The sequence below is a fragment of the Gimesia aquarii genome (genome assembly GCF_007748195.1).
Classification (GTDB): Bacteria; Planctomycetota; Planctomycetia; order Planctomycetales; family Planctomycetaceae; genus Gimesia; species Gimesia aquarii.
The window spans coordinates 3063941-3294626 of the sequence record NZ_CP037920.1; the positions used below are offsets into that span (position 1 = coordinate 3063941).

The following is a 230686-nucleotide window of genomic DNA, read 5'->3' on the forward strand; positions in this document are numbered from 1 at the left end:
TTGAGATTGAGCCCTTTCGTTTTGGCTCTGATAGCAGCTTGTGTTTCCGGTAGCTGATACCCTTTGGCTTTGACCTTTAGATATCGATCCCAGGAGGGATCATCATTCAAACTCCCATGATAAATTTTCCCCATGCCGACCGAGTGGTATCCATGTTTCATAAATTGTTGTGTCAGTGTGATGACATCGGGAACCGTTTTTCGAAAATGCGTCTCGAGATCGTAAACCTTTGTCGAATCGGGACGCAGCCCTGTCATCAGGCTGGTGCGCGAAGGAGAACAGACTGCCTGCTGGCAGTAAGCTCGTTCAAACAACAGTCCACTCGCCGCCAACCGATCGATGTTGGGACTCTTGATATGAGCGGCGCCATAGCAGCCCAGTTCTGGACGTAAATCGTCAACGGCGATGAACAGCACATTGGGTTTTTCGGAAGCGACGGAAATTGAAGAAGCAAAGCATCCAGAAAAAATGACAAGACAGAAGATGATTAAAAGTCGAAGTCGAACGGCCATGTATGTCTTTCTTTAAAATTGATGCGGATGAGATTAGATTAATGAATCATTCGGATGGTATCTCTAATATCTATCAGCTTGAGGGGAAATACAATCGGATAAGGCTGTTTCTGAACCATTTTTGTTTTCTTTTACACTTTGGAAAATATCAAGTTTATTAAATGGTTCCCATGTAACAAACTGAAGGTATCTGCCCTTCTGATCGGACAGTGACAACTGTTGCTTTGCACCATTTCACTGTTCGTTTTGTACTTGACTTCCACATGCCCATTTCGATACTCCCTGTTTATGTCTCGCGCGCGCGAGGAGAAAAAATCGGATAACTGGACAATGTGAATAAAGGTGGTTTATGCACTACAAAAACGTGCTTTTTTTCCAACTTTTCACCTGAAGAATGGGAACCGGTTCTCTCTGTCTCGTATGGAATTGCTCCTTTTGAGCACCCTGTCCGACTTCTTAAGTTATTCCAAACCTCAATTTCATACCACATCTGAGACAATAATGCGCAAAAGTTTCTCTTGAACCTTGTCTGACATCCTGCATGATAGGGACCGTTCAAAAAAGGGGAGCTTCTGTATTTTATCAGATTCACAAACATGACAACGCTTACCTCTCAGCCTGAAACAAGCAATAGCACGAATCAGCAAGTATCATAGGCAATAGCGCCAGACAACCCTAACTGAAAATCAGCCACATCTAAAAATACATCAGTAAGACCAGAAGCTTTAATACCGTTCGTGGATTTCGTGTTTTTCGTGGTAGTATGACTTCAGGTTGATTTGAAACGATCCCATTCTGAAATTCCAGTGAGCGACAGCACTCAAGATTGCTGTAATTCGTACGACAAAATCAGATCCAATCCAAAGTCGACATGCTCAATTGTTTTAGGGTGGCAATTAATAACGAAACAAGGTTTAATAAAGTCATATTCTGAGTCAACTCAAAAAACGGTAGCAAACCAAAGTGAGCGTTCATGAATTCATCGAATCAAATCACACGGCGCACAATGTTGCAAAAGGCGGCACTGAGCGCAGCCGGAATATGGGTTGCAGGGAATTCAACTCAGGCGGAAAGTCGTTCTGCGAACGAAAAACTGAATATTGCCTGCATTGGCCTCGGTAATCAGGGAAATGCCAACCTGGGGTTAGTTTCCAGTCAGAATATTGTGGCACTCTGTGATGTCGATGATGCCCGCACAGCGAAGTATGCCGCTCAATATCCGAAAGCGAAAACATTTGCCGACTTTCGTCTGATGTTGGACAAGCTGGAGAAGGAAATCGACGCTGTTGTCGTTACGACTCCCAACCATTCCCATGCGACAATCGCCATCAATGCCATGCGACGTGGCAAGCATTGCTATTGCGAAAAACCACTGGCGCATTCAATTCATGAAGTACGCGAAATGAATCGTGTGGCAAATGAAGAAAATGTCGTCACGCAAATGGGAACACAGAATCATGCCGGCGAAAATTATCGTCGAACGGTGGAACTGATTCAGTCAGGTGCCATTGGTGGTGTCAAGCAGGTTCATGTCTGGTTTGGACGACCCGGAGGCTGGCGACGTTATAAACGCGTCGTTGACCGCCCCCAAGAATCACAGCCGATTCCGAAGACCCTGAATTGGGATTTGTGGGTGGGGCCTGCTCCCATGCAGAATTTTCACCCCTGTTACCATCCCCACGACTGGCACTACTGGTGGGACTTTGGAAATGGCACACTCGGAAACATGGGCTGTCATTATATGGATTTAATTTTCTGGTCTCTCAACCTCAAATATCCAACGACAGTTGAGACGAAGGGACCACAACTGCATCCCGATTCAACACCATTCTGGCTCGATTGTCATTGGCAATTTCCCGCACGTGAATCCATGCCACCCGTTGAAGTCGTCTGGTATCATGGGCGCAATACGCCACAACCGGTGTTGGACCTGGGAGGACCCTCATGGGCAGCGGGGATTTTGTTTGTGGGTGAAAAGGGGATGCTGGCCGCAGATTACAATAAACGTATTCTGTTGCCCGAAGAAAAATTTGTTGGCTTCAAACCGCCTGAAAAAACGATCCCCGACGCGATTGGTAACCAGCGGATGGAGTGGTACGAAGCCTGTAAGGGGAATGGAAAAACGCTCTGTCACTTCGATTACGCGGCTCCCTTGACCGAAACGATCCTTCTGGGAAATCTGGCGTTTCGAGTCGGCCAGAAAATTGAATGGGATGCAGAAAAAATGGATGCTTCCAACACAACCGCAGCAGCACAATACGTTCAACGAGAATATCGCACAGGCTGGACACTCTAAAATGACGAGTAACAACATGAAAACTCAGCTTTTGAATTTCAGGCAAAAATTGATTATCACTTGCGCTGCAATTCTGTTTTTTATTGAAGGTGTTTCCACTTTGCAGGCGGGACCTGCTTTGCTCCTCGAAGTATCTGCTGGGAAACAGGCGAGACAAAACTGTGTTGTGTCAATTCCAGTACCAAAACTGTTGGAAAATCAACCGGATCTGACACTCTTTCGAGTCGATACGGGAACCGAAATACCCGTTCAAATCGGTTTGACAGGAGAACAGCGAGAACTGGTGTGGATTTTACGTGAACAATTGCCAGCGGGATCGAAACGAAAGTATCGTCTGCTTGCAGGACCGCGGGAGAGAGAACAAACGTCAGGAGTGACGGTGGAGGATGATGGAAAACATTTGAACGTGAAAGTCGATGGCAAGCCCGTACTGACATACAATCACGCCGTGGTTAAAGCACCCAAACGAGATCAGGCTTATTATGACAAGAGCGGGTACATTCACCCCTTATATACCCCCTCCGGCAAAGTGATTACCGATGACTTCAATCCCAACCACGCGCATCAACACGGAATCATGTTTTCGTGGCGGAAAATTTTGTTTGAGGGGAGAGAGAATAATGGCTGGGATCAGAAGTCGCAGTTAGGCAAAGTCGAGCATAATCAGATCAACTCTTTCACAGGCGGGCCTGTGTTTGGTTCGTTTACAACGACCATTGATCATATCGATCTGACGAAAAAAACAGGTCCGGTGACGATGTTGAAAGAAACGTGGCAGGTTCGAGTGTTTGCTTTGAAAGATCACTTTCTGTTTGATATTAATTCAGTACAGAATTGTGCAACCGGCAAACCGGTTACCATACAGAAAGTCCACTATGGGGGGATGACGATCCGCGGTCTTGCAGACTGGCATGAGAATCATCAATACGATTATCTCACCAGCGAAGGCAAAAACAAAACAAACGGAAATCAATCCCGTCCACACTGGGTGGAAATGTATGGCCCCCTGGGTGCTGAAACGGCTGGTGTGACGATTTTAAGTCACCCGGGGAACTTCCGATTCCCTCAGCCGGTAAGATTGCATCCCAGTATGCCTTATTTTTGTTTTGCTGTCGCAGCCGTGGATGCATTTACGATTGAGCCGGGAAAGCCATACGTTTCACGTTATCGTTACTATGTGCATGATGGAAAACCGAGTGCAAAACGAGATCAGCACTTGTGGGAAGACTATGCACACCCACCGACAGTCAAAATCGTTTCAGAATAACGCTTGAATTAAAGCCTGACGACTATTTGATTGATTCAATCATCTTTACGATTTCTTCTTCGTTATATTCGTCAGCTTGAATCTGTAGCATTATGAAGGCAGGACCACCTTTACCAGGGAAAACTCCTGTGACCTGATGAAACTTCGTTTTATCTTGATCGGTTCCCTCAGCAAAGGTGAAATTGAGTTTTTTGCCTTTAATCATGAATTCGCGTGTCTCTTCCTTTGTGATATCGAGCTGGCGTTGATTCTGATTTTGATTTTGATTATTCAGGCTATCGCGGAACTCTTTCTCCATATCAATCATGCCATCGTCGGGGACAGAGAGACTCATTAGGATCAAGACCCCTTGTTTGGATACAGGCTCGTACATGGCCATTTTCATGCCTTTGCCAACGACGCTAAACGTGACACCTGCCATGGGTTTGAAGGTCTCAGGAATCGTAATTTCTGTGATTTCATTTTGGATGGTGATGATCTCTGCTTTTTTCTCCGTCACCTTCATTTTGATGTCCATGTTTCTGGCAGCATAGAACAGACCACCACAACATAGTAACAGGCATAGAGAACCAGCACCAAGAATGATTAATAAGACCTTAACCCCCTTGCTCATCCCCGGCTTGGGCTGAGCTGAGAATTCGTCTGGTTGTGAGTCATTGTCTTCGGAGTAAAAGTTATCGTTTGACATCAGTGGTTATGGCCTTTCCCAAGCGTGCAGATCATTTTGAGTATTCAGAATGCTACTTACTCATCAGTCGTGAGTGGAGTACACATCGAGAATCTCTAACAGAACAGAGCAAGTTTATAAAGAATCACTTGAAGAAACGAGCGAAATTCAAAAGTGGATCATAAAAAATTGAGAATTATGACCAATCTTCTTCCTGCTGTGCGGCCCTTTGGCGTTCTTCTTCACGCCATTGCTTTTGCAGTTTCCGCCTTTCGCGTTTGCTTAGTCCTTTTAACAGTTCCGGATCATGTCCTGAGTCGACGCGGATGTTCTTTTTCTGAACCTTTGATTTTTGTTTTCCAGCTGGTTGGGTTTGAACGGTTTTTTGGGACGAACGCGGAGCTGATTTTTTCTCTGGGGGAGTAGTGGTCACCTCATTGACAGCCTCAGGAGTTGGCGTGGGCTTGCTGCGCGACGCACGTTTCACCGGTCGAGAAGGCTTTGGATCAGGAGAAGCTGCTTTTGTTTCTTCTTCTTCGATTTTTTTAAGGGATTGTTTTTCTTTCTGTCTGAATGCTTTCGCAACGCACTTGGCTTTGCGTTTAATACGTCGACGATGCAGATAATTGGCAAACAGCTGTCTGGATCGTGAGGGAACCTTTTCTGGAAGATCGATTGATCGGTAGAGCAGGTGGTGCGTATGTAAGATGAGGCTGGTGAATAAGCTCCAATGTGCAAAAAAGAGCAGACCTGCCCCGATCTGAAGATGGTGTGCTTCCCAGGGGATTAAATTTCCCGTCAGCGTCAACGTCAGACTGGCTACGTAAGCAGCCACCGCAATAATCGTAAAATTCAGGCCTGCACGGTCTCCCCGCATTTCAAGATAAGCCATCAGCGAAACACTCAAGCCGATACATAATGCAGGAATCAGCCAGGCCAGAAGTTGAGTATGTGGTCCCCAATCAAACAGCCTCAATTCAATGACGCTTGATGCCCAGACGTGATGTAATTGAGTTGTGGTGCAAACTGCGAACAAAAAGATTCCTGCGGCAACCCACTTCCACAGACGGTGTCTTCCTGAAAAATCATGTAGACTTTGCGTACGAAGTGACCCAATCAAGAGCGAAAGCTGGCCTGATACAAAAAGGAGAGCTCCGGTCAGATACACAGGAAGAGGGCTGTGTTCGAGTGACAGAAATTCAGACAGAGCAGATCCGGAAGCAGAAAATTGAGGACGATAAATATCAGCGGCAATGAAACCGGAAAAACACAAAAAAACTGGCAAGTAATACAGAGAGAGTTTCCACCGTTTGGGGAAGATCAATGTACGTAAAGGAAACTGGCCTGCTGCAAAGCGATGTGTTCGCGCAATGTTGTGTGATGTAGATTCATCACTCGAGTCATTGAGAGACTCTGAAGATTCCGACGCTAATCTTCGGCGTCGGCGTTCATCCATGGATCGGGAGCCAGCAAATCCTGTAGACATTGAAACTCTGTTTGATCCTTCAACCAGATCTTTGTCGTCAATTTTATCTTACGGAAAATGATAGGGAAGAACGATTTTCCGATCTCAGTATCCATACTGAGGTGAATTTCCAATGTGACTTTATAAAAAAGGCACCTTATTCTTTTCTCATCGGTAGGGAGCGAATTCCCACACGAGTCAGGATCTGTATTTTGCTTGGTCAGAGGGAAGGCATGTTTGTTGTGTTTGCTGCATTTGGATTAACTCATAACCATTCTATGATTCTTAATCTCAACCTAAAATTTCTATCTATCTTAAACTGTCTAATTTGTTGCTGGTTTTTATCCTTATAATTACAAGGTTAAACTGTTGTCAGTGTTGCTAACGTTTTTATTATAAATGGTTTAGGGTTATTTCAGCTTCGGACGGTGGGTGAGTCCTCTTCGAGTGCTGCAATGTCTATAATAGGGATTTAAAACGGGCCTCTACGAATTCAAATTAATGGAGTGTTACATGTCTGTGAAATGGAATCTGTTTCTCGCAATCATTTCAATCTTGTTTCCGGTGACGATACTTTCCGCAGCAGAGATTCCGGAATCGGCAATCTCTTCTGATGCCAGCATTGTGATTAGGCTTAAAGATCCCAAGGCGACGTCGCAAAAAGTAGCCAGTTTAATCAATCAGGTCGATGAAAATCTCTCGGGAGTCGTCGGTTTAAACTTGCGAACCATTTTGGGACGTTCGATTTCTAACCCGAATCTTGCAGGAGTCGATACCACACGCGACATGTGTGTTGGGGTGTTTCTAAGTCAATCAAAACAACCAGGATTTCTCTATGCAGTTCCTGTTGCTAATAAGAATGCATTCAAAGAGGCGCTAGGTGAGAAGTATCATAGCGCCACACATGAAAACTGGCTGCTTTATAGCAGCGATCAGGCCCTTGTCGATCAGGCTATGGCGTTGATCAAAGATGGTCAGCAAAACTTTCAGACTCATATGAGCCCGCGATCACGTGATTTCTTTGCCAAAGGGGATTTATCGCTCTATATCAATTCGGGAAAGTTAGTACAGATTTACCAGCCTCAATTGGAACAGGCTGGTCAGAAGGTGGATGTCACTCTCAATCGACTTTCCGAAACAGTGAATACAGCGCCGGGGGTGAATATGAAGCCAATCATGTCGCTCTATTCGGCAGTGGCTAAAGGGGCGTTACAAGCGGTTCAAGATTCGAAAAGTTACACCACTGCACTCAACCTGGGAAGTGATGGTCTCGGACTGGAGAGCTTGTTTGAAGTCAAAGAAAATTCGAAGACGGATCAACTCTTTCAAAAGAATCCCCCACAGAAATTTGAAGAGTTAGGGAAATTTCCTGCCAATCAGTTGGCGTATTTTGCGGGTGCGGGAAATACAGAGGCACTCATCACATGGGGGATGAATTTCACCGCTCAGATGTTTGATGGATCAAAACCAAACGCCGAAGCCAAGACGAAATTTGAGGAGATCGTCAAAGAAATTCACAAACTGAAATTTGGTAGCTATTACTTCTCTTTTGAACTGGGCAAACTTTCGGATGGGGTTCTGAACGCGTATGCGATTTCCGAAGTAGAACCTTCGCAAAAGATGCGGGACTATACGCGAGAAATGATGTCACTCATGCAGAATATTTCGATACCCGGGCTGAAGCAGCAGATTACATTTTCACCTGATGAGCAGCAGATCGGCGATGAAGCGGTTGATTTAACTGTGATCAAACAAGAAGTGGATCCCGAATCTGACCCATTACAGATTCAGAAACGGATGCTGGAGGTACTCTATGGTTCGGAGGGCATTACGAATCGTATGGCGTATCCCAAAGGGAAAGTGCTGCAGGTGATGGGAGCAAATGCTTCTATGCAAAAATTCCTGGACGCACTCAATGCATCAGACGCTTCTAAGCAGATCTCGCAAAATCAACCAACGTTTAAGCACGCCCGTGCTGAAGGGCTCAGCAAGGCAAATATCTTAGCCATGGTTGATTTGCCGATGGGGATTGCAAAAGGCTATAACATTTTCGCGGAAAGTCGTCAGAAAGCAGGGCCGTTTACTGTGGAGTTAATGAAGCAACAGGGGATTTCAACCTCATATTTGACTTTCAGCTTATCCACCGGAAAACAGTCCATGGAGACCAAAACCTATATTCCGGTTCAGAATTTGAAGAGTGGATTCAAAATATTTACACTCATTTCGACGCAAAGATAGAAGTTGCTATTCGAATATTATGAAAATCACTGAAAATAGGTTCCAATTGATTGTTTGTGATTGTCAGTGTGTTAAGTCATATTCTATAATAGACTTACGTTGATTTTTCTTTAGGTGAATTCACCTGGATTAACCGATTTAATACGTGAAATCTTAAAACTTCTCTTGAAATAATCAACATTTTACCGAAAACTGTCAAAGATATGCGAACCAAACCCAGATTAGGTTTGTCTAGCTGGTATGGAGAGATTCTTTGTCTGTGAGGTAGAGAATCTTAAAATCATTTTTTGTAAACGGAGTGGATCCGTTTTTCTTACGAGGCCCAGAGCCTCACTTTTTTTAGTCTCTTTCTCTGCGGTTTAACGCAGGAGGTGCCTGATGATTTTTTCTAAACAGAATCGTCGTTTCGTCGTCAAAGCAATTAACAACAACGCGTGTGTGAAAACATCTGTTGTCGTGAAAGCCATTGATGCCGTCCGTGCCGCCCTCCTAACAGATTCGTTAAGCCCTCTAGGTAGAGAACGATTTTCGGAATCCGGTGGTATGCCGGGGACCCCGTCGATGAGCTGGCATTGTTGTTATCAACATCAGCAAACATCGATGCATCTGCTTTATCAACTGATGATGCGGATGACGGGTACCAAGACCACCATAACCGGAACTGCTTCTTAAGCAGCTCCAGTTCCCTGCTTTTTAGCAGAAAATCGTTTACTCAAAGTGTTTGGTTAAAGCCTGATCAAAGTTTTAACTGAACCGCCATGTTTGATGGCGAGAGCTCCAAATGAGTCTCCTGTATGACTGGCAGAAAGATTTTGTCTCTTTCTCTGGTTCCATAAGCTGGCTCGACGGAACGTCGGTTCTCACTCAGAACATGATGAGCACAAGCACTTTGAACAGCCTTGAATTTAAAGTCCTTGATCCAGGATAGAGAAGAGATATTACAATGGAAGATTCACAGTTAGTACAATTAGTTTTAGCTGCTCAGGGTGGTGACCGAGACGCATTCGGTTCGCTTGTTGTTCAATTTGAGTCGACTGTATACGCAATTGTCATGAAGCGATTGCGAAACCACGCTGAGGCAAGTGAAGTCACACAGGATGTATTCATTCAGGCCATGCGGAAGCTGTCTCAGTTGAATGCACCTGAGCGATTTGGTGGATGGTTGCGGCAGATTGCCGTTCGGATGTCAATCAACCGTGCTGTTCGTCGGCCTAACGAGTGCATTCAGAGTCCAGACACATTTGTTGTTCTGGATGATGAACCAGAAAACCCGTTAGACAAGTTGCTGGAAAGCGAACGGGCTACCGAATTGCGAGGACGCCTGGAACAGCTGGGTGAAGTTGACCGTGAAACGCTGATATCGTTCTACTTCAAAGGACAGTCCTTGAAGGAAATGAGTCACGAATTTGATCGGCCTATTGGAACGATTAAGCGTCGACTGCACACGGCACGAAACCGTCTGCGAGAAGCGTTGTTAGATTTGCAGTCGGTATGAATACCTGATTTTGTTAAGACGCCGCAGCCTGCGGGATGAGAATCCTGCAGGCTGTGTGTATTTCTGAGACGAGATATTTTAGTCTCGATTCCATGATGAGCTGATTCAGGGCAGTGTGACTCCGGCTTTGATCAAGAGAGAAGTTAACGCGATTAACGGGATGCCTGTAATCGCCGAATGGTCTGTGGAGTCGATTTCTTCAAAAAGTGTGATTCCCAGGCTTTCCAGCTTATAAGAGCCGGCACAATTCAGAGGCTGATCAAATTCCACATATCGTTCAATGGCTCCCTGGTCCAGCGATCGCATCTTAAGTTTTGTCTGATCGAGGTGAGTTTCAATCAAATCAGGCCCCAGAACAGCGATCGCGGTGATGAGAGTGTGGGTTTTACCCTGCATCGACATCAATTGCTGTACCGCATGTTCTTTAGTTCCCGGTTTCCCCAAGATGGTATTTTCAAACGAAACGAGTTGATCAGCGCCGATGACGATGGCATCCGGATTCTGTTGAAAAACCTGTTTCGCCTTTTCCAGAGCGAGAACCTCGGCCAAATTTTCAGGAGAAAAGCCCGCTTCTTTCAGAACTGACTCATCCACCTGAGGATCCTGAGCTTCGAACTCCAGTCCCAGTCGCCGTAATTGCTCAGCCCGATAAGGGGATGTACTCGCCAGAATGAGTTTCATAAGAGGCCTCATGATGCCACTATTTAGAATGTTGATAATAGACTTGCCTGGGAGCCAACTGATTGGTATCGCGCTTCCATTCAGCAATCGCAACGAGTGTGCCTGCGGAAGTCACGACGGCAATCTCATGTTGATCACCAGCTTTGGAGAGTCGATCAGGATCGCATTCGATGACACGACCATGGCAGAGATCATCAAGCTCCCGGTGATTGCATCGATAATGTTGTAAATGTTTAACAGCTCGTTCCGCAGGCTGAAGTTGGGCGACAATCGATTCCAGAGTCATTGAATCATCGAGTTGCATTGCCGATTCCAGTTTAAAATCGCCAATCCGTGTACGAACCAGGGATGTCATCACCGCTCCACATTTAAGTTGTTCTCCCAGATCACGGCCAAGGGAACGAATATAAGTTCCCGAGCCGCACACAATTCGCAACTGAAAACGAGGAAACTCAAACGCCGTTAATTCAATTTGATAGATTTCGACTGTACGAGGTTTGATCTCAAAAGATTTCCCGCGTCGTGCCAGATCATAGGCCCGCTGACCGTTGATATGCACCGCGGAAAATTGTGGCGGGACCTGTTCGATCTGTCCTTGAAAAGCAGGCAAACAACGTTCCAGTTGTTCGCGTGTGATGGTTGGGCAATCAGTTGTTTCGGTGACATTTCCGGAAATATCATCTGTGTCGCTTCGTTTCCCTAAGATAAATTCCCCAAGGTATTCTTTGGGTTGATCTTGAACGAAACGAATGAGACGTGTTGCAGATCCAATGCAAACCATCAGGACCCCGATGGCCAAGGGGTCGAGTGTGCCAGCGTGTCCGATCTTCAGGGGACGGACGAGCTTCTGAATCTGGTTCACAACCTGACGTGAAGTCATGCCTTGCGGTTTGTGAACATTCAATAGGCCTGATAAGTTCAGATCGACAGCTTTATTGGAACTCATTGGGGAATGTTTCCCGTGCAAGTTGTATGTGAAAACACATACTTTCAATCATCATTCACCAATCAAACTGAGACGCGGACTTTTTGTTGGTGATAATTTAAGGCGGCTCCGACAAATCCCGCAAATAGCGGATGTGGGCTAACCGGCTTGGATTTGAATTCTGGATGGAATTGCACTGCCAAGTACCAGGGATGATCAGGAACTTCGACAATCTCAACCAGATTTCCGTTCGGGCTTGTACCGGTGGGTATCATCCCCGCTTCGATCAACTGTTTTCGATATTCGGGATTGAATTCATAGCGATGTCGATGACGTTCGCTGATGGAATCAGCACCATAACAGGTATGAGCTTTGGAGTCCGGAGCGATAATACAGTCTTGTGCACCCAGACGCATGGTGCCTCCCTTTTCAGTGATTTCTTTTTGCTCTTCGAGTAAACAAATCACGGGGGCGTTCGTTTCACTATTGAATTCGGTGCTATGTGCATCCGATAATTCCAAAACGTTTCTGGCAAATTCGATGACGGAACACTGCATTCCCAGGCAGATTCCAAAATAAGGAATCTCACACTCACGGGCGTATTGTGCGGTTGCAATTTTTCCTTCGATTCCACGTTTGCCGAATCCGCCAGGCACAAGAATCCCGTCGACGTTTGAAAGCAGGACCTCCGGACCTTGTCGCTCAATTTCTTCGGCTTCGATTCGTTTTAACAGAATACGTGAAGAGTGATGGAACCCGGCATGAAACAGCGATTCATAAATTGACTTATAAGCGTCTCGATGGTCAATGTATTTCCCTACAACAGCGATGGTCACTTCATGGTCTGGGTTTTTAACCCGATTGAGCAGCGAACGCCAGTTAGAAAGATCCAAAGGTTCCGCATCAAGCTGCAGTTTACGTGTAATGAGTTTATCGAGCCCATCATCGGCTAAACCTTGAGGGACTTCATAAATGGAGTATTCCGTATCGACTTCCTCGATCACAGCTTCTTTTTCGACATTACAGAACAACGCAATTTTATCGGCGTGATCTTTGTCCATCGCGCGTTCGGTTCGCACGATCAAAACATCAGGTTGAATACCGATTTGTCTTAATAGACCAACACTGTGTTGCGTCGGTTTGGTTTTCATTTCTCCCGCTGCTTTGATGTATGGTACGAGTGTCAAATGAATGAAGAGGCAGTTTTCTTTTCCAATATCGAGAGGAATCTGACGTATTGCTTCCAGGAACGGCAGGCCTTCAATATCACCCACCGTTCCTCCCAGTTCTGTAATGACCACATCGACGTCTGAACTGGCAAGGTTATAAACAGATTCTTTGATTTCGTCGGTGATGTGCGGAATGACTTGCACCGTGGCACCCAGATATTCACCGCGACGTTCTTTTTCGATGACCCGCTGATAAATTTGACCGGTTGTGTAATTCGACTTTCGTGAGAGAGGGCTATTTGTGAAACGTTCATAATGACCGAGATCAAGGTCTGTTTCGGAGCCATCATCCAGCACATAGACCTCGCCATGCTCATAAGGATTCATCGTCCCTGGATCGATATTAATATAAGGATCCAGTTTTTGCATGCGGACTCGTAATCCTCGTTGCTCCAGAAGAAGGCCGATTGAAGCTGAAGTTAATCCTTTGCCTAAAGAACTGACAACGCCACCGGTGACAAAGATATGTTTAGTCGTATGTTTGGTCATTTTAATATCTGCTGGTTAAGTTCTAATTTATCAGTACCTATGATATTCAATCGATCCTGTTTTTGCACGCTTCAAGTGTTCGATTCAAATAGAAGCATTGATGAATTTAAGGTCTTTTCGTTCTCTGTATACTTGTCTGATCGCTCAAGACTATAATTTGGCTTTTTTTGTTTAAGGATAGTGATCTGAACACGTTAAGGTTGAAGCTATTTGTATTCTGCTTTTACTCAAATCAGACTTTATGAATGTTCTGCGCGATAACGGATTACAAATTGAGCATAATCTTCTGGAGTATCAATGCCAACTGAAGGGTGTGCTACTTGAGCAACTTGAATCCGAGCGCCTGTCTCCAGGGCGCGTAATTGTTCTAACTTTTCCAACTGCTCAAGTGGGGTCGCCGGTATTTTCGTTAAATCCAGCAAAAACGGTCTTCGGTAAGCGTAGATACCCAAGTGCAATAACCAGGGGCTTTGCTCAGGCAGCAATGTTTCAGGTACAACATCTCTCGTAAACGGTATGGGTAGGCGACTAAAGTACATTGCAGAGCCATCCTGACGGCAGACCACTTTCGTACAAGAGCGATCCTGTAGTTGTTCGACGTTTCGAATGGGAGTTGCCAACGTCGCCATTTCAGCGTCCGGAGTTTGTATTAGTAACTCGATCAACTGGTCAATGAACTCAGCTGAGATTTCAGGTTCATCTCCCTGGATATTTACCAGGATCTCTGCATCTAACAGTTCTTTGAGGGCTACTTCCGCGATCCGGTCGGTACCACTGGGATGTTCACCGGTTAAGCATGCTTTCCCTCCAAAACCATGAACTGCTTCTAATATTTCCAGGCTGTCGGTGGCCACAATGAGTCGGTCTAACTTTTCCGATCGTGCCGCCGCCTCCCACGTGTGCTGAATTAATGTCTGACCAGTTTCATTCAGTAATAATTTTCTGGGAAGTCGGGAAGATTGCAGTCTGGCTGGAATCACGCCGCACACTTGCATGGGAACACCTCCTGTGTTTCTTAATGAACGGCTCATTTTAATGAATAATCGCTCAACCCAATTTATCAATTTTCAGCTCGAATCTTCAAGAGGGGTAGAGGCAAAACTCCAGCATTCTCTCAAGTAATCTCTATCTCAGCAGTTACCAGAGGTATTCTGGAGAAGGATGGTCTTGGACAGGATCTTAAGTTTTGATATGGTTTGCCGCTGATGGACTAGATTTCTTTTTATTCAATAAGGGCAGGGTTCTCAAATGGAGTATGGGTTCTTGGGCTATCGTTCGACATTTATGTTGGACTTTGTGGTATCAGCACTAATTTTGATCGTACCGTTATTATTATTCAGTCTCTATTCAGTCAAAATCAAACGCAATTTTGCACTGCATAAGAAGCTTCAGATTCTGCTGGGAGCTGTCTTGCTGGTTGCAGTTGCCGCATTTGAAGTTGATGTGCAGATCATGCATGGTGGCTGGGAAAACATTGTCAATCAGCGCGAAACCCCACTAACTCCGGAACAATTCAATTACGTTCGAAATGTGCTCTATGTTCACCTGGTTTTTGCAGTGACAACTCCGTTGTTCTGGGCAACGACTCTGTTTCTCGCTTTAAGACGCATTCCTAATCCACCGGCTCCTTGTGCACACAGCAGCCTACACAAAAAGCTGGGTTGGATTTCTACGATCGATATTACGCTGACTTCATTGACCGGCTTGTTTTGGTATTACACAGCATTTGTCAGCAGCGTCTGAAAATGATCTAAAACAGTAAGATCAGGATTTCTTTCGAGAGCGTGTGAGTGGTCCTTTAGGAGGCTTTTCCGGCTCATCGCTGTTTTTATCTTTAGCCAGCACACGGGCAATGGCTTCCAGAAACACATCCATTGCGAATGGCTTTCTGAGGTAGTCATCAACTCCCAGCATTTCCGCATACGCTTTGTGCCTGCCTCCTTCGTTGGCAGTAATCATGATGACTTTGGGAGGGGAAGGGAGTGATTTCAATGATTCGAGAACCGGGAACCCACCCATTTTCGGCATCATCATATCAGTAATGACGAGATCCGGATTTGCTGTTTGGGCGAGTTTTTGCCCTTCCATCCCATTAGGGGCCACAACAATATTATAACCGGCTGATTTAATCACTCCACTCAGGGTGGTTGAAATCTCTCGGTCATCTTCAATCAATAGAATTGTATAATCAGTCGACATAGTTCTCTTTATTCCCCGGAGAAACTAGTTGTTTCTCCCAACTCCTGTTTTCAAAGTGACTCTTCGTCACATACGTTCGACATTCCTGTCCTTGGGTATATGGTATGCCCCGATCAAGCGATTCTCAAGGCAGTGATATAAAACTGTTTTGATTCTGCCTCTCTGAATCATTGCTAAGTACGATTATACCACTAGGATCGTAGAATCTTCATTTTTTTTTCGCCTGATTGACAAATGCTTCAACCATCACTTGGCTCTTGATTCCTGGGGCACTTTCGACACCACTGGCAGTATCAACGCCAAAAGGAGTCACAGTTTGAATGGCTTCATGAACGTTTTCTGGAGTCAGTCCCCCCGCCAGAATCAAGGCAGGCCATTCATCATATAGGTAATTTTCCTTTATCATTTCCCAGGGAACAAGCTGTCCCGTTCCCCCATAGGCCTGAGGTGAATAAGCGTCGATTAAGATGTAATCCGGACGTTTACTATATTGGTCACACTTGGTCAGAAAATCAGACAGGTGATTTAAGTCAGGATCCTGTGTTCGGAAGGCCCAAATGATTTCAATGTCTGGAAAATGTTGAGATAACTCTGCCAGGAATTCAGGAGGTTCGTCGCCGTGAAGTTGTACCATGTGCGGAGAGAGTTCCCGGCAGATGGATATCACTTCGGATAAAGTGTGCTTCACGAACAAACCGACCAGTGAGATACCTTTGTGAGACAGAGCTGCTTTGATTTCATGTGCCGTTGATAGCTCAATCGAACGTGGCGAAGGGGCATAGAAATTAAGACCCAGTGCGGATGCACCCAGATCCGCGATCATCTGAGCAGTTTCAACGTCTTGGATCCCACAAATTTTAACCCACATTTGATTGAACACTTTTTGTTAGAAAATGACATCACACGCTGATCATGCATCTGATGATTGACATTCATTGATCTATTCAAGAAAACATAAACTTCACTTGATAAGAAATTCGAAGCGAGGAATATCCAATTCGTACATAATAATTAATTATATACGGCTTGAGTATTAAGGGGTAGGTGGCATTGGGAGGAATTTAATGCAGACTGGTTTGGGAACATTGATTTCCTGGTTTGTCCTTTTTAGTAATCCTGTCTCTAAGTCAATCTTAAAAACAACGACATTGTTGGTATTTTGATTTGCAACCAGTAAGTAATTTCCCGTAGGGTCTATTTTGAAATTACGTGGAATCGTTCCACCCGTCGGTTCAAAACCGATTGATGTCAGTTTCCCCGTTTGTTGATTAATCTTGTAGATGGCGAGGGTGTTTGGGCCTCGATTGGAACCATAGAGAAATTTGCCGGAAGGATGTACCTGGACTTCTGCTGTTGAGTTTCCTTTCAAGTTCGTTCCCTCCGGTACGGTTGAGATCGTTTGAATTTCCTGAAAGGAACCCTGCTTTGCATCATAGTCCATGGCAGTAATGGTGAGGTTTAATTCATTGATCACATAACCCCATTTACCATTTGGATGGAACGTGAAATGACGTGGCCCTGCGCCGGGTTTCATAGCAATCCCCGGAGGGGAGTTGGGTTTCAGCGAACCATCGGACGCGTTGAAGCGGTAAACAAGTAGTTGGTCGATTCCCAGGTCTGCCACTACGGCATGTCGATTTTGTTGATCCAGATTAATCGAATGTGCGTGAGGCGCTGTTTGTCGCGCTGTATTCACGCTGGAACCCGTATGTTGAACAAACGAAGCGCTCTTGCTCAGTTTTCCATTCTTTTGAATGGGTAACGAACAGATATTCCCCCCAGTATAATTGGCAATCAGGACATATTTACCCGTTGCATCGACAACGAGATGGCAGGGGGCCGCGCCTTGGGAAGATTCCTGATTGAGGAAGTTGAGTTTTCCTGTCTTCGCATCAATGGCAAAAGCACTGACAGCTCCTGATTTTTTACCCTGGTAATCTCCAATCTCGTTCACGGCGTAAAGATAGTTTCGACTCGGGTGAATGGACAGAAAAGAAGGGTTTTCGACGTTGTCCGTGATGCCCACGTGTGACAGTTTGCCACTGGCACCATCCAGACGAAGCTGGTAAATTCCCTGACTCTCACTGCCGCGAGTATAGGTGCCTACATAGACCCAGAAGCTTTCAGCAGCAGAGACCGTGTGACTTTGAAAAGGAGACAAGAAGGTACTTAGCATGAAACCAAGACTCAGCAGTGCTTTTTTTAGTATCGACATGGGAAACTCTAGAAATAGTAATCAATGGGAATCAGAGTGCAATCTTGATCGGGTACAATACGCCCCGTCTCATTTATTTGACTCAAATTCTACAGGAAATGCAATGGTTCGTTTCTACTCGGATCCAAAATACCAAGTATGCCGATCCTGTGATTTCTGATCTGCAGAGATTATACTTGCAGTCATGTTAAAACGGATTACTTTGCATAATTTTATGAGCCATTCCCATACCGTGATCGATCTGTCGGCTGGTTTGACCGTGCTGACGGGACCGAATAATTGCGGTAAGTCCGCCTTTGTGACTGCGCTGCAAATTCTTGCTGAGAATACGTCTGGCGATTTTATGGTCAGGCATGGTGAGAAAGAGTGTCGGGTGATCGTCGAAACGGATGATGAGCATACCATCGAATGGAAGCGCAAAAAGAAAACGGTCAGTTATTGCGTTGATGGTGAAGACTTTCATCGGTTAAGAAATGACGTTCCCGATAAACTGCGTTCACTACTAAGGCTCTCGAAAGTCAAGTCGGGTGATAGTGATCAGTTCGACGTCCATTTTGGCGAGCAAAAATCACCGATCTTTTTATTAAATGACCGTGGCAGTCGGGCTGCCCGCTTCTTCGCGTCGTCTTCCGATGCCTCAGTTTTGATCGAGATGCAGAAATTACATCGCAGTAAGGTCAAGTCTGCACAACAGGAATTCCAGCGCCTGCAAACTGAGTCAAAGCAAATCAACGCAATTCTGGAAGCTCTGGCTCCGGTTCCCACTCTTGAATCGAAATTGGAAGCATTAGAAACGACATACGAGAGTTTGCAATCGGAGAACCAGCAGATTCAACGATTGGAAGCTTTGATTCAAGATTTAGAGGCTTCATCTCAGACTGTGACGAATTTGCGGAAAACAGTCACTGCGTTAAATGAGCTACCGGTAGAATTAACACAAAAAAATGAAAAACCATTAGAATCATTGATTCGGCGATCAGTCGCCGTAAAGCAGCAAGTGGAGCTGACCCATCTTAATGTATCGGTAATGGCAACGTTAAATGAACCTCCTGAATTGGAAGAGGTGACTGTTCTGGATTCACTCATCTATGATATTGAGGTTCAACAACAGCGATCTGATCGAGACAATTTAACAGTAGAGTGTCTGAAGGCGTTAAGTGATCCTCCCCAGTTGGTTGAGTCAGGTCGATTACAGACGACAATTGAGAACTTGATATTGGCGGAGGAGAGGGTACGCGTCGATCAGATTGAATTTATGATTCTGGAAAAGTGCAGCTCTCCGCCAGAACTCGCAGATTTAGACAAAATCGAACAATTCTATCGGCAATGGGAAGAGGCGTCATCTCAATTTGACTCCAGGCAGCAGAACTACCATGTCTGTGAGAAGGAGTATGAACTGATTCGTGCTGAAATGGTGAATTGGGTGAAAGAAAATCCGACCTGTCCCACCTGTGGAGCAGAAATGGACCCGGAGCAGTTCATCCAGTCAGCAGAGGTGGGACTGAAAGGGCACACACATGGAACATGAGTCATACCGTGGTGTGCTGTTGATTGGCGACCCGCATATTGAAGGGCGAGTTCCCGGCTTTCGCAAAGATGACTATCCACAAGTCGTACTGGAGAAACTAAGCTGGTGTCTGAAAACAGCAAAAGAGCAAATGCTATTGCCTGTGATTTTGGGGGATCTGTTTCATGTACCTCGCGACAATCAAAACTGGTTGCTTTGTCAGCTAATGACACTTTTTGATCCCCCCGTCTATGGGATTTATGGAAATCATGACTGTCGAGAGAACCAGCTCACAGAACACGACACACTCAGTATCTTGGTAGAAGCGGGCAAGTATCGTCTTCTTTCAGAAGAAACTCCCTGGCAGGGGACCATGCAGGGCCGCAAGGTGATCGTCGGGGGTACGTCCTGGGGGAAGAAGTTACCTAAATCTGTGGATTTCGAGAGTGAAGATCTTTCACCTTTGATCATTTGGGTCACGCATCACGATTTGATTGTGCCCGGTTATGAGGAGCAGGGGCATTTTAAGCCTTTTGAAATGGCTGGCGTCGATTATGTGATCAATGGTCACATTCACCGTTCGCTGGCAGATGTGAAAAAAGGGCAGACCACCTGGGTCACACCCGGGAACATCATTCGCAGATCGCGCAGCGATGCTTCACGGGCTCATGTTCCCTCTGTACTGAAGCTGGAAGTGACAGACAATGGCTGGGAATGTACTGTAATCGAAGTACCACATCAGCCTTTTGATGAAGTTTTCTTTGAAGAAGTCATCGAAGAATCAGAATCGGGAGTGCCCTCTGCCTTTATTTCCGGTTTGGCGGAATTACAATCGAGAAGAACGGATACGGGGGCCGGTTTGCAGTTCTTCCTGGAAAAGAATCTGGAACAGTTCAATTCAACAGTTGCAGATGAGATACAAAAATTAGCAAGTGAGGTATCCAGTCATGTCAACGAGTAATCAAAGTCCTGTACCTGATATCGAAACATTGACGGCACAGTTCCAAAAGTTAAACAAACGTAAAATCGAATCCGAGCGCGATTTGGTGAATGCTGAAAAACATCTGAATGATCTCAAACAGCAGGCGCAGGATGAATACGGGACTGATCATCTCGATGAATTGAAGGAAAAACTGGAACAGATAAAGACCGAAAATGAACGCAAACGGGCTGAGTACCATCAAACTCTTGAGCAAATCGAAACCGAATTAACCAAAATTGAAACCGAACATCAAGCGACTGATGCATCCTGACGATTTTCTATTGGAATCACTCTGAAGTTATGACCGAAACATTTTCCAGTTCGGAATCCTCCAACTCCCAACAGGAGTTGCGTTCCCCCAAAGCATTGCAGCGTCGATGTTGGGAACTGGATGCGGTCCGTAAACAGAAATTCAAAGAAGCAGCACAACTCTCCGATCAAATGCAGGAAACAGAGCAATACCTTGCGATTTCTGAGGAGGTGACTGAAGCCTTGGAAACGCTGAGTTCAAAACTCTTTGAGCAACAATTGGCTTTAATACAGGAAAAGCTGACGATTGCCCTCCAGGAAGTGTTGGAACAACCTTTGAAGCTAAACGCTGTTGCAGAATGGAAACGTAACGGAGCCAGTGTTGAATTTCAGATCGAGCGCGATGGCAACTTGGAAGACATTATCAGGGGGCAGGGGGGCTCGGTTGCGAATATCCTGTCGGTTGGTTTACGGATGTTTGCCTTAATGACACTGGATGAGTCAGAACACAGGCGGGTACTGGTGCTGGATGAGCAGGATTGCTGGCTTCGACCAGATCTAGTGCCCCGTCTGGTGAAAATTATTCACGAAGCAGGAGAGGCGCTCGGTTTTCAAATTATTATGATCAGTCACCATGATCCCACGATGTTTGAACGTTACGCAGATTGCATTTACCAGTTTACCCCTTCTGCAGAGGGGGTTCAGGTTCAACGTATTGAAACCGATTGGCAAATGAGTGACTGAATTAAGTAAACTCTTTCGCTGACATTTTGCTGAAGGGCAGAGAAGATTCAATGGCACAGACGAAATACAAGACGAGCCCGGTATCAACAACTAAAATGCCTGCCGGAATTCCCTATATTGTGGGGAACGAAGCAGCTGAGCGATTCAGTTTTTACGGCATGCGGGGAATTTTGGTTGTCTTTATGACCAAATACATTCTCAATGCCAGTGGTGAGCCAGACTATATGTCAAAAGGTGATGCGTCTGCTATCTTTCACCTCTTCGTTGCTGCTGCTTATTTTTTTCCGCTGTTGGGGTCGCTACTCTCAGATGTGCTCTGGGGAAAATATAAAACCATTTTGGTGCTTTCCATTGTTTATTGTCTCGGCCATCTGGCTTTGGCCATCGATGTGACTCGGACCGGGCTTTACCTGGGCCTGATTCTGATTTCGATTGGTGCCGGTGGGATTAAACCCTGTGTTTCAGCACATGTCGGAGACCAGTTTGGTAATGGGAACAAGCATTTACTCAGTAAAGTGTTTGGCTGGTTTTATCTGGCCATTAATCTGGGAGCCTTCTTTTCCTCTCTGCTCATTCCTGAAGTCTTAAGAACCTATGGTCCGCATTATGCATTCGGAGTTCCAGGACTGTTGATGTTCATCGCCACAATTTTGTTCTGGATGGGGCGTAATAAATTTGTTCATATTCCTCCGTCCGGCTGGGAAAAGTTTCGAAAAGAGACGTTCGGCAAAGAGGGTTTACAGGCCTTACTCAATCTATCGGTACTTTATTATGTTTTCCTACCTGTATTCTGGGCATTATTCGATCAGACGGGATCTTCCTGGGTGTTGCAGGGGTTGCAGATGAATTCATCTGAGTTTGCAGGATTTGAACTGACAGCCGCTAAAGTCCAGGCATTCAATCCGCTTTTCATTCTTATTTTAGTACCGACGTTTTCTTACGTCGTTTATCCAATGATTGATAAAGTTTTCCCACTGACTCCCCTGCGAAAAATATCCATTGGATTCTTTTTAGCGGCTGCCTCGTTTGCCATCAGCGCTCTCATTCAGATTCAAATTGATGCAAATCCGACAAACCCTCCACACCTTCTCTGGCAGGCAGTACCTTATTTAGTGCTGACGGCAGGTGAAGTGATGGTTTCCATCACCTGTTTGGAGTTTTCGTATACACAGGCTCCAAAATCGATGAAATCATTTATTATGTCGCTCTATTTTCTCTCAGTGACAGTTGGGAATTTACTGACAGCGGGCGTGAATAAATTCAATATAATTGATAAAGAGATTTCCTATCTGGAAGGGGCCGACTATTTCTGGTTCTTTTCAGGTATTATGTTTGTGGCGGCTGTTTTGTTTATCTTTGTGGCAAAACACTACCGTGGTAAGACCTATATTCAGGGTGATGAATCCGACACATCGCTGGCTCAGGAAGAAGGGGTTCAATAAGCTTTTACAAATCTATTGCAAGAAGCTTTTCTTTACGCTCAATTTTGTTATGATTTGTTCAATGCAGTGAGTGACTGCTGGGGCAATCGAGTTAAATAGTACTTTAAAATTTATGTAGTTTAAGCAAGGAATGAAAAATGCGTTTCTCTCAGACGTTTCAGGTAATGGTTTGCGGTATCGGGTTGGTATTGTTTGTGGGTTGTGCAGCGAAAGATGACACACGAACTTTTGATGCTAAGGATTCAGAGGCGTCTGCAGAAGCAGAGCACGATCATGGACATGATCATGGTCCCAACGGCGGTCATCTTCTGGAGGTAGGCGAAGAGCAATATCATGTCGAAGTGATGTTTGACAATGAAGGTCGAACATTGACAGCATTTATTCTGGGACCCGATGCCAAAACACCGTTTCCGATTGAAGTGGAAACCATCGATTTCGATATGGAAGTGGGTGACAAAGAGCATGAGATTCCACTCGCTGCCAAACCGTTAGAAGGTGAAAAAGAAGGCAAGTCATCACGCTTCGTCGCAGAAGGGAAAGCCATCCCGGATTCGATCAAAGCGGAATCCGATTTGAATGGTCACTTCCATCTGGATATTGGCGAAGATCACTTTCACGTTGATCTGAAGCATGGAGACCATGATCATGATGGACATGACCACGATGATCACAAAGATCACGACCATGATAAAGAACACGCTGATGATAAAGACAAAAAAGCAGATGCTGAAAAAGAAGAAACCAAAAAGGATGAAGCAAAAGCAGACGATAAGAAATAAGCTTGCTGCTTTTACCTGACTGAAAAAAAACTCCCCTGCTTCTTTGAGCAGGGGAGTTTTATTTTCTCTTTGCGGTTTTATTATCTGTTTTTATAGCCAGAAGAAGCGGCGGCAGGTTTCTACGACATCGCCAAAGAGAACATAGAACAGACTGCGTTGCCCGCAATCAATTTTAGCGCTGACTTCCGCTCCAATGCGTAACGAAGGCAATTTTTCTTTTTCAAATGTCGCATAGGTTTCCACAATACTACCAGTTTCTTCGGATTGATTAACACGTGTCGAAATCTCAGTCACTTCGCCTTCATAGCTTAACTCATTCGAAGTGGCCAGTATAAATTCCACGGGCAAATCGATGTCTCCTTTTCGATCCATCGCTTTGAAAATATGCCCCATTCGCTTTTCTTCCACATCAAGTTCCAGTTGCCAGGGACCCGTGTCGTCCATAATTTCCAGGAGTAATTCACCCCGTTGAACAGGACGGTCTTTTAAAAGTTGTTCAATTTGAAATGTGGTAACCACACCGTCAATGGGGGCTTTGACATTCAATTTATCAAGGCGGCCCTCTAGAATCTCAAGGTGTTTTTTGAGTCCAAAGATTTGTGTTCGTAATTCATTTGATTTACCTCGTAACTCAATAATATCTTTGTTTGGCCGTTTGTCATTTCCTGCTTGAAGATTTGCGACAGTAGCTTGCAATTGTAATGCTAAACCTCTGAGTTCGTTTTTTACACCCAGTACTTCTGCTTTTAATTCGTCATTTCGGATTTCTACCAGCAGATCTCCTTTTTTCACACGCTGACCACTTTCAACATGAATGTCAACCACTTCGCCTTCCCAGTTGGTAAACACTTCGCGTTGGATGGTGGGCATCAATCTGCCATCACAACTAACACGGTAATCATAGGGAACTAAAGCGAGTGTGATTCCGACAGCAATGAGGACTGCAAGAATGATCAGAGTTTTTACTAGGGTTTTCCCACGTAAGGCAGCAAAGCAACGGCCGATGAACCTCCAGAACGGCATCAGGAAGATGCTTTCGTAACTGCGTGAGTTCGCGATACCAGTGGCAATATGGCCCGATAATAATTCTGCATGATTTTCTAAATGTGGCCTTGGTTGACTATCGGTAATCTGTTCGACGATCAGCCCACCAATCAGCTTTTTCGGTACGTCACTTTTGCGACCACCCAAAGCCTCTTCATCATGTTTAATCATTTTGTCAGGCTCAAAGAGTGGTACGATCATAATCATACGGGTCCCACTTTCCTGCAGGTAATCTGCCAGTGGTTCCTCAATTTGAGGTGGAATTGCATCCACAGATCCTGAATAAATAAAGGTCTCTCGCATGGAAAGCACTTTATTGGAGAGATTGGAAAGCAGTCGCACAGTGTTAGCGCGTTTGTTTACTTTATCCTGACCATTGATGGCAGTAATAACAGTTTTTTTACCGTACTGCATGGCGAGACTCACCCGGTCTGCATTCAGCAGTTGCCTGCCATCATTAACAACCGTAGCGCCCACTTCTGATAAATTCAGGCTGCGATGAAGTTGCAACACAAACTGGTCGACTTCTTCCCACACTTCCAGTGAAGCATCGGTTTTACTGGCCTTTTCGTGTTCTGCCAGATAGTGCGATGCATAACCGGACATTTGCTCCACAAATTGCAAATACCCAGGATGAGCCTGTTTGGGGGAATTCGGGCGTTGGAAGATCTCAATCACGCCAACCGGCTTTTTCCGGATGGATAAAGCCGCGACGACAATCAGGTTATCTGTGGGTAAATGGACGTCGGTATCACCATCGGCGGTAAAAATGCGTGCTTCTGCGGTGGATAAGACATCAGACAATAATCGCTGATTCTTGAGAATTGCTTCTGGCTCTTCATAAAAACCAGTGTCAGCCAAATTGACTTCACTTTTGATCGCAAGCCGACCACTCTCATCAATTAACCAGGCGGCACCCGCTGTTGCTCCGAGGCCGGCAACAACCCTGCGGAGAAACTCACGGAAAAATGTTTCCGGTGCCACATTTGAATGAGCGAACTCTTCAATTTCCCGTGCGATACGAACTACACGTTCACGGGTCTGGCTAGGTGATTGAGTGCTTGTCATCGAGATTGATTACCTGTTAGTTATTTCTTTTAGTATCAATTCTTATACTTCTTAAGAAGCAAAGTCTTCTGAAATTTATACGGTACAAAAGACAGAATATATAGTTTTAGATGTCTCTTCTCACAATTTTTCATGATATGGACAATCTTACATAAGCAGATTTTATTCGGAAACGGGACTGTTTGCAAAATCCCATTTCCTTGTATCCCCCATTTTTCCCCTATGTTGCGTAAAGGAAACGGAAGATTTGCCTAACCCTTTCAACAGCAAAGAATCGTATAAAAGGTCTCTTTTGATAAGAGACGCTCAAATATTTAAAGTATAACATGCGTATAAAGGAAACAGACCATAATTTGAAACCTGACAGCTACTTACATCGAGTCAGATGATAAAGAAGCGAATGAATTCCGTCTGCAAATTGCAGGAATGGGTGACTTGTGACGTTTGTGTCATTCATAGAGACAAGGTGTCCCGCCTCAACCAGGCGTTAGGTTCCGATCCAACCCTGAAAATTCACAATAGCATCATGAAAAATCGCTTGTCAGTGGGGGGCGAGAGACGTTAGATATATGGCTCAGAAGTGTCTATATTTATATATGCTGGAGCATATTGACATAGAAATCATAAATGGAAGTATTGAGACCTTTCCGAACTACTTGGATCCATCTTGAGGATGAAGTGATGAAGTTAAACTTAGCGAAAACCTTTTGCTGTGCGATACTGTTAATTGGGACAAGTTGGATCTTGACCGAAAGCAGCTCGAATGCAGGTGAACAACCGCAGGAGAAATCGGATTCAGCAGCACCTGTTTCTGCCATTACGATCAATGAATGCCGCATTAAGCTAATTGATCGTGTTATTTTAGGTAGTGATCGTCCCGGTGTTCTGGATTACGTAGAGCCCAGTGAAGGAGAAAAGGTCAAAAAGGGTCAGGAAATTGCCGCGTTAAAAACAGAATCACTTAAAGCGGCACGTAAGACAGCCGAAACGCGTGCCTCGAATGATATTGAGATTCGTTATTCCAAAAAAGCCAGAGATACTTCTTATGTAGAGCTGGAAATCAATCTGGATATCAACAAACGAGTGCCTGGTACCATTACACCACTGGATATCAAGCGTTTGGAACTCAATGCCGAAAAAAGCGATTTACAAATCGAACAAGCTGAGATGGAATTCCAGATGAATAAATTGCAGCTTGAAGAAATCGACGCTCAGCTCAAAGAAACTAAGATAATTGCACCCTTTGATGGGGTTGTGACCAAAAAATTCCGTTCTACTGGCGAAGTCGTTCGTCATGGAGATGAGGTATTAGAGCTAGTCAGCACGAAACGGGTCAAAGTTGAAGGTTATGTAAACATTCAAGATACCTGGAAGTTTCATGAGGGGACTCCGGTTGAAGTGGAAGTGGATATTCCCGGAATCCGTTTACCCATCGAAGATCGAAAATATCATGGAAAAATTACGTTTATTGATGTCGAAGTTGAGCCCATTCATGGAAAGTCCATTAAAGTTTGGGCGGAAGTGGAAAATCCGGATAATGTTCTGAAAGCCGGATATATGGCAACGATGAAGATCCTACCCGACAAGTCAAACAGCAAAGTGGCTCAGGAAACATCGGTTAAAAAATAATCATCACATTTGAAGCTGATTAACACCAAAGAACTTCACTTTACTGTTAAAGACCTTTTCTACTCATGAGTACTTTAAGCGAATCCATGACATCCTCAACGGAACGACCTATTCCGTTAAGCGTGCGCGATGATTTGATCGGCAAATGGATTCATTATAAAGGTCTCGGCTATTGGGTCATCAAAGATCCGGTTTCATTGAAGTACACAAGATTGCATCCGGAGCAATACTACATATTGAATTTGTTAAATGGAGAACTCAGCCCCGAAGAAATCAAAGACGAAGTCCATCGGCAGTTTCCGACCTTGTTACTTTCCATTTCAGAGATACAGCAATTAATTGCGGACTTATATCGAAAAGGCCTGCTGACCAGCGGACGTCCCGGTCAGGGGGTCACACTGATCAAACAGCACCGGGAAGAACGTAAGAAGAAGATCTTTTCCACACTTAAAAGTATGCTTTATCTCAGGCTGCCTGGTTGGGATCCGGAAACTTCATTGCAGAAGTTATATCCTTACGTGCAATGGATGTGGCGCCCCTGGGCAACGACAATGTTTGCTTTATTAATTGTTTCATCCTGGATTCTGATCGGTGTTCAGTTCGAAGTCTTTCGTAGCAAATTACCCGAATTTCAACAGTTTTTCGGGTGGCCTAACCTGATTTATATGTGGTTTGTGCTGGGGGCAGCTAAAGTCGTTCATGAATTTGGCCACGGCTTATCCTGCAAGCATTATGGCGGTGAATGCCATGGTATGGGGATTATGTTTTTAGTGTTTAGTCCTTGCCTGTACTGTGATGTCTCCGATTCCTGGATGTTGAGAAACAAATGGAAGCGGATCATTATCGGTGGCGCGGGAATGTATATTGAAGTGATCATGTCCGCGATTGCTGTTTGGGTGTGGTGGTTCACAAAGCCAGGTTTGCTGAATCATTTGGCGTTAAACCTGTTTTTTGTATCGACGGTTACCACCGTGATATTCAATGCCAATCCATTGATGCGATTCGATGGTTACTACATGATGAGCGATTTTCTGGAAATACCTAATTTAAGGCAAAAAGCAGATAAGCATCTTCGTGATACATTTGCCTGGTATTGCCTGGGAATTGAATCTCAGCGTGATCCTTTCATGCCGGAGACAGGAAAGTTTGGATTTATATTATTCGCGATTGCATCCGCTTTCTATCGCTGGTTTGTGATGTTTGGGATTACGCTTTTCCTGTATACTGTTTTAAAACCATACGATTTACAAAGTATTGGAGTGACATTGGCCGTCATTTCCATCGTGACATTTATTGGTGGCATCTTTCACAACATCTATAAAATTATTAGAGCACCGAGGACCGAACCCATGAATTACTACAAAGTCACAGCGACTCTCACCGTCACTGCTGCTGTGATTCTTGGAATTCTTTTAATTCCAGTCCCCATGCATTTTGAAGCACCCTTTATCTTAGAAGGGTATGGAGTAAAGCATGTCTTTACGACGGAAACCGGTCGGTTAGACCGAGTCTATGTCGAACCCGGACAAACCGTAGAAAAGGGACAATTATTGGCAAGCATTGTGAATCTCGAAAAACAAGATGAACTTTACAAACTAAAGGTAGATCGAAAAGTCCAAGAAGGAGAAGTCCGTAAATATTTAGCACTAGATGATCTGGCCGGAGTCAAGGTTTCCAAAGAAAGGCTGGCTTCAACTGAGGAAAGAATTGCTGAAGTTGAGGAGCAATTACGAAATATGAAAGTGGTGGCACCCATCAGTGGAACAGTGGTTGCCCCTGCCAGCCGGCCAGAGCCGAAATTGTCCGATTCCAAAAAACAGTTATCTGGTTGGTTTGGTACTCCTCTTGATGCGAAAAATGCCAATTGCTACCTGGAGAAGCAGACTCACATGCTGAGTATCGCTCCTGAATCGCGTTTCCAGGCGGTATTATATATCGATCAGGAATACCGAAATGATTTTAAATTGAATCAGAGTGTTGAACTCAAACTAGAACATTTACCCGAAAAAACCTACATCTCAAGTATTGAGCGGGTTGCTCATGGACACAAGGATTTTATTCCGCCCACGCTCTCTAATAAAATGGGGGGAGAAGTTCCAACAGTCACAGATAAAGAAGGGCGGGAAAAATTAACCAGTACAGCGTATGAAGCGATTGTTCCCCTTGAGGAAGACGTAAAGTTGTTTCGAGCGAACATGCGCGGTAAAGCGCGTTTTGAAGTGACTCAGTTAACCACCGGTCAATGGTTATGGCGCTACTTCCGAAAAACATTTCACTTCCGGCTCTGATTTTCGTTCTCAACCTGCTTCAGATCGTTTATCAAAGTCGCAATCAGGCACAGTATGACCAATATCCTTTCCGAAGCTGTCAAACTACTGCAGGCCAATCAGGCAAAAAAAGCAGAAAACCTTTTAAGTACTTACTATCCAGCAAATTTAAATAATGCGCAATTCCTACATTTATATGGACTGGCGGCTTCAGATTCCGGGGACTATCAGTCCGGTATCGAACGGGTGAAAAAAGCGATTGCTTTGAACCCGAATATTGCTGAGTTTCATCATAATCTTGCAGCCATCTATCGGCTTGTAGGGGAATTCAACCTGTCAGAGCAACATTATCTGACAGCGTTGCAAATAAAACCTGATTATGCAGAGGCTTATTTCAATTATTCTGCCGCCAAAAAGTTTACCAAAGATGATCCGATTGTTCCCATTCTCGAACAACAATTGTCACGATCTGATCTTTCCGATGAAGACCGTTGTTTTTTGGGATTTGCTGCTGGCAATATTTTCAATGATATCAAGGACTATGATAAAGCATTTTCTTATTATGAGGTGGGAAATCGTTCCAAAAATGCTCGTTTCGATATTAACCAGTTCCGGAAGGAAATAGATCAACTCATTTCCGTCTTTTCTGCCAGGTTCATCCAGCAAAGTGCTGCATGGGGATCTGCCAGCCAGGTCCCCGTCTTTATCTTGGGAATGCCCAGGACGGGAACAACACTGGTGGAGCAGATCTTGTCCAGTCATCCTGGGGTTCATGGAGCAGGGGAGTTGCCCGATATCGCGAGCATTGCGGGAACAATGAGACAACATGCGACTCAGAAATCAAATTTTCCGGAATGTGTAACACATCTCCCTGATAATATCTTTTCAGGATTTGCAGATGCCTATCTGCGCCGTTTGCGGACGTTCGACCAGTCGGCTGTGAGGATAATCAATAAGATGCCTCCTAACTTTTTGTATCTCGGACTGATTACGATCATGTTTCCTGAAGCAAAGGTCATCCATTGCCAGAGACATCCACTTGATACTTGCCTCTCCTGCTATTTTCAACGTTTTCGCAGAGGGCATGACTATTCTTTCAATTTGAAGCACTTAGGACTTTATTACCGGGAATACGAACGATTAATGGAACATTGGCGAAACGTACTGCCGATGAAACCTTATGAGTTACACTATTCTGAACTGGTAGCCAATCAAGAAGCGCAGAGCAGGAGCTTAATCGATTTTATTGATGTTTCCTGGGATGAGCGTTGTCTGAATTTCCAGGAAAATAATCGGCCAGTGACAACCGCAAGTAATTTACAAGTCCGCCGTCCCATGAATCAGTCAGGTTTAGATCGCTGGAAAAACTATGATCGTCATCTCGGAGCCCTTCGAGAAGCCTTGGGTATTTCTGAATCCGAATGAATGAAGTCCATTCTCAAATTTGTGAGTGGATTCATTATTGAAGAATGGGAACAATACCCGTTTGGTTTTGAGTCGATGCCCACCAGAGGCGCCACAATCGTTCATTGTAGCCAAAATTTTGTTTACTAATCTTTTGGAGTGCCAGCAAAATGGCTTCGTTCTGGTGAGAATATTTTACAGATACCGTTCGCATTCGAATCTTTGGTTGTTGAGAAGGCAATACAATCACACCGTTAGGATAACGACCCGCTAATAGTCCTGCTTCAATATCAGGCGGTAGCACGACTCCTGAGTTTCCAAATGTACCATTCGTATTGTAACTGTAAGTCGAAGTTGCATCGGGAACCCTGACTCGATACGTATGCTTGGTAATTAATGCAGAAATCAGATCCGGGATCACAGATTGATCTCCAATTGCTTCCAGGCCATTTCCGGCTCGTTGCACGATGACATTTGATTTATTTTTTAAAGCTTGAATGAAATAAGCAATTGCTTTAGTCGCGTCTCGTTTTGTGAGTGCTTCTAGTGCAGCGGTTCGAATTACCTGACTCGGATCGGTAAGTACTAATTCAGCGAGGGGACGTAACGGCTTGTCACCAGAGATTTGAGTTAGAGTGGAAACGAGCAGGGATCGAATGGCGATGCTCTTATGCTTACCCATCAGCCGGGCCAGGCCAGCCACAGCATAAGGGTCTGAGACACCTTGAATCTTTCTTAATCCCACTTGCTGTCTTAAAAGATCATTGCCGTTAGTCCAGGCCAGCCAGAGCTTGATTTTCTTAATCCATTCACGTTCTTTCTCCAGATCCGCTTCATTCTTTTCCAGTAATTCCAGTTCCGCAGAAGAAACATAACGCCCTTTGTATTTGATATAACCATTGCTTCGCATGACCTCATCACGGGTTGTCCATTCGCCATTCCGTTTTGTGTATCCCAGTGAGGCACGTGCTTTCGCATGATCAGGGTCGAGACGGATGATCTGTTCCATTTCTTGATTTCGCTGTGCACGCAGATGTTTTTGCGAACACCACTCAGCAAGTTTAAGGTGTGCTTCAACGGTGTCTTCAATATTTTTAGACTTTGTCTCATATTCTTCGATGACGAGGGGGCGATTCGTGATAAATTCAATGTGTTGGGCATCGATACGGATTGAGCCCCCCGAAAGAGTTTTCATTATACGAGTTTCTTTTGACGCCGTTTTTGTTGAGGGGACAATTTTTCCTCGTATTTCACCACCATTTTTTAGCTTGATTAAATCTGCCGATACTTTGGCTCGTGAAGGGGCAGCCAGAATGATCAATGTGTATAAAATCAGACTGATGGAGACATTGATGTGAGAGAATTGAAATGGTTGTGTGATTTTAGTTCTCATACCAGTCCACTTTACGAATTTGATGGTATTCGAATTCTTTTTCTGACTCAAAAAGACGTTGCAAGATTCAAATTGAGCCTGTCTGAACCTGTTTTTATTGTAGACCTACAAACTGGGTTTGAATAGTTCTTTAAATCGGCCTGTTCTGTTTTACTGGTGAATCAAAGACCGATTTTTTCGCTCCAGAGAGAGTACATACAAACTGAATTATAGAAATAATCCGTTTGAGACTCCAATAAAATCAGGAATGTCATGAAAATGTTCAGTTCTCATCGTGAATATTCTTGAAATCCAACCCAAACAAAGCTGGATTCCTATTTGGTAGGGTGGGTAGAATGGGGGTTGTAAAACAAGGTTCTATCGAGAGAATCGATGATCCGAGTCTGTTTTCAAACACAGTTTTCGCTGACAGTCTTCCAGTGATGTAGACTTCAAAAGAAGTGATTTCGTATTGATTTCAATCACTCAGGTTGTTTCCTTTCATCTATCAAAATCTGTTTCCCTTATCATAATTGAAAAGACGGCAATATGTCTGGTTGGAAGAAATTGGTTTCTGGTTTTCTGACGTTGTTTCTGATGGTCTCGTTGACTGATTGTCTTCAGGCACAAAGACTCAATGAATCTTCAGTAGGCATCTCTCTACTTTCAAATCGGCAACTGGTTCAATACGATTTGGATCGTGTCTGGTGGGGGCAAGCCACAGTTGACGCTTCACGAGATCGAATTGTTCATTTGTCATTGGATGAAATCAATTTATACGCGCTTGCGAGTTCCGGGATTATTACTGCGTTCGACAATGAAACAGGAAAAAAACTATGGGCAACGCAACTGGGGAGAGGTGATGCAATTACTTATCCTCCCGTTTCAAATTCGAAGTATGTTTTTATTACCGTTGGAATGAAATTGTATTCAATCAACAGATTAAATGGTGAGATTGACTGGGAATTGCAACTTCCAAACTCGGCTTCGACCAGCCCTACAGTCGATGAAGATTCGATCTATGTTGGGACATTGAAGGGGCGCATGTTTGCCTGGGATTTGAAAAAGCTGGATGAGTTGAGTAGTGAATCCAAGTTACCTGCCTGGCGCGACGGTGCCATTCGCTGGACCTATCAGACAGGAGCAGCAATTAGAACACCTCCCATTGTAACAAATCGCACATTGATTTTTGCGAGCCAGGACGGATCACTCTATTCTGTGACTCTGACTGACCGCCAATTGGCATTTCAGTTTGAGACAGACGCTCCCATCTCCGCGAATTTGGCCGAATTTGGAAACAGTGTTTTTCTCGCTTCAGAAGACCAGAATTTGTACTGTCTGAATTTGTTAAATGGAATTGTACGCTGGCGAATTCGTACTTCTTTTCCACTACGTAAACCAGTCACCGTTTTAGACAATGAAGTTTATCTTTCATCAAACAAGAACGGGCTTTTTCAGCTCTCGGCAACATCAGGTCAGGAAAAATGGTGGCAACCGTTGGGATCGACTTTTGTTTCCATGTCACCGACACGTGTTTATGCGTCTGATAAACTTGGAAATTTACTGATTCTTTCCCGTAATGATGGTGCCGTGCTTTCTGCAGTTCCCCTCAGAAAGTTCCAGGTGAAATTGATGAATGAACGGACAGATCGTATTTTCTGTTCTTCAGAATCTGGTTTAATTATGTGTCTGAAACAGAGTGACCTTCCATTTCCTATCCGTTTCAAACACCAGGATCGCTATCCCATTCTGCCTGAAATGACTCCGGAGCCAGAGACAACGGATTCTCAGACGACAGACGCAGTGAATGAAAATGCCAATCAGTAAAGTGTGTTTTCACTTTACAAAACACTGGTTCCACCAAGGTTTGTTTTCTGCTCACTGAGTGGCTAAACTGACTGCTTGTTAAGTGTTTGGCAGCTTGATTTGTCGATTCTCACATCTGCCTGCACTCGGGGAATATCTTTACCAGGCAGGGAAGTTGTCGCTTTTCTGCATTCTCAGGCGATTGATTAAGAAACAAATGAGTAATTCGCATCCGCGTCGTGCATTAGTGAGTGTCAGTGATAAGTCAGACCTGGACGTTTTTGTCAAAGGTCTTGCTGAATTGGGATTTGAATTTGTATCAACGGGGGGAACCCGCCGCTATTTGGAAGAGCAGGGAGTCAATGTGATTGACATCTCTGAATATACAGGCTTTCCCGAAATCATGAATGGACGCGTCAAGACACTTCACCCGAAAGTGCATGGTGCGATTCTAGGTAGACCTGACTTAGCCGGTGATGCTGAAGCTATCAAGGAATTTGAAATCGTTCCTTTTGAGTTAGTCATCTGTAATCTCTATCCTTTCGAAGAGACAATTGCCAAACCTGACGTCTCTTTATCGGAAGCAATCGAGCAAATTGATATTGGTGGTCCCAGTATGGTCCGTTCTGCTGCGAAAAATCATGCTTACATTGGGATTGTCACGTCACAGGCACAGTATCATCGTGTATTAGAAGCAATACAGGCAGGACCGTTGACTCCCGAGTTTCGGCTTGAACTTTCCGCAGCCGCATTCGAAATGACCGCCTGTTACGACCGTGCGGTTGCCAATTATATGGCTTCCGTGCTGCCTTCAGAACAAGATGAAGATTCACGATTTGCCTCGCAAATGAGTATCAATCTTGTACGTCGAAATCAATTACGTTATGGCGAAAACCCTCATCAAAGTGCTGCATTTTATGTAGAGAAAGCGCCTCCTGCGGCAAGTGTCGCGTTGGCTGAGCAGCTAAATGGAAAAGAACTCTCTTATAATAATTTTCTGGATCTGGATGCGGCTTTACAAATCGCAAGTGATTTTGAAAAACCGGCAGCGGTAGTAATTAAGCATACCAATCCCTGTGGTTGTGCAACCGCCGATTTGCTGGGAGAGGCGTTCGAAAAAGCGTATGCCGGTGATCCCGTCAGTGCCTTTGGTTCTATTATGAGTTTTAATCGCCCCATTGATCGAGAGACGGCGGAAAAATTATGTGAGCCGAACCGCTTCATAGAAGCTATTATTGCACCCGATTATGATCCAGAGGCATTTGAACTGCTGACTACTAAGCCTAAGTGGAAAAAAAATGTGCGGTTGATGAAATGCCCGTTGCCGGAATCGCCTGCTTGTGCCAGTCTTGATTATCGCAGGGTCTCGGGAGGTTTACTGGTTCAGGAGAAAGATGAACTGCGCGATGACACTTCAGGTTGGAAAGTTGTCACAAAACGCGAACCAACGGCTCAAGAAGTAAACGATTTGTCATTCGGCTGGATTGTGTGCCGACATGTAAAGTCAAATGCCATCGTCTTGGCGAAGGACGAAATGCTGATTGGTGCTGGTGCAGGTCAGATGAGCCGTCTCGATTCATCTTATATTGCTGCTTACAAAGCCGGTGAGCGAAGCCAGGGGGCAATTGTTGCTTCTGATGCCTTCTTCCCGTTTCGCGACGGAGTGGATGAAGCGGCTAAAGCTGGTGTGACTGCCATCATTCAACCCGGAGGTTCAGTGCGGGATGAAGAAGTAATTGAAGCCTGTAATGAGCACCAGATCGCGATGATCTTCACTGGTCGCCGACATTTTAAACATTAATTGTTCAATCACTTTGCATGAAATAAAAGGAGCCTTCCCCAACAGGAAAGGCTCCTTTTTTATCACATTTTGATTCCACTGCTGATATTAGAAGACGAGAATGACGTCTGTACCAACTGTGAACTGGCTGTCTTTGGTTCCCCCATCTGAAGTGGTCCAAGGATCAGCGCCATCTGCCCAGTCCCAACGAATTTCAGGACGAACGCGGATGCAGGAATTCAACTTATAATTCAAACCAGCGGTAATTTCGTAATAGCTTGTTCCTGGATTACCCAGCTGAGTACCGTTGTGGTCTCTCCACCATTCAGCACGGATACCAGCTTGAGCACACTCACTCATTTCATAGAACAAGTACTGGTTGATACCATAGGCTTCCGCATCCTGACCAGGATCGTTGATGTCTCCATTACGGTAGAACATGTGGTCGTGTTGGAACACGTAATTCAGATTGTCAGTCAGTTTTTGTTGAGCAACAATACTGAAGACAGTCAGGTTAGATGTTCCACCGAAAGCGTCATTTTCACTACCTGTGCTGAGAGCGAAAGCAACAGAAGTGTCTTCGCTATCACTGGTCCAGGTTACTGAACCCAGGAAGCTCCACTCATTGTTTTGATTTTCAAAATCATCCCAACCGGTAGTGATACCACCTGTCAGAGCAACATTGTCACTCAAATCGGTACTGGCTAAGGCACCAGTGTGAGTAAATGGCTCATCATACTGCATGGTATAAGCATGTGAGTAGAAGAAGTTATCGGGAGCGGGAACGACTTCGTATCCAATGACGGTATAGAAGTGACCAACGTTTACAGTCAGACCGTTTCCAACAGGTGCATAGAATGATGCATACAACTGTGGCATTGCCAGTCCGATTTGGTTCGCGGTAGCAATGTCGTTGTCAGACCATGTACCATCGAAGTTCGGAGTATTATTAGGACCACCGAATACAGCGGTATCAGCGGCATCAGAACCGACGAGCAGGTCAACACGGCCACCCCAACCGAAGCAGTCTTCGTTGGCTGCGGCGTCTTTTTCTAAGACAAAGTAGAGCTGGTTCAACATGAATTGGCTATCAGCCTGGTTGAATCCAACACCGGGTGTGTTCAAGTCGTTAGAAGGACGGTTACCATTGAAGGTAATACCGAATTCTAACCAACCACTTAGACTCCAGCCGTTGTCTTCCAGAAAGTTACCGCAACCATCACAGTCATCAAACAGTCGAGTCAGACGACCACTGCAGCAATCACCATCATCAGATGATTCTTCTTCGCCACAGCAGGTGTTGGGGTCTGTGCAACTATTCGGATCTGTACATGTTTTGGGGGCACAGCATTCTGCTGTTAAACGATCCAGTTCAGCGGCAAGCTTATCACCGGCTTCTTCATACACTTTCGTGCAGCAAGCATTTGGCTGAGATGGTGTGCAAGCTGGGGCACAGTTACCATCACCACCAAATGCTGGCGATACTGCCATCAGACCAAGCCCACTTAAAAGGAGCCCAGTCAGCCTGGCTTTTCTAGTAATTTCATTCAGTTTTTGCATATTTTAACTCCTGAGTGCACTTATGAGGTGCCTGGTCTCCGTACCGTCAATCGGGAAGGCGCATAAGCTTTCAAAAACATCATGTGAAAGCGAAACCGACGGTGAAATTAGTTTTTCCATCGTTAGAACTAGGCGACCTGGAATGGTCGCTAAATTGAGCGCTAATGCAACGATGGTTCTAACTCGGAATATCGGAACTATTACTATTCACTTTGACCAAAAGAATTAGCGTAAGCAAAGGCTGTATAATCAGGAGGGGTTTGCCTAGTTATCTAAATACTCATAGCAGAATATCTTACCAAATACCTAATATTATTAAATTTGCATAAGTTTTAAGCACTTGCGAGAACATAAATTACGATGTCGAAAAGAAGTGTTTTAATAGAAACGAATTAGGCTACGCGTAGTTTCACAGCACTATTCAAATAGCGCGTCTACGAACCCCTGTGAGTTAAACAGTTCCAAGTCGTCAATTTGTTCGCCAACACCGACATACTTAACGGGTATACCCATCTTCTGACGAATCGCGACGGTCACTCCACCACGCGCGGTTCCATCTAATTTTGCTAAAATTAGTCCGGAACATTCAATTGCTTTCGTGAAATGCTCTGCCTGACTCACTCCATTTTGTCCCGTGGTCGCATCCAGAACCAGCAGACTTTCGTGTGGTGCCTCGGGGACTTTTTTACTGATGACACGTTTAATCTTTTCCAGTTCTTCCATCAGATTCGCATGGGTTTGTAATCGACCTGCAGTATCAATAATCAGGTAGTCTGCTCCAGTTTCTAATGCACTTTCGCAGCCTGAATACGCGACACTCGCAGGATCGGTGCCATCAGGACGTGTCACAATTTCGCAACCTAATCGGTTGGCCCACATAGTCAATTGTTCTACAGCGGCCGCCCGAAATGTGTCTCCCGCAGCTAATACAACGGTTTTGTTCTGTTTGAGCAGTAAGTTAGCCAGTTTGGCGATCGATGTCGTTTTTCCGACACCGTTCACGCCTGCGACCAGGATCACTGTCAAACCGTTCGGATTCTTATTGAGCGGAGACAAGGGGTCTGCGATATCCCATTTTGTATCGCCTTCCCCTTCGAGCAATGATCTCAGTTTCTCTTTGACTGTTTCTTCGATTTCGTCCAGAATGACGGTGCGGCCACCATGCTTTTTGCGGATCTCTTCACAAATTGCAGAAGCAGAAGTGACTCCCATGTCTGTTTTAATCAGGCGTGCTTCAAATTCTTCGATTTTCTGATCATCGAGAATCTCACCTGCTTTGAATAAGTCGCGAACATCTGTTCGCATGACTTCTTTTGTTTTTTGTAATCCACGTTTTAAGCGGTCAAACAGACCCATTTTCCTACTCTCTGATATTTATATTGGATAATTCTGAATTCAATGATTAAAAAGTCCTGGACCGGATAATATAGTGTTCTGGTACAGACGACAAGTAGCCCAAAGCGGGGAGTCGGGCCTTTCATTGATTAGGGAGCCGATTGTGAAAGATCGTCAAAGCGTTGAACCGCCTGATTCCAAATTTCACTGTCTTGTGGTTCATATCTGTTGGTTTCAGTAGAATTCAAGACAATTTCACGGATTTCGGCCAACGAACTCACTGAACCTGCAGCTCTGGCTTGTACCAATACATTCCCCAAACCTGTGGCTTCCACGGGACCTGTGATCACTGGGACTTGACACGAATTGGCTGTGAATTGATTCAAGAGCTCATTTTTCGTACCGCCTCCTACAATATGGATCACTTCGATAGAAGTGCCCGTCAGTTCTTCAAGCCAACCAAGGACTTTTCGATACTTCAAAGCAAGGCTTTCCAAGGCACAGCGAATAAATTGGCCTTCGGTTTCCGGAATCGGTTGTTTGGTTTCTTCGCAATAATTTTTGATCGCATCCAGCATGTCATCAGGGCTGAGAAACCTTGGATCATCAGGATCGACCAGAGATCGAAAAGCGTCAGCTGCAGCCGCTGCGTTTGCCAGTTCTGAGTAGTCCAGAGTTTTACCACGGCGTTCATAGGCGCGCCGGCATTCTTGAACCAGCCAGAGTCCCATAATATTTTTTAATAATCGATAGGTTCCGTCGACCCCACCTTCATTAGTAAAGTTCAATTCAAACGCACGCTGACCGAGTACTGCAGAATTAACTTCGACCCCCATTAAAGACCAGGTTCCAGAACTGATATAAGCCCAGTCTGCTGTTCCGGTATGGGAAGTGGGAATTGCGGCAACAGCCGAGGCAGTATCATGCGTAGCCGGGGCAATGACATCGATTTTACCAAGACCCGTTTGCTGCATCACTTCATCACGAAGTGTTCCAAGTTTTGTTCCGGGAGGGATAACTTTGGGTAACATGGTGGTTGGAATTTCCAGCTTACTTAATAAATCCTTAGCCCAGTCACCCGTTTTAGGATTCAGGCATTGTGTGGTTGTTGCATTCGTAAATTCAACGACTTGACTACCTGATAAGAGCCAGTGAAAAAAGTCTGGGATGAGGAGAAATATTTCCGCCTGATTTAATAAATCAAGATCTGTTTCTTGCATTGCCAACAATTGATAGAGCGTGTTAAGCTCCATAAACTGCAAGCCGGTTGCATTAAAAATATCCTCCTGCGGAACACGTGAAATTGCCAGTTTCAGCATCCCTTCAGTTCGGGAGTCGCGATAGTGATAAGGCTGTCCCAGTAGTTCCTGTTTTTCGGAAAGTAAGACATAATCGACTCCCCACGTATCAACACCGACCGAAGTAATTTGATCGCCATATTTTTGTGCGGCAAGCGACAATCCTTTGAGAATGGATGACCAAAGTCCAATCACATTCCAGCGACGGGTTCCCGCAACCGGAACTGGTCCATTACTGAATCGGTATATTTCTTCGAGGCGAATTTGCTTCCCATCCAGCAATCCTGCCAATACACGGCCACTTTCAGCACCTAAATCAATTCCCAAAAAACACTGTTCCGGCATTGAATAATCCTTGTCCACAGAAGATGAATATTTTGATCGGTTCGTATTTATCATAATTCGACGACAAATACATAATATAAAAACTTCACTGGAATTTCATTGGATACTGGTTGTCCCCATTTAAAGAATTACAGATCATGGTAACATCTGATTTCATGGTTGTTGTTTGACAATTGTAACCTTTTACTCATGAACGATCGCTGTTCGTAATCTTACACATATTATTAAGAAACTTTCGATTATAGATGTGAACTAGACACGATTTTCTTAGTTCCACCACATTATTGAAAAGCCGAATGAAATGAACCAGAAATCTGAAGAAACAGTAGAAAATTCGTTCGGAACACGATTCAAAATCGCCTTGAAAAATCTGGGTATCGGGATCGTATTTGTTATTGCGGGACTGTTTTTACTTTGGCATAACGAATCAAAAATTCTCGATAGAGAGATCCGTATTGCTCAGGCAGAATCTATTCTCTCAGAAAATCAGGAAACGACGACTGACCAGAAAGAGAACGAAACAACAGAAGATTCGAATTTAAGTAAAGCTACACTGTTTAACTGGGTATTACGGATAGCTGGATGGGTCATACTATTTCTGGGTCTGGCGACTCTCTTTAAGCCTTTGGTCGTGCTTGTGGAAAAGATTCCCTTATTGGGTAACTTTGTAGGACGTGGGATTACTGTTTTTGCCTTACTCAGTTCTTTAAGTCTTTCGCTCATTCTTGTTTCTGCAGTCTGGATGGTGGCGAGACCGGTCTATGGTGCCGTTTTACTTTTATTGGGTATTGTTCCGCTCCTGATCCTGTATCGTTCTGGTAAGCGTGCGCGATTAAAACAGGCACTCAAACAAACCTGAGCTCTTTTACGACCACGTTTTTTGTAATTGTTACATAAAAAGAATACAGTCTTTCCCTTGGTGTTCTATCTCTCCCAGTGTGTTGCAAGCATGCCTGCGGGTTCCCAACTTTCTGTCCAAGAACGCAGGATTCCTACAAGTCGAATAACCCATATAACCGATACCTTTGATATATCTGATACTCTTCACGCAGAAATTCCTGCGCTGCAGAGTCATTTTTTGCTGAAGCTGTCTTACATGGAAGGCAGTTTCGTAGAGTCCCTTGGCTTGTAGACTTCTATAAAATGAGATTGAAGTACAACATGGTAAATCCGGCCTACCGATTGATGCTTGGGATGATAGTGATCTTGTCAGGGACAGGGCTTCGTTCTGCACAGGCGCAGTATAATACTGGAGCGCCTGCTCAACCGGGAACAATGTTTACGTCCGCTCCTTATCAGCCTCAGTATTCACCAGAGCAAAATTACGGAACAGATCCGGAATACTATCAATCCATGGATCAATATGCTTCTGGTTATAACAGGAGCCTCTATTATGGAGCCGGCGATCAATCAGAAATGATTACTCGTGTATTGCCCGTCGATCGTGGTTGGGCCTATGATCATCCAGCGGATGGCTTCTTTAAGAATATTGTTTCTAACAGTTGGATGCGAGTTGAATATTTACTCTGGAAGGCACCACCTGGAAACCAATTGATTGGTACTGAGCTAACGTCAGGTAACGACCCTCGGCTACCATTTGCGACGGCAGATTTCGATGGATTTAATACACTTTCCACCAAAGAGCTCGACTTAAGTTCAATTGGTAAGGAAGGTTCCAATGGAATTCGGGGAACCTTCGGTGTGGATTTTAATAGGGGAAGCATTGAGACTTCTTTTTTCGGGATGGATACTGACTCCAGTGGTGTTTCCATTGGAGTGCAAGACCTGTTGGGTCCCAATAATGGCCAAACAGATTTGATTTCGATACTAACTTTGTTAGATGGTCAGCTGGCTGATGTAGGGCGAAATTTTAATCAGAAGTTTGAAGTGGAATATCATTCTCAGGCTTGGGGAGTGGAAAGTAATTATGTCATTAATACTGAGCGCCTCTTTTTTAGAACCTATTATGGGGCGGGTGGATTGCAAATTCGTCCCATGGTTGGTTTTCGTTATTTGAAGATTGGTGAGGAAATGGTCATCAAGGGGGGCTTCGAAGAGCTAAATACAGTTCCTCCACAACCTTTCTTTGAGACGACCATTAATTCCACTACGAATAACAAACTATATGTCCCTCAAGCAGGAATTCGCATGGAATTCGTGCATCCCTGGTTTACTATTTCAGCAGAGCCAAAGGTTGGATTTGGTGTCAATAACTATAACGGGAGCGTGTTAACGAATCAATTTTTCGGGCCAACGGACCCTACTCATGTAACACAAATCTCAAAAACAAGATTTGCACCCACATTTGAATTTGGCGTGAATGCCAGAATACATCTCAGTGAAAATTTCACATTTAACGTGGGTTACAACTTCTTATGGGCCAATCAAATCGCCAGACCAGGAACAATTACTTACTACAATGTTTCTTCTGCTAACACAACCGATGGCGTATCGTTACGAGCCCAAGACAGTCTCGACAGCTATAAACTGCATGGTTTGGTCATTGGTGGCGAAATTCGCTTACCGTAAAACGGCAATGGGTGAATTGAAAGAATCAACTAACAGGTCTACCTCAATCAGGCGATCAGTTTTTCTACGATTTTTCCGCCAACATTAGTCAGTCGGATATCGAGGCCACCAAACTTCTGAGCTAATTTTAAGTGATTCATGCCAAACAAGTGGAGCAACGTTGCATGAAAATCATTAATGTGTACCGGCTCATCTTCCACTGACCAGCCAAGTTCGCTCGTCTTACCGATGACCTGTCCGCCTTTGACACCTCCACCGGCCATCCAGAGGCTGAATGCGTTGGGGTGATGGTCACGGCCCGTAACTGCTTTAGAGCCAGTACGATTTTCACCGAGTGGTGTTCGCCCGAATTCCCCGGCCATCACAACCAGAGTGGAATCGAGTAACCCACGTTGCTTCAGGTCTTTCAATAATGCGGCGACGGGTTGGTCTACGATGTTCGTATTACGGGTAAGACCGGCATCAAGACCGCTGTGATGATCCCAGGAAGCATGATAGAGATTAATAAATCGAACACCCCGTTCTACCAGCCTGCGTGCTAAAAGACAGTTGCGGGCAAAGGCCGCTTCGGCGTCCGAGCCTCCTCCTCGTTTCCCTTTTTTGGTATCACCCTTTCGATTGACTCCATACGCGGTTTGAGTTGCTTTGGTTTCGCTTGATAAATCAATCAACTCAGGAGCCGAGGATTGCATTTGAAATGCTAATTCATAGCTGGCGATGCGGCTGGCAATTTCCTCATCACCAGTCTGGTCAAGCTGCTTGCGATTTAAACGCTTGATGGCTTCCAGCCCCGATTTTTGAATTTCCGAACTGATTCCCGGAGGATTATTCAAATTCAGAACCGGCTCACCTTTATTTCTGAATAGAACTCCGGCATAAGTCGATGGTAAAGAGCCGCTTGACCAGAGCGATGCACCTCCACTTGCACCACGTCCTGCTGTTAGTACAACATAACCCGGTAAGTTGGTAGATTGACTTCCCAGTCCGTAAGTCAACCAGGAACCGATGCTGGGCCTGCCGAACCGACCGACTCCGGTATTCATCATGAGTTGAGCGGGATGGTGATTGAACTGTTCCGTATACATTGAGCGAACCAATGCGATATCATCTGCACAGGAAGCGATATTCGGAAGTAAGTCTGAAAATTCGGTCCCACATTCACCATGTTTGGTGAATTTTCGAGGGCTACCACTCAAAGTTGCGGTTTCTTTGTTGATAAACGCAAAACGAACTTTTTCAGTGACCTCTTTAGGAAGAGGTTGTCCATTTAGCTCCTGGAGTTTTGGTTTGGGGTCATATAGATCAATTTGACTAGGACCACCGGCTAGAAAGATAAAGATACAGTTTTTCGCTTTTCCTGGAAAATGCGAGTCTTTGGGGGCGAGAGGATTTGACAGATTGGTATCCGAGGCAAGTAAACCTTCTTTTTCCATCATCGCAGCCAGTGCATAACCGGCAACACTGCATGAAGAGTTCAGCAGAAAGCGACGACGTGCCAGATTTAAAGAGTCAGAATAGGTATTCATCGTTTTTTCTGTCCAAATCGAAAAGTGATCTTTAAAAATTACATGTAGTTTTTTTATGCTACTAGCTACGTGTGACAAACTCATCCAGATTCATTAAAACTCGTCCAATGATAATCCAGGTTGCTACTTCTTGCGGAGTACTGCCAGCAGGAATCTTTTGACCCTTTGTCAGTTGAGTCACGGCTTTCTTATCCGACTTCAGGATTTGAGTTTGATCTCGATATAGTTGCTTAACGATGTTGATATCCTCATCCGAAGGTGGTCGTGCCAGGCAGAGTTGAAACGCATGTTTGATACGAGTATCGAGTTGAGAGCCCTTGTTTTGTGTTTCCGCAACAATACGTTTTCCAAGTGTCTGCGAACATTCAAAAAAGACCGGGTCATTCCAGATTGTGAGCGCCTGAATGGGAGTGTTTGATCTTTCTCTACGTGTACAGCTTAGATTGGAATCAGGAGAATCAAAGGCCATCAGCATGGGGTACGGAACCGTTCTTTGGAAAAACGTGTATAATCCTCGCCGGTAGCGATCATCCCCTTTGCTGGTAGGCCATTTGACTGAATTCGCGTATCCCAGGCTGGCAACACCATCAGGTTGGGGGGGATTCACACTGCGGCCTCCGATCTTATGTTTCAACAATCCACTGACGGCAAGCGCCTGATCACGGACGATCTCAGCTTCAACGCGTAGACGGTTTTGATGAGACAACCAGGTATTGTACGGATTGCGTTCTGCCAGCTCTGGTCTACTGTTTGAAGACTGGCGATACGTGGCTGATGTGACAATTAATTTATGGAGCTGTTTCAAACTCCAGCTATTTTCACGGAATTGCGTTGCAAGCCAATCCAGAAGTTCTGGATGAGAAGGAGGTTCACCCTGTGTACCAAAATCATCAAGAGTAGACACGATGCCGCGTCCAAAATAATGGTTCCAAATACGATTCACGGTGACCCGCGCCGTTAACGGATTTTGGGGGCTGAATAACCACCGCGCGAGATCAAGACGATTTGGTTTTTGAATGTTCAGCGGTGGCAGGACTGCGGGTGTGTTTGGCTGAACTTCGTCAGCCGGGTTTAGAAAATCACCACGAACCATAAGATGTGTTTTGCGAGGGACCTTGAGGTGGCTCACGACCTGAGCTTTTGTTGTTTCAGCCGGATTCTTGGGTGCTTTTTTTCTGTGGGCGAGTTCGGCATCTTTCAGCTTTTTAAGCTGAGGATCTATTGTACGGTAGTATTCCAGAAGTTCCTGTTGTTGAGAAGCAGTTCGTTGATTACGAGGTGTGTTTAGCGTATCAACGATCATATCCGTCATACCTGTCAGGGGCAATGGTTTGGATCCGGTAGTCAGTGACAGTCGAAATCGCCCCAGGTTATGATACAGTTTTCGCGTGGTTGAGTGCTGAAGTGAAACGGTAACGAGCGTACCTTTCTCAGAACCAAAGGCAGTTTTGGTTTCAAAGGTTGCGATCTGTTTCTTTCCCAGCTGTGGACTAATCGACCATCCGGTATGGGGGCTGTTGTTAATGACACGGTCAACTTTATATCCCGCCATCTCAAAACTGGCCTGAGCTTTTTGGAGAGGAACTTCTGTCGTTGTTTGGGGAGATTCCAGGTCCGCAGCTTTCACTGTGAGCATTGTCAGTTCGAAATCTCCGGAAGGGCTACGTCCGGGACCATTTTTCGGAAGGCTGGGATCTGGTAATACTTCAAGGCGGATTCCGTTGATGTTTTTCAGGTTAGTCTTGAAAGTGATCGTATAAATTTCTGCGCGTCCCGGGTTATGTCCTCCCGCCAATATAGAACGATCGGGCAGGATCTTGAGGGTTGTATTTTGTTTGGCATGGACTGACTCGGGTTTCAGAATGGTCCAGATTGCCTTTTTCTCGGGATTTTGCTGTTCCCATTTGATCAGTGATTGATTCAGATTAGTTTGTTCATAGCCCTGAATCGCTTTGACAAGTGGGCCATGGTCTTTTTGATAAACTTGATTTGCCTTTTCGTAGGCGGCACGTTCTTCAGGCAGGGGAGCACCGATATTCGGTTCAGTCAAAGAATTGAAGAAGGCGTACAGCCGATAATATTCGCGTTGAGTGAGAGGGTCGTACTTATGGGTGTGACATTGTCCACATCCCACAGTGATTCCCAGCCAGACTGATCCCAGTGTATTCGTGCGGTCGACGGTTCGCTTGACGCGGTCTTCTTCCGGATCGGTCCCGCCTTCACGGTTAATGAGAGTATTTCTATGGAATCCGGTTGCCACCAGTTGATCAGTCGTGGGGTTGGGCAATAAATCACCGGCGAGTTGTTCAATCGAAAATTGATCAAAGGGCAGATCTTCATTTAACGCATTGATGACCCAGGTTCTCCAGCGCCAGGCATGCGGTCGTTTACTGTCTTTCTCAAATCCGTCACTATCCGCATAACGAGCTAAATCGAGCCAGTGTCTCCCCCAGCGTTCACCATAGTGCCGGGAGGCGAGTAAATGGTCAACTAGTTTTTCATACCAGTTTGGATCTGTATTTGTGGTCCATTTCTCGTACTCTTTGATCGAGGGAGGCAAGCCAATTAAGTCCAGGTAGACTCTTCGAATGAGAGTGCTGCGGTCAGCTTCTTCAGAAGGAAGTACTTTTTCCTGTTCCAGTTTTTGCAGGATGAATGCGTCGATGCCATTTTTGACCCAGGAGTTGAGCTGAACCTGGGGAAGCGGATTTGATTGAATGGGTTGGAACGCCCAATGATCTGAGCCGGGAAGTTTTTCATTTTGATCAGCAGAATCTGGCCACTTTGCGCCTGTTTCAATCCAACGTTTGACCAGTGCCAGTTCTGCTTTAGAGAGAGGGGTTCCTTCACCTTCGGGGGGCATTTTATCGCCATCACCCGTTCCTGAAATGCGGTGATAGAGTTCACTCTTTTCAGTTTGACCAGGGATGATCGCAATTCCGCTGTCACCCCCTTCCAGCGCACGGCTTTTGAGATCGAGTCGAAAACCACCTTCCTGTTTTTCTCGCCCATGGCAAGAATAACATTTGGCTTGAAAGAGCGGTTTGATTTGTTTGAGATAATCAGGCTTGTGAGAATCGGTAATGGTGTCTTTCGCGCAGACAAACGACATTTGGCATACGACATAAAAAGCAACGATTATCCAGGCAGTGAAATGGGTTGCAGGACACTTCATGTTTTGCCTCATATGATCAGGCAATTCAACGATCTGGGTGCGTCTCTGGAAGGCCAATGTTACGCCATCGTAACATGGGAGAACAGGTAAGTCCCCTTTATGATCACTGTAATTGATATACTAAACTGCGAATACTATCTTTGTCAATTCTTTACTTCTTGATTGCGTTTGACTAGACCAGAATCAAAAAAACCTTTAGAGGGGAGCCAGAGCCGTCTCTAAAGGTCTGTTGGTAGTAGTGGTTTAGCTGAGAGATCGATTTGAGAATCTATTTCTTTGTGGAATGTGGAATTGATGCTTGTATGGGGAACAGTTTTAAAAGTGCTTTCCTGTTGGGACGTGAACCATACTCGCATAATTCGAAGGCTTCAGCATATTTGATCTTCTTCCCAATTTCTTCTCCATAAATAGCAATTAGTTCAGTTCGATATTTGTTTGCTTCAGAAGATTGTCTGCGTACCCACGAGGGGCGAAGGTGTTCGATTCTTAACTCCGGTGGATTAGCAGGAGGAACTTTAGCAGCACGTTCCGAGCTTCCTCCAGCACCACCTTCCAGGGATTGTGAAACCAGTTGTGCGACTGCTTTGAGTTTCTGGTCAAATACGTTGTCGATGGCAACAACCACATTCGGTCGGAAGGGGTAGGGTTTTTGAAAGCGGTCGCTGGAATACATAAAAACTGGATTTTTTTTCAAATGTGGAACATTCGGGCAGAAATAAGGGACCGTAACCATGAATGCGGCATCCTGAACCAGCACGCCAACATAACGATGATCTGGATGGTAGTCCCAGGGGCGATGTGAGATGACGAGATCAGCTTTCCATTCACGAATCAATCGCACTATTTTTTTTCGATTTTCCAGTGTAGGCAGCAATTCACCGTCATGAATATCGAGAACTTCTGTTTCAACTCCAAGAATTTTACCCGCTGCTTTGACCTCAGCGGCCCTTCTTTGCGCAAGTGTCCCGCCAGCCATTTCAAAGTGACCAATATCCCCGTTCGTGACAGAGACCAGTTTTACCTTGTGTCCTTGTTGTGCCCACAGGGCAGCAGTCCCTCCATCTTTATATTCTGCATCGTCGGGATGTGCTCCGAAGCAAATGATGCGTAATGAATCGCTTTCTTCTGCTTGAACAGAAAACATGCAGAGTAGAGAGAAAAGTAAAACGAAGGTTATACAGATGATGCTTCTCAAGTTTGTTTTCATGATACTTTGCTCCGGTAATAACTGAGGTTTTTTCTGAATCTTCCATTCAAAATACCTCAGTTTGGAGGTGAGAGATAGAGCTGCGCGCAAAAAAAATCAAGGCTCGGTTTACTGAGCCTTGATTCAAATTTTTCAGTATGTTTTGCAAATATTGATTTAAGGTGAAAAGCTGCGTGCTGTTTCACTTCTGGTTTTGGTCTTTTCTTTTGAATTATCGGCGGTCTCTGTTCGATTCCGTGCTCGTTCCTGTGCCATGCCTACTAATTGAGCTGCAAATTGAATTTCATTTGGCTTGAAGTAGGGAGTGGCAGGAGAGCCACCCAGGTGTTTCACTGATTTAGATGCAAGTTCTTGCCAGCTCATTTTATCGGCCAAATGCCAGGCTGCTGCCTGTCCTGCTTGTTGATTGACCCGACCTGTAGCGACAAACTTGAGAAGTTCTTGCAGTGCAGGATCTTTAACCATATCTTCTGTTTTGACCATACGATACTTCATACGCGGAGCAGGTTCTGCTTTACCATGCTCCAGGCAAACAGATGTGTATGGGACATAAACTGTTTTTTCAGGTGGAATTGAGAAGAAACCTCCACCAGCAGCACCACCGCCGGCTCCTAAACCACCCCCTCCAAGACCACCACCTAATCCACCGCCAGCACCACCGCCGGCTGTTTGAGCACCACCGCCTTGACCTTGACCACCAAGTCCACCGCCGAGTCCTCCGCCACCCAGACCACCACCCAAGGCACCTTGCTTGAGGACTTGAACGGCGAGGAATGTTTCAGGAAGTTTTACATTAAGTGGTTTCGAATTGTTGTTCGTAATCAAAACGTTTCCACCTTTTGAGTTTTTGGCTACGATCTTGACATCGACCGTACCGTCTTCCATAGCGGTGAAAATGTCATCAATCTTCTCTGCAGAGGGATTGTATTTTTGAGGTCGAATGGACTTCTTTGCCGCTTCGAGATTTGTGCTCAGGCAGAGTGCCAGGCAGCCAACGGAAAGAAACATCATGCATCGGGACGTGAGATTTCTGGACAACATAGAAATTGTTCCTGTGGTTCACTTAGAGAATACCACCCAAGTGTGGTGTAAGAATAGAATTCATCGTTCTTACGGGAGCAGTCATTTTTCCCAACTATCCCGTCATCTACATCTTACAGCATATAAAACAGTCCTGGCAATAAAAAGTTGCTTGGAAACGAACTTTTTCACAAGTCAGCTTGAGGGCTGTTTATGTGAAACCGGTCAGGTAAATGATGAGAGGGGCCAGATTGTGCGGATTATGTGGCACATATCAGTGGCAGAGTATTAGCGGGTTCGTAATAATTTCGAGTAATTCGTTCTTGCAAACCGGAGATTTTGGCATTAGAGATCTCCTAAACCCCTGAAAATGTTAATGATTGTTAACGCGAATTCACTTTGAATTGCCAGGAAGGATGTATGTTCCAGGAAATCAATGCAGAGAATGCTGTTGAGTATTTAAAGGCCCATCAACATCTCAAGTCTGATGAAACGGCATCTGCAGAAGCGCTGGCATGGGGGGTTTCTAATATAGTCATTCGTATATATAGGGATGACTCGGAAGACTTTGTGATCAAACAGTCGCGAGAACAACTTCGCACGCAGGCACAGTGGTTTAGTGAACTCGACCGAATCTGGCGGGAGTTGGAAGTCATGCAAGAGTTACAGAACCTGCTACCAGAAGGAGTTGTGCCACGTATTCTGTTTGAAGATCGAGAGAACTATCTGTTTGCCATGCAGGCAATCGATCCCCAGCATCAAGTTTGGAAAGCAGACTTATTAGATGGTAAATTTGATCAGAAAATAGCACATGATTTGGGAAGCTATTTAAGTGCCATTCATCGTAAAAGTTTTATGAATGAAGAATATCAAACGCGCTGGGGGGATCAAAAGGTATTTGATCAACTGAGAATTGATCCATTTTATCGCTATATCGTGAAATCGCACCCGGAAATCAGACCCTGGATTGAAGATTTAATCAAGGAGATGACTGGCAATCAAGTCTGTCTTGTGTTGGCAGATTTCAGTCCTAAGAATATTTTGATCACTGAGCAAGGCATTCATTTAGTCGATTTTGAGACTGCTCATTTTGGTGATCCCGCGTTTGACCTTGGTTTTTTTCTCAGTCATCTGTTACTGAAAGCGATTTTTCATCAAGAACAGGGAAATCATTGTATTCAACTGGCTGAAGGTTTCTGGGAGCAGTATGTTAAGCACGGGGCTCAGTTGTCTCTGCCTGATGTTAGAGAGGCAACCAAAATGGAAGAGCAGGAATTGGGAAGCCGCACGATTCGTCATTTGGCAGCGTGTATGTTATCGCGGGTCGATGGTAAAAGTACGGTCGATTATCTCACCGAGTCTGATCAACAAGACCAGGTTCGTTCTTTCGCTCTTTCTTTGATTCTGGATCCGCCCGATTCATTACAAAAAGCTGTTTCACGATTAACTGAGATGTTGAATTCGTGAACACCAATCGGGTGACGGTTAAGTGATTTCCTGTTATCTTATTAGATGAGTCGGTCGAGTCACTTAGATTCATTAACCATTACATTAGCAACGGCAGTCAGGAGAGTGATCTGTCATGACGCAAATAGAATATGTGCAGGCGCGAGAAGTTTTTGATAGTCGTGGAAATCCCACGGTAGAAGTAGAAATCTGTTGCGCGAACTCTCGCTCTGGCAGAGCCATTGTTCCCAGTGGGGCCAGTACAGGAAAATTTGAAGCGGTTGAGTTGCGTGATCAGGATTTAGAGCGTTTCGATGGATTGGGAGTCACTCAGGCGGTTGAAAACGTCCGTGGCGAGATTGCAGAGGCATTAATTGGTCAGGATGCCGCCGACCAACGCGAGATCGATTCAAAGCTGTGTGAACTGGACGGTACCGAGAACAAATCGCGGTTGGGAGCTAATGCGATCTTAGGAGCCTCCCTGGCAGCCGCCTATGCAGCTGCGGAATCGCAACAGCAGAGCCCCGTTGAGCGTTTTGCTGAAATCTGGTCTGACTATGTTTCTGATAAAGAGGCCAGTCAGGACCAACGAACCTCTTTATTAGCACAGTCAATGTTACTCCCACTACCCATGGTCAATATGATTTCAGGTGGACTTCATGCAGGGCGTAATCTCGATTTTCAAGATTTCCTGATCCTGCCCGTAGGAGCGACTTCATATCGGCAGGCGTTTGAGTGGATTGTGACGATCTACCGTCGACTTGGTCAGATATTGAATAAAACAGGGCACGAAGGATCATTGATTGGAGATGAAGGTGGTTACGGTCCCAAGCTAAGCAGTAATAGTGAAGCGGTCAAGTTTGTTGTAGCAGCCATTGAATCTGCAGGATTGAATCCTGGTGAAGATGTCGCTATTGGATTGGATGTCGCCAGTACTCACTTTTACGATTCCGAAACAGGAACCTACCATTTAAATGCAACGGGAGACGAGGCACTCTCGGCAGATGACGTGATCGATTTGCTAGAGCGGTGGGTCGATACGTATCCGATTATCAGCATTGAGGATGGTTTAGCGGAAGATGACTGGGAAGGCTGGAAAAAACTGACTGAACGATTGGGACATCGCGTGCAATTAATTGGTGATGATTTTTTTGTCACCAATCATCGACGTTTGCAGCAAGGGATTGACACTCAGACGGCGAACAGTGTTTTAATCAAACTGAATCAGATAGGAACGCTTTCTGAAACTCTGGAAACATTAAAAATGTCTATTGATCATGGGTATTGGCCTGTTGTTTCTGCTCGTAGTGGTGAAACAGAAGATACGACGATTGCCGATCTCGTTGTGGCAACAGGGGCGGGGCAGCTCAAAGTGGGGTCGGTCGGGCGGAGTGAAAGACTGGCGAAGTATAATCAATTGCTCAGACTGGAAGAACAGTTATCTGATCGAGCAGGTTATCATGGAGGCCAAATTTTTTCCTGTTTGAAACAATAAAATCCATTTCCCATGCTGACCGCTACTATATAAAAAAAGCCTCCGAATATTTCGGAGGCTTTTTTTTTCGATATAAGGCGTCGATTCAGTTCCGCATCAACTAATTCGCGACGACCTGATTTCCTTTTGATCCCTGTTCGGGCAGGAGATCAACGTCGAGTGTTGCCAGTAACTGGCCTTTTTTATTCATAATGTGCATCTTGGCTTCAGTCGCCTTTCCTAATCCGATTTGAGGAGTCTGGAAACCGAGTTTCGTATCTTCCCATTTTTCAATTTTAGCGGGCAAACCCATTTCGTTGATTTCAATAATAACCATCCCTTGTTCATTTCCTAATCCCTGGGCTGTTAATTGAAATTGTTGGCCGGCAACTAAGGCAAGACGTTCAGGTTGAGCTTTTTCTGTGTTGGCTGGTGCTGCGACAACTGCTACCCCAATTTGGTTAATGAAAACTGGCTCACAAGAGATGATTTGACAAGGAACAATAATGGGGTCTTCACAAATAACAGGATACCAGGGCCGGCAAACTGGTGGACACCAGGGACGGACGTTGATGTGACACCAGGGACGATGCCAGAGGTTGTGGCCATGATGATGTCCTATGTGATGACCATGGTGACCATGGAAAAAATTCTTGTGTTTGATGTGCTTATTGTGATGCAGATCTGGTTTATGTTGTGGTTTGAAAGGATGTTTCGTATTTACTTTACCAATTTTTGAAAAGTCTTTTTTCTGATTTGTGATTGGTCTTTTTACGAACGGTCTTTTCATATTATTTTGTGACGAAGGAAATTTAATATCTTTTGTAAACTTATGGTTCGTGGTTTTGTGAAAACCTTTGAAGTTTGAGTTTTTTGGAGTCACCTTTTTGAATTGGGATTGGTAATTATATTTGGGAGTAAACTTTTTTGTCTGTGGGGCATGGAATTTTTGCCTGGTGCTGAATTTCTTCATGGATGTATTTCGGTTTTGGTGTGAAGAAAATGAGCGGCTGCGGTTGCCTTTGTTTTGGGAACTGCGATTACTGAATGACCGACCTGATGATCGTCCAAAAGACTTTTTTGAAGAGCGATTTCCGGCTGAAGCGTCTTCTGTGATTGTGAGTAAGGTGACCACAACACATGTGAAGAGAGTTGTTGCAAATTTCATCGTTCCGTTCCCTTAGTTTATGATTGGTTAGAGTTGAGTTTGTTGTCTCACACTCCACCAAGCGGGAACGCTTAAAATTTGTTACAACGTTTTATTGAAAAAACATGAATCAAATGATCACTGGTTTGTGTGGCGGTTCTTAGAATAAAGTGCGCTAAGGGAATCAAAATCAGCCTGAAGTACTTGAAAAACGCGCAAAATGCTGACTGCACCAAGAGTTCCAGCCACAGTTAAAATACCAATTGCAATTTTATCATCCAGATTGATCATCGCCAGTGAAGCGATACTGAGCATGGGGACGAGGAATGCCATAATCAAATAAACCCAGGTCAGACGTTTCATCTGTTTGAACGTATCTGGTGCCTGCTGACTGAAATCATTTTCCTTAAGCAAGCGAGGATATATTGCGTGCAGGCTGAGATAGGTGATTCCAAAAAAAGGATAGCTGGCAGCGATGAGACCACACAGTAAGAGTGAACCCAGGAAATGTGCGTAGGCAGAAGCTGGCAATGCGCCAATGGCATAGTGCATACTGATGGGATACGCGATCCCCGCGATGATCCATTCTGTCGTGCAGATGAGTGCAGCATAATGTCCCAGTCGTAGACACCGCTTTTGAATGAGTTTGGTATGCCGTTTTTCTTTATGGTTCTCAGATGTTTCCCCATGACGAAATCGGAGTGTCGTCCAGGTCAGCCAACCAATCAGGCTGAGCCCCAATGGATAAGCAATGAGATTGATGACCGTTTGAATTTGCCAGAACGCCTCTTGTGAGTTCTTTAAATGTTCAACGATATGCTTTTGATTGTGGAAGAAATTGAACAGGCCCGCGAAAAAATTAGGGATCAAAACAATTAAGATCACAATGGGAACTTCCCAACCTTTCAGGTGTGAGAACCAACTTGTGGACGGGGGAAATAAAATCTGCTGTGCTCGGGGATTGAGGCACAATTCCAACTGGTTCGCCAGATTTGCTCCGGACGTCCAGCGTTCTTCAGGTTCGGGAGCTAGGCATTTTTGAAGCACAGTGACCAGATGCTCGGGGCAGTCGGGAGGCAGGTGTTGTGGACTAGCTTTCAATGAAGCGCCTGTCTTGCGTTGTGAAATCATCTGTTTTAAGAGTGTCGACCAGCCTGAACTGACTGGAAGATCTTGAAAGGCACGAACTCCCGCTAATAATTCCCAGAGTACTAAGCCAAGGGAGTAAATGTCACTTTTCTCGTCAAGACTTTCCGGCAGCCGTTGATGTGTGGGGTCGTAAGCTTCCAATTGTTCTGGGGACATATACGCTAGACTTCCCCCAAAATAAGCAGCAGGTGTGGTACCTGTGACGGCAGAACTGAAGCTGATATTAAAGTCGGCCAGTTTGGGAATGCCTTCCGCTGTCAGCAGTACATTTGCTGGTTTGATATCACGGTGCAAAACCCCTTTCTTATGTGCATAATTCAATGCGTTTGCCAGACGAATTCCCAACCAGCAAATCGTTTCCGGCCATGTGAGGGAGTTTATCTTTTGATAAATTAAAGACTCGGAAGGCCGAGATTCCCCACGTAACTCCAGAGATTGGTTCACCGCGGAAACCAATATTTTTCCTGAGCGTTCTGCGGGTGCTGTTTTTCGAATGATCTCAACCACTGACTGCAACGTTCCTCCGGGAAGGTATTGCATATACAGCAAACGAATTTTTTTGTCAGGCATGATGCGCTGATCGAATACTCGTACGATATTATCATGATCTAATTGAGCCAGTGTTTGTGGTTCGCTACTGGAATCTTCTGAAATTTTCAACGCGACGATACGTTGCATCGAAGTTTGACGTGCCTGATATACTTTCGCGAATGCACCTTTACCTAACAATGTCAGAAGCTCAAAATCATCGACGGTGTGTCCTGGCTGAAAGTGGTGGAACGCTTGTGGCGGGGACTGATTGATGATTTTTGTGGTGACATAAGCATGATTCAAGTCAAATAGCTGTTCCAGTTGGGGGCTGACAGTGGGAAATAAACTGAGATAGTCAGCAGGATCCACTTCAAAACCATTTTGACGAAGCAGGTGAAATTCTTCATACAGTAGATCTACAGGGAGCGTGTCTTCGAGCAGCATGGGGAATTCGTCGAGATATTCCTTGATGCGCTTGGGAAAGTTAAATCGTTCCCAACGAAATTCCAGATCAATTTTAATGAGTTCAATTAACAGGAAACGGCTAAGTGTTTCATTGTTATGCTGATACTGCTTGATTTCCGGAGGCGCTTGTTGTGTTTCCCAGTCATTTACAAACTGTTCCATCACTTCAGTCAATGCAGAGAGAGCGCTCAGACTATCTAATGAATCCAGTTGATGCAAAGGTTCAGACAACAGTAAGCTCCTGAGAGGGAGAATGACAATCCGACTAAAAATATCGTGACTGTTTCAGTAGCTGGCTTGTTTTGACGATGGTATAAAGAGAAAAACGTTCCACACATTTATGTAGTATAGTAATCGATCAACAACAGTGTGGAAAGTAGTACGCTTCTCGGACTTTGTCGGCTTATTGCAGGAAGTATGAGATACTTATGACGACTGATATCGAAGTTCTGATTAACCAGATAAAAGAGGGGAATGAGCCGGCTTTACTGAAGTTCATGGAAATGCATCGAGATCCTCTGATGGCATTTATTAATAAAAACATGAGTGATGGGCTGAAAAGTAAAGTAGAAGCAGCAGATATTCTACAGGAAGTTTCCCTGAGTGCTGTTCAATCCTTATCCAAAATGGATTTTGAACATAAGCCACCGTTTGGCTGGCTCTGTCATCTTGCTGATCAAAAAATTATCGATAACCATCGGAAATATTTCCAGGCACAAAAACGGGCTGCTGGTCGCGAGGTCAAACAACAGTCAGCCAGTGATGGTGAGAACCAAGGGTTCATGGATTTACTGATTGCCAGTATCACCAGTCCCAGCCAGGCATTCTCGCGTGGTGCAAAGGAAATGAAATTGCTTGTGGCGCTGGAGTCGTTAGCAGAAGAGAATCGAGAGGCAATTCGTCTCAAGTATGTCGAAGGACTTCCCACAAAAGAGATCGCGACTCATTTGAACAAAACAGATGTCGCTGTTCGTGTGATGGTCAGTCGTTCGATGGCCAAACTACAGGAGATTTTGAAGAACGAAGATGAATTCAAAAGCATGTTAAGTAACGACTGATGCTTACTCTGCTTCGTTTGCAAGTTGGGGCGACAGTTCTGTGTTGATGCGGTCGATCATTTGCCGAAGTCTTCCCAGATTCTTTCGATTGAAAATCAGGGAAATACGTGGCAAGTCAGTCAAGTGAGAATCGTCTTTTTCCAACTCGTGTGCATCGACTTTAGAGATGATACCTGAGGCTAGTATATCTTTGAATTCATCATTCAGTTTTTCGATAAATTCATTGCTCGGTTCAACATGCAAACGTAGCACTAAGCGACCGCTCACATAGCGCATACTGTTATAAACACTATAAAAACCGATAATCTCATCGACTGCATCTTCAAGGTTATCAGTAATATAAAAGAGGGATAAATCTTCTTCTGAAATCAGTTCCTGCTTGAGGAGATTGTTTTTGATAAATGCTTCCCAATCTTTCCAGTAAGTATCACCGGGAGTATCCAACAGCACAATTGGCATTGGGTCGCGTTTGCCGGTTTGGACTAAGGTCAATGTTTCGAATGCTTCATCCAGTGTTCCAAACCCACCGGCACAACAGACGATTGCATGAACTTCTTTCACAAACAATAGTTTTCGTGTGAAGAAATAATTTAAGTTAACCAGCTTCTCGTCTTTGTGAATGACATAGTTGGGCTCCTGCTCGAAGGGGAGCATAATATTGACACCCATGGACATATCTGTGCCTGCACCGACATGGGCTGCTTCCATGATTCCAGGGCCTGCGCCGGTGACCGTCATCCATTTTTCTTCAGCCATTCGGCGGCCGAATTGAAGTGCCTGCTGGTAAGCGGGATCGTCAGGTAGCGTTCGTGCAGAACCAAAGACTGTCACTTTACGCTGCTTGCGATAAGGAGTGAATACCTTGAACGCGTATCTTAGCTCTTTCAGCGCACGATCAAGTATTTTGAGATCACCACGGGTTGCCTGATCCTGTTTTAATTTATCTGCCGTCTCTTTGATGGTGGCGATGATTGACTCATGCGCATAGAGCTCCGAACTATGCTCTGTGGGCAACACGTCTGATTCGGAGACTTCAGGTCGTGTTTTTCGATACTTCCTCGACATGATTCATTAATCCTTTAACATAACTGGTCGAGATGACTCTTTGTGTGATTGATTTACCCCATCAGGGCGTCCAGAGCTTCATCTCTGGTTTCATAAATTGCCCAAAGAGTGTCGAGTGCGGTAATTCTCAATAGCTCGTTTGCCATTTTGCTCGCACCACATAATACAAGCTCACCACCTCTACTTCTGACGTGTTTATGGCAACGTAACAAGAGTGCCAAAAATACGGAACCAAAGTAGCTGACATCACTCAGATCAAATACCACCATCGGAATTTCAACTTCCTGCAGAGGAGACATTACAATATCAGCTGCCTGTTCAATCAGATCCCAACTCATGGATTCGACATTACTTGCTGGAATGATGACAACTGTATTTCCATGCCATTCCAATTGAAAGTCGTCGTGGTAATTAGACATTTGGTTGTTCCGCAATGATTTAAAGCATTCTTTGCAAATAGAAATCTAGCATTCTGTTCCATAATACTGTGAAGCAGGAAATGAGAACAGTCTTTCGGGACCTCAAAACCAAGAATTCATACTTAACGGCCTGTAAACAGGCGGGAAGCTGATTGAGAGTGCTGAGATTGCCACCAATTCATCCAAATTTCGGCTTGTTCTGAATGTTTTTTTGAAGAACTCAGCTCTGCTGGTTGCTCAGAAGGAGGAACCAGCTTTTCAAGGCTGATGAGAATTTCTTTCATAACGATATGATTGCGTTCTGTCCAAGCTGATTGGATGAGCGGTTCGACAAAGCGAGTTTGGCGCGAGTTTCCCATTTCTCTAATTGCATCAGTGCGCATTGAAATGAGAGTATGATTGGAAAGCCGTACCAGTTCCTGCATACCTTGAACATTACCTAAGCGGCTCAAAGCGACAACTGTCTGAAAACGGATTCTCTGATTTGAGTGTGTCAGTAGTGAACGTAAAGAAGGCCCAGGACCATGTTCTGGCGAGGAATTTTGAGTGCCTGTGATTGCAATTGGATTATGGCACTGACCGATTGCATTGATAGCAGTAAGTTGAACGGATTCATTCTTATCATTTAACAGCGGTAATAACCAGATTGCATATTGAGGTAATCCGTATGTTCCAAAGTATTCGCAGCCCAGAATCCGAATATCGGGCCAATTATGATTGATAGCCAGCAAGGCGAGTTGGGCAGCTTCTTCATAATTGTCTTTGGCAATCGATGACATCACAATTCGCCAGACCAGCCTATCTTGTTCTTGAGCCATTATTTTACGAAGGCGTTTTACAATGATCGGACTTAAAGACACATGCTGTGAATTTTGTAAAAGTTGTTGAGCTGCTTTGCGGCGATCTGAAAGATGAACGCTCGCTAGGCGATTCAAAGCAACATAGCTGGGATTTAACTGAGGCAGCAGATCGCTGTAAATTTCTTTTGGTATTTGAATCGAGGTTTCCAAAACCATTTTTTCCAGAATACTGAGTTCTTCTGCCGAAATGCTCAAAAGCTCCTGATAAGCCTGATGGTATTCTGCCGATTGACGGGGGTGATTAAGAATATCCTGGAAGTAAGATTGGATTTCTGCGATTCGGCGCTTATCTTGCTCACGAGGGTCTTGTAAGCCCTGTTTTATGAGTTGGTCCCATAAGCCCCCGGGAAGTTTTTCTGTTTGTATCAGTTCTCTGACAGCAACAATTCGTTCAGATCGGGGAGCTTCAATTGATATCGCACCGCTGGAGCCGATGCGATCGGTCAATTGTAGCACACTGTCTCTTCGAGTTTTATAGACACCTTCTTGAATTCCTTCGAGTAGTAGTGGAATGGCGAGTTCATCAGGCCAGTGTGAGATCGATTGAACAACGGCCAGTTGAACTTCTGAGCTACGATCTCTCATTAAGGAACGAAGTAATAATGCGGCTTCAGGTGAATCAGTTTGGCCTAGTCCTTTCGCTACGGCACGGCGAACTGACGAAGATTTATCACCGATAAGTGGTGCCAGATAGTGTGCTCCCCAGGGAGTAAGGCCAATTGCGGCTGAGATGCGAGAACTTTCCTGGAGACGCTTTGACTGTTGTTTAAGAAGTTCCAATGCAGTTTCGGTTCCCAGGATTCCCATGAATTCAATCGCTTTATTTTGAACTTTTAAGTCGGCGTCTCTGAGCTGGGACGTGAGTATTGTGATAGCGTCAGGGTGATGTACCAAAGCGACCCAAAAACCAAAATTCCAACGCATGGTTGGGTCAGAATCCCAACGAACCTGCATCATATTTTCAGGCCAGACTGTTGTTTTGAAATCTGAATATTTCTCCAATGAATAGCCTGGATGTGAGAATTGATCCTGCTTTGCGTAATACCACAGTCCGTGAATGATACAGGCATCCAAGGCAGACCGTCGTAAAATTTTAGGAGGAAGTGTTGTGTTATCACCGATGTCAAAAGCCTGGTTCAAGGTTGGAATTTTGGCGGGGGGAACAAAACGAGCTAACCCACGGTATAATTCACCACGCAGTTCGATAGAAATGTCAGGTCTTTCTAATAACTGCGTCAATCTGTTTTTGGTCTTGAAGGGAATCGCGTCGGCTTGAGAGAGGACAAGGCACATTGCATTGATGGCAGCATGCTTCATTGCTGGAGAAAGAGGAGGTAATTCAGGCTCTGATTTGCTTTTTCCTGTTTTTTGATTTGGGAAATTACCTTCCACTCTTCTCTCGAGATTTACAATCTTTTTGTCAGGATTATTTTGTGGTACATTGACTGCACGAGTTGGCGCATCAAATATGACTTTTTCTAAAATCGGAAGTGTCTTTAAAGCGGTTGCTGGTTCAAGAGTCCCCCAAAGGATAGCAGCGTTCCAGCCTGCTGGAGAATTCCATTCTGAAATTGCTTTTAATGCCGCGAATTTTCCTTGAGGTCGAACCGATGCCGAATCATCTGTTGAAGTTGGGGAGCTCGTTCTGGTGAAAAAATCTTGTAACATATTCACTGACCAATATTCAGGATCTACTGGTTCATTTTCACGGAGTTGATTTGGTTCTGGCTGAGAATTCTGAGTGGTTTTATTTTCTTCTTGAGACGAAAGATCTACTGTCTCCTGGGATGCGACGGGAGTCTCTTTTTTGATGGGTTCAGAGATCACTTTTTGTTTTTCTAATGGTCCAAACATCCAGCGCTGCACACCCATTGATGAAACAGGGGTATCAGAAATTTTGTCCTGTTGAGTTTTCCATTCTTTAAATGCAGACCAATGATCATTTCGGACCCATAAATCCTGAGACAAATAAGCATGGAGTCCTTCCAGTTCCTTTGGTATTTTCTTTGTTTCTTTCTTGAGTATTGAGGCATATGTCTTTTGGACATTTCGGAGCAGATTCTTTTGACAACCTGAAAGCAGTGCGCAGCAGCTTAATAACCCAGTCAAAATCAGACATGCATAGAGACGCTGATGTATGACTGGTCGTTCTGACAAACAGTTTCTGCTATGAAGGCCAGACTGCATTTGAGGAGTAAAAGTAAAGACAGAGAAAGAAATGATAGGAGAGACAGAGAGAATGGAGGGCAGGATCCTATCAAAAATCAAAAAATGGCAGAAGAGCATTCTGGTACTGATCAGCGGTAAGAGACTGGAATACAGGGGAATCCGATCTCTGATTTCTATGCTTGCTTTTCTGTATTATGTAATTTATCCTCGCCCGGGACTCAGTTAGTGTATGTATGTTTTATATTAAGATGAACTGGTTAACTTGAAGTCTTGTTTTTAGTCTGTCATGCTCATGTTCTATTTTACGCATATTATCAGAGGTCACATTAAAAATGACAGGAGAACATAATAGATGTTGCATCAGTTGATACCAGTGACAGTGATCTTATTTGTTTTTGTTTGCATGCCGGTCGCTCAAGCGGAGGAAAATGAGCAATCCGGGAAACAGCAGGCAGCTGAACTCAATACAACCATTCCGGTCCAAATGAACTACCTGGTTTATTTACCCAAAGATTATGAGCAAAAGGAAAAGTGGCCTCTGCTACTATTTTTGCATGGAGCGGGGGAACGAGGAGCTGATCTTGATCTGGTGACCATTCATGGTCCTCCAAAGCTGGTTAAAAATGGTAAGCAGTTTCCCTTCATTGTTGTCTCCCCTCAATGCCCTAAAGAACAACTTTGGCAGCCGGTTGAATTAACGGCGTTATTGAACGAGGTCGAAAAGAAATATAATGTCGATAAAGATCGCATCTATGTCTCAGGCTTATCTATGGGAGGTTTTGGGACCTGGGCGTTGGCTGCTTATACTCCTTACCGGTTTGCAGCGCTGGTTCCCATTTGTGGTGGTGGCGAAAAATTTTGGGTCAAAAAAGTCAAGCATGTTCCCATTTGGGTCTTTCATGGCGCCAAAGACTCGGCCGTGCCCCTTGATCGCTCGCAAGCATTGGTCGATGTACTGAAAAAAGCAAAAGCGGATGTCACTTTCACTGTCTATCCGGAGGCTGGACACGATTCCTGGACCGAAACATATAACAATCCGAAAGTCTATGAATGGTTGTTGCAGCAGAAACGCAAACCGGAAGCAGAGGTCAGAGCAGCAGAAAAAAAAGAAGAAGCAGAACGTAAAGCAAAAAGAGCTGCCGCAAAGAAAAAGAAATAAAACGAAGATCGAACTACTGTACCAGACCCTTGGTTAATTCCATGAATGCGGTTTCAAGGTTGATTTCTTCTTCGTGGAATAAACAAAGCTTGAATCCTTCATTAATTAACAGCGTAGGGATAAAGGTGTAGTCCTGAACGTCGTTTTGGAGAGTCATCAGCATGACATTATTTTGGATGTCAATGTTGGAAACGAGCTCATGTGCTTCGAGCAGGGCTGCCGCTTTGTCGGTGTTTTCGGTGACAGCTACGTGTAATAAGATCCGTTGCCTTGCTTTTTTCATGACTTCTTCGACGTTGTCGTCGACGATCAAATTTCCTTTTTCAATCATTCCCACACGGGTGCAGACGTCTGCCAGCTCAGGGAGAATGTGACTTGAAACGATCACCGTTTTCTTTAATTCTCCCAGGCGTTTCAACAAGTTCCGAATTTCGATACGAGCACGCGGGTCAAGCCCACTGGCCGGCTCGTCGAGCAAAAGAACCTGTGGTTCATGTAACAGGACACGTGCCAGTCCAATGCGTTGGGTTTGACCACGGGAAAGCTGGTTGACCATGGCATCTCGTTTAAAGGACATGTCGACCAGTTCCAGTTTTTCTTCACAAACTTTGCGTCGCTGAGGCCCTTTAATTCGATAGGCGGATGCGAAGAACTCGAGATACTCAATCACCGTCATATCATCATAGACACCAAAGAAGTCCGGCATGAATCCAACGAGTCGTCTGATCTCTTCGGGATGTGTGTAGATCGATTTTCCACAAACGTATGCTTCACCGTAATCAGGGCTGAGCAGTGTGGCGATCATTCGCATGGTGGTGGTTTTTCCAGAGCCGTTTGGGCCAATAAAACCAAAAACATCGCCTTCACCCAGATTGAGATTGATATTATTCACGGCAATCAAGTCGCCGTAACGTTTTGTTAAATTACGTGTTTCAATCACTTGTTATCGCTCCCGGCAGGTGTACCCTGCTGATCTTGCGGCGGATTATCTTCGTCTTTCAACGAAGGTAATTCGTATTGGATTTTTGTCGATTTCGTTACAGGGATCACAACTCTGATATATGTGCTCTGATTTGTCTGATCAAGTTCTTTGTTATCAAGTGAGGTTTGACTGAGAGGTGTATCCAGTCTGGCAAACAAAACGGCTCTTCCTAAACGTAATTGTTCGCTGAAATCCAATTGTTCTGCTGAAATATTAGAGAGTCCTGTGTAACCATATCCTCCTGACATTTCATGGAACGTAAGCATTTTGAGGATATCGTAAACATCTTTGGAAAAGGCATCATAGTCGGTCTGCTCTGTCACCACACTAGCCGTATTTTGTCCTTGTTTAGGTAATCGACGAGAGACAGAACGGGTCAAATATCCTTTTATATTACGCGAAGTAATGTTAGGGCTGTTAATATCCCAGTTTTGATCGGGAGGGATAAAGGAGTCTTCAAGATGTTCTGGATCTACGAGCGGCAGATAAATACGGTTACCATAGGCAAGGACCCACTCTTTGAGCGGGACAGTTAATCGGTTTGTAAATGTTCCTGAAAGTCGACTGAGACTGTTACCCGTTAGATTAGATGAGAATAATTCTGGTTGTTTCTGCGTCCATTCCGCCAGCAGGCTTTTCGTTCCCCATTTCAGGATCGGAAGGTTCACAATCGACTTTGATTGAGGGGAAAATTCGTAAGCAGGGGCGCTCATGGTTCCTTCTGCAGAGCGATACATGCCAGCAAACGTTGTCTCTGGTAGTCCGTTCCAACAGATCTGAGTTGGGACAAGCTTACTATTTTCATCCTGCATAGGGATGCTTGACTGAACATCAATCTGATAACGACGCGTTTCAGGGCTATATAGACTTAGATAAAAGCGTCCACGAAGTTGGCCTTCAGATACATCATAGTCGACAAGATTGAGTTGTGTTGACTGCAGCGAACGACCATTATCGTTTTGGGCAGTAGCTACACCCCAGATGGCCGCGATCAAAACCATGCTGGGGAATGTAACCCAGGTAATATGTGGCTTCTTCAAAATACGATGTACCAGAACATAATCGAGCGGACCAATGAGTAGCAGATAGATGAGAATTAAACTCATCACCCACCAGTGCGACGATCGTTCCACCTGTGGAAAATTTTGCTGAGAATGAAAAAGCTGTGTTTCTAATTCCGAAATACCGGTTTGGGAAAGCCGTTTTCCGAGCGCGGCTTCCTGTTCATTTGCGGCGACAGGCTGCTTTTTTCGAGTCGCGAGTTTAACACAGAGATTCTCTAATCCTTCCCAGTTGACTAAAGGGCTGGTATTCAGATCCAAAGCGAGAAAGGTGACAACTCCCAGACCGAAAGGAACTCTTACCAGAATTGGTCCATTGAGCGAAGAGGCCAATACTTCTCCCGAATTGATTTCAATTTGAGAAGCAGTGGCTACACCGCGAATCCGTGAACGTACAGCAGCAAATAATTCCAGACTGCTTAACTCACGGACTTTATTTTCTCCGAGGACTTTAACGGGAACCCACTTCGAAAATTCACTTTTTTGATATTTTTCTAAGTCTTGGCCCACACAGAGAACGAGATGGCCCCCATTGGCGACCCAATTCTGTATGGCCCGGTTTTTTTTAGCACTGACAGTATAATCAGAATCAACAATGAGAGAATCGAGTGAGTCATAGCCATAGTCAGTCTCTGGTAAAAATGACTGGTTAGAAATCAGTGTCGTAAACTGGTTGAGGTTTTTATCAATTGAATCTAGTTCGGCAGGCTCGATCGGTTTAAATCCGGAAGTTTCACCGATGAGAGCCCAGAGTTCGACCGATTGTTTTAAACCGACTCCGGTAAATTGATTCTGAGATGATTGCGGTGAGTAGGAGGCCTCATACAATATTGATTGAGTACCTACATCGCGCAGGCGAATTTTTAATGGACTATCAATTAGTCCCGTTTTAAATTGCGAATAGAGTTGATAGGTTCCGGGTTCGGGAAATCGGTAGACGTCCGATGGTATCTCAGTGGAATTTCCATCAGGAGAGAGGGACACCACAGATAACTGTAATTCAATCGGGGCAGTTGTCGTTAGCTCAACTGTAACGGGAACCCATCGTCCAATTTTGTAAAGCCCGTCAAAGCCGACCTGAATTTGCTTAACTTCGCAAGAGCTTTCATCAACACCTTCAGCAAAGACGTGCTGGTTCACATGGAGCAGAAGCAAAAGCAATGAAAAGATCGTATTGAATTGAGAAAAGAGAGATGATTTCATGTGTTCATTCTGTGATTCCATTGATTCAAATGTTCAATTTGGAATCAGTGTTAGTAATGACGAATCGCTTCTCGTTCGAGATTGCCACGAATTGAAGCGCATAAATAAAAATAGGTATAAAATGGTATTATGTCTTGAGCCGAGACGAGGCTCAATGGATTGTCATTACAAATAAAGAGTTTCCATGGATTAACCTGTTCTTAATTCCGTTTCAACCTGTCAAATCAGTCAGCAGAATTCCAAATTTTTCCATCGCCACCTCTGGAATCGTATGCGGACCCATAAATTCCGAAAAATCAATTTCGAATTGATGTTGTTCAAACATCTCTTTTAACCAGATTGCCCCGTCGAAAGGCAAAATCGGGTCTTGTTTTCCATGGCTCTGTAATACTGGAAACGTTTTTGATTTTTCTGCCAGCGAGATCCATCTTTGTTCACATAGCAAAGTACCAGACCAAATGACCAAGGCGGCCGGAGGTTCCGGTAGGTTTAAGGCCACCTCTGTTGAGACGATTGATCCTTGTGAAAAACCTCCCAGTACAAATTGAGAGAGCGGTAAGCCAGATTCCTTTTGAAGTTCAATAATAAATTCACTCAGCTTTTGTGAAGCTTCTAAAAATCCCTCGGGGGTCTTCGCTCTTTGGTCTCGGATTTTCCCAGATGCAATAGCCGCATTCAATTCTTCGATATCCAGCATCCACCAGGCACGACCACCGGGAATTCCCATCTCCAGTAGTGAGAGTGGGGCTGCGGGAAAAACAAATTGAACCCGATTTTTTAAAGCAGGATTTCTGTTTAAAATCTCTGGTCCTAGAGGAACCAGATCATCACCCGGTGCGCCAAAACCATGACTGATGACGGCTATGACTTCCGGGTTTTGGTTCGTGGGTAATTCATCATAAATCTGGCAGCTAAGCGCACCGATGGTTCTTGTAGTGAGGGGCATTGAATCCTGAATCTCCTAAGGTTCCCATATGGACGGTATGGATCTGTTTAAAAATCGAGAATGGCTATTGTGTCGAAGAACAAGCGGTTTCGCAATCGAGTACCATTGATTATCAATGCTAAATCAAGAACAGGAAATGATTTAACTTTTGAGCTCTGAATAGAGGCAATGAGGCATTTGTACTAAACATGGTTTTTCGAGCGAATTCCCCGGGGTGTGTTCATAAGTGATTCGATTCAAGGATCATTTTGATTCATTTGTTATCGAAAATGCGGCAGGTGAATATGTGGTCTAAATAAGATCGGCTCAAAGCGGATTGTAATAAGTGATTTTCAACACTTAGTTTAACATTGCCTAATAGAATATACTCTAATTCAGGAACACCTTTTGCATTAGCCCAGAGTGACTTCTCATAAAAGAAATCCAATCAATGAGGATGATTCAGGAGAATGTTCAATTTGTCCACATGATAGGGAGATTCATAATGTTTCGGCTAAACAGATCGATAAAATCGCTTGTAATTCTATTGTTTTTTGTGCTCTTACAAAGCGGTTCGTTGTATGCACAGGCAAGAGACCTCGATTTGATTGGGGGAAAGCTCAACCGCGATTCCTTTACGCTCTGCCGGGAGATAAGGACAAAATTTCGGGGAATTAGAGGGCAAAGAATACTTTTTGCGAAAGCTTATGAAATTCATGAAATGGCTGATAATATCCACCGGATGGTTGTCCTGAACGCTCCTACCAGAGGCATGGACCAGGCTTTATTGGATTTAAGTCTATTAGTGGATGATTTGGATCAATCACTCAAAACCATGCCGTTGCCAGTATTCAAAGATCCTGTCACAGTGCCAACCGGACCAAACGGATATATTTTCTATGGTGGAAATGGATATCCACAACCCAATTTTCAATGCGGTATATTCCAGTGCTATGGACCTCCTTATCGCATGATTTCAGAACAGGCTATGCGCGATGTTTGTGGAATTCTTACTGATATGAAATCTTCAATTAATCAATTACAGGCTCACTATTCACCAAGGCTTGAGTTACCTCCAGCGCAAAGATTATTTCCCAGCCCGAATCCCGTTCCACAATTTGGTTCAAAGCAGGGTCGGGGAGGACAGTCACAACTTCCAGTCTTGTCGATACCATTCCCGAAACAGAATGATTCCGGATGGAAACCTTCACGTAAGACAGCTCCCATTTCTCCTCCCGTTCCACCAGGAACTCAACCACAACCATTACAAAAAGGTCCAGCAGTTTTACCACCACTTCCATCGAACAACTGAAAATGTTCTCCTGCTTGTAATTGATATTACGAAACAGTTTTTTTGCGATTCTCAATCGACTCTATTATTTTTCCAGATCATGCGTTATGTTGTTTTGATATAGGCAATCATAAAACGAGCCTGTGTCTTTTATCTGGAAGGATATGTTGATGGAATTTGATGCTGGAGAAGTGACCGCTTACTTACATCAACATATTCCGGTGACAAAGGCAATGCAGATTAATGTGCTACCAGAGATGAAAGACGCTCTCAGGCTAAATGCCAGGTTAGCTCCAAACTTGAATCATCAGGAGACAGCCTTTGGTGGAAGTATTGCCAGTTTAGGTATTCTGGCTGGCTGGACTTTAATCCACATTCGATTAAGCGCAGACAATGTTCGTTATAAAATTGTCATTCAGAAAAGTGAGATGGAATTTCTCCATCCGATTGAGAGTGATTTCGAAGCAGAATGCCACTTCCCCGAACAAAAGTTATGGGATCAATTTCATTCGGGCCTACAGCGGAAGGGGCGTGCGCGAATCAAGCTGGAGTGTGCCGTGACAGTCAATCAACGGGTGGCAGCAGTCATCAAAGGCACCTTTGTAGCAAAGCAACTGGAACGATCTTGAATTGGTATTCAGGCTTCTTAGAGTTTCTTTTCAGAATATGATTCAGTGGAATTCATGTTTAGAATCGTTTCACTCAGTGACGCGTTGCCAGTATAAAGATGAACGTCTTGTTGAGGAAATGCAATTTCAATTCCTGCTTCGTTGAATTGTTCGTGAATCGAAGTATGCAATTCATGAATGACGGTTAACCGATTCTCCAGGTTGGGTAAATACGCTCTGAGATTTAAATTCAAAACGCTTTCTCCAAAGGACTCAAACGTGATACTGGGCTGTGGATTGGATAGAATTAATGGATGGTCATTCAGAATCTTTAATGCCAGCTCAGAGACCTTGTTTGTATCAGTGCCGTAGGCCACTCCGACATTAATAAAAATTCGATTGACTGAATCTGACAATGTCCAGTTGAGTAATTTACCAGTAATAAATTCCCGGTTGGGTACGATGTATTCTTTACGGTCCCAGTTCGTGATCGTGGTCGCCCGCATACGAATGCGAGAAACCACGCCGGTGATATCATCGACGGTAATAATGTCTCCCACTCGGATAGGCCGTTCGATGAGCAGAATTAACCCGGAAACAAAATTGGCGAAGATCTCCTGCAGCCCAAATGCGAGTCCAAAAGTCAACGCCGTTGCCAGCCATTGGATCTTAGTCCAACCTAATCCAATCGTACTAAACACAACAAGAATACCAAACAGTGCCAGAAAATAACGGGCCAGGCTGGTAATCGCATATTTAATAGACGCGTCGAGTGGCAGGCGTTGTAAAATAATGAACTCAAGCAGACCAGGAATATTTTTCGTAGCGATAATTGCAAAAATAGCAAAAATGATAGCCAAACTGATGTCATAGTAAGTGACAGGTTCTAGTTTTTCTGTGAATTTTGTTGTAGGGTTACCGTCTGCATCTGTTGTTGCCTCAACCGTTTGAGTTGACGTGAGCCAGACACGATTCTCAAATGTGTCAAGGCGATTAAATGCCGGTAGGGTATCGCCCCAGATCCATAATAGACCCACAAGCAGGATCACACTCATGGTTGCATTTATTAATTTTTTAATCTGTGCAGAAATTTTTGTGAGATCGGCGGATTCCACTTCTTCTGTAGTAATCCCGGCAATTTCTGATTCAGAATTTTCCTCTTGTGATTCTTCACGGATTGCCTGTAAGCGCTCTCGGTTTTGGTTAAAGCTGAGATTTCGATGATGAATCAGAATCCAGCGCAAAAGCAGAGCTCTGAATATGATGACTCCCAAAAACAACCAGAGAGTCAGGAAGATTAAGTGAAACAGAGTCAAAGCAGTAAAATAGAAACCGACAAGAGATAACAGAATCAGTGTGCCGGGGACAAAAAGTGTTAAAAAGTAAAGAACATATTTGCAGCGATCATACCAGACCTCTTGATTGTAATTGAGAATGGACTGGAAGAGCCCGGATCGGGGATGGAATACTCGGCGGGCAAAAACAGTGTAAACAATCAGCAATGCAACAAAAAACAGGCGTTCCAATAAATCTTGATTCCGGTCGACTTCTTTACCATGTAGCAAGATCATAAAAAATAGGAGTGGTAATGAGAAAGGAATGACCCAGCGTATGTTTCTCCGCACATATAAGACCGTTTGTTTATACCAGCCAAAGTGCGATTCACCGAGACCTAAAGGCCGGCAGATCTGTCGAATGAGTTCCCAGAAAAATAACAACCAGGCAACCTGATATAAACTGGCTTCAACTGCTTTCACGAAATTAGTCGGATTGGGAGCGCTACCAAATCTCCACGCGATAAACCAAACCAGCCCAGGCCAGACGACGGCAATAAATAAGGTCAGAAAAGCGACTCGTGCAGTAATTCCAAATTTACGATAATTGCCTCTGGTCACTTCTTTGTTAATAATTCGTAGTTGTTGTCTGACATTATATGCCAGATACACAAGGCTCAAGAAACAGCAAACAGCGAAAAAATAAATAACGGAATTTTTTTGGAGGTCCTGTTGAAAGACTTTCCATAATTCTTTCCAGTGTGTTGGTGAAAAGAGCCATTGAATCGACTGCGTTGTCTGCTTAATTTCGGGCCAGGAGATAGGTGCAGAACTCTTGATCCAGAAGATACGCTCTTTGATATAATCAGAGTAAATGTCTGTCTGTTTTACCAGATCCGTTTCAGCCACATCCAGATCGAGTAATTTATCGAAGTAATTTTTATTACTGCGAATGAGGGAGTCTAAATATTCTTTTTGTTTTTTGAGTATCTCTTCGACAATGATCTCAAGATGATTGATTTCATCCGCAGTGACCTTACTCTTACTGCTTTTTAAAATTTCTTCGGTAATTTTTTGCGCCGTCGGAAATTCCGCCCATTGGTCATCCAATTCAAACAGTTTTAAATGAACTTCATCGATCAGTTTCCTACGCTTATCAATATTTTCGATACGAATTTGGGTGTTTGGTAAAGTGGATTGTTGATTTCGAAGTAGTAAGCCAATCGGACCGGTCAATCCGATGGAATCTTCTTTCTCTTTTGTTTGTTGAAACTGTTTTTTGAGGTCTTCTAGAATTTTATTTGTACTCGAATACTCTTTGTCAACAGCTTCGATTTTAAGGTTGAGCTTCTGTATCTCTTCTGCATATTTCTGGTTCTGTTCTGCCAGAGGTTGCAGAATAGGGTGGGTTGCAAATACTTTATCGCGCGCTTCTTGAACACGTTTCTCAGACTCAATCTTACGCAGCTTTTTAATTTGGTCATTGAGTGCGTCGACGATTTCCTGCTGTCTTTTGACAGTCAACTTTAAAAAGTCCTGTTGAATACGGGGGAATCCGATTGCTTCTTCGGCGTCATAGGCTGTTAATTCATTATTTAAGGCAGGTTTTTCTTCTTTGAGAACGTTCAGGTGGGTGATTAATTCGATTTTTCTGGCATCAAAGATAGATGCTGGTTCGTTTGCAGGAGCAGGGAGTTTTAGTTGCCTTTCGATTTCATCTAACTTTTCATCAATTTCGCTTATGCGCGTCAAAACTTCTTTTTTCCGGTTGGTGCGATGTGAAATTTCAGTATCCCAGTCAGCGAGTTCTTGTTTCGTTTTTTCAAGTTGCGGCTCTGCCTGGACAAGCTTTTGCTCCAACTCTGAAAGTTTTTTCATGACAGAAAAGGAAGGTGCAGGTTGTTTGCTCAAACTATCAATCTTTAGTTTGATTTGATTCAGATCCTGCATTACGTTTTCTGAACGTTTTTGATACTGCAGGGCTCTCTCTTTTAAGGTTGCAATTTTCTTAAGATTTCCAATTGCCTGATTATAAAAATCAATCGCTTTCTTCTGGTCTTCCTCAGTTAAGCCTTTGATTCCTTTGACCAATTCTATTTTTTTTTGAATCGATTCCGCAGAAATCGATGGTGCTTTCGTTGTGGCAGGAGAGGGAGATGATTTCTCCTTTGAGGGAGGTTGCGCCTGTACTTCTAATAATAAAAGCAAGAGTAGAATCAGAGTCATGATAGAGAATCTGATGCTTTGGATGATTTGATGACGAAAAGCCATTGAGTATGATTTCATTAAAAAGCAGATCACTTGAAACAGGGAAAACAGAAGTTCTTTCGAGCATAAGTTTAGTTCTTCAGCTCCTTATTCGGCAAGGTGTGGAGTGCTTCCCACTGCAAAAAGATAATTGATCTTTCTTCATTCGGGCGTTCAAGAATTTATATGATCAATCCTGCAGAGAGATCATTGGCGGCTATCGTAGTCAATGTCGGTTTCTTGCAGACGATTGATACGCGAGATGGTGCTATCGAGAACGATCAAATATTCAACAGTGTTGTCATTATTGCTTCGAGGATTTCAGCCTTGAAAATCACATGAGTCGTTCTTTTTATATCCCTAGATTGATCCAGTAAGCATGAAAATAGAGACTGTTTCATCTCTATACCTGATAACGCCTTTTAAGTCGTTTTAAATGGTCAAGCTGATATTTGGAGTGAGCTCAAACTCATGATATTCGGGGTGTAGACTTAATCATATACTGGGGGTTTTTCCCTATGCATGTTGATGATAAAGTCATCTTCCAGTAAGTTTTGGACATTGTTGTGTGTTGTAATGTACACTTTTTCTGGAGGGGTTTGACTGGATTTAACAGATTGGATTACGAGAAGTAACAGGGATACACGTTGATTTAAAAAAATAACCTACGTTTTGTGTAGTCTTCACATCCATATTGGTTGAGAGTGAGAAACATGAAACAGTCTTCAGAATCTGAGTCGATGGGGGGCAGCCCGCAAACTGCCGATCAAAATGACTCAATTCATTTCATCTGGCCTAAGTTGCCGCTGTTTGGAATTGCCTTTGTCATGGCATTGGGAGTTTTGGTCCTGATCTATGAACTAAGTCAAGTCACACTTACCCAACACGTGATTTACGTCGATGTCAATCGACAATCATTGGCGGGAAAAGTGGCAAAGGATGTGCTTGAGTGTCGCCGCTACGAAAAAGATGTGTTCCTCAATCTGAATCACCCGGTCGAATATAATGATTATCTATTGAAGTGGCGTACTGCCTGGAACAAGCTTTCCATCGATACGGAGTTTTTGAGTAAGTGTATGGCAAATGAGGAACAGACACGTTTACAGATGCTGTTGCACGATTCAGTAAAAGAGTATCAAAAACATTTTTTGAATATCGTTGAGAAGATAAATCGCGGGGAAATTAAGACTCCTCAGCAGGCTAATCTGGCGATGACACCATTTAAAGACGACATGCGAAATCTAACAATTCTTTCGTCAAAATATGCGGTCGAAAGTGCAAAAGAAGCAACTCAACATGGTGGGACATTGGTCCGGCGAGGTGGGATCAGTGCTGTTGTCGTACTTTTATTGACCATTGTGCCTAGTGTCATTCTTCTGTTTCTTTTTCGTAAATACAATCAAAAACTGATACTCGCCAATGAAAAACTTCAATCATCAAAGAATGAATTGAAACAGAGTGAAGCACAGTTTCGAACGTTGATGAACAATATTCCCGGAGTGACATTTCGGTCGCATGTGGACGAAAGGAGGACCATTGAATTCGTCTGCGAGACAATCAAAGAGCTTCTGGGGTATCCTGCTGAAGAACTATTGCGGAATAAAGTACGAACATTTACTAGTGTCATTCATCCTGATGACATTACTAAAGTCCATTCAGTTATTCAGTCTGCCGCGGAAAAACCGCAATCATTCCAGGTTGGATATCGAATTATACGTGCTGATGGAGAGGTAAGATACGTTTGGGAACAAGGTTTAGTTTCACATGATCACAATAACGTGCCTATGGTCGATAGTGTGATGTTTGATGTGACAGACCGAAAACAGGCCGAACTTGAGTTGCGTAATAGTAAAGAAGTATTTGAACGCGCCTCATTAGTCGATAAATTGACAGGTTTACCCAATCGTACACTGTCCCATGAACGTTTGAAGGAATTAATTCTGGAGTCCCAGGAGAAATCAGAAGCGAATTATGCCGTTATCTTCCTCGATTTTGATCGTTTTAAAATGGTCAATGACAGTTTAGGGCACGATGTCGGTGACTTACTGCTCGTTGAGATTGCAACCCGCTTGCGTCGTCATCTTCGCTGTACAGATTCAATCAGTCAGCAGGTTTCAGGAAATACAGCAGGTCGACTGGGAGGCGATGAATTTCTGATTCTGATCAATAATATCAAGAGCCTTGACGAAGTGAACTCTGTTGCAGAACGGCTGTTGGATGAATTAGCCCGTCCGTACTTCCTGGAACAGCATGAAGTATATTCAACTGCCAGCATGGGGATCGTAATCGGCAACAAATATTACAAACGGCCGGAAGAGATCATCCGTGATGCAGACACTGCCATGTATGAAGCAAAACGCTCCGGAAAAAGCCGTTATGTGATTTTTGATGATTCAATGCGGAAACGTGTGATTCGTGAGATGATTCTGGAAAACGATCTCAGAAAAGCGATAGAGAATCAGGAATTAGTACTTTACTATCAACCCATCGTTTCGCTTGAAAGTGGTGCCGTTTGTTGTGTGGAGGCTCTGTTGCGTTGGTATCACCCGACACTGGGACTCATCAGTCCGGGAGAGTTTATACCCATTGCGGAAGATTCACAACAGATTATCGAACTGGGTGAATGGGTTTTACGAGAAGGATGTCGGCAATACGCTGAGTGGTCAGAGCGGCTGGGATATTCCGCTCCATCCATGATCAGTATTAACTTATCGCGTAAGCAATTCATCTGCCCCCATTTGGTGCATATGGTGGAAAGCACGCTCCAGGAATTTAATGTAGACCCTGAACATCTTCAATTGGAGGTGACCGAAGATGCCTTTGCTTCCGATGTGAATGAAGCGATTCAAGCGATGAAAGAAATCAAAAACATTGGGGTCAAGTTGGCCATCGATGATTTTGGTGTTGGCTGTTCCTCTTTTGCTTCACTGAATCAATTCCCTGTAGATACACTTAAAATTGATCGCTCGTTAGTAGATCAAGTCATACGTACCAAAGGTATGGCCGCGATGATCAATTCTTTGGTAGTCCTGTCTGAAAACCTGAGGATCATGCTTATTCCTGAAGGTATCGAAGAGCAGGACCAGTTGACCGAACTCAGGAAACTGGGCTGCGAATATGGACAGGGGTTTCTCTTTGCTAAACCTCTGACCTCGGAAGTCTTTGAAGAATACTTACTGAAACAATCTGGTGCCTCAACCGCATCGACTCCACAACTGGTGGAAAGTAATTAAGTGCTCTGTTTGATACTATTTGATCGGCAGTGTTCTCACAGTCTAGCACGTTTCGCTATCATAGTTGTTTAAATAATGCAAAGATATATTACTTTGAGCATTGCGAATGACTATGAAACGACGACAACTGTTTGAGTTTGAAGACTGCCGCTGGTTTCCAAGTTTGCTTAGAGATTTTATGACAGATTACCTGCGTTTCGTTTCTTGCAAGTTTAATCTGTTCGGCGGAACGCTGCCGGTTCTCAATGAAATCCTACAACAAACTGGTCGTTCACAGATTGTCGATATTGCCTCTGGAAGCGGTGGTCCCTGGCTTTCTTTGATTCCGAAGTTGCAGAAGCAAGTCCCGGGTTTACGCGTCAAACTGACTGATTACTATCCGAATCAAGCTGGTATGTTAGAAATTGTTTCAGCATTCCCTGAGACGGTTGAAGTTGAGTCACGTTCTATCGATGCCAAAGATGTTCCGCAGGATCTGGTTGGGCTACGAACGCAGTTTCTAAGTCTGCACCATTTTACTCCAACCGAAGTTAAGGAGATTCTTCAAAACGCAATCGCGGCTCAGGAACCCATTGCCATTTTTGAAGCGCAACAGCGCGACATAGAACATCTGATTCGTTTTGCACTCTCTCCGATATTTGTTTTGCTGTTGACCCCGTTTATAAAACCGTTTCGTATCTCACGACTGATCTTTACATATCTGATCCCCCTGATTCCGGCGTTGGTCTTTTGGGATGGCCTTGTTTCAGTGCTTCGAACCTACACAGTCAATGAAATGCTCGAAATGGCTAACGAAGCTGATACACAGCAGAACTATGAGTGGAAAGCCGAAATCCTGAACTGTGGTCAAATCAAATTACCTTATCTCACAGGTAAGCCTCTCGATTAATCAAGTCTTAAGTCGAACGAGAAAATGAACAAAGATGCTTGACTCTTGATAAATTGCATTGTTACAATAGTGTGACACGTTACATATGTGGAACTATAGTGGGGTCAGCCTATGAGTGTTACAACGACGAGTGTTCCTGCACTTGAGCGAGGGCTGGATGTGCTGGAGACGTTGAGTCAGGCGCCTGATGGGCTCGGAATCAGCGAGCTGGCTGCACGGCTTTCTCTTAATAAGAACGCGATTTTTCGTATCACACATGCGCTTACTGACCGCAATTATCTGGAACGCGATCCACTGACGAAGCGGTTTAAGCTTTCAATTAAGTTCCTCACATTAGGAATGCCGCAGGTGGGGGATGTGAGTCTAGTTGAAGAATCTCTGCCACTCATGCGTGATCTCCGTGATGAAACTCGCGAAACGGTACAACTCGGTTTACGCGTGAGAGATGAAGGAGTCATTATTGAACAGGTAAGTGGGCTCCACCCTCTCAGAATCGCCGTTGATGTGGGGCTTCGCTTTCCATTACATAATAATGCCCCAGGAAAAACACTCCTGGCATTTCAAGCTCCTGAAGAATTAGCTGCTACAATCAAACGCATTCCTTTGACACAAGATACACCGCGCACCATTACTGATCCAGGCATGTTACAGGAAGAATGTGAACGAGTTCGCAGTCGCGGTTACGCTACCGATTATGCGGAAGCGGATGAAGGAATCCATTGCGTCGCTGCTCCGGTATTGGGTAAAACTGAAAACTTACTTGCTGTAGTTTGGGTCTCCGCTCCTTCCAAACGAATGCCTAAGAGTCTGTTTTCCAGCATTGGTAAGCAGGTTATACAGTGTACAGAGAAAATTTCCGGGAGACTCATTCGATGAAATTCCTTCCTGCCTGGTTTTGTTTATTGAGTTGGCTCTCGATGGTGGGGTGGATCTCTGCTGCTGATGATACGTTCTTTCGTGACACTGTGGAACCAATTCTTCGTAAACATTGTTACGAGTGCCATTCCCATACTTCGGGAGTGATGGAAGGAGATCTCACACTGGATTGGCAGAGTGGTTGGAAAACGGGGGGAAGTCGCGGTGCTGCGATCGCTCCTGGTGACCCGGAAGGCAGTCTGCTGATTAAAGCGATTCGTCACAGTGATTCAGAATTACAGATGCCCGAACAGAAGCTATCTGACAAAGAGATTGCTGCTCTCGTAAAATGGGTCAGAGACGGAGCCCAGGACCCGCGAACGACGAAGCCCGCGTCAAAGGTCACGGATTCTACGGACTGGTGGTCATTAAAACCGCTTTTGCGCCCTCATGTTCCCGGTGAGGGACCCAGTAATCCGATAGATGCATTTATCGAAACGCACCTGCAGCAGAAAAAACTGAAACCGTCTCCGGAAGCCGATCGACGCACCTTGATCCGGCGGTTGATGTTCGATCTACACGGGCTACAGCCTACGATTGAAGAGACGAACGCGTTTCTTGCAGACTCCAGCCCCCAGGCTTATGGAAAGCTGGTTGACCAACTGCTGTCCTCGCCTCGATATGGAGAACGCTGGGCACGACACTGGCTCGATACGGTCCATTTCGCAGATTCACATGGGTTTGAGCACGACGTCTTTCGGCCTCACGCGTGGCGGTATCGTGACTATGTCATAGATCGCTTCAATCGTGATATTCCCTGGCCGCAGTTTATTCGAGAGCAACTGGCGGCTGATTTTTTCTTTCCCAAGGCATCGGAGCTAACGGTCGCGCTGGGGTTCCTTGGGGCAGGTCCTTATGATCAAAGCGCAGCTGCCACTGCACCCAAGTCATTTGAATATCTTGACCGTGATGATCTGGTGACCCAAACCATGGGGGCCTTCGCCAGCACCACAGCAAACTGTGCTCGATGCCATACACATAAATTCGACCCCATTACACAAGCCGACTATTATGCGCTGCAGGCAGTATTTGCTGGCGTTGGTAAGGGCGACGTTGCATTTGACATGGACCGAGCGGTCGCCAGTCAGCGATCTCGCTGGAAAAATCTTAAGGCAGCCGCTCAAAACATGAATACAAATATTCTACTGAAACCAGATAATCTGAAATTGGTTGCGGAATGGGAGCAATCCCGCGCTCCACAAACGCGCTGGGTACCTCTTGAGCCTGATGTCTTTGTTTCGACCAACGGCGCGAATTTGAAACGCCAGCCTGATGCTTCGATACTTTCAAGCGGAAACGCACCAGAGCAGGAGACAATTGTCATCACGGCAAACACATCGCTCTCAACAATAACAGCGGTGCGGCTGGATTTATTGAATGATGACTCGCTGCCCCACAAAGGGCCGGGAAGGGCACACAATGGAAATCTCCATTTAAACGAGTTTGAATTGCGTGTTTTCAAACCCGATGCCGTGGAAGGACAAGTGGTTCCCATTGGTCAGGCAACAGCAGACTTTAATCAGGCTGGCTGGACGATTCAGCATGCCGTCGACGGGAATCCCAAAACGGCTTGGGGAATCTACCCGAAAGTCGGCGTGCCGCATCATGCTGTATTTGTTTTGAAAACACCGCTGATTGTTGAGCCTGGAACGAAATTATCAGTCACACTGAAACAGGTACATGGTGGTGCACATATTATTGGGCGTTTCAAATTAGCTGTCACAGATGCACCGAAGTTGAACGTGATTGCACTTCCGAAAGAAGTCGAGGCGGTCTTAAATAGACCCGCCGCTCAGCGGTCGGCTGAACAACAGGCGTTGCTCGCTTCCACTATTTTGCAACACCGGGCGGAGCAGGAACTGGAGAAGCTCCCATCACAAGTCAAGGTTTACGCGGCGGCAGCAGAAGCTGCGAACGAGAGAGGTATGATAAAGTTATCTCAGCCGCGTGAGATTCGACTTTTAGTGCGTGGTAATCTTGAAAAGCCGCGCGATGTGATTGGGCCTGGTGCTTTAACGGCATTATCTCCGTTGCCTTCTCGATTTGAACTAACAAAATCTCATCATGAATCAGCGAGAAGGGCAGCACTTGCTGACTGGTTGGCTGACCCACGGAACCCGCTTACCTGGCGAAGCATCGCCAATCGCGTATGGCACTATCATTTTGGTAAGGGACTATGTGATACGCCAAATGATTTCGGACGTATGGGAGGTACACCCTCTCACCCCGAGTTGCTCGATTGGCTGGCCTGTGAACTGCGTGATCAAAATGGATCATTGAAACACCTACATCGTTTGATTTGTAACAGCAAAACCTATCGACAATCATCGGCTTACCGCTCAGAGTTGGAAAAAAGTGATCCCGATAATCGATTGCTGGCACGTATGTCGCGGCAACGTCTTGATGCAGGCAGTTTCCGAGACTCTGTTTTGTTGGTGAGCGGACAACTTGATTTGAAAAGTGGTGGGCCAGGAGATTCTCATTTTACCACGACCCCCGGTCCGCAAGTGACGCCGGTATTACACTACGAAAAATTTGATCTGGATAGTCCGGCAGCCAATCGACGCAGCATATATCGCGTGGTTTGGCGTGGTATTCCTGACCCCCTGATGGACGCTTTAGATTTTCCCGACCTGGGTTTATTAGCTCCGACACGTGGCTTTTCAGCCTCTCCTTTGCAATCTCTGGTTCTGTATAACAATCGTTTTGTTTTACATCAGTCACAAAAGTTGGCAGAGCGGGCACGAAAGTCACAAACCAAATTACCAGGCCAGATTAAACAGATTGTTTTATGGGTCTGGTTGCGAGAACCAGCGGATGATGAATTGAAAAAAATGACAACTTTGGTTGGCAAGCATGGTTTGGAAGCCGTTTGCCGTTTGGTTCTGAACAGTAATGAGTTTCTTTTTGTTGAGTAACAACAATGTCAAACTTAATCAATCATCATCTTTCGCGGCGTGAGCTTCTTATGCAGTCAGGCGGTAGTTTTGGTGCTGCGGTATTGGTTCACTGGTTGGCACACAAATCAGCTCCGGCGGCTTCGACAACGAAAATGAACGGTGGCTTGCACCATCCGGCGAAAGCACGGCGTGTTATTCAGCTGTTTATGAACGGCGGCGCCAGTCCCATGGACACGTTTGATTTTAAGCCCGAATTGAAACGTCTTCATGGACAGAAACTGGGACCGAAAGAGAAACCGGAAGGTTTTACTGCGGCCGCTGGTGCCGTGATGAAGAGTCCTTTCAAATTTGCTCAACATGGTGAAACCGGCCGTTGGGTCAGTTCGGTCTTTCCCCATCAGGCGAAAATTGTCGACGAGTTAGCGTTTTTGATGGCGATGACCACCAAGACCAACGTGCATGGACCAGCCAGTTACATGATGAATACCGGCTTTATGTTGCCAGGGTTTCCCTGTATGGGGGCCTGGATTTCCTACGCCCTTGGCAACCTTTCCGACAATCTACCAGCGTTCGTAGTGCTGCCAGATGTGCGTGGTCTGCCTTATAATCAAAAAGGAAATTTTAGTGGTGGCTTCCTGCCCGCTAAACATCAGGGAACTCTCGTCAATGCGGCAAGCAAAACACCGATTCCGAATCTATTTGCAGATCCGAAATACACGTTCGCGCGAGATGCTGCCGATAAGGATACTTTTGCATTATTGCAACAGTTTAATCGACGGCATGCGGAAACTCGCCCGGATGATTCACGATTGGAAGCACGAATTGCCGCGGGTGAACTCGCTGCGAAGATGCAACTGAGTGCACCCGAAGCGTTCGATCTCACTCGGGAATCAAAAGAGACACAGAACGCCTACGGACTGGATCAGAAAGTGACGGAAGATTTTGGCAAACGTTGTCTACTGGCAAGACGTTTGCTGGAACGGGGCACACGCTTTGTTCAAGTCTGGAGCGGTCCACAGGGGGCGGTCAATAACTGGGACAACCACGGCAATATCCAAACGGAGTTGCCTGCGATCGCGAATAGTGTCGATCAACCCATTGCCGCTCTCTTTCAAGATATGAAGTCGCGTGGGTTACTTGATGATACACTCATTATCTGGACGACGGAATTCGGTCGCACCCCTTTTGCCCAGGGAAGCCAGGGGCGTGATCATAATCGAGGCACGTTTGTTACCTGGCTGGCAGGCGCCGGAATCAAAGCGGGGGCAAGTCATGGTAAAAGTGATGATCTTGGTTATCAGACCGCTGAAGATAAGACCTATTGTTATGATCTTCATGCCACGATTCTGCACTTACTGGGCATCGACCACAAACGGCTGACGTACCGCACAGCTGGCATTGATCGCCGTCTGACCGACGTGCATGGTCATGTAATACATGGCATTTTGAGTTGATACATCATATGCCGTGATGCGAACATCTTGAATTTCCTCATGAACCGATGGTATGATCTTGATTGTCCAGTCGGGCGGCGCTGATCCCGGCTGATTGAGTTCAAAGTTTCGTAAAAAGGAAACTGAGCCATGCCGTTGAATCGACGCGATTTCGTTCAGGCGATGATGTATAGCCCGTTTGCTCTAACACTTTCTTTGTCACAAGCAAAGAGAGTGGCTGCAGAAGAGACAAATGCCAGTGGTGTGTCCATTTCTGAGATTCATGAGGGCGAGGATGTTTTTGCGTACATCCAACGCGTCAAAGGTGGATTCGATCTACAACTTTACCGCGAAATTCTTGGTGCGGCTAATGCATTCAAAGAGGGTGATCAGATCATTGGCGTGGCTGCGACTGACGAAGAATCTCGCAAGAATGCCCGTGCATTGTTAGCGGCGACTCGTATTGTTGATATCAACGCACATCCTGTCTTCAAAGATAAACTTCATCAACTGATAACAAACCGGCAGAGTTCTACTTTAAAGGAACGTTCAGCAAATCTGACACTTGGAGCTTTAAAACAACTGTTACTCACTGAAGATGAGGCGACCATCAAAAAAGTTACGAGTGGTCTCTCCAGTGATGTCATTGGCTCTGTTGTGAAGCTGATGACTAATGGAGAATTGATTATCGTTGGTTCCAAAGTCTTCAATTCCCTGCCGGGTAGTCAGATCGGTGCGCGAGGTTATTTGGGCGCACGATTGCAACCAAATTCACCGACGGACAATTTAGATGACATCTTCTGGCAAGTCCTTGACGGATGGTCGTATGCAGTAGGAGATGTTCTACTGGGAACAAATCCTGTTTCCAGCACGCCTGAGTCGGTTGAGGCTGTGGAATTGGTGTTGAAGGATATCCTTGTGACATTTGGTGTGGCAGATATTATGCCGCATTGTGTGCTATCACATATTGACGTTCAAGCAGAAGTCGAGCGACAAAACCCAGGCAGTACGGCTCTTTGGTTCCAAAGTATCGCAGGTAGTGATGACGCCAACGAAACATTTGACATCAGTGTCAAAAAGATGCGTGACTACGCACGCTCGCGGACGGGGCAATATGGTTTGTATTTTGAAACGGGTCAGGGGGCAGACTTTACCAACGGTCATAGTCATGGCTTTGATATGGTACTGCACGAATCTCGCAAATATGGTTTTGCACGTGCTCTGACTCAAGATGTTGCCGCGGCTCAAAAGTCTGCCGGTAAAGAATCTGCTCCCTGGGTGCATCTCAACGATGTGGCAGGGTTTATCGGACCGGAAGTATTTCGGACACGTGAACAACTCGTCCGTTGTTGTCTGGAAGACATCATCATGGGTAAGCTGCATGGCTTGACAATCGGACTTGATGTCTGTTCCACATTGCATATGGACGTGTCGCTCGATGATTTAGACTGGTGCCTGGATCAGATCATGCCTGCGAATCCGGCGTATCTGATGGCGTTGCCAACGAAGATCGACCCTATGCTGGGTTATCTTACGACCGGTTTTCAGGACCATGTCCGCATGCGAGAGAAATTCGGCTATCGTGTGAATAACAAAATGTGGGGCTTCTTTCAGAAGCTGGCTGTGATTGACGCGAGTGGAAAACCAACCGAGCACTTTGGTGATCCTACTTGGGTATACTTGCAGTACCGCCGAAAAAAAGGAGATTCTCGTACCAACCGGGCAATTTTAAAAGAAGGTCGTCAAAAATTATCAGAAGTCCGGGGCCGCGGCGTCTTCATCGCAGAGGGGTATGGGGAAAAGCATTCGGAGTTGGAACCTTCACTGAAAGTCGAAATTGATCAGATTTATCATGATGCTAAAAAGAGTATCTGGGCAGAACTCACTTCCGACTTTATTTCCAGTGTGCCTGAAGCGGTCCCTTTAACAACCCAGTCAAATGATCGCCTCGAATACATTTTGCATCCGACAACGGGGGAACAGCTTTCCAAAGCCGCTACAAAAATGATTCGACAACTACGAAACAGTTATGATGAAAAATTTGATGTGCAAGTGGTGATCTCCGATGGATTGAATGCACTGTCGATTATGGACGAAGGACATCTGGAACCGTTCCTTAAGGAACTAAGACAGCAGTTGCTAGCAGCGGGTTACCATCCCTCAAAGCGTAACATCATCATCAAGTCGGGACGTGTTCGTGCGGGATATCGAATTGGTGAATTGCTCTTCGGCGGTCTTTCAGGGAATCGTGCGATTCTTCACATCATCGGCGAGCGCCCCGGCACGGGACATCATACGTTTTCTGTTTATATGACATCCCCTCCCGGTTCTGTCTGGGGACAATCAGGCAAGGTCGATCACAACATTACGAAAGTGGTTTCCGGTATCGCTGCCACCGCTCTCAAGCCCACCAAAGGAGCCGATGAGACGGTTCGTATATTGCATCAAATGAATGCTGGTTAAAGAACAGGTGTCGAAAGATCAATTTGGTAAAGATTGATGGCTAGCATGATAGTGAATGTATTCTGATCTAGAAAATACTATTTTACTATCTCGATTCAAATACTAGAATTAGCGCGAATCTGCGAGTTTGAATTCTTTCTAAGTTCGAACTAACTGAGGAATCTCAACTTATCTCACTAGAGAAGGAGATCGAAGTGAAACAAGTGGCATTACTGGTTCTATTTCTCATTTGGGGAGGTACAACGACATTTTCTGCAGAACCTGCACCAGAAGAAGATTACCAGATTGTGGAAGGGAAATGGTTTCGGATGGCCAAAGATGGAAAAGGATCCCCCGTTCGAATTGAGCAGGAGCTATCACAGAAGATGGCAAAAGTTAAAGCCTATGATCGACACGGCAAGTTAATACTTTCCCAGCAAGCGAAATTTCGGCTGCAACGTATGGACGATTTGAATCTTTTCATCTACTACGACCTGGAGATTTTAGAAGGTCGGAAGAAAGGCGTTAAGCAGAAGAAACCTCAGCTATGTATTTATCGTTTGAGAGGTGATAGGCTCATCGTTGTGGAGGGAATGGCGAGTGATGATAAATTACCTTCAGTGGTTTTAGTCTGGTGGAAGATGAAAACGCTGAACTCAACTCCAGAAATTTAAATGATAGATATGGTTTTAATGCTTGGCTCGTTTTTTTCTGGAACGATTCCAGGCAATCCAACCACCAATTCTTAAAAAGAACCAACCTATCCATGCCTGAAAAAGATTAGCATGGCATTCGCCAGCGAGTGCTGTCAAACGCCAGACCGTGTCGGATTCACAGCGTGTGTATTCACCGGTGGCATAGAGCCTGTCATGTACAACTCCTGCGATATCTACCTTGGACCAGCGAACAAGAATACGACCAAACCAGGGGATGGAACTAAAATCGGTAATGAAATTTTCCGGGACAGTAATGACTTTGTCTCGCACATTGACTGTGAGTTCGCGTAACAGCTTGCGGCAGCCATCGGATTGTCGTTCGGTTTGAAGTAATCCACTCACAAGAAATACGGATTCTTTATCAGGAGTTGTTGTCAACAGAGTCGCCTTTCATTTCTGGATCAATGAAATTCAAGATCAGCACTAATGAATCCATACCGGTATTTATTACCGATTCATAAATGATCTATTGATTGTAATAGTTCACATTGCTCCTGAAAATGCATGTCAGGCGAGAATTTCCTTGACGATTCTTGGACTGTTTCCGACACCTGTCAGGCGTTCATTCAATCCATTCCGGGGGATGAAGAGCTCTTCGTGGTTTAGTCCGAGCAGATGTAACATGGTCGCATGCCAGTCTGGTACACTGACGCGGTTTTCCACGGCGGCAAAGCCCAGTTCGTCAGTTTCTCCCAGAACCATACCTTTCTTGACACCTCCACCTGCCATCCAGGTACACAGAGCATTCTTGTTATGATCGCGACCCGATTTTCGTTCATCTTTATCCGCAGTCAATTGTGCAATGGGCAAACGCCCCATTTCACCACCCCACATGACAAGGGTGTCATCTAATAAACCGCGCTGTTTCAAATCTTGCAATAAGGCAGCAACCGGTTGATCTGTTCGCTGACAGGCAGTTTTCAAATTTGTCGCGATCGCACTGTGAGTATCCCAAATTTGGCTATTGATAAATAATTGCACGAAGCGGACGCCTCTCTCAACGAGACGGCGTGCGATCAGACATCTGCGACCATATGATTCGGTCACTTTTTGATCAATGCCATACCTCTTTTGTGTTTCTTCTGTTTCCTGAGAAAGGTCGAGCGCGTCAGAAGCTGAAATTTGCATTCGCGCAGCCAATGCATAAGTTGATAAACGAGATTCCAGTTGACGATAATGCGATCGTTTTCGTTGATGAATTTGATCCAGGCGTGAGATCAAATCGCGTTCGAGTTTTGAGACCGCTTCGGGTTGATCGTAGCCCGGTTTCAGATTCAAGACCGGAGAGCCAGTCGCACGAAAACGAGTTCCCTGATGTTGCGCAGGTAGAAAGCCGGATTGCCAGTTTTCGATTCCGTTGACAGGTAATCCGAGTGGATCATCTAAAACAACATACGCAGGCAGGTTTTTATTTTCACTTCCCAATCCGTAAGAGACCCAGGCTCCCAATGCCGGATGTCCTGTAAATTCGCTGCCTGACTGAATTTTGTAAAGTGCAGGTTCGTGTGTCAAATTGGTTGTGAACATCGAACGAATCATGGTGATTTCATCAACTTGCTTCGCCAGATGCGGCATAACATCAGATACCCACATGCCGGATTCACCATGCTGAGCAAATTTGAAGGGACTCTTCATTAAGGCACCAGCTCGTTCAGGGAATTCGACTTCTCCTGCAATTTTATCAAAATGCTCCTTCCCATGATGTTTATCCAGAAACGGCTTGGGATCAAACAAGTCCATTTGACTCGGTCCCCCGTTCATGAATAAATGAATCACTGACTTGGCTCGCGGTTTGTGGTGAGGTCCGAGTGTAGGTGTCTCTTTATGAGTCGGAGTTTTTGAATCCGCATACAAATCCTGACTAAGGAGCCAGGTCAAAGCGGCCCCTTGGATTCCTGTAGAGACTTGCTGAAAAAAATGGCGTCTCGGTATGTTCTTTTGCGAAGAGTAATGATCTTTCATGCGATGGCTCTTAATTTTATATGAATCTCCAAATCGGTATCCTGATTCAATCGATGTACTGAAACTCGGCCAGATTGAAGACGACATGACAATAATTAATCAGTGCCTTTTGTGCGGGTGGAATTTGATCTTTTTGCTGATAATTTGAATCTTGCCATGTTTTTGTCATTTGTTGCATTATGTCGACTGCTATGGTTTTTTCTTCTGCGGTGGGATTCCGACTGAAAGCTTTTCGATAAATCTGGACAATTTGTGCTTCTGGAACTGGTCCAACTTCAGCTTGAATTTGAGAGGCAAAATCTATCGCTAATTGATAAACCATTTTATCATTCATTAAGTGCAACGCTTGTGGCGCCACAAGTGACTCGCCGCGGTTGATACAGTTTGGTCCCATTTGCGGGTAGTCAAAATTTTCCAGAAGGGTTGGGATTTGTGTACGACGTTGTCGAATATAAACGCTTCTTCTCCACCCCTTTTGAGTCCGCTTTGATGTTACCAGACCATCAGAACGAACTTCGACCGGGTCCGCGGGACCAAAAGGAGTTTCGTCTAATTGACCGGAAAGATAAAGCAGAGTGTCCCTGAGAACCTCGGCTTCCATGCGCTGCAAGGGCATTCTTGACAAGAGGCTTCCATCGGGATCTCGTTGTAATGCTTTCTTTGTGATCGAAGAATTTTGTCGATACGTGTTTGAAGTGACAATTAAGCGGTGCAGGGATTTAAGACTCCAGTTTTGACGTACAAACTCGTTGGCCAGCCAGTCCAATAATTCTGGGTGGGACGGTTTTTCTCCAGCGCGTCCAAAATTGCCTGGTGTGTTGACAATGCCCCTCCCGAAATGATGCAACCAGATACGGTTCACCATAACTCGCGCCGTCAATGGGTTATCGGATCGAGTTAACCACTTCGCAAAAGCGAGTCGACGACGAATGGGTTTCCGATTATTCTCAGGTATGAGGGAACTGAATGGATTAGCCTTTTGAATAAGGACTTCTGGTACTCCAGGTTTAACCAGGCGTCCTGGAGTGAGGTAATTCCCTCGTTTCAAAATATAGGTAGGAGAGGGACTTCCACGCGACCAAAGTGCTCGAATACGAGGCTCCTGCTTCAATTTTGATTTGAGAACCTTCATCTGATTTTGGAGATCATCAGATTTCTTTTTATATTCCTGATCCAGTTTTTTTAATTCATCAGGAGAAGGAGTTAACAGTCTTTTATGCTTTTTCAAAAGTATCTTTTGCTCATCAGTCTGTTGAGACGCTTTAGTGGAAAACGCAATTAAGATTGTTTCACGCTCCGATTCAGGAAGTGATTGAATGCCTTTCTCTCGCTGTGTTTTTAATGCTCTTGCTGTCCGTTCCTTTAATTTTTGTTTAAGTCGTTCAATATCGGCTGTGATGAGCTGGTTATGCTTTTCATAATGACGTCGTTCTTCAGATGTCACGTGCGGTAAGGTGCGTGGTCCTTGTGATTTCAGCCAGTCATGTTCATCGTAAGCCTCTTTAAAGATGGCTGTCAGACGGTAATAGTCTCGTTGAGCTATGGGATCGAACTTATGCGAATGACAACGTGCACATTTGATGGTCAATCCCATGACTGCCGACCCCAGGATTTCCATTTCGTCAGAAATGACTTCGAGGCGGTCAGGCACAAAATTGGTGATATTGGCAAAGGTACGATCTGGGGCAGTTCTCAGAAAACCTGTCGCAACGAGACAGTCATAGACCTCTTGTGTCACTTCTTTACTTTGATAATCGACCAGTTCATCACCTGCGATTTGCTCCAGCAGAAAGCGTGAGTAAGGCTTATCCTGGTTGAAAGCGCGAATCACATAGTCACGGTAGCGATAGATATGTGGACGTAACCGATCCTCGTTCTGAGCCCCTTCCGAATCTGCATAACCTGCAACGTCAAGCCAATGACGTGCCCAGCGCTCTCCATAGCGTGGTGATGCCAATAATCGATCTACCAGCCTTTCATATGCTAAAGGATCAGTGTCATTAATGAAATGTTCAACTTCATTGGGAGTCGGTGGTAAACCTGTGAGATTGAAATAAAGTCGGCGTATCATTGTTCTCTTACTTGCTGCTGGAGACAAAGTGAGTCCGCGTTGTTCCAGCTTTCGTAGAATAAAGGCATCAATTGGATTTCTTACCTGGTTACTGTATTTCACTTGAGGGGGCTTCACCTTCGAGGGAGGCTGAAACGACCAAAACTCGCGATCTTTCTCAGTTACAAGAGCATCGGACTGATTTTTATCGTCTACCGAAGGATGATTTATTTCCGGAAGCTTGAGCGCAATCCATTTTGAGAGCCGTTTCAGCTCATTCGCCTCCATGGGTTTGACACTGACTGAAACCAACTTTCGACGTGGTGGCATCTCACCTGACGCGATACGCTGGATGAGAAGACTTTTTTCTGGTTCACCAGGAACAACTGCTGGTCCTGATTTTCCACCTTTTAAAATCGACTCTTTTGTTCTGAGATCGAGTCCCGCTTCCTTCCGTCGGCCTCCATGACAGGCAACGCATCGTAAGTGTAGCAGGGGAATAATATCATGTTGTGTCACTGAAGGTTTGGATTGAACTGCTTCACGAAACTTCGCACCAGCAGAAATCCAGTTGCGAATCTCATTCAATTCTTTTTTACTCAGATGGTCTTTCTCATCTGGTGGCATTTCGCCTGCGTTGATCATTTCGATTAAGAGGCTTTCGTCCGGATCTCCGGCTTGCACAATACGACCCGATTCGCTTCCATTTTGAATGCCTTGCGGAGAACTGAGATCAAGGCCCGCTTTTTTCGTTTCTGAGTTATGACAACGAAGACATTTTTCAGTAATAATTGATTTGACAGCACTTTCATAAAAAATGCTGTTCCTGGTTGTTATATCTTCACTGGCTGTGAGGTGACTGGTGTTAATTGCAAATAAACAGAGGGTGATCGTCTGACTAATCACCATATTACGATGAAAAAACAGCGGGCGATCTAAATATGCCAGCAGTTTATCAATCATGATTCTTCTCCGAGGCTCTACGAACTATCTCATTATACGAAAAAGATTTACTCAATTCACTTACAAAAACAAATTCCATAGGAGTGCAGCAGACAAACATCCATAACAAAGAGCACAAACCACCAAAGCGCATCGACGCCAAATGGGGGGGCGTAACTCCAGAGGCAGGAGTTTTGTATTCAAGATCAAGATTTGAATGGCGGCAATTGCTAGGACCGGGCCAGCAATCGCACCCAGGATTTTAAACAAGGTAATGGCATGCCCCCAGTGGACGGCAAAGAGGCCCCAGACAGTCGCGATTGCCAGAAAAGAGTAATAGAGACGACTGACGCTCATCTTGCGACGCTCACGCAGGTGGGGACTCGCCACCCAGACGATGTCTGTAACCGTTCTAATCAGGACGTCCGTGTTACTCAAATGAGTTGACATCAAAACCCAGAATCCGTTCAAGAGAGCCAGAATCCAGAATCCGCTCCAAAGCTGATCTGCCATGTAGCGTGCCTGAAACGCTCCGGCAGCCATATGATCCATATTCGTATTTTCGGGAATCACCGCCGTCGCCAGATTCACATTCAGAAACATTCCGACAAGACATCCCATGCCCCACAACCAGACCTGATCGGCTGAGACATATTTCCACCAGGATTTCCAGTTTTGAAGATTCTCTTTATTGATGGGAAATACCTTACCGACGGGAGAGAGCTTCATTTCACTGTGACTGAAAGCGCTCGTAATTGATCCGACTTTGGCCCCCATTCCAAATCCCTTGTCACGATACCAGTTTGTGATCACCAGGTTTCCAATGCCTCCGGAACCAGCCGTTGCGGCAAAGGTCGCCAGTAATAACAGATCAACGTCAGCCGGCAGACTTCCGAACTGGAAGAATCCTGTGAGTGTCTTCATCCAATGCTCAAAGGGTACAAATAATACATTGACGAGAGTGAGGAACGAAAAAATGAATGAAATCATGATCCATGAAAAATATTCCAACATGCGTTCAATAGTTTTGCCAGAGAGCAGAATGCCGACGGTTATTAAAATCACCGTGTAAGTAAGGTAGTGGAGAATGGTTGTATCCCCATCACCGGCCATGCGACCTGCAAAAGAGGCAAAAAGCACCGAAGCACAAGCCGCGGCCAATGCCGGGACACCTAGTTGAGCAATCGTGGCGAAGATGTAACCAGAGGCCCAAAATTTAGAACCCGGTCGCAGTCGCATAATTCCCACCAGAATTGGCTCGCCCGTGTATAACGTGTAACGAATGGCTTCCAGATTAAAGAGAAGTTGCAATACGATAGCGACAGTTGCGATCCAGAGAATGTCCATACCATACTTCACCGTAATGGTAGGACCGATGAGCCACTCACCGCCGCCAATTGACCCGGTAAGCAATATCGCTCCCGGCCCAATTGTACTGAACAGGTTGCGTACCGAGAACGGTGGTGGTGCAGGCAAATCGCTTTCGTCCCAGTGAGCAAGGTTCCCGAATCGCATTGATTTCTGTTGTTGATGAGAATCTGAATTCATCATGTCCTTTTCTAATTGTCTGACTCACAAGCTTGTTTGATGAATGATTCTTCGCAACAACACTGCTCTAATACCGTTCGATCTGGCTCATCACCGGCGTAGACCCAGATCATTGCCATCGTTCGATCCGAACGATTGATAAATCGGTGGGGTCGTCCTTCAGGGATACAAGCTGTATCACAATTTGACAGTTCATATTCACGTCCCGCTACCTGACAAACGGCCGTCCCTTCGACGATTGTAATCGATTCATCAAAACCATGGATATGGCAGGGTAGCGAAGCTCCGGGTTGGAAAATACCATAACCACCACAAATACCCCGTGATCCAAACCGGCCAGCAAACAGATCGCGAAAGAGCGCGTTTTGTGCTAATTCATAATCAGGGGCAGACTCAAACCGGATTAAGTCTTCCATTACAGAGGAATCGGTTTCAGTACAATCTTTGTTTATAAAACTGGTTTCTACCCATTCGCGTTTTGGCTCCTCGCTGGCGAACGCGCTGAAGCAGGAAACAGGCAGTTCACTCAAATCATTTTGAACCCAATGTGCTACGCCCGCTGGCACATGGAAAGCATCATACCGACCAATCTTGTAACGTCGTCCTTCAACAATGACATGAATTTTCCCTGTAATCGGTATTATGACTTCGCTGACTGGGTGACGATGAGCGGGAAGCATCGCATCCGATTGAAAAGTAACAATCCCCGTGGAAAGTCCTCGTGCTCCCAGAGTGCTCGAAACGAGAGGCCTGAGCTCAACACCATCAGCCAAGGGAACGGTTGCTGACTCACTACTTGAGATAATGGCTTCCAGGCGTTCCTGTTGTAGCGTTCTATCCTTCATCTCGACTCCCCGACTTGCTCGAAACTGGTTCACAGCCCGGAATGGAAATCTGACTGTCATGGAATGCTGGATTTGTCTCGTTGGACTCAATAAAACCATGCTCGATATTGAGTGATCGACAAGTGGTACAGATCTGTTTCCAGGTGATCTCATCCAATTCGATTCCCTGTTCTAAACGCTGGGCTTTGGTGCGCTGTTCCAGTTCGCCTGGCATAAGAATTTCACCATTGTCGTTGATGGTTCGTGAACTCTTCACGAATGATATAAAACGCTCTACTTCTGGAAAGAATTCATTATCAGATCCAAAGAAACGACGGTCAATGATTACGGACAACATACCATTGGCTACGCGCGAAGCATTTTCCGGATTTGTGCAGGAACTGCCAGTGAGTGCGCCCGCGAGCATTTCTATAACCAGTGAAAGGCCGGAGCCTTTATGGCCGGCGATTGGAAGAATCGCACCAGGAGGATCTCCATAAAAGCATCTGGGGTCGTTGGTCAGATTTCCTGCCGAATCAATCAAACAACCATCTTCAACCATTATTCCCTGGTTAAGTGCGACACGAATTTTCCCTTCTGCGACCGTACACGCTGACATATCGAGGATGATCTGTTTGCTGTTTCCGGTAGGTACGCCTGCAGTGAAGGGATTCGCAGAGAGCCGACGGTCAATTCCACCGAAGGGAGCAACCAACATCCCTGCACCACTGGTGTTGACAAAATGTAATGAGAGCATGCCAGCATCTGCCGCCATCTCCGCCCAGTCGCCAATGCGTCCGAGATGACCTGAATTTCTCAAGGCGATGACGGAGACTCCGTATTGAGATGCTTTGTCGATACCAAGTTGAATTGCTTCTTCACCAATGATTTGTCCGAGGCCAAATTGCCCATCGACAACGGCAACCACATCATTTTCAGAGATAATTCGAATAGACTGGTTCGCAAGAACTTTGCCATCGCGTAACCAGTCCACGTATGAAGGTATTCGAATCACTCCATGCGAATCGTGTCCGACCAAGTTCGCCTCAACGAGGCGTCTACCGACTTTATGTGCTACATTGCACTGACAACCTGCCTCTGTGAAAATCTCTTCTGCGAGTGCTATCAGCTGTTCGTGTTGAAATTTCATTGTGGAACCTCTTTAGATTGATGAATGAATTTCTGGAGACTATGACAGTTGGGGGAAACAAGTCCACGATTGCCGCCCGCAGACATCGTCACTTCGCTAACATAAACATCACCGCGCGAGTCAACCCAAACGTCATGCGGGGCAAAGAAGTCTCCGGGCGCGCAGGGAGTCTCACCACCTCCCCAGCGGCACTGTAGCTCTCCTCTTAAATTAAAGATACTCATTCGCCCACCGGTGGCATTCGGAGTTGGTGGATGTGTGCCTGACCACATTCCCGCACGAAAACCAAGTTCGGCAACATACACGTTGGAATCGTCATCGATAAAAACTTCACATGGTCTGGCGACATCATTCCATTCATCCTTGTATTGACCATCGGCCGTAAAGATCTGAATGCGACTGTTCTCTCGATCGGCAACATAAACATTTTCATTGCGATCGATGGCGATCCCATGTGGGATGTGAAACTGCCCGGGGCCGTCACCGGGTTCTCCCCAGGAGAGTAACAATTTACCATCAGCGGAAAAATGATGAATCCGTGCGTTACCATAGCCATCGGCGATATAAAGGTCACCGCTGGGAGAGATAGCCAAGTTAGTTGGGAAATTGAATGGGGGACCGACACGTTGAATGTTTCGGTAATCGACGCTGGTCGCACCGGTGTCAGAGTAAAGTCCGCTGGTTCCCAATGTCATCAGCAACTGGCCATCCGTCGAAAATTGTTTCACTGTATGGTCCAGATCATCAACGCAGTAAACTTTGTCATCCGAGCCAATCGTGATTCCATGTGCTCGCGCAAAAGCTTCTTGACCCCAGGAATCGATGAATTCACCTTCCGGGCTAAAGATGGCAACTGGATGTATGCCTCTGTTAAACACATAGACTCGGTCCTGTGAATCCGTCGCGACCGCAGTGACTTCGACCAGATCCAAATCTGGGGGTAATGTTGGCCACTTCGTTGCGACCCGATAGCGGAACGCATTCTCGCCGACTTCAACTGTCGCGCCATTTTGGTCCATGGATGTGTCAATCGTCATTGTTTTCTCCGCAGTGTAGGGTGATGCCCTTCTGTTTTTACTCGCACGCGATACAGACTCTTGTCAATTGTTACATATAAGACATTTTTCTCATTACCGATACCAAACTCGACATTACTGGGGATGCCTTTCCAGTCTTCAAACTCACCGCTCTGGTTGGTCGGTCCGGTTGGTAGAAATGCAAGTTCCTTTCCATGCGGATCAATGACCATCAGTCCGGGCTTTTTGAGACTTCGACACGTAAGATATAGATTGCCTTGTGAATCCACAGTCATTCCATCACATCCGGCTTGCTTGCCGAAGTCGACGAGAGTGCGTCGCGATCCCGAAACAAATCCGTTTTTGTCGAGTGGAAATTCATAAACCTTCATCGCACCTTTGGTCGGTGGTGGGGCATTGGGGGCAACGTTGATTCCATCACTGCCGTTATTATGGTCTCCCACGTAAAGGGTCCGTTCATCCGGGCTGAGTGTGATGCCATTTGGTTTTTCCACATCGCGTGTGATTTCGACGATGCTTAAATCCTTGTTGAGACGATATACCGCACGATATTGAAGTTCCCGTGGTTCATCACCAATATAGCGGGGATCTGTGAAAAAGATTCGACCTTGTGAATCGATACACAGATCATTGGGTGCATTGAAGCGTTTTCCATGAAAGCGATCAACGAGAGTTGTGCCTTTGCCTGTTTTTAAATCCCAGCGAATCAGACGTCGACCGCCTCCGTCTGCTCCATCACATGAAATCAGGAATCCATTTGTATCGAAGGCCAGTCCGTTTGATTTACCACTGTTATTCGTGAATACTGTTGTTCGCTGTGTTTTGGGATCAAAGCGGAGAATCATACCATTATCCGCTTTCCCAAAAGGCATATCGGTAAAATAAATGCTCCCATCGGGGGCGACTGCAGGTCCTTCCGTCAAGCCGCTGTTGATTTTTGCTTGACGAGTAAATAGCAATTCCAGTTTCACATTGTCGGGAAAGATAGGGTTCTGCTTAATTCCGTCAGCTCGAATGAATGGTGAGGTTACGCAATTGCAAATCAGAATGGTAATAGTTAAAACAATCCAGCGCATTTCGGAGTCCTCTGGAAGCTGATATACTTAAAGTTGTAACAGAATGTTATTCTAGGTCTGCTCAGTATATGCTGTGAAATCAGAATCAGCCGAATGTCAGTTGAAATCGGACGAGAGATAAAATACCCAGGCACACCACAATGAAGAAAACACGCGTTTCTGGATCGCAAAAAGAATCTTCAAATCGCGCAGATTTCTTGATAGACGTCGACAAGAGCTATTTAGCATACTCACTTCCTGTGCCACGACCGTTTGTCCATTTCCGGTCGGGACACTTTCCTGCGGGTACAATCACTCAAAAACACAGTCACTCCATTATGGCGATGCATGGAAGCCTTCAAGGCCCACTTACATTAAAGACTTCTATTGGTGATTACACACTCGATGCTGGCGACTTCTGCATTCTTGCTCCTGGAACTCATCACTTCTGGTCGAATTCTGGGACACACACAGCAGCAACGCTTTCGTTTCTGATTGATACCGATCACCCAGGCAGCTGGTCAGCCAGTTCGGGTGTTGTTGAAGCCTGTGGTGAGTTAAGACAGTTAGTTCAAGACGTTCATTGTTTCAGTTCCTCGGGTGATCCGGACCTGCAACATGCTTTCTGGCAAATTGCTGACCAGCTTACGATTGAGCGTCCCTGGAAAAAGCTGGGAGTGACCGGGCGACTGTGGACATTTTTATCGATTGTTCTCGAACGTCTGTCTCCAGACTCGGGTAATGACGCGGAACATGACGTGGCTCAGCAGATTCGGCGTCTATTGCTCAGTCGAGTGAATGACCGATTAACAATTGCTGACGTGGCTGCAGCAGTTCATGTGGGCGCTACACAAGCCAAAGAAGTTTTTCGAACCACATTTGGTTGCGGGATCATGACCTACTTCAACGAACTCAAAATCTGGCAAGCCAAACGACTGCTCTGTGATCCTAATCTGACTATCGATCAGATAAGCAGCAAGCTGGGATTTTCTTCACCTACCTACTTTAGCCAGACATTTCGAAAACACACGGGGGAAACACCGTCCGACTTTCGCAAGCAGCGGTAAGTCATTGGAATGATGATGCCAGGCGGCAGTTCTTCTGCAAAGCTTTTCATTTATCAAAAAAAACATGGATAACAATGTTATCAGCAGCAGATTTCTATTCCCGTTTTCCTGGTCAGAAATCGGAACAGTATTTGGACAATCCATTCTCTTGCAAAAAAACTGTAGGTGATTTGTAAATCACTCTGAGTCTATCCACAACTTAAGCAATGATTTCCTTCACTACATTTCCAGCCACATCAGTGAGACGATAATCGCGACCACTGTGGCGGTACGTCAGCTTTTCGTGATCGACGCCCAGGAGATGGAGAATGGTGGCCTGCAGATCATGAACGTGGACAGGGTTCTCTTCGATGTTAAAACCGAAGTCATCAGTACGTCCATGAACGTGACCACGTTTCAACCCACCGCCCGCCATCCAGAGACTGAAAGCATTCGGATGATGGTCGCGTCCTTCCTTACCAGCAGTGCTACCACGACGGACTTCACCCATGGGGGTTCGACCAAACTCACCCGCCCAAACGACGAGTGTGTCATCAAGCAAACCACGTTGTCTCAGATCTTTGAGTAAACCACCGGCAGGTAGGTCCGTCATACCGCAATTGAGCTCCAGACGCTTATCTAGCGAACTGTGATGGTCCCACGTCGAATGGACGAGATGCACGAAACGCACGCCCCGTTCCACCATACGACGTGCCAAGAGACAGTTCGTGCCGAAGGATCGCGTTTTTTTAGCATCAACCCCATACATGGTTCTCGTAGTAGCAGTCTCTTTACTGAAATCGAGCAACTCTGGGGCGGCGCTTTGCATACGAAAGGCCATCTCATAGGAGGCAATGCGTGAGGCAATCTCGGTATCACCTGTAGACTGTTGATGCATTTGATTGAGATCACTTAATACGTCAAGTCGAGCGCGTTGTGTTGAAGCACTGATGCCATCTGGACGTTTGAGATAGAGGATAGGATCACCGGAGTTACGAAAACTGACACCACGATAGGTCGAAGGCATAAACCCACTGGACCAAAGCGAACTGCCAGCCCCTTCCAGGCCGTGACCATCATCCGATGTGAGGACCATATATCCTGGTAGATTCTTGCAGGCACTACCAAGGCCGTAGTTGACCCACGAACCAATGCTTGGATTACCAAACAGAGGCGTACCGCAGTGCATCAATAATTGTGCGGGATCGTGATTGCTTTGCTCACAGTGCATCGAGCGAATGAGGCATATCTCGTCTGCCATTTTCGCAGTGTGTGGCAGCAGTTCAGAAATCTCAACTCCACTTTGTCCCTGTCGTTGAAATTTGCGGGGACTGGCCATCACTCTTTCGAGTATTCCCCCGGTAGCGCTCTTTTTAGCTTGCACGAGCGACTCTGGGATCGGCTCGCCATGCAAGGGAGCCATCTTTGGTTTTGGGTCGAATAGATCGATATGTGAAGGACCTCCCATCATGAAGATGAAGATCACATTTTTCGCACGAGGATTAAAGTGTGTCTGAGAGGCGGATGTATGGCCTTCTTGCGCAAGCAAATGCCAAAGTGCCATTGCGCCGAATCCATGGGAGTTCCGAGTCAGGAAGTCGCGGCGTGAGAAATTAGAAGTAAACATTGATCAGGTTCCTAAGGTTATTCACGAGTAATCGTTTCATCAAGGTTCAGTAATACACTGGAAAGCGCAATCCACGCTGCATATTCCACAGGATCACCCTGGGGCGTCGATTCCAGTAGTAGCTCGCGCAGCGACGATGGTTCGTTATTGAAAAGCGTTTTCTGCTGTTCAAGATACTTGAGTAGTCTCTTCGATTCTGCTGGTTGCGGAGGACGCGCAAGGACCAGCATATACGCACGGTTGAGACGGCTCTGATTGGAACTGCTTGACTCACGTATGACATGTGATGTAAGCGACCGTGCCGCTTCAAGGAAAACAGGATCGTTCAGAAGATTAAGTGCTTGCAGTGGTGTATTCGAACGCTCACGACGCGTGCAACTGCTACTGGTATCTGGCAGATCAAAAGTGACGAATTGGGCAAAAGGGGAAGTACGTTGAATGAAAGTGTAAAGACCACGACGATAGCGATCTGCTCCCGAACTGACCTTCCACTCGTTACTATAGCCGGCTTTAGAGACGCTATCGGGTTGTTGTGGCTTTACACTAGGGCCACCAATTGTATGAGAAAGTAGCCCGCTTACTTTGAGTATCGAATCTCGTACCATTTCAGCAGAAAGACGGAGTCGTGACTGTCTTGCGAGTAGTTCATTATCAGGATCGAGTGTTGTGAGTTCCGGTCGAGCACGTGAGGACTGCTTGTAAGTTTGAGAAGTTACGATCACACGTAGTAATTCTTTAGTACTCCAATTACGCTGTTGAAACTTCAGAGCCAGCCAGTCGAGTAACTCAGGATGAGAGGGCCGATCTCCACGCACCCCGAAATTTTCTGACGTTGCCACGATACCGCGACCAAATAGCTCCTGCCAAAGACGGTTTACCGTGACTCGTGCTGTGAGTGGATGTTCCGGTGAAACCAGCCAGCGTGCCAGTGCGAGACGATCTGGCTGACTGTTATGTGTGTTAAGTCGAGGTAAAGCTGCTGGTGTGTCTGCTTTCACTTTATCACCATGACGGCGATAATTTCCTCGAATATGAATGTGTGTTGCCCTTGGAATGACCGACTGCATCATCCCGGGAGCGCGTGTCAATTTTGGAAGTTCGTTTTTCCATGTTTTGATCTGAGCACGAACTTCACTCAGTTTGAGTTCCTTGGCTTTGGCATTGTAAACAGAAGGGATGTTGTCCAGAAAATAGTCAATTAATCGATCTTGTTGATCCTGTGTCCTTTGTGCAAGAGGTGTCTTTATAATATTGAGGCCTTCCAGTTGTCCTTCACCCAGATTTTGACCCCACTGAAGTCCTAACAGTTCCAGTTTACGATCCCAGGAAAAGTCATCACCCGGATGCGCTTCGGCATGCAGGATTTGTTTTTCCCAATCTGCCTGAAGTGTGGCAAGGGCCTCAGAAATCGGTGCGAGTCGCTTGGCTCGCTTTTGATCATAGACCTGCTTTGCTTTGAGCCAAGGCTTCAGTTCACCGGGCAGCGGTGCATTGAAGTTTGCTTCATCTGCATTATTAAAGAAGTCATAAAACTGGTAAAATTCGCGCTGTGAGATCGCATCGAATTTGTGATCATGACATTCGGCGCAAGCAAATGTGAGTGCGAGCCATATCGTACTTACGGTTGAGGTACGATCGATTACTTGCCGCACACGAAATTCTTCGAGCCCCGCGCCTCCTTCACGGTTGCTCAATGTGTTACGCAAGAAACCGGTGGCAGTCCGTTGTGAAACGGTGGCATTCGGAAACAGATCGCCTGCAAGTTGCTCGATTGTAAATTGATCAAAGGGCATATCACGATTAAACGCGTCCACCACCCATTGCCTGTATCGCCAGGCAACAGGACGAAGGAAATCTTGAAGATAGCCATCGCTGTCCCCATAATGCGCGAGATCTAACCACCAGCGTGCCCAACGCTCACCAAAATGCTCGGAAGCAAGCAAGCGGTCAACGACTCGCTCATAGGCATCGGTCCGACGATCATTAACGAACGCGTCAACTTCCAGTGGTGAAGGGGGGAGGCCGATCAGATCGAGACTCAAACGCCGGATTAACGTCGATCGATTCGCTTCCGGTGAAGGGGTAATCTTTTCCTGTGCCAAACGTGTCTGAATGAAGCGATCAATGGCATGATCAACCCCAGTGACTTTTGGCGGCTCTTGGTATTTTGGTGGAATGAATGCCCAGTGTGCTTCGTAGCGTGCGCCTTGCTTTACCCAACGGCGTAATGTTTCCTGTTGGTCTGCTGTGAGCTGTTTTCCTGACTCTTTTGGTGGCATTAGTAAATCAGTGTCTTTGGTAAAAATGCGTTGAATGAGCGCACTCTGACCTGTCTTCCCCGGTATGATGGCCCGTGATCCGGATTCCAGCGTTGCCAAAGCACCCTTCTCAGAATCGAGCCGTAACCCGGCTTCGCGTTTTGTTTTATCAAAGCCATGGCAGGTAAAACAATTCTCCGCAAGGATGGGCAGTACATCTCGATTGTATCGCACCTCTTGAGCGATAGATGATCTGTCTTGAATTAAAACCATCATCACCGTAGCAACAATGGCGAGCCAGACAGTCCAGGATTGACTGGATACAAAGCGGGGAAAGGGTGTCATAACAATCTACTCCAGCAATTGTGTCAAAAGAGGCATAGCACTCATTTGAATAAACTATAATGTAGACCTGATGCATCAGACAGGATATAATGCGCAAATATTTTGATGTTTTGCGCAAACGCTTTTTTCTGGTCGAGCTTTGTATGTTAACTAGCCAACCACAAAGAATTGCTTTATTGATAGACACTTCAGTGACTTTCAGTAGCCTTGTGATTCGTGGTGTCGCTCAGTACGCACGCGAACAACCTTCCTGGCAGATTTTCTTACAGCCACGGGGAGTTCGTGAACATTCCAGCGTCCCCCGGCATTGGGAAGTGGATGGGGTAATTACACGTGTGACACACCGCACTCAAGCTGCAGCCTTAAAACGGTTGGGTATTCCGGTAATCAATGTCTCTCGAAGTGTCGTACCAGGATTTTCGATACCACAAGTTCGTATCGACGAATGTGAGTCGGCACGATTGGCTGCAACACATCTATTGGAACGAGGATTTCGCTCACTTGCATATTACAGCGTACCAGAGCATCCTCATTACGAAGATCAGATGGGACCCACTTTTGCGGAAGTCGTTCAAAGTGGGGGAGGAGCTTGCGCGTACTTCAAAGAATGGCGTCGTAAACGATCAAGTCAAAATGTAACAATTGCGGAATTGAGTGCCTGGTTACAAACCCTTCCCAAGCCAGTTGGTATTCTTGCTTGGGATGCCGTACATGGCCACATCCTTTGTGAAGCATGTGTTTCAGCCGGATTCCGGATTCCGGAGGAAGTGGCAATCGTTTGTGGAGAAGACGATGAGCTTTTCTGTCAGATTTCCTACCCTCCTTTATCGGCCGTCGATTGTGGACCAGAGCGTATTGGTTATGAAGCGGCTGCTCTACTCGCGCGTTGTTTATCAAATAAGAAGCTAAAAACAAAGCCAAAACTTGTCACTCCCGTTGGTATGTTGGCACGCCATTCAACTGATGTACTGGCCATGGATGATCGGGAACTGGTACAAGCTCTGGAATTTCTGCGTAAAAATGCCTATGGTCCATTACACGTTCGTGATGTTTTACGTCAGGTACCGTTATCACGTCGTGCTTTGGAATTACGATTCCGTCAGGTGCTTGGTCGCTCCCCTGCCGCCGAGCTGCGCCGGTTGCGCGTTACCAAAGCGCAAGATTTACTCACAAATACAAATTGGTCTATGCCGAAAGTCGCCGCAGCGAGTGGCTTTTCGCAAGTCGAAACGATGAACCGTGTCTTTCGCCGCGAGCTACAACAAACACCAACGCAGTACCGCCGTTCGACACGGAGTGGCAAAGTTGTTTGAGTCAACAGCTTGATTTGCCGTAATCTGAACTAATCAAATATGTCTAAGTAGTAATGGAATTAGTGGAGACTCTGCATTTTGTCGGTTTTTAAAAAATCGAGTAAATCATTTGATACCACATCAAGTAGCGAAAACAGATATTTAAATGAATGTTTCAGTTATCGTACAAACTCTTCATATTACTGGAATCAGATTTAACAGGCTGGCCAGAATACCACTTCAGTTTTGTGGTTTACACTCTTGGCGATAACCGAAAGCACAATGCTTACTAAACGATAGTGAAAATAATTTCCGTTTTTTGTGATTGAAACTGTATTTAATATCGATTCCTGACTTTGTACAGAATAGAGTGAGAATGCAATCCTTTATCACAAATGCAAGAGTCCTACATCAGTCAAAGTAAATGCTATCCAAGAGGTGCCTACAATGAGAATTAAAGATGCTTTCTGTTGTTTGATACTGGTTTCCATACTGCCTGTTACATTATCCTGGGGAGATGATTCCTTTGATGTGGTACAAGCGTACAAGCGAATTGTAGCTGACCACCAGAGAGCCACTGAATCAATTCAAAGTGCGATCGGACAAGCATCGCTCGATCGACTGACGCGAGATGCGTATCGATTGCTCCTTGAGCGGGCCAAAGCAGACAAAAAATTGAGTGCTGATGACCTCTATGCTCTTGGTGCATGTAATGAAGCAATTGGTAATAGAGACGAGGCGAAAAAATTATATGCAGCTTCATTGTCCAAGTCGGCCACGGCAAAAACACATCTGGCTTTGACTCGTGTGAATCTGAAAGATAATTTGGTGATCGGAGAAAAACACTACGCTGCGGCAGCCAAACTTCAGCCAGAACATCCGGATTTAAGCAAGTATCGATTATTACTGCTCAGTGCTCATCAGAAAAATCGAAACTGGAATGAAGCAATTCCGCATTTAAATTATTTGCTGGCTTACACTAAGACATTGGCTGATAACGCGCCCGCCAATTCTCAGCTTCGAGCAAACTATGTCTCGGTAAAACAGCAACTCGATCGTGCCAGTCAGTTTGCGAAAATGAAAAGCAGTACGGCTCCCCCTCTGAAAATCATCCAAGCAATCCAAGGCAAAGTGCCTGAACTACAATCGCTCAAAGGCAAAGTTGTCGTCCTTGATTTTTTTGCGATTTGGTCTGGAGTCAGCCACAATCGAATCAGTTTGTTGAAAACGTTACAGGCGAAATATAAAGGGAACGGTGTTGAGGTGATTGGTGTCACTTTGCCTTACGAGCAAAAGTATGATCCGAAACTTGACGCCGTCGCAAAGCAGCCAGGACTCACTCCAGCTAAAGAAGCCAGCTTTATCGCGACATTCGCTAAAAAACATAGTATTCCATGGCCTCTGGGAATGATCGCTATGGAGACGATTGGCAAGTATGGGGTGTCAACGCTTCCACATAGTGTGATCATCGATAAGCAAGGTCGCGTTGCCGCTGTCCTGCTCGGTAATGTGAATAATGAAAAAGATATTGAAACAATTGTGAACGGGTTAATCAAATAACCACTTCAAGAGTGCTTCACAAAATCGGTACGTCATTCCGACTCTGAATGTGTGTGTTCTGGCAGGTACGAGAATTCGTTTAAGAATTGACTGGGGAGAGAGCGTTATGTTTTGTTATCTTTTTTCTATGAGATCAGCAACCATTATCGTCACTACCATATTGACGTCATTGGTAGTTCAATCCCACATCGTACGCGCTCAATCGGGGCAGCAGTCAAGTGTTGATGCAGCGAGGCAAGCGTATTGGGACAAACGAGCTGAATATTCGAAAGTACTAAGAAAGCTCAAAGGGATGAGTCCTTTGGAATACACAGTAGAAGAGCGACAAGAAGTCATTGCAGAAATGGAAAAATTGGCGGTTGAAAGAAATATATTATTCGGTCGTTACAAAGCGGCGACAAATCTAGCGAATCTAGCAAGGCGTAGTCGAAAACTCCCTACAGATCCAAGAGAATACACAGATGCCGATCTTAAAGAGGCAGACCGCCGGAATAAAATAGCAGTTAATAATGATCCTTATCTGACAAAAGAAGAACGAGCAAAAATTTATGAGCATTTGAATGGATCAAATTTAGAAGCTGCCTATCAAACAGTCATGCAAAGTGGAGGTGTTGATTATGACGACATTCCTTTGTCGACATTTTCTGGGCGTATTTATTTTATCAATCATGGAGGTAAAGGAGATTTTTCAGCCCATGGTTCACTGATAATTCCAGATCCGACGTCGAGCACCGGCTATCGTGAGTTTACTGGGTGGGGAGAAGGTGTCTCAGGGAGTTCTACATATTATGAGAAGGCGGTTTCTCTTTTGGGAGTGCCACTCGCTGCTACATTTAATGTTACATCATTTGAAGCACTCATGTCGCCTGATAGCGGAGCGTATGCAACAGTTGTGTTTATCTCACGGGGACAACACCAGCAACTTCTGAAAGCAGCTCATGAATTTGTTAAAGAGATCAACGAAGAGGGAGCAACATATAGTTGGCTTACTTCAGGAAATACTACACATAATTGTTGCTCAGTAGTCCGCGCATTGATGTATCGTGTTGATATCAGGATACCTGATTCAGGTGCCCGTAATTTTGATAACGCCAAATTCCTTGAAGGGGACTTTGAAGACTATAACAGGGGATATCGCTCTATAGAGGTTCCTCGTTGGTATCGTGTGAAATATGGAGCAGTCCACGAGTGGTACAATAAACATTTGGACACAGGGAATACCGGGAATCTGTCGCGTCCAAATCCTGAATTACAACCAGAGAACCCTTATCTGCATCCTGATCGATGGGTTGGGGGTGTAATAGGTGGTGTTTTAAAAGCAGATCGAGAGGACGTCTTCGACCGGTTCAATGATCCTGATGGAGACGGCTTGATTGATGAGGAAAAATATGGTACCGATCCTCAAAATTGGGATTCAGATGGCGATGGGATCTCTGATGGACAGGAAGTCGAAAATGGCTGGAATCCAAATCAGCCAACGACCTTACCAACTCCTTCAAAAGTGGCAATCAAAACTGATGAGATCAAAAAAGTGACATCTCCCGGAGCGGGAAATGGGAATTTGTTTCCCCTCGGTCCTAAGAAGAAGATTGATCTCTTTCCATTGCTGGAAAAAATTCCCAATGCTGGAAAACCAATCATTCTTGAATCTGACGACTTTGACAAAGATGCTTTAGCAACACTTGAAGTGAATCGGCTGTTCAGGAAACGGCAAGAACCGAGAGTAATCGAAGACGAATTTGGTGTTGTGATCCAAAGGATCGATGAATATGGTCGCACGACATTCATCCGTGATGAAAATGGTTCTTCAATTACAGTGAATTATGACAAGTCAACCAAAACGGAAGCCCCCAATTTTGTTTCCGAATTTTTCGAGACTGAGACGGGAATCAATTTTGGGGATGATATCGTATCAGATGTCGGAGGATACTACTTAACACCAGGAAAGGATGATGTTCGACGTCCTCTAGATTTAGATGAATTTGAACCACCCAGTGGTTATAAATACATTCCTGACCGACAGGTTGTGGACGAAATTGAAATCAGTGACCAGTCTGACGTGAATCATCGACCCAAAACATTAACCCCACCTGGGACAGTTTCATATACGGGTTCAGGTTTTGAAGGTGAGTGGCAGGACACGCTCGAAGATCGTCTTTCGCAGCTCAGCGAAAATAATGGTCCCGATCTGTTAGGCCCTCCGGACTTGTTAGACCCACCGGCAATGCTTCCCGATGCGAATCTTGAAGGCTCTGATGACATCGCTGTTTATAATGATGGTCCATTTTATCTAGATATGTCCTCGGAAAATCCTAATTCGTATGTCCCCATCAACGGAGTCGGTTTTGACAATGTATGGTTTCCATTAAAAGATGCTATCGAGTTGGCTCGCGAACAAATGGGTGGTATCGATATTAATTCAATCGTAGCCCTACCTGGGACAGTTTCATATACGGGTTCGGGTTTTGAAGGTGAGTGGCAGGACACGCTCGAAGATCGTCTTTCGCAGCTCAGCGAAAACAATGGTTCCGACTTGTCAGGCCCACCAGGCAGCAACTTCTATGTCCACGATGATTGGAAAATTCGGAATAATCTTACACTTAGTCTGGGACTTAGATTGGATGATGACTTCGTAAACGGTGATGATGCTCAAGATGATGGACCAATCGTTGTTATTGACGATCAAGAACAATCTTTCGTCACAGAATTCACAGTCACAAAGACAGCCGATGGTGCATTTTCTTTTAAAGTGGTGCCCCCGGGAGAAGGAAATGCAATCAGGTATACATTAAGCGCGACACCAGGCGATCAATTTGCCGTAGGGCGTGGTGCCTGGGGACAAACGGGACGTGATCAATGGGCGCTAGAAAAAATTGGTCTCACTCCACAAGTCCACTCACAAATTCTCTCGAACGCCGATGTGACAGCAGATTCTGTCATAGTAGCAGTCATCGATAGCGGTGTTGATTTTCGGCATCCAGAGTTATGGGGACAGTTATGGCGTAACCAGGGTGAGATTCCATTCAATGGTCGCGATGATGATCAGAACGGTTACGTCGATGATGTTTATGGATTTAATACACAATCAGGCTCTTCAAATATCATCGACGATAATGGTCATGGCACGCACGTCGCAGGAATTATCGCAGCGCGCTGGGACAGCCGAGGAATTGCAGGCATCGCACCTCAATGTCAAATTATGACCATTAAAGCGTTCGACGAACAGGGTAAATCGGATGCAGCACGCGTCGCTTTGGGGATTCGTTATGCAGTCCTCAACAATGCAAAGATTATACACATTAGTGCGGAAAGTTCAGGTACGACCGATCTCGATCAAGCCATGATCGACTGGGCCCGCAGTAAAGGCGTGCTCGTCGTCGCGGCATCAGGTAGTCGTGGGCGTGATACAACAAATGTTGCTCCCGCGAGTCTTAAAGGAATATTGACGGTGGGCGCTTGCGATCAAAACGACAAGCGATCGAATTTCAGTGGTTGGGGTCAGCATGTTGATCTTGTGGCGCCTGGTATCGATATTCTCAGCTTGCGTGCTCAGGGAACTGACTTCATGCACACGATGGCTGGCGGAGCATTGGGAATCAAAGAGAATGAACGGGTTGTCAATCAACGTTGGTATCGGGCGGAAGGAACTTCTTTCGCTGCACCTTTGGTAACAGGCGTTGCAGCAGCATTATGGGCCGCTCACCCTGAGCTGACAGCAGAGCAAATCAAGACGAAATTGATCATGAGTTGTGATGACATCGAATCTCCTGGCTGGGATATTCTAACGGGGGCCGGAAGATTAAATGCAGCAAAAGCTCTTAAGGCAGATTCAGACCATTACCTCGGTACTAAAATCTTGAAGGTCTCATCTCGAAATCAAAATGGGCAACGTACACTCGTCGTACCAGGAGAAGCCTCTGGAACACAATTTAAACGCCGTTGGTTACAGTTGGCATTCGGAACGAATCCTGGTGACAGTGATTGGCAGACAATTACTGTAAACGAAGTTCCGGTCAACAACGGAATACTGGGGGAGATACCGGGTACGTTACTCAATCGTCGGGGTACTTGGACCATCCGCAGTACCGTGCAAGATTCACGAGGTACTGTGCGTCAAGCACAGGTAACAATCCGCATCAAATAAGCTCACGTCAGCAGATCAATCGATTCGACGACCATCTGTTCGACCGAAGCCACCATTCGTTTGCACGCTGAACTTTGTAAAGGGAGATTGCAACTGATCTTGCATACGGTTCGTCAAACCATCTACGTTCAATCCACGCTCCACATTCTCAGGAGTCAAAATCATTAATGACCGAGTGCTCCAGTTTTTATAACGATTAGTCCAGGAGTTAGTGATTCTATTGTTTAAATTCGTAAATGGTGAAATTGTTGGCGCTTCCGGCATCAGAGGAAACTCACCAGCATTGTTGTCTGGATCAGGAAACTCTTTTTGTGGAGGCACATTGACTAATAGAATGTCGACTTCATCCGAATTTTGTGCCCGGATGACTGTTTTCGGGCTTACCGGAGCATGGCATGGTGTTGTGCAACAACATGTGGTATTTCGTGCTGAACCGCCAAAGCTGAATTCTACGCCGAAACCGACTCCCCAATTACCTCTATTCCCTTCATAACTTGCAGCTGAGAAAAGTGCAATTGATTCAGTAATTGGCCGACGGACATTCCCGCTGAGGGTAAATGTTCCTGGATCGTCTCGATAGCCAGCCGAGGCACCCCACTGGTAGTCCCCAATACACCCAGAAGCGTAGCCGCTCACACTTTCTGACATTTCAATAATCCCCGGCGTTGGCAGAGAATTTGGAAAATTGACGAATAGGAATTTGACATCATCATCGTCATGCGTAGGTGCTGAGAAGATTGCCCCAACTTCTAACGACTCACTCAGCGCATATCCTATTTGTAATCGAACTCCATTGAGATATAAGTCGCTACCAAATGTATCAACGCGCGAATCAGTAAACTGATCGAAAAAGAATGAAAAGCTAAATGGGTCCTGCCATTCATATCCGTAGAGATCGGGAAGCTTGACAGTTCCCAGTGATCCAACGAATTGTGTACCTTGACTGACCGAATTGAAATTACCACTGGCGACAAAGCCCCAGTCTTCCGTTAACTGATAGGCAAAATCAAGTCCGTAGCCAGCTCCAAACAATGATTCCCCTGGCACACTATAATAGGTCGTTCCCACCCGGGCATTGATGAGATAACGTGAATCATCATTCTGCTGATAGTGATTGGAATCATCGATTGAGTAAATAGTCGCTGACTCTTCTCCGTTCGATGAGTTAGATTGATTTAAAACTGGTTGAATCTCATCGCCTAAGGTGAGAGATTCAGCGCTCATACAGAATAGTGCGCTCAATGCAAAGCGAAAAACGTGTCGGCCCCATGCCATCTTCCATGACTCCCAATGATCCAGAGGCGACGTAAACTGAACTCTGAAACCAGATATTTATCTTTCCCAATGAAATAGTTGGTCCTTATGATTGTCGAATCCACTACAATTACTATCGTCTGCAGAATATGAGTGACTTAATACGGGTATATGTATTCATTTATGGATGCTCACTGTTTTATTGAGGATTGCTTGCACGACACTCATTTTCGGACGAGACCGCATATCAAGAATTGTTTGCGTAACTTAACATTGAATGAAATTGGGGTCTCTTCAGAGTCAGCGACAACGAGGTTGTACAAAATTAACCAAATGCAGGATTTAAAATAGGAAATTTCTGAACATGTTTGTGTGGTTGTTGGAATGGTGCACACGGGAAAAACGTTATGAATTAAATTTCTGATTCAATTCAAGGGGACTATTACACTACCTTGATATTAATTGAGCTCTCCAGCACTAGAAGTAGCTGATGCTGGCATAATCGCCTTTGGTTCACGCGCATTGGAAATGGCTACGTCGTAAGTGATGTCACCACTTTGATAAAGTTCCATTAAGATCTGATCCATCGTTTTCATTTGAAACTTGCGACCTGTCTGTATTTCACTATAGATGTGGTGAACCTGTCTTTCCCGGATATGATTTCGGATAGCCGAGGTGGCGATACAAACCTCGCAGGCAAGTAAACGCTCAGAACCTGTCGCATGTGGAAGAAGTTTTTGTGAAATGATTGCCTGGATACTGTTGGCCAATTGGACTGTAATAGAATTTTGTTGTTCTGCGGGAAAGACGCTATAAATTCTCTGGATGGTTTGCACTGAGTCTGGAGTATGCAGAGTTGCTATAACCAGATGTCCTGTTTCTGCGGCTATCAATGCGGTTTCAATCGTTTCTAAATCACGCATTTCACCAATGACAATAACATCGGGATCCTGCCGTAGAACGTGCCTTAAGGCACTTTGGAAATTCAGCACATCTCCTAATACCTCTTGCTGAATAATAATACTACGAATATTGTCATGAGTATATTCAACCGGATCTTCAATCGTGACTATTTTAGCGCGACGTTGTTGGTTAATCGAGTGAATCATGTAGTTGAGTGTGGTTGTTTTTCCCATTCCAGTTGGTCCAGTCACCAGAATTAATCCGCTAGGTATCCGCGTCAGTTCGTCGATAATGGGAGGAAGCCCTAATTCATCCTTTGTTCTTACATCAGATTCACATAGTCGGATCGAGAACTCGGGAACTCCAGAGTGATAGTAAACACTCACTCGATAGCGTCCAATGCCTTCGGTATACTCAGAAAAACAAATTTGCCAGTGTTCCTCAAAGAACTTTTTTTGTTTCTCGTTCATGATTGAGTTATAGAGTTCAAGCAGGTCCTCTTTGAGGAGAGGGTGACCTTCAAGAGGTCGGATATCACCATTAATCCGAAGTGAAGGAGACAATCCACGCACCAGATGGATATCGCTTGCTTTAAAAGAGCGTGCTCCTTTAAGGATCTTTTCCAGAGTCCAACTCATCGGATTCTTTCTAATGCTTTTCAAATATCTTATTTTTCAGCCAACAGAAACCATCACATTATTGAATCGAATGCAATAAAATTCAGCTCGTCATTTTGCATTCCTATTTTCGACCAATCATTCGTTTAAGAAATCGTCCTACACTCCAGCTACTTTGATTGATCTCGAATAAGCGTTGTTCTGCTTCAACGTGGTTTGGGCAAAGTTCTAAACAACGTGTAAAATTCATTTCGGCAGATGAAGTGAATCCCAACTTCTGTCCACAGACTCCTAAAATGTACCAACAGTAAAATGAGTCAGGTGATTTCTCGACAGCCACTCTAGCCCGCTGTTGTGCCTTACTATAGGAACGATAAAACAAGTAGATTAGAGCAGTTTCCAAAGAGACCAACCAATCATTATTGGCAAGAAAAGCCTTGTCGAAACTCATAACATCACCTGTTTTTTTGGTTGCGACAGAGAGCTCACCTCGAACTTGCCATTGATAAGCAGATTCACCTCTTTGCATGATTGCGGCATCGCTTAAAGTATGTGCCGCTTTGATATTACCAAGTCGGCACTCAGCTTGAGATTGTCCTGATAATAAATCTGGATTGTTGGGAAATAGCTCCAGTGCCTTCTGACTCCACATTTTGGCTTGTGGGTACTCACAGAGTAGAACCAGCATCTGTACTTGTCCCACCCATGCCATCACGTGTGTTTTATCTTCTTCTAACGCGCGAGAATAGTAGCGTAACGCGTTTTCATATTGGCCAATGCGACGATTATGATCAGCCTCTCGTACCCAATGGGAAAAGTCTTTCTCAATGGGAGCGGAATCCTCTCGACCAGACTCTTCGGGAGTTGAATCAAATTCCAATTTATCAAAACGCACTATCTCACCTTTCGTAAACGAGGATTAGAATAAGGTGATCCGCGAAAACGGATAAGAACGGTATATCACACGGCCGCGCACATTTCCGGATTGGAGCAGACACACTTGTCTAATGTTCTGCTCTCTGATTAAGGCATTGGCTACGGGAATCCGTCCTGTCGGATCAATAAAGTAGGAATCTGAGGGAACTCTTATTCTAATCGTGAGATCTTTGGCAAATCGCTTACTTGTTGGAAATGGACAGATATTACCATCGACAAAGAGAACACCTTCTTTGATAGTCACTTCTTGTCCCGGTCCTGCAAGCACGCGGCTCACCCCAGTATCGGTAACTCGATACAGGGGGACTCGCTCACGAGTTGTGTTATTTATTAAGGCCTCTGAATTTACATAATGAACATATTCTCCTGGGGCTATTTGTATGTTCTGCCTGACCCACAAGATGTCTTCTGCTCGAAAGGAGCCATAGTCGTTCACCATGGTTTGAGGGCGTATGATTTGAGATATTCCCCATCCAACAGGGAGATAAAATAGTAAGTAGAGGCAGAGGCCGATCAGGAATCCTGAACTAATTCTTTCTTGGACTGATGTCTTGGCAGCAAAAACAACATCAGTAATTGATCCGAAATGCAAAGCAAAAGCAAAACCTATCAACCAGGCCCCCAAAAGGGTTCCCATGAGCAGAATACCTGAAGATAAAAAGAAGAGGTATCCAAAGAAAAAGAAGCAAGCCCGTCGAGGGCGATTGAATGTCAATTGTAACCAGCCTGGGATGATCCAGCGAAATAGCATGCTCCTATTGAACTTTAATGCTCCCCCGTAAGACAAAAAGTCAATGGAAGTATCTATTTGATCTGAGAATCGTTCTGATAATGCAATTTTTAATCGTGCCCAGCCCGGTAAGCGCAACGTATTGGGTTTAGCACGCGGGGGATTTACATCAATTGTCGCGTCTGCCAGCTTCAAAGAAGTACGACATCGTGCACAAAGGGCGCTCCCTGGCATGTTTTCAAATTGACAGCTTGGACATTGCATCTTAAAAGTCTGCGGTTAATGATTAAAAAACGTATTAATGTTTTCGTTTTACATCGATATGAGATCGTACCTGTTGTTCGGTTTCATAATATTCACTAGTCAGTTCACGGGATTCTTCCTGTCCTAGAATTTGAGCGAATGATTCGGCTACATCCAAGCAGCGAGGGCCTTTGATACCAACTGTTTTAACGGTGACTTTACCGAATTTATCGATTTCTATCTCAAGTTCTTCTTGAGCCATGTTTTAGTCCTTTACCAGTTTCGAATACGAATTTTAACGGATTCCGTTTCGGTCATACCTTCTTCAACGATTGTCATATTTCGTTCTTTTAATTCTGTGACAACACGGTGATAGGCGTATTGTTGTGTAACACGGCCCATTAATTCTTCACCAATTTGACGCAGCTCAGATTTGGATTTCCCTTTGCCTTCCATACAAAGTTTCAGCGCTCCTCGTGCATCACGTGTGAAGGTTGCTTTGATACCATCTTTTACAACAACCATCTGTTCTCCCGTTCCTGCTGAACCATCGAGAACTTCACTATTTTCGACTTCAATTTCTTCGCGAGTCATGTTCTCACTTAACGCTGATTGGAGTTCAGCTGTATTGACAACTGAAAATCCTAAAGAGCCCACACCTGCCGCTACCGCTGCCGTGATAACAGGCCAGTTGGCGATAATGATGGGAGCCACAACAATGACTGAACTCATGATAAATCTCCTCGGATTAATCGGGATATATACTTATTCCTTGTCTTTTATCTCGTTTCAAAAACAGAGCGCTTATTTTGCTACGATTCAAAATTCAATTTTTCGGCGTGATTCGTTCTTATTTTGAGTGTTGCCTCTTGTTGCTGGACGGGCACGTCCCGATGCCCAGGTGCGTAACCCATTTATTTCTTCACTCATCGTTTTCGAGAGTGGTACCGTCTCGGATATCGTCTGGATAATGTGTTCTGTCGATAAATTCGACTGATTACTGAAGGCATCAAACAAAGCAGAAACGACAGATTCTTCTATTTCAGCACCATTGAAGCCTTCGGTCGCCTCTGCAAGTTTGTCTAAATCGAACTGTTTGCTTTCGCGTCCGCGTTTGGTAATATGAATTTTGAAAATATCGCGACGTTCCTTCATGTTAGGCAGGTCAATGAAAAAAATTTCATCCAGGCGACCTTTGCGTAATAACTCGGGCGGTAAATTACTGATATCGTTAGCAGTGGCGATTACAAAAACGGAAGACGTTTTTTCAGACAACCAGGTTAGCAGAGTTCCAAAAACGCGTGCTGAGGTGCCGCCATCGCTCCCTGCTGAATCAGTGGAGCCGGCAAGGGCTTTGTCAATTTCATCTATCCATAAGATGACAGGGGCTACACTTTCTGCGATTTGAATCGCTTGTCTCACATTTTCTTCGCTTGAGCCAACCAGACTGCTAAACATTCTCCCAAGATCAAAGCGTAGTAACGGCAGCCTCCATAACTGTGATACCGACTTGGCGCAAAGACTTTTCCCACATCCCTGGACTCCCAGTAACAAGACTCCTCGCGGGGACGGTAAACCAAATTTTTTGGCTTTGTCGGTAAAGGCGATTGCTCTTTTGTTCAGCCAGGATTTCAGGTTTTCAAGACCGGCCACATTATTAAATTTCTCTTTGGTGTCACAATATTCAAGCAGTCCGCTTTTCTTGATGATTTGTTCTTTCTCACTGAATACAATATTGATGTCATCCGCGTCGATTTTTCCATCGGTTACTAATGTTTTTGCGAAGACATTCTCTGCTTCTTTTAGCGTTAAGCCTCTTGCAGCCCTCAAAATCTTTTCACGTGAAAGTCCATCTAAATTGATTGAGACCTTCGGATTCTCCTTAACGTCGTCAATTATGCGATCAAGTAACTGGTTGAACTCTGTGGTCTCAGGTAGCCCAAATTCCAGCAGCGTAATATCCTTAGATAATTCCGGAGCGATTTGCATCAGAGGCGAGGTGATGACAATCGTTTTGTAGGTATCTCGTAAGTGGAAGGCAACATCTCGCAAACGTCTGATAACTGAAAGATTGGCACGTTCGTCTACAGTAAAGCGATGAAAGTCCTTGAATAAATAAATTGCTGGTTCAACCTGATGGATGACATCATCCAATGCTGCCAAGGGATCAGAAGTGTTTCCACAGCCCGATTTGCTTTTCTGCGGTTCTGCTCCTGATTTGATAATTCCCTGAGTGATCGTCCAGGTAAAGAGCTTCTTTTCTCTCGATGTGGCGATGTGGCGTAATGCCCTTTCCACCCGTTCTTCTTCCCAAGTCACGACATAAATGATGGGATATCTGGCCCGAATAAGGACATCCAGTTCCTGCTGGGCTTCCGATGTACGTGGTAGTCTTTTGGATTTCTCCGGTGAAGAAACTGTTTGTTTTACCTTCTTCGTTGCAACTTTATTCTTAATCTCACTTTTAAGCTGCTCTTCGCTCATGAATGATTCCTTTGTTTCTTTACTATGGCAGGCTGATCTGTACTTATGATTGATGAAATATCAGCAGGGCCAGACACGCCGTCCTGTTTCAGGCGTTGTATCAACTTTGACTGAGACTCGATCTGCATTGTTTGAAAGATCTCCAGGACTTCCCGGGAAGCACCAAAGACACAAATCCGTCCGTCAGGCAAGATCTCTAATTCAGTGATATTTGATTCATCTTCGGCTTGCATGGATTAACCAAATTTCATAGTTAAACAAATCGGTTGATTTCTAATTCAAGTGATTAAATTAAGTCCTCTATTTTCAGCATAAACTTTCGCTGATTCTGATGCTCCCTTAACTAGCGGCATTGAAAGCTCCTCATATTGTTTGGCTTGCCATCTCGGGAGATAACCGTTTCGAATACTGAATTTGACATCAGGTAAAGTGGATGAGATCCAATCGACAATAGGACGAAAACAACATTCCTCATGTCCTGGTAATAGCAAGTGACGCACAATCAAATCAGAATACTGAGATACTTGTTTGAGATTGCGTTGGAGGATTTTGACATAAGAGTCGACTTTGGCAATTCGTTTGGCACAAACATCATTTCCAAATTTGAAATCTGCTACGAATACATCGACAGTTTGTTCCAATAGCTGGAATGCTTCTGGAGTGCCATAAAAGTCAGACTTCCAGACAACCGGCGGTAAGTTAGCACAGCCACTCATAGCTTCCAGAATTGCAGGAAGATGAATGGTTGGTTCACCCCCAACCCATTGAAGATTACGAGCTCCTTTAGATATTCCTTGCTCAAGTGCAGCTTCAAGAAAGTCTGTTGAAAGAATCGTTCCTATACGAGGGTTAAATGCCTTTTCTTCCGCGATGCAAAAAGCACATCGTAAATCACAGCCAGACAAGTAAAACAGATGAGAAGGAACAAGCTCTATTTCTTCGCCATATTCCACACGATGTCGAAAAACCCGTGCCTCCGCACTTGCCTTGCATTTTCCACGTTCTCCTTTGGCTCGATTCGATCCGCAGTGATGCTCACACAAATGGCAGTGCAAATATTGTTGTTGAGCCAAAGAAACTAAATTTTTATTGATCGTATGCAACCGCATGACCAATAGTCCAATCCTGAGATTAAAAACAAAAGAAGAAATGCTGTAGAAGAAATGCCTCAACTCCACCAGGCAAACTGGTCGTTGTTACTCTATTTGTGAGTCTGACTGGTCTTTTAAGAACGACGCTAGATATAAAGAGTCTAAATCTAAAAGAGATTTGTTTAAGAAATCTGAAAAATGATAAAATTAATGCATTTTCAATTTAACGGAGAGATCAGACGCGATATAGAGGTTGCATCCAGGACGTTACGCGGTGAGGCCAAAGAGGCTACAATTTCCAGGCGAATGAAAGACCTTACTGTGATCGATTCAATCAACTGAATTTTTGTTTTGATCAGGTAGCAGCAGGCTAACCAGACTTCCGGTTGCAAGGTTGACGATCACGGCACTGGGAGCAATCCATTGAAAGCTGATTGGATCGAGATTCGTTTTTTCATCAAACCCAAAAAAGAAACCAGAAAACGCGATTAAGACCGCAGTTGTCGTTCCGCAAATGGCACCCACCCAAACTCCGAGTGGTTTGGCAAAGGGTATGAACAAGGCAAAAACGAACAAGCAGAAAATAGGGGTCGTCAACAAATTTGCGGTTTTACCAGTGACTGCAGTGATGTTGCCTTCAATCAGCCCCATAAAGGAACTGCAGAATACCACGATTCCTCCAATTCCGAACGCCAGACAACGTGCAAACAGAACATGTGACTTTTCTGTTTGGAACTTGATACCGAACCGGTCAAAAAAGTCGGTCACGACCACTGCCGTGATCGAGTTCACTCCCGAGTCGACGCTGGACATGGCGGCGGCAAACATCGCGGCGACGACTAATCCCGATACTCCGATTGGGAGTTGATACGAAATCACATAAGGAAAAATATCGTCTGCATTTTGTTTTAAGTCAATTGATGCGGGAAGTTCAGAGGGGAATGCCTGAAAATAACCAAGCATAGAGAAACCAACCAGCGATAATGTGATTCCCACAATTAACGAAATGCAAAGTTGAATTGCCAGTGAACGACGCGCAGCTGACGCATCCTTCGTCGACATGAAGCGTTGAACTGAAACCTGGTCTCCCCCCGCTGTCGCAATATACCAGATAACGACTGAGATAATTGTACCAACAAAAGTGACTCGCGTGCCTGGATTAAAGTCGAAAATGGGTTGCGTGTCCCAGTTGGCGTCCCATTGAGTGGGAAACCAACTAAAGCCACCCATCTTCCAGGAAATTGTGGCAATGACCAGCAAAGCACCACCAAACAACAGAATTGTCTGGATCAGATCGGTAATGACAACCGCGCGCAGTCCCCCCAGAGAGGTATAGGTGATGGAAACCACACCGGTTACTAAGACGATCCAGGGGATATAGGAAGCGTCCAGATTGAGCATGGTTGTCAACGCCTTTGCTGATAAATAAATCAGCAGTGACATCCAGACTAACCGAAGTAGTAAGAACATCGCGGCTCCCAATAGCCGGATACTCAAGTCGAGTTTCGTTTCCAGCAGTTCATACGCACTGGTCACACGATGTTGCATATAAACTGGTATCAGCCAATAACCAACGACATAAAAAACGATGGGCAGCCCCAGGTAACTGGCTAAGAAGATAGGACCTTTTCCGACTACTTCGCCTGGCAGTGAAAGATAGGTGATCGTGCTCAACAAGGTCGCGAAGAGTGATACTCCAATCAAGATTGGATTCATTTGGCCGCTACCGATGAAGTACTCAGAAGTGTCTTCCTGTTTGCGGCTGAAATACCATCCGAGCAAGATCGTCGATGTTGCGTAGATGACGATGATTGTCCAGTCGACAGTCTCCAGACCGGCAGGAGGTTTCACGGAATTCACTTGCGCAGATTCTGGTGCAGTACTAGCTCCGTCAGCAGCAAACAGTACTGATGTACTACAAAATAATGAAATTAAAAATAAGATCTTAAAAGCAAGTAGTGGCAAACTCCATTTGACTCCGAGAATTGATTTTCGACACAGGATGAATCTCATTATTGTTGTGGCTCTCATGGAAGTCTGATATTAATGGATAAAAGGCAAAATTGAGATCTAGCCTATCCTCGAAGTTTAAGTCAAGAAAACAAAATCCTACCGTAACAGAAACAAAATCACAACGAACTGTAATTCAAGATTACTTATGTGAGATGTATGTACCTTCCTTTTTTGCATCGTTATCTAATCGGAATGAGTACAGGTGGCATCATTGAATTTAAAACTCTTGACCGGAAGACAGACAGAGCAAGCTTTGATAAAATTTAACGTATCAATGTTTAATTGGATTTATCCATCAGGATTAATCAAGAATTCAAAAACTACATAGTCAAAATGCGGCGTCTCACCATTTGAAAAGAAATAACAGCAATGAAGTATTTCACAATTTGTTCTTTGACTACAGGTTGTCTTCTCGCAGTCAGCTCTCTCATCGCTGCCGAGCGGAAGCCTCAGGTAAAAACGTTACAGCCGGGTGTTCGGATTTCACTTGTTGCCGAACATCCTGATCTATCAACACCGACAGGCATTGATGTTGATGAACAAGGTCGTATCTGGGTCGTTGCTACGCATACTCATTTTCGACCCGACGATTATGTCGGACCGGAACATGATGAGATCCTGGTCTTCACCGATCGTAATGGAGATGGTAGCGCCATAAAAAGGCAGGTTTTTTACAATGCGACCGATGCGACAATGGATCTTGAACTTGGTCGGGATGGTTGGGTCTATCTAGCGGAGCGGGACCGCATCCTGCGGATCAAGGACACTGATGGAGATGGAAAGGCCGACATTGAGGAGAATATCGGCACCCTGAAAACAGAGGCCAATTATCCACACAATGGACTCGAAGGGATGGCGTGGCATCCGGATGGGGATCTGGTGTTTGCACTCGGTGAGAATTATGCTAAGCCGTGGACACTGAAAGGGACCGATGGCACTTCAATCAACGGGGCTGGCAAGGGAGGTATCTTCCGTTGTACTGCTGATGGCAAAAAACTGACACGAATAGCGTCTGGATTCTGGAATCCGTTTGGTGTTTGTGTTCGCGCTGATGGTGAGATTTTCGCCGCAGAAAACGATCCTGGCGAAAGGCCTCCTTGTCGAGTACTTCACATTGTTGAAGGTGGTGACTACGGCTATGAACGGTCTTATGGAGCAGAAGCACATCATCCCTTCGTCAGTTGGAATGGAGAGTTGCGCGGCACGCTGCCTATGATCCATCCTTCGGGGGAAGCGCCCTGTGGGCTGTTACCTCTGGGACGCGGTTTACTGGTGCCTTCGTGGAGTGATCACCGCATTGACTTTTTTCCGCTCACTCAAAAAGGAGCAACTTACGAGAGCAAACCCATCACTTTAGTCAAAGGAGGACGTTACTTCCGACCCAGTTGCATCGCTAAAGACCCTGGTGCCAAAGGACAAAAACGCATCTGGTACTTAAGCGATTGGGTCGATGGTCGATATCAGGCACATGGTTATGGACGCTTATGGAAACTGGAGGTTGATTTGCAACAGGCTCCCTGGGTGGGGAACTTGGATTTGGAACCACCCACACAGAAAGCGCAGCTATCGGCGGACTTACGTAGCGGAAAGGTCAAACATAATCGCAAAAAACTGCTACGGTTCGCTCAAGATGAAGACCCGTTTCTCGCTCAATCTGCGTTAATTTCGCTATCTCGGGAAGCATCAATATGGACCCCGGAAGACGTAACTGGTTGGTCGGCTGCTGACCGGGTTCAGGCGGTGCTGGCGCTGAAACTGGCCAATGCTTCCCCACAGAAATGGATCAAATTATTACTGTCAGACAAAAGCGCGGATGTGCAATTTGAAACATTGCGCTGGATCTCTGATGCCCGGTTAAAAACTTTTCTGCCAGAAGTGGAACAGAAACTATCTCAGAGTGACCTCGATTATCGGCGATTCGAAGCTGCCATTGCAACCTGGAACACGCTGAAAGGAAAACCTGAAGCGGGTATCCGTAACCCAACGCTACTGTTGGCCAAGGTCAAGGATGCGAATAGTGCACCACGAATACGGGCTTATGCTCTACGTCTGCTACCAACTCAGCCACGTTCTGCTCCCAAAGAAGGAGTTCAGCCGGTACATTCCTTTCCCAAAGAGTTGACACTGGAGCTCCTCCAGCAACTTCTTGAACTCAGGGATGAGGTCCTTTCGCTGGAAGTCGTTCGCACTCTGGCTGCTAACTCGATTATGTCTCAAAAACTTTTAGTCAAAATAGCTGCCGATCCAAAGCAAAGTGTGTCACTACGTGCTGAAGCAATTGCCGGGCTGGCATCTGTGGCAGAACAAAATAGCGCATTTTTATTAAAATTGGCTGGTGATAAGGAACGTATTGTGCGGGAGGAAGCTTTACGTTCTCTCAGGTCCGTTCAACACACGTCTGAGGATGTGCTGGCTTTGAAAATGCTTGCCAGTCAGTACCCTGAATCTGCGGATCTATTTCAAGCTGCACTGGCTCCCAAAAGTCTCACCACTGGTCGACCAGCGCTGACTGATACGCAGGCATGGTTACAGGCAATTGAAGCAGTAAAGAAACCGGCAGACTTGGAGAGTGGCCGTCGTATCTTTCATCATGCCCGATTGGCGAGCTGTTCTGACTGCCATCGACATGGTGGCCGAGGAAATGTAGTCGGCCCGGACTTAAGTAGCCTGGGTAATCGTAAAGACCGTATGTGGCTGCTGAGGTCAATCCTTGAGCCCAGTCGGGAGATGGCTCCGGAATACCAGCCACGTACTATCATCCTCAATGATGGCCGCACCTTTACTGGCATTCGTCTCCGGTCCTACGTGAAAGAGACTATACGAGATGCCAATGGCCAGAATCGCACGTTTGACCGCAACGACATTGAGATGATGGTAGAATCGCCAACTTCCTTCATGCCGTCTGGTCTGGTTCATAGGTTGACTGACCGTGAGTTGAAAGATTTGATTGCTTATCTCGAGAGTAATTCTCATCGGAAAGAGTGACTGTTATTTTTTAGATCTCATCGATTCAACAGTAAAAAAAAGCGCATGCTTTGATTGTTGGGGATCTTAGTGTATTTCACTATACTCTTCGCTTCAAAATCAAGCCAGCATAACTAAGTCATGATAATGGAATCCAACGATATTTCGACAACAAGAATGCCTGAGCATCGGCCCGTGGACGAGTGCGCTAATCTAATTACACATGGTCTTGGGTTTTTACTGAGCGTCGTTGCATCAGTTGTACTGATGGCCTTGGTAGTGAAAGATCATCAGGCGATTAATATCATAGCCTGTAGCATCTATTGTTGCTCTCTGATAGGGTTGTATGCGGCATCGACTCTCTCACACATGTTTTACGATCTCGCTTGGCGTCGTTTTTTTCGTACCTTGGATCAGGTCTGTATTTATTTACTCATCGCGGGATCATACACACCATTTGCTGTGGTTTTCCTGTGGCATCAATGGTGGCCGCTTCTGCTCGTTGTGATGTGGATTCTGGCACTATTTGGTATTCTCCTTGTTTTATATATGCGGAACCTGACACCGACCGCGATGCTCACTTACGGCTTGCTTGGCTGGCTACCTGTCATCTCTCTAAAAACATTGTACGAAGTTACTCCATCTGAAGTGTTTGCATGGATCATTGCTGGTGGGTTCTTTTATTCTATAGGCGCGGTCTTCCTGTTGCTCGATCGACGTGTTCGATATTTCCACGCTCTCTGGCACACATTTGTCATTGCCGGCAGTACCTGCCACTATATCGCACTTTTATTATTTGTGATCTAACGCAATTGTTAGAGAAATTCAGATACCGAAATCAAAGCAGATCTTTCAATCAGACATGTCACGTTAGCCTGTGTCCAGGTTTATTGTAGCTTCTTCAGGATTGTTTGAATCTCGTATCGTTACTTTGCAGCCGCTATGCTTATCTTGGATGTGCTATAGACAAATGCTTGATTTTCTGGGCATACTATCTGAATATCAAAAGAACAAGTGCATGTAAAAGCGAAGTAGAGTAACTGTAAATTGACTCAATTGAAAGAAATAAAGATGCTTGTGCTAAATCGATTACAGATGATGCTTTGCTGTTTGAGTAGCATTTTCCTGGTTTTACAATGTAAAAATAGTTGCGCTGGGGAAGATGAGAAACCACTCTCTTATACCATTTCGCGGCAGGTGTTGCTGCAATCGAAACCGAATGAGCATACCTGGTTTCACCCACGTGTTGCTGCGATTATAGAACCAGATTCCAAGCAACCGTCAACTGTATTGATGACTTTACAGAAACTGTTACCAGTGTCTGACTATTTTTCTGGAATGAGTTGGATGTTGTTCTCTTCAGGACCGAATCAATGGAGCAAACCGATTACGCCTCCTGAACTAGGCTGGAAGAAAGAAGCAGGGGATGTCGATATCGCTGTTGCCGATGTTACGCCTGTTTGGCATCCTCAGCTTCAAAAGGTGATCGCCGTTGGTACACAAGTTCGGTATAACCAACAGGGGCATCAACTGGATGATCAAACGCGTTCACATCAAACCGCGTATGCCGTTTATGATCCTGAAACCAAGGATTGGACTTCCTGGAAGGTTCTACAAATGCCTCAGGATGAAAAATATAATTATGCCTGCAGTGCGTGCGCCCAATGGCTAGTGGAGCCGGATGGAACGCTTCTACTTCCTTTCTATCACGGCCCCGACAGCAAAACTCCCTTCTCTGTTACAGTTGTGCGATGCACATTTGATGGAAAAGAGATTCAATTCAAGAACGCCGGAAATAAATTGGCACTCAACATCAAGCGCGGTTTGTTCGAACCTTCTTTGATCAAATATCAGGATCGTTATTTTTTGACGCTCAGAAATGATTTAAAAAGTTATGTCTCAACTAGCAAAGACGGTCTACATTTCAAACCAATCAAAGCCTGGACTTTTGATGATGGAGCAGATCTGGGTAGCTATAACACGCAACAGCACTGGGTCGCCCATAGTAACGGTTTGTTTCTTGTTTATACGCGGCGTGGTGCGAACAACGATCACATCGTCCGGCATCGTGCCCCGCTGTTTATGGCTCAGATCGACCCAGAGAGACTGACGGTACTTCGAAAAACTGAGAAGATACTCGTTCCGGAAGAAGGCGCTCTACTCGGTAATTTCGGAGCGGCTAAGATTAATGAAAAGGAATCCTGGGTCACGGTAGGAGAACGCCGCAACTTTAAAAAGATCCCACAAGACCAATGGAAGCCGAATTCGGTGTATCTCGTCAAAATCAAATGGTCTAAACCGAATCGTGAGAACTAGTATTCACCCAGGAAGAGATCACTGATGACAACAAAATGGAATTGTGTACTGGAGTTGGATCGTCAGCGTCAGCATGTCTCAGGCAGTACAACTGTGTTACAAAAATCGATTTGTGCCGGGGCGGACCTGCGTGTAGGAACCGGATTTCGGCACAATGAGCATATCGATACCACCTCCGACTGTAATGAGCTTATCCGTGAAGTCATGGACTTTCGAGTGACCTATCTGTTAGACAGCCGTTGGGTCGCAGGGATCGAAACGCTACGCATGCCAATCTCATTGCCAGATGGTTTTGGACCAAGGGCATCGATGTCTTTTTTTATCTACAATCAGGATGGGCATCAAGCAATAGCGAGACCGCATCTGGATGGACAACCTGCACATGGTGAACTCGGACCATCTCCCGTTGCCTCACATGCCGAAATGCCCAAGTATCATGAACTGGCCAGTTGGGATGCTGACACGAATGCACCGAGCAGTAATTTTATTTATGAGTTTGAATACTTTCGTTATTTCGTGCACGATGCCTGGGAAGAAGTTCTCTCACATGATGCAGAAGGACAGATTGAATCTGGCTCGTTAGAGGCATTAATTGACGCGTTTACCGAGGGGGGTGAGATTAAAGTCGCCATTCATAATCTCTGTACCGATTTGGGTAGTCCGGAAGAGACTCAACTAGAGCATGACGTATTTGTGCATGTTGGTGCGGGTTATTATTACACAGAAAGAAACCAATTCATGGCTTCTGCTAATCCTGTAGTGAGGACGCGCCCCAGGATCCCACTCGGTTACGGTACCTCTTGCTGGGATTTCGGCTGGGTCATGCCACGTACCGATGGTCACTTGGCACGCTGGCTCTGTAATCCTTATACATTACAATTTGAGAAATCATCTACCAGACATTCGATGCGTTGGTTTGTAAGTCGCTCAGTAAAAAGTAATGTCTAAAGAATCTGTTTTTACAGATGTTTTTTAACAAACGCCCAGGCCGATCTATCATCGAATTCGTGTCCGCCATCAAACACGACATGTTCGAATCGATCCTGCACTTTGAGTTTTTTAAAATATGCTGCAGAACGTGGTGCTATCGATTTCCCCATTTCCCGATGCGAGGCTTTATCCTTAGAACCTGCTTGAATTTGATGCGCACGAGGACAGATCAGCGCAACGAGATCTGCATCGTTAAACAGTGTCATACGATTCATGAACCGGAAGTCTGTCGGAACAGACAATTCATTCTGTGCGTACCGGCCTTCCTGTACTCCAAAGTAACAGCTCGATACAGAGACTTTGATGCGCGTATCGATTGCGGGAGTTACCTGCGCATAATATCCGCCATAAGAGAGGCCAACCATTCCGATTCGGTTTGAGTCGACTTCCGGGCGTTGAATCAGTTCATCTAAGGCATATGTGATCTTCGCAATTTCCACTGCTGTGATACTTGTTCCAATGAGACGCATGCGGTCGTCAATCTGTCTGCGAATCTCTTTGGGATAACCATCGGCTCGGAACAGATGCTGTGGCGCGTAAACTAGATAGCCATGCTTGACAGCCCCACGGACCATATCATTGTAATTGGCTCCACCGTTGAACAATGCTACTTCGGGGGAGCCTCCGCCACCGTGCATTGAGATGATAAGTGGAGTTTTCCCTTTGGCTGACTTTGGGACAATGTAAATGCCTTCGGAGTGAACTCCTGGCAGGATCGGGAACATTGCTCTGTAATACGTTCCAATAGAGTCTTCACCAATCTGCTGGAATGTAGCGGCTTTGTTAGGACGTTTGCCAGGTGGTGGATATCCAATACTCTCACAAAATGCGCTTCGGAGTGGTGCAGCCGATTTCTCGAATGCCTGGGTCGTTGAGTAATCGGGTTGAAAAAGCTGGTGGAAGCGTGATCTGTCTGCGGCAATCGTTTGGATGTATTCATCCAGTTCTCGTGCCTGTTCTGTGCGCAATGGATTCGAGTCTGCAACGTTCTGGTTAAAGTATTTTGGTTTTGCAGGTTCTGATTGTGCGATTGCCAGTGATGGGATGGCAATGTTGATCACGACGAGTATCTGAGCTAACTTCATGAAGGTCTATCCTTTCGATGTGTGCTGATTTCTAAAGCAGTTATTATTTTGTTAGGTCAGAATCTTTTCAAACATCGATTCATTCTATCCAGTGCTTACCCCTTACGTCTATTGAGAGCAGGAACTCAGATCATTTTTGTTTTTGGGAATGTAAACTGGAAGGATTCGTCTTTAGTATTGTTTTTGAATTACTTGTAAAGTGGATTGGTTTGTGTATTGAAGCGTGTAACTTTTGCTATCATCTTCATGGTGTTCATGATATAGTTGTGTAAGAAGTCTAAACGTATCGATCAAGCCGACAGTAGTAAAGAATGCGCTGCTTAGAGGGTGCTCATGTTAAATATGACAAAGCTATTTCTGATTGCCTCGCTGGCTACTTTCATCACATCTGTTGCTGCAGCAGAAGAAAAAATCGAATTCAATCGTGATGTCTTGCCGATTCTTTCCAATCATTGTTTTATTTGTCATGGACCAGATTCAGCGACTCGTGAATCTGGCTTGAGGTTAGATCAACGAGAATCTGCTATAGGAAAGTCAGAGTCTGGCAAAAGAGCAATTGCACCCGGCAATGTCGAAGTCAGTGAACTCATACACCGCATCACGACCGAAGATGAGAACGAGCAGATGCCACCCGCTGACGGACCTAAACGGCTCAATGCAGCTCAGATTGCGATACTGAAAGCATGGATCGCGCAAGGTGCTGAGTATCAACTGCATTGGGCGTTCGTAGCACCGAAACAACCGGAGAGACCCAAGCCACTGAATACCGCTTGGCCAAAGAATGAGATTGATCTCTTTGTATGTATGGAGATGGAACGTGCCGGACTGAAACCTGCTCGTGAAGCGAGTCGTGAGACGTTGATTCGACGTGTTGCCTTTGATTTAACGGGTCTGCCTCCCACACTTAAAGACATTGATATCTTTCTTGCTGATAAATCTTCCAAAGCATATGAGCGGATGGTTGATCGCTATCTCAATTCACCCGCTTATGGCGAACACATGGCAAAGCACTGGCTTGACCTGGCTCGTTATGCAGACAGCAACGGTTATCAATATGATACAGAACGAGAACAATGGGTCTGGCGTGACTGGGTCATTAATGCCTATAACAAAAATAAACCATTCGATGAATTTACAGTCGAGCAACTTGCCGGTGATTTATTACCAAATGCGACTGGTCAGCAAAGGTTGGCGACCGGCTTTAATCGAAATCATGGAATTACCATCGAAGGAGGAATCATTGATGAAGAGTATCGTACTGAGTACGTAATGGACCGACTGGTTACCACGGGGGAAGTGTGGCTGGCACTCACAATTGGTTGTGCTCGTTGTCACGAACATAAATACGATCCGATTTCGCAAAAAGAATTCTATCAGCTTTACGCTTTTTTCAATCAGGTCCCGGAACGAGGCATGCGCGGATTTGCTCCTAAAGAACGTATTCCTTCGCCACTGGCTAATTCAATACAGCAAGAAATCGAAACGAAGTTAGCGCGTCTGAAGGCGGAGTTAAGGAAGCCGATTGATCTCGACAGGCAATTGGATATATGGTCCCAAGACATCTCCAGGCAGTCTGTTCGCGGTTGGACTGTCGTAGAACCTTTGGTAATGAAATCATCCGGCGGAACAACGCTCATAAAACTTGTCGATCATTCGATTCTCACCAGCGGGGCAAATCCACAAAAAGATGTTTACGAAATGACAGCCCAAACTGATGCAACGGGCATGACAGCGGTCAGGTTGGAAGCGCTGACACATAAGTCACTCCCTGGCGGTGGCCCAGGACGGCACAGCAACTCGAATTTTGTCTTAAGTGAATTCGAATTGACAGCAATTTCCATAGCAGATCCGTCGCAACGGCAAGAAGTGAAGTTCCATCGCGCCATTGCCGATTATTCACAAGCAAACTATGAAATTGCAAAAGCCATTGATGGTAGTGTAGCGGGCAACAATGGCTGGGCCGTGGATGGTCCGACTCGTAAACTACCAGCGACAGCAATGTTCATTGCCTCCACTCCTTTTGGCTATAAAGGTGGCACCGAGCTACAATTCCGTCTTCGTCACGAGGCTGGTTTTGCAACACATGGTATTGGACGTCCGAGATTTTCAATTACTGAGGATTCCGATAAAACGCTTGAGTTACATGGTATTCCAGCTAAGATTCGGCAGATTGCAGCTAAAAAACAAAATCAACGTAACTCTAATGAACAAAAACAAATTCGCGAGTATTTTCTGACCCATCACAGCCCGAAACAAAAGCTGAAGCAACGCATAGCCGACTTGGAAAAACAAAAAGTGGCAGCGTTTCCTGAGACCATGATCATGCAGGATCTGGCCCAGCCACGGGCGACCTATCTTCTTGATCGCGGGCAATATAATGAGCCACGTGATCAAGTCGCTCCTAATGTCCCCGCGATTTTCCCGGCAATGCCAACGACAACGGCAAAGAATCGACTCGGATTTGCCGAATGGCTCGTCGATCCCAATCACCCGTTGACTGCGCGTGTTGCTGTGAATCGCTACTGGCAACGAATATTTGGTATGGGTTTAGTCAAAACGTCTGAAGATTTTGGCGTGCAAGGAGAATTACCCAGCCATCCAGACTTGTTGGACTGGTTGGCATTGGAGTTTGTGCGCAGTGGTTGGGATGTCAAACATATGCAGCGATTGATCGTGAATTCGGCGACCTATCGACAGACCTCTCACGTCGGTGCGGCTGCTTATGCACAGGATCCGGAAAATCGATTGCTCGCCCGAGGACCGAGAATGCGACTGGATGCCGAGCAGATTCGGGATGCCACGTTAGCGATTGGCGGTTTGCTTGTGCAACGATTGGGTGGGAAAAGTGTCTACCCTTATCAGCCAAAAGGACTCTGGCTTGAATTGAACAACCGCCCTAATTATTCCAGGGAATACGCGCGGGGATCTGGAGAGGATCTCTATCGGCGGAGTCTGTATACATTCTGGAAGCGTACAGTACCTTCACCGATGTTGAAAACACTTGATGCCCCGGAACGTGAGTTTTGTACGATTCGTCGGTCACGCACCAATACACCCTTGCAAGCGCTGTTGTTAATGAATGGTCCACAATTCGTCGAAGCTGCTCGAAAATTAGCAGAACGGATGCTGATCGAAGGTGGTTCGCATGTCGATGGACAAATTAAGTACGGATTCAGACTGGTAACGGCTCGGAATCCCAGTAAGGCAGAACTTGCTGTTTTCCGTGAAGCATATGATACGGATTTGAAAAATTACACCAACGATCAGGCAGCAGCAATCAGACTGCTACAGGTTGGTGATTCATCTTTTGATACGAAATTGAATACTGCCAGGCTAGCTGCTTACACGAGCCTCGCTCGTTTGTTTCTGAACCTGGACGAAGCGATTACGAAGGAATAATAGTATGTCACATCCGCTTTCAGATTTACAATTTCTCGAAAACCGGCGGCAGTTCTTCGGCCGTTCAACTACCGGCATTGGTGTTGTGGCGCTGGGATCATTACTGAATCGTGATTTATTTTCAAAAGAGACAGCCACCAATCAAATGCGCATAGGAGGGTTACCGGGAATTCCTCACTTTGCGCCCAAAGCGAAGCGTGTGATCTATTTGCTGCAGTCAGGTGCGCCTTCTCAAGTTGACTTGTTTGATTACAAGCCATCGCTCGATCAACTTCACATGAGCGACTTACCAGATAGTGTGCGTAAGGGACAAAGGCTGACGGGAATGACAGCGGGGCAGAAGAAATTCCCCGTCATCAAATCACCCTGGAAATTCCAGCAACATGGAGACTCAGGAACGTGGTTGAGTGAACTTTTGCCACATATGCAGGGGGTGGTCGATGATATTTGTGTTGTGAAATCAATGCATACAGAAGCGATTAATCATGACCCGGCGATTACTTTTTTTCAGTCGGGACATCAACAGCCCGGTCGTCCGAGTATCGGTGCCTGGCTCAGTTATGGATTGGGTAGTGAAACTGAAAATTTACCGTCGTTTGTTGTGTTACTGAGTAAGAATTCTTTTCATCAGGCGCAGCCGCTGTATGATCGGTTGTGGGGCAGTGGATTCCTGTCATCGAAATTCCAAGGGGTGAAATTCCGTAGTCAGGGAGACCCGGTTTTATATCTAAACGATCCTGCCGGGGGTAGTGATGCGAATCGACGTATGATGCTTGACCGTCTTTCCAAGCTGAATCAATTACGAGAACAAGAGATCGGAGATCCGGAAATTACTTCTCGGATTGCCCAATATGAAATGGCATACCGCATGCAAACATCGGTACCAGAGTTGGCTGATATTTCTAGTGAGTCTGCCAGTACTCTGAAACTGTATGGAGACGACGTCAAGGAGCCTGGATCACATGCGGCAAACTGTCTGCTGGCCCGGAGGTTGGCAGAACGTGGTGTGCGATTCATTCAGATATTTCATCGTGGTTGGGATCATCATAGCAATGTACAGAAACATTTACCGACGCTGACCAAACAGACGGATCAAGGCTCTGCAGCGCTCATTGCTGATCTAAAACAGCGCGGCATGCTCGACGAAACACTTGTCATTTGGGGGGGAGAGTTCGGTCGCACCGTTTATTCGCAAGGTAATCCTAAGTCGTTTGGTCGCGATCATCACCCACGTTGTTTTTCGATTTGGATGGCCGGTGGTGGCATTAAGCCGGGAATTAGCTACGGACAAACTGATGACTACTGTTATAATATTACAGAGAGTCCCGTACACGTACACGACTTTCACGCCACAATTCTACATTGCCTTGGTATCAATCATGAACGTTTGACGTATCGTTTCCAAGGGCGCGATTACCGTCTCACTGACGTGCACGGAACCATCGTAAAAGATATTCTGCAGTAACTTCGAAACATTTGAAATACTTGGCTTATTTTTCAACAGCTTCAGAAATCACTGGTTTTAAAGCCGTTTCGAGCAGGAATGAAAAAGGCATGGTTTGTTCCATTGTCACGACGATCAGGTCGTCTTTGGGAGATGACCAATAGTGCGTACTGGCAGCACCTCCCCAACCATAATCACCAACTTTGCGAGCAGAATCAAACTGGCTTGGCTCAACACAAACCGAAAACCCATAGCCAAAACCAACACCATCGCGGACTGATTTACCAAATTTAATCCAGCCGACCTCTTTGGGAACATGATTTTGAGTCATAAGCTTAATCGTTTCGGGTTTTAAGATTCGTTTTCCATTTAATTGACCTCCATTACGTAGTGCAATGAGAAATTTCATATAGTCGGAAATCGTGCCAACCAGACCACCGCCACCGGAAAGAAGATTCGGTTTTTTCAGATAGCGACTGGTCGCGGGATCATCGATTAATTCGCCACCCGGCTTGTAGTTTGCGGAAAACCGAGCTTGCTTTTCTTTTGGAACGAAGAACCCTGTATCGCTCATATCCAAAGGTGTAAAAATATTATCCTGCAGGTATTTATCGAATGGTTGTTTGGACACAACTTCGATAAGTCGACCCAGAACATCAATTGACGTTCCATAAACCCAATCTGTTCCGGGCTCGTACATTAAGGGGGTTTGTCCCATTTTTTGAGTCATCTTCTGCAGCGTATTGTCTCGATTAATGGCATCTTCTTTTTTGACAAGCTTGCCATATTCACCAGCTGCCCCATAGACCAGACCCGCTGTGTGCGTCATCAGCTGTGCGACAGTGATCGGGTTTTTCGCTGGCTTGATTCCTTCCTCTCTGAAAACGGTCATTGCTTTTAATTCAGGAATGTACTTGCCAATGGGATCGTCTGGCGAGATCTTTCCTTGCTCTATTAATTGCATGACTGCAGCAGTTGTGATCGCTTTCGACATCGAATAAATGCGGAAGATGGTATCTTTTTGCATTTCTTTATCACGTTCGACATCCATCTTACCGTACGTTTCAAAGAAACAAACCTGTCCTTTTCGTGCTACCATCACTGATGCGCCTGCCAGTCGTTTCTTGGCGATGAGATCATTGACAATAGTTTCAACTTTTACAAGTTTGTCGGCTGACATACCCACTTCAGTGGGACTAACGACAGGTAAATCTTCTGCTTGGTTTTGATCGAGCCCGGTCCCGAAAAGGGCAATGGATATCCAGACCAGTTGTTTTAGTTTGAGATGCATTTTCATAGTTTGATACTTTATTTTCAGGGAGTGAAATCGTGTTAGGTATTTCAGTGTATCAATTAAAATGTCATCTGTCAGCTATAAATGCTCCGTCTCGTGATCTGTCTTGGTTCTTGGGATAAGATACCGCTGTTTGAGACAACTTGAGACGATCTAGATTGTTAAAAACTATAACAATCGATTCTCTAAGCAGGAGGAAGTGATAATACGTTTTCTAATAATCTAGTCGCCAACCTTATACCCGCGCAGATCTTCAAAACCCTCGCAGTGCTTTAGTCCTTCTTTTATGAGGGTGATTGCTTAAAGGCTTGCTGAACCATATTAATTTCTTGGTTTTCGTGTGCACGCAGGTCGGTCAACAAAGCATCAAATTGTTTTAATGCTTCATCCCAGCTTTGGAAAGGGTGTTCTGATTCTTTTAGTCTTGCAATGAAATTATCAATGTTACACAAACTTTCTGCATGTTTCTTGTGAAAGTCTGGTACCATAATACAGCAACCGGGTGACTCATCAAAAATGGGTTTAAAGTATCCCTCCCGTTCTTCATTCTTAAAGTGCTTTGCCAGTAAATCGCGAAAATATTTCACTCGTGTTCCCAATTCACCAAATTTAGGAAAACCTTTTTCTTTCAGTTGCTCTGTCCAGTCAGCCAGTTCGTTTATGTGAGCGAGGATTTCTTCATGCTCATCTAACAATAACTGTATATGTTCATTGGGATTCGATTTTGGGGCCATAGTTAACTCCTTTTATTGTTAAGTTAAAATGATTCATCATAAGGTCAAATTCCCTTTCATTTCTGGACTGGAAACAGGTGGTTCCAATTCCGCTTCGACTTCTGCGATATGTGAAACGGTTTTCAGTATGGAATCAGGATTCAGCGAAATACTGTCAATTCCCTGTTTAACAAGAAACTCGGCGATTTCAGGGTAATCGCTGGGAGCCTGTCCACAGATCCCGATTTTTTTACCTGCCGATTTGACCTTTTTGATGGCAGCCGCTAATGACTCCATGACGGCAGGATCACGTTCATCAAAGAGGTGAGCCACAATTTCCGAATCCCGGTCGACTCCCAGAGTTAATTGTGTCAGGTCATTCGAACCAATTGAAAAACCGTCAAAAATTTCAGCAAAGGCCTCTGCTTGAATCACATTACTGGGAAGCTCACACATGATGTAGATTTCCAGTCCTTCTTCTCCGCGACGCAGACCATGTTTCGCCATTTCGGCCAGCACTTTTTTTCCTTCATCTACTGTACGACAAAACGGAATCATTAGCTTCATATTTTTCAGGCCCATTGTCTCACGTACTCTTTGCATTGCCTGACATTCTAAACCGAACGCATCACGATAGTGCGGATGATAATAGCGGGAAGCGCCCCGGAAGCCGATCATGGGGTTTTCTTCTTTGGGTTCATAGCGATTTCCGCCAATTAAGTTCGCGTACTCATTTGTTTTGAAGTCACTCATTCGGACAATGACATCATGTGGATAAAAGGCGGCCGCAATCATGGCAACACCCTGAGCCAGAGTATCCACGAAGAATGACGGTTTATCATCATAAGATGAGGTTCGACGATCTATTTCGGATTTTAAGATGGGGTCTTTGAGATTTTCATACTCTAACAGTGCCATCGGATGAATGCGTATGAACGAGTTGATAATGAACTCCATCCGTGCCAGGCCAACTCCGTCACTGGGTAACATGGAGAGGCGAAACGCTTCGTTTGGATTTCCAACGATCATCATCACCTTAGTTTCAGGACGAGGAATTTGAGAGAGATCGACCTTTTCAACCTCATAGTCGAGCTGACCCTCATAGACATAGCCGGTATCGCCTTCTACACAAGAAACTGTGACCATTGATCCTGAAGGTATGGAAATCGTTGCCTGTTCTGCTCCAACAATTGCCGGCAATCCGAGCTCACGGCTCACAATTGCTGCATGGCAGGTGCGACCTCCTCGATTCGTCACAATCGCAGCTGCCTTTTTCATAATGGGTTCCCAGTCTGGATCAGTCTTCTCGGTAATTAGTACATCACCGGGTTGAACTTCATCCAAGTTGTCCGCACTATGAACGACGCGGGCGATTCCATGACCGATTCGTTCTCCTACACTCCGCCCGCAAGTCAGAACTCTTCCACGCTGATTTAACTGATAGGTCTTTAAAAGTTGAGTTTTATTCTGTGAGTGAACTGTTTCCGGTCGAGCCTGTACAATAAATAATTCTTGTGTCATTCCATCTTTTGCCCATTCAATATCCATAGGGCAAGGATGTCCTTTCACTTTTGAATAATGATCTTCGATGAGACATCCCCATCGGGCCAATATAAGAATGTCGTCATCATTTAAGGCGAACTGTTTCCGATCTTTGTGTGAAACTGGAATATTTCGGATCATTTTCTCCCCACCAGTATCATACACCAACTTAAATTCTTTCGATCCTAATGATTTATTCAGAATAGGTTGGTATCCGTTTTTGAGGGTTGGCTTGAATACATAGTATTCATCAGGATTTACGCTGCCTTGTACGATGTTTTCACCCAGTCCATATGCGGCGTTAATCAAAATGGCATCTTTGAATCCGGTCTCGGTATCGATTGTGAACATCACTCCAGAAGCAGAAAGGTCTGATCGCACCATACGTTGTATGCCGATGGAGAGCGCTATTTCAAAATGGTCAAACCCTTTTTCTGTCCGATAAGAAATCGCTCGGTCTGTAAACAAAGAAGCAAAGCAGCGAAGGCAAGTATCGAGTAATACCCTTGGTCCTCGCACATTTAAATAAGATTCCTGCTGCCCAGCAAAACTCGCATCAGGTAAATCTTCTGCGGTGGCACTGCTGCGAACGGCGACATCGATACCCCCGGGAAGATGGTCGCTCAGCTTTTCGTACGCTTCCTGAATTTCCTCTTGAATCGATTGAGGAATCTTGGCAGAGAGAATGGCATGCCTGACTTCAAGGCCATGTTGTTGAAGATTGGTAATATCCGACGTATCCAGATCGCAGAGGATCTCTCGAATATGTTGGTCGAGGTCCGTTTCAGACAAAAAGCGACGATATGCGGTGGCCGTAGTTGCAAAACCGTTAGGGACGGAAATCCCTTCTGATTTCAGGTGATGATACATTTCTCCCAGCGATGCATTCTTGCCTCCTACTGAGGGGACATCTCTTATATCAATCTGATCAAACCAAAGTATCAGTGGTTCTCTAGTCATTGTGATCTCCTCCTTGAATTCAATATCTCAATGTGCTGCGGATCATTTTCACAATCAATTAAATCACAGAACAATCATTGTCGAATGCTGAAGATAAACATCCAGATGTAAGTCGTTAAACCAGATTCTAAAACGATTATCAGTGCTTTACAAATTTCTATTACTGTTTGCTTATTTTCGCGACTCTAGGAAGAATTAAGTACCAAGAAGTTCCCGGAACTTGCTAGAGGTAATTCCCGGTTCTGGTATAGGGAAAACCATTAGCCGACAGGCATGCTTCTCTTTGAAATGCAATAAAACGTTGAAAAAAGCGTATTTGAATTCTTTATCATTTCAGAAACGGTGAAAAAAATGATTGTTTTCAAACTGGGAGACAAGTAGCCAGCCAGATTTCTATTTGTTAGCATAAAATTAAGGGTTAAGAGGGTGGATTGACGGGAGAGGAGTACCAGTGACAACACAACAGAAGATCCAGTCAAATGAATTCAGCCTGGGAACCATTCTGTCAGTTCGAGGAAGTGTGATCGATGCTTGCTTTCCACATCAATTACCAGGAGTTCAAAGTGAGTTGCGTGCAGGGGAATCTCATGAAATTATTATCGAAGTACTCACGCAACTAGACAGCCATACCATTCGCGGAATTGCTTTAACCTCGACACGTGGCCTGTCGCGCGGTGCTCCAATCCATAACACAAGGCATCCACTCAGAGTTCCTGTGGGACGAAAACTATTAGGACGTATGTTGAACGTCTTTGGTCAGACGATCGATTCAGGAGAACCGATTAAGAGTGCCAATTGGCGATCTATCCACCATGAATCACCGGCTTTAGTAGAACGTCCTCCACGGTCCGAGATCTTTAAAACTGGTATCAAAGCCATTGATCTTCTTTCTCCCCTCGAACGTGGGGGTAAAGCAGGTCTGTTTGGTGGGGCAGGGGTTGGAAAAACGGTATTGATCACGGAGTTAATTCATAATGTCGTCGGCGCCCATAAAGGTGTGAGCTTGTTCTGTGGAATTGGAGAACGTTCCCGTGAAGCCGAAGAATTGTATCGGGAGATGAAACAAGCGGGTGTGCTGGAAAACACGGTGATGGTCTTCGGTCAAATGAATGAACCACCGGGAGCTCGTTATCGTGTGGGGCATGCGGCGTTGACGATGGCAGAATATTTTCGCGATGATCAACGACAAGATGTTCTGCTGTTGATTGATAATATTTTTCGATTTATTCAGGCTGGGACCGAAGTCTCAGGACTCATGGGTGAACTCCCTTCGCGTGTCGGGTACCAACCCACGCTTGCTTCAGATTTAGCGGAACTGGAAGAACGGATCTGTACAACGACAAATGGATCAATCACCTCAGTCCAAGCTGTTTACGTACCCGCAGATGATTTCACCGATCCTTCTGCAGTTCACACGTTTGCTCATCTTTCGACCTCAGTTGTGCTGTCTCGCAAGCGGGCTTCTGCAGGTTTATATCCCGCGATTGATTTGTTAAATTCAAGTTCAAAAATGTTAATGCCTCCCATTGTCGGGGAACGACATTATCAGGTGGCACAGTCCGTGCGTGGGACTTTGGCAAACTATGAAGAACTTAAAGATATCATTGCCATGTTGGGGCTGGAAGAACTTTCGCGAGAGGATCAACGAATTGTGAATCGAGCCCGCCGACTGGAACGTTTTTTGACACAACCTTTTTTTAGTACTGAGCAATTCACTAATTATCAAGGAAAATTCGTATCCCTGGAAGATACCTTACACGGTTGTGAACGTATTTTAAATGATGAGTTTCATGATGTGCCGGAACGCTCTCTGTATATGATTGGCGTGATTGAAGAAGCGGAGAAGGTGGCGGTTTGATGAATTTAAAAGTCCTATTGCCCACTGAAATATTTATTAATCAACCTGTCACTAAAATCATTGCGGAGGCGGAAAATGGTTCCTTCTGTCTCCTGCCAAAACACGTTGACTTCGTTTCTGCTTTGCTCCCGGGGATTTTGACTTATGTTGATGAACGGCAATGTGAATACTTTCTCGGTGTTGGTGGTGGGATTTTAACGAAAACGGGTTCAGAAGTGCGTGTCTCAACAATTTATGCTGTTCAGGGAGAAGACCTGGGAACGCTTCGTCAAAAAGTAATTAAACAATTTGAAATTATGAATGAACGCGAGCGACTGGCTCGTTCCGCCATTGCCAAACTGGAAGCAGATATTCTGAGGCACTTTGTGAAACAGGGAGTGAGTGCCGATGGATGATCAAACACCTGCAGAAGACGACGAAACTCCCAACAGAGATTTACAACCAGATCATTTGCAAATGCAAAATCAGAGGGAGATTGAAAAACGAATTGCTTCCCAGGAGATCCGTAAGCTCAAAGCAAAAAATGAAAAACATCACACCATCTGGTTTGGGCTTGGTATGTTTGGGCTCATTGGCTGGTCGGTCGCAATTCCCGCTGTCTTGGGAGCCACCATAGGCATGTGGATTGACTCACGCTGGCCGACGCCATACTCATGGAGTCTGATGTTGCTGATCGGTGGAATTGCCTTGGGTTGCTTTAATGCCTGGAAATGGTTGCATAAAGAAGGAGGAATCGATTGATGGACCTCAGTTTGGTTTTACAGCTTCTTGTTAGCTTGGGAACCGGGTTACTGTTGGGAGCATTATTCTTCGGCGGACTTTGGCTCACTGTAAAAAAACTCCCCAAAGTGAGTCAACCCTGGTTGTTGTTTTTACTGAGTGGCTTAAGCAGAACGGCACTGACACTCTGTGGATTCTGGTTTATCGGAATCTGGTTGTCACCAGACCATCAATGGCAGCGGATTATGATCTGTCTGTTAGGCTTTATGATGATGCGGTATTTTTTCACACGTTATATGAATCTAGCTAATGCATCTCTGTCGCGGGAATCTCATCAATGACCATGTTTCCTGACGAACCAATCTGGCAATGGGAATTTATCATTCTGAACCGGACAATTATTTATACATGGGTCGTCATGAGCATCCTGGTGTGCATCTCATGGCTCGTCACGCGTAATTTGTCTTCCAGTACGAAAATTTCGTGTGGGCAGAACTTATTGGAAGTACTGGTCACAGGACTACGAAACCAGATTCGAGAGGTCAGTCAACAGGATCCTGGTTCTTACCTGCCATTTATTGGCACACTGTTTTTGTTTATTGTCGTTTCCAATATATTGGCGATTGTTCCCGGTTATTATGCCCCTACCAGTTCACTCTCCACAACAGCGGCTCTGGCAACTTGTGTCTTTATTGCGGTCCCCATTTATGGAATTGCAAATCAAGGAGTCAAAGGATATCTCAAGCAATATATCAGTCCTTCCGTCCTCATGTTGCCTTTTAATATTATTGGAGAACTCTCTCGCACGCTGGCATTAGCAGTTCGCCTTTACGGTAATATGATGAGTGGTGCGGTGATTGCGGCGATCCTTTTGGGATTTGTGCCGCTATTTGTTCCGGTTTTAATGCAGGCGTTTGGATTACTGACGGGTGTCATTCAAGCTTATATATTTTCAGTTCTCGCCATGGTTTATATCGCATCGGCGACACAAGTGAGTGATGACTCAATTCGAAATAACAAAGTTCCTGAAATCAATTCGGAACAATCTCGTAATGATGAAAACTAAAGAGAGGAAGTTATTTATGGACTCAAACACGATGATTGCAGCGGTGTCAATCTTTACTGCAGGTATTACGATCGCGATTGGCTCAATTGGCCCTGCTTTAGGTGAAGGACGAGCCTTGGCACAGGCATTGAGTGCCATTGCTCAACAACCAGATGAAGCAAGTACAATCACCCGCACGCTCTTTGTAGGGTTGGCGATGGTGGAATCGACGGCGATTTACTGTTTTGTAATTTCCATGATTCTGATTTTTGCCAATCCGTTCTGGAATTTCTTTCTGCAGTCGAATGGTGGTTAATCAACTTGAATGACAACGTAGGATTCAACAATGTCCATTGATTGGTTTACATTTATTGCCCAAATCTTAAATTTTCTTGTTCTTGTCTGGTTGTTAACCCATTTCCTGTATAAGCCAATCATTAATGCGATGAGCGAACGGGAAAAACAGATGGCAATGGAACACGAGAAAACTCTTACGGCGCAACAGCAGGCGGAATCTGAGGCAGAGAATTATCAACTGAAAACAGAAGAACTTGCACATGCTAAGGACGATTTACTGGCCGATGCAGGGAAAGAGATACAGCATTGGAAAGAAGAACATCTTAACCAGGCTCGGGCAGAAGTGGATCAAGCAAAGACAGAGTGGTATCGGACGCTTAGCAGAGAAAGGCATTCTTTTATTCGTGAGGCTCGCCTGCTGATCTCAAACCATATTCAAAAGATGAGCCGTCGAATTTTAACAGAATTAGCGAATGTCGATATTCAACAGCAGACGATTGATATCTTCCTAAAAGAGATTGAGAAGATTGACACACAGCAAAAACAGAGAATTATCTCACTGCTTGATTCGACAAAACATCGTGTATTGGTAGAAAGTGCTTTTGCACTTGGCAAAACGGACCTGGAAAAAGTCAGGACGTTCTTGCATCAATTCCTGGGGGAAGAACTCGCGATCGAATTTCGAGAGAAATCTGAATTAATTTGTGGAATGGAATTGCATGTAGCTGGATACAAAGTCGCTTGGAGCATTCAGGAGTCACTCGAAGAATTAGAAGAGGAGTTTGTAAGATCGCTGAATGAAGAAATGACATTGGAATCAGAAACTGATATGCCAACCACGGCATGAATTTCTACATTCATATTATGTAGTCTGGTCAATCATGATTGAAAGTATGTAAATGGATATTGATCTGAGTGTCCGAGCACTTCTCGATGAGACATTTAATACATTTGATGACACGCTCACTCAACATAATTTCAAACCACGACTTATTGAAATTGGTGAAGTCACTTATGTAGGTCGGGGTAATGCGCGTGTCAACGGTTTACCCAACGTGCAATCGGAAGAACTCTTACAGTTTCCCAATCATGTACTCGGTCTGGCATTAAATCTGGATATGGATGAGGTAGGTGTCGTATTGCTAGACCATAGTGATCAACTTACTGCCGGCGATGAAGTAAGGCGGACACATCGTTTGCTCGATATTCCTGTCGGAGAATCATTAATAGGTCGCGTCATTGATCCGGTGGGGCGCCCCCTTGATGGGCATGGTCCTGTTTCGGCTGCAGATCGCAGACCTTACGAACGAGAACCAGCATCGATTATCAACCGTGCACCGGTCACCGTTCCATTGCAAACAGGTTTCAAAGTGATTGACGCTTTGATTCCTATTGGGCGAGGACAACGCGAACTGATTCTCGGCGATCGACAAACCGGAAAAACGGCCATTGCAATCGATACGATTATCAACCAGCGAAATAAAAACGTTGTATGTATTTACTGTGCCATCGGCCAACGCAATACAGCCGTTGCGAAAGTGATTGACGATTTACGAAAATATGATGCACTCGAATATACGGCTGTTGTTGTAGCTGAAAGTGATGCGCCACCGGGACTACAGTTTGTCGCACCTTATGCCGCCACAACACTGGGTGAATACTTTATGGATCAGGGGCAAGATGTACTTGTCGTTTATGATGACCTGACTTCGCACGCGCGCGCGTATCGCGAATTATCTCTTTTATTAAGACGTCCTCCCGGACGAGAAGCATTTCCGGGTGATATTTTCTATTTGCATTCCCGTTTGCTGGAACGATCAACACATTTGTGTGACTCAATGGGAGGAGGTTCTTTAACCGCCTTGCCGATTGCTGAAACCGAAGCCCAAAATCTGTCTGCCTACATTCCAACAAACCTGATCTCAATTACCGACGGTCAAATTTATCTTTCTCCGCAGTTATTTCAAAAAGGAATTCTCCCGGCTGTCGATGTCGGGCGGTCAGTCTCGCGTGTGGGAGGCAAAACACAATTATCCGCTTATCGAGCGGTCGCCGGTGACTTGCGGTTGTCTTATGCCCAGTTTGAAGAACTGGAAGCATTTTCTCGTTTCAGCAGTCGCTTAGATGAAGAAACCCTTACGACGCTCGAACGTGGTCGACGTGTTCGGGAAATATTCAAGCAGTCACAATATCAACCACTTTCCGTTCCTCAGCAAATTTCTATTTTACTGTCAATGGCGGCAGGAGTCTTTGATACAACAGGGATACCTCTGATTCGGAGCGCAGAGCAGAGGGTACAAAACATACTTGTCGATGAATTTCCCGATGTGAGTGAGGCGATACTGGCGGGGCAAAAATTTTCTGAAGAGGATCAAAGAGAGACGATTCAATCAGCGCGTGAAATTATTCAGTCTCTTAACCAATAAACATACTGAACCAGTAAAATAAGATGCAAGACTTTGAATCATTAAAACGAAGTATTGATAGTACTAGAGATCTCGAATCAGTAGTTCGCACGATGAAGACACTTGCCGCAGTCAGTATACGTCAATACGAACAGGCTGTAGATTCACTGACAGACTTTTCAGAAACAGTTGAGCTGGGGCTCAAAATGGTGCTCTGGGATAGTCCATTGGAGTCGCGTTTGCGAGGGCTGAAAGCCGATGGTGCAACAGGTATCATTATTTTTGGGTCTGACCAGGGTATGTGCGGACAATTCAATGAGCAGATCGGTTCCCATGCATGGGAGCATTTTTTAAACAACACTGACAAAGGCAAGTACTTTGCCTGGATGGCTATAGGCTCACGGATTTCGAGTAAATTATTGGATTTGGGAGCGAATATCGATTTTACTTTTTCACTACCGGGGTCTGCTACAGGCATTGCACCACTGGTAATTGATATTCTGGCGCGTATTGATCATTGGCGGAGAGAGAAAAGCTTGGATCGTATTTATATTTCTTATAATCGGCGGGTATCTGCGTCAACATATAAGCCGCATATGTTGCAACTGTTGCCTATCGATCCAGCATGTATTTTTCACCATAAAAAGAGAAAATGGTCTTCGCAAACACTCCCCATGTTTACGATGAATCGCAGTGTATTATTATCACGGCTCATTCGACAGTATCTGTTTGTTTCATTATTTCGCGCGTGTGCTGAATCACTGGCAGGAGAAAACGCCAGTCGGATCGCTTCCATGCAGGCCGCAGAACGCAATATCAAAGAGCGACTCGTGAACCTGCAATCTGAATACAACCAACAAAGACAGACCTCCATCACAGAAGAATTGCTCGATGTCGTCACCGGGTTTGAAGCACTGAAAGATTCGTAACGCAATTCATAATGAAAATGAAACATTAAGTATTGTATCATTTCCTGAACAAGAAAATCATTACAGGAGTTTCAAGCAATGAATGAACTAAAATCATCACCACATGCCAAGGATTTTATGACAAGTTACGTTGAAGTTGTCACTCCGGAGATGCCGCTTACTCAAGTGGTTCGAATTTTACTCAAACACCATGTTTCAAATGCACCTGTTGTAGAAATGCGTAACGAAAAAAAATATTTGGTGGGTTTCGTGTCTGAAAAAGACTGTTTGTCTGCCCTTTCCAAAGAAATCTATTTTGGAAATCCCAGCCCTCAACAGTCCGCTAAAACTATTATGACATCCCATCCCATCTGTATTACTCCTGACACAGAACTCTTCGCGATTGTTTCTATTTTTACAAGTCACCATCTACGCCATTTACCAGTTGTGCAGGAAGGGGAGCTACTCGGTATTGTCAGTCGATGTGATATTCTGGATGCAATGGAAAAGTATTACTCGCAACTGGTTCACAAGAGTGATCACGAACGAGAGTTACGTGATACTTCGCAGATCATGAACCTTAGATTTACAATTGATCGGAGTTGAGACCTCCACCTTGAGCATCACCGGTAACGATTCTTGATTGATATTAACAGATTCTCGGGAGTGGACTTCCCAATGGATCGTCTAATGGTTGTTCCGAACCAAGTGTGCGACGAATTGTGACCGGGGTGATACCTCGGGATTTCACAATACCAATCTGTTGTGCCGTAGCGGTTTCTGGAATTGACTTTAGTATTTCAACGGCAGCTGCGCCTGCCCCTGGTTTGACGGCGATGACCATGGTACCTTCATTAGCCATATGGAGTGGGTCAAGCCCCAGTAATTCACAGACTCCGCGAACTTCCGGTGAAACGGGAACATTTCGTTCTTCAATACTCAGGGTCAATTCGCTGGCTTCAGCCCATTCATGTAGAACTGCGGCGACTCCACCTCGGGTTGCATCTCGCATACAACGTATTTGATCACCGATTCCACTTTGTAATCGTTCAACGGACTGTAGTAGTGAACCGCAATCACTGAGAGGCAGCGGTTCCAATCCGAGTTCTTCGCGTGCTGCCAATACCGCAATTCCATGTCGACCAATTGAGCCGCTGATGATCAATTCGTCATCTACCTGCAAAGTTTCCGGACCGGATGGGATCGGCGTGATGAGTTCTCCCACCCCAGTCGTATTAATAAATAGTCCGTCTGCGGCGCCGCGGGGAACGACCTTCGTATCGCCGGCAACAATCTTAATACACGTTTCTTGTGCAGCCCGAGCAATACTTTCCAGAATACGATCTAGAATCGCTAGCGGAAATCCCTCTTCTAGGATCAAGGAAAGTGTAAGCCAGAGAGGTTTTGCGCCACTGACAGTCAGGTCATTGACAGTACCAAAAACCGCGAGTGAGCCGATATCACCTCCTGGAAAAAACAGAGGTGAGACGACAAAACTGTCTGTCGTTAACGCCAATGGTCCTTCGATTTTGGGGAGCTGAGCCGCATCATTGAGGGCGATGAGATACTCATTATTCAGAGAAGCTAAAATATGCTCTTGAATCAGTTTTCGTGAGAGCCGTCCTCCTTCACCATGAGCCAGAGTCACAAATTCGGCGTTCTTTGGTATGGAAACGGAGCAGTTCAACTGCCAGGAGGCTGGATTGTTGTTACTTGACATGTTAATTACAAACTTTCCTGCATGATGAATCCATCTATAGTTCGGTTAGGGAGTGGTTGTGACACCATAACGGTAATAGGCGGCACACGCTCCTTCAGACGAGACCATAGGGGCTCCCAAAGGTGACTCAGGCGTACAATGCTTTCCGAAATGAGGACACTCGGGGGGCTTGATTTGGCCCGTCATGACTTCGAAACTCTGGCACTCATCACGTTTGATGACTGGAATCTCTGGTTTATTAAATCGCAATAGAGCATCAAACTGTTGCCACTCGGGACGCAGTTCTAATCCTCCTTTAGGTATGACACCAAAACCACGCCATGCCCGATCACAAACTTGATAGATTTCCTGTACCAGATCTTGCGCTGCCCGATTTCCGGCTGCTTGTACCGTACGCGCATAGCGATTCTCAAGCATTGCCTCGTTTGCTTCAAGTTGTTTGACACAAGCCAGAATTCCATCCAGTAAATCCAGTGGTTCGAAACCAGTTACCACAACGGGCAGTTGGTATTGATTCACAAATGATTCATACGATTCATATCCCATGACAGTACAAACATGTCCCGCTGCTAGAAATGCTTGTACGCGATTATCAGGTGCTTGTACCAGTGATTCCATCGCAGGTTGCACGCGCACGTGCGAAACAATCAGACTAAAATTCTCTAATTGATAACGGGCCGCCTGTTTGACTGCCAAAGCAGTTGCAGGCGCTGTTGTTTCAAATCCCACAGCAAAGAACACAAACTCTGTTTCAGGATGCTTCCGCGCCAATTCTACCGCATCCGAGGGAGAATAGACAATTTGGATATGGGCTCCCGTCGCCTGAGCATCCAGTAGTGATCCATGACTACCAGGCACACGCAACATGTCACCAAAACTGGCCAGAACGATCTCCTCACGATGTGCTAGTTGACAGGCAAAATCGATAGCTGCCTGATCTGTCACACAGACGGGACAACCCGGTCCATGAATCAGTTCTACGGTTCCTTCCAACTCTGCAGCGATACCGTGCCTGAGGAGACTATGTGTCTGACCGCCGCAGACTTCCATCAAAGTCCAATGACGGGTTGTGATTCTGCGAATTTCATCTAACAAAAGTTGTGCTGTTTGGGGATCGCGGTATTCGTCAAGATATTTCATTGTGATGCCTCTCTATCTTGCGACAACCCCGTGTGCCAGCCTTCGTCTTCACCCCATTGGGAAAGTGTTTCAAAGATACGCTCGGCCTCAATCGGATTGATGCGGCTGATGGCAATTCCGGCATGCACAACAACATAATCCCCCAGTTCCGCTTCAGTGACACATGCCATATGGACAAGGCGTCGAATTCCTTCAAATTCCACTTCCGCTTGTGCAAACGCCCCCTCTCGTTCAATCCAGCGAACGACCTTACCGGGAATTCCTAAGCACATGGGTCTGCCCTTTCCGATTTCTGCGAGAAATGGCCACAGTAAGTTGACCTGCCGCCAAGCCACCATCATTAGGAGGAATTGTACCTGGCAATCCGAGTGGTTGTCTATTTCGTGCGAATTCTTCTAACAATAACTCAACCAGACAGCGGTTCTGAAAGACGCCCCCTCCCAGAACAACGGGTAGGGGGACAAACTGACGACAGAGAAGAGCGACCGCTCGCGCCAACCCACGATGAAATCGCATTGCCATCACTGCCGGAGGTATGCCTTTATCACGGTCTCTTAAAATCTGTGAGATCAGCGGCCGCCAGTCAAGTTGAATGGGTTTGCTTCCTTGTAATGGAATCTCATAACATCCCGTTTCAGATTGATCGCAGACCGCTTCCAGTGACATTGCCGCCTGTCCTTCAAAATCAGAGTGTTCTATTCCCAGTACCAGGGCTGCAACGCCATCAAACAGACGACCGGCACTGGTCGTTAGAGGTGAAAGTCGCTTTGACTTGATGATTTTCAGTAGCGGTTTTATCTGTTCTCTGTTTAGTTTCAAACGGGAAGCAACGTCCATACCAGCAGCCTGTGTGACCAATGAGACAGCGATGCGCCACGGTTCGCGTATAGCACGTTCTCCGCCGGGCAAATGAAACGGTCTCAAGTGCGCCACTCTGGTATAGTTGGTAGCGGTCGATAACAAAAATTCTCCCCCCCAGATCGTGCTATCATCGCCCCAGCCAGTGCCATCAAAGGCCACACCCAAAACCTGGCGATCTAACCAACCCTGTTCCAGCATGCCTGCAACAATATGGGCATGATGATGCCGCACCGTTTCCAGTGAAACTGATTCGCGAGCCGCCCATTGTGAAGTGAAATAATTCGGATGGGCGTCACAGATAAATGAACTTTGTGAGACGCCGTAAAGTTGTTTCAATGACTGTAGTTGCTCTTGATACCGTTCGCAGGACGCTAAACTGTCCAAATCGCCGATGTGAGGACCGAGAATAGTTTGACGACTGTTACAAAGTGCCAACGCAGTTTTCTGATGTCCGCCTAATGCGATTTGAGAGACGCTGCTTTCCAGTTCGAGGGGCAGGGGCGCTAAGCCACGAGCTAAGCGAATTGTCACGCTTCGTCCCGCGATGCATCTCACCACGCTATCATCAATCGGACGGGTAATGGGGCGATCATGCTCCATCCAAAGATCGGCTATCGATTTTAGTTCTGTACTGATATTTTCCCTCTGATAAGCTAACGGTTCTCCCTCCCGATTTGCGCTGGTGACGACTAACGGGAAGGAGCACTGTTGTAGCAACAACCAATGAAGAGGAGTTGTCGGTAGCATGAGCCCTAATGTATCCAAGCCTGGATTGATACTATTTGCCAGGTTGGAATCACAGCGTGATTGTAACAGGACAATCGGAGCGGCGGGGCTGGTGAGTTCAGATCGTTCGGCTCCATCCAGATAGACCAGCGTTTCAGCTTCTACCAGCGAACTCACCATCACGGCCAATGGCTTCCCATAACGCTGTTTTCGCTGTCGTAGTTTTCTAACGGCGTCTTCTGAGGTCGCATCTACGAGAAATTGGTAGCCACCCAATCCACGCATTGCAATAATTTGCCCCTGCTCTAACGCGGTTGCCGCAGCTTTGATTGCTTGATTCTGACAGGCAATTACTCGCCCCTTCGCATCGGTGCACCAGATATGGGGCCCACATTCCGGGCAGGCGTTGGTTTGTGCATGAAACCGTCGATCATAAGGAGACTGGTACTCTGTTTCGCAACAGTGGCACAGGGCAAAATCAGACATACTGGTTTGTGACCGTTCATAAGGCATTGATTTAATGATCGAATAGCGGGGACCACAGTTTGTGCAGCTTGTGATCGGGTAATGAAAACGGCGGTCTTCGGGTATTGCGATTTCAGAAAGACACTCCTCACAAACGGCGATATCGGGGGGGACTTGCGTCGAAAGAGGGCCTTCTGTTTCGCTCTCGATAATCTCAAATCTGGTTAACGCACTCGTCTTCAGGTGAGTTCGTTCACTTTTTTTAAGGCAAGCTCCGTTCGGCAAATGAGTGTCTAGTTCATTTTCAAACCGTTGTACAACATCTGCAGGCCCTTCGACAATCAGTTTGACACCTTGCGTTGTATTACTGATCTGACCGGCTAAATTCAATTCTTGAGCCCAACGAGCTATCGAGGGGCGCAGACCGACTCCCTGGACACGACCGCTTAAAGTGAATTGCACGGCTACTGTTGATTTTTCTTGATTAGCGATTGCCTGCCGGTTCATGATATATCGCCAATTGCTGTTGATGTTGTTCTTCCAGAAAATTACACCAGTTCTCAATACCAGAACCATTCAAAGCACAATTCGTTAAGACTTTCAACTGGGGCTGAATACGATGGGCATCTTCTGTCACCGCTTCTACTGAAAAGGGAACGTGCGGCAGTAAGTCAAGTTTTGTAATCACCATCGCCTGACTGGTACGGAACATTTTCGGATATTTGCCTGGTTTATCGTCTCCCTCCGTCGTGCTAATCAGTACGATGCGCAAGTGTTCTGCCAGATCGTGTGAAGCCGGGCAAACCAAATTGCCCACATTTTCAATAAATAGAAAATCGACTTCAGGATCGCCCAGCGCCTTCAGTCCGCGCTGCACAAGTGGTAATTCCAGATGACAGGCTCCCCCTGTGGTTAACTGTGCTACTGGCATGAGAGGCGACAAACGTTGTGCATCGCGATCCGTTTCAAGATCACCTACCAGCACAGCGATACTGCGCCTGTCAGCAAAATGCCGCGCTGTTGCTTCCAGTAAGGTCGTTTTTCCCGCGCCTGGCGAGGAGAGTAGATTGACGACCAGTGTCCCTCGGCGTCCCAGTCTCTCTCGTTCTGCAGCAGCATCCGCTTTCTGATCAGATTGCACATCTCGTTGTACAACAATCGTGCGCTGGTTCATGATGCGACTCCTTCGATTGAATTGTTCGAATTAATGGAAACGCTGATTAATTTCACTTCGTCTCCCTGAATGACTTGCACCAAGTTCGTCTGACATTTAGGACAGCGAAACTGAAAATCAACGATTTCAAACTGATGCTTACATTCACTACAAACCGCGGTGACAGGTACCATTTCGAGTGCCAAACGGCAGTCGGAAGAAAACAGAGCAGGAACCATGTCGTCAAACGCCATCTGAAATAAAAGTGGTTCCACACCAGACAAATCACCCACCTGTACGCGAATTTCGGTGACTTGGCCGCCGCCTTCTGCTACAACGATTTGCCCCACTTGCCGTAATAAACTCCGGATTAGAGACCGTTCATGCATGTTGGGTCTCCGACTTTTTTGTGGGGATCGATAAATCTTGACAGATTGTTTTAGCAACCACTGTTGTTCCTGCCTTCACTGATTCAGACATTGAGTCGCCAGGCTGTGTCTGTTCGATTTCGACACCCCAAATTTGAACCAAAGTGGGAAGTCGGCCCAGTTGTTCGGCCAATGCGAGAACAGAGGGTAACGAAACATGATGTGTTCCCGACCATGTCATGGTTTCCAGTTGATCAGAGGGCCATTTCCAATGGTGGTGAGTACCAACGTCTCCCGCACCCTGGCAGGCATCGCAAATTACCAATTGTTTTATTCCCTCCAGCCAGTCCAGTAAATCATCGGGTGTTCGCGCCAGACGGACGTCAACGAACTTGCTGTCTCTATCTTGAATCTGCTTAGCAATCTCCCAACCGACTTGATCATCACCGTGGGGGCTGCCGATGCCTATGACCAAAATCTGGGATTGATGCTTCATCACAGTCAGACTTTCGTAAATTGAATTAAGTACGTTCAATTTTGACATTCAGAAAATGAGTGGAACAACTAATGCAGGGATCATACGCACGGACCAGGTTTTCACACTTTCGGGCTGTTTCCCGTTCATCTTTACTGATGACGTGCGAGATCCATTGCTTCAAATCTGCTTCAATTTGAGCTTGGTTTTGTGAAGTCGGCGGAACAATGGATGCTTCAACGATCTTACCATCTTTATCAACAATATACCGATGAAAGAGGGTTCCGCGCGGTGCCTCGGTTGCAGACATTCCCTTACCAGCTTGATACTCGTACGACTCACGTGACTTCCCTTTTAGTGGTTGATCTCGCAGGATCATTAACGCTTCTTCGTAAGCATGAATGATCTCCAGTCCCCGCGCAATAATTGCTTTATGTGGATTACAACACACGGGCTCCAGCTTGATTTCGTCTGCCAGTTTTTGTGCGGAGGGAGAGAGTCTATCCCGATTCAGATTGATGCGCGCTAAGGGGCCCAGTAAATAGGGACGTCCTGTCGACTTTCGAATCGCATGTAAGGCCGTGGAATGCGGAACCTGCAGTTCTTCAAATTCTGCTTCATAATTGGCGACATCGATCGTGTCACCACTACTGGTTTTCATGACTCCTGCATTCATCGGATATTCATCAGGATGCGAAAGTGAGATGTATTCGCAATCAGGGGATTCGAAGTCAGGAAAATCAAAACTGGCAACCCAGCGTGTTGTCTCAATGGCGGCATTCAAGCCCCACTCAAAATCGGGAATCAATTTTTGGACTTCTTTTCGTGTTGGCAGGCGATAAAAACCACCAACACAAACATTGATGGGGTGAATGGCCCGCCCTCCCAGCATATCGACTAATTGATTACCATGTTTTTTCAAACGCAGCCCCCGATTGACTTCCTCCGGGAACTGTTTCGCCATTTCCAGTCCACTGTCAAATCCCAGAAAATCGGGTGCATGCAGTAAATGCATATGTAAACCGTGACTTTCGATCCATTCACCACAATATAGTAATCGTCGTAGACGTCGGATCTCAGGTGAAACCGTCACTTCCAAAGCGGCTTCTAAAGCATGCACACTACTCATCTGATAGGCAACCGGGCAGATTCCGCAGATCCGCGCCGTAATATCGGGAACATCTTCCAGAGGCCGACCGCGTAATAATGCTTCGAACAGGCGCGGCGGTTCATAAATTTCTAATCGGACTTCGTCAACGGCCTCTCCATTCAAACGAATATAGAGACCGCCTTCGCCTTCGACGCGTGTTAATGTTTCAACTTTAATTGTGCGGTTGCCCATCAGTTCTGCTCCCTGGCCTGATCCGTTAACCGCTGGCTCTCTTGATGAAAAGCAGGTGCAGAGACGTTAAAGTTTTGCAGTCTGTGAGCAGCTTCTGCTGGCGAATCTCCTGCTTTGAGTGTTTGTGTGCTCAAACTTACCAGATTTGGCTGAGCGGCAGGGCCATAACAGCCATAACAACCCCGGTGATAACTGGGGCAAATTGCATCACAGCCAGACTGCGTGACAGGTCCCAGGCAGGCGATCCCCTGAGCGACGGTCACGCAGACTGTTCCACGGCGTTTACAATCGAGACAAACACTATGTTTGGGGGTGCGTGGAGTTCGGCCTGCCAATAATGACTGAATGACTTCGATTAACTGATACTGATTGATGGGACAACCACGTAACTCAAAATCGACTTTCACATGTTCAGCAATAGCTGTTGATTGGTCTAAAACCTGAATGTATTCCGGGGTTGCGTAGACGGCTTGCATAAATTCAGTGGTATCAGCGCCGTTGCGTAGTGCCTGGATTCCACCTGCAGTCGCACAGGCGCCGATTGTCATCAAAAACTTCGAGTCGCGGCGGATTTGCTGAATTCGCTCTGCATCGTGTGGGGTTGTGATGGAACCTTCGATCAGGGCAATATCATAGGGACCCGATTCCAGTCGGCTGCTTGCTTCAGGGAAATGGACGATGTCAATAACTTCCGCAACGGCAAGCAGTTGATCTTCGGCGTCCAGCAGCGATAACTGGCAACCATCGCAGGACGCAAATTTAAACACACCGAGTTTTGGTTTTCCCACGATTAGAGTCCCTCCACGATTAAATAAGGCGAAATCTGATCGTAGCGAAAAATCGGCCCATCCTTGCAAATAAATTCCGGACCCAATTGGCAATGTCCACACAGGCCGATCGCACATTGCATGTTTCGTTCTGTGGAAACCCAGATTTGTTCGTGTGTCATTCCGCGTTGCATTGCTGCTCTGGCGGTAAACCGCATCATCAGTTCCGGTCCACAAATCATGAGTATCGACTGAGCAGGGTCGAACGGTTCTAAGCGTTCCAACAACATGGATACCACTCCGACATTACCCTGCCAACCGAGGTTTTTTCGATCGACCGTTTCTTTAATCAACAGACCTTTTTCAGACCAGTCACGATATTCTTTGGTGTAAAGCCGCATATCGGGAGATCGTGCACCGTAGAGTAAATTCAGTTGTCCGAATTGATGTCGCTCAGCCAGCAAACGATGAATGAGCGGACGAAGCGGTGGTAATCCAATACCTCCTGCTACCAGAATGACATCTTTGCCGACACACGTTTCCAAAGGCCAACTCGTACCAAAGGGGCCTCTGAGTCCCAAGGTATCACCCACTTCCATGGTTGCGATACTCCGTGTCACATTTCCCGCAAAACGAATCGTATGTGCCAGAGTTTCAGGTGAATCAGGATCGCCACTCATTGAAATCGCCGACTCACCCGCGCCTGGCACGTACAACATATTGAATTGCCCTGGTTGGAAACGGTATGCTTTGGCAAGCGCAGGATCAGATAGCGCCAGATGATAGGTACTGACTTCGTTGACTTCACGTGTGACTTCACGAATCACCGCCGTATGCGGTACCCAGGAATTGGCTTGCGTAATGCTGTTTTCTCCTGTTGTTGAACAAGTGGAATTCATGTCTGGCTTTCTCGAATGGCGGCAACTTCATCTGTCAGATCAATGCCGACGGGGCACCAGGTGATACAACGGCCGCAGCCAACACAACCTGACGTTCCGAACTGGTCGATCCAGGTTGCCAGTTTATGAGTCATCCACTGGCGATACCGGTTTCGAATACTATTCCGTACCAATCCACCGTTCATATAACTGAAGTCAACGTTAAAGCACGAATCCCATTGACGTTGTCTTTCGACATGATCGCCCGTCAGGTCACTGACTTCTTCCACGGAACTGCAAAAGCAGGTCGGGCAAACCATCGTACAGTTGGTACAGGAAAGACACCGTTCCGCGACATCATTCCATTGTGGATGTTCTAAATTGGTCAGTAATAAGTCTCGAATATCCGTGGTATCGAATTCTCGTGTGATCTGATCAACTGCTTGTTGCCGTGCGGCTTCAGCCTGCCGTTGATTTTCGTCCGTGGCAATCTGAGTCTCCAGAGCATCGATGACGGTTTCACCAAGTGGGGTGGCCACTTCGACAACGAAGCCATCGGGTAACTCCGTGAGCGCCAGATCATAGCCAGCCGTACAACGGGGGCCGGTATTCATGGAGGTGCAAAAGCAAGTCGATGCTGCCTGTGTGCAGTTCACGGCGATGACTAATGCTTGAAGACGACGTCCCTGATAATTCGGGTCAACATACGGGCCTTCCATAAACACACGATCCTGAATTTTGAGAGCCGCCAATTCACATGCGCGTACTCCCAGAAACGCATATTTGGGTAACTCCTGTTCTACTTCAGTAAACTGCCAACCCTCGTCTGTTCGATCAGCGGTGGATAATGTGCTGACAGGCGGAAATAAATTTTGTTTCCAGGAATGAGGACCAACTACGTAGCCAAATAAGGCATCGTCGTCGCGTTGCTCTAATCGATATTTTCCCGGCTCTTGAATGTCCGTCCATCCGCGTGGCAAATCTTCAACCGAAGTCACTCGATCATACACAATCGCTTCCTGATCTAGTGTGGGACCTATGACTTCGTAATCTAAAGCATGCAGCACTTCGAATAAATTCGCAAACTGATCGATTGAAAGAAAACAAGATCGGGGACTTGCAGTCTGCATTGCTTCATTCATTCTGCTGTCCCTCTCGAGCTATTTTCGTAAGAATCGACATCATCAAATAACTCGAGACCAAACATATCGAGCACCTGTAAGCGAGAGGCTACAAGTCGCTGGGAAAGGGCAGTGGCAATGCGATGCATGATTTGATAGCCAATATCATGATCCTCGTCACAAAGCGTTCTCAAACTTGCTGCATCAATGGCAATTGTTTGTGTGTCTTCCAAGGCTACGACTGTGGCCGTCATTTCTCCCAGTTTTAAAATAGATGACCAGCCAACCAGATCGCCTGATTCGAGCGTTAAAACAGGTAAACATCCACGGGCCGGTATGCTCATGCAGATTTCGACGCGACCAGTTCGTATTACATAGATGTCTTTGTGCGCGCTACCCTCTGTAAAAATAGTCGTACCTTTGGGAAAGTCTTGCGCACGTGAAATACGAGCCAGCTTCTGCTGCTCTTCCTCTGACAGTCCAGCGGTAAATCGTAGTTCCATCAAGATTTGTCGAAGCTGTTGCGTCTCCATAGAGGCCTCTTTTCCTGCTCATAATAGATGATAAAACTACTTCTCATCGATTCTAACTTTCACTGATCCTACCGTCTATAGACTCAAGATTGAGAGATGGGATGTGGAAATTAATAACAGAAACTTCATACTTCGTTCCTCGAATCAGAAACTGTAAGTACCATAGATGGGGAATTTCCCCAGGCATGTTTAGGGGAATTGTCCTATTTGAGTTCTGTTTTTTAACGTGGCAGAAAAGTGCAGTTGATATTCTCAAACATCATGGTTTGGAAGTACGCAAGCGAATGTTGATGCCAACAACTGTTTCAAGCTGTAAATAGTCTAGGTTTCTCCTGTCTGGTGAAGTGTCAGGCGGGAGAATGCTTAATGAGAATAACCACGACTATAGCCGCAACCACCGGAGAAATATTCCGGATACATCTTTTTAAAACAATAACGCTTGTAGTCTAAAAGCAGCTTATTAATGCGTTGGTTTTTATCTTCAATCCATATTATGGGAGCATAAAAAGATTCAAAAGATCCAAGGTTAATTATTTTATCAGGAGGCTTGGACTCATTAATTGAAGTCCAAAATGAGTTTGTGACTATCGCATATGAAGGACCAATACTCAAAACATAAACCACTAATAATATCGGGATCACATACCCCAGAACATAAATAAGCTTCCATCTCTTTTTTTCAGGCATATGACCGACCTCCGTGGCTATCGTTATTCGACGCTGGTATTTGAGTCATTCCAAAGATTAACGTACGAGACATAAGCATTCAGTAAGAATTTATTGCTTGTTGCGACATAAATCAGAGGAGTATAAAACGTGAATACCAACGCTTCATGTTCAGGGTTTTTAACGCGCCCATCTGAATCACATAAAAAAGCAGCAGCAGGCCCAATACTCAGTACATAAAGCACTAACAGTATTGGGACAGCATAACATGTATACTTAATGAATTTTGATTCTTTAACTTCAGACATGAGAATTACATTCGCGAGTTCAAAACACTAAGAAAGTGTTAAAAAAGTATTTTTCTTTTCCAAAAGTCAACGTATTCAATGGCTAACGGTGCTAGCCATTGATTGCTAGATGCCACAATAAACACAGGAGCATAAAAAATTTCGAACTGGATTTTGTACACAGGATATTCAAGCGATCCCTTTGAGTTGACCAAAAAAGCAGCGGCAGGGCCAATGCTCAAAACATAAACCACTAGCAAAAATGGGATCGTATAATATGCAAATCGAAGGAGCTTTGATTGTTTCTTTTCAGACATTTGAACAACCTCTAGAACCCTTGATAGTTAGACAAGCGTCTAAAAAAAACGAGAGCATAACAACATATATTCATTTACTAAGTTAGTGATAAAGGCACTCTTATTCATCGTCAGAAGAATGGGAGTGTAGAGCGTTCCAGCTAGACCATAATCAGTGCAGTGTCTCATGTTGCCTGACGCAATTATAAAAGCGAGAACAGGGCCAATGCTCAATACATAGACCACTGACAAAATAGGAATGGCATAGCCCAGAAAACGAAGAATTTTCCATCTCTTTTTTTCAGACATATGAGCTACCTCAAAGGACAAATTTCTAACAACCACAGTTTAAACAATTAAAGCAAAAAAGTAAGAGCAAATTTCAACACCTCTCAGAATCGCAGAGGATCGCCTGTGATGCGGTGAAGTTAAAGACGACTAAAATTGCCATTTGGAAATGAACCACATTAATGGAGAGTTGAAGCAGTGGCAGTAACAAAAGTTTTCTTGACCAAACGAAGTAACAGCAAGTTTACCCAGATGCGGTGGATTAATCCTGAGACTGGTCGGGAGCGATGGCAAAGCACAAAGACTAATATCAAACGTGATGCGGAACGGATTGCAGGCCAGACGGAAAAGGATCTCAACGAGGGGCCATACTACCGCATCGTCAAGGCTGACTGGTCAGACTTCAGAGAACGCTATGAAACTGAAGTTGTAACGGGCATGGCAAAGAGTGCCTCTGAGAAAGTTGGAACAGTTTTTGGCCATGTTGAATGACCCATAAAGCCAGTGTCGTTGTTAATGAATCAATTGACGAAACTACGGGAGTGACGAAACTACGGGAGAGATTAAGACAAAATACGTCTCTGCTCACGACTTTCGGAGGTCGTTTGGTGAATGGTGGGCTTCTAAAGTGATGCCAGCAACTCTAATGCAGCTTATGCGACATGAAAGCATGGAAACAACAATGAAATTCTATGTTGTCAGAGATACAGAGGAGGTTGCAGCAGACATTAGAAACGCTGAGGCGGGCTTACGTAGCATTCCTGAAAACGGCGATAATTCAGAGAGTGGCAATGAGTCGCAAGCTATTGCAGTTAAAGAAGTAAGAGAATGAGGGCACAGGGACTTGAACCCTAGACCTACGGATTAAAATCCACGCCATAACTTTTAATCAAAATACACTCACGGGATAGTCACAGGATGCTAAGAGTTTAACAAGATTTGTTACTCTCTGTGACATGTGCTAGAATGCCCTTTGACAGATATGCGGAGGCAGGTTTACGTAGTAGTTTACGTAGTAGACATGATAATTTAGAAAGGGACAACAGATGAATTCATCAGCACCTGTAATCGTCGCCACATTTAAAGGGGGCCCATTTGAAGGGACCCATACTGGAACAGAAGCACCTGACGGCGCGATCGACACTACAGGTTTACCTGATGGAGTAGATCCCAATATTGCCGGGACTGCTTACTTCGTAACATCCAATGGAAGAGTAGGACAAGCATTTATGTATATTGGTGGTCCACTACTTTCGGCAGAGACTTTAGAAAAGTATCCTGAATTGAGACATAAGCAAAAATATGCAGTTATAGAACATGAAAGATACACAGTAATGGAACACGAAGAAGGCAAAGAAGAGAATAGAATATATTTGACTCTTGAGCATGTTCAAGAGTAAGAACAATACCTAGTTTGGGGAATCTTCCTGACCAAATTGCTTAGTGATATGTGGAAGCTAGCTTTGGTACCAATTCTTCACCAGTTCTTAAAGCAGTGATATTATTGAATACTGTCTAATAATCTTTGTTGATTAATGCATCAACCAAATTTCGCTTCATTGATTTAACAACTTTAAATCTTTTCTTCTGTTTAGTGTACTCGTCATTTTTTCGTATAGGTTTTTCCAAATGAACAATAACACCCATGCCCGTAGGCCAGTCTAATGCGATGTCTCCATTTTGTTTTTTTGTGATAATACCGTCTGTTGCTGCAGCAAAATAATCATACCAATTCTCGAAGCTACTTGGATCTACTGAAGTGGAAATCTTACGATCCTGTTTGCTATAACGCATCAAATCTTCAAGAATTCTAAAAAATTTCTTCGCATCTATTTGATCTTCAAGCGCTTTAATCTCAGATTCAGCGTCACCGGATTTATCAATATGTCGATAGAGGTTCTTGACCAATTCTTCAACCTTATTACTTGCTTCTGAGATATTGGTTAGCAAGTTCGTTGTGGTATTGAGTTGCTCGTTAATTTTTCGTTGATGAAGGAATTCGAAAAACATACCAGACCATTGTTTTCGGAGCAAATCCACAATGTCTCGAGCAAATTCAAATGAAAAGTAGGCATTATTTTCATCGGAGCGACGCACTTCGTCAATAAAATTGAAAATTTTTGCAGCATGCTCGTTATTTTCGATCGATGGAAATTTGATATCAACTAGCGACTTTTTTCCTTTGTTATTTGAAAAGACGTGATGGTTAGAGTGAACATCACTTTTGACAAAACTAAAAACTGGTATGTTGTTTTTTCGAGCAGCATAATACTCAGCATTGACAATCGATTTTTCGGGATCAGCGCGATAAGCACCGCCGAATCGACCTCCTATAATCAGAATAAAGAGATCACAGTTACCTACTTCATTAAGACAACTGTCGTGAGTATGTATATCAGGGTGGTAAAAGACATCGCCCCGATCGCTCAAGACGGGAACAAATCCATATGATTCAATGAAGTCGACAAGTGCATCACGAACTTGGGAAAGATCGTAGCAGGTTGAGCTAATAAAAACGTGAGGATTTGCCATGAATAAATATGCTAACTGGTTGGTGCATTATTGTAGTGAGCTTAACTCCTAATTTAGAATATACAAATCATTAGTATACAAGCGAAAATGCTAGGTTCAACTCTTAGCACCTGATTTAACCAAGCAATACAGGACATCCCACGGTTAAAAAGTAGGAGATTTATGCAACATTTTACGATTCGCTTTTATACTTGATGGTTGAACATGAGGATGGATTTGGTAGGCTACAAAATGGCTCCTAACATTAACGTTGTGACGAGCTGAGTTGACGGATGGATGAGCAAGGAGATGAGGTGAGCAAAAAAGCGAGAAGCCTGAAGAGTTTGCCTGAATGTGGCGATGTGTTTTCAGTCTCATTGGGTAATTGGGGATTCACAGCAAGCCGTGTTGTCGCCGTGAAAGCAAAGCCGGTGACTGTGCTGGTCGTAGGGTCTGAGTACTTAGGCGCGAATCCCCCCTCGCTGGACGATCAGAAAGTTTACGATATTCCAATATTAACGCATCACTCATTTGACAATGAACCGTTAGCATTTTGGACTCCCATGACGATTATCCCCGAGTTCGAGAAAATCGGCAATGTCAAACCAGCAGAGGGAGAAGATCAGCTTGCCCTCGGCAGCATGGCGCAATGGGAATACATCTTGTATCAACGTATCATGCAAGCTCAGTGGGATGGTGTTCCAAGACCAGCTGCGGAAAGTGAGATCGATATTTTAGAAGCGATGGAGCAAGCCTATCAAAAACGCAAAAAGCCTCTCACACCAGATGGTATTATTAAGAAGTTCCACTCCTTAGACCCCTTGGAACAGCCCGGCGCCTCATTGGTGGCTGACATCTTGAGATCATTAGTAAAGGATCTTGGCGACGCAAAGGGCTCTGGCATCGAGCCAGTACGATTGGTGACCGACTGTATTACAGCCCTCAATCGGCTGGATGCGGAAGAAGAATGCATTGACACGGTTGAACGTGATTTGCTGATTGAATTCTTTCAAAAGATTGGAAAGAAATACAAAATCGACGATGTTTACAAACTCGTCGAAGAACTGCGCGAATGGTGATTTCTTAAATAAACAAAGCCGCCCTAATCAGGGCGGCTTATCTAGTAGATATAGTAAATGTAGAATGCAAGACTTATTCTCTACATACCAAAGAATACTCCACAATTACCATGTTCACTTTCACGAAAACATGAAAATTATTTGCTGTGCATATGGACCCTGGCTTAAGCTCCCTATTGATGAAAAAAAACTTGCCATAAATCATTTTGAATATTGTAATCACCTTCTATTAAGTCGGCCCATAGTGCATTTTGATCCCGAGGTAGTTTGATTGTCTTTATACATTTGGCATATTCATATTCCTTCTTTTCTAAATAGTCGATAGCGTATTCAGTTGCCTGTTCTTTTGAAGTAATAGCGGTCATAAAAACCTCTAAGTTTATCTAAATTCCGCTTCCCCAGCACTATCTCTGTTCTGAAATAGTGTCGTACGAATCCCATTTTTCATCTGCGAATTTATTTTTCAGAACTCTAATACCTTCCAGGAAATGGGAGTCAAACTTCCCGTTTTCAACAACATGTGAAAACCATTCACTGTTAGCATATGGAGAAACGTCTTTAAAAGCACCTACTCGAATACTTGATACTAAACCTTCAACAAAGTGTTTGGCCCATTTTTTTTCAATTAATGCGATATTCACTTCAAAATTATCTTCAGTAATACATTGAGGTAAAAGCCAGTTTGTTTCCCATGGAGCAAAACTATAATCTATTGTTATTTCAAATAACTCCTGCAGGTCATAGACACCTTTAAATTGAGCAAAGCATTCACTAATATCAAACCAATTAAACATCTTCATATGTTTTACCCCAGTTCGAAATGTAACTCATTTGCTCTCTGCCTCAGCACTGTAGCTACTAGCTTAGCCTTTTGCTCTGTCGCCGAAACCGGCTTTAGAGGACTAATCGAATTGGCAAATCAGTCGATGACTGTAAAAAGGCAGGCAATTAGAAATACTAATGAAATTAAAAGTACAATCGATTGAACCACTGGAAGTTCGAGGTGTAGCCAAATGGAATCAACTGAGTTTTTGCATCGTCGTTTTCGAGAAGTTTGTACTGAAATTTGAATAATTGGCAAATCACACAGACAATATAGAGATCTCCGTCAATTTCAAACCTATGTGCAAACCCAAAATCTTGAAGAAAAAATGGTGAAGGTCTTGTAAATTCTAATTGGCCATCGACGATCACCTTTGCTCTACCTGACCACCATCCATGCTCTAGTTCAATGATGTGTCCGTTAGAGTTCCATTTTTTGTACGCCATTAATCCCAATCCAACTAAACTATCTGAATACAGGTATTCCTAAAAATCGATCCCTCGTTGGTTTTATCTGGCTGATCATTCATGACACCGCTCTACCAGAAAGTACAGACTAATCTTCCATAATCTCTTTACGCTTCGGCACTGCAACCCGTTTGCAATTCACTTTTCACCAAATTCAGTCCAAATACTCTGGGAAGTAATCCGATGGTACTTCACTTTTGGACTAAGCCTCCGAATGTTATCACCTAAGAAATGATCTTTCCCAAGTGTGATAACAACAACCCCGCTACCCTTGAAAAGGTTCTTTAACAATCGCGTCTTCTCGTCTCTCGTCGGCTTCCATAGCCTCTCATGAAATCTCTGCAAATATGAATACGATTCTTATTCATCCCATGATTCTTTTGCACTTCGATTATTATTCGATGTTTTTGTCAAGCAGATTGCTTTATTGAGTATATCTCGATAAATTCCCGATTCTAGCATTGTTCAATTCGATGCGCTCCGAGGAGTCAAATCTTTGAACATTGTTGAATATTAGCACCAAATACCGAGTTATGCAGCATTTCCTGGGAAGCTGAATAAGTAAAGGGCTGTCAAATGAAAGGAAGTCATTTTTAAGAAGGTAAGAAAAGAATGAGGGCGCAGGGACTTGAACCCTGGACCTACGGATTAAAAGTCCGTTGCTCTACCAACTGAGCTACGCCCTCATTGATTCTCTTTGTATTTATGACAGACCTGGATGATAAGTGTTCGGAACCACTTCGTGTTTCGACAGGGCCGTTTGACTGTTGAGTTAGGATAATAGCAACAAGCCCAATAAAATCACAACATTCCGAGCGAAAAAAATCATTGTAAATTCATATTTTCTCTACCCTTAGTCAAATCCCAATGACTTATCAGCTAAAAGAATTCTTTCAATCGTCATCTTCCGAAAAAGTCTCTATTTCTCAGTGATTTTGGCATGCTATGATTCCAGGACTGGGGATGATCAATTATGAAGAATAGTCGTCTGTTGTGTACATTCCATCAATGTATCGCCATTGTTTTGAGTTAGAATTTTGTGGCTTCAGCGCTTCCGGTAATCGATGAGGGCGAACATTATCATAGCATTGGAGCATCGAAAAACGGTGAATTGCAGCGGGAATCCCCACCGACGTAAATACCGGATGTCCCGTTGAGGGGAACGGTCCGCCATGATTCATCGCGGGACTGACGGCGACCCCCGTTGGCATTTTATCGTTTAACAGTCGACCAACTTTTTGCCGTAAGACTGGCGCGATCTGGTCATAAAGTGTGTCATCATTTCCGTCGGTATGGCTATAAATGCAGCCGGTGAGATTTCCCTCAAGGCATTCTGCGATTTCTGCTAACTCCTCTTCAGATTCCGCGATGACGAATAAGGCGCTGTTTCCAAATGCTTCTTCCTGTAATGAGGATGGGTTGGCAAGAAATTGAGTACCGCTGACTTTTAACAGCGTATTCGCACAAGAGAAACCGGGGCCGTCAGATGCGGTGCCGCCGGTAACCAGGGTGGCGCCTGCCGCCTCGATTGCCGCTATCCCCGCTTCAAGACCTGTTTGCCCTCCTTTGCTGAGTAATATTCCTGCAGGAGCTTCTTCAAATTTTTGGGTCACCTGTTGAATAAATGTGTCTGCGGAAGCGCCTGCTTTTAAGATCACCAGTCCCGGATTGGTACAGAACTGTCCGGTTCCCATCAGGCAGCTGCCTTTAAATTCTTCGGCGATGTCAGCGCTGCGTTCATTTAAAGCTCCGGGTAGCACAAATACAGGGTTAATACTCGACAATTCCAGATAGACGGGTTTGCCTGCTTTATCGGCTGCTTCTTTAATCGTCAATCCGGCACTACGACCACCGGTATAGCCGATGGCTCCCATGAGAGGATGCGAAACAAGTCGACAACCATCTTCATGACTGGTGCGATAGATGAGTTGAACGAACCCTGTGGGCATATTTGTTGCTTTTGCGGCAGTGTCAGCAGCTTCCGCAAAGATCTGCGTGGTACCAGGGTGAGAAGAATGTCCTTTGGCAATGACCGGGTTTCCTGCTGCCACCGCTGCAGCGAAGTCGCCTCCTGCGATACTGTTAAAAGCGAAAGGGAAATTGTTGGGACCAAAGACGGCGACCGGACCAATGGGGCCAAATAGGGAGCTGATACCGGTTGCGGTATCAATGGTTGGCATTGCCCACGAGCCTTCACGGGCATGAGTGGCGGCCTGTCTCAATTGATTGGTCGTGCGGGGGAGTTCGCCGTCTCTCAAACGGGGAGATTCAGGATAGCCGGTTTCCAGGTGCGCTGTATCGACCAACGCTTCAGTCCGTTTTTCAATTTCCTCCGCGTAGGATTCGAGAAAGGCAGCAAAACGTTCTCCAGACCAACCTCGCGTTTGTTTTGACGCATCTGAAGCAGCCTGAATCACTGCTTCAATTTCATTCCAGGGGCTGACGGGATAGAGTGGCTCCAAAGTTTCAGCCGTTGCCGGATTTGTTGCTTGAAAAGTATTTGATCCCGTTGAAGAAATCCATTGACCATTGATAAGAACTGGTTGTGTTGCCATGACGTATCCTTGTAAGCCTGCCAATAAGTTGGCAATTGGTTAAAATGTATTTATATAAGATTTATCATAGTCTGTTCAGAGAAGATTAACAGTAATGCAGCAATTTGATGTTGTTATTTTGGGAGCTGGCTTTGGGGGAAGTCTGACAGCATTGCTGCTGAATCAGATCGGTCGCAACGTGGCTTTGATTGACCGGGGAACGCACCCCCGTTTTTCCATTGGTGAATCTTCCACTCCCATAGCCGACTATCTGCTGGAATCGCTCTCCGAGAACTATGATCTTCCACAATTTCAGCCATTTTGCAAGTATGGGACCTGGCAGGAACGATATCCTCAATTGGCCTGTGGAATCAAACGTGGATTCAGTTATTTTGCTCACGAGCCAGAGCAGTTCTTTCGACAAAAATCGAACCACAGTAGCGAGTTGCTGGTAACAGCAAACCTGGATGAAGCATCAGCTGATACACACTGGTTTCGGGCCGATGTCGATCATTTTTTCGCGGAAGAAGTTCAAAAGTCGAGTGTCGTTTATCTGGATCAGACTGAAGTGGTTCTGGCTCAATCCGATGATTGGACAATCCAGGCAGAGAGAAGAGGGGAACGCTTCGATTTTCGAGCTCAATTTCTCATCGATGCGACGGGGGCGATGGGCGTTGTGCCTGACTTTTTGGGTGTGGAACGTCAAACAGTGTTTGAATCCTGTTCGACAGCGGTCTACGGGCATTTTGAAAACGTCACTCCCTGGTCAGAAATATTAGATCAATATGAATTTGATCGATCAGAATATCCTTTTGACTGCGATCAGGCGGCATTACATCACGTATTGAGTGAAGGGTGGATGTGGCAATTACGTTTTAATAATGATATTACCAGTGCTGGTTTTGTTTTAGACTCAGCTAAAAATGCTCTTTCAGCCATTGAACTGTGGCAGAATCTTTTGAGCCGCTATCCGTCAATTCTATCGCAATTCGAGGGAGCATCAATCGTTTCACCGGAATTCGGTCTTTGTTCTACAGGCAGGTTGCAGCGTGGTTGGAAGGAATGTGCAGGTCCCAACTGGGCTCTGTTACCGCATACGGCAGGTTTTGTTGACCCCTTACATAGTACCGGGATTGCCCATACTTTGTGTGGGATTGAGCGTCTCGTTATGACTCTGGAACAGTGCTGGCGAAACAGTGATGAATTGTCTGTTGCCTTATCGCACTATTCAGAGTCGATTCAAGCGGAGTTGAAATTGATCGATGCGTTGGTTGCCTGTTGTTATCGGAGTTTGAAACAGTTTGATCTATTTACAACGAGCGCCCTGTTTTATTTTGCTGCTGCGACCAGCTTTGAACATCAACGATGTAACGAGCAAAAGAGGCCACTGTTTTTATGTGCTGATGATGTTGACTTGAGTAACATCATCGGCGGTTGGCTAAATGAAGTTTCTCAGATACAAGAAAAAAATGTGTCTAATCCGGATGAAATCAAACAAGCGATTCTGAACGCAGAAACAAAGTTAAAACCCTGGAACCGAGTGGGTCTGTTTCACCCCGATGTCCCGAACATGTATTACTACACTGCGGCTCCCAAACCAGAGCCGCAGTGAGTAGAGTGAGAAAGCAACCTATTGGCCTTAGGTAATTATGGGCGAACGCTTCTGAGCCAGTTCTTCCATCATACTCTGGATGTTGCTCGTAATTTCATCAGGACTTGTTGCGATTCCCGTCATCAAGGAAGCGTTCCAGAAGAGTTGACGGCCACATTGCTTGATAAAGGCATGTTGATCTGTGTTGGAAGAGAGCGTGCAGAGACGCTTTATCAATTCTGCATCAGGATTGATTTCCAGAATCCGTTTTGTCGTCGGGAAATCTTTATTGTTCATGCTCAACACTTTTTGCAGCTGAGAACTGATAGCGCCTTCCGGCATGACAAGACAACAGGGGCTGTCTGTCAAACGATCTGATTTTGTGACCGATTCGACATCGTCTTTGAGTTCTTCTTCAAATAACGAAAGGACTTTCTCGAATTCAAGAGAGACCGGCTCCTTATGCTCTTCTTTCTTTTCCGATGCCTCTTCTGAGTCTGCTTTCTCTTCACTTTCACCAGGAAGTTTTACCTCTGAAGAGTCGATGGAGATAATATCGTGATCTTCAAATTTCGCCAGGTTTGAGAGTACGATCTCATCCATCGGATCTGCCAGATAGAAAACCTCGATACCTTTCTTACGGAAGATCTCAAGATTCGGGTTCTTGGCAATCGTATTGAAATCATGACCGCCGAGATAATATATTTGTTTTTGGTTTTCTTCAGCTCGCCCAAGATATGTTTCTAGCGAAACGAGTTCATTTTCAGAAGTCCCTTTAGAGGATGGGAAACGCAGAAGTTTGGCAATGGCATCACGGTTTTCAAAGTCAGTGCCAATCCCTTCTCGCAGGCTGCTGCCGAATTGACGATAGAATTCCAAATACTTTTCTTCATCGTCTTTGGCAATGGAGGCCAGATGTGAGAGTACTCGTTTCGTTAACACTTTTTGAATCTTACGGAATATGGTGTTATCCTGCAGCGATTCACGCGAGATGTTCAGAGGCAGGTCTGCCGAATCGACAATTCCATATATGAATCGTAGATATTCAGGCAATAAATCTCTGTTGTCATTTTGAACCAGGATGCGTTTTGCACAGAGGCTGATGCCATGTTCGGTACGACCAAAGCCCATCAATTCGAGATTGGTTTGTGGACAATATAAGATGCTGTGAAATTGAAAGGGAGAGTCACTGCTCAGGTGCAGATGCCAGCGTGCCTGTTCTTCTCCGTTATGCGCCAAATACTGATAAAACCCATCATATTGTTCTTGTGTGAGCTGTGTTTTCGGTTCCAGCCAGATGGGAGGCTGATCGTTGACAAGTTCATCGCCGAGTTTGATAGGATAGGGAACGAAAGTGGAATACTTTTTCAGGATAAATTTGAGGCGTGTGTCGCTTGTGTATTCGTCGAGGTCTTTGCGTAAGTGCAATCGTATCGATGTTCCACGTTCCAGTCCCTCTTGTGCTTCAATTGTGAATGCACCTGTGCCATCTGATTCCCATTTCCAGCCAGATTCTTCCTGGTAGCTGCGCGTCAAAACTTCAACTTTATCGGCGAGCATGAAGGCAGAATAAAATCCGACGCCAAATTTTCCAATGAGAGAAACTTCTTCTTTCTCATCACCGGCTGCATTTTTCAAAAAATCAAGCGAACCACTATGGGCAATGGTGCCAATGTTCTCGATTAATTCTGCATGTGTCATACCGACGCCATTGTCGGAGATTGCCAGAACTTTGTTTTCTTCATCCGGTTCGAGACGAATTTCCAGGGGTTGCTCTTCTTTTGCGGTTTCCTCCGTCAAAGAGAGGAATCGGAATTTATCCAATGCATCAGAGGCGTTGGATATGAGCTCTCGGATGGCGATTTCACGGTTTTGGTAAAGTGAGTGAGAGAGCAGATCTAATAGTTTTTTGATTTCTGCTTGAAACGTAAATTTTTCGGGTGTTTTTTGGTCCATGGTCTTTCTCTCAATTAATCAAGCCTGTGTCCAGGTTTATTATGGTGCCTTCAGGGCAATTTGGATCTCGTATCATAGCTATGAAGCCGTTACGGTCAAATTGGATGCGTTATAGAATTTTGATGTAAACTGAAATATTCTCCGGCAAAAGAAGTAAATCCACTGATTGAACCTCTATTGTCTTGTTTATAAAAAGTAGAGGATTTATTGTAAAGTGGCACAGTATCTTCGTATGGCGGCTCTGGTCTGAAAACTCTGTAAAAGACAATTGTAATCTGTAAGAGGTCGCTGTAATAATAAGATATAACGGTGGCAGGTTCGGACTTGCCGGGTGTTTAGAGTAAAGTTTTTTTAATGAAAATGAATCATTCAATCTAAATAGATACTCCGGAGATAGCGATCATGGAATTCTACTCTCGTCGTGACTTTTTGAAAACTACCGCATTAGGGGGGGCTTTGGCACTGGGGGGAGGTCTGTCTGGTACTGTCTTTGCGGGTAAAAAGCCGGCTCGCCAGGCACAATATGGTCTCGTTACTTATCAATGGGCAAAGGATTGGGATCTGCCGACTCTGCTCAAAAACTGTAAAACAGCCAATGTATTGGGGGTAGAACTAAGAACGACACATGCACACGGTGTCGAGCGCACGCTGAACAAACAACAAAGACAGGAAGTCGCTCAACAGTTTGCCGACAGTCCGGTTACGTTAGTAGGCATTGGAAGTAATGAGCGATTTGACAATCCCAATCCAGGTGTCCTCAAGAAAGCAATTGCAGACACGAAAGACTTCATCAAACTGAGTCACGATGTGGGAGGCACCGGTGTAAAAGTGAAACCGGATTCATTTCATAAAGGTGTCTCAAAGGAAAAGACCATTGAGCAGATTGGACGTTCTTTAAACCAGGTTGGAAAATATGGAGCAGACTGGGGGCAACAGATTCGTCTGGAAGTACATGGTAAATGTGCACATCTTCCGACAATTCGGAAGATATTAGACGTTGCCGACCATCCTAATGTGGCGATTTGCTGGAATTGCAATAAGCAGGACTTGGAAGGGAAAGGGCTTGAAGAAAACTTCGCGTTGGTAAAAGACCGTCTGGGGGCTACAACGCATATTCACGATCTGATTCATTCCGACTATCCACACAAGCAATTTTTTGAGTTGATGGCAGGTGTGAACTACACAGGCTGGTTGATGCTTGAAGAAGGCAAGCAACCTAAGAAAGAGACTGTTGCAGCCTTGGCAGAACAGCGAAAACTGTTCGATCAGATGTGGGCTCAGGCGCAAGACAGTTGATCGATGTCTTTTGAGTGTTGGCTGAATTTCGACAAAGTGAGGTAATGATCAAGGAGATTGAAAGTTTGAGTTTTTGTTCAAACTTTGTTCTTTGATTGCCGCATACACTTCTTCCCGGTGTACGGTAACATCTTTGGGGGCTTCAATTCCAAGACGAACTTTGTCGTTTTTAATTTCGATCACCATCAGTGTGATCGAATCTCCAATGATGATTTTTTCATCTTTTTTTCGGCTGAGTACAAGCATCGCTATTCCTTGCGAAGGGATCAATGGGGGAACATTTTGTTTCAATCTCTTTCTGTGAACGGGACGTAAAAATCGCTATCCGTTGAAAGAGTTACACTTAAAACTTAGCGTATTGTTTTGGCGTTTCTGCTCTGATCTGAAAAAAATGAATGGGATTCAGCTAAGCAATTCTTAAAAAGAAGCAGTTATAGCGATTATATGAATTATACTCATATCGTTTTCTACAAATCTGGGAATGAGTTCTTAAACTTCTTGAGGCAGGATGCTTGGTGAATCGTACCTGTTTGAACCTGTAATAAGCCGTTTTGAGACAGGGGGCGGCCTTCTATAGAGATGGTATTAGCGTTTGGGGGCCTGCTCTTGAAGTTGTCTCAAGTCCTGGATTTCTGTTTTAAAATCGATGATACCGGTTGGATCCAGGAATCGATCAATTCGAGAAGCTGTGTCCCGGCATAAGCTGGCAATTCGGGATTGTGCGGCTCTGTTGTTCTGTTTCTGAGCTGCTTCCACCGCAGTCACTTGAATGACATTCAGCTTTTCCTGGAAAATCTGTTTTGGGGAGATCTCACTTTCCAGTTTTTTGATGCCTGAATTCACTTTCGTCCATTCATTATTTTTGGCCCATTTGCGAATGCGCGCCATTTTCATTGAAAGAGAGGCAACCGCTTCGATCAGTTCTCCATTCAAAACTGCCAGCTCTCCTTCCACGTTCAATCGAATCCTGTCATCGGGAACTTGGATTGAAACATCGCGGTCGATGCCGGGAATATAAGGTACATTGGCAACAAGTGCTTTGCCGCTACGAACGTAAAGCCAGACCAATGGTTGTTTTGGATCCGTTTGGAGTGTGATTTTTCCACTGCGATTTGTTAAATATTGTTCGGTTATATAATCCAAAGGTTTTGTAACTGGCTTTTTCGTTTGTTCTTTTTGTTTTTTGGCTGCGATTTGCCGCTGTCTCACCTCCTGAGGATTCAAAGGAGAGAGTTGTACCCTCATGCCTGCGTAAGATTGTGTGGATTTACCACGGGGAATCAAAGCGAGATTGGTTTGTGGATATTGTGGCTTGACTCGTATGGCAAGCGTTTCGACTCTTCGCCGACTTCCACTGAGAATTCCGCGCAGTCCTGAAGAAAGGGAGCAGGTTGCGTACTTGCGATTCATTTCTTCCAAAATGAGATAAGTCCAGGGAATAAACTGAATGTTTTTGACTTCTCGATTTCGATTTAAATATCGAAAGAAAGGTGTGAAATAGACGTCTTTCTCTGACATTCCTAATATGGGGTCTGGCGTCAAGTATTGACTCGCTTGTTCGCTCACTGTGACCTGATTTTCGATGACAGATTCAATTGAGACAACAGGTGAGAATACGTTGAGTAGCGAATGAAAAATCGTATCACCGAGAAAAGATTTTTCAAATGTGTTTTCAATTGAAACAGACCCCAGCCTTTGCGAGAGAGAATCAAACTCTCTTCCAGATACTTGATATCCAATTCCCTTTGGTTCAATCGCAATCAGAAACAACTTGTCAAAGGGAAAATCAGGATAACGATTCAGAATGGCAACTGGTTGTAAGCGTTGCAGGCCTTCACTTGAAGAAAGTGCCAGCCAGTTATTTTGATAGATTCCAATTGCAGTTTTTGAATTCGTTTGATCTGTAGCATTATTCTTGAGTTTCCACTTTTCACCCACCGATCGTTCTATCATCTGTGCTAATTGGCTTTGGATTCGCAGGTGATCAGAAGACGTCAGGCTTGCTTTTGGATCATACGAAATATCAATTCTGACTCTATATGGTCTAAGGCTGACATGTTGCGGTTCAATTGATTTTGAGGAAGCCTTTTCTGTTTGTGCAAATGAATTCAAGCTTGGGAACAGAACAAATCCCCAAAAGAGAACGATTACTTGAATCAATTTTGCACAATCAAATGAAAACATGAGTTTACCAAAACGAAATCTATTTTTAATTTAAGTCAAAACTATTTTTGTGTGAATGCATCCACATTCGGAAAAACAGGGGTTACAACCCACTGTTCTACATTGTCGTAAAAATTAAGAGGACGATCTGCATAGCCCTTTATGTTCGTCCGAAATACATGAAACTGGTCGATTTCCCATAATGGGACAATATGTGCCATTGAATATAATTGCAGCTGCAACCTTTTGATGAGTGCCGTTGCTGTTTCCCAGTCGGTTGCTTCATCCAGTTCGATCAATTTTAATCTCAGCCAGTCAGGAAAAATTTCGAGTGATTCAATTTGGGCTCCCTTTCCAACAGTGAGGAATGGCCAGAGCTCCATAACTGGTTCTGTCATGGTGACAGTACGATAGGCGATGTCCCAATTCAAATTTTTCTTCTCAGCTTCGACTGGTGTATTGGGAATGAGTGTGACTCTCATACCAATTTGTGACCAGGCATTGATTAATTCCTTCGCTGCTTCCTGCGTTTCCGGATTAGGATCACAGAGCATATGCAGTGTTGGGATGTTTCCTCCCAGTTTCTTTTGGGATGCGACAGCCAACGCAACTGCTAAAGGAAAATTATACTCACGTTGAGGAACTTGCTGGTTATAAGTTTGTAGCCCTGTGTAATAAGGAGCGGTGATCAAGCGACCGTTCAAAAGTTGAGATTGATGCAACAGGGTGTCCGTCAAAATTTTCCTGCGATCGATTGCATAGGCGAGTGCTCTGCGTAGCTCAATGATTTTGAGTGGCTTACTTTCCGGGTTGAATTGCAAAACATGTGATAAAGGGATTGCACTCTGGACGACGTTAAATTCTTCCTGTTCTTGAAAATAAGAGACCAGTTTAGCTGGAAGAAACGGGAGTACAGACACTTCTCCCAGTAATAAGGCCTGAAATGACTTTTCAAAATTGGGATAGCGAATTTCATTGATCTGAGCCAGATTATAATCGCGTAATCCGGTTGGCTCAGGAATAGCACGAACATAACGTACCTGGTTCGGTGTCTGTTCATCTACGATAAAACGATTAGAAACAAAGATCTCCGGTTGCTTGGGGTTGCGTGCATTTTCTGAATTGATATCGGTTGATACTGCCTCCCAGAGTGGTTTGGCTTCTATGGGAAGCGTTAATAACCTCTCTGTTCGTAAAGGGACTCGATCAAAAAAGATACTAAAGGTAAAGGGACTGGTCGCTGTGATTGATTGAACATAGCTGTCGAATCGTTCGTCATATTGACTGTTTCCCGGGGTGATTTTCTTTCGGAGGAACTCAGTGATATCAGCAGCCATCATAGTGGGATGCGATTCCCAGGATGCGTACGATTGTCTCAAAATAAAGTCCGCACGGCGCCCCAGATCTGTTGGATCCCACTGTTCAAAAAACCGACTTTGATATTGGGGAGTTTGATTGATACGAGCGACTTCAAATAAGGGGATTTGTGTTAACTTCCGATGTCGGCGCGTCGAGTTTCGTTCCAGAAAGAACGGAGTTTTATCGAAAGCTGTCTCGAGAACGCCGACATTAATGACGGGATAACGGTTATGGTAACGTAATAATGATTCACGCAAGCGAGGATTGATTGGCCAGACAATGGAAGCGTCCATCGCGAACTGAATCGCACTTTGATAATCGTTCTGTTTTGCTTGCTGATCTGCTTTGTTCAGAATTGTATTCGAGCGGGCCAGAAAGGATTCCTCCCAGATCGCAATGATTTTTTGCCGGGGAAACATGCTTGCCAGACGCTTCAAAAAAAAGTGACCTTTTCGGAAATGTCCTTCCTTTACCGATTGCTTGATCAGAACGTCAATCACTTCACCGGCGAGCTGACTTAAGCCGGGGTATTCAGGTGACCGACGATGCAGATCTTCAATAAACGCGATTGCGATTTCAAATTGTTTTAGTTTTTGCTTATCTTTAGCTTCCAGAAAAAGCAGTCGTTGTTGCCTTTGATTAAACCCGGGCCAGTCGCGATGTTTTCTGTCCAGGACTAAAAGCAGTTCAAATGCCAAGCGTAATTGATTGGATTTCAGTAATTCATCAATTCGCATCAGGATCTGGTCTTCATGATGAACGACCTGTTTGACGTTTTTTCTCTGAATTTGATACTCAGGGCTTTCTTTTTCATCGATTAGTGTCAATTGGATAAAATTGAAAGCAGCACGCATTTTTCGTTGTTCATCAATTTCTTCTTTGCTCTTTGGCTTAGGCCAGCTATAGCTTTCTTTTAGTGCCGCATCGAGTTGTTGCAGAGTATTGGGGCGAGGGTAGATCGGTTCTACGATGAGAACACGATCGTTTTCCAAGACGATCCAGTCTACAGGTGGTTTTTTCAACAGATCATCCATAGAAGGAACTTGCATTTCTTCTATTTTAGGTAAAGGTGTTACTTCCTCTTCTTCGGTTTGTGTTGAATCTGTTTTAGTAGAATCAGACTTTGTCGGTTTGTCTGACTGATTCTCTTTTTGGGCCAAAACTGATGTTGATCCCGACAAAACGAGAACCAATACCAGAATACAAAAACAGAGACTTCTGTTTGTTAAATTACTCATAGCGAAGCCTGTCCTTTCTGCTGCAGGACCTGATCGATACGATAAAGGCTTCCATCCACAGTTGGTACCAGCATTATCTGATCCAGATTCACAGTGGCTCCACTCGTGGGGAGGGGGGTGTTAAATTCTGTTTGAATTTTTCCAGTTTTGGCTTCGACTGTGATTAATGTGCCGTTGCGCAGAGTTAGTAAGATTTGATCCTCATACATGGCGGGTTGACCTGCGAGGGAAGAATCAGACAATTTTAAGTCCCACCGTTTTTTCAGGCCGTTACTGATATCGAAGCAGCTTAATTTTTGTTTCGATTCTACAAACAGGAGATTATTTGTGATCCAGAGATCATTGGCAGACGGAGATGCTATTTGGAGTTTTCCTGTTTGTTGACCAGTCTTGGCATCAAGTAATTGTAGCTGTCCTGAGGCATCTGAAATGGCTATGAAATTCTTACTAATCCCTGCATTAAAATCGATGGGTTGTTTATTGTCAGTCATTGATACAACAGCGAGGTGACGTGCGGGAGTTGTTCGATATTGCAAAGTAAAAATCTGGCCGCTGGAAGTTAATGCGATACATTGATTTTTCGAAATGGGAATGAGTTGCTTCCAATTGACTTTTGCATCAACATCATCTGGCAGAACAAAATCTTGTACGGTGTTTAAACCTCGTCCTTTACGGTATACCGAGATTTTTTTATGGAACGGAAGTGCGATCCCATCTCCGATTAGAATCGGCATTGTGTCTAAAGGTGCTTTCAATGGTATTGTTTGTTCCAGTTGGCCAAATGAATTGAGAATCCAGAGTGTCGGTTCCGGGGAGCCGCAGTAGACTGCAATTTTACCATCAGACAGTTGGGTCGTTTTAAGTGGTTCAGTCAGCCCTTCGGGGAGTTTGAGCTGGGTGATGGTTCTCTCTCTGAAACTTGTGCCATCGGGACCAAAATCTTTACCACGGAGTCGAAAAATATCACCATCAGATGTGACGCAAACCAGACCATTTTCACCATACGAATACGTTGCCAGAATGTCTGTGCCAAGAATCGATTTCCAGGAACTGCTCATCTCATCGCGATTAGCGATCGTAAAAATGACCGAGTTTGAGGAGAGGAGTCGCCGGGCAAGATACAGATTATTGCCAATCAACTGCATCGGTTGTGCTCCCAGGCCATCGGCAATCTTTTTCTTGTCTAGTTTGATACCGGAATTGAGAAGCGTAAACTTGCGTAATGCAGAACTGCTCATCCAAAGTTGTCCACCGGAACCGGCCGACAGATAGATCTGGCATGAAAGTGGATCTTGTAACTGATACGAGGCAATTTCAGTCAGTTTTCTTTTACCTTCCTCATCGGTCACCGTAAAAGCTGTAATGCGTTCTGGAACAGTGGGTAAAAATAACTGTTTGCCACGTAGCACAGGTGGGCTTTGCACATGACCTTTAATACGGAATTGCTCCAGTTCGTTGAGAGAGGCATTCTCACCATTTCCATCCAGTATATGCAGTAGAGCAGAGTCTGCGCGGTCGTTCTCACAAACCATCAGTAGTTTTCCCATTGGAATAATAGGGATCCGTATCGTTCCCGGTCGATGCCCGATCGCTGTGACGCGTTTACATTCAAAAGGACGTAATGAAACAAGATAAATAACAGCTTCATGTCCCGCGACGGCGACGGCTTGTTCTCCATAGACCAGTCCGGGAGCACCGATCAATGGCTGAGCAAACTTAAGTTGAGAAATGCGATTACCACTGATCAAATCAAGGCTGAGCAAATCACCAGATTCACATGATATGACAATGAGCCCCTGATGTATCAATGGTTGTCCCGTCGGTCGAGAGGGTAATGCTTGACGCCAGATCAATTTCCCATTTTTTTGTGAGACACAAACCAGATCCTGATGTCTCGAATCATAGAGGAGTAAGGCGGGTTCGGTTCCTGTGACAGTCAATGGTGCAAAGGGTGCATCCAAGCCAATCGGACGTCGCCAGATAGGATCTCCTGTAATGGAATCAATCCCAAAGCAACTACCATTGGCCAATGCGAATACGTTTCGTCCGTCCGAAACTGCATTGGAGCGAGAGCGAGTATGCAGTGCCAATGTGACGACTTGCGGAAATGTTTCAGGGTATTCTTCATTCGAAGCGGCAACAGGTTCGTTATTTATTTTGATGAGACCTTTTTCGACTTCGAGAATTTGATCAAGTACGGTCGACATCTTGCGATCATTGTTATAATACGGATAGCGATCCAGCAGATGCCGTCTGCGTTTCAATGCTTTTAGAGTATCTTTTTGTTTGATTGACTCTTCAATTTCCAAGACTGCGACATCAAATACCTCTTTCCTCAGAATTTCGGCCTCTGCTTTTTCATAACCGGCTTTGATTTTCGCTAAAGTTTCAGTTGGAGGTACATCTTGAGGGCTATATCGAGTCAGTATCTTCTCGGCATTCTTTGATACCACTAACAATTCACGATCTTTCGTTCGGCTGGCTGTTTCTACAGATCCGAGTGCAATTCGCTGTCCATAATCGGCTATTGTTGAGTGCTGGCTTTTAAAGTCAGAGTCATCTCTATGCTTTTTGATGAATTTATCAGTCGCCTCCAATCCTGATTTCCAGGCTGGTGTTGATCCCGAAATTTCCTTCTCCACTAATGACTTGCTGAGAAAGATACGTGCTTCATCGACATAATCGCTTTTACTAAAATTTTCCTGGAAATTTTCGAAGAGCTGTATTGCCTGGGAGTATTTCCCCGCTTCCATTTCCTGGACGGCCGCGTCAAAGTGTCGTTTGGCAGTATCGCGTCCAATAATGAACCAGAAAGTCAGTGCTGTGAGCGCTAAAAGAATACCACCACCGGTGAGTGAGAGGACTAAAGGAGAGCGGGTGATTTGACGTTCCCCGGGACGTACAGCATTTTTTGAAGCTCGCTTACGTATGCGATCCTTTAATGAAAGCGTACTTTTGTCTTCAGTATCTGTTGTTTCATTGGCACCTTCTAATTCATCTGAACCATGATCACTCGTGCGAGATAAAAAAGTGCTTTCAGGAGCTTGGGGAGTTTCTTTAGAACTTACATCTTCAAGTAGTTCTGCAGCAGACTCCAGGTCGAGATCATCATCGGCAGGCAATTCTTCGACTGGCGGTGGTTCTACTTTGGGTGCCTTTTTTTCTTTTCTAGACTTCGAGACTTTGTTTTTTGCAGATTTCGATTCTTGTTTCCTGGATGATTCTTTGGAAGATTTGGAACGGAGTGTACTGCTTTTTTCCTGTGGTTTTGAAGGAGAACGCAATTCAGCTTCAAACTCGTTCTCGCTGATCGGCTGCAGATCATACATTGATGATTCATTTTTGTCGTTGGAAGTGTCAGGTAGTGGAGAAGACAAATCAAGTAGATCGACTTCGTCTACAAACAGTATATCCGCTTCTCCGATCCGGATTAAATCACCATCATTTAAGAGCGTCCTTCCGGACATTGTTCCGTTGACGTCAATCCCATCACTGGTTGCAGCAAGAATTTCATATCCTTTTTTATTCCAACTTATACGGCATTGCATTGATGCAACACCTTCAATCTGCAAATCATTCGAAGTATGACTGCCAATGGATATTGGCTGTTTTTTGGATAACTCAATCTTTTGAGTTTTTCCGGATAATAGTGAAATTTCTAAACTGGCCATCTCAATCACTTATATTTGCAGAATTATGGGAAGTAAGTCATGCTTAGCACAATTGAACTTCTTCTAGGTCAATCTTCAGGACCACGGTAGGAAGCGAGTCTGATTTTTTGCATACCAACTTCATTAGCCGCATCGACAACTGCGACCACTGTTTCATGTCTGGCGGCATTGTGTGCACTAAGCACTAATTCGGATTTCGGTTTTCCTCCTTGATCGCGACGGTCCAAAATTGCTTGAACAATTTCGGAAGAGTTTGAGAGTTTGATATCATCAACATAAATCCCATTATTGTTATCAATTTCGACAATGATAGACTCTTCACGAAAGTCATCCAGAGTTTGTAACGACTGGGAAACACCATCTTCATCTGGATTCGGAGGAGGTACCTGTATGCTTTTTTGCAGACTGAATGATGCGGTAATCATAAAGAAAATGAGTAAGAGAAAGGTGACATCCACCATCGGTGTCAGGTCCATTTCTTCAAATTCCGACTCCGCACTCCGAATGGAAAACCCCTCATCATCGTCTTCATCTTCTTCTACGTCATTTCTGGGTTTTGTGGGAGGAACTGTTGCAGTTTCTTTCGATTGTGTTTTAGCCTCTATTTTTTGGGATGCCACTTCCGGTTCTGACTGAGGAGTACGTTCTTCAGATTCGCTGGTGTCGAGTTCAGGAGCTGGTTCGGGATGTGATTTCGTTTGCTGTTTCTCTTCAGAGCTTGGGGGAGACTTCTCTTTTTCTTCAACCTGCTTTTCGATTACGGGCTGCGCAGTCTCTTCTGCGGCTGCAGCTTGTTCCCAATCTCCTTCCAGAATTTCATCCCAACTTTCACCTAGCGGGCCTAAGTCATCCAAATCGTCAAGTAATTGATTTTCTTCCTGATTGACTGAAGTGGCTTGAGGCGTTTTTTCTGTTTGAGGGGGAGCTTGAGGAGTATTTTCTGCTACTTCCGTTCGACGGTCTTCACTTTTTAATGGGATCGTAATTTGACGCTGGCAGGCAGGGCAGGAAACCGATTTTCCTGCCTTCTTGCTAGCGACACTTAGCTTTTGACCACATTTTTGACAGTAGAATTTGATAGGCATATTTAAATCAGTATCTCGTATTCTTTTCAGATTAGATTAATTCAAGATCGAGATTGCGTGACGATCAAAATCAATTATTCTTTTTCTCTTCAATTCCAATATAAAATTTCACTCCATCCACTTCTGTTACTGCCCGAGTCACTTCCTGGACAAATCCATGTGGCACGCCCCGATCTGCTTTGATAATGACATCGCTGACACCATTTTGAACGCGCTCGCGAACTTTTGCTGTCAGCTCTTCCAGTGAAACTTCGGTGGCGCCCCCTGATTCTTTAAATTCAACGACACTCTTTCCATTTAATCCGTTTCCATCATTATGAACTAAAATTGTTGTAGAAAGTCGGGTATCAACTCCAACTCCATGTCGGGCAACCGGGACATCTGAGTCCTGGGTTGCCTGCATTGTCGAAGTGACCATAAAGAAGATCAGAAGGAGAAACGTGACATCAATCATGGGGGTAATGTCCAAGTCGTCACCGGTGCCGCGAGATGTTGGTCGTTTTTTCCAACTATCTTCATCTATTTCGAATATTGTTTTTTTTCTAGCCATGTTCAATAGGTCCTGGAGGTCATGACTGACGTGATGAGTCAAGAATTTCCAGAAACTCACCTGTATGTTCTTGCACAGAGTCTTGTAGTTTTCCGATGCGTACATGAATCAAGGCACCAGCCATGACTAAAGGAATGGCGACAGCCAAGCCTGCTGCAGTTGTAAATAACGCGAAACTGATTTCGCCCGCCAGTTGACTGGGATCGCCTCCAGACTCTTGCATATTGCCGATTTTGTCAAAAGCGTTGATCATTCCAATCACGGTTCCCAATAAACCCAGCATGGGAGCACTTTTCACAATGGTACTGATCCAGGACATACGATATTCAAGGTCAGCCAGAATATCCCGTTCAAATTTTTCAGCGAGCATCTGTCTTAATTTTTTCGCGGGACGTTCCATATTTGCCATCGCAACTAAAATTAATTGCGGAACTGCTTTACTCCAATAGGGAGGCGAATCACAGAGATTGATTACAGATTCATAGTCCTTTTTTTCGATATCTTCATGAATCTGGTCGAGAAATTCGCTTGCTGCATTTTGTGTTAAGAATCGTTTTTGTGCGATTTGTCTGATTAGCAGGATGACACAAAAAACGCCATACAAAGCGGTCAATCCCAATGCAATATAGATGGCATAACCAGCCACATTCAAGATAGGAGTCAGCGAGTAATTCATAGATGCCTGTTCATGTGTTGTTAGCGGAAATAAGTTTGTCGTGTGACCTCGAAGTTGTATCCCGTACGATCGCCGCGGACCGTAAAATAAGTACGACGAATCTCATCGAACTTTTTGTTTCGATATCGCTTTTCTTGTGAAAGGAGCATGTTTTCTGTTTGTTTTGGATAAAAATGAAACAGTATGGCACCAGTTACATCAAAGCCTGCCTTTTTAAACAAGCTGAGATCGCTGGTTCTGCGCTCCCCTCCTTGCCACGTCATATAAAGTCGTTTTTCGTTTGCGCCCGAAGATACCGTTCTGGAGACGGGTTTGTCAGACGAGACTTTCGATAAATAAATCATCTTTCCGTTTTTAAGTAATGCCCCAAGTTCAATTTTGAAAAAATCCAGTTGCTTGGCATAATCGCGTAGTGAACCTCGATCAGAAAACTTGATAAACCAGCGTTGTTCACGTGGGAGACCTTTTTTGCCAGGACCAAATCCCAATGCGCGCTTTCCGGTTCCAGCGGCGCTACCGACTTTGCCGGAGTTGGTCAGATCTGTTTGCATTTGCTGCTGGACTTGTTGGGTGGCTTTGTCTGATAATTCGACCACGCTGTCGAGCATTTCCTCTACCTGATTTTCTTCTTCTGGTGTGTCGATTTGAGAAGGATCATCAATAGGATCTTCAGGTGATTCAACAAGCAGGGAATCATCAGGCGATCCATCTTCAGCACCACCTGCTAAATCGATCATTTCCAGGGCAACGTCATTTTCTGTTTGAGGAAGACGATTGGTGAACCAGACTATGGAAAGCCAGAATACGGCAATGATCAATGCCAGCACAACAGCGATCAACGAAGAACTGACCTGGTCATATTGCGTAACACGCATGACCGGTGATTTCCTGTGATCATTCTGAGATGTTGCCTGCGACATCGTGTATGACAATTCTAGTTCGGTTTAAAAATCTGAATTATTTTGTTTTGGATTGGGGGAATTCATTCAGTACTTCGAAGAGATCAAATTTTTCATCGAAGGGTTTCACACTGTTATACCACTTTTGCCAACGTTTTGTGGCCTCATCGGACCACTTGTCGACAATCTTAATACGTTCCTTTTCATCCAGGTTTTCAGCGATGTCTGCCAAAGGATCCTCTGGCATTCCCAAGCCGCGAATTTTTCGGCTGAGAGTACATAACCCATTTCGTGCTTCGATTCTGACACTCAGATCGGGATCTTTTAAAGCGCGGATTAAGTAAGGGGAGACGCGAAAATCATTCGTGCGTGAAAGTGCCCAGACTGCGGTTCGGCGGACATCAGGAGATCTTGCATCGACGAGTTTTAATACTCGATCTTTTTGATTGATGAGTTCTTCTCGATCACCGAGTGTGATTGTTTCGACGAGTGTTTCCTGAGCTGCTTCGAGGTCGGCGTTCGCTGGATCCTCTAATTGGGCTAATAACTCGCTCAAATCGCCAGAGAGTTTTTTGTTTTCGACCTTTCCATTTCGCATCTGGACTTCCGCCAGATTTTTAGGAAGACCTCTACCTCCTGCTAATAAACCGGATCCAACTGGTTCAGGTTTGTATTTACGACCTAGTGTTTTACCTGTTGCTTTGGAAAGAAAAATGATTGCTAAGCAGGTGGAAGCTTTTTTATTATGAGTCCCTTCCCAACTGCCATCATTCTGTTGAGTTAACAGAAGTTGACGGGCTCCATCTGCGTACCAGTCATAAGGGCCCAGCTTTTGTGTGTCAGCAATCGCTGCAATGCGCTCAATTCCATATAAATAATAGTTTGGCCATCTATTTAAGTTGCGGACATTATAGTTTTTGACGATCCAGCCCAGACCTTTTGATTTTCCTGATTCGAGTGCGTTGTAACTAATTGTTGGTTTCGAATTATTGTTTTCGTTTTCTTTACTTTTTTCATTTTGAATCAAATCGACTTTTTCTAGAAAGCCGAATCGTTTTTTCTTTTCCTGATCAGTTTTTTTAACAGGACTACTGCGTAATTTGCCATCGGGGTAAAGCTGCATCGATATCACATACATGCTACCGGTTCCTGCGACACCCATAGTATGCAAAGGAGCTCTTTCAGAGGCTGATCCGGGATGATAACCAAAAGACCCATCGGGGTACTGAGTTGAAAGATGCCAGCGTGCTGCTTTATCCCAGACAGAATTAGGCACATTGACACCGGCACGTTCCGCTGCCCATAATCCTAACACAGCGTATTGTGTAATACTGGTATCGCCGTTATGGTTAATATCTTGTGGGTAGTACCAACTACCGCTCTTATGTTGAGTTCCAATTAAGAAATCAGCGGTAGTACGAATTTCATCTTGATACTTCTCTGGGTTAACAGCTTCAAGTACCATCAATTGCACGCCAGCACAATAATTGAAGTCGCTACCAGGTCTATATTCAAGTTCTCCGTCTTTATTCATTCGATTGTGGTCTGCGAGAATGTTCTTCAAGCATGTTTGAATATAGGGTGACTCTGGAGATTCCCCTGCTTTAAGCAACGTGTAAGCAACAAAAGCATTCATACCAGTCGTACGGTAATCATCGGTCTGTTTCAGGAAAGAAATACCACGTTTGATGGCTGCGTCAATTTGTGCTTTGGGGGGTTGTGCAGAGGCTGTGTTCTGGAAAGCAATGGAAAGAATGATTCCACATAAACACGTTCTGAAATAGACACGAGCGTGTTTGAAAGTAGAAAATCGAGTTTGAACTGCGCAATGATTTTTCATTTTGATGCGATAGCAATCTGAGATGAGAGAATATTGCTGAATGGACATAGATGTCATGACTTGGACGCACTACTCCAGTCTAATTTCAGGAGTGAAGCAGTGTCAATCACTATGCTACAAATCTTGTCAGGAATCACATTTACGTATCAGGGCTTTCGAGAGAGATCACAGGTACAGATAGGTTGATGGCACCTTGGGCAGCCTTGGACATACTTTTGGGCTATCGCCTGCTCCAGATCGATACCAGCCACATTCGCCATTGTGGCTAACCAGGCCAGAACATCAGCAAATTCTTCAGCCAGATTTTCTGAATCATTATTTTCCCTGAGAGCAGATGATAATTCCCCTACTTCTTCCATAAACCACATGAACGTTCCTTCAATTCCACGAGCCTGATCTTTCTCGTAAAACATCGTACGAATCACTGATTGGAACTGGGAAAGCGAAATTTCGTTTGCGTTATGCAGATCCTGTTCTGATTTAGAAGAGGAAGCATCGAAAGGGTGATTCGTCACAGGGAATCCTTATTGGAAATGAAATATCATTTAATTCAGTTGTGGAATTATTAGACGTGAGTTGAACTTCAGAATCTATTGTTTTTTCTTTAATTCGATTGCTTTTACATGATTCGGATTTTGCTGTAGCAAACGATCCAGTTCAACAACAGCCTCCTTTTTATTTCCAGAGTCGAATAACGTTTTGGCTAAGAGGAATCGCATCTCTTCATTCTCTACATCGAGGTGCAAGAGCATTTTTAACTCTCGGATCGCTAAATCCGTTTGGTTTAGTTTCAATGCAGTTTCGGCTATTTGTTGGTGTATTTCCGGATCGAGCACGTCGACGTACAAACTTTGCTCCCCCCAATGCAGTGCTTCTTCATATTTTTGCTGATCAAGAAAGAGCTGCATTAAGATTTTCATACTCTTGTTGTTAGCGGGATCCAGATGTACGTATTTGATTAATGTCGCTTCTAAATTTGCTGAATCATCCATGCTGTGATAAATTTGCGCGAGACCTTCCAGCCATTTGGTTTGATAAGGATATTTTGAGTGACCCATTTGATAAAGTTTGAGTGCTTCTTGAAACTTGTTCTGTTTCAGTAGTATTTTGCTGACTAATTCAAGAAGCTCAGGATCAGGCGATTTTGAATTTAAGGCTGGCTGAAGAACTTTGATTGCCGAGTTCATGTCTTCTGAGAGAAGTTCAAGACGGGCAATGGTGATCGCTGCCTGAGGCTGCTTGGAATTTTTGCTTAATACATCGAGTGCAATTTCACGCGCTTGCTGTTTCTTACGGAGTCGAAGTAGTTGGTAAGCATATTGTCCTGCGATGTCCAGGTTGTTTTGATCCTGTTCATATTGCTTCCGTAAATCACTAAAGCTGATGGTGGATTTTGTTTCATAACCTTTCAGTGAGTTGGCAATTTTTTGTAGATAGCGATGGTAGCGTTTTTCAAACTCCTGCTGATCGATCTGAAAACACTGCTTGATCGCATCTGGTGTTGATAATTGATTCTGATAAGCGGATAACAAATTTTTTAACGAATCCTCGCCGAATTCCTCGACCATAAATTCCGCACAGAGCAGGCTTTGGCAATATGCAAAGTTCCAGTTATCTGAAGATTTGGGACGCACGAAAACACCATCTAATTCATTCAGTGAATAGATTTCGTTCTTGGGAACACGTTCTGCTAACAGCTGATTAAATTTTTGTGGCCGCGCGCTACCTTCGCTTCTGACAGCAAGTGCTTCAGTAAACCAATGCGGAATTTTATATTTGGTTTGCTGAAGTGTGAAAACATGCACAAGCTCGTGTTTGAGGACCGCGGCCCAGTTGAATGGTTCATTCATTGCCGTAGGAGAAGTCAAGGCAACGACAGCTCCTGTTGAAGCACCAATTGTCTGAATCCAGGGCAGGCCAATCATCCGGGCGCTGAACCATTGATGCGCTCCCAAGCCCTTCGCGTCATGGTAGATTTCAAACTGGGTTTTTCCCGGAGGTTCATATCCAAATTGTTTTACCATTTCGGGATAGATCTGTTCTAGGTACTCAGCCATATATTGCCCTAGAATGAAATCGGCTTTGGAGTCGTACCGAATGATAAAATGTTCTGTGGCGATTAATCCATAAGATTCAAGTACACCTAACACTTTCCGCATATTACTGACGCGCACATGATAGGGATCAGCTTTAAACGCTTCGTTCAGTGTTTGCAGTGCGAGGTCGGTTTTCCCCATTTGCATGTAAAGCATTCCCAAAGAGGTCTTCGGACCTGAAAGCTGAGGCATCATCTCTTTTGTCTTCAGATAGGCATATTCGGCAAATGAAAATTGACGTTTCATTTCCAATAGCTGTCCCAATTCATAGAGAAAGTATCCGGGTTTCGGGTTTTGTTTTAAGAGCTTTGTGATGAGAGTTGTGAAACGGGTTGCATCTGGATTGGTTTTTTTTGTATTGCCAGCATTTTCAGGGTCTTCGAATAGTAACGCTAGTTTTGCTCGGTCAGGTACACCGTCCAGAAGCGAGTAACAGGCGGCAATTCTCGCTAACACCGACTGATTTCGTGCATTGATAGTAAAAGCGATTTCGGCAGTTTTTAAAGCTTTATCATAGTGGCCGTTAATCAAATGCAGATCGCACTGCAGGAGAAGTGCTTCAATCAATTTTGGGTTGATTTTTAAAGCCTTCTCAATCAGTTTAATACTATTGTCGAATTCATGTGCCTCAATCGCAGAGCGCGCTAACGCAACATAAACAATTGCAGCTTGAGAGTTGATTTTGAGTGCCGAGCTAAATTCTTTCGCGGCCTGAGGACGATTATACTTTTCCTGCAGGATGGAGCCGCTTAGATAGTAGGCTTCCCAGGCAAGGGGATCTGCTTCCAATGCATCGGGGCAAAGGGTGTTGATCACAAAATTGAAAATTTGAGAAACACTGTTCCAGCGCGCGTATTGTGTGGCCCCTTCGGCGATCAACATCAGAGTTTCAGAATCTTCAGGTTGAGTTCGGTTGTAATAACGCACGAACCAGCGGTAAGCCTCATTGGCTTCTTCAATTTTACCAGAGTCCGTCAAAAGATGTGCTTGAATCAGATGTGCCAATGGGTCATCCGAGTTTAGTGAAAGCGCACGTGTTACGTGTGTGTCTGCTTTTTCGTATTCTCCCGTTTCATAATACAGCTTTGCTGCTATTGCATGCAGTTTGGCTTGGTCAGGTGTTTGCTCTAAAGCGGAATGAATGCGTTTCAAAGCTTGTGCTGTTTCACCTGTTAACGTAGCAATGTCAATGCGACCAAGAAGAATCTGCCATTTCAGATCTTTCAATTTGGGAGAAGTGTCCGAAAGTTGTTTCTCGGCTGCATCATAAACTTCGATAGCTTCCGCATAACGGCCATGTTGTTTATGTTCATAAGCGGACTTGATTAATTGATCAATTGTCTTTGGCGGTTCTTTTTCAGTTGCACTTAAATCTCGCATGACAGATGGCAGAATTAACAGCAAAGTAATGATGTAAAAGCTGAGTATGGAAGTTTTAGAAATAGGGGCTGGCATACTTTGGATTCCATTTTAGTTCAAAGGAGTCACGTTCACGCTAGTATTATTATAGTCAGAGAAAGGAAGGACGCGGAGATTTTTTTTCATCTGTGTCAGGGTGATTCCCCGTTGAAACCAGAACGCCATCTTCTTCTTTATCTGAAAGTAGTGATTCTTGTGAGTGTGGATCACTATCACTTGAGAATTCTTCATTGATGATCGTACCTTTAATGGGAAGCCCGAATCCCAAGATCAGTTCTCGTTTTAATTTTTCGTTGACTTTGGATACGAGGAAGAGTTCTTCACTCTTTGCGTAAGCAATCAAGTTCCCATTCCAATAGGCGAGCCGATTATTGGCGGTACTGGGAATGCGCGCCTGCTTTGTAAGGATTCCAACTAGATTCAACGGGTCAGAGGCGGAGAGGATGATTAATTCATCGGACGTTGTATTATCACGTAATTTTCGTAATTCCTGAATCGTACCCGACATCGCAAATTGTTCGCCGGCAACACCAGCTACAAAGCGTCCGCCTCGAATTTCGCCGCGGGCTTCCAGCCGCCGGTAAACCTGAAGAAGCTCAAACCAGCGTGGTGCACCGGTTTCTTTCAGTAATAAATCGCGAAAGACAACACCCCAGCGCCTGATTAATTGCCAGGCCCATTGTTCGACATACTCATAGTATTGGAGACTTTGTTCTTCAATCTCATTTTTACTGTCACGTCGCCAGATAGACCATCGTCCGGTATTGTTCGGTGTGGTCCGCTTTCGAACCAGGCCGATCCGTTTTTTGCGAGAAGCACGTCGATTGTTAGAGGAACGATCTGCGGTAAATTGCCGCATTCCAGAGAAACTGTCAGAGGTCACGAGTCCTCGTGAGATCAATTCACCCAATGAATCTGCAATTTGCGAAGGCATCGACTCGGTTGTTGTCATCATGTCGGTGGCAAAGAGTGCGCCTTGCTGATTCAGCAGTTCCAGGATTTCCATTGCCGGACTACTGAGGTGATTTTGCTCTTCTGTGATCTTTTGAAACGAAGGAATAGGATTAAAATAAGTCAGCCAGGGAGTGTCTTCTCTCAAAAAGAAAGAGACAGGAGCGTTTCGTGTAATGCCGGTCATCGGTTTGCCCTGGTCGGCGGCCCGTTTGGGAGGATATAAGCGTCCCCATCCAATTTCACCCGTGAAACAGAGTTCATCCAGATCATTCGTTTTATAGTTTGTGATTCGTGAGGAGAGGATATCTCGTTCCCAGCAGATTGCCGGGATATCAACGCCTTGCAACATCGAGAGCACTTCAAAGAGGCCATTCGTTCCGGAGCGTTTTTCATCACCAGTCAGTCCATGTAGGTGCGACAGGAATTGAATAAACACATTGGTGCCAACAGGTTGCACCTGTGCACGTAGTCCCTGCAATGTCAGTCGATGAATGCGTGCCAGAAGACGGCGGTGGCACCATTCTTTGGATGGCGTTTCAGAAGATAGTGTTGCGTTTTCAGCGGCAGGTTCACCCTCCTGGCTTTGCTCCCAGTTAGGATCTTTGATGCGGAAATAACCCTGCATGGCGATCCCTTCGCCTTCAAGTGCCATTAACGCTGCTTCCGTTTGAGAATCGGTCAAACCGGCAAAATTTGCTATTTCGGTAACTGTCAAGGGACCACAGGTATCCAGCAGCCCGCGAATGATGGCGGTGCGGGCTTCTGTAGATTCCCATTCCTGACAGACACCGGCTGGAACCGTCACAGGAGGCTGATACTCGCTTTCTGGAAAGGCTGCTAACGCTGCCGGTAAGCGTTCTGTGGCCACCCAACTTTGCGGTGAGGTGCTCTCTGAATCAGCTTCAGCTCTTTGTAAAGTTGTGGCACGCCCCGTTGATTCCAGTTCCTGATACCAGTCAACCCAGTCAGATTGTTCATTAATCGGTAGATGAATCCGTCCCAGCAGGAGATCATGTAGCTCGTCTGCATTACGGACTAGTGGTTGCGCTTCCTGACAAACTTGCGCAATTGCTTCCGGGGAAAGTCGTCCCAGATCTTCGACGCTTTCCACAGAAATGGTTTGCCGCGTCGCGACCGCGCGGGCACGACGTTCTTGCGCTTCGCCTCCATCCAGAAAGGTATAAGGGCTGGAATTTAATAGCTCATAACAAAACGGTGAAGGCTCTCGTGTATCGCGGGGGATCAGTTTGATCGATCCTTGCTCAAGTTGCAGCAGAACATTTTTGAAACCTTCGATGTCAAGTTGTTCGTTCAGGCAATCGTACAAAGTCTGATCAACCAGAATATGATCGGGACGTATAATTTCACCGATTTCATTTTCAGGACAACCTGTCAAACGTGGAAAGACGGCGGTCAACAAGTCTTCCGCACGAAATCGTTGCAGAGGAGGGGGGACCTTTTTTCCATTCTGCATACGGGAAACTAGCAGCGCCCGAGTGACATTCCAGCGCCACCGTACATGAAACATGGGATGATCCAGAATCGCCTGTTCGGAGAGCTGCTGAACGTTGCTGGTATTCAGCATAGTAAACAAGCTCTCCAGTGGGAAGCTGTGTTGCGGACCCAGTGAGAGAATGATGCCGTTATCGTCGGCAGTCGCCTGCAGTTCAAAATTATAAGAACGGCAGAAACGCTTGCGCATCGTGTAACCCCATGCGCGATTAATATCACCACCAAAGGGAGCATGGATTATCAGTTGCATTCCCCCCGATTCATCAAAAAAGCGTTCAAAGACGATTCGTTTTTGAGTTGGTACAACCCCTAGAGCTGCTTTTTGGGCTTGAACGTAATCGACTATTTGTTTGCTGCCCCACTCATCGGTGTTGGTTTCGCGAACCAGCCAATTAATGGCTTGCTCCGGATTTTCGATTTGTTGTTCCAGCTCTTCGCGGAGATCCGAGATTTCAGTGGAAAGTTCGAGTGAGCGTCCCGGTGCTTCTCCGAACCAGAAGGGAATCGAAGGGGGAGCACCATTGGCATCAACGACTGTCACATCGCCGCCACGAACATAACGAATTTTCCAGGATGTATTGCCGAGCAGAAAGATATCTCCCGCCATACTTTCCACGGCGAAGTCTTCATCGACAGAACCCACCACGGTTTGATCGTCTTCAGTCACCACTCGATAGGAGGCAATTTCCGGAATCGCACCTCCGTTCATGGTTGCCGTCAGCCTCGCATTTTTTCTGCTGCGAACGCGTTTTTGAACCTGATCATGGTGTAGATAGACGCGACTGCGTCCGGCAGTGCTGCTGATGCCTTCACTCAGAAATTGAATCGTGCTTTCGTAATCTTTTCGCTTGAGGTTTTGAAACGAATAAGCACGGGTGATGAGTTCGAATAATTCATCCGTATTCCATTCCTGCGAGGAAACTTCCGCTGTGATTTGTTGAGCGAGAATATCAATCGGCGCTTCTGGCATTCGGACCGTATCCAAAATTCCCTTTTTGATCGAGCGAACCAGCGCCATACTTTCAAATAATTCATCTCGGGAAAGAGCGAAAATTCGTCCTTTAGGAACCAGCCCCAATGAATGTCCTGAACGACCGATACGCTGCAGGAATGTGGCGATGCCTCGTGGTGAACCGATTTGAATGACCAGATCGATATAACCGACGTCGATTCCCAACTCGAGAGACGCCGTCGCGATGACGGCTTTGAGTTCACCGCTTTTTAACTTCTGTTCGGTTCGATGACGAATTTTTGCCGACAGTGAACCATGATGGCTGCCAACAACATCTTCACCCAATCGCTCGGTTAATTGATGAGTAATGCGTTCTGCCAGACGACGTGTATTAACGAAAATCAGCGTACTGTGATGTGACTCAATCAATTCGACAATTTGTTCCAGCACTTCAGCCCACTGTTCGTGAGAGCAAATCGCGCTCAATTCTGACGGAGGAACCTGAATGGACACATCCAATGTCCGTGAATGACCAATATTCACAATGCGGCAGACACGTTCTGGATCTTCAGTTGAAGTCACTTGGGGAAGATTAAATGTGATTTCAATCTCAGGGCGGTTACCGACCAGATATTGTGCGACCCGTTCCAACGGTTTTTGTGTAGCAGATAAACCGATTCGCTGCAGCGGATGATCGATTAACGCTTCCAGGCGTTCAAGGGTGAGTGACCAGTGTGACCCACGCTTGTCTCGTAATAATGCATGGATTTCATCGACGATGACCGTTTCGACGTTTTTCAGTGTTTCCCGACTTTTCGAAGCCGTTAACATTAAATACAACGACTCGGGAGTCGTGACCAGAATGTGGGGAGGCCGTTTGACGAGTGCAGCTCGTTTTGAAGCAGGAGTATCACCGGTTCTCAACCCGACACGAATCGGAGTGAATGTATAACCTTCTTCTTCCAGAAGCTGTGAGATTTCTTTCAGAGGCTCGGTCAAGTTACGATGCATATCGTTCGATAGCGCACGTAACGGCGAGACATAAACAACGGAAATTTCATTCTCTAAATCACCGTCTAAAGAACGTTTAACCAGGCGATCGATGACAGACAGGAATGCCGTTAATGTCTTTCCACTGCCGGTCGGAGCAGAAATCAGTGTATGCTCGCCACGATTGATGCATGGCCAGCCCTGTTGCTGAGGATCAGTAGGGCCTTGAAAGCGTTTTCGAAACCATTTTTCAATAATGGGGTGATAGCCGTAAAATGACATAACTTCCCTTTGGGCTGTTTGTTTGATTTGTTTCCTTATTGTAAGAACTTTAAAAGTAAAATTTAACCGGTTTTCTTTTTTTATTTGATCCCAGGAAAGAGAGAATGCTAGAACCGGTAATTAGTTGTTGAAATTCGCTGAAATCGAGATTTCAAGTGAAATTCTTCCGTTTCGAACATCAAGACCAATGAAATTGTCCTGAAAGAGGAAAATGCTGAATTATGAAGATTTCTTATGTATAGCAAACTGATAAAATCAAATCTCTGTTTCCCAGCTAGAAATCGCCTATAATAATATTGTAAAATGGATTGATCTCTCTGATATCAGAATGCGTTAATATAGAGACACCAAATGGTTTTGTGTCTGTTATATTTGATTGTGAAGCGATGAATTCTTCTGCTTCTATTCGAGAAACGTCATTGCAAGCGTGTTCGCGCTTTACATTATTATTACTGGTAAGGGTGAAAGTCACATAATGAAAAATGTCAATCAAATGCTACTGGCTTTTTTTCTGGGACTTTTAGTGCTCAATGGTCATTCTGATCTCCAGGCAGAACCTGATAAACAAAAGCCTGATGAGAAACAGAAAACCAAACAGACTGAAAAGGAAGATGAGAAATCGTCCAAACCAGCTTTGTTTATGACAATAGAAAGCCCCGTGGGTGAGGTCACGTATGGGCGGGTCACGAATGCTGCTCTCTCGTTACAAAATGAAGCCGCTCAAAGTAACCAGACAGGCTACCTGATCTTACAGATTTCCCCCGGTTCCAGTCCCTTTCATCAAGTGCAGGGGTTGGCAAAGTTCCTGGCTTCATCGAAATTGTCTAGCTTGAAGACCATTGCCTGGGTGCCAGAAACTGTGATCGGGAATAATGTGGTTCTGGCGTTGGCTTGTGACGAAATTGTGATGCACCCCGATGCTGAGTTGGGAGATATCGGATATGGTAAGGCTGTGGATCGAGATGAGCGGGAGTTTATCCTTTCAATTGTTGAGAAACGACATAATGTCAAGCTGAGCCGAGCCCTTGCCTTAGGGATGATGGATCCACAGCAGGCGGTTCTGAAAATTAAAATCCAGCAGGGAGAAGGAGACAAAAAACAAGTCGAGTCACGCATTGTGACTCCCGAAGAACTCAAACGCCTGCAAGATAATATGGCAGTCATTGTTGATGTCGAAACCATTAAGGAAGTGGGGTCGCTGGGAGTGTTTTCTGGAAGTAAAGCACGCGCTCTGGATGTGCTGGTTCAACAATTGGCGAATTCACGTGGCGATCTTGCAGAGCTGTATGGAATTCCGCGTGAAAAATTGCGTGATGATCCTACAGCGGGTGAAGCACCACAGGCGATGCTGATTAAAGTCGATGGAATGATTGAGCCCATTTTAGAGACCTTTATTGAACGCCAGATTAACCGAGCTGTTAATTCTGGGGCAAACATGCTCATTTTTGAGATCGAATCAGGTGGAGGTTACCTGTTGTCAGGTACGAATCTCGCAAATAAGATTGCTGATCTGGAAGCCATTAATGTCAGAACAGTAGCCTATGTTCCCGATTATGCGATGAGCAGTGCCGCGATTATTGCCTTGGGCTGCGATGAAATTTTTCTGAAACCCGATGCACAGATTGGAGACGCAGGGCCGATCTCCATGAATAAAGATGGACAGTTTGAACATGCTCCAGAAAAAGTTCTGAGTCCTCTGAGAGTGACATTGAAAGATTTGGCTGAGAAAAAAGGCAGGCCTGCAGCGGTTTGTGAAGCCATGTCTGATAAAGATCTGGAAATCTTTGAAGTCACGAATAATAAAACAGGGCAACTCTGGTATATGACAGAGGATGAAATTCACCAATCCAATGGAGAATGGATCAAAGGTCAAATGGTTCCTGAGTCACGAAAAGCCAACTTGTTGACGGCCAACGGAGTCCGTGCACATGAGTTGAAAATCGCCGAACCACCTGTTCGGGATATGGATGAATTGAAGCAACGTCTGGGAATTCCCGCTGATGTCACGCTAAAGGCAGTGGGGCGAACCTGGGTTGATACGCTCGTCTACGTGCTTAACTCGTCGTTTTTTACCGGCTTAGTCATCGCCATGGGCATTATGTTTATCTACCTGGAATTTTATACTTTAACGGGCCTGTTCGGGATCATGTCGGCTGTTTGCTTTGGCCTCTTCTTTTGGAGTCATGTGTTAGGCGGAACAGCCGGCTATTTGGAAATTGTTCTATTTTCCTTAGGCTTGATTTGTATTTTACTCGAAATTTTTGTGATCCCTGGTTTTGGCATCTTCGGCATTTCTGGTGGACTGTTGGTGCTCTCTTCTATCGTTCTGGCAAGTCAGACCTTTGGTGATTACAACACATTACGTCCAGGATCTGATTTTGCTAATATGACGAAAACCATTGGAACGATGAGTGCTTCAATACTCACGGTGATCGTTTTGGCGATTGCCTTGAACCGATTTTTGCCCGAATCGCGATTAATGCATTCCATTACCTTGGCGCCTCCCGGTGAAAGTCCCGGGACAGATGAAATTCGGTTAGATCCTGAATTACTCGAGAATTCCGGTACTTTAAGCCTAAACGGGCTGGAATTAACTGTCGGTATGAAAGGGGTCACCTCATCCGTGTTGAGACCTGCGGGGCGCGTTGAAATTGATGGGGTTTGGGTTGATGTCATCAGCGAAGGGCCATTTATTCAACCGGGAACCGAAGTCATTGTATCAAAAATCAATGGCAATGAAGTGATCGTACGTGAAGTGGTTTAAGGAGTGTTGCTGTTTTTTCCCAGTTAGGATTCAAATCTCAGGGAGAGTGTCTGAATGTGCATTGTCCTTGAGTTTTGAAAGCATTTTACCTAACTGGTTCAAATCAGAGAGGTTTTCGTAATCAAAGTAGCGTATCCATTGAATAATTTCTTCAAATTGCTACATTAAGTACCTTTAAGCCCTGAAAGCTAGCGTAATAGCTTTGTTTTCTCTCGCCATTATCCCGTCGGATAAAGTCAAAACACGGAATGTAATGGCTGTCTTTGCATTGGGGTATCCCCGATCTTCTCTGTTTGTCATGTGTTTAGTTTAAAGGTTTAGGTTAGAAGAATGTCAGTCACGCAGGAACGAAGAGCAGAATTGATTAAAGAGTATCAGTCTAAAGAAGGGGATACTGGATCTGCTGAAGTGCAGATTGCTGTACTTACAGAACGGATTGTCAATTTAACAGAGCATCTCAGAGCAAACTCCAAGGATCATGCCAGTCGCAGAGGTTTACTACAGATGGTGAGCCGTAGACGGAGCCTGCTTGATTATTTGCACAAGAAGAATGCAGAAAGCTATAGGGAAATTCTGGATCGGTTAAATATCCGAAAATAACTTCGGTGTTCGCTGATCTGTGTCGGTTTGTCGGAAATGAAATTAGGAAATTATTGTGAAAGTAGTTGTTGAATGTGAGGTTGGCGGACAGAAACTGAGTCTTACAACTGGTCAGTTAGCGAAGCAGGCCGCAGGGTCTGTTCTGATTCAATATGGTGAAACCGTTGTATTTGTTGCTGCTGCAACAGGGCCTGGCAGGCCGGGAATTGATTTCTTCCCACTTACGGTTGATTATCGGGAAAGAATCGCCGCCTCAGGCAAATTTCCCGGTGGGTTTTTAAAACGCGAAGGGCGGCCCACAACAAAAGAAATTTTGACGGCACGATTAACGGACCGTCCCATTCGTCCCCTGTTCCCCAAAGGGTTTCATGACGAGCTTCAAATCATGTCGAACGTCATGGCCTGCGATGGCGTCAATGACCCAGACGTGCTTTCCATCAACGCTGCAAGTGCGGCTCTCTGCTTGTCTCCCGTTCCCTTTCAGGGACCAATCGGAGCCGTGCGAGTAGGGAGAATCGGTGGCGAACTGATCTCATTTCCCACACACGAGCAGATTGCTGAAAGTGACTTGGATCTGATTGTGGCGGGTACAGTTGAGTCTGTATTGATGATCGAAGGTTTTGGCGATCAAATTCCTGAAGAGGAAATGGCAACTGCCATCATGTTCGCACACCAAGAACTACAGAAGATTTGCCAATTACAATTGGAACTGCGAGAGAAGGCTGGTATTGAGCCATTCGAATATGAAGCACCTCCGGTAAATCCTTTCATTTCCAAGTTGGATGACGCTATCTACCAACGACTCAGTACTGCCATGCAAAGCACAGTCAAAGCAGAGCGGCGTGAAGGTATTAAAACGGTGCATGAAGAACTGGTGACTCAGTTTTTCCCCGAAGATGCCGAAGAGACTGAAGATGGTTCCACTCGCGGCCAGTTTGAAGAAGCGTTTCACGATCTGGAAGCCAAAGCCGTGCGTGAACTCGCCATGTCGGGACGACGCCTGGATGGTCGTGCTCCCAATGAACTACGTGCTGTTGCTTGCGAAACGGGAAGTTTACCACGTGTGCATGGTTCTGCCCTGTTTACACGTGGCGAAACACAATCGTTGGCAACGGTCACATTGGGAACCTCTCGTGACAAGCAACGCGTTGATGGGTTGTTCGAAGAAGAGTTGCAACGATTCATGTTGCATTACTACTTCCCTTCCTTTTCAGTTGGTGAATGCCGACCGATTAGAGGGCCAGGGCGTCGTGAAATTGGTCATGGTTGTCTGGCAGAACGTTCTGTGGCACCTGTCTTACCTAGCGAAGAAGACTTTCCTTATACCATCCGTGTGATTTCCGATATTCTGGAATCAAATGGAAGTAGTTCCATGGCGTCTGTCTGTTCGGCGACCCTGTCACTCATGGATGCCGGAGTACCTTTACGTCAACCTGTCGCCGGAATCTCAATCGGTCTGGCAACAGAAGGTGACAAATTCCAGATTCTGACGGACATCATTGGTGATGAGGATCATTTCTGTGATATGGACTTTAAAGTCGCTGGAACTCAAAAAGGAATCACAGGAATTCAACTGGATCTTAAAAATGATGGAATCAGTGAAGAAATCATTCGAGCGACTTTAGAGCAGGCTAAACAGGCTCGCTTAGAGTTGTTGAGAACGATGTTAACTGCCATTCGACGGCCGCGAGCAGAGATCTCAAGTTTTGCACCTCGGTTGCATCAAACCAAGATCAATCCTGAAAAAATCGGTTTACTGATTGGCCCCGGTGGAAAAACCATTCGTGCCATCCAGGAAGAAACTGGTGGTACCATTGATATTCAAGACGATGGTACTGTGACGGTCTCCGGAAGCAATGCCTCAGTGGTTGAAAAAGCAATGGCCCACATTGAAGCTCTCACCGAAGAAATTCGGGTGGGTCGTATTTATGATGGTGTGGTCAGCTCAATCAAAGAATTTGGTGCTTTCATCGAGATTGCTCCGGGTAAAGACGGACTATGCCACATCAGTGAACTCTCTGATGGATTTGTCAAATCGGTCAATGATATCTGTAAAATGGGAGACCGTTTGCAGGTGAAGGTGATCGCCGTCGATGATCAAAACCGTGTCAAGCTTTCCCGCAAAGCCGTTCTGGCTGAGCAGGCTGGAGAAAGCAATGGAGATCTTGATTCGGAAGAAAACGAATAACAGTTCTCTTTGATCTGAGACTGAGAAAACTAAAAAGCGATGAAGGAGCTCGATGTGAGATGACTTCATCGTTTTATTTTTATATTTGAGAGTTTGGAATAACTGATATCAGCTGGATTGTGAACAAGAATACCGTTTAATGCAAATGGTTTGAGAATTGAAAGCCGAGATCATCTGCTATGAAAGAGAGTCCGTTAAGCACTCGTGAACGCGAAAAATTTGAGGCGCAGTATTCAGAAATTGCGACACTCGCTGGGGGCTTGGCACATGAAATTAAAAACCCACTTTCGACAATGAGCTTGAATTTAGAGTTGCTTACAGAGGACCTGGATTCACTCGATGTTCCTGCTAAACACCGTATGTTGAAAAAAGTGGAAAGTGTTCAACAGGAATGTAAGCATCTGCAGGAAATTCTCGATGCGTTTTTACAGTTTGCGCGTGTTGGGAAGTTGGCATTAAGTAAAGCGAATCTCAATGATCTGGTCAGTGACTTTATTGATTTTTTCAGACCACAGGCCCGAGAAGCAAATATTGAAATCAGTCCACACTTCGATGCTGATTTACCGACAATTCAAGTCGATAAATCACTCTTAAGGCAAGTGCTGATGAATCTGGCTTTGAATGTAGTTCAAGCAATGCCCGATGGTGGTCTCATTGAATTACAGACCTATCATAAAGACGGTATGGTTTACCTCGACATGATTGACAATGGGAAAGGAATCGACGAGAACGTCAAAGCGCGGATGTTTGATGCGTTCTTTTCTACAAAATCGGGAGGCAGTGGGTTGGGTTTACCAACTGTGAAAAAAATTATTGATACACACCAGGGAACGATTGAATGCGAAAGTGAACCAGGTCGAGGAACTCGCTTTACAATTGCGTTCCCGGTATGCTGAATCATCATTATTGACAGGTTTTTATTATTTTTTGAGTAAGATTCGAATCTATCGAGATGACTCCGTCTCATAAAATTTGAGATAATGTTTCGAACGGCTGCTTTATATTGAATTACACTTTTTAATGATGCCAGGAAAGGCTAAGAGTTTGCTCGATGAGCGCGAAAGATGCTACTGAAAAAGATCTCTCATCAATCGTAATTCGTGTTTTGATTATCGATGATGATGAAGCACATGCTCAGGCTGTAGCGGAAAGTCTGGAGCGTGTGGGCTGTGAATGTAAAATTGCGACTTCAGGGGAGCAAGGTGCCAAGCTGATCGAAAGCGAAACCGCTGATATTGTGATTACCGATTTACGGATGGATGGAGTCGATGGCTTGTCCATTCTAAGGACTGCGAAGGATGAACTACCTGATGCCGAAGTGATCGTGTTGACGGGACATGGTTCGATCAATTCCGCGGTTACGGCGATGCAGTTGGGTGCGTACACGTATCTGACAAAACCGCTTGATATCAATGAACTCAGGAATGCTGTTGAGAAAGCTTCGACGCGCGTACGGCTTATGCGCCATAATGCGGAACTACACCGTCGGCTCGATGAAAAATTTGGTTTCGAAGGAGTGATTGGGAATTCTCCCTCGATGCATAAAATCATCGAAAAACTGAAAAATGTTGCCTCCACCAACAGTACTGTTTTGATTGCAGGAGAAAGTGGAACTGGTAAAGAACTGGTGGCGCGGGCAATTCATCAGAACAGTGAGCGAAAAAGTAAACCCTTTGTTCCGCTCAATATTTCTGCATTGCCAGACAGTATTCTGGAAAGTGAGCTCTTCGGTCATGAACAGGGGGCTTTTACCGGTGCGGTTGGCAAGCGTATTGGGAAATTTGAGCATGCCAATGGTGGAACGTTATTTCTGGACGAAGTCGGTGAAATGCCGATGCAGACCCAGATCAAATTATTACGAGTATTAGAAGACAGAAAAATCGCCAGACTGGGAACCAACGAGGAAATCAGTTTGAATGTGCGTCTGGTCGCCGCAACAAATGCCGATCTGTTGGAGATGGTTAAGCAGGGATCCTTTCGCCAGGATTTATATTACCGCTTATCCGTCGTGAAAATTGAGTTACCTCCCTTACGAGAACGACGCGGGGATATCCCCTTGCTGACCGATCATTTTCTGAAAGAACTTTCTACGCAATACGACAAACCATACGAAGGTGTATCTCGTGCAGCCCGTCGTGCGTTGATGACTTATGATTGGCCTGGCAATATTCGCCAGTTGAGAAATGCTTCGGAGAGAATGTTGGTCCTTGATACAGACGGCATGCTGGACTTGGATGATTTACCTGAAGAAATTGTTCCTTTGGGAGTACCCGAAGGAGATAGTAGTTATACTTCCGATCGATCCGGCGCTGATTTTCTGATTGGACGACCATTCTCTGAAGTAGAACGTTACTACATTGAAAGAGCCCTCGATCTGGCAGATGGCAAACGCGAAGAGGCAGCCAAAATGCTGGGCATTGGCGAACGAACACTCTACCGAAAACTCAAAGAATATCAGAAGCAAAAAGAAGAACAGAGTAGCTAAGCTTCTGGAATATTGAAGTTAAGAAATGAGTTGAATGCCAAACGTGTTGACTCTGATGCTCAAGTGTGGTTGAGGGTTAAAAGAAATATACCAACGTATTTTATGTGTCTAAGTGTAAAAACAATTTTCTACCACGAAATACACTAAAGACACGAAAAATCCTTGTTTCAAGAGAAACTCTGAAAGGTCGAATTGACCAAAATAAATATTTTGTAGGATGATTCTCTCAGTATCCAGGTTTGTTGTGATTCTCAAAAATCATCTGAATTACAAATGATTGCATTGTATTTGTTCTAATTAATTCAATTAAACTTACGCTTCCCTTTTGGCTTCGCAAAAGCTTTTTCGTGTATTTCGTGGTAGTACTAATTTTTTTCGATAGAAAATTTTTGATATTCGAATCTAACAAAATAGAGTAAATGACGCAGTGGCCATCAAATTACCAGAATATAACCGTTTAGGTTTTTATTGGTAGGGTTTGTGTTCTTGTTTTCAGTTAGTTTGGGTGTGGTTGCCTCAAGTGGTTTTACTGTAATATCTTATGTTTGTATTTGATTGTTTTGTAAACCGAGGCTAAATAAGAAATAGGTGAAATTTCTTATAAATATGATAAATATGTTGACAAAAATTGACGATCCGTCAAAATAGTGGTGTCATGAATACAAAAGATCGTAAACAACGTGAAATCCAGGAACGCGAAGCCAAAATATTGGAATGCGCGCGGCCTATGTTTATTGAGGGGGGATATAACGGGCTCAATATGGATCGTCTCACGAGTATGTTGGATTACTCGAAGGGGACCATTTATAACCACTTCTCCTGCAAAGAAGAAATCATTATTACGCTTGCCATTCAGACGTTAGAAAAACGATTGACGATGTTTGAAAAGGCGGCGTTGTTTCAAGGGACCTCGCGCGAACGGATCGCTGCAATTGGGACGGCTGCCGAGTTGTTTGTGAAACTTTATCCTGATCATTTCCGTGTCGAACAAACGATTCGACTGGATTCCATTTGGGATAAAACGTCAGAAGAACGTCGGCAAGTTATGTCAAATTGTGAGCATCGTTGTATTGGCGTTGTTGGTGGAATCGTTCGTGATGGGATTGCCAGTGGCGATTTAAAATTGAATGATTCTACAACACCTGAAGACATTGTGTTTGGCCTCTGGTCACTTTCATTTGGTGGATATTCAATCATTGCGACGAGCAATTCGTTGGCAGATTTAGGAATTTCCAATCCCTTCGAAACCTTGCGTCGAAATTATAATCGTTTTCTGGATGGTATTCAGTGGAAGTCGCTCAGTTCTGAAGTTGATTACGATGCGGTCTTTGAACGCGTCTGTGAGGAGGTGTTTGGAAATGAACTCCAGCAAATCACTGTCTGACTCCCTTTTTTTTGAGCAGAAAATGACGATTCGTCAAATCGTGGCAGATTATTTGAAACGCTTTTACTTTGTATTGATCGCATTTTCAATCGTTGTTCTGGCTGCTCTGTTGTGGGCTTTTTCTGAGGTTGCTTATTCAACAGAGATCACTTCCTCAGATGAAGCACAGCAGGGAATTCCCGTTAATGTGATTGAACTCAAGCCTGTTAAGTCGTTTGCCAGGAAGCGAAATTATACGGGTAAAGTGACTGCGGCTCGTACGAGTGAACTGGCATTCGAACGTAGTGGAAAGCTCATCAAAATTGCCGTTGATGAAGGTGACCACGTTGAGGTGGGAATGCCGTTAGCGAATTTAAGTACGAGGCATTTAGATGTGATGCGACGAAAGCTTCAAGCAGAGCGCGCAGCGGCACAGGCAAAGCTTGAGGAATTCCTGGCAGGTCCACGTCGTCAGGAAATTGAAGTCGCCGAGGCAGAAGTCAGGCAACTGAAAGCGAAACACAAAAATTTGGATGCCGATCATAGTCGGAATCAGAAACTACTAAAGCGTAACGCGATTTCTAAATCTGTTTTCGAAGCTTCAGAATCTGATTTACAACAACAAAAAGCACAGTTAGATGCTGCAATCAGCCGACTGTCTGAATTGAAAGAAGGAACTCGTAAAGAGCAGATTGCTGCTCAAAAAGCAGTGGTGGCTAATCTGGATGCATCACTGGCAGATAATCAGGTAGATCTCGATGATACTGTGTTAACCGCTCCTTTTAGCGGGCGAATTTCCAAGAGATATGCTGATGAAGGAACAGTCATCTCACCCGATATGCCTCTATTCAAGATCGTCGAAGACCAGAAGCTCGAAGCGCGGATCGGGGTGCCCGTGGAAATGGCCAAAAGCCTGGAGCATGGCATGCAAAAGCAAGTACAGCTCAACGGCAAGTCGTATGAATCGAGGCTCAAAGCCATTTTACCGGAACTCGATCCGGTAACGCGTACTCAGGAAGTGGTTTTATCGCTTAACTCAGAAGCAGCCAAACACCTTGTACCAGGTCAGGTCATTCGCATTGAAATCGAAGAACCGGTTGAAATGCGAGGGTTCTGGTTACCACTCAGCGCTTTGGCGCGAGGCGAACGAGGGCTCTGGTCAGCGTACGCCGTGATTAACGGAGAATCAGACAGTGAATTGATATTAGAAAAACGAAAGATTGAAATCTTGCATACGGAAGGAGATCGAGTATTGGTACGAGGTACACTGAAAACGGGAGACCAGATTGTTATCAATGGAACTCACAAATTAGCAAGTAATCAAAGAGTGGAAATTAAGTCGGTTCGCTGATTAATTCTGTCACTTGTCAAACTACCATTTGAAACTAAAGAATAAATTATCAGCGCTCATCAATCAAAGGGAAACCTTTCAGGGAATCAACGGGAACTACAATCATGCTGGAAGGATTGTTTTATCGGAATCGTCGATTATTGATTCTGTTGATTGCGCTCATTGCAGTTGCTGGCCTTTCCAGTTTCTATGTGCTGCCACGGATGGAAGATCCGGTGCTCACACAGCGCGTCGCACGCGTGAATACTCCTTTTCCTGGTGCTGATGCAACACGTGTCGAATCTCTGGTTTCAGAAAAAATCGAAGAAGAACTCAGAGAATTCGATGAAATCAAAGAGTTGCGTTCGATCTCCCGTGCCGGCATGTCTAACATGACGATTGAGTTGCGTGATGATGTGTATGAAGTCGATGAAGTCTGGTCGCGGATCAGAGATAAAATTGATGATGCACGCCTTGAATTCCCCACAGGTGCAGGGGAGCCGGATTTTGAAGAGTTAGAAGTAAAAGCTTATGCGATTATTCTCGCTTTGGTCTGGAATAATCCGAATGAAGTAAATTACGCAGTCCTTCGACGTACTGCTAAGCAGTTGGAAGATCGTTTACGAGCGATTTCTGGAACAGAAGAAATCGACACGTTTGGTGATCCAGATGAAGAGATCATCGCTGAGATTCAATCTGACAAAGTAGCCTCTTTGGGGCTCAGTGTCGAAGAAATTGCACGTCAGGTGGAATCCTCTGATGCCAAGCTGACTGCGGGGCTTTTGCGAGGTGAAACAAGCGACCTATTAATTGACGTCGATTCGGAGTTGGATTCTCTTTCAAGAATAGCCAATACTCCGGTCCAGTTTGGGGCCGAAGGACATTCTGTGCAATTGGGTGACATCGCGACCATTAAAAAGGGAGTTGCCGTACCCTTGAGTAGTCTGGTCATTGCTGACGGACAACCTGCGGTCACGCTGGGAGTTTTCGTGCGTGATAGTGTGCGTATTGATCATTGGAGTCAAGTTGCGAAAGCAGCCATTCAGGAATTTGAGGAATCGCTGGCTGACGACGTGATGGTACAGACACTATTTGATCAGAATCGGTATGTTGAAGCACGACTCAATGGTTTGATAAGGAATCTGTTGTTTGGTGGTCTGGCCGTGATTGGCGTGATTGTCTTCATGATGGGATGGCGGAATGCCCTGGTGATTGGAGCTGCGTTACCATTGTCGGCGTTCATGGTGCTTGCAGGCCTGCGTCTCCTGGACATTCCCATTCATCAGATGTCTGTAACTGGCTTGATTATCGCGTTAGGTTTATTGATTGATAACGCGATAGTGGTCGTCGATGAAGTGCGATCAAAGTTGCATGCCGGTAAAACACCTGAAGAGGCTGTGATCTCAACTGTCAGGCATTTGGCGGTACCTTTGCTTGGTTCTACCTTAACGACTGCGCTGGCGTTTGCTCCGATTGCCTTGATGCCTGGACCTGCGGGGGAATTTGTTGGTTCCATTGCAATTAGTGTGATTCTGGCGATCAGCAGTTCCTTTTTCCTGGCCATGACCGTCATTCCGGCGATTGCTGCCCTGTTTGCAAATCAAAACGAGGATTCACTTAAAGCCCACTGGTGGCAGGTTGGCTTCAGTCATGCCGGGATGCGCGCCTTTTATCAGAAATCTCTGGATTTTCTGTTTGCGCGCCCACTCCTCGGCATTGCTCTGGGCTGTGTTCTGCCTGTGAGTGGCTTTCTAGTGGCCAGTGAATTGCCGGAGCAGTTCTTTCCTCCAGCCGACCGTGATCAGGTGAATATCGAATTGGAATTAAACGCGCATGCTTCGATGGCCGAAACGCGCGAGACGATTGAGACCATTCGCCGCGTTGTTTTAGAGAATCCCAAAGTGAAGGGGATCGAGTGGTTTTTAGGTGAGAGTGCGCCTCAGTTTTATTACAACATCACTGCCAAACGCGAAAATTCCTCGAATTATGCACAAGCACTTGTCCAACTAGAATCTTCCTCTGGTGGAGAGGAGTTAATACATGAGTTGCAGCGACAACTCGATCTCAAAGTTCCTCATTCCCGTGTGCTGGTCCGACAACTGGAGCAGGGGCCTCCCTTCGATGCACCGATTGAAGTGCGATTGTTCGGGCCCGATCTCCAGCAACTAAGTTTGCTTGGTGATGAACTGCGGACGATTCTGAGTAAAACAACGAATGTCCTTCACCATAAAGCGGAGTTGGCAGACCCGTTGCCTAAACTCACATTGAAAATCGATGAAGAGCAGGCACGATTGGCAGGACTGGACCACGCGGAAATATCCAGGCAGTTAAATGCTTCATTAGAAGGGGCACTGGGGGGGAGTATCCTGGAAGAAACCGAAGAGCTTCCCGTTCGGATTCGTGTACCGCATGATCAGCGAGGAGCGATTGCGGACATTGCTTCATTGCAACTCATCTCCCGTAAGAAAACAGCCGACGGACAAGCTCAGTATGTACCTTTAACCGCTATTGCAAAGGTAGAGATGTCGTCTGAGGTCGCTGCGATTTCTCACTTTAACGGCGAACGGATGAATGAGGTGCAGGCTTATATTAAAGCAGGTGTCCTTCCCGCCGAAGTCCTCACCGAATTCAAGTCGAACTTAAAGGACGCTGGATTTCAACTTCCTGCGGGGTACCGCTTTGAGTGGGGAGGGGAAGCATCCAAGCGTGATGATGCTGTGGGTAACCTGCTTGTCAATGTCGGTGTGTTGATGGTTTTGATGGTGGCAACGTTAGTACTTTCTTTTTCTTCCTTTCGCGTTGCGGGACTCGTCGGAAGTGTGGGGTTCTTGTCTATTGGTCTGGGACTGGGGATGTTATGGTTGTTCGGATTTCCCTTTGGTTTTATGGCGATTGTGGGTTCCATGGGACTGGCGGGTGTGGCAATTAACGATGCGATTGTTGTTTTAGCTGAGTTACGCGCAAATCCCGAGGCGCGAATCGGAAATCGTGTTGTCGTTCGTGATGTTGTCTTACGCTCCACAAGGCACGTTGTGGCGACTTCGCTGACGACAGTCGCTGGCTTTTTACCTCTCGTGCTGGCCGGCGGTGGATTCTGGCCGCCTTTAGCAATTACGATTGCCGGTGGTGTGGGTGGTGCGACCTTGTTGGCTCTGTACTTTATTCCCTCGGCTTATATTCTTGTCATGTGCCGCAATTGCCCTCTGAAAGCGACAGCCGAAGAATCAATGGTCAAAGAAAAAAGTGAGGCTCAACAGGCAACAATTCTAGCAAAACTGAAAGAAAGATTGCCTGTGCTACGGTAAGTGAGGCCGAATTGCTTTGCTCTACGAATACATTTTACTGTATTTTAAGTAAGAGTTGGATAAGATGAGGCTCTCAATTCACCGCCGGTCTGCTTTTAATCATTCTTGTCCCAGTAGCTCACGTATTCATTAAATCTGAGTTTACTGGGTATTTTGAAAAGGTGTTCTCATGCCTGTTTCGCTTCGGATCTTTGTGGCTTTAATACAGTCTGTGTTGTTAGTAAATATGCTTGCAGCAGAAGAACCGAAGATTCTGCATCAGGTCGTTGCTGTCGAGAATGTGTGTGCCTGGCCGAATTTGACACTGATGCCAGATGGTACCATCATTGTGATTTTCCATAACAAAGCGAGCCACGGCCAACAGGAAGGTGACATTGATTGCTGGGCCAGCACTGATGGAGTGAAGTGGAAGAAGCGCAGCACTGTCACCCGGCATCAGCCCAATACGGTGCGGATGAATCATGCTGCGGGATTAGCAAAGAATGGTGATCTTGTCGTGTTATGTTCTGGTTGGAGTAACATAAAGCAGCCCTCGCGTCCCAAACAACCTGCATTTCGCGACTCAATTTTGAGCAGTTGGGTCATGCGCTCGGCAGACGGTGGACGTACCTGGGAAAAGCGGGATGCTTTCCCCACAGCACAATCGGGTTGGTCGGAATACATTCCCTTTGGCGATATCTGGGCAGGAGCTGATGGCGCGTTGCATGTGTCGTGTTATCAGGGCGAATTCCGCGATGCTTCCCAGTCGACAAAAACCAAAGGTTGGCGCTCCTCGCATCTGCGCAGTGATGACGATGGCCGAACCTGGAAGGTGGTGTCCGTAATCGGATCGCGGCATAATGAAACCGATCTTTTTCCACTGGGGGGAAAAGACTGGCTGGCCGCAGCGCGCATTGACAAGGTGGAACTGATCCGTAGCAATGACAATGGTGTCACCTGGCAGAAGCCGGTAGCCGTTACGAAACGTAATGAGATTAACGGACATTTGACCCGTCTTACGGATGGTCGTTTGCTGCTCAGTTATGGTGTGCGTGTTGATGGACAGCGTGGAGTCTGTGCGAAACTCAGCAGTGATGAAGGACGCACCTGGAGCCAGTCATTACGCTTGGCAGACACAGCCGATGGTGGCGATTGCGGCTATCCTTCGAGTGTTCAGAGAGCAAACGGCAGTATCGTCACAGCCTGGTATTCGAACAATTCTCCTTTACACTCTGGCTATCATCTGGGGGTGACTGTTTGGAAAGTACCTATGATTGGCCAGAACTGATGAATGTAGAATTCGTTTGCTGATTCAGAACAACCTGGAAGATGGAATTAAAAGACACTCGTCTACCATTTGTCGAATTCAGCATGGTTTTCTTTTTTCAAGTCGATTTGTGAACTGCTATACATATTCCTGATGCGGAATCGTTTCTGATAGAGGAAGGTTTGCTTGGTCTATTTCAAATACCGACCTCTATTGAACAGGAGAGCCGCATGGAATCTTCTCCCCAGCACGATTCAAACTCAAATTCGGAAGTGCCTGAGCCACTAACTGACGAACCTACGACCCAACGTTCTCGGCCACAAAAACCGCTCTTACTTTTCGCGGTTCTGGGGATTTCCTTTGCGGGCTGGTATGGGTGGAATCACCGAGCCGAGATCGTTGCGGTTTGTCTGAACCAATCTGTGGTCCAGGCGAGAGGAGCGGGATCCGGACCGAGGAATCCAGAAGATGCCGGTTTCAATACCGAGGGGCTCACACTGCCGAACGATCAGGTTCGCAACGGTGGCGTTCCGAAAGATGGAATTCCTGCACTTACGAATCCCAAATTCATGACTGTGGCCGAGGCAACTTTTATGAAGCCAGCCGATCGGTTAGCAGGAGTTATATTCGAAGGGCAGGCACGGGCCTATCCTCTGAAAATTATGGATATGCACGAAGCCGTTAACGATAAAATTGGCGAAACGTCGTTCGTTGTTACCTATTGTCCGCTATGTGATTCGTTGGCCGTTTACAATCGTAAGGGAACAGGTGGAGAGATCGAGTTTGGGATTTCAGGTTTTTTATACAATAGTAATGTGCTGCTCTATGACCGAACAGGATCAGGAAAAACGGATGGGCTATGGTCACAACTGATGTCACAATCCGTTGCGGGACCTCGTGTGAAAGAGAAGCTGATTACGCTGCCGGTTGAACTGACGACTTGGGAAGACTGGAAACAACGGTATCCGCAAACGCAAGTTCTCTCAACGGATACCGGTCATCCACGCGATTATCAAAACCGTGCTTATGCTGGTTACTTTTCCAATGATGCTTTAATGTTCGATGTTAACAAGCATGACGATCGTTTATCTAATAAAACGCCACTGTTGGGAATCTGGGTGGGTGACCAGAAACGCGCTTACCCAGTGACCGCATTTGCGCATCTCACGAAGGTCACTGAAATCGAACAGGAACTGGCGGGGAAAAAATTCACACTGGTTTATAATCCAAACGGTAAAACGCTACGCGTTGTGAATGCTGATCAAGATTTGCGTTGGATGTATTCCTTCTGGTTTGCGTGGTATGCTTTTTATCCAGAAGCAGAGTTGTACGCGTCTACAACCGCAGAAAACAAAGACGCAGTGGAAACGAAGCAACCAGAAACTACGCTGGAAAAAAAAGAGACACCGTAGATTATCAATAAGATTTATTATCAAGTGCGGGCTTAAGTTCATCCGTGAAATCACCCCCGGTCATTGATGATTTCATTGATCGGGGGTGATTCTAGTGGATAATTCAAAATTGCTTACGCATTGAAACATTTACTTCTCAAGGTTCACGCGTACCAATTCTTTATCGTTTCGCGCAAAGAGTGACTTGTTTGCGAACGCGGGATGACTCCAGACCACCAAACGGCCGAATGCTTCATTGGTTGGTTCAAGTACATGAAAACGATCGATTTCTTTGTAACCCGTTGGTGACAGATCCGCCAGAATCAAGTCTCCCTTTTCAGTAAAGAGAAAGTATTTGTCGTTGTGCTTCACAATAAATGCTGTGGCATGACGGTCGCGTCGGCCTGCATTGGTTATTTTTTTTGTAGACCAGATGCGCTTACCATCTTTCAAGTCAGCGGCGACGAACTCTCCTGAATTAATATCACTTCCATAGACGGTATTCCCATCGATAAAAGGAGTACTATTACAGCAATAGAGCGCGGAGCGGGGTTTTCCTTTCCAGACGATTTTGGCTGAGGGAGTTTCTCCTTTGCCCAGTTGAATCAGAGCCGCTTCATCACCGATTGCTGAGACATAGAGTGAATCCTCTTTCTGGCGGGGAACGGTCACCGACATTCCATAACCGGGTTTCAGTGGAATACTCCAGTTGACTTTACCTGATTTGGGATTGAGTGAATTGAGTGCAGATGGATGCCAGATCAATAGCTGTTTTGATCCATTATGAGTAATCATGGTGGGCGGACAGTAACCGGTTTCAGGGTTATCCAATGAACGCCAAAGCTCCTTGCCTGTATTTTTATCAAACGCCACAGCGATCGCCCCTTTGCCTCCCACCAGACAGTATAAAGTGTCACCATCAACTAACGGACTGGCGGCGTGTCCCCAGATTGGGGTTTTGGAGTCATAGTCTGTTTTGAAGTTTTTACTCCAAATGACATTGCCACGTTCTGCGTCCAGGCAATATAGGTTGCCTTCTGCACCCAATGTATAGACCTTCCCATCTGAGACTGTGGGTGTGCAGCGGGGGCCGGCTGCGTAAGAAATGTCGTAAGGGCAGTTGTAGGAATGCTTCCAGAGCAACTTACCTGTATCAGCTGACAGGCATAAAACACGTTCTTCTCCCTCGAGTTTATTTGTGCCGCCTGGGTTATTGACAATCTCACCGGCTTGCTTGATGTAGTCCATCACATAGACTTTGTCACCTACAACAGCAGGTCCGCTATATCCAAGACCAACAGGGGTTCTCCATTTTACTTCCAAGCCTGATTCCGGAAAAGATTCCACAATGTTGGAAGCAGTCCAGATACTTGCTCGACCGGGACCCAGCCATTGCGGCCAATCTTCGGCTGTCGCAAACGAGGTGCAAAATGGTAACAGCATAATAGAAAGCAGAATTCGAATTGGCATTTGAAAATTCCTTTGCGCTGGCGGCAAGTGTTCCGCATATTTTTAACTATAAAGAGTTGCAAGTCTATTTGAATCATTCAATCTAAAAAGTGACCTTCAAATATTCAATCATCGGATTATATCACATGTAAAATATTCGTTCCTTTAAAAATAAAACGACACAAAAATAGTAGGGTGAATAGAGCTGAGAGATTCATAGACATTTGGAAATCGTATTTGAAGTTGAAATGCCAAACAGTCTGGTTTAAGCCTAAAAGTTAGTAACACGCTATTTACGATTAGTGGGGGTTGATGCCAGAAAAATCTGACTCATTGGAAAAGAGTCGGAGGTTTTGGTTTTCACTGATTCAGTCTACTTTTCCTCATACCTGGTAAGCATTGGACACTGTTCTTGATAGGTTGCTGAATTATGGTGGACGTGTGTGTCAGATTCAGTACAGCGTTTTAGGTCAAAAATCATTTGACTTATTGTCATAACTCCTAGTAGACTTACTAATTGGTAAGTGTATATTAATGAACCATTGTATTAATTGCATGGTTATTTGACATAAGTATTTAGTGTAGTTTGCTCTACATTCAAATGCCGACCTTCATCGATTCATCATCAGTTCAGAACAAATTATTAATTTTAAGATTTAATGAATAATATGCCTCTTCAGGCAGGCCTATATCTATCAATGCTGATTGTTCTTATTTTTTTATTAGGAGAAAAGGAATGAATCTGAAACACTCACAAAAACGTGGCTTTACTCTCATTGAGCTGTTAGTCGTGATCGCGATTATTGCGATTTTGATTGCACTGTTGTTACCGGCGGTCCAACAGGCGCGTGAAGCAGCCAGGCGTTCGACTTGTAAAAACAATCTGAAACAGATTGCTCTCGGATTACACAATTATCATGAAACACATGGTGTATTCCCACCAGGATCTGTTGGAACTCAGACGAATGGTGTCACCGGAAATGCAGTTCGTTGGCGTGAATGGTTGGAAGCAGGTAGCCTAACTGCGACTAATGCGCATGGGACAAGCTGGATGTTGCAGGTATTGCCGTTCGTGGATCAGGCAAATACCTATAACCTTTGGAATTTTAATACCAATGTGATGGGAAATAGAGCCGTTGCGGAAGTCGATATTCCTATTTTTTACTGCCCCTCACGCCGTAGTAAAGTTCGCAAAGTTGATCAAAAAATGCAATTGGACGAAACACCTGGATCAACAACCATCACAAATCCATTTACTAAAGGGGGAACCGATTACGGTGCCTGTAAAGGTTCTGGTAACGGATTTGGCGATGGGTTTGGAGGTACAGGACATGAATCCTTAGGTCCAGGAAACAGTAATGAATGGATTGGGACCTTTGGAGGTGGCAACCTGGGGATTTTCTATACTAATAGTGATACACAAATGCGTGATATCAAAGATGGAACGACCAATACGCTTATGGTTGGGGAAATGCAGCGATTGACTGGCAATGATAGTACTCTCAGCCTTGATGGTTGGGCTGCTGGCGGCGTTGCTAATATTTTCAATACCGATATGGGGCAACTTGGTACGGCCGAAAGTGGATCTGGAGATAACCGTGGCATCAACGGGGGACAGTATGAAGCACCCGGGAGTGACCATGTAGGAGGCGCTCATTTTGGACTGGCGGATGGATCAGTTCGCTTTATTAGTGAAAATATCGATACGAGAACTTTTAATCGCATCGGAACTGCCGATGGAACAACAACTGCTGGTGAGTTTTAAGATTCGTAGATGATCCACTGATAACACAGAGAACTCAGATGGTTCTCTGTGTTTTTCTACATATTGAGAACGACTCTCTTTCTATAATTTGATAAAGGATTCATAGGGCATGCAACAATTAAGAAGTTATTCTATCATTGCGATTTCTATTGGGTGTTTGTTTTTTCTCACAGCATGTGGTGGAGGAAGTGACGCACCTGAGTTAGGGCAGGTAAAAGGCAAGATTACTATGGATGGTGCCCCCTTAGCTGATGCGAGTGTGACCTTTATGCCTGAGAATGTCAGGTCTTCTTTTGCTACGACTGACAGTGAAGGAAATTATGAGCTGATTTATATTCGTGAGGAACCAGGAGCTGCCATTGGCAAGCATAAAGTTGTTGTGAGTAAGCTGAAGGATGAGGTAGAAACCATTCCTAAGAAGTATAGTGGTGAATCAGAACTCACTGCTGATGTCAAAGCAGGAGAAAACGAGGTTAACTTTGATTTGACATCAAAATAAATCCCGCATTTCAAATGTTAAATTGATTTCGTAATCCCAAATATTAGAGTTTTTGCTGCGCCGTTTTAATTAGATAAATCATTTTATTATTCTATTTGATTCATTTCTTTTTTATCTAAAGGGCCTTGTGATGCGAAAGACTATCCGGAACAGAGGTTTTACATTAATTGAACTATTAGTCGTAATTGCAATTATCGCGATTTTAATTGCACTTTTGTTGCCAGCCGTCCAGCAGGCTCGGGAAGCGGCCCGTCGAAGTACCTGTAAAAATAATATGAAACAGATTGCATTGGGGTTGCACAACTATCATGAAACACATGGAGTTTTTCCGCCAGGAGCGATTGCGACTACCACAACATCCACGGCTTATGATGTTTGGGGGGAAGCGGGCAATACAACGAGCATTGGGTTACATGGAACCAGCTGGGTTCTCCAGGTTTTGCCGTTTGTGGATCAGTCTGCCGTTTATAATCAATGGAATTTTGGTACGAATGTCTTAGGAAATCGTGCTATTGCAGAGACTAACTTGCCTGTTTTTTATTGTCCCACCCGCCGCAGTAAAGTCAGGAAGATCGATGATCGCATCATGCTCGGCGAAAATCCATCAGCTGGTACTCCCACGAATCGATTTACAAAAGGAGGATGTGATTATGGTACTTGTATTGGCGGTGGGAATGGCTGGGCTGATGGAGATTTTTTTCATTTAACACACCGCACCGATTCTCTCATTGGTACTTTTGGTGGTGGCAGTAATGGTTTTCTGGGTATGTTTTCTGTGAACAGTGATACCTCGATACGCGATGTTGATGATGGAACCTCCAATACGATTATGACAGGCGAATTACAAAAGCTGCATGGAACAACGGCTCCACAAGCCAGTCAGGATGCCTGGGCGGCAGGTGGTGTGGCTACAATGTTTGATACCGGGATTTCAGGAGGGACGGCAGGCGGGTTTAATAATAATTTTTATCAATCCGCAGGCAGTGATCACGAGGGAGGAGCTCATTTCGGGTTTGGAGATGGTTCTGTCCGGTTTCTGAGTGAAAATATGAGTTCCCAGGTTTATCTGGAACTAGGGACCGCTGATGGAAAAGAACTCACAAATTTTGCACCTTGATTATGTCTGATTTTTCTTTGCATATTTTAAGTGCGTCAAAGTTGCCTCTATTGCACAGCATAATTGAGTGATTTCACTCAAGTCACATTTTAGAAATCTCGTCACGTGCAAATGAATGCCTGGCTTTCAGAGATTCTATTGCTCACATCCCGGTAGATTTCCATAATACGCTCTCCTGATTACGAATTTATAGACTATGGAGAGTTGGCGATGTCAAATCCTGAGCATGTGAAAATTGTCAGGCAGGGAACAGAAGCATTAACGCAGTGGCAATCTGAGAATCCAGACGTCTTACTAGATTTGAGTGGTGCTAATTTAGGTGGGGCAGAGCTGGGTGAAGCGAATTTACACGAGGCAAATTTAAGTGAAGCCAATTTATTTCATACAAATTTGAAAAAAGCAAATCTCAGTAAAGCTGATTTAAGTAAAGCCAATTTATTTCATGCTGATCTCAGTGAATCTAATTTACGATATGCAAATCTGAATGAAGCTAACTTACATGATGCGAATTTGAGTCAAGCTAATCTGCTCAGTGCCGACTTAAGTAAAGCCAGCATGTTCAACGCAGACTTTAATGATGCCAATTGTATTAATGTCAATTTGAAACAAGCGAATCTCAAAATGGCGATTTTTAAAATGGCGATTTTGAGAGATGCGAATCTGAGTCAGGCAAACATGAGCAAAGCCGACTTGAGTTGGTGTGATTTAAGTGGCGCTGATTTGAGCAAGGCTGATTTAAATACTGCAGATTTGAGTAATGCCGACTTGAGTTGGTGCAAGATGAGTGGTTCAAAATTAAATGAAACTGATTTGACTGGGGCAATCTTAAATGCGGCTGACCTTTCTTTGGCGCTTCTGCAAGGAACGAATTTAGAATCTACTGAACTAACGAATGTGATTGTCGATTCCAGAACCTATTTTAGTGGGTGTAAATATAACAAAAAGTCTGACGCAACTGGAACTGCTCTACGAACCGCGCGATTTAATCCGATTACAGATTTGAGTTACCTGGAGTGGAACATGCGTCGTCATATGTGGGAAACCAAATATCAGGAAATGCCAACAATGAAGAAATGGGCGGTGCAGGCTTTCTGGTGGTCTTCAGATTATGGTAATTCGACTCAACGGATTCTGGCTTGCATTGTTGGTTTCGCTCTACTATTTGCGATGATTTATAGTAGTTCGATTGTGCTGGATGACTACATTATTACAAGCGAACTCCCGTTTGTGGAGCTACCAGACAAACTGGTTAGTGCGAGCATCTTTATGCGAATTTACTCATGCTTGTACTTTTCCTGTGTCACAATGACCACACTGGGCTTTGGTGATATTCATGCGAATCCGCTAAGTGTAACAGGACAAGCACTCGTGATGTTAGAAGTGCTAATCGGTTATATCCTACTTGGTTCGTTGATCACTAGATTGAGTGTCAGCTTTACCTCAGTAGAATAAAAGAATCTCAACACTCAAGATTTGGAAAAATGAACTCTTCTACTTTTTCTGAAAGTTCAAGTATCGTCGTTTTCTGAATTGCCTGAACCCGAGTTTCCTGGTCTTTCGCTTGTATCACAGAAAGAACCGTCTCGATTAATTCTGCATTTCTAAAGGGCTTCGTCAGAAATGCGTTAATGCCTCCCTCATTAATGGCACGCTTTGCGGTCGAGATGGAATTGTCACCGGTTAAAACAATTCGTTTGGTCTCCGGCGAGTGCTCAGTAATCCACGACAATAATTCCGTTCCCGACATGCCAATCATATTTTCATCAGTCACAACCACATCGATTTGATGCATTTCAATGAGTTCAATTGCTTTTTCGGCTGAAGTGCTGGTCAAGATGACGATGTCTTTTTTCTCTAGTGGCCGTAACACTCTACGAACACATTTTAGAATGCTAGGTTCATCATCAACAAGCAGAATAGATTGTCCCATAAAATCTCCGTTTCTAATTAATTGAATAAAGTCTCAATGGATGAGCAAAAAAGGAATTCTTTCAATTTAAACCTGGAGAGGAGTCTTCTGGGGAGTTTCTTTAGAGAGAGTGTTCTTTTTTTCTTCTACTGGTTGGGAATTAACAAAAATACGATCACTAATGGGGTTTGCCAGTGACAGGGATCTGAGGCTTTCAAGATGTCGTTGGCCAAGTACTGTACCTCGGGGGAGTAAGAGGCCGCCATTATTTGAAAACAGATCACGTGAGAGTGTCATTCCCAGTTTGAGCTCGTAGGGTCGCAGACGAAGATCCTGTTCAACGGTGACATCCATTTCCGCTTCTGTTACAGATTCAAGCTCGGAGTGTTGAGTATGAATCGATTCAACGGTTTCTTTCTTATGTGTCTGTTTGACCTCGGGGGTATCGTTCACAGATTGTTTGTTAAGATAATCTAAGAGAGCACTTTCATGTTCCTCTGGCAACAGGTATTTGTGAAGTGCAGAGAGAACTTGAGGGTCAAACCATGTCCCGGAATGTTCTTTCATTGATTTCAGAATTGCTTCAGGTGACTTTGGTTGTGCCCCCGATTTATTATTGGCGAGATGATCATAATAGTCAGCAACGAATATGACTCTTGATCCCAGAGGAATTTCTTCGCCTTTCAATCCATCTGGATACCCACTTCCATCGAAGTGTTCATGATGATGGCGAATTAAGACTGCTGCTTTTTCGAGACTGGGCACCATTTGGGCAATCTTTTCACCGAGAATGACATGGTTTTGCACCTGTCTTTGCTCAACGGGAATCAGCTTGTTATATGGTTTGGCCAATAAATTCTCTGGTAATTCAATTTTACCAAGGTCGTGCAGTAAGGCGGCTGAGTTGATTTGAAATAAATCATCCATAGAAAGTCCGAGTTGTTTACCGATCTGTCCTGTTGTCACAGTGACCCGTTTGGCGTGTTCTCCCAGGTCAGAACTATGCATTTCACCAAGTTGGGCCATTGCCCGGATCGAACCAATAAACCCCTGCTTCAACTGTTGGTTAAGGAGAGTCACTTTTTCAGTACGTTCCCTGACTTTTGTTTCCAGGTTTTGATTTAAATCGCGAAGTTCTTCATTTTGCGAAAGGGTCAATTCCTGCAGACGTTTGTTTTCTTGCCTTAAACTGTACTCATCAATAGCACGCTTGATTTCATTGCGTAATTCAAGATCATTCCAGGGTTTGGTTAAAAACCGATAGACGGAACCTTGATTAATTGCTTCAATCGCAGCCTCTTTGTCAGCATATCCCGTCAGAATGATACGAATGGTATCAGGGGAGAGTTCTCTGACCTGTTCTAACAACTTTGTACCTTCTAATTCTGGCATGCGCTGATCCGATACGATCAGCGCAAATTCATCGTTTTGTACAAGTTCGCAAACTTCTGTCGGAGAGCTGGTTGTAATGATGTCAAAACTGTCTTTTCGGAACAATCTTGCAAATGCTTTCAAAATGTGGGGTTCGTCGTCGATGAATAAAATTTTGGGATTCATCATACTGTCTCCTGCATTGCTAAATTCGTCAGATGGTCATTGAGCCAGATACGAAGTTGTTCGATATCGATTTCCAGTTGGCTGTCATCATGAGTTAAATCATGATTGACAATGCCAGCATGATGATAAGCGATCATGTTATCAGACCATTCATCCGGTAAAGTTTCAGGAGCGGTGTCTTCATCAGTCAGGACCGCGATCATCGATGCTCCGGAAGGTATCTGCTCATTCACTGTGATGGTTTCAATACCCTGGCTCAGTAACAACAAGCTGATGGTTTGAGAGAGGTGTGGGTCCTGAATCACGATTCCCACACAGTTTTCTGGTGGATTTGAAACAGTTGGATAGTGTTGCTGAGAAGTAATGTTAAACAGACGCTCGGTATGCGCTACTTCAGTCGGAAGAGTCTGTAGGGTCTTTTGCACTGCTCCAGAAAGCGATCCACCCGTAAAGGAAAAGTGCTGTCCAAATGGAGTGGCACATGTATTTCCGCTGAATCCAATACCTGATACTTTCGCCAGATTATTTGCTGCATTGACAAGGAACAGTAATTGATCTGGTTCTGATGAAATAGACAAATCACTGTTTCTGAAGTGATGATTTTGTACGGTATGAGCTACAGACTGAGGGATTTTCCAGCGTTCGCACAACGCAAAACCAACATCTCCATGATTTAACCCCAGTTTTGCATTTTCCAGGGTGTGCAGTGCCAGTTGATGAGAATGAGCTGTTGTGATTAACGCGACGTACTGATCTGAATAGGCTTCAATTAAGAGTAGTTTTCCAATGTCATGCAGGAGGCCTGCCAGAAAGGCTTCTTCCGGGTCACAAATAGCAAGGTCTTTGGCGAGCTGTCTTGCTCCGATTGCGACTGACAGAGAATGCCGCCAAAAGTCATCGACTTTAAATAGGGGGGCATCCTTACTTAAATTCGGCCTCAGGGCTGTTACCGCTAATCCCAGTGCAATATTGCGAACTCCGTGCGTGCCCAGGACAACAATTGCCTGAGGGATTGTGTTGATTTGTCTGGAAAAACCGAAAAACGAAGAGTTTACAACTCGTAAAATTTGAGCAGCGAGCCCTGAATCCGTCTCGGCAACATTCGCCATGTCCTGTGCAGTCGCCTTTGGATCTCCGGCCAGTCGACTCAACTCCTGAGCGACTTCCGGCAGGGGGGGGACCTTACGCACGATTTTGAAAATTTCATCGAGTTTCTTTTCGTTCATGGCTTTTCCTCCAGTGCCAGAACACATCCGCGTAGTTCTTCTCCGTTTGTTAATCTTTTACAATGTGCGAGCACCTGTTTCCCAAAGACGTCCAGCGAATCTGTCTCAGCTGGTTTGGTACCAGACAAGCAATCGGAAACTGTTACGTAGATCTCATTCGAGAAGGCATCTTTGATATCAGAGCCAAGATGAATGTCGCGCAGTTCTGGAAACATTTGATCGACGGCTTCATTCACCAGGACAATGATGCCCTCTGCGCTAATTCCAATCACGGGGATGGGAATATTTGCCAGAACTTCCTGAGAAAAATGTAAAGACTGAGTGCTTTTACCAACCAGATCTTCTAATCGCTGGTTGAGTTTGCTGAGCTCCGCATTTTGAAGTTTAATCTCTTGGGTCAGATTGCGATTTTCTTCCAGCAGCTCATACTGTCTTAAGCACTGTCTGATTGTGATTCGAATCTCTTCATCATTCCAGGGCTTCGTTAAAAAACGGTAAATGGCACCTTTGTTGATGGAATCAAGGATAGTCGCAGCATCAGCGTATCCAGAAAGGACGACACGTACGCATTCTGGATATTTTTCTTTGACTTGTAAGAGAAATTCAGTTCCGGTCATTTCAGGCATGCGTTGATCAGAAATCACAACACTGACTTGTTGCTCTGCAAGTACAGCAAGTCCTTCAGTACCACTATTGGCAGTGATTAGCTGATAGTCTTCATTTCTCAATAATCGTTTGAGAGATCGAAGCACATTGATTTCATCATCAACACATAAGATGGTTTTTTGATTCATGCACTCATCCCTTCCAGTGGCAACCGAATAATAAAGGTCGTTCCTACTCCGACTTCACTTTCAACAGCAATGTTTCCATTATGCTTCTGGATGATTCCATAAATAATTGACAGGCCTAGCCCTGTACCCTGACCAACGGGTTTGGTTGTGTAAAAAGGGGTGAAAATCTGTGAAAGCTGATCTTCAGGAATCCCAGTGCCTGTATCAGAAATGCGAATGATGATTTCTGACGCGTTTGCTTCCGTTTTGATCGTGATCGTGCCGCGCTCGGGAATCGCTTGTGCTGCGTTTACCAATAGATTCATAAATACCTGATTTAATTGGCCAGGAGAACAACGTATGTCAGGGATCTCGCCTAATTCAGTGTGGATCTCGCTTTTATATTTCAGTTCATTCCAGACGACTTTGAGTGTGGCTTTGATACCCTCATTGATGTTTGCCTCTTTGACGCTCGCCTCGTCGAGTCGCGCAAAGCTTTTCAGGTTTTGTACGATTTCGGTGACGCGGACCAATCCGTCTGAGGACTCGGTCAGAAGTTCAACAACATCATCCTGGATATCTGAAAGGTCTTCTTCCTCATGGATCGATTGAATTTTATCTAACAGCACTTTTTGTTGTGTTTTGTCTTCAGAGCGTATTGCTTCTGTTAATTCTCCATAGACGTTTAACAGTCGTGTGAATATTTCTACATATTCACTTAATGTACCGACATTACTTTTAACAAATCCGACGGGGTTGTTAATTTCGTGTGCCACACCAGCCGCCAGCTGACCTAAAGATGCCAGCTTCTCGGACTGGATTAACTGGGATTCCAGCATGTGACGATTAGAAATATCTCGTACAAATGCATTCAACACGCAGGGCTCTCCCTCAGAAGCAATCGAAACAGAAATTTCAATTGGAAACTCCTGTCCTGCTTTATTGAGAGCGGTTGCTTCAATCAATTCATTCTGAGTGTGTGGAATCGCAGTTTTGCGAAACTCTGTTAATTTTTCTCTGAAAGGGTCACGGTGCTTCTCAGGCATCATGAGATCAATGAGGTTTTTTTCGATGGCTTCTTTATAGCTCCAGCCAAAGAGTCGTTCCGCGGCTTTATTCCAATCCAGAATCGTTCCATCATCCCACATGGAGACAAAACCATCGGCTGCGGAATCGATGATCAGACGTGTCCGTTTTTCCGCCTGCTTCAGAGCATTTTGAGCGATTTCTAAAATTTGCTCAGATTTGATTTTATCTAATGCGCGTTCAACAATCGTGGGAAGCAGACTGGTAAAAGAATCGTCTTTGATGAGGTAATCGACGGCACCACGTTTCATCATTTGAACGGCGACAGTTTCACTGCCTCGGGCGGTCATCACTAGAAATTCAAAATGCTGTCCTCGTTTGCCCAGTTCATCGACAACATCGATGCCCTTCATATCAGGCAGTTCATAGTCAAGTAGCAGCAGCTTCGCCTTGTTCTCGTTAAGCCAATCTAAAGCGTCACGGCCGGTCGTGACGCATTCGATATGCAGCGACAAGTCGTTAAGGGACTCTTTGATAATACGTGCCTGCGTATTGCTGTCTTCGATAATGAGAATCGTACCACCAAGACTCGTCACAGCGTCATAGTTTTTGAGCTTGTCGAATTGTGGTGTAACTGTTTCGTCAATTTCTTGTGTTAAGACGTGTTGAGTCATTGATTCCCCCTCTGGAAGTTGAACATTACAACAACCTGTGTTCAACAAGGGGGAAATTGATCAAAGGTATTGCAATTGATAATGTTTGTCTGATTGTTGATTTCGATGTGCCATTGTTTTTTATGGAACCCATTCAACAAAAGTCAGTGTCTTTGTTCCAAATGTAGGTCACACCATTTATCCATGAATTAAATAATTTTGAAATGAGTGCAATCCCTCAGAGGAAGATAATTCGAGTTGATAAAAAGCAACAGCAGGTATGAAGAAAGATGCAGATGTCAGTTACTGGATCACGATCATGCAAATCATATTTTTACGACTTAGGTAGATTCACTACTGACCTGAGTATCTATTGTAAGTACTGATCTTAAATGGAATTATTTAAAATACAAACAGATGATGCTAGTTACAAAAGCATCGTCAACGTTACAATAAAAAACTGTTTTATTGGCAGGCACATTCAAATTAAAAAAACTTACATTGAACAATACGGAGTTCTGTTATGCCTGCTAACGAGAATCCTCAAGGTTGCCTTACGGCAATATTGAAGATATTTGGGATCGATTTAGGAGCTACTTCACAATCAAATAAAACACTTCCGTATCGATTACGAGATGATTTTCTTTCACCTGCTGAATTCTCATTTTATTGCGTTCTCAAAAAGGCGGTTCAAGAAGAGTTTACTATTTGCACGAAAGTTAACTTAAGTGATCTCTTTTTTGTTCCAAGATCGAAAGAGAGCCGTAGTTTTCTGAATAAGATAGATCGTAAACATGTTGACTTTCTATTATGTGAGGTAGCTACCATGAGACCCCTACTTGGAGTGGAGCTTGACGACGCGAGCCACTCTCGAAAAGATCGGATAGAGCGGGATCAGTTTGTTGATTCTGTTTTCGAAGCAGCAAGTCTTACTCTTTTGCGCGTTCCAGCGGCAAAGACATATCGTGTTTCAGATATTGCTGGCTCCATACAGCAGAAGGTAGCAAGTCAGACATCACTTAAAGCAGAATTCAAACGTAAGCCTGAGAAACCAATCTGTCCTAAGTGTGAAACACCGATGGTGCTTCGAACGGCTAAAAAAGGGAATCAGCAAGGACAGAAATTCTGGGGATGTCATAATTATCCGAAGTGTAGAGAAGTAATCAGACCGTAAAAGGATCAGACCAATTCGCGAATCGGTGTCTGCTGGTCGATTAAATATTGCGGACGGCCGGTGTTGTCTTCGATGGTGGTCGAAGCGACGTCGATTCCCAGGTTGTGATAGAGTGTTGCGAAGACTTCCTGCATATGGACGGGGCGGTCAACGGCTTCTTCTGCCAGTCGGTTTGTAGAACCAATGACTTGCCCGTTTTGCATTCCGCCGCCTGCCATTAATGCGGCATGCACGCGCGGCCAATGGTCGCGGCCCGCTCTGGGATTGATTTTCGGAGTTCTTCCAAATTCACCCCAGACGATAACGGTGACATCTTGATCCATACCACGTTCATGGAGGTCTTCGACCAATGCCGCCACACCCTGATCGAGTAAAGGGACAACCTTTCTGGCATACGCAAAGTTATTGCCGTGCCAATCGAAATGCGCAAAGCTGCAAGTCACACATCGGGCACCCGCTTCAACTGCGCGGCGTGCCAACAGAAAGCGGGACATGATGGCTTGATAGCCTTTGTCGAGCGAATAGTTCAAAACCTTGGGGCTGTCTTTGCCGTAGCGCGCTCGAACCTTGGGATCTTCTTTTTCCAGATCAAGAGCTTCTACTAACCGGGATGAGGAGAGAACTTCTAAAGCCTGTTTTGTATGTCCATCGTAGGTTCCGTCGGTCAGCCGCGTTTCAGCGACGTTGCGAAAACGATCGAGTCCCTTTAACAAGTGGGCACGTTCATTCAAGCGGGCAGGGGAGATGGAATTGAGCGTCATGTTTTCCATCACACGTCCGTCCGGTCGAAACGGAGCATGTTCTAGTCCCAGGAACCCAGAACTTTTTATGTTCCAGGGGTGATGAGCCATCGTGTGTGATAAATCGATGTAAGGAGGGACTGTGGGATTCACCGGTCCTTCCACTTTGGAGAGCGCTGAACCCAATGCAGGCCAGCCACCTTGAGGTTGTGCGCTGCGGAAGTGGTGACCTGTGCAACACTCAAATGAATCATGGCGGCCTTCCGCGCCGACGAGAGAGCGGATGATTGAAAACTTATCCATCATACCAGCCACACGTGGCATGAGTTCGCTGATTTGAATGCCGGGTACGTTCGTATTGATCGGTTTGAACTCGCCCCGTACCTCAGCGGGCGCATCAGGTTTCAAGTCAAACATATCCTGATGCGGAGGCCCGCCCGCCAGAAAGATCATGATCACAGCTTTGTGAGATGACGGTTTTCCGCTTTGTGCCTGTGCTTTCAAAATTTGAGGTAGGGAGAGCCCTCCCATCGCCAGACCACCAATTTGCATAAAGGAACGTCTAGGCACTTTGTCGCACAAACGAACTGGTTGATCTTCAAGTCTGAGCATCAATACTTACCCTCGGCGAAAAACAATCAGCTTACGAGCACTGGATCTGCAATGATCCCTTCAGTCATATAAGCATATGCTAATGTGTTCTGTTTTGATAGCACAATTGATCGTATCAATCAAAAATTTGAGAAATTAGTGATTCCGTGTGACACGCAAAATAGAGACGATTAAACAGCTCTGTCAAAAGCAATGCGCCCCTCTTCAACACTGCCATAAATCGTGAGCCGGTAACTGGGGATATTTTCTGTCAGTCTGATGCCACGCGATTGAAACGGGTCAAACATTATCCAGCCTTTTTGTTCAAGCACTTTCAATTGATTCATAACCAGGTTAGTCGATCGGATTTCAAGTACATAAACGATCTGATGCAAAGTAGGCGCGAGTCCTGTGTTGTCAATTTCATGTGTAATATAGTCGAGAATTTGCTGTTGCTGGTCAGTCAAATACTGGTTCATTGATTTCTCCAGTGCGCATCGGGCGCGTTTGATGAGCGCATTGAGGCACTCACAATCATCCATGAGAATCAGGCCCGGATTCCAATACAGGCCGTAACAAGAAAAAACGCAATGATTATTTTTAAGTGACTACCTTCAGCGAGTCACACGCGGCCACCACCAGGTGAACGGGGAGGGAATCAGCGAGAACAAAGCATATATACAGTATCGTCTTTCGTCAATCAAAAAATTGAGTTGCGTTCTGAAGATTCATCGTCACTTTGTGAGAACGTGGCTAAATTCAGTAGTAATTGGCATCTTACTCGAGTCGATCTGCTGATCAGTTCGAAATAAGAGAATATGAAAATGATCAAATTCTTTCTTTCGATTGGACTTTTACTGTACATCGCATTAGATTATATTGATGCGTTATAAAGCTTATTAAGATAACTGTTTACGCTTTAGTATTAATCTCTTGAGTTCAGGAGAGTTGAGATGCCTGCAAACAGTCCCCCCTGCCATCCACAAATTTCCCGCCGGACGGCAATTGAAGTTGGCTCCATTGGCCTACTCGGATTTGGAATCAATCATCTGGATGCTTTGCGAACTGAAGCGGCGGCACCACCGAAACATAAAACGGCTAAGTCCTGCATCTTCATTTTTCTATCGGGTGGATTGTCGCAGCACGAAAGTTTCGATATGAAACCGGAAGCGAGTGCTGAAGTTCGTGGCGAATTCGATCCGATCTCGACAAAGACTCCCGGTTTGAAGATTTCCGAACATCTTCCCATGTTGGCGCAACGGAGCCATCTTTGGTCATTGTGCCGTTCCTTAACGCATGGGTCGAATGAGCATTCGATGGGCCATCATATCATGTTAACCGGACGGTCGGATATTCCTGTGGGATTTAATCCGAGTCGTCCCATGTCGACAGATCATCCTTCGATTGCCGCCATCGCTGGAGATGTCATTCAACCCCGTACTAACTTGCCACCTGCTATTGCACTACCTGATAAGATTGTGCATCGCACAGGTCGCGTTATTCCGGGACAATTTGCAGGTAGAATGGGCTCGAATCGTGATCCCTGGATCATCGAAGCCTCGCCGTTTCATGTTCAGTCATATGGTGCGTTTCCCGAGTACGCGTTCGATCATCAGCAACGCGGCGGTGAGGATAAGCGTATTTTTCAAACCCCGCATCTCAAACTTTCTCAAGGTATGACACAAGGACGGATGAGTAATCGAATCAGTTTGCTTGAAGAGTTAGGAAAACAACGCAAGGTACTCGATATCGCAGGTCAGGTTGAAAGCTTTGATCGCTATCGTAGCGCCGCGATTTCTCTCTTAAATGATGATAAAGTCCACTATGCGATGGATGTCACACATGCGGATGATAAAACGCAGGAACGCTACGGAAAGAACTCTTTTGGCTGGTCACTGCTGATGGCTCGTCGTTTAGTACAGACGGGAGTAAATCTGGTACAGGTCAATCTGGGAAATAATGAATCGTGGGACACGCACGGCAATTTGTTCCCCCATCTGAAAGACAAGTTATTTCCACCGACGGATCGCGCGGTTTCTGCGTTACTGGATGACCTGTCTGAAAGTGGTGAGTTGAAAGACACTCTGATTGTGATGTGCAGTGAATTTGGGCGGACTCCTAAAATATCACAACTGGCAAAAGTATATGCCCGTCCGGGCCGCGATCATTGGGGAGCCGTCCAATCGATCTTCCTGGCCGGGGGAGGGATCAAAGGAGGGCGTGTCATTGGAGCGACTGACAAAGTCGGTGGATTTCCCATTGATCGACCTCAGAAGCCCGAGAACTTTGCGGCAACCATCTATCGCGCTTTAGGTTTACCCAAAACAACCTATTGGCATGATGATATCGACCGACCGCACTTCATCTACGATGGCGAGCCGATTCCAGGACTGACTTAGACCCGCTTAAATGTTTCTTAAAGCGGGCACAATTTCAGTGCGTGATGCATAACAGGCAGGGATGAATCCAGCACACAAACCGGTAACCAGCGCCAGCAACATACCCACCCAGGCAAGATGCAGCGAAGGAATAAAGGCGACAGTGACCGCTTCGGCTCCGACGGACAGGCTGCTGATTTTAAGAGTGATCAATGCAGCCCCGACGCCGGTCAGGCCCCCAGCGATGCTTAATACCGTGCTCTCTGCAAGGACCAATCCAAAAACTTTGAATCCTGAAAAACCCAAAGTTCGCAGGACCGCGTGTTCCTGAATACGATCTTCGACCGACATCAACGTGGTGGTTGCGACCAGTGCAAGAACCAGGCCTACACAAGCCAGCCCCAGATAGTGAGCCATTTTAATTAACTGTGATAAATCTCCCAGACTTTTTGCCTGGAAGACTCCCTTAGCACGCGTATTGGTTTCGACGGGACCACCGCGAAATCGCTCATCGATGGCGATACTCGTGGCGACAGGATCTGTGCCCGGCTTTAAGATCACTTCTAATTGTGTGACTGTGCCGACATCATTGACACCATGGCGTCTCTGTAAAAATTCGAGATGACTGTAAATATAATTCTCTTCGGCCGGATTACTACTTTGATAGATACCAGCCACATTGACCGAGAGATCACCAATTGAAAATTTGTCGCCGACTTTGATGCCGCGTCGCATGGCAACCGCGCGTCCGATAATGGCAGCGTCCTGATGTGATTCAAAGTCAGTCCAATTGCCGGAGATAAACTGAAAATCCCGCGCGGTACGCAGTTTTTGCGGGGGCACTCCATAAAACACGACGACATCCAGACTCGCACGACAATTATTTGTAAAGACCTGTATCGGGACAACGTCTTTGACCCCTGCGAATTTTGTGATTTGTTGATCATAGTCCTGGGGAAGATGGCTGGTAGCGGGGCAGAATTTATTTGCTTGAAATACGATTAAGGAGCCACGGGCCTCCTGGCGTTGTTTGAGATCGTTCATGCCTTCCTGGATCGATTGGATAAAGCAGAATACAAACAAGGCCACTGCTGAGCCTGCGACTGTTAAGATCGTCCGGGCTCGGTGTCCCCAAAGTGTTTTCAGGATGTAAGGAATAAGTTGCATCGTTTAATTCCCTTTAACAGTTGCCGCGGTTGTTAATGACTCTGCATCACAACGTTGTATCTGAACGAGCTTGCCATGATCGAGATAGAATTGTCGATCCGCAATTTGTGCCGCCTCGGCATCATGCGTTACCATAAGTAGTGTAATATCCAACTCACGGTTTAGACGTTTTAAAAGATTCAGAATTTGCTCGGACGTCTCTGAATCCAAATCGCCCGTGGGTTCATCGGCAACGACGATTTTGGGGTGTTTGACAATCGCGCGTGCAATACCGACGCGCTGTTCCTGCCCGCCTGACATTTGACGTGGATAGTGGTCGGCCCGATCGAGTAAATCGACAGCCTGTAATGCCACTTGAATGCGTTTTTTGCGTTCGGAGCGAGACATGGGTAACAGTAATAAAGGGAGTTCTACATTCTCATATGCCGTCAGCACCGGGACGAGATTATGTGTTTGGAATACATAACCCAGGTTGGCGGCCCGCCATCGCGCGAGTTGTGATCGGGAGAGCGCGGTGATTTCAGTTCCATCCACAATAATCGAACCAGAGTCGGGGTGGTCAATACTGGCGATTAAATTCAGCAGTGTTGATTTTCCCGTTCCACTGGCACCCATTAATGAGAGGAATTCTCCCTGTTCGATCTCCAACGAAACTTCGTCGAGCGGCGTGATGGTCTCACCTCCCTTATGATACTGTTTCGTGACGTGATTGATGACAACGAGTGACATAGTTAGTTTCCTTCCTGATCGGTTTCGCCTGTGACCTGAATTCGCTCGCCCGGAATAAGTCCCTCTTTGGGAGTGGAGATCAGGTGGCTGGTCAGGTTTAAGCCTTGTAAGACTTCAACCAGAGGACCGACTGTTTTCGTATCGACTTCAATTAATTGGCGTTGGGCAATGTTTTTAGATTGGTCAACGATCCAGGCAAAACTTTGTCCCGCTTCATTGGATTCAATCATTTTCCTGGGAATATAAATGCGAGTCTCTTCATTTGTTTTTGATGCCTCTTCCGAAAGCGCAGGGGCCAGAAACGTTACATCGACCAGCATTTCCGGCTTTAAAAGTGGTGAGGCAGCATCAATTTCGACTTTGACTTGTAATGTGTTTTTCTGAATGTCTGCTTCAGAGCTGATATAAAGTACTTTTCCCGTCACAGGTTGACTCAATGCGGGATTGTTGATTTGCACGGGCTGGTTTAAGCTGACTTTGGGAATTTCTTCAAAACGGACATCGACCCTGATCTGTAACATTTCAGGGCGGTACATGGTGACAACGGTACTGCCATCAAATCCTTCCATCTTCGTCAGCATATTCCCGATACTGGAGCCTGGATGCCCAATGAGCCGGTAGATGCGCCCATCAACGGGGGCACGGATCGTCATACGGTCTAAGGCCAGTTTGGCTTCATCTGCTGTGACCTGGGCATGCTCCAACTGTGCGATAGCTGCTTCAACTTTGGCGAGGGTTTCATCGCGTTCCTGTGTTTCTTCCGTCAATAGTTCCAGCTCTTTTTGCAGCGCGTCTTTGCGTGCCTGTAAAGCTTTCTGCTCGGCTACGAGAGATTCTTTGCGGTTATCTAGTTCTTCATATATTGCTTTGGCAGATTCCAATTCGGTCAGCGCTTCGTCAACGGTGCGCTGTGAGACCGCTGCTTTGGCGGAAAGTCTGCGTTCATAGTCATTTTTCGCAAAGTTCATTTTTGCCTTCGCACTACGGAGCATGAAAGGCAAATTGGTAAGTTCTGTGTTTTTCTTAGCCAGTTCTGCTTCTGCCTCTCTGAGAACAGATTCGCGATGCACCGGTTGCTCGAGACGAATTTGTGCGGCTTTTAAGATGGCTTTCATCTGTTGCAGTTCTGCTTTGCGCAGTTTCAGATTGGCGACGGCATGATTGTAGGTCAGTTCCGCATCTCTTCTCACCATTAACGCGATGGGTTGATCTTTTTTGACACTTTGATCTTCGACTACCAATAGTTGTTCAATGATTCCTGGCTCTAACGCAGCAACCCGAATGGGAGTGGGCCGTGGTTCGACCCAGCCTGCAGCCTGGAAGAGCGGCGTTCCTGCATTACGGATGGAAGACTGCGTCACAATCACAGGCATGACTGTGACTGGCTTGGGCGGAAACACAAGATCTCGAGAGACCCAGCAGATCAACGACAAAAAGCCAATCAGCAGTGTACCTGGTAAGAAATAACGTGTGATGAATCGAAAGCGAGTGTGTCCTCGTATCTGCGAGGACTCACTGCGATCGATGGCTAACTGTGATAAGTCAATTTGAGACATCACTTATTTCCTAATAAAGATCCCGTTAGCAAATACTGTGAGATTACCAGTGTCATCGCGTTTTGCTTTGCCTTTGACAACCACTGTTTGCAGTTCTTTCAGATTCAGCAGCTTTCTTGCATCTTCTTTAATGAGCGTGCCGTCTTCATCAACAACTTTGATTAACGCCATTGAGGTTGGCAGCTTGTCGGTTTCACAACAGTAATCCCAAGGCTTTTCACAACCATCGCCGGGAATATCACTACAGGCCTTAAGTGAATTATCAACAATCGAAAACACAGCGCGGCCGTCGACCCAGGGGTCTTCACTGCCACCAATGCGGCCCACGATGACGACCTCTTCATCATTTTGAGCAGATTCACGGGCTTTGATCACTTCTTCCGCACCCGCTGGTTCACTGGTCAGTAAGATTTCTGTGGTTGCAGTTGGCTTGCTGGGAGCCAGTTCAGTCGTACTCTTGTTTTCAGGTGTGGGAGTTGAGTTACCGCATCCGGTAACTAAGATTGTAGCAACTGATAACAACATCATTTGGCACATTAAACTTTTCATTTTTTCAATCCTTTTTCATTTTTGTTATGCCCGAAAACATGATTCGAGCGGTAGTTAAACTGATTTTAATCCATCGACAATCGGCAGTCTGAGCGCACGCAGGGCAGGGGGAATTGCTCCCAGAAGCCCCAGTAGCACACCCACACTACAGCCGATGAGTAGCGAAATGCTGTCGATTTGGAGTGTGAACGCACCCATGGTAAAACGAACAGAGATACCATTGATCAAAAATATGGCGATCAGAGCGGCAATCAGACTGGCTGTCACAGCCAGGAGAACGCCTTCCTGAATCAAACTCATTACAATCGCGCGGCGCATAAAGCCAATTGTTTGCAGTGTCGATAGTTCTCTGGTTCGTCCGACAACGGCACCGTAAAGCGTGTTCAAACCCGCGAACACACCGGCACCTGATACCAGAAAAACCACTAACCATGCCAGCATGCGAATGGGGCCATAATCTTTTTTGAGGCCTTGATAATAATTCACTTCTTGAATCGACTGGAGCTCAAGATCGAGACGTTCTTTACAAAATAGATTCAGATCCGGGTAATCCGCTGGCGAGTTCAAAGTGACTGCAACGACGCTTAAATCCTGACGTTTCATTGCCTGCTGTAATTCATCCAGGCGACACCAGATTTCTGATTCGAATGCCGAACCGGCGGCGGAAAAAATACCACTGATTCTCCAGGTCCGACCTTCCAAAATCAATTCTTTGCCGACGGAGATTTGCTCGTGGGAGACATTCAATTTGGTGGCCACCAATTGCCCTACAAGAATCTCTCCCGGTCCCGGCCAGGTTCCTGCTTCCAGTTCCACTTGTCTGCGAACCAATAGTGCCGACTGAGTCACGCCGCGTACAAGTCCCATTTCTGTTTCATCTTGTCCGGGAATCTTAATCTGAGTACCAAGATAAAGTTCAGGCGAGACATATTTGCGATCGTGAAATGTTTTAATGCCTTCCACACTGGCTGACACCAGTTCGTTCGTACGCATGGGAATCGAAGAATATTCCAGGTTTTCTCCCATTCCGAGCGAAAACAGCAATGCGACATCCGGATCACCACTGACAGTCAACGAGTGTTCCAAACCACGAATGAAACCGATCACGATAAAGACCAGCACAACGACAGTGGTTAAACCAGTCAGTGTTAAAAGTGTACGCATCGGTCGCCGAAATAAATTGCGAACGCCATATTCCCAGGGAATTAATGAGAAACGAAACATAAAAACTTCATTCTGAGTGAGCCGTTTATCAGCGGCTGATTACACGAAATCACGCGCAGGCCGCAACGAAACTGTGAACGAACAAAAGGTAGAGCGTCGAAAACTCAGAAATGAATCAGCACTGAAACGTCATCTGCAGACAACGGATCTCGCGCCCGGAAAGTCTGTCAGGTTCAACAGAGACTTCGCCAGACTGTTGGCTTAAGCTGATGAGCTGAAAATTTGCGTCCTGGAATGAGGGTTCTCCCCATAAAAGACTCAGCAGGGTCAGGTCAATGATGTTGGTGTTTTCAAAAATGGCACCAGTACAGAGACACTGACAACAATCAGAAGCAGGTTGCGGGATCAGAGGATCGCTGTTCGACTCTGACTGACAATGGCTGCAGCACGCACTAACACCTGACTCTGTACTTTCCACGTTTTCCTGCATGCAATTTAAGGGGCAAGCGAGAATCAACGCCGTCAATAAAAGAGGGAGCAATTTGGCAGTCATGATTAACCTTAGTGAAGTAGATTAAAATCCATACTAGTTTGTGAACAACCAGATGGCAATATCATTCTTGTAATTTTATAGAGTCAGGTGGCAGTACTTTTATTCAATATTACAGATGAATATTTTATTTACGTCTTTTAAGCGTCTATATGAATCGCATATTCCAGAGTTTTTTGTCTTCCAAATTATCGAATTTGCGAATTCAACAAATCCAGAAACGTATTGCTTGTTTCATGACGTTTAACTGGAACATCTATTTTCATTTTTGAAGTAAGGTTTATGTCGTTCACCTCTTTGTAGCTCTGATCAACGAATTTGCAATTTCGCCAGTTGTAGAAATTGTAATCAGGTCTTTACATCACTTCTGACAGAAGATTCTTAACTATAACTTGTAAATTTATTATGTAGGTATACAAAAAATTGTTGATAAATGGACCAATGTGCAATTTAATATATAGGACTTAGTTCTAGCCACGTTAACAAATTTAATTGAAAGTAAAATCATGCAAAATTCATCAAACGACAAAGTTCAGGATTGTTCTTACTTTCCAGCTCGTGGGCCAGTGCTTCTACTTAGTTGTATGGATTTGAGGCTTGTTGATGATGTCGTACGATTCATGGAACATGATGGCCTTACTAACCGGTATGACCATGTGATCATGGCCGGTGCCGCGTTAGGGGCACTTGGAGCGAATCGGAAAGATTATAAGCATTGGCGTAAAACCTTTATGAATCATTTAGAAACCGCACATAAACTGCATCGAATCAAAGATGTCTATATCTTAGAGCATCGTGATTGCGGTGCTTATCGTGAGTTTCTCGGACCCAGAGGAACGTTTGATGATACACAGTATAAGAAAGAATTAAAGACGCATCGCTGTTATGCAAGGCAATTGACTTGCGTCATTGAAGACTGGGCTGAAAAGGTAGGCACTAAACTGAATGTGAAATCATTCTTGATGGATCTGAGGGGGAATGTATGCATAATGACTCCTCATAAGAAAAAGAAGAAATGTCATAACTCTGATGTTTATTGTTGAGGTTTTTAAAATTTCAAATCAGGGAATCGCTGCTGATCGAGTTCACGAATTCGAATCCAGTGATCGGTGAAGGAGAGGTTGTCATGGACATTGACAGGGGGCATGTGGCATTTCAGGCATTCACTTTTCATTGGCTCCTGTGAACAGACGGGGGCATGTCCTTCAAGATTGCTATGACAATTGAGACAGATTTCTCGATAGTATTCGGGATCTCTGCTAGCTTGCTCATGGGGATCATGGCACGTTGTGCAGTCAAACCGTGAGGATTTTCCGGGAGGCAACTTGAGTTCTCCCTGTTTGATAAAACAAGGACTTTGAGACATTCCGATCGGAGCAAAACGAATCAGCAATTCATTGCTGGGATGAATTTCATCTGGCTCCAGTTGATCAGAACGCCGATGACATTCCCCACAGCGATTGATTGACTCCAGGGGAGTTAGTTGATTCCATTTTGTGAGCTTTAAATCTTTCTCTCCTTTTTCGACCGCTTTGATATGCGCCTCCCCATTCAAATGACAACGTATGCAAGAGACTCCCGCAATCATTTGAGATGTCTGGATTTCTCCTGGTTCATTTCCCAGGTACGATGTATGGCAACCGAAACAGCCCATGGTTTTTTCATGAGAAAGCACTTCCCCTAACGATTGGATGCCAGCCGTGTTTTCCGCTAATTCCTGAAGTCCGAGTGTGACACCTAATTTACCTGTTGGGTACCAGGAAACGATGTGTTGCAACAGTTCCGATTTTCCTGAATCATTTTTGAAAAGTGAAACCGGAGTCAAGGCGTGGAGTCCGGAACCAAAGACCCATTCGATACGAACCGGATTGGGATAAATGTTACAGTCAACCCACAAAGCGCCTTCCTTTTCGTAAAAACGGTATGTGTACCCATTTTCTTTCAATGTGACTTCTTTGCCAGCAAATTTATCTAAAACGTCAGCATCGGTCGCTTTCCTCAGCGTTCTAAGGTGCGGTGCCCCTGCAAATTGATGGCAGACTTTTTCATGACACTCACAACACTGTTTCATTTTTACGGGTTGTTCGGCTGAAAGGAGTTTGCGAACAAAGGGCGTGTGTTCCTGAGAGCCGTACAAGTACCAGGCTGTGCCCGACGCGCATGCCAGGAGCAGTATCAACAATGGTGTCAAAAATGGAAATTTACCGTTCATTGAATCGATTTCAACATGATCTGACTAGGTACGGCCAGTCGGTTGTCGGGATGCTGTTGTATCAACTTTTGTAACAAGAGTGCCGCACTTTGAGGATCACCCGATTCGAGCAGGATCTGGGCTTTCGCATATAGTGTCTCGCTATCATCGGTTGAGAGTTTCTTGATGGCTGCCTCCCAGTCTCCCCGTGCATAGTCCTGAATCGCGTTCTGGAATGTGTCGGGGACTTTGCGCGGCTCAACTGGTTCTTTTATGACCAGACCTGAAAAGTCTAACGGACGAACACATACTGATTTTGATGTATGATAAGCCAGTGATCTTAAATGGCTGGCTGAACCGGTTT

At 45.1% G+C, this 230686-nt stretch carries 175 protein-coding genes and 1 tRNA gene (2 of these 176 cut by a window edge); 76 read left to right on the top strand and 100 right to left on the bottom strand.

What is annotated here, in order from left to right; translation table 11 throughout:
* Nucleotides 1-512: the 5' end (the start) of a sulfatase gene (locus tag V144x_RS12290; protein WP_144985450.1), read on the bottom strand. It extends 964 nt beyond the left edge of the window; the window shows 512 of its 1476 coding nt (coding positions 1-512); it begins with the start codon at nucleotides 510-512; the stop codon falls past the left edge of the window.
* Nucleotides 513-1485: 973 nt separating this feature from the next.
* Here V144x_RS12290 and V144x_RS12295 point away from each other — a divergent pair.
* Nucleotides 1486-2808 carry a Gfo/Idh/MocA family protein gene (locus V144x_RS12295; protein WP_144985451.1) on the top strand — a complete coding sequence of 441 codons (1323 nt, stop codon included), beginning with the start codon at nucleotides 1486-1488 and terminating at the stop codon, nucleotides 2806-2808.
* Nucleotides 2809-2824: 16 nt separating this feature from the next.
* Nucleotides 2825-4075, top strand: coding sequence for a DUF6807 domain-containing protein (locus V144x_RS12300; protein WP_197998889.1), 1251 nt, complete (start codon nucleotides 2825-2827; stop codon nucleotides 4073-4075).
* 22 nt (nucleotides 4076-4097) lie between these two features.
* Here the strand turns inward: V144x_RS12300 and V144x_RS12305 are convergent, their stop codons facing one another.
* Nucleotides 4098-4763: a hypothetical protein gene (locus V144x_RS12305; protein WP_144985453.1), complete on the bottom strand. Its 666-nt coding sequence runs from the start codon at nucleotides 4761-4763 to the stop codon at nucleotides 4098-4100.
* Nucleotides 4764-4938: 175 nt separating this feature from the next.
* Nucleotides 4939-6228: a hypothetical protein gene (locus V144x_RS12310; protein ID WP_144985454.1), complete on the bottom strand. Its 1290-nt coding sequence runs from the start codon at nucleotides 6226-6228 to the stop codon at nucleotides 4939-4941.
* A 492-nt stretch (nucleotides 6229-6720) separates the two neighbouring features.
* On the opposite strand from V144x_RS12310, the gene V144x_RS12315 reads away from it, so the two are divergent.
* From V144x_RS12315 to V144x_RS12325, 3 genes are all read left to right on the top strand, one after another.
* Nucleotides 6721-8445 carry a hypothetical protein gene (locus V144x_RS12315; protein ID WP_144985455.1) on the top strand — a complete coding sequence of 575 codons (1725 nt, stop codon included), beginning with the start codon at nucleotides 6721-6723 and terminating at the stop codon, nucleotides 8443-8445.
* A gap of 378 nt (nucleotides 8446-8823) precedes the next feature.
* Nucleotides 8824-9117 carry a hypothetical protein gene (locus tag V144x_RS12320; protein ID WP_144985456.1) on the top strand — a complete coding sequence of 98 codons (294 nt, stop codon included), beginning with the start codon at nucleotides 8824-8826 and terminating at the stop codon, nucleotides 9115-9117.
* 271 nt (nucleotides 9118-9388) lie between these two features.
* On the top strand, nucleotides 9389-9940 hold the full coding sequence (locus V144x_RS12325; RefSeq protein ID WP_144985457.1) for an RNA polymerase sigma factor: 552 nt from the start codon (nucleotides 9389-9391) through the stop codon (nucleotides 9938-9940).
* A gap of 105 nt (nucleotides 9941-10045) precedes the next feature.
* On the opposite strand, the gene V144x_RS12330 is transcribed toward V144x_RS12325, so the two are convergent.
* From V144x_RS12330 to kdsB, 4 genes are all read right to left on the bottom strand, one after another.
* On the bottom strand, nucleotides 10046-10621 hold the full coding sequence (locus tag V144x_RS12330) for a Maf family protein (RefSeq protein ID WP_144985458.1): 576 nt from the start codon (nucleotides 10619-10621) through the stop codon (nucleotides 10046-10048).
* Nucleotides 10622-10640: 19 nt separating this feature from the next.
* Nucleotides 10641-11567 (bottom strand): tRNA pseudouridine(55) synthase TruB, encoded by a 927-nt coding sequence (gene truB, locus V144x_RS12335; protein ID WP_144985459.1) that lies wholly within the window; start codon nucleotides 11565-11567, stop codon nucleotides 10641-10643.
* Between the two features lie 62 nt (nucleotides 11568-11629).
* Nucleotides 11630-13264, bottom strand: coding sequence for a CTP synthase (locus V144x_RS12340; protein WP_144985460.1), 1635 nt, complete (start codon nucleotides 13262-13264; stop codon nucleotides 11630-11632).
* Between the two features lie 239 nt (nucleotides 13265-13503).
* Nucleotides 13504-14259 (bottom strand): 3-deoxy-manno-octulosonate cytidylyltransferase, encoded by a 756-nt coding sequence (gene kdsB / locus V144x_RS12345; RefSeq protein WP_144985461.1) that lies wholly within the window; start codon nucleotides 14257-14259, stop codon nucleotides 13504-13506.
* A 268-nt stretch (nucleotides 14260-14527) separates the two neighbouring features.
* On the opposite strand from kdsB, the gene V144x_RS12350 reads away from it, so the two are divergent.
* Nucleotides 14528-15007 (top strand): DUF420 domain-containing protein, encoded by a 480-nt coding sequence (locus V144x_RS12350; RefSeq protein ID WP_232102801.1) that lies wholly within the window; start codon nucleotides 14528-14530, stop codon nucleotides 15005-15007.
* Between the two features lie 21 nt (nucleotides 15008-15028).
* Here V144x_RS12350 and V144x_RS12355 read toward each other — a convergent pair whose 3' ends face one another.
* From V144x_RS12355 to V144x_RS12365, 3 genes are all read right to left on the bottom strand, one after another.
* The gene (locus tag V144x_RS12355; RefSeq protein ID WP_144985463.1) at nucleotides 15029-15463 is read right to left on the bottom strand and encodes a response regulator transcription factor; all 435 of its coding nucleotides are present in this window, start codon (nucleotides 15461-15463) and stop codon (nucleotides 15029-15031) included.
* A 208-nt stretch (nucleotides 15464-15671) separates the two neighbouring features.
* Nucleotides 15672-16331 (bottom strand): phosphoribosylanthranilate isomerase, encoded by a 660-nt coding sequence (locus V144x_RS12360; protein WP_144985464.1) that lies wholly within the window; start codon nucleotides 16329-16331, stop codon nucleotides 15672-15674.
* 165 nt (nucleotides 16332-16496) lie between these two features.
* The gene (locus V144x_RS12365; RefSeq protein WP_144985465.1) at nucleotides 16497-17678 is read right to left on the bottom strand and encodes a lactonase family protein; all 1182 of its coding nucleotides are present in this window, start codon (nucleotides 17676-17678) and stop codon (nucleotides 16497-16499) included.
* Nucleotides 17679-17862: 184 nt separating this feature from the next.
* On the opposite strand from V144x_RS12365, the gene V144x_RS12370 reads away from it, so the two are divergent.
* The 6 genes from V144x_RS12370 to V144x_RS28365 all read left to right on the top strand — a co-directional run bounded on the left by V144x_RS12370 (nucleotide 17863) and on the right by V144x_RS28365 (nucleotide 23381).
* The gene (locus tag V144x_RS12370) at nucleotides 17863-19206 is read left to right on the top strand and encodes an AAA family ATPase (protein WP_144985466.1); all 1344 of its coding nucleotides are present in this window, start codon (nucleotides 17863-17865) and stop codon (nucleotides 19204-19206) included.
* Complete coding sequence (locus V144x_RS12375) at nucleotides 19196-20146, top strand: metallophosphoesterase (protein WP_144985467.1); 951 nt, start codon at nucleotides 19196-19198, stop codon at nucleotides 20144-20146. Before V144x_RS12370 ends, V144x_RS12375 begins: the two co-directional genes overlap by 11 nt.
* The gene (locus V144x_RS12380; protein WP_144985468.1) at nucleotides 20133-20438 is read left to right on the top strand and encodes a hypothetical protein; all 306 of its coding nucleotides are present in this window, start codon (nucleotides 20133-20135) and stop codon (nucleotides 20436-20438) included. The genes V144x_RS12375 and V144x_RS12380 overlap by 14 nt, the downstream gene beginning before the upstream one ends.
* 29 nt (nucleotides 20439-20467) lie before the next feature.
* Nucleotides 20468-21160: a DNA repair protein gene (locus V144x_RS12385; protein WP_144985469.1), complete on the top strand. Its 693-nt coding sequence runs from the start codon at nucleotides 20468-20470 to the stop codon at nucleotides 21158-21160.
* 50 nt (nucleotides 21161-21210) lie between these two features.
* On the top strand, nucleotides 21211-22602 hold the full coding sequence (locus tag V144x_RS12390) for a POT family MFS transporter (RefSeq protein ID WP_144985470.1): 1392 nt from the start codon (nucleotides 21211-21213) through the stop codon (nucleotides 22600-22602).
* A 137-nt stretch (nucleotides 22603-22739) separates the two neighbouring features.
* Entirely contained in the window at nucleotides 22740-23381 is a 642-nt protein-coding gene (locus V144x_RS28365; protein ID WP_197998890.1) for a hypothetical protein, read from the top strand.
* A 90-nt stretch (nucleotides 23382-23471) separates the two neighbouring features.
* Here the strand turns inward: V144x_RS28365 and V144x_RS12400 are convergent, their stop codons facing one another.
* Complete coding sequence (locus V144x_RS12400; protein ID WP_144985471.1) at nucleotides 23472-25493, bottom strand: efflux RND transporter periplasmic adaptor subunit; 2022 nt, start codon at nucleotides 25491-25493, stop codon at nucleotides 23472-23474.
* Between the two features lie 681 nt (nucleotides 25494-26174).
* On the opposite strand from V144x_RS12400, the gene V144x_RS12405 reads away from it, so the two are divergent.
* From V144x_RS12405 to V144x_RS12415, 3 genes are all read left to right on the top strand, one after another.
* Nucleotides 26175-27122: an efflux RND transporter periplasmic adaptor subunit gene (locus V144x_RS12405; protein ID WP_197998891.1), complete on the top strand. Its 948-nt coding sequence runs from the start codon at nucleotides 26175-26177 to the stop codon at nucleotides 27120-27122.
* A 65-nt stretch (nucleotides 27123-27187) separates the two neighbouring features.
* Nucleotides 27188-29410: a hypothetical protein gene (locus V144x_RS12410; protein ID WP_144985473.1), complete on the top strand. Its 2223-nt coding sequence runs from the start codon at nucleotides 27188-27190 to the stop codon at nucleotides 29408-29410.
* Nucleotides 29411-29464: 54 nt separating this feature from the next.
* Nucleotides 29465-30814: a tetratricopeptide repeat-containing sulfotransferase family protein gene (locus V144x_RS12415; protein ID WP_144985474.1), complete on the top strand. Its 1350-nt coding sequence runs from the start codon at nucleotides 29465-29467 to the stop codon at nucleotides 30812-30814.
* A gap of 34 nt (nucleotides 30815-30848) precedes the next feature.
* Here the strand turns inward: V144x_RS12415 and V144x_RS12420 are convergent, their stop codons facing one another.
* The gene (locus V144x_RS12420) at nucleotides 30849-32186 is read right to left on the bottom strand and encodes a HEAT repeat domain-containing protein (RefSeq protein ID WP_144985475.1); all 1338 of its coding nucleotides are present in this window, start codon (nucleotides 32184-32186) and stop codon (nucleotides 30849-30851) included.
* 528 nt (nucleotides 32187-32714) lie between these two features.
* Here V144x_RS12420 and V144x_RS12425 point away from each other — a divergent pair.
* Both V144x_RS12425 and purH read left to right on the top strand, forming a co-directional pair.
* Nucleotides 32715-33992 (top strand): outer membrane protein assembly factor BamB family protein, encoded by a 1278-nt coding sequence (locus tag V144x_RS12425; RefSeq protein ID WP_144985476.1) that lies wholly within the window; start codon nucleotides 32715-32717, stop codon nucleotides 33990-33992.
* A 196-nt stretch (nucleotides 33993-34188) separates the two neighbouring features.
* Nucleotides 34189-35772 carry a bifunctional phosphoribosylaminoimidazolecarboxamide formyltransferase/IMP cyclohydrolase gene (purH, locus tag V144x_RS12430; RefSeq protein WP_144985477.1) on the top strand — a complete coding sequence of 528 codons (1584 nt, stop codon included), beginning with the start codon at nucleotides 34189-34191 and terminating at the stop codon, nucleotides 35770-35772.
* An 87-nt stretch (nucleotides 35773-35859) separates the two neighbouring features.
* Here the strand turns inward: purH and V144x_RS12435 are convergent, their stop codons facing one another.
* The 3 genes from V144x_RS12435 to rhaB form a co-directional block, all read right to left on the bottom strand.
* A complete protein-coding gene (locus V144x_RS12435) occupies nucleotides 35860-37311 on the bottom strand; it encodes a porin (protein WP_144985478.1) in 1452 nt (483 codons plus the stop codon).
* A gap of 417 nt (nucleotides 37312-37728) precedes the next feature.
* Nucleotides 37729-38667 carry a signal recognition particle-docking protein FtsY gene (gene ftsY / locus V144x_RS12440; protein ID WP_144985479.1) on the bottom strand — a complete coding sequence of 313 codons (939 nt, stop codon included), beginning with the start codon at nucleotides 38665-38667 and terminating at the stop codon, nucleotides 37729-37731.
* A 128-nt stretch (nucleotides 38668-38795) separates the two neighbouring features.
* On the bottom strand, nucleotides 38796-40289 hold the full coding sequence (rhaB, locus tag V144x_RS12445) for a rhamnulokinase (protein ID WP_144985480.1): 1494 nt from the start codon (nucleotides 40287-40289) through the stop codon (nucleotides 38796-38798).
* Nucleotides 40290-40590: 301 nt separating this feature from the next.
* On the opposite strand from rhaB, the gene V144x_RS12450 reads away from it, so the two are divergent.
* Nucleotides 40591-41148 (top strand): TMEM43 family protein, encoded by a 558-nt coding sequence (locus V144x_RS12450; RefSeq protein ID WP_144985481.1) that lies wholly within the window; start codon nucleotides 40591-40593, stop codon nucleotides 41146-41148.
* 302 nt (nucleotides 41149-41450) lie between these two features.
* Nucleotides 41451-42818, top strand: coding sequence for a BBP7 family outer membrane beta-barrel protein (locus V144x_RS12455; protein ID WP_197998892.1), 1368 nt, complete (start codon nucleotides 41451-41453; stop codon nucleotides 42816-42818).
* A gap of 47 nt (nucleotides 42819-42865) precedes the next feature.
* Here the strand turns inward: V144x_RS12455 and V144x_RS12460 are convergent, their stop codons facing one another.
* The 4 genes from V144x_RS12460 to V144x_RS28910 all read right to left on the bottom strand — a co-directional run bounded on the left by V144x_RS12460 (nucleotide 42866) and on the right by V144x_RS28910 (nucleotide 49767).
* A complete protein-coding gene (locus V144x_RS12460; protein WP_144985483.1) occupies nucleotides 42866-44344 on the bottom strand; it encodes a DUF1501 domain-containing protein in 1479 nt (492 codons plus the stop codon).
* A 61-nt stretch (nucleotides 44345-44405) separates the two neighbouring features.
* Nucleotides 44406-47519: a PSD1 and planctomycete cytochrome C domain-containing protein gene (locus V144x_RS12465; protein ID WP_197998893.1), complete on the bottom strand. Its 3114-nt coding sequence runs from the start codon at nucleotides 47517-47519 to the stop codon at nucleotides 44406-44408.
* Between the two features lie 268 nt (nucleotides 47520-47787).
* Nucleotides 47788-48726, bottom strand: a complete 939-nt coding sequence (locus V144x_RS12470; RefSeq protein ID WP_144985485.1) for a PIG-L deacetylase family protein — start codon at nucleotides 48724-48726, stop codon at nucleotides 47788-47790.
* Nucleotides 48727-48882: 156 nt separating this feature from the next.
* Entirely contained in the window at nucleotides 48883-49767 is an 885-nt protein-coding gene (locus tag V144x_RS28910) for a hypothetical protein (RefSeq protein WP_197998894.1), read from the bottom strand.
* Nucleotides 49768-50166: 399 nt separating this feature from the next.
* Here V144x_RS28910 and V144x_RS12475 point away from each other — a divergent pair, with 399 nt between their 5' ends.
* Nucleotides 50167-51213: a phosphotransferase family protein gene (locus tag V144x_RS12475; RefSeq protein ID WP_144985486.1), complete on the top strand. Its 1047-nt coding sequence runs from the start codon at nucleotides 50167-50169 to the stop codon at nucleotides 51211-51213.
* Between the two features lie 115 nt (nucleotides 51214-51328).
* Nucleotides 51329-52687 (top strand): phosphopyruvate hydratase, encoded by a 1359-nt coding sequence (gene eno / locus V144x_RS12480; protein WP_144985487.1) that lies wholly within the window; start codon nucleotides 51329-51331, stop codon nucleotides 52685-52687.
* 100 nt (nucleotides 52688-52787) lie between these two features.
* On the opposite strand, the gene V144x_RS12485 is transcribed toward eno, so the two are convergent.
* Nucleotides 52788-53834 (bottom strand): hypothetical protein, encoded by a 1047-nt coding sequence (locus V144x_RS12485; RefSeq protein WP_144985488.1) that lies wholly within the window; start codon nucleotides 53832-53834, stop codon nucleotides 52788-52790.
* A 117-nt stretch (nucleotides 53835-53951) separates the two neighbouring features.
* Complete coding sequence (locus tag V144x_RS12490; RefSeq protein WP_144985489.1) at nucleotides 53952-56189, bottom strand: serine/threonine-protein kinase; 2238 nt, start codon at nucleotides 56187-56189, stop codon at nucleotides 53952-53954.
* A gap of 197 nt (nucleotides 56190-56386) precedes the next feature.
* Between V144x_RS12490 and V144x_RS12495 the strand changes: the two genes are divergently transcribed.
* On the top strand, nucleotides 56387-57016 hold the full coding sequence (locus V144x_RS12495; RefSeq protein WP_144985490.1) for a sigma-70 family RNA polymerase sigma factor: 630 nt from the start codon (nucleotides 56387-56389) through the stop codon (nucleotides 57014-57016).
* A gap of 3 nt (nucleotides 57017-57019) precedes the next feature.
* On the opposite strand, the gene V144x_RS12500 is transcribed toward V144x_RS12495, so the two are convergent.
* From V144x_RS12500 to V144x_RS12510, 3 genes are all read right to left on the bottom strand, one after another.
* The gene (locus V144x_RS12500; RefSeq protein ID WP_144985491.1) at nucleotides 57020-58081 is read right to left on the bottom strand and encodes an LOG family protein; all 1062 of its coding nucleotides are present in this window, start codon (nucleotides 58079-58081) and stop codon (nucleotides 57020-57022) included.
* Nucleotides 58082-58134: 53 nt separating this feature from the next.
* Nucleotides 58135-58500, bottom strand: a complete 366-nt coding sequence (locus V144x_RS12505; RefSeq protein ID WP_144985492.1) for an STAS domain-containing protein — start codon at nucleotides 58498-58500, stop codon at nucleotides 58135-58137.
* Between the two features lie 122 nt (nucleotides 58501-58622).
* Nucleotides 58623-61517, bottom strand: a complete 2895-nt coding sequence (locus V144x_RS12510) for a HEAT repeat domain-containing protein (RefSeq protein WP_197998895.1) — start codon at nucleotides 61515-61517, stop codon at nucleotides 58623-58625.
* Between the two features lie 364 nt (nucleotides 61518-61881).
* On the opposite strand from V144x_RS12510, the gene V144x_RS12515 reads away from it, so the two are divergent.
* On the top strand, nucleotides 61882-62688 hold the full coding sequence (locus V144x_RS12515) for a carboxylesterase family protein (RefSeq protein ID WP_197998896.1): 807 nt from the start codon (nucleotides 61882-61884) through the stop codon (nucleotides 62686-62688).
* 13 nt (nucleotides 62689-62701) lie between these two features.
* Here the strand turns inward: V144x_RS12515 and V144x_RS12520 are convergent, their stop codons facing one another.
* The 3 genes from V144x_RS12520 to V144x_RS12530 all read right to left on the bottom strand — a co-directional run bounded on the left by V144x_RS12520 (nucleotide 62702) and on the right by V144x_RS12530 (nucleotide 66880).
* Nucleotides 62702-63628: an ABC transporter ATP-binding protein gene (locus V144x_RS12520; protein ID WP_144985494.1), complete on the bottom strand. Its 927-nt coding sequence runs from the start codon at nucleotides 63626-63628 to the stop codon at nucleotides 62702-62704.
* A complete protein-coding gene (locus V144x_RS12525; RefSeq protein WP_144985495.1) occupies nucleotides 63625-65934 on the bottom strand; it encodes a hypothetical protein in 2310 nt (769 codons plus the stop codon). The genes V144x_RS12520 and V144x_RS12525 overlap by 4 nt, the downstream gene beginning before the upstream one ends.
* Before the next feature lie 211 nt (nucleotides 65935-66145).
* Nucleotides 66146-66880: an alpha/beta hydrolase gene (locus V144x_RS12530; RefSeq protein WP_144985496.1), complete on the bottom strand. Its 735-nt coding sequence runs from the start codon at nucleotides 66878-66880 to the stop codon at nucleotides 66146-66148.
* 484 nt (nucleotides 66881-67364) lie between these two features.
* Between V144x_RS12530 and V144x_RS12535 the strand changes: the two genes are divergently transcribed.
* Both V144x_RS12535 and V144x_RS12540 read left to right on the top strand, forming a co-directional pair.
* Nucleotides 67365-68171 (top strand): hypothetical protein, encoded by an 807-nt coding sequence (locus V144x_RS12535; protein WP_144985497.1) that lies wholly within the window; start codon nucleotides 67365-67367, stop codon nucleotides 68169-68171.
* A gap of 149 nt (nucleotides 68172-68320) precedes the next feature.
* A complete protein-coding gene (locus tag V144x_RS12540; RefSeq protein ID WP_197998897.1) occupies nucleotides 68321-68779 on the top strand; it encodes a YiiD C-terminal domain-containing protein in 459 nt (152 codons plus the stop codon).
* Between the two features lie 17 nt (nucleotides 68780-68796).
* Here the strand turns inward: V144x_RS12540 and V144x_RS12545 are convergent, their stop codons facing one another.
* On the bottom strand, nucleotides 68797-72258 hold the full coding sequence (locus V144x_RS12545; RefSeq protein WP_197998898.1) for a mechanosensitive ion channel domain-containing protein: 3462 nt from the start codon (nucleotides 72256-72258) through the stop codon (nucleotides 68797-68799).
* Between the two features lie 207 nt (nucleotides 72259-72465).
* Here V144x_RS12545 and V144x_RS28375 point away from each other — a divergent pair, with 207 nt between their 5' ends.
* The 8 genes from V144x_RS28375 (at nucleotide 72466) to V144x_RS12580 (ending at nucleotide 84765) form a co-directional block, all read left to right on the top strand.
* The gene (locus V144x_RS28375; protein WP_197998899.1) at nucleotides 72466-72621 is read left to right on the top strand and encodes a hypothetical protein; all 156 of its coding nucleotides are present in this window, start codon (nucleotides 72466-72468) and stop codon (nucleotides 72619-72621) included.
* A 371-nt stretch (nucleotides 72622-72992) separates the two neighbouring features.
* Nucleotides 72993-75512, top strand: coding sequence for a bifunctional diguanylate cyclase/phosphodiesterase (locus tag V144x_RS12550; RefSeq protein WP_144985500.1), 2520 nt, complete (start codon nucleotides 72993-72995; stop codon nucleotides 75510-75512).
* 112 nt (nucleotides 75513-75624) lie between these two features.
* Complete coding sequence (locus tag V144x_RS12555; RefSeq protein ID WP_144985501.1) at nucleotides 75625-76401, top strand: class I SAM-dependent methyltransferase; 777 nt, start codon at nucleotides 75625-75627, stop codon at nucleotides 76399-76401.
* 111 nt (nucleotides 76402-76512) lie between these two features.
* The gene (locus V144x_RS12560) at nucleotides 76513-77277 is read left to right on the top strand and encodes an IclR family transcriptional regulator (RefSeq protein ID WP_144985502.1); all 765 of its coding nucleotides are present in this window, start codon (nucleotides 76513-76515) and stop codon (nucleotides 77275-77277) included.
* Complete coding sequence (locus V144x_RS12565; RefSeq protein ID WP_144985503.1) at nucleotides 77274-80234, top strand: PSD1 and planctomycete cytochrome C domain-containing protein; 2961 nt, start codon at nucleotides 77274-77276, stop codon at nucleotides 80232-80234. The genes V144x_RS12560 and V144x_RS12565 overlap by 4 nt, the downstream gene beginning before the upstream one ends.
* A 5-nt stretch (nucleotides 80235-80239) precedes the next feature.
* On the top strand, nucleotides 80240-81670 hold the full coding sequence (locus tag V144x_RS12570; RefSeq protein WP_144985504.1) for a DUF1501 domain-containing protein: 1431 nt from the start codon (nucleotides 80240-80242) through the stop codon (nucleotides 81668-81670).
* Nucleotides 81671-81799: 129 nt separating this feature from the next.
* The gene (gene eutB, locus V144x_RS12575; protein ID WP_232102802.1) at nucleotides 81800-84112 is read left to right on the top strand and encodes an ethanolamine ammonia-lyase subunit EutB; all 2313 of its coding nucleotides are present in this window, start codon (nucleotides 81800-81802) and stop codon (nucleotides 84110-84112) included.
* 194 nt (nucleotides 84113-84306) lie between these two features.
* Nucleotides 84307-84765 (top strand): hypothetical protein, encoded by a 459-nt coding sequence (locus tag V144x_RS12580; protein WP_144985505.1) that lies wholly within the window; start codon nucleotides 84307-84309, stop codon nucleotides 84763-84765.
* Between the two features lie 15 nt (nucleotides 84766-84780).
* Here V144x_RS12580 and V144x_RS12585 read toward each other — a convergent pair whose 3' ends face one another.
* The 8 genes from V144x_RS12585 to V144x_RS12620 all read right to left on the bottom strand — a co-directional run bounded on the left by V144x_RS12585 (nucleotide 84781) and on the right by V144x_RS12620 (nucleotide 95396).
* A complete protein-coding gene (locus tag V144x_RS12585) occupies nucleotides 84781-85185 on the bottom strand; it encodes a DUF1353 domain-containing protein (protein WP_197998900.1) in 405 nt (134 codons plus the stop codon).
* Between the two features lie 129 nt (nucleotides 85186-85314).
* On the bottom strand, nucleotides 85315-86769 hold the full coding sequence (locus V144x_RS12590; RefSeq protein WP_144985507.1) for a DUF1501 domain-containing protein: 1455 nt from the start codon (nucleotides 86767-86769) through the stop codon (nucleotides 85315-85317).
* Nucleotides 86770-86815: 46 nt separating this feature from the next.
* Nucleotides 86816-89782 carry a PSD1 and planctomycete cytochrome C domain-containing protein gene (locus tag V144x_RS12595; RefSeq protein WP_144985508.1) on the bottom strand — a complete coding sequence of 989 codons (2967 nt, stop codon included), beginning with the start codon at nucleotides 89780-89782 and terminating at the stop codon, nucleotides 86816-86818.
* 60 nt (nucleotides 89783-89842) lie between these two features.
* Complete coding sequence (locus tag V144x_RS12600; RefSeq protein WP_232102803.1) at nucleotides 89843-91312, bottom strand: Nramp family divalent metal transporter; 1470 nt, start codon at nucleotides 91310-91312, stop codon at nucleotides 89843-89845.
* Between the two features lie 8 nt (nucleotides 91313-91320).
* Nucleotides 91321-92154, bottom strand: a complete 834-nt coding sequence (locus V144x_RS12605) for a cupin domain-containing protein (RefSeq protein ID WP_197998901.1) — start codon at nucleotides 92152-92154, stop codon at nucleotides 91321-91323.
* Nucleotides 92144-93283 (bottom strand): malate/lactate/ureidoglycolate dehydrogenase, encoded by a 1140-nt coding sequence (locus V144x_RS12610; RefSeq protein ID WP_144985510.1) that lies wholly within the window; start codon nucleotides 93281-93283, stop codon nucleotides 92144-92146. Before V144x_RS12610 ends, V144x_RS12605 begins: the two co-directional genes overlap by 11 nt.
* On the bottom strand, nucleotides 93280-94320 hold the full coding sequence (locus V144x_RS12615; RefSeq protein WP_232102804.1) for a peptidyl-alpha-hydroxyglycine alpha-amidating lyase family protein: 1041 nt from the start codon (nucleotides 94318-94320) through the stop codon (nucleotides 93280-93282). Before V144x_RS12615 ends, V144x_RS12610 begins: the two co-directional genes overlap by 4 nt.
* Nucleotides 94317-95396, bottom strand: a complete 1080-nt coding sequence (locus V144x_RS12620; protein WP_144985511.1) for an SMP-30/gluconolactonase/LRE family protein — start codon at nucleotides 95394-95396, stop codon at nucleotides 94317-94319. The genes V144x_RS12615 and V144x_RS12620 overlap by 4 nt, the downstream gene beginning before the upstream one ends.
* Before the next feature lie 140 nt (nucleotides 95397-95536).
* On the opposite strand from V144x_RS12620, the gene V144x_RS12625 reads away from it, so the two are divergent.
* Complete coding sequence (locus V144x_RS12625) at nucleotides 95537-96442, top strand: helix-turn-helix domain-containing protein (protein ID WP_144985512.1); 906 nt, start codon at nucleotides 95537-95539, stop codon at nucleotides 96440-96442.
* A gap of 199 nt (nucleotides 96443-96641) precedes the next feature.
* Here V144x_RS12625 and V144x_RS12630 read toward each other — a convergent pair whose 3' ends face one another.
* Nucleotides 96642-98048: a DUF1501 domain-containing protein gene (locus V144x_RS12630; RefSeq protein WP_144985513.1), complete on the bottom strand. Its 1407-nt coding sequence runs from the start codon at nucleotides 98046-98048 to the stop codon at nucleotides 96642-96644.
* A gap of 17 nt (nucleotides 98049-98065) precedes the next feature.
* Nucleotides 98066-100651 (bottom strand): PSD1 and planctomycete cytochrome C domain-containing protein, encoded by a 2586-nt coding sequence (locus V144x_RS12635; protein WP_144985514.1) that lies wholly within the window; start codon nucleotides 100649-100651, stop codon nucleotides 98066-98068.
* Between the two features lie 89 nt (nucleotides 100652-100740).
* On the opposite strand from V144x_RS12635, the gene V144x_RS12640 reads away from it, so the two are divergent.
* The 3 genes from V144x_RS12640 to V144x_RS12650 all read left to right on the top strand — a co-directional run bounded on the left by V144x_RS12640 (nucleotide 100741) and on the right by V144x_RS12650 (nucleotide 107647).
* Entirely contained in the window at nucleotides 100741-101964 is a 1224-nt protein-coding gene (locus V144x_RS12640; protein WP_144985515.1) for an AraC family transcriptional regulator, read from the top strand.
* 426 nt (nucleotides 101965-102390) lie between these two features.
* Complete coding sequence (locus tag V144x_RS12645; RefSeq protein WP_144985516.1) at nucleotides 102391-103503, top strand: TlpA disulfide reductase family protein; 1113 nt, start codon at nucleotides 102391-102393, stop codon at nucleotides 103501-103503.
* A 106-nt stretch (nucleotides 103504-103609) separates the two neighbouring features.
* Nucleotides 103610-107647, top strand: coding sequence for a S8 family peptidase (locus V144x_RS12650; RefSeq protein WP_144985517.1), 4038 nt, complete (start codon nucleotides 103610-103612; stop codon nucleotides 107645-107647).
* Between the two features lie 15 nt (nucleotides 107648-107662).
* Here the strand turns inward: V144x_RS12650 and V144x_RS12655 are convergent, their stop codons facing one another.
* The 10 genes from V144x_RS12655 to V144x_RS12700 all read right to left on the bottom strand — a co-directional run bounded on the left by V144x_RS12655 (nucleotide 107663) and on the right by V144x_RS12700 (nucleotide 117765).
* Nucleotides 107663-108922, bottom strand: coding sequence for a hypothetical protein (locus tag V144x_RS12655; RefSeq protein ID WP_144985518.1), 1260 nt, complete (start codon nucleotides 108920-108922; stop codon nucleotides 107663-107665).
* 437 nt (nucleotides 108923-109359) lie between these two features.
* Nucleotides 109360-110442 carry a type IV pilus twitching motility protein PilT gene (locus V144x_RS12660; protein WP_144985519.1) on the bottom strand — a complete coding sequence of 361 codons (1083 nt, stop codon included), beginning with the start codon at nucleotides 110440-110442 and terminating at the stop codon, nucleotides 109360-109362.
* A gap of 103 nt (nucleotides 110443-110545) precedes the next feature.
* A complete protein-coding gene (locus V144x_RS12665) occupies nucleotides 110546-111316 on the bottom strand; it encodes a tetratricopeptide repeat protein (RefSeq protein WP_144985520.1) in 771 nt (256 codons plus the stop codon).
* A gap of 24 nt (nucleotides 111317-111340) precedes the next feature.
* Entirely contained in the window at nucleotides 111341-112321 is a 981-nt protein-coding gene (locus V144x_RS12670) for a S26 family signal peptidase (protein ID WP_144985521.1), read from the bottom strand.
* Between the two features lie 64 nt (nucleotides 112322-112385).
* A complete protein-coding gene (locus tag V144x_RS12675; RefSeq protein WP_144985522.1) occupies nucleotides 112386-112592 on the bottom strand; it encodes a DUF2997 domain-containing protein in 207 nt (68 codons plus the stop codon).
* Nucleotides 112593-112603: 11 nt separating this feature from the next.
* The gene (locus V144x_RS12680) at nucleotides 112604-113062 is read right to left on the bottom strand and encodes a DUF1257 domain-containing protein (RefSeq protein WP_144985523.1); all 459 of its coding nucleotides are present in this window, start codon (nucleotides 113060-113062) and stop codon (nucleotides 112604-112606) included.
* An 87-nt stretch (nucleotides 113063-113149) separates the two neighbouring features.
* Complete coding sequence (locus tag V144x_RS12685; protein ID WP_144985524.1) at nucleotides 113150-114814, bottom strand: AAA family ATPase; 1665 nt, start codon at nucleotides 114812-114814, stop codon at nucleotides 113150-113152.
* Entirely contained in the window at nucleotides 114811-115047 is a 237-nt protein-coding gene (locus tag V144x_RS12690) for a hypothetical protein (protein WP_144985525.1), read from the bottom strand. The genes V144x_RS12685 and V144x_RS12690 overlap by 4 nt, the downstream gene beginning before the upstream one ends.
* A 45-nt stretch (nucleotides 115048-115092) precedes the next feature.
* Nucleotides 115093-115923 (bottom strand): radical SAM protein, encoded by an 831-nt coding sequence (locus tag V144x_RS12695; protein ID WP_144985526.1) that lies wholly within the window; start codon nucleotides 115921-115923, stop codon nucleotides 115093-115095.
* A gap of 312 nt (nucleotides 115924-116235) precedes the next feature.
* Complete coding sequence (locus tag V144x_RS12700; protein WP_232102805.1) at nucleotides 116236-117765, bottom strand: sodium:solute symporter family transporter; 1530 nt, start codon at nucleotides 117763-117765, stop codon at nucleotides 116236-116238.
* A gap of 522 nt (nucleotides 117766-118287) precedes the next feature.
* On the opposite strand from V144x_RS12700, the gene V144x_RS12705 reads away from it, so the two are divergent.
* The 4 genes from V144x_RS12705 (at nucleotide 118288) to V144x_RS12720 (ending at nucleotide 124146) form a co-directional block, all read left to right on the top strand.
* A complete protein-coding gene (locus tag V144x_RS12705; RefSeq protein WP_144985528.1) occupies nucleotides 118288-120903 on the top strand; it encodes a PVC-type heme-binding CxxCH protein in 2616 nt (871 codons plus the stop codon).
* Between the two features lie 120 nt (nucleotides 120904-121023).
* The gene (trhA, locus tag V144x_RS12710) at nucleotides 121024-121689 is read left to right on the top strand and encodes a PAQR family membrane homeostasis protein TrhA (protein ID WP_144985529.1); all 666 of its coding nucleotides are present in this window, start codon (nucleotides 121024-121026) and stop codon (nucleotides 121687-121689) included.
* Between the two features lie 264 nt (nucleotides 121690-121953).
* A complete protein-coding gene (locus V144x_RS12715) occupies nucleotides 121954-123198 on the top strand; it encodes an exo-alpha-sialidase (protein WP_144985530.1) in 1245 nt (414 codons plus the stop codon).
* A 24-nt stretch (nucleotides 123199-123222) separates the two neighbouring features.
* On the top strand, nucleotides 123223-124146 hold the full coding sequence (locus V144x_RS12720) for a hypothetical protein (RefSeq protein WP_144985531.1): 924 nt from the start codon (nucleotides 123223-123225) through the stop codon (nucleotides 124144-124146).
* Nucleotides 124147-124157: 11 nt separating this feature from the next.
* Here the strand turns inward: V144x_RS12720 and V144x_RS12725 are convergent, their stop codons facing one another.
* A complete protein-coding gene (locus V144x_RS12725; protein WP_144985532.1) occupies nucleotides 124158-125273 on the bottom strand; it encodes an alpha/beta hydrolase family protein in 1116 nt (371 codons plus the stop codon).
* Between the two features lie 333 nt (nucleotides 125274-125606).
* Here V144x_RS12725 and V144x_RS12730 point away from each other — a divergent pair, with 333 nt between their 5' ends.
* Both V144x_RS12730 and V144x_RS12735 read left to right on the top strand, forming a co-directional pair.
* Nucleotides 125607-128672, top strand: a complete 3066-nt coding sequence (locus V144x_RS12730) for a PSD1 and planctomycete cytochrome C domain-containing protein (RefSeq protein ID WP_144985533.1) — start codon at nucleotides 125607-125609, stop codon at nucleotides 128670-128672.
* Between the two features lie 4 nt (nucleotides 128673-128676).
* A complete protein-coding gene (locus tag V144x_RS12735; RefSeq protein WP_144985534.1) occupies nucleotides 128677-130137 on the top strand; it encodes a DUF1501 domain-containing protein in 1461 nt (486 codons plus the stop codon).
* A gap of 25 nt (nucleotides 130138-130162) precedes the next feature.
* On the opposite strand, the gene V144x_RS12740 is transcribed toward V144x_RS12735, so the two are convergent.
* From V144x_RS12740 to ppsA, 3 genes are all read right to left on the bottom strand, one after another.
* A complete protein-coding gene (locus V144x_RS12740; protein WP_144985535.1) occupies nucleotides 130163-131413 on the bottom strand; it encodes a serine hydrolase domain-containing protein in 1251 nt (416 codons plus the stop codon).
* 281 nt (nucleotides 131414-131694) lie between these two features.
* Nucleotides 131695-132144 (bottom strand): hemerythrin domain-containing protein, encoded by a 450-nt coding sequence (locus V144x_RS12745; RefSeq protein ID WP_144985536.1) that lies wholly within the window; start codon nucleotides 132142-132144, stop codon nucleotides 131695-131697.
* Between the two features lie 36 nt (nucleotides 132145-132180).
* Nucleotides 132181-134625, bottom strand: a complete 2445-nt coding sequence (gene ppsA, locus V144x_RS12750) for a phosphoenolpyruvate synthase (protein ID WP_144985537.1) — start codon at nucleotides 134623-134625, stop codon at nucleotides 132181-132183.
* A 451-nt stretch (nucleotides 134626-135076) separates the two neighbouring features.
* On the opposite strand from ppsA, the gene atpD reads away from it, so the two are divergent.
* The 10 genes from atpD (at nucleotide 135077) to V144x_RS12800 (ending at nucleotide 142464) form a co-directional block, all read left to right on the top strand.
* A complete protein-coding gene (gene atpD / locus V144x_RS12755; protein WP_144985538.1) occupies nucleotides 135077-136483 on the top strand; it encodes a F0F1 ATP synthase subunit beta in 1407 nt (468 codons plus the stop codon).
* Nucleotides 136483-136878 carry a F0F1 ATP synthase subunit epsilon gene (locus V144x_RS12760; RefSeq protein WP_144985539.1) on the top strand — a complete coding sequence of 132 codons (396 nt, stop codon included), beginning with the start codon at nucleotides 136483-136485 and terminating at the stop codon, nucleotides 136876-136878. Before atpD ends, V144x_RS12760 begins: the two co-directional genes overlap by 1 nt.
* The gene (locus V144x_RS12765; protein ID WP_197998902.1) at nucleotides 136871-137224 is read left to right on the top strand and encodes an AtpZ/AtpI family protein; all 354 of its coding nucleotides are present in this window, start codon (nucleotides 136871-136873) and stop codon (nucleotides 137222-137224) included. Before V144x_RS12760 ends, V144x_RS12765 begins: the two co-directional genes overlap by 8 nt.
* Nucleotides 137224-137544 carry an ATP synthase subunit I gene (locus V144x_RS12770; RefSeq protein ID WP_144985540.1) on the top strand — a complete coding sequence of 107 codons (321 nt, stop codon included), beginning with the start codon at nucleotides 137224-137226 and terminating at the stop codon, nucleotides 137542-137544. The genes V144x_RS12765 and V144x_RS12770 overlap by 1 nt, the downstream gene beginning before the upstream one ends.
* A complete protein-coding gene (locus V144x_RS12775; RefSeq protein ID WP_144985541.1) occupies nucleotides 137541-138269 on the top strand; it encodes a F0F1 ATP synthase subunit A in 729 nt (242 codons plus the stop codon). Before V144x_RS12770 ends, V144x_RS12775 begins: the two co-directional genes overlap by 4 nt.
* A gap of 16 nt (nucleotides 138270-138285) precedes the next feature.
* Nucleotides 138286-138564, top strand: coding sequence for a F0F1 ATP synthase subunit C (locus V144x_RS12780; protein ID WP_144985542.1), 279 nt, complete (start codon nucleotides 138286-138288; stop codon nucleotides 138562-138564).
* Between the two features lie 30 nt (nucleotides 138565-138594).
* Complete coding sequence (locus V144x_RS12785) at nucleotides 138595-139392, top strand: F0F1 ATP synthase subunit delta (RefSeq protein ID WP_144985543.1); 798 nt, start codon at nucleotides 138595-138597, stop codon at nucleotides 139390-139392.
* A gap of 52 nt (nucleotides 139393-139444) precedes the next feature.
* Nucleotides 139445-140971 carry an alternate F1F0 ATPase, F1 subunit alpha gene (locus V144x_RS12790; protein ID WP_144985544.1) on the top strand — a complete coding sequence of 509 codons (1527 nt, stop codon included), beginning with the start codon at nucleotides 139445-139447 and terminating at the stop codon, nucleotides 140969-140971.
* 23 nt (nucleotides 140972-140994) lie between these two features.
* Nucleotides 140995-141879: a F0F1 ATP synthase subunit gamma gene (locus V144x_RS12795; protein WP_144985545.1), complete on the top strand. Its 885-nt coding sequence runs from the start codon at nucleotides 140995-140997 to the stop codon at nucleotides 141877-141879.
* 78 nt (nucleotides 141880-141957) lie between these two features.
* Entirely contained in the window at nucleotides 141958-142464 is a 507-nt protein-coding gene (locus V144x_RS12800; protein ID WP_144985546.1) for a CBS domain-containing protein, read from the top strand.
* Between the two features lie 43 nt (nucleotides 142465-142507).
* Here the strand turns inward: V144x_RS12800 and hypE are convergent, their stop codons facing one another.
* From hypE to V144x_RS12870, 14 genes are all read right to left on the bottom strand, one after another.
* On the bottom strand, nucleotides 142508-143578 hold the full coding sequence (hypE, locus tag V144x_RS12805; RefSeq protein ID WP_144985547.1) for a hydrogenase expression/formation protein HypE: 1071 nt from the start codon (nucleotides 143576-143578) through the stop codon (nucleotides 142508-142510).
* 45 nt (nucleotides 143579-143623) lie between these two features.
* Nucleotides 143624-144718, bottom strand: coding sequence for a hydrogenase formation protein HypD (gene hypD / locus V144x_RS12810; RefSeq protein ID WP_144985548.1), 1095 nt, complete (start codon nucleotides 144716-144718; stop codon nucleotides 143624-143626).
* Nucleotides 144715-144990 (bottom strand): HypC/HybG/HupF family hydrogenase formation chaperone, encoded by a 276-nt coding sequence (locus V144x_RS12815; RefSeq protein WP_144985549.1) that lies wholly within the window; start codon nucleotides 144988-144990, stop codon nucleotides 144715-144717. The genes hypD and V144x_RS12815 overlap by 4 nt, the downstream gene beginning before the upstream one ends.
* The gene (gene hypF / locus V144x_RS12820) at nucleotides 144968-147277 is read right to left on the bottom strand and encodes a carbamoyltransferase HypF (protein WP_197998903.1); all 2310 of its coding nucleotides are present in this window, start codon (nucleotides 147275-147277) and stop codon (nucleotides 144968-144970) included. The genes V144x_RS12815 and hypF overlap by 23 nt, the downstream gene beginning before the upstream one ends.
* Nucleotides 147255-147944, bottom strand: coding sequence for a hydrogenase nickel incorporation protein HypB (gene hypB / locus V144x_RS12825; protein ID WP_144985551.1), 690 nt, complete (start codon nucleotides 147942-147944; stop codon nucleotides 147255-147257). Before hypB ends, hypF begins: the two co-directional genes overlap by 23 nt.
* Nucleotides 147941-148312, bottom strand: a complete 372-nt coding sequence (locus V144x_RS12830; protein WP_144985552.1) for a hydrogenase maturation nickel metallochaperone HypA/HybF — start codon at nucleotides 148310-148312, stop codon at nucleotides 147941-147943. Before V144x_RS12830 ends, hypB begins: the two co-directional genes overlap by 4 nt.
* On the bottom strand, nucleotides 148305-148787 hold the full coding sequence (locus V144x_RS12835; protein ID WP_197998904.1) for a hydrogenase maturation protease: 483 nt from the start codon (nucleotides 148785-148787) through the stop codon (nucleotides 148305-148307). Before V144x_RS12835 ends, V144x_RS12830 begins: the two co-directional genes overlap by 8 nt.
* 25 nt (nucleotides 148788-148812) lie before the next feature.
* Complete coding sequence (locus V144x_RS12840; protein ID WP_144985554.1) at nucleotides 148813-150108, bottom strand: Ni/Fe hydrogenase subunit alpha; 1296 nt, start codon at nucleotides 150106-150108, stop codon at nucleotides 148813-148815.
* Nucleotides 150108-150896 (bottom strand): NADH-quinone oxidoreductase subunit B family protein, encoded by a 789-nt coding sequence (locus V144x_RS12845; protein WP_197998905.1) that lies wholly within the window; start codon nucleotides 150894-150896, stop codon nucleotides 150108-150110. Before V144x_RS12845 ends, V144x_RS12840 begins: the two co-directional genes overlap by 1 nt.
* Before the next feature lie 2 nt (nucleotides 150897-150898).
* Nucleotides 150899-151774, bottom strand: coding sequence for an FAD/NAD(P)-binding protein (locus tag V144x_RS12850; protein WP_144985556.1), 876 nt, complete (start codon nucleotides 151772-151774; stop codon nucleotides 150899-150901).
* On the bottom strand, nucleotides 151771-152895 hold the full coding sequence (locus V144x_RS12855) for a 4Fe-4S dicluster domain-containing protein (RefSeq protein WP_144985557.1): 1125 nt from the start codon (nucleotides 152893-152895) through the stop codon (nucleotides 151771-151773). The genes V144x_RS12850 and V144x_RS12855 overlap by 4 nt, the downstream gene beginning before the upstream one ends.
* Entirely contained in the window at nucleotides 152892-153407 is a 516-nt protein-coding gene (locus V144x_RS12860) for a cyclic nucleotide-binding domain-containing protein (RefSeq protein WP_144985558.1), read from the bottom strand. The genes V144x_RS12855 and V144x_RS12860 overlap by 4 nt, the downstream gene beginning before the upstream one ends.
* A gap of 363 nt (nucleotides 153408-153770) precedes the next feature.
* Nucleotides 153771-154094 carry a hypothetical protein gene (locus tag V144x_RS12865; protein ID WP_144985559.1) on the bottom strand — a complete coding sequence of 108 codons (324 nt, stop codon included), beginning with the start codon at nucleotides 154092-154094 and terminating at the stop codon, nucleotides 153771-153773.
* A gap of 325 nt (nucleotides 154095-154419) precedes the next feature.
* On the bottom strand, nucleotides 154420-154677 hold the full coding sequence (locus V144x_RS12870) for a hypothetical protein (protein WP_144985560.1): 258 nt from the start codon (nucleotides 154675-154677) through the stop codon (nucleotides 154420-154422).
* Nucleotides 154678-155142: 465 nt separating this feature from the next.
* On the opposite strand from V144x_RS12870, the gene V144x_RS12875 reads away from it, so the two are divergent.
* The 3 genes from V144x_RS12875 to V144x_RS12880 all read left to right on the top strand — a co-directional run bounded on the left by V144x_RS12875 (nucleotide 155143) and on the right by V144x_RS12880 (nucleotide 156344).
* Entirely contained in the window at nucleotides 155143-155436 is a 294-nt protein-coding gene (locus V144x_RS12875; protein ID WP_144985561.1) for a hypothetical protein, read from the top strand.
* Between the two features lie 190 nt (nucleotides 155437-155626).
* Nucleotides 155627-155776 carry a hypothetical protein gene (locus V144x_RS28380; RefSeq protein ID WP_197998906.1) on the top strand — a complete coding sequence of 50 codons (150 nt, stop codon included), beginning with the start codon at nucleotides 155627-155629 and terminating at the stop codon, nucleotides 155774-155776.
* Nucleotides 155777-155990: 214 nt separating this feature from the next.
* Nucleotides 155991-156344, top strand: a complete 354-nt coding sequence (locus V144x_RS12880; protein ID WP_144985562.1) for a hypothetical protein — start codon at nucleotides 155991-155993, stop codon at nucleotides 156342-156344.
* A 115-nt stretch (nucleotides 156345-156459) separates the two neighbouring features.
* Here V144x_RS12880 and V144x_RS12885 read toward each other — a convergent pair whose 3' ends face one another.
* Nucleotides 156460-157476, bottom strand: coding sequence for a DUF4062 domain-containing protein (locus V144x_RS12885; protein ID WP_144985563.1), 1017 nt, complete (start codon nucleotides 157474-157476; stop codon nucleotides 156460-156462).
* A 293-nt stretch (nucleotides 157477-157769) separates the two neighbouring features.
* Here V144x_RS12885 and V144x_RS12890 point away from each other — a divergent pair, with 293 nt between their 5' ends.
* Nucleotides 157770-158534 (top strand): hypothetical protein, encoded by a 765-nt coding sequence (locus V144x_RS12890; RefSeq protein ID WP_144985564.1) that lies wholly within the window; start codon nucleotides 157770-157772, stop codon nucleotides 158532-158534.
* A 173-nt stretch (nucleotides 158535-158707) separates the two neighbouring features.
* On the opposite strand, the gene V144x_RS12895 is transcribed toward V144x_RS12890, so the two are convergent.
* The 4 genes from V144x_RS12895 to V144x_RS12915 all read right to left on the bottom strand — a co-directional run bounded on the left by V144x_RS12895 (nucleotide 158708) and on the right by V144x_RS12915 (nucleotide 162379).
* Nucleotides 158708-158899 (bottom strand): hypothetical protein, encoded by a 192-nt coding sequence (locus V144x_RS12895; RefSeq protein WP_144985565.1) that lies wholly within the window; start codon nucleotides 158897-158899, stop codon nucleotides 158708-158710.
* A gap of 39 nt (nucleotides 158900-158938) precedes the next feature.
* A complete protein-coding gene (locus V144x_RS12900) occupies nucleotides 158939-159334 on the bottom strand; it encodes a hypothetical protein (RefSeq protein WP_144985566.1) in 396 nt (131 codons plus the stop codon).
* A gap of 1103 nt (nucleotides 159335-160437) precedes the next feature.
* Nucleotides 160438-160510, bottom strand: a tRNA-Lys gene (locus tag V144x_RS12910).
* 285 nt (nucleotides 160511-160795) lie between these two features.
* Complete coding sequence (locus tag V144x_RS12915; protein ID WP_144985568.1) at nucleotides 160796-162379, bottom strand: aldehyde dehydrogenase (NADP(+)); 1584 nt, start codon at nucleotides 162377-162379, stop codon at nucleotides 160796-160798.
* Between the two features lie 94 nt (nucleotides 162380-162473).
* Between V144x_RS12915 and V144x_RS12920 the strand changes: the two genes are divergently transcribed.
* Nucleotides 162474-163970 (top strand): NAD(P)/FAD-dependent oxidoreductase, encoded by a 1497-nt coding sequence (locus tag V144x_RS12920; RefSeq protein WP_144985569.1) that lies wholly within the window; start codon nucleotides 162474-162476, stop codon nucleotides 163968-163970.
* A gap of 27 nt (nucleotides 163971-163997) precedes the next feature.
* Here V144x_RS12920 and htpG read toward each other — a convergent pair whose 3' ends face one another.
* Entirely contained in the window at nucleotides 163998-165905 is a 1908-nt protein-coding gene (htpG, locus tag V144x_RS12925) for a molecular chaperone HtpG (RefSeq protein WP_144985570.1), read from the bottom strand.
* A gap of 402 nt (nucleotides 165906-166307) precedes the next feature.
* On the opposite strand from htpG, the gene V144x_RS12930 reads away from it, so the two are divergent.
* Nucleotides 166308-167201 carry a sugar phosphate isomerase/epimerase family protein gene (locus V144x_RS12930; protein WP_144985571.1) on the top strand — a complete coding sequence of 298 codons (894 nt, stop codon included), beginning with the start codon at nucleotides 166308-166310 and terminating at the stop codon, nucleotides 167199-167201.
* 48 nt (nucleotides 167202-167249) lie between these two features.
* Here V144x_RS12930 and csrA read toward each other — a convergent pair whose 3' ends face one another.
* The 12 genes from csrA to V144x_RS12990 form a co-directional block, all read right to left on the bottom strand.
* The gene (gene csrA / locus V144x_RS12935; RefSeq protein WP_144985572.1) at nucleotides 167250-167447 is read right to left on the bottom strand and encodes a carbon storage regulator CsrA; all 198 of its coding nucleotides are present in this window, start codon (nucleotides 167445-167447) and stop codon (nucleotides 167250-167252) included.
* Nucleotides 167448-167786: 339 nt separating this feature from the next.
* A complete protein-coding gene (locus V144x_RS12940) occupies nucleotides 167787-169154 on the bottom strand; it encodes a hypothetical protein (RefSeq protein ID WP_144985573.1) in 1368 nt (455 codons plus the stop codon).
* A gap of 272 nt (nucleotides 169155-169426) precedes the next feature.
* On the bottom strand, nucleotides 169427-171961 hold the full coding sequence (locus V144x_RS12945) for an ABC transporter substrate-binding protein (RefSeq protein WP_144985574.1): 2535 nt from the start codon (nucleotides 171959-171961) through the stop codon (nucleotides 169427-169429).
* Nucleotides 171958-175632, bottom strand: a complete 3675-nt coding sequence (locus V144x_RS12950) for an outer membrane protein assembly factor BamB family protein (protein WP_144985575.1) — start codon at nucleotides 175630-175632, stop codon at nucleotides 171958-171960. Before V144x_RS12950 ends, V144x_RS12945 begins: the two co-directional genes overlap by 4 nt.
* A gap of 68 nt (nucleotides 175633-175700) precedes the next feature.
* Nucleotides 175701-176717 carry an ExbD/TolR family protein gene (locus V144x_RS12955; protein WP_144985576.1) on the bottom strand — a complete coding sequence of 339 codons (1017 nt, stop codon included), beginning with the start codon at nucleotides 176715-176717 and terminating at the stop codon, nucleotides 175701-175703.
* A 70-nt stretch (nucleotides 176718-176787) separates the two neighbouring features.
* Nucleotides 176788-177267, bottom strand: coding sequence for an ExbD/TolR family protein (locus tag V144x_RS12960; protein ID WP_197998907.1), 480 nt, complete (start codon nucleotides 177265-177267; stop codon nucleotides 176788-176790).
* A gap of 19 nt (nucleotides 177268-177286) precedes the next feature.
* Nucleotides 177287-177943, bottom strand: a complete 657-nt coding sequence (locus V144x_RS12965; RefSeq protein ID WP_144985578.1) for a MotA/TolQ/ExbB proton channel family protein — start codon at nucleotides 177941-177943, stop codon at nucleotides 177287-177289.
* A gap of 20 nt (nucleotides 177944-177963) precedes the next feature.
* Nucleotides 177964-178818: a hypothetical protein gene (locus V144x_RS12970; RefSeq protein WP_232102806.1), complete on the bottom strand. Its 855-nt coding sequence runs from the start codon at nucleotides 178816-178818 to the stop codon at nucleotides 177964-177966.
* 82 nt (nucleotides 178819-178900) lie between these two features.
* Complete coding sequence (locus V144x_RS12975) at nucleotides 178901-180739, bottom strand: HEAT repeat domain-containing protein (protein WP_144985580.1); 1839 nt, start codon at nucleotides 180737-180739, stop codon at nucleotides 178901-178903.
* An 89-nt stretch (nucleotides 180740-180828) separates the two neighbouring features.
* Nucleotides 180829-181095: a MazG nucleotide pyrophosphohydrolase domain-containing protein gene (locus tag V144x_RS12980; protein ID WP_144990871.1), complete on the bottom strand. Its 267-nt coding sequence runs from the start codon at nucleotides 181093-181095 to the stop codon at nucleotides 180829-180831.
* A 177-nt stretch (nucleotides 181096-181272) separates the two neighbouring features.
* On the bottom strand, nucleotides 181273-184233 hold the full coding sequence (locus V144x_RS12985; protein ID WP_144985581.1) for a tetratricopeptide repeat protein: 2961 nt from the start codon (nucleotides 184231-184233) through the stop codon (nucleotides 181273-181275).
* Between the two features lie 55 nt (nucleotides 184234-184288).
* Nucleotides 184289-188887, bottom strand: a complete 4599-nt coding sequence (locus tag V144x_RS12990) for a DEAD/DEAH box helicase (RefSeq protein WP_144985582.1) — start codon at nucleotides 188885-188887, stop codon at nucleotides 184289-184291.
* A 475-nt stretch (nucleotides 188888-189362) separates the two neighbouring features.
* Between V144x_RS12990 and V144x_RS12995 the strand changes: the two genes are divergently transcribed.
* The 10 genes from V144x_RS12995 to V144x_RS13040 all read left to right on the top strand — a co-directional run bounded on the left by V144x_RS12995 (nucleotide 189363) and on the right by V144x_RS13040 (nucleotide 205580).
* Nucleotides 189363-191651, top strand: a complete 2289-nt coding sequence (locus V144x_RS12995) for an NfeD family protein (protein ID WP_144985583.1) — start codon at nucleotides 189363-189365, stop codon at nucleotides 191649-191651.
* Between the two features lie 330 nt (nucleotides 191652-191981).
* Nucleotides 191982-192251, top strand: coding sequence for a 30S ribosomal protein S15 (rpsO, locus tag V144x_RS13000; protein ID WP_144985584.1), 270 nt, complete (start codon nucleotides 191982-191984; stop codon nucleotides 192249-192251).
* Nucleotides 192252-192306: 55 nt separating this feature from the next.
* Nucleotides 192307-194439, top strand: a complete 2133-nt coding sequence (gene pnp, locus V144x_RS13005) for a polyribonucleotide nucleotidyltransferase (RefSeq protein WP_144985585.1) — start codon at nucleotides 192307-192309, stop codon at nucleotides 194437-194439.
* A gap of 179 nt (nucleotides 194440-194618) precedes the next feature.
* Complete coding sequence (locus tag V144x_RS13010; RefSeq protein ID WP_144985586.1) at nucleotides 194619-195335, top strand: sensor histidine kinase; 717 nt, start codon at nucleotides 194619-194621, stop codon at nucleotides 195333-195335.
* A gap of 155 nt (nucleotides 195336-195490) precedes the next feature.
* Nucleotides 195491-196924, top strand: coding sequence for a sigma-54-dependent transcriptional regulator (locus V144x_RS13015; protein ID WP_144985587.1), 1434 nt, complete (start codon nucleotides 195491-195493; stop codon nucleotides 196922-196924).
* Between the two features lie 655 nt (nucleotides 196925-197579).
* A complete protein-coding gene (locus V144x_RS13020) occupies nucleotides 197580-198308 on the top strand; it encodes a TetR/AcrR family transcriptional regulator (RefSeq protein ID WP_144985588.1) in 729 nt (242 codons plus the stop codon).
* Nucleotides 198283-199638, top strand: coding sequence for an efflux RND transporter periplasmic adaptor subunit (locus tag V144x_RS13025; protein ID WP_197998909.1), 1356 nt, complete (start codon nucleotides 198283-198285; stop codon nucleotides 199636-199638). The genes V144x_RS13020 and V144x_RS13025 overlap by 26 nt, the downstream gene beginning before the upstream one ends.
* Before the next feature lie 104 nt (nucleotides 199639-199742).
* Complete coding sequence (locus V144x_RS13030) at nucleotides 199743-202922, top strand: efflux RND transporter permease subunit (RefSeq protein ID WP_144985590.1); 3180 nt, start codon at nucleotides 199743-199745, stop codon at nucleotides 202920-202922.
* Between the two features lie 169 nt (nucleotides 202923-203091).
* Nucleotides 203092-204189, top strand: a complete 1098-nt coding sequence (locus V144x_RS13035; RefSeq protein ID WP_144985591.1) for a sialidase family protein — start codon at nucleotides 203092-203094, stop codon at nucleotides 204187-204189.
* A 209-nt stretch (nucleotides 204190-204398) separates the two neighbouring features.
* On the top strand, nucleotides 204399-205580 hold the full coding sequence (locus V144x_RS13040; RefSeq protein WP_144985592.1) for a DUF3179 domain-containing protein: 1182 nt from the start codon (nucleotides 204399-204401) through the stop codon (nucleotides 205578-205580).
* A gap of 129 nt (nucleotides 205581-205709) precedes the next feature.
* On the opposite strand, the gene V144x_RS13045 is transcribed toward V144x_RS13040, so the two are convergent.
* Nucleotides 205710-207029, bottom strand: coding sequence for a PQQ-binding-like beta-propeller repeat protein (locus V144x_RS13045; RefSeq protein WP_144985593.1), 1320 nt, complete (start codon nucleotides 207027-207029; stop codon nucleotides 205710-205712).
* Nucleotides 207030-207744: 715 nt separating this feature from the next.
* Here V144x_RS13045 and V144x_RS13050 point away from each other — a divergent pair.
* From V144x_RS13050 to V144x_RS13065, 4 genes are all read left to right on the top strand, one after another.
* Nucleotides 207745-208773 carry a DUF1559 domain-containing protein gene (locus V144x_RS13050; protein ID WP_144985594.1) on the top strand — a complete coding sequence of 343 codons (1029 nt, stop codon included), beginning with the start codon at nucleotides 207745-207747 and terminating at the stop codon, nucleotides 208771-208773.
* A gap of 109 nt (nucleotides 208774-208882) precedes the next feature.
* Nucleotides 208883-209272: a carboxypeptidase-like regulatory domain-containing protein gene (locus V144x_RS13055; RefSeq protein WP_144985595.1), complete on the top strand. Its 390-nt coding sequence runs from the start codon at nucleotides 208883-208885 to the stop codon at nucleotides 209270-209272.
* A gap of 130 nt (nucleotides 209273-209402) precedes the next feature.
* Nucleotides 209403-210389, top strand: a complete 987-nt coding sequence (locus V144x_RS13060; protein WP_144985596.1) for a DUF1559 domain-containing protein — start codon at nucleotides 209403-209405, stop codon at nucleotides 210387-210389.
* 210 nt (nucleotides 210390-210599) lie between these two features.
* On the top strand, nucleotides 210600-211841 hold the full coding sequence (locus V144x_RS13065) for a pentapeptide repeat-containing protein (RefSeq protein ID WP_144985597.1): 1242 nt from the start codon (nucleotides 210600-210602) through the stop codon (nucleotides 211839-211841).
* A 7-nt stretch (nucleotides 211842-211848) separates the two neighbouring features.
* Here the strand turns inward: V144x_RS13065 and V144x_RS13070 are convergent, their stop codons facing one another.
* The 5 genes from V144x_RS13070 to V144x_RS13090 form a co-directional block, all read right to left on the bottom strand.
* Nucleotides 211849-212319: a response regulator gene (locus tag V144x_RS13070; protein ID WP_144985598.1), complete on the bottom strand. Its 471-nt coding sequence runs from the start codon at nucleotides 212317-212319 to the stop codon at nucleotides 211849-211851.
* A gap of 66 nt (nucleotides 212320-212385) precedes the next feature.
* Nucleotides 212386-213858 carry an HD domain-containing phosphohydrolase gene (locus tag V144x_RS13075; protein ID WP_144985599.1) on the bottom strand — a complete coding sequence of 491 codons (1473 nt, stop codon included), beginning with the start codon at nucleotides 213856-213858 and terminating at the stop codon, nucleotides 212386-212388.
* Nucleotides 213855-215081: an HDOD domain-containing protein gene (locus V144x_RS13080; RefSeq protein WP_197998910.1), complete on the bottom strand. Its 1227-nt coding sequence runs from the start codon at nucleotides 215079-215081 to the stop codon at nucleotides 213855-213857. The genes V144x_RS13075 and V144x_RS13080 overlap by 4 nt, the downstream gene beginning before the upstream one ends.
* Nucleotides 215078-215875 carry a response regulator gene (locus tag V144x_RS13085; RefSeq protein WP_144985601.1) on the bottom strand — a complete coding sequence of 266 codons (798 nt, stop codon included), beginning with the start codon at nucleotides 215873-215875 and terminating at the stop codon, nucleotides 215078-215080. Before V144x_RS13085 ends, V144x_RS13080 begins: the two co-directional genes overlap by 4 nt.
* Nucleotides 215872-217554 carry a hybrid sensor histidine kinase/response regulator gene (locus V144x_RS13090; RefSeq protein ID WP_144985602.1) on the bottom strand — a complete coding sequence of 561 codons (1683 nt, stop codon included), beginning with the start codon at nucleotides 217552-217554 and terminating at the stop codon, nucleotides 215872-215874. The genes V144x_RS13085 and V144x_RS13090 overlap by 4 nt, the downstream gene beginning before the upstream one ends.
* Before the next feature lie 502 nt (nucleotides 217555-218056).
* On the opposite strand from V144x_RS13090, the gene V144x_RS13095 reads away from it, so the two are divergent.
* Nucleotides 218057-218707, top strand: coding sequence for a DUF2726 domain-containing protein (locus tag V144x_RS13095; RefSeq protein WP_232102808.1), 651 nt, complete (start codon nucleotides 218057-218059; stop codon nucleotides 218705-218707).
* 5 nt (nucleotides 218708-218712) lie between these two features.
* Here the strand turns inward: V144x_RS13095 and V144x_RS13100 are convergent, their stop codons facing one another.
* Both V144x_RS13100 and V144x_RS13105 read right to left on the bottom strand, forming a co-directional pair.
* Nucleotides 218713-220059, bottom strand: coding sequence for a DUF1501 domain-containing protein (locus V144x_RS13100; RefSeq protein WP_144985603.1), 1347 nt, complete (start codon nucleotides 220057-220059; stop codon nucleotides 218713-218715).
* 170 nt (nucleotides 220060-220229) lie between these two features.
* Nucleotides 220230-220517: a LexA family protein gene (locus V144x_RS13105; RefSeq protein WP_197998911.1), complete on the bottom strand. Its 288-nt coding sequence runs from the start codon at nucleotides 220515-220517 to the stop codon at nucleotides 220230-220232.
* Between the two features lie 474 nt (nucleotides 220518-220991).
* Between V144x_RS13105 and V144x_RS13110 the strand changes: the two genes are divergently transcribed.
* On the top strand, nucleotides 220992-222437 hold the full coding sequence (locus tag V144x_RS13110; RefSeq protein ID WP_144985605.1) for a DUF1501 domain-containing protein: 1446 nt from the start codon (nucleotides 220992-220994) through the stop codon (nucleotides 222435-222437).
* Nucleotides 222438-222443: 6 nt separating this feature from the next.
* Here the strand turns inward: V144x_RS13110 and V144x_RS13115 are convergent, their stop codons facing one another.
* From V144x_RS13115 to V144x_RS13140, 6 genes are all read right to left on the bottom strand, one after another.
* Nucleotides 222444-223583 carry an ABC transporter permease gene (locus V144x_RS13115; RefSeq protein ID WP_144985606.1) on the bottom strand — a complete coding sequence of 380 codons (1140 nt, stop codon included), beginning with the start codon at nucleotides 223581-223583 and terminating at the stop codon, nucleotides 222444-222446.
* A 3-nt stretch (nucleotides 223584-223586) separates the two neighbouring features.
* Nucleotides 223587-224312 (bottom strand): ABC transporter ATP-binding protein, encoded by a 726-nt coding sequence (locus V144x_RS13120; RefSeq protein WP_144985607.1) that lies wholly within the window; start codon nucleotides 224310-224312, stop codon nucleotides 223587-223589.
* A 2-nt stretch (nucleotides 224313-224314) separates the two neighbouring features.
* A complete protein-coding gene (locus tag V144x_RS13125) occupies nucleotides 224315-225868 on the bottom strand; it encodes an HlyD family secretion protein (protein WP_144985608.1) in 1554 nt (517 codons plus the stop codon).
* A gap of 3 nt (nucleotides 225869-225871) precedes the next feature.
* The gene (locus tag V144x_RS13130) at nucleotides 225872-226417 is read right to left on the bottom strand and encodes a hypothetical protein (protein ID WP_144985609.1); all 546 of its coding nucleotides are present in this window, start codon (nucleotides 226415-226417) and stop codon (nucleotides 225872-225874) included.
* Between the two features lie 54 nt (nucleotides 226418-226471).
* A complete protein-coding gene (locus V144x_RS13135; RefSeq protein WP_144985610.1) occupies nucleotides 226472-227641 on the bottom strand; it encodes an ABC transporter permease in 1170 nt (389 codons plus the stop codon).
* A 115-nt stretch (nucleotides 227642-227756) separates the two neighbouring features.
* Entirely contained in the window at nucleotides 227757-228134 is a 378-nt protein-coding gene (locus V144x_RS13140) for a hypothetical protein (protein WP_144985611.1), read from the bottom strand.
* Between the two features lie 503 nt (nucleotides 228135-228637).
* On the opposite strand from V144x_RS13140, the gene V144x_RS13145 reads away from it, so the two are divergent.
* On the top strand, nucleotides 228638-229174 hold the full coding sequence (locus tag V144x_RS13145; protein WP_144985612.1) for a carbonic anhydrase: 537 nt from the start codon (nucleotides 228638-228640) through the stop codon (nucleotides 229172-229174).
* A gap of 5 nt (nucleotides 229175-229179) precedes the next feature.
* On the opposite strand, the gene V144x_RS13150 is transcribed toward V144x_RS13145, so the two are convergent.
* Together V144x_RS13150 and V144x_RS13155 are read right to left on the bottom strand one after the other, a co-directional pair.
* Nucleotides 229180-230343: a multiheme c-type cytochrome gene (locus V144x_RS13150; RefSeq protein ID WP_144985613.1), complete on the bottom strand. Its 1164-nt coding sequence runs from the start codon at nucleotides 230341-230343 to the stop codon at nucleotides 229180-229182.
* A protein-coding gene (locus tag V144x_RS13155) for a tetratricopeptide repeat protein (protein WP_144985614.1) crosses the window boundary here: on the bottom strand, nucleotides 230340-230686 show its final stretch. The gene runs 1795 nt beyond the window's last position; the window shows 347 of its 2142 coding nt (coding positions 1796-2142); its start codon lies off the right edge, out of view — the gene reads right to left on this strand; it ends in the stop codon at nucleotides 230340-230342. Before V144x_RS13155 ends, V144x_RS13150 begins: the two co-directional genes overlap by 4 nt.

Bases quoted from the DNA above. Each gene is read 5' to 3' on its own strand.
- V144x_RS12295 (WP_144985451.1), top strand. From the start codon at position 1,486: ATGAATTCATCGAATCAAATCACACGGCGCACAATGTTGCAAAAGGCG.
- V144x_RS12300 (WP_197998889.1), top strand. From the start codon at position 2,825: ATGAAAACTCAGCTTTTGAATTTCAGGCAAAAATTGATTATCACTTGC.
- V144x_RS12305 (WP_144985453.1), bottom strand. From the start codon at position 4,763: ATGTCAAACGATAACTTTTACTCCGAAGACAATGACTCACAACCAGAC.
- V144x_RS12310 (WP_144985454.1), bottom strand. From the start codon at position 6,228: ATGTCTACAGGATTTGCTGGCTCCCGATCCATGGATGAACGCCGACGC.
- V144x_RS12315 (WP_144985455.1), top strand. From the start codon at position 6,721: ATGTCTGTGAAATGGAATCTGTTTCTCGCAATCATTTCAATCTTGTTT.
- V144x_RS12320 (WP_144985456.1), top strand. From the start codon at position 8,824: ATGATTTTTTCTAAACAGAATCGTCGTTTCGTCGTCAAAGCAATTAAC.
- V144x_RS12325 (WP_144985457.1), top strand. From the start codon at position 9,389: ATGGAAGATTCACAGTTAGTACAATTAGTTTTAGCTGCTCAGGGTGGT.
- V144x_RS12330 (WP_144985458.1), bottom strand. From the start codon at position 10,621: ATGAAACTCATTCTGGCGAGTACATCCCCTTATCGGGCTGAGCAATTA.
- truB (WP_144985459.1), bottom strand. From the start codon at position 11,567: ATGAGTTCCAATAAAGCTGTCGATCTGAACTTATCAGGCCTATTGAAT.
- V144x_RS12340 (WP_144985460.1), bottom strand. From the start codon at position 13,264: ATGACCAAACATACGACTAAACATATCTTTGTCACCGGTGGCGTTGTC.
- kdsB (WP_144985461.1), bottom strand. From the start codon at position 14,259: ATGCAAGTGTGCGGCGTGATTCCAGCCAGACTGCAATCTTCCCGACTT.
- V144x_RS12355 (WP_144985463.1), bottom strand. From the start codon at position 15,463: ATGTCGACTGATTATACAATTCTATTGATTGAAGATGACCGAGAGATT.
- V144x_RS12360 (WP_144985464.1), bottom strand. From the start codon at position 16,331: ATGTGGGTTAAAATTTGTGGGATCCAAGACGTTGAAACTGCTCAGATG.
- V144x_RS12365 (WP_144985465.1), bottom strand. From the start codon at position 17,678: ATGTCGATACTAAAAAAAGCACTGCTGAGTCTTGGTTTCATGCTAAGT.
- V144x_RS12370 (WP_144985466.1), top strand. From the start codon at position 17,863: ATGTTAAAACGGATTACTTTGCATAATTTTATGAGCCATTCCCATACC.
- V144x_RS12375 (WP_144985467.1), top strand. From the start codon at position 19,196: ATGGAACATGAGTCATACCGTGGTGTGCTGTTGATTGGCGACCCGCAT.
- V144x_RS12380 (WP_144985468.1), top strand. From the start codon at position 20,133: ATGTCAACGAGTAATCAAAGTCCTGTACCTGATATCGAAACATTGACG.
- V144x_RS12385 (WP_144985469.1), top strand. From the start codon at position 20,468: ATGACCGAAACATTTTCCAGTTCGGAATCCTCCAACTCCCAACAGGAG.
- V144x_RS12390 (WP_144985470.1), top strand. From the start codon at position 21,211: ATGGCACAGACGAAATACAAGACGAGCCCGGTATCAACAACTAAAATG.
- V144x_RS28365 (WP_197998890.1), top strand. From the start codon at position 22,740: ATGCGTTTCTCTCAGACGTTTCAGGTAATGGTTTGCGGTATCGGGTTG.
- V144x_RS12400 (WP_144985471.1), bottom strand. From the start codon at position 25,493: ATGACAAGCACTCAATCACCTAGCCAGACCCGTGAACGTGTAGTTCGT.
- V144x_RS12405 (WP_197998891.1), top strand. From the start codon at position 26,175: ATGAAGTTAAACTTAGCGAAAACCTTTTGCTGTGCGATACTGTTAATT.
- V144x_RS12410 (WP_144985473.1), top strand. From the start codon at position 27,188: ATGAGTACTTTAAGCGAATCCATGACATCCTCAACGGAACGACCTATT.
- V144x_RS12415 (WP_144985474.1), top strand. From the start codon at position 29,465: ATGACCAATATCCTTTCCGAAGCTGTCAAACTACTGCAGGCCAATCAG.
- V144x_RS12420 (WP_144985475.1), bottom strand. From the start codon at position 32,186: ATGAGAACTAAAATCACACAACCATTTCAATTCTCTCACATCAATGTC.
- V144x_RS12425 (WP_144985476.1), top strand. From the start codon at position 32,715: ATGTCTGGTTGGAAGAAATTGGTTTCTGGTTTTCTGACGTTGTTTCTG.
- purH (WP_144985477.1), top strand. From the start codon at position 34,189: ATGAGTAATTCGCATCCGCGTCGTGCATTAGTGAGTGTCAGTGATAAG.
- V144x_RS12435 (WP_144985478.1), bottom strand. From the start codon at position 37,311: ATGCAAAAACTGAATGAAATTACTAGAAAAGCCAGGCTGACTGGGCTC.
- ftsY (WP_144985479.1), bottom strand. From the start codon at position 38,667: ATGGGTCTGTTTGACCGCTTAAAACGTGGATTACAAAAAACAAAAGAA.
- rhaB (WP_144985480.1), bottom strand. From the start codon at position 40,289: ATGCCGGAACAGTGTTTTTTGGGAATTGATTTAGGTGCTGAAAGTGGC.
- V144x_RS12450 (WP_144985481.1), top strand. From the start codon at position 40,591: ATGAACCAGAAATCTGAAGAAACAGTAGAAAATTCGTTCGGAACACGA.
- V144x_RS12455 (WP_197998892.1), top strand. From the start codon at position 41,451: ATGGTAAATCCGGCCTACCGATTGATGCTTGGGATGATAGTGATCTTG.
- V144x_RS12460 (WP_144985483.1), bottom strand. From the start codon at position 44,344: ATGAATACCTATTCTGACTCTTTAAATCTGGCACGTCGTCGCTTTCTG.
- V144x_RS12465 (WP_197998893.1), bottom strand. From the start codon at position 47,519: ATGAAGTGTCCTGCAACCCATTTCACTGCCTGGATAATCGTTGCTTTT.
- V144x_RS12470 (WP_144985485.1), bottom strand. From the start codon at position 48,726: ATGAAAACAAACTTGAGAAGCATCATCTGTATAACCTTCGTTTTACTT.
- V144x_RS28910 (WP_197998894.1), bottom strand. From the start codon at position 49,767: ATGTTGTCCAGAAATCTCACGTCCCGATGCATGATGTTTCTTTCCGTT.
- V144x_RS12475 (WP_144985486.1), top strand. From the start codon at position 50,167: ATGTTCCAGGAAATCAATGCAGAGAATGCTGTTGAGTATTTAAAGGCC.
- eno (WP_144985487.1), top strand. From the start codon at position 51,329: ATGACGCAAATAGAATATGTGCAGGCGCGAGAAGTTTTTGATAGTCGT.
- V144x_RS12485 (WP_144985488.1), bottom strand. From the start codon at position 53,834: ATGAAATTTGCAACAACTCTCTTCACATGTGTTGTGGTCACCTTACTC.
- V144x_RS12495 (WP_144985490.1), top strand. From the start codon at position 56,387: ATGACGACTGATATCGAAGTTCTGATTAACCAGATAAAAGAGGGGAAT.
- V144x_RS12500 (WP_144985491.1), bottom strand. From the start codon at position 58,081: ATGTCGAGGAAGTATCGAAAAACACGACCTGAAGTCTCCGAATCAGAC.
- V144x_RS12505 (WP_144985492.1), bottom strand. From the start codon at position 58,500: ATGTCTAATTACCACGACGACTTTCAATTGGAATGGCATGGAAATACA.
- V144x_RS12515 (WP_197998896.1), top strand. From the start codon at position 61,882: ATGTTGCATCAGTTGATACCAGTGACAGTGATCTTATTTGTTTTTGTT.
- V144x_RS12525 (WP_144985495.1), bottom strand. From the start codon at position 65,934: ATGAAATCATCTCTCTTTTCTCAATTCAATACGATCTTTTCATTGCTT.
- V144x_RS12530 (WP_144985496.1), bottom strand. From the start codon at position 66,880: ATGCCCCTCACTACAAGAACCATCGGTGCGCTTAGCTGCCAGATTTAT.
- V144x_RS12535 (WP_144985497.1), top strand. From the start codon at position 67,365: ATGTTTCGGCTAAACAGATCGATAAAATCGCTTGTAATTCTATTGTTT.
- V144x_RS12540 (WP_197998897.1), top strand. From the start codon at position 68,321: ATGGAATTTGATGCTGGAGAAGTGACCGCTTACTTACATCAACATATT.
- V144x_RS12545 (WP_197998898.1), bottom strand. From the start codon at position 72,258: ATGACTCTGATTCTACTCTTGCTTTTATTATTAGAAGTACAGGCGCAA.
- V144x_RS28375 (WP_197998899.1), top strand. From the start codon at position 72,466: ATGATCAATCCTGCAGAGAGATCATTGGCGGCTATCGTAGTCAATGTC.
- V144x_RS12550 (WP_144985500.1), top strand. From the start codon at position 72,993: ATGAAACAGTCTTCAGAATCTGAGTCGATGGGGGGCAGCCCGCAAACT.
- V144x_RS12555 (WP_144985501.1), top strand. From the start codon at position 75,625: ATGAAACGACGACAACTGTTTGAGTTTGAAGACTGCCGCTGGTTTCCA.
- V144x_RS12560 (WP_144985502.1), top strand. From the start codon at position 76,513: ATGAGTGTTACAACGACGAGTGTTCCTGCACTTGAGCGAGGGCTGGAT.
- V144x_RS12565 (WP_144985503.1), top strand. From the start codon at position 77,274: ATGAAATTCCTTCCTGCCTGGTTTTGTTTATTGAGTTGGCTCTCGATG.
- V144x_RS12570 (WP_144985504.1), top strand. From the start codon at position 80,240: ATGTCAAACTTAATCAATCATCATCTTTCGCGGCGTGAGCTTCTTATG.
- eutB (WP_232102802.1), top strand. From the start codon at position 81,800: ATGCCGTTGAATCGACGCGATTTCGTTCAGGCGATGATGTATAGCCCG.
- V144x_RS12590 (WP_144985507.1), bottom strand. From the start codon at position 86,769: ATGAAAGATCATTACTCTTCGCAAAAGAACATACCGAGACGCCATTTT.
- V144x_RS12595 (WP_144985508.1), bottom strand. From the start codon at position 89,782: ATGATTGATAAACTGCTGGCATATTTAGATCGCCCGCTGTTTTTTCAT.
- V144x_RS12600 (WP_232102803.1), bottom strand. From the start codon at position 91,312: ATGATGAATTCAGATTCTCATCAACAACAGAAATCAATGCGATTCGGG.
- V144x_RS12605 (WP_197998901.1), bottom strand. From the start codon at position 92,154: ATGAAGGATAGAACGCTACAACAGGAACGCCTGGAAGCCATTATCTCA.
- V144x_RS12610 (WP_144985510.1), bottom strand. From the start codon at position 93,283: ATGAAATTTCAACACGAACAGCTGATAGCACTCGCAGAAGAGATTTTC.
- V144x_RS12615 (WP_232102804.1), bottom strand. From the start codon at position 94,320: ATGACGATTGACACATCCATGGACCAAAATGGCGCGACAGTTGAAGTC.
- V144x_RS12620 (WP_144985511.1), bottom strand. From the start codon at position 95,396: ATGCGCTGGATTGTTTTAACTATTACCATTCTGATTTGCAATTGCGTA.
- V144x_RS12625 (WP_144985512.1), top strand. From the start codon at position 95,537: ATGAAGAAAACACGCGTTTCTGGATCGCAAAAAGAATCTTCAAATCGC.
- V144x_RS12630 (WP_144985513.1), bottom strand. From the start codon at position 98,048: ATGTTTACTTCTAATTTCTCACGCCGCGACTTCCTGACTCGGAACTCC.
- V144x_RS12635 (WP_144985514.1), bottom strand. From the start codon at position 100,651: ATGACACCCTTTCCCCGCTTTGTATCCAGTCAATCCTGGACTGTCTGG.
- V144x_RS12640 (WP_144985515.1), top strand. From the start codon at position 100,741: ATGCGCAAATATTTTGATGTTTTGCGCAAACGCTTTTTTCTGGTCGAG.
- V144x_RS12645 (WP_144985516.1), top strand. From the start codon at position 102,391: ATGAGAATTAAAGATGCTTTCTGTTGTTTGATACTGGTTTCCATACTG.
- V144x_RS12650 (WP_144985517.1), top strand. From the start codon at position 103,610: ATGTTTTGTTATCTTTTTTCTATGAGATCAGCAACCATTATCGTCACT.
- V144x_RS12655 (WP_144985518.1), bottom strand. From the start codon at position 108,922: ATGGCATGGGGCCGACACGTTTTTCGCTTTGCATTGAGCGCACTATTC.
- V144x_RS12660 (WP_144985519.1), bottom strand. From the start codon at position 110,442: ATGAGTTGGACTCTGGAAAAGATCCTTAAAGGAGCACGCTCTTTTAAA.
- V144x_RS12670 (WP_144985521.1), bottom strand. From the start codon at position 112,321: ATGCCAGGGAGCGCCCTTTGTGCACGATGTCGTACTTCTTTGAAGCTG.
- V144x_RS12675 (WP_144985522.1), bottom strand. From the start codon at position 112,592: ATGGCTCAAGAAGAACTTGAGATAGAAATCGATAAATTCGGTAAAGTC.
- V144x_RS12680 (WP_144985523.1), bottom strand. From the start codon at position 113,062: ATGAGTTCAGTCATTGTTGTGGCTCCCATCATTATCGCCAACTGGCCT.
- V144x_RS12685 (WP_144985524.1), bottom strand. From the start codon at position 114,814: ATGAGCGAAGAGCAGCTTAAAAGTGAGATTAAGAATAAAGTTGCAACG.
- V144x_RS12690 (WP_144985525.1), bottom strand. From the start codon at position 115,047: ATGCAAGCCGAAGATGAATCAAATATCACTGAATTAGAGATCTTGCCT.
- V144x_RS12695 (WP_144985526.1), bottom strand. From the start codon at position 115,923: ATGCGGTTGCATACGATCAATAAAAATTTAGTTTCTTTGGCTCAACAA.
- V144x_RS12705 (WP_144985528.1), top strand. From the start codon at position 118,288: ATGAAGTATTTCACAATTTGTTCTTTGACTACAGGTTGTCTTCTCGCA.
- trhA (WP_144985529.1), top strand. From the start codon at position 121,024: ATGATAATGGAATCCAACGATATTTCGACAACAAGAATGCCTGAGCAT.
- V144x_RS12715 (WP_144985530.1), top strand. From the start codon at position 121,954: ATGCTTGTGCTAAATCGATTACAGATGATGCTTTGCTGTTTGAGTAGC.
- V144x_RS12720 (WP_144985531.1), top strand. From the start codon at position 123,223: ATGACAACAAAATGGAATTGTGTACTGGAGTTGGATCGTCAGCGTCAG.
- V144x_RS12725 (WP_144985532.1), bottom strand. From the start codon at position 125,273: ATGAAGTTAGCTCAGATACTCGTCGTGATCAACATTGCCATCCCATCA.
- V144x_RS12730 (WP_144985533.1), top strand. From the start codon at position 125,607: ATGTTAAATATGACAAAGCTATTTCTGATTGCCTCGCTGGCTACTTTC.
- V144x_RS12735 (WP_144985534.1), top strand. From the start codon at position 128,677: ATGTCACATCCGCTTTCAGATTTACAATTTCTCGAAAACCGGCGGCAG.
- V144x_RS12740 (WP_144985535.1), bottom strand. From the start codon at position 131,413: ATGAAAATGCATCTCAAACTAAAACAACTGGTCTGGATATCCATTGCC.
- V144x_RS12745 (WP_144985536.1), bottom strand. From the start codon at position 132,144: ATGGCCCCAAAATCGAATCCCAATGAACATATACAGTTATTGTTAGAT.
- ppsA (WP_144985537.1), bottom strand. From the start codon at position 134,625: ATGACTAGAGAACCACTGATACTTTGGTTTGATCAGATTGATATAAGA.
- V144x_RS12760 (WP_144985539.1), top strand. From the start codon at position 136,483: ATGAATTTAAAAGTCCTATTGCCCACTGAAATATTTATTAATCAACCT.
- V144x_RS12765 (WP_197998902.1), top strand. From the start codon at position 136,871: ATGGATGATCAAACACCTGCAGAAGACGACGAAACTCCCAACAGAGAT.
- V144x_RS12770 (WP_144985540.1), top strand. From the start codon at position 137,224: ATGGACCTCAGTTTGGTTTTACAGCTTCTTGTTAGCTTGGGAACCGGG.
- V144x_RS12775 (WP_144985541.1), top strand. From the start codon at position 137,541: ATGACCATGTTTCCTGACGAACCAATCTGGCAATGGGAATTTATCATT.
- V144x_RS12780 (WP_144985542.1), top strand. From the start codon at position 138,286: ATGGACTCAAACACGATGATTGCAGCGGTGTCAATCTTTACTGCAGGT.
- V144x_RS12785 (WP_144985543.1), top strand. From the start codon at position 138,595: ATGTCCATTGATTGGTTTACATTTATTGCCCAAATCTTAAATTTTCTT.
- V144x_RS12790 (WP_144985544.1), top strand. From the start codon at position 139,445: ATGGATATTGATCTGAGTGTCCGAGCACTTCTCGATGAGACATTTAAT.
- V144x_RS12795 (WP_144985545.1), top strand. From the start codon at position 140,995: ATGCAAGACTTTGAATCATTAAAACGAAGTATTGATAGTACTAGAGAT.
- V144x_RS12800 (WP_144985546.1), top strand. From the start codon at position 141,958: ATGAATGAACTAAAATCATCACCACATGCCAAGGATTTTATGACAAGT.
- hypE (WP_144985547.1), bottom strand. From the start codon at position 143,578: ATGTCAAGTAACAACAATCCAGCCTCCTGGCAGTTGAACTGCTCCGTT.
- hypD (WP_144985548.1), bottom strand. From the start codon at position 144,718: ATGAAATATCTTGACGAATACCGCGATCCCCAAACAGCACAACTTTTG.
- V144x_RS12815 (WP_144985549.1), bottom strand. From the start codon at position 144,990: ATGTGCTTAGGAATTCCCGGTAAGGTCGTTCGCTGGATTGAACGAGAG.
- hypF (WP_197998903.1), bottom strand. From the start codon at position 147,277: ATGAACCGGCAGGCAATCGCTAATCAAGAAAAATCAACAGTAGCCGTG.
- hypB (WP_144985551.1), bottom strand. From the start codon at position 147,944: ATGAACCAGCGCACGATTGTTGTACAACGAGATGTGCAATCTGATCAG.
- V144x_RS12830 (WP_144985552.1), bottom strand. From the start codon at position 148,312: ATGCATGAACGGTCTCTAATCCGGAGTTTATTACGGCAAGTGGGGCAA.
- V144x_RS12835 (WP_197998904.1), bottom strand. From the start codon at position 148,787: ATGAAGCATCAATCCCAGATTTTGGTCATAGGCATCGGCAGCCCCCAC.
- V144x_RS12840 (WP_144985554.1), bottom strand. From the start codon at position 150,108: ATGGGCAACCGCACAATTAAAGTTGAAACATTAACACGCGTCGAAGGC.
- V144x_RS12850 (WP_144985556.1), bottom strand. From the start codon at position 151,774: ATGAATTCCACTTGTTCAACAACAGGAGAAAACAGCATTACGCAAGCC.
- V144x_RS12855 (WP_144985557.1), bottom strand. From the start codon at position 152,895: ATGAATGAAGCAATGCAGACTGCAAGTCCCCGATCTTGTTTTCTTTCA.
- V144x_RS12860 (WP_144985558.1), bottom strand. From the start codon at position 153,407: ATGGAGACGCAACAGCTTCGACAAATCTTGATGGAACTACGATTTACC.
- V144x_RS12865 (WP_144985559.1), bottom strand. From the start codon at position 154,094: ATGCCTGAAAAAAAGAGATGGAAGCTTATTTATGTTCTGGGGTATGTG.
- V144x_RS12870 (WP_144985560.1), bottom strand. From the start codon at position 154,677: ATGTCTGAAAAGAAACAATCAAAGCTCCTTCGATTTGCATATTATACG.
- V144x_RS28380 (WP_197998906.1), top strand. From the start codon at position 155,627: ATGAAATTCTATGTTGTCAGAGATACAGAGGAGGTTGCAGCAGACATT.
- V144x_RS12880 (WP_144985562.1), top strand. From the start codon at position 155,991: ATGAATTCATCAGCACCTGTAATCGTCGCCACATTTAAAGGGGGCCCA.
- V144x_RS12885 (WP_144985563.1), bottom strand. From the start codon at position 157,476: ATGGCAAATCCTCACGTTTTTATTAGCTCAACCTGCTACGATCTTTCC.
- V144x_RS12895 (WP_144985565.1), bottom strand. From the start codon at position 158,899: ATGACCGCTATTACTTCAAAAGAACAGGCAACTGAATACGCTATCGAC.
- V144x_RS12900 (WP_144985566.1), bottom strand. From the start codon at position 159,334: ATGAAGATGTTTAATTGGTTTGATATTAGTGAATGCTTTGCTCAATTT.
- V144x_RS12915 (WP_144985568.1), bottom strand. From the start codon at position 162,379: ATGGCAACACAACCAGTTCTTATCAATGGTCAATGGATTTCTTCAACG.
- V144x_RS12920 (WP_144985569.1), top strand. From the start codon at position 162,474: ATGCAGCAATTTGATGTTGTTATTTTGGGAGCTGGCTTTGGGGGAAGT.
- htpG (WP_144985570.1), bottom strand. From the start codon at position 165,905: ATGGACCAAAAAACACCCGAAAAATTTACGTTTCAAGCAGAAATCAAA.
- V144x_RS12930 (WP_144985571.1), top strand. From the start codon at position 166,308: ATGGAATTCTACTCTCGTCGTGACTTTTTGAAAACTACCGCATTAGGG.
- csrA (WP_144985572.1), bottom strand. From the start codon at position 167,447: ATGCTTGTACTCAGCCGAAAAAAAGATGAAAAAATCATCATTGGAGAT.
- V144x_RS12940 (WP_144985573.1), bottom strand. From the start codon at position 169,154: ATGATAGAACGATCGGTGGGTGAAAAGTGGAAACTCAAGAATAATGCT.
- V144x_RS12945 (WP_144985574.1), bottom strand. From the start codon at position 171,961: ATGAGTAATTTAACAAACAGAAGTCTCTGTTTTTGTATTCTGGTATTG.
- V144x_RS12950 (WP_144985575.1), bottom strand. From the start codon at position 175,632: ATGGCCAGTTTAGAAATTTCACTATTATCCGGAAAAACTCAAAAGATT.
- V144x_RS12955 (WP_144985576.1), bottom strand. From the start codon at position 176,717: ATGCCTATCAAATTCTACTGTCAAAAATGTGGTCAAAAGCTAAGTGTC.
- V144x_RS12960 (WP_197998907.1), bottom strand. From the start codon at position 177,267: ATGGCTAGAAAAAAAACAATATTCGAAATAGATGAAGATAGTTGGAAA.
- V144x_RS12965 (WP_144985578.1), bottom strand. From the start codon at position 177,943: ATGAATTACTCGCTGACTCCTATCTTGAATGTGGCTGGTTATGCCATC.
- V144x_RS12970 (WP_232102806.1), bottom strand. From the start codon at position 178,818: ATGCGTGTTACGCAATATGACCAGGTCAGTTCTTCGTTGATCGCTGTT.
- V144x_RS12975 (WP_144985580.1), bottom strand. From the start codon at position 180,739: ATGACATCTATGTCCATTCAGCAATATTCTCTCATCTCAGATTGCTAT.
- V144x_RS12980 (WP_144990871.1), bottom strand. From the start codon at position 181,095: ATGTTTTACGAGAAAGATCAGGCTCGTGGAATTGAAGGAACGTTCATG.
- V144x_RS12985 (WP_144985581.1), bottom strand. From the start codon at position 184,233: ATGCCAGCCCCTATTTCTAAAACTTCCATACTCAGCTTTTACATCATT.
- V144x_RS12990 (WP_144985582.1), bottom strand. From the start codon at position 188,887: ATGTCATTTTACGGCTATCACCCCATTATTGAAAAATGGTTTCGAAAA.
- V144x_RS12995 (WP_144985583.1), top strand. From the start codon at position 189,363: ATGAAAAATGTCAATCAAATGCTACTGGCTTTTTTTCTGGGACTTTTA.
- rpsO (WP_144985584.1), top strand. From the start codon at position 191,982: ATGTCAGTCACGCAGGAACGAAGAGCAGAATTGATTAAAGAGTATCAG.
- V144x_RS13010 (WP_144985586.1), top strand. From the start codon at position 194,619: ATGAAAGAGAGTCCGTTAAGCACTCGTGAACGCGAAAAATTTGAGGCG.
- V144x_RS13015 (WP_144985587.1), top strand. From the start codon at position 195,491: ATGAGCGCGAAAGATGCTACTGAAAAAGATCTCTCATCAATCGTAATT.
- V144x_RS13020 (WP_144985588.1), top strand. From the start codon at position 197,580: ATGAATACAAAAGATCGTAAACAACGTGAAATCCAGGAACGCGAAGCC.
- V144x_RS13025 (WP_197998909.1), top strand. From the start codon at position 198,283: ATGAACTCCAGCAAATCACTGTCTGACTCCCTTTTTTTTGAGCAGAAA.
- V144x_RS13030 (WP_144985590.1), top strand. From the start codon at position 199,743: ATGCTGGAAGGATTGTTTTATCGGAATCGTCGATTATTGATTCTGTTG.
- V144x_RS13035 (WP_144985591.1), top strand. From the start codon at position 203,092: ATGCCTGTTTCGCTTCGGATCTTTGTGGCTTTAATACAGTCTGTGTTG.
- V144x_RS13040 (WP_144985592.1), top strand. From the start codon at position 204,399: ATGGAATCTTCTCCCCAGCACGATTCAAACTCAAATTCGGAAGTGCCT.
- V144x_RS13045 (WP_144985593.1), bottom strand. From the start codon at position 207,029: ATGCCAATTCGAATTCTGCTTTCTATTATGCTGTTACCATTTTGCACC.
- V144x_RS13050 (WP_144985594.1), top strand. From the start codon at position 207,745: ATGAATCTGAAACACTCACAAAAACGTGGCTTTACTCTCATTGAGCTG.
- V144x_RS13055 (WP_144985595.1), top strand. From the start codon at position 208,883: ATGCAACAATTAAGAAGTTATTCTATCATTGCGATTTCTATTGGGTGT.
- V144x_RS13060 (WP_144985596.1), top strand. From the start codon at position 209,403: ATGCGAAAGACTATCCGGAACAGAGGTTTTACATTAATTGAACTATTA.
- V144x_RS13065 (WP_144985597.1), top strand. From the start codon at position 210,600: ATGTCAAATCCTGAGCATGTGAAAATTGTCAGGCAGGGAACAGAAGCA.
- V144x_RS13070 (WP_144985598.1), bottom strand. From the start codon at position 212,319: ATGGGACAATCTATTCTGCTTGTTGATGATGAACCTAGCATTCTAAAA.
- V144x_RS13075 (WP_144985599.1), bottom strand. From the start codon at position 213,858: ATGATGAATCCCAAAATTTTATTCATCGACGACGAACCCCACATTTTG.
- V144x_RS13080 (WP_197998910.1), bottom strand. From the start codon at position 215,081: ATGAACGAAAAGAAACTCGATGAAATTTTCAAAATCGTGCGTAAGGTC.
- V144x_RS13085 (WP_144985601.1), bottom strand. From the start codon at position 215,875: ATGAATCAAAAAACCATCTTATGTGTTGATGATGAAATCAATGTGCTT.
- V144x_RS13090 (WP_144985602.1), bottom strand. From the start codon at position 217,554: ATGACTCAACACGTCTTAACACAAGAAATTGACGAAACAGTTACACCA.
- V144x_RS13095 (WP_232102808.1), top strand. From the start codon at position 218,057: ATGCCTGCTAACGAGAATCCTCAAGGTTGCCTTACGGCAATATTGAAG.
- V144x_RS13100 (WP_144985603.1), bottom strand. From the start codon at position 220,059: ATGCTCAGACTTGAAGATCAACCAGTTCGTTTGTGCGACAAAGTGCCT.
- V144x_RS13105 (WP_197998911.1), bottom strand. From the start codon at position 220,517: ATGAACCAGTATTTGACTGACCAGCAACAGCAAATTCTCGACTATATT.
- V144x_RS13110 (WP_144985605.1), top strand. From the start codon at position 220,992: ATGCCTGCAAACAGTCCCCCCTGCCATCCACAAATTTCCCGCCGGACG.
- V144x_RS13115 (WP_144985606.1), bottom strand. From the start codon at position 223,583: ATGCAACTTATTCCTTACATCCTGAAAACACTTTGGGGACACCGAGCC.
- V144x_RS13120 (WP_144985607.1), bottom strand. From the start codon at position 224,312: ATGTCACTCGTTGTCATCAATCACGTCACGAAACAGTATCATAAGGGA.
- V144x_RS13125 (WP_144985608.1), bottom strand. From the start codon at position 225,868: ATGTCTCAAATTGACTTATCACAGTTAGCCATCGATCGCAGTGAGTCC.
- V144x_RS13130 (WP_144985609.1), bottom strand. From the start codon at position 226,417: ATGAAAAGTTTAATGTGCCAAATGATGTTGTTATCAGTTGCTACAATC.
- V144x_RS13135 (WP_144985610.1), bottom strand. From the start codon at position 227,641: ATGTTTCGTTTCTCATTAATTCCCTGGGAATATGGCGTTCGCAATTTA.
- V144x_RS13140 (WP_144985611.1), bottom strand. From the start codon at position 228,134: ATGACTGCCAAATTGCTCCCTCTTTTATTGACGGCGTTGATTCTCGCT.
- V144x_RS13145 (WP_144985612.1), top strand. From the start codon at position 228,638: ATGCAAAATTCATCAAACGACAAAGTTCAGGATTGTTCTTACTTTCCA.
- V144x_RS13150 (WP_144985613.1), bottom strand. From the start codon at position 230,343: ATGAACGGTAAATTTCCATTTTTGACACCATTGTTGATACTGCTCCTG.